This is a genomic window from Olivibacter ginsenosidimutans (assembly GCF_039542865.1).
Lineage (GTDB): Bacteria > Bacteroidota > Bacteroidia > Sphingobacteriales > Sphingobacteriaceae > Olivibacter > Olivibacter ginsenosidimutans.
This window is the reverse complement of the sequence record NZ_BAABIQ010000003.1, coordinates 288357-492232: the sequence shown is the minus strand read 5'-3', so window position 1 is coordinate 492232 and position 203876 is coordinate 288357. Positions and strand designations below refer to the sequence as shown.

General features: G+C 39.8%; 191 protein-coding genes and 9 tRNA genes (1 of these 200 only partly in view). 101 read left to right on the top strand and 99 right to left on the bottom strand.

Going from position 1 to position 203876, the window contains the following annotated elements; translation table 11 throughout:
• Positions 1 to 101 precede the first annotated feature (101 nt).
• Complete coding sequence (locus tag ABD930_RS21820) at positions 102 to 275, top strand: restriction endonuclease (protein ID WP_425571095.1); 174 nt, start codon at positions 102 to 104, stop codon at positions 273 to 275.
• A gap of 176 nt (positions 276 to 451) precedes the next feature.
• Here the strand turns inward: ABD930_RS21820 and ABD930_RS03460 are convergent.
• Positions 452 to 538: transfer RNA gene (locus ABD930_RS03460), tRNA-Ser, on the bottom strand.
• Between the two features lie 274 nt (positions 539 to 812).
• Between ABD930_RS03460 and ABD930_RS03455 the strand changes: the two genes are divergently transcribed.
• Both ABD930_RS03455 and ABD930_RS03450 read left to right on the top strand, forming a co-directional pair.
• Positions 813 to 1022, top strand: coding sequence for a hypervirulence associated TUDOR domain-containing protein (locus ABD930_RS03455; RefSeq protein ID WP_345230294.1), 210 nt, complete (start codon positions 813 to 815; stop codon positions 1020 to 1022).
• Between the two features lie 192 nt (positions 1023 to 1214).
• Positions 1215 to 1664 carry an SRPBCC family protein gene (locus ABD930_RS03450; protein WP_345230293.1) on the top strand — a complete coding sequence of 150 codons (450 nt, stop codon included), beginning with the start codon at positions 1215 to 1217 and terminating at the stop codon, positions 1662 to 1664.
• 61 nt (positions 1665 to 1725) lie between these two features.
• Here ABD930_RS03450 and ABD930_RS03445 read toward each other — a convergent pair whose 3' ends face one another.
• On the bottom strand, positions 1726 to 3750 hold the full coding sequence (locus ABD930_RS03445) for an HD family phosphohydrolase (protein ID WP_425571094.1): 2025 nt from the start codon (positions 3748 to 3750) through the stop codon (positions 1726 to 1728).
• Positions 3751 to 3948: 198 nt separating this feature from the next.
• Here ABD930_RS03445 and ABD930_RS03440 point away from each other — a divergent pair, with 198 nt between their 5' ends.
• The 7 genes from ABD930_RS03440 (at position 3949) to ABD930_RS03410 (ending at position 13311) form a co-directional block, all read left to right on the top strand.
• Positions 3949 to 4803, top strand: coding sequence for an SPFH domain-containing protein (locus ABD930_RS03440; RefSeq protein WP_345230291.1), 855 nt, complete (start codon positions 3949 to 3951; stop codon positions 4801 to 4803).
• 192 nt (positions 4804 to 4995) lie between these two features.
• On the top strand, positions 4996 to 5181 hold the full coding sequence (locus ABD930_RS03435; protein ID WP_345230290.1) for a type II toxin-antitoxin system antitoxin: 186 nt from the start codon (positions 4996 to 4998) through the stop codon (positions 5179 to 5181).
• 41 nt (positions 5182 to 5222) lie between these two features.
• The gene (locus ABD930_RS03430) at positions 5223 to 6401 is read left to right on the top strand and encodes an acetyl-CoA C-acyltransferase (protein WP_345230289.1); all 1179 of its coding nucleotides are present in this window, start codon (positions 5223 to 5225) and stop codon (positions 6399 to 6401) included.
• Between the two features lie 299 nt (positions 6402 to 6700).
• The gene (locus ABD930_RS03425; RefSeq protein ID WP_345230288.1) at positions 6701 to 8878 is read left to right on the top strand and encodes a S9 family peptidase; all 2178 of its coding nucleotides are present in this window, start codon (positions 6701 to 6703) and stop codon (positions 8876 to 8878) included.
• 182 nt (positions 8879 to 9060) lie between these two features.
• A complete protein-coding gene (locus ABD930_RS03420; RefSeq protein WP_345230287.1) occupies positions 9061 to 10779 on the top strand; it encodes a peptide MFS transporter in 1719 nt (572 codons plus the stop codon).
• 99 nt (positions 10780 to 10878) lie between these two features.
• A complete protein-coding gene (locus ABD930_RS03415; protein ID WP_345230286.1) occupies positions 10879 to 12387 on the top strand; it encodes a peptide MFS transporter in 1509 nt (502 codons plus the stop codon).
• Between the two features lie 192 nt (positions 12388 to 12579).
• A complete protein-coding gene (locus tag ABD930_RS03410) occupies positions 12580 to 13311 on the top strand; it encodes a polyprenol monophosphomannose synthase (protein WP_345230285.1) in 732 nt (243 codons plus the stop codon).
• Between the two features lie 12 nt (positions 13312 to 13323).
• Here the strand turns inward: ABD930_RS03410 and ABD930_RS03405 are convergent, their stop codons facing one another.
• Together ABD930_RS03405 and ABD930_RS03400 are read right to left on the bottom strand one after the other, a co-directional pair.
• Positions 13324 to 13881: a hypothetical protein gene (locus tag ABD930_RS03405; protein WP_345230284.1), complete on the bottom strand. Its 558-nt coding sequence runs from the start codon at positions 13879 to 13881 to the stop codon at positions 13324 to 13326.
• Positions 13882 to 13890: 9 nt separating this feature from the next.
• On the bottom strand, positions 13891 to 14454 hold the full coding sequence (locus ABD930_RS03400; protein WP_345230283.1) for a hypothetical protein: 564 nt from the start codon (positions 14452 to 14454) through the stop codon (positions 13891 to 13893).
• Positions 14455 to 14614: 160 nt separating this feature from the next.
• Between ABD930_RS03400 and ruvB the strand changes: the two genes are divergently transcribed.
• Both ruvB and ABD930_RS03390 read left to right on the top strand, forming a co-directional pair.
• Positions 14615 to 15637 (top strand): Holliday junction branch migration DNA helicase RuvB, encoded by a 1023-nt coding sequence (ruvB, locus tag ABD930_RS03395; protein WP_345230282.1) that lies wholly within the window; start codon positions 14615 to 14617, stop codon positions 15635 to 15637.
• A 151-nt stretch (positions 15638 to 15788) separates the two neighbouring features.
• Complete coding sequence (locus tag ABD930_RS03390) at positions 15789 to 17303, top strand: GNAT family N-acetyltransferase (protein WP_345230281.1); 1515 nt, start codon at positions 15789 to 15791, stop codon at positions 17301 to 17303.
• A gap of 41 nt (positions 17304 to 17344) precedes the next feature.
• Here the strand turns inward: ABD930_RS03390 and ABD930_RS03385 are convergent, their stop codons facing one another.
• Positions 17345 to 17914: a hypothetical protein gene (locus tag ABD930_RS03385; RefSeq protein WP_345230280.1), complete on the bottom strand. Its 570-nt coding sequence runs from the start codon at positions 17912 to 17914 to the stop codon at positions 17345 to 17347.
• A gap of 126 nt (positions 17915 to 18040) precedes the next feature.
• Here ABD930_RS03385 and ABD930_RS03380 point away from each other — a divergent pair, with 126 nt between their 5' ends.
• Positions 18041 to 19666, top strand: a complete 1626-nt coding sequence (locus ABD930_RS03380) for an ABC-F family ATP-binding cassette domain-containing protein (protein ID WP_345230279.1) — start codon at positions 18041 to 18043, stop codon at positions 19664 to 19666.
• A gap of 42 nt (positions 19667 to 19708) precedes the next feature.
• Here ABD930_RS03380 and ABD930_RS03375 read toward each other — a convergent pair whose 3' ends face one another.
• The 3 genes from ABD930_RS03375 to holA all read right to left on the bottom strand — a co-directional run bounded on the left by ABD930_RS03375 (position 19709) and on the right by holA (position 22216).
• Complete coding sequence (locus ABD930_RS03375; protein ID WP_345230278.1) at positions 19709 to 20356, bottom strand: TetR/AcrR family transcriptional regulator; 648 nt, start codon at positions 20354 to 20356, stop codon at positions 19709 to 19711.
• A 233-nt stretch (positions 20357 to 20589) separates the two neighbouring features.
• Positions 20590 to 21150, bottom strand: a complete 561-nt coding sequence (locus tag ABD930_RS03370) for a hypothetical protein (protein WP_345230277.1) — start codon at positions 21148 to 21150, stop codon at positions 20590 to 20592.
• Between the two features lie 58 nt (positions 21151 to 21208).
• Positions 21209 to 22216, bottom strand: coding sequence for a DNA polymerase III subunit delta (holA, locus tag ABD930_RS03365; protein ID WP_345230275.1), 1008 nt, complete (start codon positions 22214 to 22216; stop codon positions 21209 to 21211).
• 638 nt (positions 22217 to 22854) lie between these two features.
• Between holA and ABD930_RS03360 the strand changes: the two genes are divergently transcribed.
• Positions 22855 to 23322 carry a type I restriction enzyme HsdR N-terminal domain-containing protein gene (locus ABD930_RS03360; protein ID WP_345230274.1) on the top strand — a complete coding sequence of 156 codons (468 nt, stop codon included), beginning with the start codon at positions 22855 to 22857 and terminating at the stop codon, positions 23320 to 23322.
• Between the two features lie 150 nt (positions 23323 to 23472).
• Here the strand turns inward: ABD930_RS03360 and ABD930_RS03355 are convergent, their stop codons facing one another.
• Complete coding sequence (locus tag ABD930_RS03355) at positions 23473 to 24114, bottom strand: hypothetical protein (protein ID WP_345230273.1); 642 nt, start codon at positions 24112 to 24114, stop codon at positions 23473 to 23475.
• A 156-nt stretch (positions 24115 to 24270) separates the two neighbouring features.
• Entirely contained in the window at positions 24271 to 26916 is a 2646-nt protein-coding gene (locus ABD930_RS03350; RefSeq protein WP_345230272.1) for a valine--tRNA ligase, read from the bottom strand.
• A gap of 138 nt (positions 26917 to 27054) precedes the next feature.
• Between ABD930_RS03350 and ABD930_RS03345 the strand changes: the two genes are divergently transcribed.
• Positions 27055 to 28341: a serine aminopeptidase domain-containing protein gene (locus ABD930_RS03345; RefSeq protein ID WP_345230271.1), complete on the top strand. Its 1287-nt coding sequence runs from the start codon at positions 27055 to 27057 to the stop codon at positions 28339 to 28341.
• Between the two features lie 68 nt (positions 28342 to 28409).
• Here the strand turns inward: ABD930_RS03345 and gyrB are convergent, their stop codons facing one another.
• Entirely contained in the window at positions 28410 to 30368 is a 1959-nt protein-coding gene (gene gyrB, locus ABD930_RS03340; RefSeq protein ID WP_345230270.1) for a DNA topoisomerase (ATP-hydrolyzing) subunit B, read from the bottom strand.
• A gap of 161 nt (positions 30369 to 30529) precedes the next feature.
• On the opposite strand from gyrB, the gene ABD930_RS03335 reads away from it, so the two are divergent.
• Complete coding sequence (locus ABD930_RS03335) at positions 30530 to 31135, top strand: OmpH/Skp family outer membrane protein (protein ID WP_345230269.1); 606 nt, start codon at positions 30530 to 30532, stop codon at positions 31133 to 31135.
• A gap of 45 nt (positions 31136 to 31180) precedes the next feature.
• Here ABD930_RS03335 and ABD930_RS03330 read toward each other — a convergent pair whose 3' ends face one another.
• Positions 31181 to 31333: a 30S ribosomal protein THX gene (locus tag ABD930_RS03330; protein ID WP_345230268.1), complete on the bottom strand. Its 153-nt coding sequence runs from the start codon at positions 31331 to 31333 to the stop codon at positions 31181 to 31183.
• Positions 31334 to 31379: 46 nt separating this feature from the next.
• Positions 31380 to 31814, bottom strand: a complete 435-nt coding sequence (locus tag ABD930_RS03325) for an META domain-containing protein (protein WP_345230267.1) — start codon at positions 31812 to 31814, stop codon at positions 31380 to 31382.
• 88 nt (positions 31815 to 31902) lie between these two features.
• Between ABD930_RS03325 and ABD930_RS03320 the strand changes: the two genes are divergently transcribed.
• Positions 31903 to 32133, top strand: a complete 231-nt coding sequence (locus ABD930_RS03320; protein WP_345230266.1) for a hypothetical protein — start codon at positions 31903 to 31905, stop codon at positions 32131 to 32133.
• Here the strand turns inward: ABD930_RS03320 and ABD930_RS03315 are convergent.
• The 4 genes from ABD930_RS03315 to tpx form a co-directional block, all read right to left on the bottom strand.
• Positions 32087 to 32827 (bottom strand): phosphatase PAP2-related protein, encoded by a 741-nt coding sequence (locus tag ABD930_RS03315; protein WP_345230265.1) that lies wholly within the window; start codon positions 32825 to 32827, stop codon positions 32087 to 32089. The genes ABD930_RS03320 and ABD930_RS03315 overlap by 47 nt on opposite strands.
• Before the next feature lie 151 nt (positions 32828 to 32978).
• Complete coding sequence (locus ABD930_RS03310; RefSeq protein ID WP_345230264.1) at positions 32979 to 33146, bottom strand: dienelactone hydrolase family protein; 168 nt, start codon at positions 33144 to 33146, stop codon at positions 32979 to 32981.
• On the bottom strand, positions 33070 to 33636 hold the full coding sequence (locus tag ABD930_RS03305; protein ID WP_345230263.1) for a dienelactone hydrolase family protein: 567 nt from the start codon (positions 33634 to 33636) through the stop codon (positions 33070 to 33072). Before ABD930_RS03305 ends, ABD930_RS03310 begins: the two co-directional genes overlap by 77 nt.
• Positions 33637 to 33663: 27 nt before the next feature.
• Positions 33664 to 34161, bottom strand: coding sequence for a thiol peroxidase (gene tpx, locus ABD930_RS03300; RefSeq protein ID WP_345230262.1), 498 nt, complete (start codon positions 34159 to 34161; stop codon positions 33664 to 33666).
• A 366-nt stretch (positions 34162 to 34527) separates the two neighbouring features.
• On the opposite strand from tpx, the gene rfaE1 reads away from it, so the two are divergent.
• The 5 genes from rfaE1 to ABD930_RS03275 all read left to right on the top strand — a co-directional run bounded on the left by rfaE1 (position 34528) and on the right by ABD930_RS03275 (position 37742).
• A complete protein-coding gene (gene rfaE1 / locus ABD930_RS03295; protein ID WP_345230261.1) occupies positions 34528 to 35475 on the top strand; it encodes a D-glycero-beta-D-manno-heptose-7-phosphate kinase in 948 nt (315 codons plus the stop codon).
• Between the two features lie 4 nt (positions 35476 to 35479).
• Positions 35480 to 36043: a D-sedoheptulose-7-phosphate isomerase gene (locus ABD930_RS03290; protein WP_345230260.1), complete on the top strand. Its 564-nt coding sequence runs from the start codon at positions 35480 to 35482 to the stop codon at positions 36041 to 36043.
• Positions 36044 to 36051: 8 nt separating this feature from the next.
• The gene (gene rfaE2 / locus ABD930_RS03285) at positions 36052 to 36549 is read left to right on the top strand and encodes a D-glycero-beta-D-manno-heptose 1-phosphate adenylyltransferase (RefSeq protein ID WP_345230259.1); all 498 of its coding nucleotides are present in this window, start codon (positions 36052 to 36054) and stop codon (positions 36547 to 36549) included.
• A gap of 4 nt (positions 36550 to 36553) precedes the next feature.
• Positions 36554 to 37063 carry a D-glycero-alpha-D-manno-heptose-1,7-bisphosphate 7-phosphatase gene (locus ABD930_RS03280; RefSeq protein WP_345230258.1) on the top strand — a complete coding sequence of 170 codons (510 nt, stop codon included), beginning with the start codon at positions 36554 to 36556 and terminating at the stop codon, positions 37061 to 37063.
• Between the two features lie 133 nt (positions 37064 to 37196).
• The gene (locus ABD930_RS03275) at positions 37197 to 37742 is read left to right on the top strand and encodes a hypothetical protein (RefSeq protein ID WP_345230257.1); all 546 of its coding nucleotides are present in this window, start codon (positions 37197 to 37199) and stop codon (positions 37740 to 37742) included.
• A 60-nt stretch (positions 37743 to 37802) separates the two neighbouring features.
• Here ABD930_RS03275 and ABD930_RS03270 read toward each other — a convergent pair whose 3' ends face one another.
• From ABD930_RS03270 to ABD930_RS03260, 3 genes are all read right to left on the bottom strand, one after another.
• Positions 37803 to 38657, bottom strand: a complete 855-nt coding sequence (locus ABD930_RS03270) for a retropepsin-like aspartic protease (RefSeq protein WP_345230256.1) — start codon at positions 38655 to 38657, stop codon at positions 37803 to 37805.
• A 37-nt stretch (positions 38658 to 38694) separates the two neighbouring features.
• A tRNA-Thr gene (locus ABD930_RS03265) sits at positions 38695 to 38766 on the bottom strand.
• Between the two features lie 127 nt (positions 38767 to 38893).
• Positions 38894 to 39802 (bottom strand): OmpA family protein, encoded by a 909-nt coding sequence (locus tag ABD930_RS03260; protein WP_345230255.1) that lies wholly within the window; start codon positions 39800 to 39802, stop codon positions 38894 to 38896.
• A gap of 368 nt (positions 39803 to 40170) precedes the next feature.
• Here ABD930_RS03260 and ABD930_RS03255 point away from each other — a divergent pair, with 368 nt between their 5' ends.
• Positions 40171 to 40851 carry a YceI family protein gene (locus ABD930_RS03255; RefSeq protein ID WP_345230254.1) on the top strand — a complete coding sequence of 227 codons (681 nt, stop codon included), beginning with the start codon at positions 40171 to 40173 and terminating at the stop codon, positions 40849 to 40851.
• Positions 40852 to 40906: 55 nt separating this feature from the next.
• On the opposite strand, the gene ABD930_RS03250 is transcribed toward ABD930_RS03255, so the two are convergent.
• The 6 genes from ABD930_RS03250 to ABD930_RS03225 all read right to left on the bottom strand — a co-directional run bounded on the left by ABD930_RS03250 (position 40907) and on the right by ABD930_RS03225 (position 51877).
• Positions 40907 to 43393: a phosphocholine-specific phospholipase C gene (locus ABD930_RS03250; protein ID WP_345230253.1), complete on the bottom strand. Its 2487-nt coding sequence runs from the start codon at positions 43391 to 43393 to the stop codon at positions 40907 to 40909.
• 59 nt (positions 43394 to 43452) lie between these two features.
• Positions 43453 to 44892, bottom strand: coding sequence for a SusD/RagB family nutrient-binding outer membrane lipoprotein (locus tag ABD930_RS03245; RefSeq protein WP_345230252.1), 1440 nt, complete (start codon positions 44890 to 44892; stop codon positions 43453 to 43455).
• A gap of 16 nt (positions 44893 to 44908) precedes the next feature.
• Positions 44909 to 48295: a SusC/RagA family TonB-linked outer membrane protein gene (locus ABD930_RS03240; protein ID WP_345230251.1), complete on the bottom strand. Its 3387-nt coding sequence runs from the start codon at positions 48293 to 48295 to the stop codon at positions 44909 to 44911.
• Between the two features lie 222 nt (positions 48296 to 48517).
• Entirely contained in the window at positions 48518 to 49708 is a 1191-nt protein-coding gene (locus ABD930_RS03235; protein WP_345230250.1) for a FecR domain-containing protein, read from the bottom strand.
• 258 nt (positions 49709 to 49966) lie between these two features.
• Positions 49967 to 50557, bottom strand: coding sequence for an RNA polymerase sigma factor (locus ABD930_RS03230; RefSeq protein WP_345230249.1), 591 nt, complete (start codon positions 50555 to 50557; stop codon positions 49967 to 49969).
• A gap of 135 nt (positions 50558 to 50692) precedes the next feature.
• A complete protein-coding gene (locus ABD930_RS03225; protein WP_345230248.1) occupies positions 50693 to 51877 on the bottom strand; it encodes an oxygenase MpaB family protein in 1185 nt (394 codons plus the stop codon).
• 89 nt (positions 51878 to 51966) lie between these two features.
• Here ABD930_RS03225 and ABD930_RS03220 point away from each other — a divergent pair, with 89 nt between their 5' ends.
• The 5 genes from ABD930_RS03220 (at position 51967) to ABD930_RS03200 (ending at position 57101) form a co-directional block, all read left to right on the top strand.
• Positions 51967 to 52110 carry a hypothetical protein gene (locus tag ABD930_RS03220; protein ID WP_345230247.1) on the top strand — a complete coding sequence of 48 codons (144 nt, stop codon included), beginning with the start codon at positions 51967 to 51969 and terminating at the stop codon, positions 52108 to 52110.
• An 85-nt stretch (positions 52111 to 52195) separates the two neighbouring features.
• Positions 52196 to 53515 (top strand): CDP-glycerol glycerophosphotransferase family protein, encoded by a 1320-nt coding sequence (locus ABD930_RS03215; protein WP_345230246.1) that lies wholly within the window; start codon positions 52196 to 52198, stop codon positions 53513 to 53515.
• A 32-nt stretch (positions 53516 to 53547) separates the two neighbouring features.
• Positions 53548 to 54849, top strand: coding sequence for a phosphoenolpyruvate mutase (aepX, locus tag ABD930_RS03210; protein WP_345230245.1), 1302 nt, complete (start codon positions 53548 to 53550; stop codon positions 54847 to 54849).
• 1 nt (position 54850) lies between these two features.
• Positions 54851 to 55996, top strand: coding sequence for a phosphonopyruvate decarboxylase (gene aepY / locus ABD930_RS03205; protein ID WP_345230244.1), 1146 nt, complete (start codon positions 54851 to 54853; stop codon positions 55994 to 55996).
• Positions 55974 to 57101: a phosphonoacetaldehyde reductase gene (locus tag ABD930_RS03200; protein ID WP_345230243.1), complete on the top strand. Its 1128-nt coding sequence runs from the start codon at positions 55974 to 55976 to the stop codon at positions 57099 to 57101. Before aepY ends, ABD930_RS03200 begins: the two co-directional genes overlap by 23 nt.
• A gap of 14 nt (positions 57102 to 57115) precedes the next feature.
• Here ABD930_RS03200 and ABD930_RS03195 read toward each other — a convergent pair whose 3' ends face one another.
• Genes ABD930_RS03195 through ABD930_RS03175 form a run of 5 tightly spaced genes read right to left on the bottom strand, consistent with a single transcriptional unit; the run spans position 57116 to position 60528 of the window.
• Positions 57116 to 58042 carry a glycosyltransferase family 2 protein gene (locus tag ABD930_RS03195; RefSeq protein WP_345230242.1) on the bottom strand — a complete coding sequence of 309 codons (927 nt, stop codon included), beginning with the start codon at positions 58040 to 58042 and terminating at the stop codon, positions 57116 to 57118.
• Positions 58042 to 59139, bottom strand: a complete 1098-nt coding sequence (locus ABD930_RS03190) for a DegT/DnrJ/EryC1/StrS family aminotransferase (RefSeq protein ID WP_345230241.1) — start codon at positions 59137 to 59139, stop codon at positions 58042 to 58044. The genes ABD930_RS03195 and ABD930_RS03190 overlap by 1 nt, the downstream gene beginning before the upstream one ends.
• Positions 59136 to 59687 (bottom strand): acyltransferase, encoded by a 552-nt coding sequence (locus ABD930_RS03185; protein WP_345230240.1) that lies wholly within the window; start codon positions 59685 to 59687, stop codon positions 59136 to 59138. The genes ABD930_RS03190 and ABD930_RS03185 overlap by 4 nt, the downstream gene beginning before the upstream one ends.
• Positions 59684 to 60112 carry a sugar 3,4-ketoisomerase gene (locus tag ABD930_RS03180; RefSeq protein WP_345230239.1) on the bottom strand — a complete coding sequence of 143 codons (429 nt, stop codon included), beginning with the start codon at positions 60110 to 60112 and terminating at the stop codon, positions 59684 to 59686. Before ABD930_RS03180 ends, ABD930_RS03185 begins: the two co-directional genes overlap by 4 nt.
• 2 nt (positions 60113 to 60114) lie before the next feature.
• Complete coding sequence (locus ABD930_RS03175; RefSeq protein WP_345230238.1) at positions 60115 to 60528, bottom strand: sugar 3,4-ketoisomerase; 414 nt, start codon at positions 60526 to 60528, stop codon at positions 60115 to 60117.
• Between the two features lie 461 nt (positions 60529 to 60989).
• On the opposite strand from ABD930_RS03175, the gene ABD930_RS03170 reads away from it, so the two are divergent.
• From ABD930_RS03170 to ABD930_RS03160, 3 genes are all read left to right on the top strand, one after another.
• Positions 60990 to 61250, top strand: coding sequence for a hypothetical protein (locus tag ABD930_RS03170; RefSeq protein ID WP_345230237.1), 261 nt, complete (start codon positions 60990 to 60992; stop codon positions 61248 to 61250).
• Between the two features lie 104 nt (positions 61251 to 61354).
• Positions 61355 to 62164 carry a hypothetical protein gene (locus ABD930_RS03165; RefSeq protein ID WP_345230236.1) on the top strand — a complete coding sequence of 270 codons (810 nt, stop codon included), beginning with the start codon at positions 61355 to 61357 and terminating at the stop codon, positions 62162 to 62164.
• A gap of 225 nt (positions 62165 to 62389) precedes the next feature.
• The gene (locus ABD930_RS03160; RefSeq protein ID WP_345230235.1) at positions 62390 to 63298 is read left to right on the top strand and encodes a glycosyltransferase; all 909 of its coding nucleotides are present in this window, start codon (positions 62390 to 62392) and stop codon (positions 63296 to 63298) included.
• On the opposite strand, the gene ABD930_RS03155 is transcribed toward ABD930_RS03160, so the two are convergent.
• Both ABD930_RS03155 and ABD930_RS03150 read right to left on the bottom strand, forming a co-directional pair.
• Positions 63299 to 64120, bottom strand: coding sequence for a DUF5672 family protein (locus ABD930_RS03155; RefSeq protein ID WP_345230234.1), 822 nt, complete (start codon positions 64118 to 64120; stop codon positions 63299 to 63301).
• A 9-nt stretch (positions 64121 to 64129) separates the two neighbouring features.
• On the bottom strand, positions 64130 to 65101 hold the full coding sequence (locus ABD930_RS03150) for a glycosyltransferase family protein (protein ID WP_345230233.1): 972 nt from the start codon (positions 65099 to 65101) through the stop codon (positions 64130 to 64132).
• A 211-nt stretch (positions 65102 to 65312) separates the two neighbouring features.
• Here ABD930_RS03150 and ABD930_RS03145 point away from each other — a divergent pair, with 211 nt between their 5' ends.
• Positions 65313 to 66206 (top strand): glycosyltransferase, encoded by an 894-nt coding sequence (locus ABD930_RS03145; protein ID WP_345230232.1) that lies wholly within the window; start codon positions 65313 to 65315, stop codon positions 66204 to 66206.
• Here the strand turns inward: ABD930_RS03145 and ABD930_RS03140 are convergent.
• From ABD930_RS03140 to ABD930_RS03130, 3 genes are read right to left on the bottom strand one after another with little or no spacing between them, the layout of a single operon-like run.
• Positions 66186 to 67163 (bottom strand): glycosyltransferase, encoded by a 978-nt coding sequence (locus ABD930_RS03140; RefSeq protein ID WP_345230230.1) that lies wholly within the window; start codon positions 67161 to 67163, stop codon positions 66186 to 66188. The two genes, ABD930_RS03145 and ABD930_RS03140, sit on opposite strands and share 21 nt — an antisense overlap.
• A 13-nt stretch (positions 67164 to 67176) precedes the next feature.
• Positions 67177 to 68097 (bottom strand): glycosyltransferase, encoded by a 921-nt coding sequence (locus tag ABD930_RS03135; RefSeq protein ID WP_345230229.1) that lies wholly within the window; start codon positions 68095 to 68097, stop codon positions 67177 to 67179.
• A gap of 36 nt (positions 68098 to 68133) precedes the next feature.
• Complete coding sequence (locus ABD930_RS03130) at positions 68134 to 68952, bottom strand: hypothetical protein (protein WP_345230228.1); 819 nt, start codon at positions 68950 to 68952, stop codon at positions 68134 to 68136.
• A gap of 133 nt (positions 68953 to 69085) precedes the next feature.
• Between ABD930_RS03130 and ABD930_RS03125 the strand changes: the two genes are divergently transcribed.
• Positions 69086 to 69910: a glycosyltransferase family 2 protein gene (locus ABD930_RS03125; RefSeq protein WP_345230227.1), complete on the top strand. Its 825-nt coding sequence runs from the start codon at positions 69086 to 69088 to the stop codon at positions 69908 to 69910.
• A 1-nt stretch (position 69911) separates the two neighbouring features.
• Here ABD930_RS03125 and ABD930_RS03120 read toward each other — a convergent pair whose 3' ends face one another.
• Together ABD930_RS03120 and ABD930_RS03115 are read right to left on the bottom strand one after the other, a co-directional pair.
• Positions 69912 to 70910: a glycosyltransferase family 2 protein gene (locus ABD930_RS03120; protein ID WP_345230226.1), complete on the bottom strand. Its 999-nt coding sequence runs from the start codon at positions 70908 to 70910 to the stop codon at positions 69912 to 69914.
• A 137-nt stretch (positions 70911 to 71047) separates the two neighbouring features.
• The gene (locus ABD930_RS03115) at positions 71048 to 71455 is read right to left on the bottom strand and encodes an RNA-binding S4 domain-containing protein (protein ID WP_345230225.1); all 408 of its coding nucleotides are present in this window, start codon (positions 71453 to 71455) and stop codon (positions 71048 to 71050) included.
• Between the two features lie 107 nt (positions 71456 to 71562).
• Here ABD930_RS03115 and ABD930_RS03110 point away from each other — a divergent pair, with 107 nt between their 5' ends.
• The 7 genes from ABD930_RS03110 (at position 71563) to ABD930_RS03080 (ending at position 78470) form a co-directional block, all read left to right on the top strand.
• Positions 71563 to 72381: a 2,3,4,5-tetrahydropyridine-2,6-dicarboxylate N-succinyltransferase gene (locus ABD930_RS03110; RefSeq protein WP_345230224.1), complete on the top strand. Its 819-nt coding sequence runs from the start codon at positions 71563 to 71565 to the stop codon at positions 72379 to 72381.
• Positions 72382 to 72391: 10 nt separating this feature from the next.
• The gene (locus ABD930_RS03105) at positions 72392 to 73381 is read left to right on the top strand and encodes a glycosyltransferase family 9 protein (RefSeq protein ID WP_345230223.1); all 990 of its coding nucleotides are present in this window, start codon (positions 72392 to 72394) and stop codon (positions 73379 to 73381) included.
• A complete protein-coding gene (locus ABD930_RS03100) occupies positions 73374 to 73937 on the top strand; it encodes an L-threonylcarbamoyladenylate synthase (protein ID WP_345230222.1) in 564 nt (187 codons plus the stop codon). The genes ABD930_RS03105 and ABD930_RS03100 overlap by 8 nt, the downstream gene beginning before the upstream one ends.
• Before the next feature lie 70 nt (positions 73938 to 74007).
• Positions 74008 to 75420 (top strand): CCA tRNA nucleotidyltransferase, encoded by a 1413-nt coding sequence (locus ABD930_RS03095; protein ID WP_345230221.1) that lies wholly within the window; start codon positions 74008 to 74010, stop codon positions 75418 to 75420.
• Between the two features lie 184 nt (positions 75421 to 75604).
• Complete coding sequence (locus ABD930_RS03090; protein WP_345230220.1) at positions 75605 to 76225, top strand: IS1096 element passenger TnpR family protein; 621 nt, start codon at positions 75605 to 75607, stop codon at positions 76223 to 76225.
• A 30-nt stretch (positions 76226 to 76255) separates the two neighbouring features.
• A complete protein-coding gene (miaA, locus tag ABD930_RS03085) occupies positions 76256 to 77158 on the top strand; it encodes a tRNA (adenosine(37)-N6)-dimethylallyltransferase MiaA (protein ID WP_345230302.1) in 903 nt (300 codons plus the stop codon).
• Positions 77159 to 77465: 307 nt separating this feature from the next.
• A complete protein-coding gene (locus tag ABD930_RS03080) occupies positions 77466 to 78470 on the top strand; it encodes an outer membrane beta-barrel protein (RefSeq protein ID WP_345230219.1) in 1005 nt (334 codons plus the stop codon).
• On the opposite strand, the gene ABD930_RS03075 is transcribed toward ABD930_RS03080, so the two are convergent.
• From ABD930_RS03075 to truA, 6 genes are all read right to left on the bottom strand, one after another.
• On the bottom strand, positions 78467 to 78850 hold the full coding sequence (locus ABD930_RS03075; RefSeq protein ID WP_345230218.1) for a septal ring lytic transglycosylase RlpA family protein: 384 nt from the start codon (positions 78848 to 78850) through the stop codon (positions 78467 to 78469). The two genes, ABD930_RS03080 and ABD930_RS03075, sit on opposite strands and share 4 nt — an antisense overlap.
• A gap of 2 nt (positions 78851 to 78852) precedes the next feature.
• Positions 78853 to 81123: a GH92 family glycosyl hydrolase gene (locus ABD930_RS03070; RefSeq protein ID WP_345230217.1), complete on the bottom strand. Its 2271-nt coding sequence runs from the start codon at positions 81121 to 81123 to the stop codon at positions 78853 to 78855.
• 181 nt (positions 81124 to 81304) lie between these two features.
• Positions 81305 to 81709 (bottom strand): methionine-R-sulfoxide reductase, encoded by a 405-nt coding sequence (locus ABD930_RS03065; RefSeq protein WP_345230216.1) that lies wholly within the window; start codon positions 81707 to 81709, stop codon positions 81305 to 81307.
• Between the two features lie 363 nt (positions 81710 to 82072).
• The gene (gene sucD / locus ABD930_RS03060; RefSeq protein ID WP_345230215.1) at positions 82073 to 82954 is read right to left on the bottom strand and encodes a succinate--CoA ligase subunit alpha; all 882 of its coding nucleotides are present in this window, start codon (positions 82952 to 82954) and stop codon (positions 82073 to 82075) included.
• A gap of 288 nt (positions 82955 to 83242) precedes the next feature.
• Positions 83243 to 85006: an ABC transporter ATP-binding protein gene (locus tag ABD930_RS03055; protein ID WP_345230214.1), complete on the bottom strand. Its 1764-nt coding sequence runs from the start codon at positions 85004 to 85006 to the stop codon at positions 83243 to 83245.
• On the bottom strand, positions 84988 to 85767 hold the full coding sequence (gene truA / locus ABD930_RS03050; RefSeq protein ID WP_345230213.1) for a tRNA pseudouridine(38-40) synthase TruA: 780 nt from the start codon (positions 85765 to 85767) through the stop codon (positions 84988 to 84990). Before truA ends, ABD930_RS03055 begins: the two co-directional genes overlap by 19 nt.
• 69 nt (positions 85768 to 85836) lie before the next feature.
• Here truA and ABD930_RS03045 point away from each other — a divergent pair, with 69 nt between their 5' ends.
• Positions 85837 to 86337, top strand: coding sequence for a DUF4293 domain-containing protein (locus tag ABD930_RS03045; RefSeq protein ID WP_345230212.1), 501 nt, complete (start codon positions 85837 to 85839; stop codon positions 86335 to 86337).
• A gap of 179 nt (positions 86338 to 86516) precedes the next feature.
• Positions 86517 to 87812 (top strand): OmpA family protein, encoded by a 1296-nt coding sequence (locus ABD930_RS03040; protein WP_345230211.1) that lies wholly within the window; start codon positions 86517 to 86519, stop codon positions 87810 to 87812.
• Positions 87813 to 87967: 155 nt separating this feature from the next.
• Here ABD930_RS03040 and ABD930_RS03035 read toward each other — a convergent pair whose 3' ends face one another.
• Genes ABD930_RS03035 through ABD930_RS03025 form a run of 3 tightly spaced genes read right to left on the bottom strand, consistent with a single transcriptional unit; the run spans position 87968 to position 90365 of the window.
• Positions 87968 to 88300 (bottom strand): hypothetical protein, encoded by a 333-nt coding sequence (locus ABD930_RS03035; protein WP_345230210.1) that lies wholly within the window; start codon positions 88298 to 88300, stop codon positions 87968 to 87970.
• 57 nt (positions 88301 to 88357) lie between these two features.
• On the bottom strand, positions 88358 to 89701 hold the full coding sequence (locus ABD930_RS03030) for a hypothetical protein (protein ID WP_345230209.1): 1344 nt from the start codon (positions 89699 to 89701) through the stop codon (positions 88358 to 88360).
• Between the two features lie 40 nt (positions 89702 to 89741).
• Complete coding sequence (locus ABD930_RS03025) at positions 89742 to 90365, bottom strand: RNA polymerase sigma factor (RefSeq protein WP_345230208.1); 624 nt, start codon at positions 90363 to 90365, stop codon at positions 89742 to 89744.
• A 207-nt stretch (positions 90366 to 90572) separates the two neighbouring features.
• On the opposite strand from ABD930_RS03025, the gene lysS reads away from it, so the two are divergent.
• The gene (gene lysS, locus ABD930_RS03020) at positions 90573 to 92291 is read left to right on the top strand and encodes a lysine--tRNA ligase (RefSeq protein WP_345230207.1); all 1719 of its coding nucleotides are present in this window, start codon (positions 90573 to 90575) and stop codon (positions 92289 to 92291) included.
• A gap of 59 nt (positions 92292 to 92350) precedes the next feature.
• On the opposite strand, the gene ABD930_RS03015 is transcribed toward lysS, so the two are convergent.
• From ABD930_RS03015 to ABD930_RS02925, 19 genes are all read right to left on the bottom strand, one after another.
• A complete protein-coding gene (locus tag ABD930_RS03015; protein ID WP_345230206.1) occupies positions 92351 to 93160 on the bottom strand; it encodes an SDR family NAD(P)-dependent oxidoreductase in 810 nt (269 codons plus the stop codon).
• 105 nt (positions 93161 to 93265) lie between these two features.
• Entirely contained in the window at positions 93266 to 93577 is a 312-nt protein-coding gene (locus tag ABD930_RS03010) for a DUF3467 domain-containing protein (protein ID WP_345230205.1), read from the bottom strand.
• A gap of 153 nt (positions 93578 to 93730) precedes the next feature.
• Positions 93731 to 98011, bottom strand: a complete 4281-nt coding sequence (gene rpoC / locus ABD930_RS03005; protein WP_345230204.1) for a DNA-directed RNA polymerase subunit beta' — start codon at positions 98009 to 98011, stop codon at positions 93731 to 93733.
• Positions 98012 to 98102: 91 nt separating this feature from the next.
• Entirely contained in the window at positions 98103 to 101912 is a 3810-nt protein-coding gene (gene rpoB / locus ABD930_RS03000) for a DNA-directed RNA polymerase subunit beta (RefSeq protein ID WP_345230203.1), read from the bottom strand.
• Positions 101913 to 102070: 158 nt separating this feature from the next.
• Positions 102071 to 102451 (bottom strand): 50S ribosomal protein L7/L12, encoded by a 381-nt coding sequence (gene rplL, locus ABD930_RS02995; protein ID WP_345230202.1) that lies wholly within the window; start codon positions 102449 to 102451, stop codon positions 102071 to 102073.
• A 66-nt stretch (positions 102452 to 102517) separates the two neighbouring features.
• The gene (gene rplJ, locus ABD930_RS02990) at positions 102518 to 103036 is read right to left on the bottom strand and encodes a 50S ribosomal protein L10 (protein ID WP_345230201.1); all 519 of its coding nucleotides are present in this window, start codon (positions 103034 to 103036) and stop codon (positions 102518 to 102520) included.
• A 2-nt stretch (positions 103037 to 103038) separates the two neighbouring features.
• The gene (rplA, locus tag ABD930_RS02985) at positions 103039 to 103737 is read right to left on the bottom strand and encodes a 50S ribosomal protein L1 (protein WP_345230200.1); all 699 of its coding nucleotides are present in this window, start codon (positions 103735 to 103737) and stop codon (positions 103039 to 103041) included.
• A 23-nt stretch (positions 103738 to 103760) separates the two neighbouring features.
• Positions 103761 to 104204: a 50S ribosomal protein L11 gene (gene rplK, locus ABD930_RS02980; RefSeq protein WP_134090793.1), complete on the bottom strand. Its 444-nt coding sequence runs from the start codon at positions 104202 to 104204 to the stop codon at positions 103761 to 103763.
• A gap of 226 nt (positions 104205 to 104430) precedes the next feature.
• On the bottom strand, positions 104431 to 104976 hold the full coding sequence (nusG, locus tag ABD930_RS02975; RefSeq protein ID WP_345230199.1) for a transcription termination/antitermination protein NusG: 546 nt from the start codon (positions 104974 to 104976) through the stop codon (positions 104431 to 104433).
• Between the two features lie 24 nt (positions 104977 to 105000).
• Positions 105001 to 105195, bottom strand: a complete 195-nt coding sequence (gene secE / locus ABD930_RS02970; RefSeq protein WP_345230198.1) for a preprotein translocase subunit SecE — start codon at positions 105193 to 105195, stop codon at positions 105001 to 105003.
• Positions 105196 to 105270: 75 nt separating this feature from the next.
• Positions 105271 to 105341 (bottom strand) — tRNA-Trp (locus ABD930_RS02965).
• A gap of 54 nt (positions 105342 to 105395) precedes the next feature.
• Positions 105396 to 106583 carry an elongation factor Tu gene (tuf, locus tag ABD930_RS02960; RefSeq protein WP_345230197.1) on the bottom strand — a complete coding sequence of 396 codons (1188 nt, stop codon included), beginning with the start codon at positions 106581 to 106583 and terminating at the stop codon, positions 105396 to 105398.
• Between the two features lie 58 nt (positions 106584 to 106641).
• Positions 106642 to 106713: transfer RNA gene (locus ABD930_RS02955), tRNA-Thr, on the bottom strand.
• A 55-nt stretch (positions 106714 to 106768) separates the two neighbouring features.
• Positions 106769 to 106841, bottom strand: a tRNA-Gly gene (locus tag ABD930_RS02950).
• Between the two features lie 90 nt (positions 106842 to 106931).
• Positions 106932 to 107015 (bottom strand) — tRNA-Tyr (locus ABD930_RS02945).
• 7 nt (positions 107016 to 107022) lie between these two features.
• A tRNA-Thr gene (locus ABD930_RS02940) sits at positions 107023 to 107095 on the bottom strand.
• A 336-nt stretch (positions 107096 to 107431) separates the two neighbouring features.
• Positions 107432 to 107782 (bottom strand): ribosome hibernation-promoting factor, HPF/YfiA family, encoded by a 351-nt coding sequence (gene hpf / locus ABD930_RS02935; RefSeq protein ID WP_345230196.1) that lies wholly within the window; start codon positions 107780 to 107782, stop codon positions 107432 to 107434.
• A 14-nt stretch (positions 107783 to 107796) separates the two neighbouring features.
• Positions 107797 to 108678: a tyrosine-type recombinase/integrase gene (locus ABD930_RS02930; RefSeq protein WP_345230195.1), complete on the bottom strand. Its 882-nt coding sequence runs from the start codon at positions 108676 to 108678 to the stop codon at positions 107797 to 107799.
• A 103-nt stretch (positions 108679 to 108781) separates the two neighbouring features.
• A complete protein-coding gene (locus ABD930_RS02925; RefSeq protein ID WP_345230194.1) occupies positions 108782 to 109420 on the bottom strand; it encodes a S24 family peptidase in 639 nt (212 codons plus the stop codon).
• Positions 109421 to 109608: 188 nt separating this feature from the next.
• On the opposite strand from ABD930_RS02925, the gene ABD930_RS02920 reads away from it, so the two are divergent.
• Positions 109609 to 110655 carry a hypothetical protein gene (locus ABD930_RS02920; RefSeq protein WP_345230193.1) on the top strand — a complete coding sequence of 349 codons (1047 nt, stop codon included), beginning with the start codon at positions 109609 to 109611 and terminating at the stop codon, positions 110653 to 110655.
• 343 nt (positions 110656 to 110998) lie between these two features.
• On the opposite strand, the gene rpsU is transcribed toward ABD930_RS02920, so the two are convergent.
• Positions 110999 to 111190, bottom strand: coding sequence for a 30S ribosomal protein S21 (rpsU, locus tag ABD930_RS02915; RefSeq protein ID WP_345230301.1), 192 nt, complete (start codon positions 111188 to 111190; stop codon positions 110999 to 111001).
• Between the two features lie 144 nt (positions 111191 to 111334).
• On the bottom strand, positions 111335 to 112645 hold the full coding sequence (locus ABD930_RS02910; protein ID WP_345230192.1) for an MFS transporter: 1311 nt from the start codon (positions 112643 to 112645) through the stop codon (positions 111335 to 111337).
• Positions 112646 to 113093: 448 nt separating this feature from the next.
• On the opposite strand from ABD930_RS02910, the gene ABD930_RS02905 reads away from it, so the two are divergent.
• Complete coding sequence (locus ABD930_RS02905) at positions 113094 to 113813, top strand: DUF2490 domain-containing protein (protein ID WP_345230191.1); 720 nt, start codon at positions 113094 to 113096, stop codon at positions 113811 to 113813.
• A 6-nt stretch (positions 113814 to 113819) separates the two neighbouring features.
• Here ABD930_RS02905 and ABD930_RS02900 read toward each other — a convergent pair whose 3' ends face one another.
• Complete coding sequence (locus ABD930_RS02900) at positions 113820 to 115970, bottom strand: glucoamylase family protein (RefSeq protein ID WP_345230190.1); 2151 nt, start codon at positions 115968 to 115970, stop codon at positions 113820 to 113822.
• Positions 115971 to 116158: 188 nt separating this feature from the next.
• On the opposite strand from ABD930_RS02900, the gene ABD930_RS02895 reads away from it, so the two are divergent.
• The 4 genes from ABD930_RS02895 to ABD930_RS02880 are packed head-to-tail and all read left to right on the top strand — an operon-like array spanning position 116159 to position 120340.
• On the top strand, positions 116159 to 117058 hold the full coding sequence (locus tag ABD930_RS02895) for a LiaF transmembrane domain-containing protein (protein WP_345230189.1): 900 nt from the start codon (positions 116159 to 116161) through the stop codon (positions 117056 to 117058).
• Between the two features lie 19 nt (positions 117059 to 117077).
• The gene (locus ABD930_RS02890) at positions 117078 to 118118 is read left to right on the top strand and encodes a sensor histidine kinase (protein ID WP_345230188.1); all 1041 of its coding nucleotides are present in this window, start codon (positions 117078 to 117080) and stop codon (positions 118116 to 118118) included.
• On the top strand, positions 118115 to 118861 hold the full coding sequence (locus tag ABD930_RS02885) for a LytR/AlgR family response regulator transcription factor (RefSeq protein WP_345230187.1): 747 nt from the start codon (positions 118115 to 118117) through the stop codon (positions 118859 to 118861). Before ABD930_RS02890 ends, ABD930_RS02885 begins: the two co-directional genes overlap by 4 nt.
• A gap of 3 nt (positions 118862 to 118864) precedes the next feature.
• Positions 118865 to 120340: a serine hydrolase domain-containing protein gene (locus tag ABD930_RS02880; protein ID WP_345230186.1), complete on the top strand. Its 1476-nt coding sequence runs from the start codon at positions 118865 to 118867 to the stop codon at positions 120338 to 120340.
• Positions 120341 to 120342: 2 nt separating this feature from the next.
• Here ABD930_RS02880 and purN read toward each other — a convergent pair whose 3' ends face one another.
• The gene (gene purN / locus ABD930_RS02875) at positions 120343 to 120921 is read right to left on the bottom strand and encodes a phosphoribosylglycinamide formyltransferase (RefSeq protein WP_345230185.1); all 579 of its coding nucleotides are present in this window, start codon (positions 120919 to 120921) and stop codon (positions 120343 to 120345) included.
• A gap of 349 nt (positions 120922 to 121270) precedes the next feature.
• On the opposite strand from purN, the gene ABD930_RS02870 reads away from it, so the two are divergent.
• Together ABD930_RS02870 and purH are read left to right on the top strand one after the other, a co-directional pair.
• Positions 121271 to 121768 (top strand): TlpA family protein disulfide reductase, encoded by a 498-nt coding sequence (locus tag ABD930_RS02870; protein ID WP_345230184.1) that lies wholly within the window; start codon positions 121271 to 121273, stop codon positions 121766 to 121768.
• Between the two features lie 154 nt (positions 121769 to 121922).
• Complete coding sequence (gene purH, locus ABD930_RS02865; protein WP_345230183.1) at positions 121923 to 123449, top strand: bifunctional phosphoribosylaminoimidazolecarboxamide formyltransferase/IMP cyclohydrolase; 1527 nt, start codon at positions 121923 to 121925, stop codon at positions 123447 to 123449.
• 48 nt (positions 123450 to 123497) lie between these two features.
• On the opposite strand, the gene ABD930_RS02860 is transcribed toward purH, so the two are convergent.
• Entirely contained in the window at positions 123498 to 125411 is a 1914-nt protein-coding gene (locus ABD930_RS02860; RefSeq protein ID WP_345230182.1) for a DUF3857 domain-containing protein, read from the bottom strand.
• Positions 125408 to 127390, bottom strand: a complete 1983-nt coding sequence (locus tag ABD930_RS02855) for a DUF3857 domain-containing protein (RefSeq protein WP_345230181.1) — start codon at positions 127388 to 127390, stop codon at positions 125408 to 125410. The genes ABD930_RS02860 and ABD930_RS02855 overlap by 4 nt, the downstream gene beginning before the upstream one ends.
• A 233-nt stretch (positions 127391 to 127623) precedes the next feature.
• Here ABD930_RS02855 and ABD930_RS02850 point away from each other — a divergent pair, with 233 nt between their 5' ends.
• The 5 genes from ABD930_RS02850 to rodA all read left to right on the top strand — a co-directional run bounded on the left by ABD930_RS02850 (position 127624) and on the right by rodA (position 133347).
• The gene (locus tag ABD930_RS02850) at positions 127624 to 128646 is read left to right on the top strand and encodes a rod shape-determining protein (RefSeq protein ID WP_134090814.1); all 1023 of its coding nucleotides are present in this window, start codon (positions 127624 to 127626) and stop codon (positions 128644 to 128646) included.
• Between the two features lie 69 nt (positions 128647 to 128715).
• On the top strand, positions 128716 to 129549 hold the full coding sequence (gene mreC / locus ABD930_RS02845; RefSeq protein ID WP_345230180.1) for a rod shape-determining protein MreC: 834 nt from the start codon (positions 128716 to 128718) through the stop codon (positions 129547 to 129549).
• 67 nt (positions 129550 to 129616) lie between these two features.
• Positions 129617 to 130057 carry a rod shape-determining protein MreD gene (locus ABD930_RS02840; protein WP_345230179.1) on the top strand — a complete coding sequence of 147 codons (441 nt, stop codon included), beginning with the start codon at positions 129617 to 129619 and terminating at the stop codon, positions 130055 to 130057.
• Between the two features lie 45 nt (positions 130058 to 130102).
• Positions 130103 to 132073 (top strand): penicillin-binding protein 2, encoded by a 1971-nt coding sequence (gene mrdA, locus ABD930_RS02835; RefSeq protein WP_345230178.1) that lies wholly within the window; start codon positions 130103 to 130105, stop codon positions 132071 to 132073.
• Between the two features lie 8 nt (positions 132074 to 132081).
• Positions 132082 to 133347, top strand: a complete 1266-nt coding sequence (gene rodA / locus ABD930_RS02830; RefSeq protein ID WP_345230177.1) for a rod shape-determining protein RodA — start codon at positions 132082 to 132084, stop codon at positions 133345 to 133347.
• 215 nt (positions 133348 to 133562) lie between these two features.
• On the opposite strand, the gene ABD930_RS02825 is transcribed toward rodA, so the two are convergent.
• Positions 133563 to 134846: a putative sodium/potassium/calcium exchanger gene (locus ABD930_RS02825; RefSeq protein WP_345230176.1), complete on the bottom strand. Its 1284-nt coding sequence runs from the start codon at positions 134844 to 134846 to the stop codon at positions 133563 to 133565.
• A gap of 160 nt (positions 134847 to 135006) precedes the next feature.
• On the opposite strand from ABD930_RS02825, the gene ABD930_RS02820 reads away from it, so the two are divergent.
• Positions 135007 to 135567: a thymidine kinase gene (locus tag ABD930_RS02820; RefSeq protein ID WP_345230175.1), complete on the top strand. Its 561-nt coding sequence runs from the start codon at positions 135007 to 135009 to the stop codon at positions 135565 to 135567.
• A 146-nt stretch (positions 135568 to 135713) separates the two neighbouring features.
• On the opposite strand, the gene ABD930_RS02815 is transcribed toward ABD930_RS02820, so the two are convergent.
• The 3 genes from ABD930_RS02815 to ABD930_RS02805 all read right to left on the bottom strand — a co-directional run bounded on the left by ABD930_RS02815 (position 135714) and on the right by ABD930_RS02805 (position 138252).
• Complete coding sequence (locus ABD930_RS02815) at positions 135714 to 137018, bottom strand: DUF3472 domain-containing protein (protein ID WP_345230174.1); 1305 nt, start codon at positions 137016 to 137018, stop codon at positions 135714 to 135716.
• Positions 137019 to 137152: 134 nt separating this feature from the next.
• Complete coding sequence (locus ABD930_RS02810) at positions 137153 to 137746, bottom strand: copper resistance protein NlpE (RefSeq protein WP_345230173.1); 594 nt, start codon at positions 137744 to 137746, stop codon at positions 137153 to 137155.
• 188 nt (positions 137747 to 137934) lie between these two features.
• Positions 137935 to 138252 (bottom strand): DUF4890 domain-containing protein, encoded by a 318-nt coding sequence (locus ABD930_RS02805; protein ID WP_345230172.1) that lies wholly within the window; start codon positions 138250 to 138252, stop codon positions 137935 to 137937.
• Between the two features lie 502 nt (positions 138253 to 138754).
• On the opposite strand from ABD930_RS02805, the gene ABD930_RS02800 reads away from it, so the two are divergent.
• The 4 genes from ABD930_RS02800 (at position 138755) to ABD930_RS02785 (ending at position 141876) form a co-directional block, all read left to right on the top strand.
• Positions 138755 to 140629: an Nramp family divalent metal transporter gene (locus tag ABD930_RS02800; protein WP_345230171.1), complete on the top strand. Its 1875-nt coding sequence runs from the start codon at positions 138755 to 138757 to the stop codon at positions 140627 to 140629.
• A 69-nt stretch (positions 140630 to 140698) separates the two neighbouring features.
• Positions 140699 to 141208: a signal peptidase II gene (gene lspA / locus ABD930_RS02795; RefSeq protein ID WP_345230170.1), complete on the top strand. Its 510-nt coding sequence runs from the start codon at positions 140699 to 140701 to the stop codon at positions 141206 to 141208.
• On the top strand, positions 141205 to 141597 hold the full coding sequence (locus ABD930_RS02790; RefSeq protein WP_345230169.1) for an NUDIX hydrolase: 393 nt from the start codon (positions 141205 to 141207) through the stop codon (positions 141595 to 141597). Before lspA ends, ABD930_RS02790 begins: the two co-directional genes overlap by 4 nt.
• Before the next feature lie 93 nt (positions 141598 to 141690).
• The gene (locus ABD930_RS02785) at positions 141691 to 141876 is read left to right on the top strand and encodes a hypothetical protein (protein WP_345230168.1); all 186 of its coding nucleotides are present in this window, start codon (positions 141691 to 141693) and stop codon (positions 141874 to 141876) included.
• A 524-nt stretch (positions 141877 to 142400) separates the two neighbouring features.
• Here ABD930_RS02785 and ABD930_RS02780 read toward each other — a convergent pair.
• Positions 142401 to 142473: transfer RNA gene (locus ABD930_RS02780), tRNA-Phe, on the bottom strand.
• Between the two features lie 282 nt (positions 142474 to 142755).
• Here ABD930_RS02780 and ABD930_RS02775 point away from each other — a divergent pair.
• Entirely contained in the window at positions 142756 to 144051 is a 1296-nt protein-coding gene (locus ABD930_RS02775) for a 4Fe-4S dicluster domain-containing protein (RefSeq protein ID WP_345230167.1), read from the top strand.
• A 12-nt stretch (positions 144052 to 144063) separates the two neighbouring features.
• A complete protein-coding gene (locus ABD930_RS02770) occupies positions 144064 to 144858 on the top strand; it encodes a (Fe-S)-binding protein (protein WP_345230166.1) in 795 nt (264 codons plus the stop codon).
• A gap of 29 nt (positions 144859 to 144887) precedes the next feature.
• Here the strand turns inward: ABD930_RS02770 and ABD930_RS02765 are convergent, their stop codons facing one another.
• Positions 144888 to 145397: an OmpA family protein gene (locus ABD930_RS02765; RefSeq protein WP_345230165.1), complete on the bottom strand. Its 510-nt coding sequence runs from the start codon at positions 145395 to 145397 to the stop codon at positions 144888 to 144890.
• 227 nt (positions 145398 to 145624) lie between these two features.
• On the opposite strand from ABD930_RS02765, the gene ABD930_RS02760 reads away from it, so the two are divergent.
• Positions 145625 to 146041 carry a hypothetical protein gene (locus ABD930_RS02760; RefSeq protein WP_345230164.1) on the top strand — a complete coding sequence of 139 codons (417 nt, stop codon included), beginning with the start codon at positions 145625 to 145627 and terminating at the stop codon, positions 146039 to 146041.
• Between the two features lie 66 nt (positions 146042 to 146107).
• On the opposite strand, the gene ABD930_RS02755 is transcribed toward ABD930_RS02760, so the two are convergent.
• Positions 146108 to 147889, bottom strand: coding sequence for a DNA polymerase III subunit gamma/tau (locus ABD930_RS02755; protein ID WP_345230300.1), 1782 nt, complete (start codon positions 147887 to 147889; stop codon positions 146108 to 146110).
• A 164-nt stretch (positions 147890 to 148053) separates the two neighbouring features.
• Here ABD930_RS02755 and rpsF point away from each other — a divergent pair, with 164 nt between their 5' ends.
• The 4 genes from rpsF (at position 148054) to ABD930_RS02735 (ending at position 149878) form a co-directional block, all read left to right on the top strand.
• Complete coding sequence (gene rpsF / locus ABD930_RS02750) at positions 148054 to 148422, top strand: 30S ribosomal protein S6 (RefSeq protein WP_345230163.1); 369 nt, start codon at positions 148054 to 148056, stop codon at positions 148420 to 148422.
• Positions 148422 to 148685, top strand: a complete 264-nt coding sequence (rpsR, locus tag ABD930_RS02745) for a 30S ribosomal protein S18 (protein WP_013665626.1) — start codon at positions 148422 to 148424, stop codon at positions 148683 to 148685. Before rpsF ends, rpsR begins: the two co-directional genes overlap by 1 nt.
• An 18-nt stretch (positions 148686 to 148703) precedes the next feature.
• Positions 148704 to 149147, top strand: coding sequence for a 50S ribosomal protein L9 (gene rplI, locus ABD930_RS02740; RefSeq protein ID WP_345230162.1), 444 nt, complete (start codon positions 148704 to 148706; stop codon positions 149145 to 149147).
• A gap of 281 nt (positions 149148 to 149428) precedes the next feature.
• A complete protein-coding gene (locus ABD930_RS02735) occupies positions 149429 to 149878 on the top strand; it encodes an Hsp20/alpha crystallin family protein (protein ID WP_345230161.1) in 450 nt (149 codons plus the stop codon).
• Between the two features lie 91 nt (positions 149879 to 149969).
• Here the strand turns inward: ABD930_RS02735 and ABD930_RS02730 are convergent, their stop codons facing one another.
• The 7 genes from ABD930_RS02730 to ABD930_RS02700 all read right to left on the bottom strand — a co-directional run bounded on the left by ABD930_RS02730 (position 149970) and on the right by ABD930_RS02700 (position 161036).
• Entirely contained in the window at positions 149970 to 151352 is a 1383-nt protein-coding gene (locus tag ABD930_RS02730; RefSeq protein ID WP_345230160.1) for a DUF3748 domain-containing protein, read from the bottom strand.
• A gap of 9 nt (positions 151353 to 151361) precedes the next feature.
• Entirely contained in the window at positions 151362 to 152552 is a 1191-nt protein-coding gene (locus tag ABD930_RS02725; protein ID WP_345230159.1) for an exo-alpha-sialidase, read from the bottom strand.
• Between the two features lie 17 nt (positions 152553 to 152569).
• Positions 152570 to 153703: a sialidase family protein gene (locus tag ABD930_RS02720; protein WP_345230158.1), complete on the bottom strand. Its 1134-nt coding sequence runs from the start codon at positions 153701 to 153703 to the stop codon at positions 152570 to 152572.
• A 49-nt stretch (positions 153704 to 153752) separates the two neighbouring features.
• A complete protein-coding gene (locus ABD930_RS02715) occupies positions 153753 to 155222 on the bottom strand; it encodes a RagB/SusD family nutrient uptake outer membrane protein (RefSeq protein WP_345230157.1) in 1470 nt (489 codons plus the stop codon).
• A 9-nt stretch (positions 155223 to 155231) separates the two neighbouring features.
• The gene (locus tag ABD930_RS02710) at positions 155232 to 158294 is read right to left on the bottom strand and encodes a SusC/RagA family TonB-linked outer membrane protein (RefSeq protein WP_345230156.1); all 3063 of its coding nucleotides are present in this window, start codon (positions 158292 to 158294) and stop codon (positions 155232 to 155234) included.
• Positions 158295 to 158413: 119 nt separating this feature from the next.
• A complete protein-coding gene (locus ABD930_RS02705) occupies positions 158414 to 159349 on the bottom strand; it encodes a dihydrodipicolinate synthase family protein (protein WP_345230155.1) in 936 nt (311 codons plus the stop codon).
• A 136-nt stretch (positions 159350 to 159485) separates the two neighbouring features.
• Complete coding sequence (locus ABD930_RS02700) at positions 159486 to 161036, bottom strand: sodium:solute symporter family protein (protein ID WP_345230154.1); 1551 nt, start codon at positions 161034 to 161036, stop codon at positions 159486 to 159488.
• Between the two features lie 298 nt (positions 161037 to 161334).
• Between ABD930_RS02700 and ABD930_RS02695 the strand changes: the two genes are divergently transcribed.
• Positions 161335 to 162219: an AraC family transcriptional regulator gene (locus ABD930_RS02695; RefSeq protein ID WP_345230153.1), complete on the top strand. Its 885-nt coding sequence runs from the start codon at positions 161335 to 161337 to the stop codon at positions 162217 to 162219.
• A 342-nt stretch (positions 162220 to 162561) separates the two neighbouring features.
• Positions 162562 to 163350 (top strand): monofunctional biosynthetic peptidoglycan transglycosylase, encoded by a 789-nt coding sequence (gene mtgA, locus ABD930_RS02690; protein WP_345230152.1) that lies wholly within the window; start codon positions 162562 to 162564, stop codon positions 163348 to 163350.
• Here the strand turns inward: mtgA and ABD930_RS02685 are convergent.
• The 4 genes from ABD930_RS02685 to ABD930_RS02670 form a co-directional block, all read right to left on the bottom strand.
• A complete protein-coding gene (locus ABD930_RS02685; protein ID WP_345230151.1) occupies positions 163347 to 163802 on the bottom strand; it encodes a ubiquitin family protein in 456 nt (151 codons plus the stop codon). The genes mtgA and ABD930_RS02685 overlap by 4 nt on opposite strands.
• Before the next feature lie 121 nt (positions 163803 to 163923).
• Positions 163924 to 164625, bottom strand: coding sequence for an RluA family pseudouridine synthase (locus ABD930_RS02680; RefSeq protein ID WP_345230150.1), 702 nt, complete (start codon positions 164623 to 164625; stop codon positions 163924 to 163926).
• 26 nt (positions 164626 to 164651) lie between these two features.
• Positions 164652 to 165638 (bottom strand): flotillin-like protein FloA, encoded by a 987-nt coding sequence (floA, locus tag ABD930_RS02675; RefSeq protein ID WP_345230149.1) that lies wholly within the window; start codon positions 165636 to 165638, stop codon positions 164652 to 164654.
• A gap of 107 nt (positions 165639 to 165745) precedes the next feature.
• Positions 165746 to 166666: an SDR family oxidoreductase gene (locus ABD930_RS02670; RefSeq protein ID WP_345230148.1), complete on the bottom strand. Its 921-nt coding sequence runs from the start codon at positions 166664 to 166666 to the stop codon at positions 165746 to 165748.
• Positions 166667 to 167044: 378 nt separating this feature from the next.
• On the opposite strand from ABD930_RS02670, the gene atpD reads away from it, so the two are divergent.
• From atpD to ilvA, 13 genes are all read left to right on the top strand, one after another.
• The gene (gene atpD, locus ABD930_RS02665) at positions 167045 to 168550 is read left to right on the top strand and encodes a F0F1 ATP synthase subunit beta (protein ID WP_345230147.1); all 1506 of its coding nucleotides are present in this window, start codon (positions 167045 to 167047) and stop codon (positions 168548 to 168550) included.
• Positions 168551 to 168576: 26 nt separating this feature from the next.
• Complete coding sequence (atpC, locus tag ABD930_RS02660; protein ID WP_345230146.1) at positions 168577 to 168834, top strand: ATP synthase F1 subunit epsilon; 258 nt, start codon at positions 168577 to 168579, stop codon at positions 168832 to 168834.
• A 361-nt stretch (positions 168835 to 169195) separates the two neighbouring features.
• Positions 169196 to 170890, top strand: coding sequence for a dihydroxy-acid dehydratase (gene ilvD / locus ABD930_RS02655; RefSeq protein WP_345230145.1), 1695 nt, complete (start codon positions 169196 to 169198; stop codon positions 170888 to 170890).
• Between the two features lie 128 nt (positions 170891 to 171018).
• Positions 171019 to 172770, top strand: coding sequence for a biosynthetic-type acetolactate synthase large subunit (gene ilvB / locus ABD930_RS02650; RefSeq protein WP_345230144.1), 1752 nt, complete (start codon positions 171019 to 171021; stop codon positions 172768 to 172770).
• 270 nt (positions 172771 to 173040) lie between these two features.
• Positions 173041 to 173631 carry an acetolactate synthase small subunit gene (gene ilvN / locus ABD930_RS02645; RefSeq protein ID WP_345230143.1) on the top strand — a complete coding sequence of 197 codons (591 nt, stop codon included), beginning with the start codon at positions 173041 to 173043 and terminating at the stop codon, positions 173629 to 173631.
• A gap of 29 nt (positions 173632 to 173660) precedes the next feature.
• On the top strand, positions 173661 to 174110 hold the full coding sequence (locus ABD930_RS02640; RefSeq protein WP_345230142.1) for a DinB family protein: 450 nt from the start codon (positions 173661 to 173663) through the stop codon (positions 174108 to 174110).
• Between the two features lie 67 nt (positions 174111 to 174177).
• On the top strand, positions 174178 to 175236 hold the full coding sequence (gene ilvC / locus ABD930_RS02635) for a ketol-acid reductoisomerase (protein WP_345230141.1): 1059 nt from the start codon (positions 174178 to 174180) through the stop codon (positions 175234 to 175236).
• A gap of 161 nt (positions 175237 to 175397) precedes the next feature.
• Positions 175398 to 176906 (top strand): 2-isopropylmalate synthase, encoded by a 1509-nt coding sequence (locus tag ABD930_RS02630; RefSeq protein ID WP_345230140.1) that lies wholly within the window; start codon positions 175398 to 175400, stop codon positions 176904 to 176906.
• 38 nt (positions 176907 to 176944) lie between these two features.
• Complete coding sequence (leuC, locus tag ABD930_RS02625) at positions 176945 to 178339, top strand: 3-isopropylmalate dehydratase large subunit (RefSeq protein WP_345230139.1); 1395 nt, start codon at positions 176945 to 176947, stop codon at positions 178337 to 178339.
• 5 nt (positions 178340 to 178344) lie between these two features.
• The gene (gene leuD, locus ABD930_RS02620) at positions 178345 to 178941 is read left to right on the top strand and encodes a 3-isopropylmalate dehydratase small subunit (protein ID WP_345230138.1); all 597 of its coding nucleotides are present in this window, start codon (positions 178345 to 178347) and stop codon (positions 178939 to 178941) included.
• Between the two features lie 96 nt (positions 178942 to 179037).
• The gene (locus ABD930_RS02615) at positions 179038 to 180552 is read left to right on the top strand and encodes an alpha-isopropylmalate synthase regulatory domain-containing protein (RefSeq protein WP_345230137.1); all 1515 of its coding nucleotides are present in this window, start codon (positions 179038 to 179040) and stop codon (positions 180550 to 180552) included.
• Between the two features lie 113 nt (positions 180553 to 180665).
• A complete protein-coding gene (gene leuB / locus ABD930_RS02610) occupies positions 180666 to 181727 on the top strand; it encodes a 3-isopropylmalate dehydrogenase (protein ID WP_345230135.1) in 1062 nt (353 codons plus the stop codon).
• Between the two features lie 9 nt (positions 181728 to 181736).
• Positions 181737 to 182975 (top strand): threonine ammonia-lyase IlvA, encoded by a 1239-nt coding sequence (gene ilvA, locus ABD930_RS02605; protein WP_345230134.1) that lies wholly within the window; start codon positions 181737 to 181739, stop codon positions 182973 to 182975.
• Between the two features lie 129 nt (positions 182976 to 183104).
• Here ilvA and ABD930_RS02600 read toward each other — a convergent pair whose 3' ends face one another.
• From ABD930_RS02600 to ABD930_RS02590, 3 genes are all read right to left on the bottom strand, one after another.
• On the bottom strand, positions 183105 to 183857 hold the full coding sequence (locus ABD930_RS02600; protein ID WP_345230132.1) for a ThuA domain-containing protein: 753 nt from the start codon (positions 183855 to 183857) through the stop codon (positions 183105 to 183107).
• 63 nt (positions 183858 to 183920) lie between these two features.
• Positions 183921 to 185000, bottom strand: coding sequence for a 3-dehydroquinate synthase (gene aroB / locus ABD930_RS02595; protein ID WP_345230130.1), 1080 nt, complete (start codon positions 184998 to 185000; stop codon positions 183921 to 183923).
• A 36-nt stretch (positions 185001 to 185036) separates the two neighbouring features.
• Positions 185037 to 185243 carry an RNA-binding S4 domain-containing protein gene (locus ABD930_RS02590; protein WP_345230129.1) on the bottom strand — a complete coding sequence of 69 codons (207 nt, stop codon included), beginning with the start codon at positions 185241 to 185243 and terminating at the stop codon, positions 185037 to 185039.
• Between the two features lie 92 nt (positions 185244 to 185335).
• Here ABD930_RS02590 and ABD930_RS02585 point away from each other — a divergent pair, with 92 nt between their 5' ends.
• Positions 185336 to 186547, top strand: a complete 1212-nt coding sequence (locus tag ABD930_RS02585) for a proline dehydrogenase family protein (protein ID WP_345230127.1) — start codon at positions 185336 to 185338, stop codon at positions 186545 to 186547.
• A gap of 175 nt (positions 186548 to 186722) precedes the next feature.
• Here ABD930_RS02585 and ABD930_RS02580 read toward each other — a convergent pair whose 3' ends face one another.
• Positions 186723 to 187355, bottom strand: a complete 633-nt coding sequence (locus ABD930_RS02580; RefSeq protein ID WP_345230126.1) for an HAD family hydrolase — start codon at positions 187353 to 187355, stop codon at positions 186723 to 186725.
• Between the two features lie 237 nt (positions 187356 to 187592).
• On the opposite strand from ABD930_RS02580, the gene ABD930_RS02575 reads away from it, so the two are divergent.
• Positions 187593 to 187666 (top strand) — tRNA-Ile (locus ABD930_RS02575).
• Between the two features lie 185 nt (positions 187667 to 187851).
• On the top strand, positions 187852 to 189153 hold the full coding sequence (locus ABD930_RS02570; protein ID WP_345230124.1) for a phage integrase SAM-like domain-containing protein: 1302 nt from the start codon (positions 187852 to 187854) through the stop codon (positions 189151 to 189153).
• 259 nt (positions 189154 to 189412) lie between these two features.
• On the opposite strand, the gene ABD930_RS02565 is transcribed toward ABD930_RS02570, so the two are convergent.
• Positions 189413 to 189619, bottom strand: a complete 207-nt coding sequence (locus ABD930_RS02565; protein WP_345230123.1) for a hypothetical protein — start codon at positions 189617 to 189619, stop codon at positions 189413 to 189415.
• 587 nt (positions 189620 to 190206) lie between these two features.
• Between ABD930_RS02565 and ABD930_RS02560 the strand changes: the two genes are divergently transcribed.
• Together ABD930_RS02560 and ABD930_RS02555 are read left to right on the top strand one after the other, a co-directional pair.
• Positions 190207 to 190788, top strand: coding sequence for a Crp/Fnr family transcriptional regulator (locus tag ABD930_RS02560; RefSeq protein ID WP_345230121.1), 582 nt, complete (start codon positions 190207 to 190209; stop codon positions 190786 to 190788).
• 73 nt (positions 190789 to 190861) lie between these two features.
• Positions 190862 to 191317 (top strand): DoxX family protein, encoded by a 456-nt coding sequence (locus tag ABD930_RS02555; RefSeq protein WP_345230118.1) that lies wholly within the window; start codon positions 190862 to 190864, stop codon positions 191315 to 191317.
• Positions 191318 to 191557: 240 nt separating this feature from the next.
• Here the strand turns inward: ABD930_RS02555 and ABD930_RS02550 are convergent, their stop codons facing one another.
• Positions 191558 to 192031 (bottom strand): Lrp/AsnC family transcriptional regulator, encoded by a 474-nt coding sequence (locus ABD930_RS02550; RefSeq protein ID WP_345230117.1) that lies wholly within the window; start codon positions 192029 to 192031, stop codon positions 191558 to 191560.
• 146 nt (positions 192032 to 192177) lie between these two features.
• On the opposite strand from ABD930_RS02550, the gene ABD930_RS02545 reads away from it, so the two are divergent.
• The 3 genes from ABD930_RS02545 to ABD930_RS02535 all read left to right on the top strand — a co-directional run bounded on the left by ABD930_RS02545 (position 192178) and on the right by ABD930_RS02535 (position 194937).
• Positions 192178 to 192615, top strand: coding sequence for a DUF2000 domain-containing protein (locus ABD930_RS02545; RefSeq protein ID WP_345230116.1), 438 nt, complete (start codon positions 192178 to 192180; stop codon positions 192613 to 192615).
• A 1-nt stretch (position 192616) separates the two neighbouring features.
• Positions 192617 to 193495: a DMT family transporter gene (locus tag ABD930_RS02540; protein WP_345230115.1), complete on the top strand. Its 879-nt coding sequence runs from the start codon at positions 192617 to 192619 to the stop codon at positions 193493 to 193495.
• A 164-nt stretch (positions 193496 to 193659) separates the two neighbouring features.
• On the top strand, positions 193660 to 194937 hold the full coding sequence (locus ABD930_RS02535; RefSeq protein ID WP_345230114.1) for a TraG family conjugative transposon ATPase: 1278 nt from the start codon (positions 193660 to 193662) through the stop codon (positions 194935 to 194937).
• A 14-nt stretch (positions 194938 to 194951) separates the two neighbouring features.
• Here ABD930_RS02535 and ABD930_RS02530 read toward each other — a convergent pair whose 3' ends face one another.
• Together ABD930_RS02530 and ABD930_RS02525 are read right to left on the bottom strand one after the other, a co-directional pair.
• A complete protein-coding gene (locus ABD930_RS02530; protein ID WP_345230113.1) occupies positions 194952 to 195374 on the bottom strand; it encodes a putative toxin-antitoxin system toxin component, PIN family in 423 nt (140 codons plus the stop codon).
• A 6-nt stretch (positions 195375 to 195380) separates the two neighbouring features.
• Positions 195381 to 195608 carry a hypothetical protein gene (locus ABD930_RS02525; protein ID WP_345230112.1) on the bottom strand — a complete coding sequence of 76 codons (228 nt, stop codon included), beginning with the start codon at positions 195606 to 195608 and terminating at the stop codon, positions 195381 to 195383.
• Positions 195609 to 195879: 271 nt separating this feature from the next.
• On the opposite strand from ABD930_RS02525, the gene ABD930_RS02520 reads away from it, so the two are divergent.
• From ABD930_RS02520 to ABD930_RS02495, 6 genes are all read left to right on the top strand, one after another.
• Positions 195880 to 196374, top strand: a complete 495-nt coding sequence (locus ABD930_RS02520; RefSeq protein WP_345230111.1) for a hypothetical protein — start codon at positions 195880 to 195882, stop codon at positions 196372 to 196374.
• Positions 196371 to 197030, top strand: coding sequence for a hypothetical protein (locus tag ABD930_RS02515; protein ID WP_345230110.1), 660 nt, complete (start codon positions 196371 to 196373; stop codon positions 197028 to 197030). Before ABD930_RS02520 ends, ABD930_RS02515 begins: the two co-directional genes overlap by 4 nt.
• A complete protein-coding gene (locus tag ABD930_RS02510; RefSeq protein ID WP_345230109.1) occupies positions 197027 to 197701 on the top strand; it encodes a hypothetical protein in 675 nt (224 codons plus the stop codon). The genes ABD930_RS02515 and ABD930_RS02510 overlap by 4 nt, the downstream gene beginning before the upstream one ends.
• 2 nt (positions 197702 to 197703) lie before the next feature.
• Positions 197704 to 198486, top strand: a complete 783-nt coding sequence (locus ABD930_RS02505) for a hypothetical protein (protein WP_345230108.1) — start codon at positions 197704 to 197706, stop codon at positions 198484 to 198486.
• A 70-nt stretch (positions 198487 to 198556) separates the two neighbouring features.
• Positions 198557 to 198814, top strand: a complete 258-nt coding sequence (locus ABD930_RS02500; protein WP_345230107.1) for a hypothetical protein — start codon at positions 198557 to 198559, stop codon at positions 198812 to 198814.
• A complete protein-coding gene (locus ABD930_RS02495) occupies positions 198811 to 200694 on the top strand; it encodes an ATP-binding protein (RefSeq protein WP_345230106.1) in 1884 nt (627 codons plus the stop codon). The genes ABD930_RS02500 and ABD930_RS02495 overlap by 4 nt, the downstream gene beginning before the upstream one ends.
• Positions 200695 to 200930: 236 nt before the next feature.
• Here the strand turns inward: ABD930_RS02495 and ABD930_RS02490 are convergent, their stop codons facing one another.
• Entirely contained in the window at positions 200931 to 201161 is a 231-nt protein-coding gene (locus ABD930_RS02490) for a hypothetical protein (RefSeq protein ID WP_345230105.1), read from the bottom strand.
• 106 nt (positions 201162 to 201267) lie between these two features.
• Here ABD930_RS02490 and ABD930_RS02485 point away from each other — a divergent pair, with 106 nt between their 5' ends.
• From ABD930_RS02485 to ABD930_RS02470, 4 genes are all read left to right on the top strand, one after another.
• Positions 201268 to 201651, top strand: a complete 384-nt coding sequence (locus tag ABD930_RS02485; protein ID WP_345230104.1) for a hypothetical protein — start codon at positions 201268 to 201270, stop codon at positions 201649 to 201651.
• Between the two features lie 129 nt (positions 201652 to 201780).
• Positions 201781 to 202893: a helix-turn-helix domain-containing protein gene (locus ABD930_RS02480; RefSeq protein WP_345230103.1), complete on the top strand. Its 1113-nt coding sequence runs from the start codon at positions 201781 to 201783 to the stop codon at positions 202891 to 202893.
• A 79-nt stretch (positions 202894 to 202972) separates the two neighbouring features.
• Positions 202973 to 203671 carry a hypothetical protein gene (locus tag ABD930_RS02475; protein WP_345230102.1) on the top strand — a complete coding sequence of 233 codons (699 nt, stop codon included), beginning with the start codon at positions 202973 to 202975 and terminating at the stop codon, positions 203669 to 203671.
• 40 nt (positions 203672 to 203711) lie between these two features.
• A protein-coding gene (locus ABD930_RS02470; protein WP_345230101.1) for a TonB-dependent receptor crosses the window boundary here: on the top strand, positions 203712 to 203876 show its start. It continues 2217 nt past the right edge of the window; 165 of the gene's 2382 nt are visible here — the first part of the coding sequence; its start codon is at positions 203712 to 203714; the stop codon falls past the right edge of the window.

Below are 203876 nucleotides of genomic sequence, written 5' to 3'. Positions count from 1 at the left end.
AACATACGCTACTGAACATAGCATCAATAAACCACAAAAACTTAAAAGATCTTTACCCGCAGAATTTCAAGAAATCAACAGACCTGTAGTTCGTCGGGCGGATACTTTTCTTTAATAGTTTTAGTGAAGGTACCGATGGAGGCATTGATGCTATTTTTGAAGACAAGAATCACAAAATAGTACTGCAATGCAAACGTTATAGTGATTTCAACTCCTTATATCAACAACTTAAAAATTTAGAATTTCATATATTAATGCTTTGCAAGGTCTTTTGATTCCAAATCAATCACCGTTATTTTAATTTCTTTAAAAAAGAAAAAACCGACTATCATCGGGCTCCATTTTGAGTGGCGGAGAGTGAAGGAATCGACTCCCTCCCAACCTTTCTGGCTTGAATCTTGAACGCTGTTAAACAAGAAAATCCTTCATCTTTCGATGAAGGATTTTGCTGCGGAGAGAGCGGGATTCGAACCCGCGGTACCGTTTCCAGTACGACAGTTTAGCAAACTGTTCCTTTCGGCCTCTCAGGCACCTCTCCTCTCTTTGGGATTGCAAACCTAATACAAAAATTTATTATTTCAAATTTTAATATTCCGCAAATCGATACATTTTTTATTTTATTAACTTATCATTTTGGTGTTCAAGCTGATATAATGGCAATACGTTATTTACCTACTCCACTTTCTTTTTCCCATCATCTACCTTCCGGTGATAAATGCTCATCAACATCGATTTAGGCCAACATAAGCACTCAATTTAGTTAAAATTAAAACACGATTTTGGCCTTCAATGTTAATCAAGTAAAAAATATCATGCAAAAATTTAAAATAGGCGATCATGTTACCTGGAATTCAGAAGCGGGTCATGTTTCAGGAACCATTATTAAGGTACATACCCGCGATTTTCAATATAAAGGCTATACACATCATGCCGATAAGCAACATCCTCAATACGAAATCAAAAGCGATAAAACAGACCATGTTGCGGCACACAAAGCATCTGCCTTGAAATTTGTAGAATAATAAAGGTATGTGTACATCCTAAATTCCCCGCAAAACTGTCGCATACGACCCCGCCCAAGGCGCGATTTTATCATCACCTTTGTTAAAGCCATTTGATCCAAAACAATAATCAATAAGGCAGTGGAGCAGTGACCACATCCAAACGGGCGAACCGAAAAGCCAAATGAGTAGGAAACACCAAAAATGATTTTTATGGCAGACAACAAAGTTTCATTACACCGAGTTATTAAGGCTTCTCCTGAAAAGATTTACCGAGCTTTTACAGAAGCCCTAGCGATTGCTTCATGGTTGCCACCTTATGGTTTTCTTTGTACGGTACATGATATGGACGTACAAGTAGGTGGTACCTACAAAATGTCGTTCCAGAATTTCACAACTGGAAATAGCCACTCATTTGGAGGGGAGTATGTAACGATTAAGCCTAATGAGTTTTTAAAGTATACCGATAGATTTGACGATCCGAATATGCCAGACGTAATGACTACTTCTATTTGGCTTCAAAGAACATCCGTAGGCACTGAGCTAAAAGTGCTGCAAGAGGGAATTCCTGCTGCAATACCTGCGGAAATGTGTTATCTGGGTTGGCAAGAATCGTTAGAAAAGCTGATTAAACTGGTAGAACCCGAAATACCCGATGCGTAATTATCCGTGCTTACAGCCCAGACATAAGCAATACCAGAACTTGTACAGGTTACGGTATTGCTTATTCTTCTGTCTTCACTTTCTTCACGTCATAATCTAACCGCACGTGATAAATACTCATTAACATCCGCTTGAATATCGCCCGGATGGCTTCTATCTCTTGCATCGTAATATCACTATTCTTCAATTGCCCCTGAATGAGTTTTCCTTCTATAATTTTATCCACCAAGTTACTGATATTTTCAGCATCGGGTTCCTTTATACTTCGTGATGCTGCTTCAACTGAATCGGCCATCATTAACACGGCCGTTTCTTTGGAAAAGGGGATCGGCCCTGGATAACGGAAAAGGTGTTCATCGACCAGCTTATCTGGATGAGCTTTAATAAAAGCATTATAAAAATAATCGGTACGCGTGGTACCGTGATGGGTACGGATAAAATTGATAATCGATTCCGGCAATTGGTGTTTGTGCGCTAAGTCGACACCCTTATTAACATGCGCAATGATAATCTGTGCACTTTGTTCGAACGTTAAGCCATCATGAGGATTATATCCTTTGGTTTGGTTCTCAATAAAATATTGCGGATTTTGCATTTTACCAATATCATGATATAAGGCTCCTGCCCTAACCAGTAAAGCATTACCGCCAATTTTATAGATTGCGGCCTCCGCCAAATTGGCCACTTGTAAGGAATGCTGAAAGGTACCAGGTGCTTTATAGGAGAGCTCCCTTAGTAGAGATGAATTGGTATTGGTGAGCTCCATTAAGGTGACATCTGAGGTAATACCGAACAATCGCTCGAAAGCGTAAATTAACGGATAAGCTAATAATGTTAACCCTACACTAACGATAAAAGGCACAAACGATCCATAACCAATATCCGCCAATGAACCGTCTCGAATAAGCACAATCCCCAAGAAGCCAACGATATAGGTAACCAATATAATGAGTGATGACATTAAAAATTGCTCCCGTTTAACTAAGGTTTTGATGCTATAAATACTCACCATCCCAGCAGTAACTTGTAAAAAAGCAAATTCAAAGCTATTCGGTACAAAAAAGCCCGATACCAAGACCATTAGGAGATGGATATTTAAAGCCAAACGTGTATCAAATAGAATCCGTACAATCATCGGCACAATACAGAACGGAATGTAATACAGGTTGGAAATCTTTAGTTTAAGTGCCCATGACAACACAAATAACATTCCTGTAATCACCAAGAGTATTAACGACAATAAGCGATTGTTGGAAAAGATATCGAGGCGGAAGAGATATAAAAACACCATTAAAAGGGTTACCACTAAACCCACGACTAGAAATTGCCCTAACACCACGACATTACGGTTGCCACCAATGCGCGCTTCCTCCTCGTAGGCCTTTCGCAAAGACTCCACTTTTTGAAAAACCTCATTATTGACCATACTACCGTTAGCTACAATCAATTCACCCCGTTGAACCATTCCTCGTGTACTGGAAATATTATTTAATGCTTCCGTAATAAGCTTATCGGTCAGTTGTTCATTGTATGCATAATTTGGCTGGATATAATCCGCTACCATTTTTTTTAACCAATCTTTCTCCTTAATATCTCTCCTGGCATCAATAATAGTACTGGCATAAGCTAAGGCCTTCTCACGGGTATATACTTCAGCGGTGTTTTTATTCTGAGCAACATTATCTTTGACCAAACTGAAATTGTAATCAGCGCCATTTGCCTGAAATTTCTTAGTGAGGGCAATAATACCCCGATCATACACATGGGACAAAATTTGAGTAACCACTGCTTTATAAATCGGCTTTTCCCTTTCATCTAAGCCACTACTCTCCCATTTTCCCTCTAATTCATTCAAAAAACGCTCCGTTTCTTCGGTCTTTATTTCGTCATGATTATCGTAAATGGGATAAACCGATTGCAAGATTTGATCTCGATCTGCTTTTATTTCGCTTGCGGTTTTTAATATGGCGAAGTTATAGGGTGCAATTAGATCTTCATGCATCCAAATTTTACCCTTTTCGTATTCGAACCTAAATCGCGGTTGCTTGGGAAGAAAAATACAGATAATGACTACACTCAGTATCATCATTCCATATTTGAAGACCGCTGAATTACTAGTATAGACTACCGGTGCTTTTCTGTTTTTTGACACGTAATGAGCTGTTTTGTTTAAACCTAATACAAACTTAGATAAAATTGTTTGATAAACGTATTTTTAAGCACATAGTTGATTTTTCAATTTATTTTTGATATCATTGTGATATCATTATAAACACAAAAATAGATGAAGGAAGAAAAATCTACCACAGCGGTATCGGGCTACGCAGCAGTAGTGATACTGGTCATTTTAATCGCATTGGCCTTATTCGGTGTATTTGTTGCCAATCCAATATTGGTGATTATTGGCGCATTGGCTTGTTTATTTGTGCTAAAAGGCCTCACTATTATTAATCCGAACGATGCGAAGGTGCTTATTCTTTTTGGAGAATATATTGGTACCGTAAAGAAGGACGGCCTATTTTGGGTTAATCCATTGGCCGTAAAACGAACTGTTTCTTTGAAGGCAAGAAACCATAATGGGCATCAAATGAAAGTGAACGATAAATTAGGTAATCCGATAGAAATTGCGGCTGTTACCGTCTGGATGGTAAAGGATACAGCAAAAGCATTGTTTGCGGTTGACGATTACATCCAATACGTGCAAGTACAAAGTGAAGCAGCGGTACGGCATTTGGCCAATTTATTTGCTTATGATAACTTTGAAGATGAAGGGGCCACGATAACACTCAAAGATGGCGCTCAGCAAGTTAATGAAATGTTGGAAAAGGAGCTTAACGAACGGCTGGAAAGGGCGGGAATAGAGGTAATAGAAGCAAGAATTACCCATCTAGCCTATGCACAGGAAATTGCCAGTGCCATGTTGCAAAGACAACAGGCTACTGCGGTTGTGGCGGCTAGAAAACAGATTGTTGAAGGTGCCGTAAGTATAGTAGAGATGGCACTGGAACGTTTATCGGAAAAGGAAATTGTACAATTAGACGAGGAACGTAAGGCCGCCATGGTAAGCAATTTATTGGTCGTGCTTTGTGGAGAAAAGAGCGTATCTCCTGTTGTTAATGCCGGTACGCTTTACGGATAGTTCGTTAAGTTTTATAGTAGTTAAGTCGTGAATTAGCCAGTTAATCGATTAGCTAACCGAACGAAGTGAGCTCATGAACGCCTTTGGGAATAAACATGTGTGAATAATTAGCTAATGAATGCGCGTGCCACTGCTTGCATCATTGCCACGCGCAACGCACAACTTATAACTCATAACTTAAAATCATATTAGATGGGAGAAAAAAAAGCATTTGCGCTACGAATAAATCAGGAAATGCTAAAAGAGTTGGAGGCGTGGGCGGCCGATGAGTTTAGGAGCACAAACGGACAGATTGAATTTTTACTCCATGAAGCACTTCGTGCCCGCAAACGGCAACGTCAAAAAGCAGATAATGGAGATAAAAATGCAGATGCCTAAAGATTTTACTTATCTTGCCGTTAGAACCAATAACATTCCACATGTTAAACGAAGTATATATTGTTTCGGCCGTCAGAACACCCATTGGCAGCTTCGGAGGAAGCCTCTCTAATATCCCTGCGACAGTATTGGGAGCAAAAGCAGCAGCAGAAGCTGTCAAACGGGCAAATTTAGTTTCTGGAAGCATCCAAGAGGCTTATATTGGTAATGTCTTATCAGCCAACCTTGGTCAAGCTCCAGCAACTCAGGTGGTAAAATTTGCAAATCTGGGAGACATCCCGGCGACAACTGTCAATAAAGTATGTGCTTCTGGTGCTAAGGCGATCATGCTCGCTGCACAAAGCATCATGTTAGGTATTCAGGATATCGTCATAGCAGGAGGTACTGAAAGCATGAGCAATGTACCTTATTACTTGGGTCAGGCACGTTTCGGCTATCATTTGGGCCATCAAGAAATGATTGACGGATTATTAAAAGATGGCCTTTGGGACGTTTATAACAACTACCATATGGGTTCCGCAGCAGAGTTATGTGCAACGACCTGCCATATCAGCAGGGAAGATCAGGATGTCTATGCGGTTTCGTCTTACCAACGGGCACAAGCCGCCCAAAAGGCTGGTAAGTTTAAACAGGAGGTTGTTCCCATTACCATCGTCGATAAAAAAGGTAATGCTACGGCGATTACGGAAGATGAGGAAATAAACAAAGTAGTCTTTGACAAAATTCCCTCATTGAAACCCGTCTTTAAAAAAGACGGAACGGTTACAGCAGCCAATGCCTCTAACTTGAACGATGGTGCAGCAGCTTTAGTGTTAATGAGCAGACGTAAAGCGGAAGATTTAAGAATCAAACCTTTAGCTCGAATCATCAGTTATGCCGACACCCAATCTGCTCCGGAATGGTTTACTACAGCGCCCGCTGAGGCTGTACCAAAAGCACTGAAAATGGCTAATATGACCATACATGACGTCGATTATTTCGAAATCAATGAAGCTTTTTCGGTTGTTTCGGTGGCCAACAATCGAGCAATGGCCTTAGATCCGGAAAAAGTAAACATTTATGGTGGTGCCGTGGCATTAGGCCACCCTTTGGGCGCGTCAGGCGCACGAATTATGGTAACCTTACTTCATGTACTCGAACAGGAACAAGGCCATATAGGCGTTATTGGCATCTGCAATGGTGGCGGTGGCGCCAGTGCAATAGTAGTAGAAAAGTTGTAAACCCAAATTCAGCCAATAAACACTAAACCGTATGCTTCATGCTATTTACATAGCCGGAATGACGTCTCCACTACGGTAGAGATGATGACTCCCACTCCCCCTCATTTTGAAATAACAGAAAGAACTGTCGGAATGACGTGTTTATACGCTTTGGGCGTCCTATCTGATAGTTTATTCTAATTTATTTCTACTATTTTTGATACAATCCCTTAAATTAACGGGTTAATTAGTAATTTCGATGCCATGTTGAATCAATCCCCCGCAAAAAACCACTGAAATAGTCGATATAAATCACACACATGAAGAAATCGTTAATCATTTGTATGCTTATGGGAAGCAGTGCATTGGCCCAACCACCTAAACACATTACACTAGAAGATATTTTTCAACACGGAACCTTCCATTCCAAAACGGTTAATGGTTTGCGTTCATTAAAAGATGGAAAAACCTATGTTTCTATCGAAACGAATCCGAAAACCAAAGAAAAATATGCCGCGCGGTATATGTATACGACCGGAAAACTGGTAGAGGTGTTGTATACAACAAAAGATTTTTATTATAAGGGTAAACAGCTAGCCATCAGTACTGATTTTAATGCTGATGAACGTAAAGTTATGATTGCCGATGAGTCTGAAGCCATTTATCGGCGCTCATCCAAAGCTAATTATTACGTATTTGACAGCGCATCAAAGAAGATTACTGAAGTATCCACTAACGGTAAACAACTCTTTGCTACCCTTTCGCCTGACGGCACTAAAGTAGCTTTTGTACGCGAAAACAACTTATTTATCAAGGACCTCATTAACGGAAATGAAGAACAAATAACCCATGATGGAAAAACAAATGAGATCATTAATGGAAAAACCGATTGGGTTTATGAAGAAGAGTTTGCTTTAGCGAAGGCTTTTTTCTGGAGTCCTGACAGCAAAACCATTGCGTATTATAAATTCGATGAAACAAACGTTCCCGTATATTCGATGACCCTATATGAAGGGCTCTATCCTACCGATTATCGGTATAAATATCCCAAGGCCGGTGAAAAAAATGCAATTGTTAGTATACATCTCTATCATGTAGCACAAAAAAACACGACAACGGTCGATATCGGTTCTGAAAAAGACCAATATATCCCGCGTATCCAATGGACACAAGACCCAACTGTTTTATGCGTATTACGGATGAACCGCCATCAAAACAAACTGGAATACCTTTTCGCCCAAGCAGAAACGGGATCAACCCAGCTTATTCTATGTGAAGAAAACAAGTACTATATCAACATCAACGACGACCTCACCTTCTTAAAAAACGGAAAAGAATTTATTCTTAGTAGTGAACAAGATGGTTATAACCATTTATACCTCTATCGAAGCAATGGCGAGCTTGTTAAACAATTAACGAAAGGGCCTTGGGAGGTCACCCGATTCTATGGTTTTAATGAAAAGACCCAAACCATCTATTATCAATCAACCGAAAGCTCTCCGCTGCAACGTGACGTTTATGCGCTAACCCTTGATGGCAAACAAAAAAGAAAATTAAGTCCGAATCCGGGCACTAACGAAGCTACTTTCAGCACTGATTTTAGCTATTACATCTTAAATCATTCCGATACCAATACGCCTCCCTACATTACCCTTAATAATCAACAGGGAAAGGCCATCCGCACATTAGAAGACAATAAGGAAGCCAAAACGACCGCTCAAACTTATGGCATTAAGGGGTCTGAATTTTTTCAATTTACTACTGCGGCCGGTATATCATTAAACGGTTATATGATTAAACCAACTCCTTTTGATGCGAATAAAAAATATCCCGTTTTAATGTACGTATATGGCGGACCGGGTAGTCAAAATGTGGCTGATTCTTGGAGTGGATCTCGAAATATATGGTTTAATTATCTTGCACAACAAGGGTATATCGTGGCATGCATTGATAATCGGGGAACAGGTTTTCGCGGACAAGAATTTCAAAAATCAACTTACTTAAATCTAGGGAAACTAGAGGTTGAAGACCAAATAGCGGGTGCTAAATGGCTAGGACAACAATCATTTGTCGATCCTTCACGTATAGGAATCTGGGGTTGGAGCTATGGTGGTTATATGGCTTCATTATGCATTACCAAAGGAGCTGATGTATTTAAAATGGCCATCGCTGTAGCACCTGTAACGACTTGGCGGTATTATGACAGCATATATACGGAGCGTTACCTCCGTACGCCACAAGAAAATGCCGCTGGTTACGACGATAATTCGCCTATTCATTTTGCCGATCAACTTAAAGGTAAATTTTTGCTCATTCATGGCACTGGAGATGACAATGTACATTTTCAAAACAGTGTCGTATTTTCGGAAGCCTTGATACAGGCAAATAAGCCCTTTGAACAAGCGTATTATCCAAATAAAAATCACGGCATCTCAGGAGGAAACACCAGCTTGCATCTCTACCATAAGATGACGGATTTTATTGTAAACAATTTATAACAGCTTTTTTATTATACCCAATTATCCATAGTTTATTTGGTTTTTTCAGGATATACCATTAAAAATTTGCTATAATGCCAAGGTCTAATTATCTTGCGCGGAAAAATACACTAAGTCACACAGAAAAACCAATACCGATTAAGATTAAAATAGCATAATCAACCACTAAACAGTACAACAACATGACTGAAACAACAATTTTAACAGCAGAACCACAGCCCAACAAGAAAGGACATCCGAAAGGATTATTCGTTCTTTTTACCACAGAGATGTGGGAGCGATTCAATTTTTATGGCATGCGTGCCCTATTGACCCTTTTCCTCGTAAATGCATTAGCCTTTTCAGATAAAGACGCTTCTATTGTTTATGGTGGATTTTTAGGTCTATGTTATCTCACCCCGATGTTAGGCGGCTATATTGCTGACCGTTACCTCGGTAATCGTAATTGTATCATCTTAGGCGGTACCGTTATGGGAATTGGCCAGCTTTTTCTTTTCTTTAGCGGTTACGTGTACGCTTCTGATGTTGAATTCGCTAAACTTGCCATGTGGATTGCCTTAGGTATTATCATTGTCGGTAACGGTTTTTTTAAACCGAATATTTCGTCGATGGTGGGACAACTATACGATAAGGGTGATAATCGGCTGGATTCGGCCTTTACCATCTTTTATATGGGAATCAATGTAGGTGCCTTTTTAGGGATGTCTATTTGTCCGTTTCTTGGTGATGTCAAGATAGGTGATGTGCGTGTTGTAGAAGCCTTTAAATGGGGATTTTTAGCAGCTGGATTGGCTATGTTTCTCGGCACCTTTCTTTTTTTCATTTTAAAGAATAAATATGTTGTCTCTCCCACAGGCCTACCTGTAGGTGCTAAACCGCAATTCCATGCGCAGGTAAACAAAACATCGGAAGAATCAGAGCAGGCTAAATTTACCATGGGTGGCATTATGGCTTCATTAGTACTTTTGGCTGTATTATACTTCGTTTTTCATTATTTATCGGCAGATCCAGTTGATCCTAACCCTATACAAAGTTGGATATATCCTTTTATTTATGCCGCAGCTATTAGCCTTGCCTTTCTGATTTTAACCGATAAAACAATTACCAAGATAGAACGCGACCGGATTATCGTCATGTATATTATTGCCTTTTTTGTGATCTTTTTCTGGTCGGCTTTCGAGCAAGCGGGTTCCTCATTAACCTTTGTTGCCGACAAACAAACCGATCTTCATTTCTTGGGCTTCCAACTACCACCAAGCTTTATACAAAACGCCAATTCCATATTTATTGTCGTGTTTGCGCTTCCCTTCAGTTGGCTATGGCTCAAACTTCAGCAGCGAAATATGGAGCCCATATCACCGGTAAAACAGGCTATTGGCTTACTTTTACTTGCCGTTGGTTACTATATCATCGCTGTACAGATAGGTAAAATCGGTTTAACGGGCAAGTTAGCGGTTCATTGGTTGTTTATTATGTATCTGTTCCATACGTTAGGCGAGTTATGTTTATCACCGATCGGACTCTCCTTGGTTTCAAAACTGGCGCCCAAACGTTTTTCCTCTTTACTGATGGGTGTATGGTTTATTGGAAATGCAGCTGGTTACGCCTTAGCAGGCACATTAGGCGCACTAATTCCGCCTACGGGTGATAAATTCGAATTTGCATCCAGTAAAGGCATCGATTTGCAAGCTATTTTAGATGGTGTAGTAAAACCTACTTCAGAACAAATAGCCATTTTGGCCCAACAGAAAATTGATATTACATACCCTACCTTCGTAGGCTTTACCATCCACAATTTGTACGAATTTTTTATGGTATTTGTAACCTTATCGGGCACCGCAGCACTGATCTTATTCCTGATATCAGGACTTCTTAAAAAAATGATGCACGGGGTGAGATAGTTTTAAGTTTTTAAGTTCTAAGTATTAAGTTGCAACTATATATATTTACGTACAACTTATAACTTACAACGTACAACTTATAACATATGACTGATTATTATGGAAAAGACGATTAGTCTGGAAGAAATACAAGATTTCAAAGGCAAATACCCCACGCAATTGTGGTATCTCTTCTTCTCTGAAATGTGGGAACGTTTCTGTTTCTATGGTATGCGGGGAATGCTTACCTACTTTATGGTAACTGAACTGCTTATGAACGAAGAGATGGCTAATCTGCAATATGGTGCCACACAAGCTTTTGTTTATGCATTTACTTTTATTGGCGGCTTATTTGCCGATAAATTATTAGGCTTTCGGAAATCGCTGTTTTGGGGCGGTTTATTGATGATTGTCGGTAGCGCTATTTTAGCGATTGATCCACATCGGTTTTTCTTTTTTGGGATAAGTTTTACCATTGTGGGCACCGGTTTTTTCAAACCCAACATTTCTACCATGGTTGGCTTTTTATATAAAAATGGCGATGTGCGTCGAGACGCTGGTTTCTCGCTTTTTTATTCTGGAATTAATATTGGTTCACTTTTAGGTGGTTATGCCTGTGTTGCCATAGGCAAAGCGTATAGTTGGCATTTAGCTTTTGGATTAGCGGGTATCGTTATGACATTAAGCTTAATCGTCTTTATTTTTACCCAAAGAACGTTAGGCCCTATTGGTTTACCACCAAAACCCCAAACTACACAAAAGATTACCGGATTACCACAACAACATTATTATCCCAAATGGTATAATTATCTGGTGTATATAGGCTCATTAGCTATTATACCCCTTATTATGATCATGGTATCGAAACCGGAATATACCGATCTTTTCATGTATACTGTTGGCCCACTTACATTGCTTTATTTATTCTACGAGATGGCTAAACACTCGGCAACTGAACGGAACAAATTAATGGCGGCCCTAGTATTCATCATTTTCTCCATTGTTTTTTGGGCTTTTTTTGAGCAAAGCGGAGGCTCACTGAGCATCTTTGCCGCGAAGCATTTACACGGCACCTTATTAGGTATTCCAGTCGATCCTAACGGTGTGAATAATGCAGCCAATGCGCTTTGTGTGGTCATTTTTGCACCAATTGTAGGTTTAGCGTGGATTGCTTTATCCAAAAAGAAAATAGAACCCAATACGGTAGTTAAATTTGGTTTAGCTTTTGTGTTTTTGGCAGCTTCCTTTTTTATCTTTTATTTTACCCGATTCTTCGCTGATCCGGAAGGAAAAACATCCTTAAATATTTTTGCTTTAGCATACCTGGTGATGACGTTTGGCGAACTTTGCCTTTCTCCAATCGGATTATCCATTATGACTAAATTGTCACCTGCTAAGTTACAGGGAGTCATGATGGGCATGTGGTTTTTAGCTAGTGCCTACGGCCAATACGTAGCTGGATTATTAGGCGCTAATATTTCCAAAGCCAGCGAAAACGACAGTGTTCAACAAAAGCTCTTAACCTACACCGATGGTTATCAGCAATTAGGTTGGTATGCGCTAATTACAGCGGTTATATTGCTGGCGCTTTCCCCTATTGTTAGGAAGCTGATGCAGGACGTAAAGTAATTAGTGTCTATCTTTAATTATCCCAAATTCAGCAATAAGCCATATCCTTAAGCTGCTTACATCGTCTACAAGGCTATAAAATCAGCAAATATTTATTGCTTAAAGCCTAAAGCGTAATACAGGAAAAGGAATCGCTAAATTCCCGTAAAAAACTGTATTTTCGTATTTCAGATTTAAACGAATAAAGCAACCGTGTCCGATAGCATTGTCATTATTCCTACTTATAACGAGAAAGAGAATATCGAGCGAATTATCCGAAAAATATTCTCTTTAGAGGTTGCCTTTCATTTATTGATCATTGACGACGGTTCTCCTGATGGTACAGCAAGTATTGTCAAAAAGCTACAACAGGAATTTAGCGATACGTTATTTTTAGAAGAGCGCAAAGGTAAATTAGGTTTAGGCACAGCCTATATTCACGGGTTTAATTGGTGCCTAGCGAGAAATTATGCTTATATTTTTGAAATGGATGCCGATTTTTCGCATAATCCAGAAGACTTATCCCGATTGAAAGAAGCTTGTATCAATGGCGCGGATATGGCTGTTGGTTCGCGTTACATCAAAGGGGTGAACGTTGTTAATTGGCCTATGAAGCGCGTACTCATGTCCTATTTTGCTTCGGGTTATGTCCGTTTCATTACCGGAATGGATATAAGAGATGCCACTGCCGGATTTGTCTGTTACAAGCGAAAGGTATTAGAGGCCATTCCTTTGCATAAAATAAAATTTGTAGGGTACGCGTTTCAGATAGAAATGAAATTTACAGCTGTTAAATATGGTTTCAAAGTCGTTGAAGTACCAATCATATTTACCGATCGTACAGAAGGCACCTCCAAAATGAGCACTAAAATATTTCGCGAAGCTTTTTTTGGTGTTATCCAAATGAAAATAAACAGCTGGTTTAGGAAATATACTTCCTCCTAGCGATGAATTAGATTAAAGCGCAATAGCAATTGTATATGATAAAGCTGCTCCTAAAAGGTTGTTATGATTAAAATCAGAAATGTAGAAACCTATGGGTGTCTTTAATGGTGTGCGTACCGGTGTTTTTAATAATTTTGCAAATGTTTTCACGCACGCATAACCTTGAGTATTGCTTAGCTCTTTTTCCACATTTGAGTCATTTCCTAGCACGTAGTAGCCCGTTATAGCTTTGCTCAATAAGCTTACGTCACTTGATGTTTCAGTACCACTAAGCACTGCCTGGTAAGCAGCATTTATTTCGGCATAACTTGCATCAGCCTCTAAGACTAACACGGCTATGCGGCCATATACAATACCCGAGATAAAAGCAATATTGTTTTGATCAACGTTACTTTCCGTCGTTGTACTAAAGAGATCTTTATACAATGCAGCAGTATAGTCTGCTAACAAAGCATTATCTGTTACTTCTACAAAGGCTACAAATCCAGTTTTTCTATTCACAGAATCAGTACGCACCTCTGTAGTCAAATGCAATAAGTCTCTTATGGAAGTTTTTGGTTGAACATGCAATAATCGTGTTTATATATAGTCATAGTCATGAAATTCAGTGCCAACAGCCGTCAGTTCAAGTGATTGTCCGTCTGATTTTTTTTGCTCTCTTGCCTTTTTGATGAAAGACCATGTGCCGGTTTGTGTTGGAGCAATATTATCCATCCAATAATCGTAGCCACCATTATTCTCTAAGTAAACAAGTACATTTTTTTCGGGTTTATAGCCTTTGACAGAAAGCCATTCTGCATTCTTTAACAAGCTTTGTTTTTCCAGTAGTGCACCAATGAACACGTCATTTGCATTGCTTTCGATCATACTAAACGTATAATTGACTTCCTTATTCTTCACCTTAAAGGTGATACCTAGACTATCTTTCCAAACACTATCTGAAACGATTTTAATTGTTTGATCTTGCTTAATAACATGTCGAATAGAATCTATTTTAAAAGTTTTGGTAGTCCCCTCGCTTACCTCCGTTGGCTCATTCGGTTTATCTTCCGGTTTTACAGACGATGGCTCCGCTTTCTTACAACTGCAAATAAAGCCAATCAGCACAAATAACCAGCAAATAATCAATTGGTTAGTCTTCATAGCGCAAATATAAACTAATTCACCAAATTGTTACATTTTTTTAAATTCGTGTGCCAAGACAAAGCATTTCACTTTGCTTAATCAAATGTTTACCTTTGTAAAGGCTACATTAAACGTTAGGGAAGTACCTTTATGGATTAATTTGTAGCCTTAAAAAACGATGAATGAACATTTAAATCCGAACGCAGACCACCTTAGTAATGCAGAACGGGAAGTAGAGAAAGTGCTTCGTCCGCAGGTATTTGAAGACTTTACCGGTCAGCATAAAATATTAGAAAATCTTCGTGTTTTTGTTCAAGCAGCTAAACTCCGTGGAGAGGCATTGGATCATGTGCTTTTACATGGCCCACCCGGACTAGGTAAAACCACCCTATCACATATTATTGCGAATGAAATGGGATCTGGGATAAAAATCACTTCTGGACCAGTATTAGATAAACCCGGTGATTTGGCAGGTTTACTAACCAATTTAGAGGAAGGTGATATTCTGTTTATAGATGAAATTCATCGACTTAGCCCCTTGGTTGAAGAGTATTTATACTCGGCCATGGAAGACTTTAAGATTGACATTATGTTAGAAAGTGGGCCTAACGCCCGCTCGGTGCAGTTATCACTCAGTCCTTTTACCTTAATTGGGGCCACTACGCGCTCCGGATTATTAACAGCACCTTTACGGGCACGTTTTGGCATTAATGCTCGGCTACAATATTACGATGCCAAATTACTTACATCGATTGTGCTCCGATCGGCCAGTATTTTACGTACACCCATCAATGACGAAGGAGCCTTTGAGATTGCTAGAAGAAGCAGAGGCACCCCCCGTATTGCCAATGCACTATTGAGGCGTACCCGTGATTTTGCACAAATTAAGGGTAACGGAAAAATTGATACGGAAATTGCACAATACGCCTTAAATGCCTTAAACGTGGATGAACATGGACTAGATGAAATGGATAACCGGATTTTATCAACCATTATCGACAAATTTAAGGGAGGTCCTGTAGGCTTAAAAACAATAGCTACCGCAGTTGGAGAAGATGAAGGTACACTCGAAGAAGTATACGAACCCTTTCTTATTCAAGAGGGATACCTCATGCGCACTTCGCGGGGTAGAGAATGTACCGAATTGGCCTATAAACATCTGGGCAAAACAAACTATCCTAAAGGAAATACGTTGTTTTAATCGAGTTACGTTTATCAATTGCGTGTTTTCCTGAACATTAAGTGGAATTGTTGTTGAGTTGTTTTAATACTTGACCCTTTCGTTTTTGTTTTAGGCTTTTTGCTTTTCGCTAAAAGTTTTTTATTTTTTAATTTTTACTTTTTAATTTTCAATGAACATCATCATAAGACCTTTAACGTTAGCAGACTATAATGATTTAAAAACATCCATGGTGGAAGCCTATCATGGGAATGCCGGAGGAATTTGGCCAAGATCGAGTATTAAAAACTTGTTGGAAATCTTTCCAGAAGGTCAACTTTGTGTAGAAGTAGACGGTCATGTGGTTGCTTGTGCACTTTCCATCATGGTAGATGGCAAAAAAACAGACCGGACGCATTCTTATGAAGAAATTACCGGTAAGTATACCTTCAAAACACATGATCCAGAAGGTGATGTACTTTATGGCATTGAACTATTTGTTCATCCAGATTATAGAGATTTACGTTTAGGACGAAGATTGTACGATGCCCGAAAAGAACTCTGCGAACAACTTAATTTAAAAAGTATTATCGCGGGTGGCCGAATTCCGAAATACCATGAACATGCAGATACCCTAACGCCAAAACAGTATATTGAAAAAGTAAAGCAAAAGGAAATCTACGACTCTACATTAACGTTTCAATTAGCGAACGATTTTCACGTAAAGAAGATCCTCAAAAATTATCTACCTGAAGATAAGGAATCACTAGAATATGCTACTTTATTGGAATGGAATAATATTTATTATGAGCCAAAAACCAGTTCCATCTCTCCTACGAAACAAACCATCCGTTTAGGACTGATTCAATGGCAAATGCGTTTATTTAACAATACGGATGCCTTTTACGATCAGGTGGAGTTTTTTGTGGATGCTGTAAGTGGCTATGGGGCTGATTTTGCACTTTTCCCTGAGTTTTTTAATACCCCTCTCATGGAGCCGTATAATCACCTACCCGAGCGCGATGCCATGCGCATGCTGGCCAAACATACCGAAGAAATCAAAGAAAAAATCCAGCAATTGGCCGTTTCTTATAATGTCAATATCATTGCAGGCTCTATGCCTTATTTGGACACTGATGAAAAATTATACAATACAACTTACCTCTGCCATAGAAATGGTAAGGTAGATGCTTATAGTAAGGTCCACATTACCCCTAATGAACTGAAATATTACGGTATGTATGGTGGAGATAAGGTTCAGGTATTTGATACCGATTGTGGTAAAATAGGCATTCTCATTTGTTATGACGTAGAATTCCCAGAATTAAGCAGAATATTAGCCGATCAAGGAATGAAAATATTATTCGTTCCTTTCTTAACCGACACCCAAAATGCATATACACGTGTACGCAGTTGTGCACAAGCAAGGGCCATTGAGAACGAGTGCTATGTTGCTATTGCGGGCTCTGTTGGCAATTTACCTAAAGTAAACAATATGGACATCCAATACGCCCAATCAGCGGTATTTACACCCTCTGATTTTGCGTTTCCTACCAACGGTGTTAAGGCAGAAGCCACAACGAATACAGAAATGGTTCTGTTAACAGATGTTGATTTATATGCCCTAAAAGAGTTACATGAATATGGAACGGTAAAGACCATGAAGGATCGGCGTACTGATCTCTATAGTGTAAAACTGATCAAATAGATTTATTAATCTGCTATTCAGCCAATTGACGATAAAATCGTTTATCTAGCTTCTTGAAGGTTATGAAGTAATTTCTTACCACGGCTTTGCATAGCCGCTGTTCCGTCTTTTAAATAAAACATAATCTGGGCCATCAGTTCTTCCTTTATCCATGGAAAATAGGGGATCAGATAGTACAAGGCTTCCATACAGTTTACCTGTACAGCAACCGGACTTCCCGGTTTAATCAGCCATTCGAACAATATAGCTACCACCTGTTCTTTTTTAGCAAGAGGTAAATTATCAAAAGCCTTTTTGCGTATTCTACCCGCCTTTGGCTTAGTGTATTGTATGATGATCTTTGAAAAATGTCTTTGGCAGCTTTTATTATTTTGTTTCGCTAAATCTGCTATAAATACTTCTAAAACCGGGATGAATAAGGATGGAGATTGTCTTTCCAACATCTCTAGTACCCACGCAGCACGAAAAGCAATTGCTTTTTCGGAATAGTAACACAGTTTAAGTAGATCAAGTACTGCAAAATCACCATTTGCAGCAAGTTCAGTAAGTGCCGGAACTTTTACTTTATCCCTAATGGTCTTGATTTGTTTTAAAAGATCAATTTTATCCATTACCTTTTTATTTTTCAATTAACAGTGCTGTTGACACGAATTTTCCGCTTGGTCTTCCAGTTATACTTTACGCTTTACTACTTATATGCTATGCTTTACGCTTTCAATTGATTATCTTTGCGCCCTATGATTAGTGTATCCAATCTTTCTTTGCGCTTTGGTAAACGCGTTTTATTTGACGAAGTTAATTTAAAATTTACACAAGGCAACTGTTATGGCATCATTGGTGCTAATGGTGCCGGAAAATCCACCTTTTTAAAAATTATTACCGGTGATGTAGATGCCACTACAGGTTCCGTAAGCATTACCCCAGGTGAGCGTATGGCCGTGCTTAGTCAAAATCACTATGCATTTGATGAATTCCCTGTTGTGGAAACGGTGATGATGGGACATCAAGAGCTCTATAAGGTGATGAAGGAAAAAGATGCCATTTATGCTAAAGAGGATTTTACCGATGCCGATGGAGAACGTGCGGGAGAATTGGAAAATATCTTCGCCGAAATGGATGGATGGAGTGCAGAAAATAATGCAGCCACTTTATTGAGCAACTTGGGTATTAAAGAAGAGGTACACTACAAGTTGGTTAAAGAATTAGATGGAAACCAAAAAGTTAGGGTATTACTTGCACAAGCGCTATTTGGTGATCCAGATATTTTAGTACTCGATGAGCCTACCAATGATTTGGATATTGATACGATTGCCTGGCTAGAAAACTTCTTAGCTGATTATCAAGGTTTAGTGTTAGTAGTATCACACGATAGACATTTTCTTGATGCTGTTTGTACGCATATTGTAGATATCGACTTCAGTAAAATGACGATCTATACTGGTAATTATACGTTCTGGTATGAATCCAGCCAGCTAGCCTTAAAGCAACGCGCTGATCAGAACAAAAAACTAGAAGATAAAGTTAAAGAACTGCAAGAGTTTATCCGTCGTTTTAGTGCTAATGCCTCTAAATCTAAACAGGCAACCAGTCGTAAAAAGGCTTTAGACAAAATCAATTTGGACGAGATTAAACCTTCTAGCCGTAAATATCCTGCTATCATGTTTAACGACATGAATAGGGAGCCTGGCGATCAAATTCTGCAAGTCGAAAATCTAGGAAAAACGGTAAATGGAGAAATTCTTTTCAATCAGGTGAATTTCATGATGAATAAAGGGGATAAAATTGCCATCTTAGCAGAAAACAGCTTGGCAACCACCGCTTTTTATGAAATTTTAACTGGACGTGATACCGATTTTAAAGGAAATTTTAAATGGGGAATTACGATCAGTATAGCGGACATACCAATGGATAATGCTACCTATTTTGAGGGGAAAAATGAAAATCTGATCGATTGGCTTAGGGAATATGCTTCAGGCGATCAAGACGACCAATTTATTCGTGGCTTTCTCGGAAAAATGCTCTTCAGCGGGGAGGAAGTACTAAAAAAATGTTCTGTGCTTTCTGGTGGCGAAAAAATGCGTTGTATGTTTTCACGCATGATGTTGCAACGTGCCAATTTTTTATTGTTTGACGAGCCAACCAACCACTTAGATTTAGAGTCTATTACGGCGTTGAATAATGGCATGAAAGATTTCCGCGGTCCTATTCTTTTTACTTCCCGAGATCATGAACTTACGCAGACCGTTGCCAATCGAATCATTGAACTTACACCTAACGGCATCATCGATAAATTAATGACTTACGACGAATACATTAATAATGAAGATATCAAGGCACAGCGACAACAGCTTTATGCAAAATAGCTTGTAAAGATGGCGTTTTAACAGCACCTTTAGGAGATTAATTTATCTGCTTTTTGCCTCCTTAAATGCCCATGCATTGATTTTAATAAGGGTTTGTTTAATCCGGTCTCTATCTTCTCCCTTACTGAAATCCAATCCGCAAAAGTGCTGTTTATTAAAATGCCCATGCAAAACAAGATAGTATATACCAGCTAATTGCAGGGCTATCAAGCTCCTAAAATCAACTGCTGATGAAGCAACCGTTGTTTCGGTTAATTGTAGAAGGTCATTGGTAAAATTTTCCCTGACTTCCGTTATTTCATGCATCAACGCACTGTCTTCTCCAAGCTCCCATAATAAAACATGTTGTATCTCTTCTGAATCATATAATACATCAAGTTGAGTATTCAATAAGGATGAAAAAGCTTTATCATTCCACTTTTTCTTCAACTCATTAAAATTCAGCTGCTCTATTATAGTTGTCCAATAATTCTTTCCTCGAATGTATACTTCCACAAGATTATCTACATTTTCAAAATATCGATAAATAAGCTTCTTGTTCACCCCTGCTTTATACGATATTTTATTGACCCCTAAGCCTGTATATCCTTCCGTACGGATAATCTCTCCCACTGCCTGAATCAATTTTAACTTGGTTCGCTCTTTATCACGGATTGCTCCCTGAGGTATTTTCCTTTCTTTTTTTTTCATCTGTTTATATTTTATTTTTAGTTGTCAGATGGAGCCTTTGATGATTGAGGCAATCATCACCCAGTGTGCTTAATGATTATCTCAATCATGTGGGGTTCATAGTTCTAGGGTTTATCTGCTGTTGATTCATGGAAATAAAATTTAGGCGGTATAATGGTATCTTTTACTAAATCAAATGTCGGAAACTATTTGTATTTATTTGTCTTTTATTGAAAAATTTTCTAAGACCCTTATCAGTTGATGAATAAGCCGATGGTAAGCGACACACTTTGTTGCTGCACATTTTTTACTTGATACGGTAATACGATCTGCTGATAGCCATAACCAAGAGTTAAAAAAAGATCTGGACCATTAAAGGAAAGTGGATGACGATAATTCAAGCCACCAAGTGCAGACGCTCCCTTAAACATGTCGCTACCAATACGCGGTGCATACCCTGCATTAGCAATGAGGTATAAGCCGCCCGAAAAGAAATTTTTATCTATGGGAACGCGCACATCTGCTAAAAAGGGAAGCATACTAAATCGTGAAGCGAAAGGAACATTTGATTTTTTTGCTTTATACACTTCATTTCCCAAGCCAAACCCTACATATACATGATCATTAAAGTTTCTTCCGATCATGAGGTGAAATTTATACCCGTTTAAGGATCGGTTCCCCCCTAAAGCGTCCGGCTGATTCAGTCCGAACATTCCTCCAGCCTCTAACACCGTATAAACCTTACGACCTTGCGCATACAAATTTGGTATGCTCACGATCAAAGAAAATAAACAGGTGAACAGCATTTTTTTCATAGTTTACAGTGCTTATGTATTTGTTTAGGTATAGCTACTTATATGTAGCGTAGGGAAATCAATGCAAGATTTTAAACATTAACTCCTTTAACAGATCTTCAGGTTCCAAATTTAAAGCATCTACTCCTTTAGATTTCAGATCATACTCTTTTAAGTAATTCATCACATGAAATAACTTTATCGGCGTGTAATGACGAGCCGCCAACTCATAGTCTTTAACAAAAAAAGGGTGTACCCCTAATAGCTTTGCAGCAACTTGCTGTGCCTTATCCGGCAGGTAATGATATTTCAGAATTTTGGCAAAATAAGCGTATAATGATCCCATAACCACCGGTATTGGATTGGATTTTGGATTAGCAGCAAAATAATCGATAATTTGATTTACTTTAAAAATATCTTTTTTCCCCAGTGCGGTATTCAATTCAAATACATTAAAATCTTTACTAATACCAATATTATCCTGTATATCCGTCACGGAGATTTCTCGATCTTTAGGTACATTAAGCATGATCTTATCCAATTCATTAGCCACTTTGGACAAGTCTGTACCAAGATATTCACCCATCATTATCGATGCTTGCGGATGTATTTTCATACCATGCTCACGCACATATTCCTCTATCCATGGTGCCAATTTATTGTCGTAGATTTTCGCAGATTCCAACACCACACCATTTTTCTCTATTGCCTTATAAACTTTTTTACGTTTATCAAATTTTCCGTATTTATAGGCAAAAACCAAAATGGTTGTAGGTAGTGGGTGCTCTACATAGGCTTGAAAAAACTCGTCCGTTTTGTCCCATTTAAGATTTTGAGCCTCTTTGATAATGACCAGCTGGTAGTCACTCATCATAGGATAACGTTTTGCTGTATTCAACACCGTTACCCAATCCGTATCTTTACCATACAATATTGTTTGGTTAAACCCTTTCTCTGCATCACTTAACACGTCGTTCTCTAGTGCTTGGGTAATTAAATCAATATAATAGGCTTCTTCCCCGTGCAAGAGATAAATAGGCTTTAGTTTTCTTTTCTTAATATCAGCTAGTATGTTTGAGGCACTCATTGTAATACAAAATAACAATAAATTTTAACGTTGGACAAACGCGAATGCTTGTTTAAATTTTATAAAGATTTTTATGTTATTTTCTTTTTTTCATGACGTGTTTGTTTTTATAGTATTCAAGCTACTTCGTGGTTTCCGAAAAAGAAAAGTAACCAAAGAACTTAGTGGAGCGTTCTCATGAGTGCTTTTAAAAATAAACCACAACACGAATAAAACTCGTCGCTTCAAATTTACAGGAAGGCTAGTGCATACCACTACATGATACAAATTTTGGATGCGACCATTTTCGGTGATCAATAGTAGGTACTTTCAACCGGGCGTATATTCTCTTTACAAGAATGTACTGTTTGCCAGCCACTTTTTCTTTCCGGCTATTCGCAAAAGCCCGCCGTTCTGCTAAAAAACCGCCTTAGCCAGTAGCGGTATGTAGTGGGATGCACTACCGTTGTAGCTGCTGGGTACAGCGGGAGCTTTTTATGAATAAAGTGCTTTATTATTTTATGGCATTCATGAGCTCATCGCTCAGCTCTTCGGTTTTGTTACTTTTTTTCGCGGTGAAAAAAAGTAACATTAAAAGGTTCTATTAATATGTTTTTGACAAAATAATAAATAGGTTTGTACTTGGTATACCCATCATTATGCAACATCCTATCACACTCAATCTACCAGCATATCCGTTCAAATTGAGCCGCGAACAGCAACGGCTATTGATTTATGATGAGTTGCGTAGAAAGTACTTGGTACTAACCCCCGAAGAATGGGTAAGACAGCATTGGGTGCAACACTTAATACTAGCTAAGGGATACCCAAAAACGCTCATTCAGCTGGAAGGAGGATTAAAATTAAACACATTGCAAAAAAGAACAGATATTGTTGTATTCAACCGGACAGGAAAACGTTCATTAATTGCAGAACTCAAAGCACCGACCGTTAAAATTACACAAGCTGTATTTGAGCAAATTGCTCGCTATAATCTCGTACACAAAGTACCTTATTTATTGGTAAGTAACGGCCTACAACATTACTATTGTCAGATTGATCATCAGCGCGAAACCTACCACTTTTTGGAAGATCTTCCTTCTTTTGAGGAGATAAATACTGTTTAGACTATTGATCTTTATACAACTAAAAATGCGTCATTACAATCACATCACGGAGAAGCAATCTATATTCTTGACATTATCGTTATTGCAATCCGCCAGTCGGTAGATTACAATAACGATAATGTGGGTTTAGCGAACACACTCTTATATCGCCTATTTAGCTGATATATTCAATTCAACCACATTGGCATAAATAAAATTCATTGCTTTATGATTGGAGTTAGCAGGATTTTCTTTCTTAAATTCTTCCAATAAGCTTGTTTCTAAGTTATCTGTACGATCAATATCCAGTACTCCTCCCAGACAAGGATATTTTTGTGCTAGATCACCGTCATTAAAGCTTTGGATTTGAGCAAAGCCATCTACGTTAGCATAAAAGTTGGTAAACGTTACAGGTAAAAAGTTGTTCGCTTTTACTAAATCTTTCAAAGGCGACCCCACCTTAATATCTTCTGCCAAATGGTAGGGGCCGCTTCCATCAGATACACTTAATTTTACTGCCTTAGTAAAAGGTGCACTTGCTTCTGCCCAAGTTACGGTTACTTCATCCGGTGTATCTTTAAATACCTTTGTAATACTTACTTTTTTACCCTCCACATCCTTCACGGTATCCACTAACTGATCAACACCAAATTCTTTCTCCAGATCAGCATGGCTGTAATTTAACTTTACCTTTCCAATGGCTTCGCAGGTAATAAGCGTTGAATCTGTTACTTCTTCTGTTGTTTTTTTTGCTGCACCTCCACAAGAGGCTAAAGCAAAACCGATTAAGGCTAAATTTAGGATTTTTTTCATTAGAATAATTATTATGCGTATAAAATTAAAAGATAAAATGAGCTCGTTGCACTCGGTTTGTTTTTTAATGGCAATGAAGCTTATCCGCCTACCGCAGGTGGCTCATGCATTATAAATCTTACGAAGATAACAATCCCAACAAGTATTACAAAAACTTTACAACTCTGCTAAACGTTCTTCTAGAATTTTAATCTTCGCTAAGGCATCCACTTGTTTATTTCGCTCATTTGTAACGATTTCGGGTTTCGCATGTTGCACAAATTTTTCATTGCCAAGCTTGGCATTGACCGACTTTAGAAAACCCTCCAGGTATTTTATCTCACTCCTTATTCTGTCTTTTTCGGCATCGACATCGATATGTTGTGAAACCGTCACAAAAAATTCATCCTTACCAACAATAAAGGAGAAAGCACCGGTAGGTTTTTCATGCACAAAGATTACCTCATGAACATTAGCTAGTTTACGAATATGGTTAACATATACTGAATAATCGATTCCTTCATTTGCTTTAATGGCCAAGGGTAAGGACTCTTTTGGTGAGATCTGCTTCGTATTTCTCACATTGCGAACTTCAGAAACAACTTGCTGGATTGTCTCAAAATCAGCCAACAATTTCGCGTTCACCTCTCCTCCTTTGGGATAATTGGCAACAATACAACAGTCCATTTCCGAGCGACTTCCAAATAAGTCATCGTGCCATAATTCCTCACTTAAAAAAGGCATAAAAGGATGAATCAATGCCAGCAGTTGCTCAAAGAAATTGGTTGAGGCTATAAATACTTGCCGGGCAATGGGTTGTTGATAAGCTGGTTTTACCAATTCCAAGTACCAAGAGCAAAAGTCGTCCCATATTAACTTATAGATCACCATTAACGCATCAGACAATCGATAAGCAGCAAAATGTTCATCAAGAAGCGCGATGGCTTGATTAAATCGACTTTCAAACCAAGCTATTGCTTTTAAATCTGCCGCTGTTGCATAGTTTTCTACCGTATCCCATCCTTTCACCAATCGAAAGGCGTTCCATATTTTATTGGCAAAATTACGTCCTTGCTCACAATAGGCTACATCAAACATGAGATCATTGCCAGCAGGCGAAGAAAGCAGCATACCTACCCGAACACCATCAGTACCATATTGTTCCATCAGTTCGATGGGATCTGGCGAATTTCCCAGGGATTTAGACATTTTACGACCCAATTTATCCCGTACGATACCAGTAAGGTAAACATTTTTAAAAGGCGCTTCATGACGAAATTCATGTCCGGCAATCATCATCCGCGCTACCCAGAAAAATAGAATTTCAGGAGCGGTAACTAAATCATTGGTCGGATAATAATAACATATGTCCTTGCCGTTTGGGTTTTTAAAGCCATCGAATACCGATATAGGCCATAAGCCTGAAGAGAACCAAGTATCCAATACATCTTCTTCTTGATAAATCCCGGTAGATGGCAAGCCCGCTTTCTTAAATTCTTCAACGGCCTCTTCTTCCGTTTTAGCCACCACCCAATCCTGTTGTTCGTTATACCATGCTGGGATGCGCTGCCCCCACCAAAGTTGACGGGAAATGTTCCAATCTTTTACATTTTCCATCCAGTGGCGATAGCTATTCATAAACTTATCTGGGATGAGCTTCACATCCCCTTTCAGCACGTAGTCCAATGCAGGCTTGGCCAATATATCCATTTTGCAAAACCATTGCATGGATAGTTTAGGTTCAATAGCTGCATCTGTACGTTCAGAGAATCCCACCTGCGACTTATAGTCTTCTACTTTTTCTAACTGTCCGACCTCTTCCAACAATTTGGCAATTTTCTTTCGGGCTGCAAAGCGATCTTCACCAACTAATAATTGGGCTTTCTCATTCAGCGTACCATCATCGTTCAGGATATCAATGACTTCTAATTTATGTTTTTGACCTAACTCATAGTCATTCAGATCATGGGCTGGTGTAACTTTTAAACAACCTGTACCGAAACCCATTTCCACATATTCATCTTCAATAACGGGTATTTCCCGATTAATTAAAGGAACAAGTACCTTCTTTCCCTTCAAGTCTTGATAACGCTCATCATTAGGGTTAATACAAATTGCCGTATCGGCCATAATGGTTTCCGGCCTTGTTGTCGCTATCGTAATGTAGTTCAGTTGCGCGCTACGAGTTGTAGGTTGTGCATCTTTTTCAACAACTTGATACCTGATATAATAGAGCTTTTGGTTAACTTCTTTACGAATAACTTCTTCATCTGATACAGCAGTTTTTCCTTGGGGATCCCAGTTAATCATCCGAATACCCCTATAAATATATCCTTTTTTATAAAGATGAATAAACGTATCGATAACGGCCTCACTTAAATCAGGATCCATAGTAAAGCGTGTACGGTCCCAATCGCATGAGGCTCCTAATTTTTTTAATTGCTCTAAAATGATTCCGCCGTACTTATCCTTCCATTCCCAAGCATATTTCAAAAATTCCTCCCGTGAAAGATCTTTCTTCTGTATACCACGCTCCTTTAGCATAGCCACCACTTTAGCTTCTGTAGCAATAGATGCGTGATCTGTCCCTGGTACCCAACAAGCATTTTTACCTTGCATTCGTGCACGGCGAATAAGCACGTCTTGTATGGTATTATTGAGCATATGTCCCATATGAAGTACGCCCGTTACATTGGGCGGGGGCATGACGATTGTATACGGTTCGCGCTGGTCTGGCACCGAGCGGAAAAATTTCTTTTCTAACCAATAAGCATACCACTTATCTTCTGCCTCTTTCGGATTATAGGTCTTCGCTAAGCTCATTTTTTGAAAAATCAATTAAACATGTAAGAGGTGCAAACTTAGATAAAAAGCCTCGTATTCGCGAACACCAAAGCGCAAAAAACAAGACGTGGAACGTTTTTTGTGTCTTAGCCTACAGATATAAATTAATGCGTATTAATGAAAAGACATGTTTTATTAGGAGCACTCGTATTCTTTATCGTCGGCCGAACAGCTTATGCACAAACAACGAATGCAGAAAATGCACTCAAATTCATGGAGTTTTTAGCCCAAGGTCAATACGAAGATGCGCTCAACCTAACTGCTGTAGGCTTTAAAGCCAAAGTGAAGCCAACGGACCTAGCCCAATTATGGGAAAATTTTAATCAACAATTAGGCCCCTATGAATCAGCAAAAATAGCAGATGATGTAGATAAGAATGCAGCTCCATTAATGGTAGAAACTACCTTTAAAAACTATATTATGCCCTTCACGGTGAATTTCGATGAGAATCACGAGATTGTGGGCTTTTTTGTTCAGCAGCAGCCAAAATCCAGAGAAGACGCCCGTGTAAGTCCATCAAATTTTCCAGAAGAAGCGATCAAAGTCAAAGTACATGGTGGCATCATTAGTGGCACCATCATGACACCGAAGACCCCACAAGCAAGCATGCCTATAGCTTTGATTATAGCTGGGAGTGGCCCTACTGACCGAAATGGCAATAACGTATATGGCGTCCACAGCAATTCCTATTTATTGCTTGCTGAGGCCTTGGCCGATAATGGCATCGCTAGTTTCCGGTACGACAAACGCCTTGTTGGTGAAAGTACCACTTTTGACACGAAGCAAGACAGTGTTGTTTTCCAGGATTTTGTGGATGATGCGGTCATCTTAGGGAATTTCTTGAGGAGCCGTAAAGAATTCGGAAAGCTATTTATTTTAGGTCATAGCGAGGGATCCAATATCGGTATTATGGCGTCCCAACAGTTAAAGCCTGATGCGTTTGTATCCTTGTGTGGCCCTGGTGAAAATCTTTCAACTACCTTAGAAAGTCAGTTGGTGGCCCAACCTCAGCTCGCTCAGCAGGCTAAGCCGATTATTCAACTATTGAAGCAAGGGAAGACCACAAACAATGTGCCTGACGCCTTAAATGGTCTATTTGCACCGGTTATACAAAAATTTATCATTTCGTCTTTCCAAGTTGAGCCTACTGAAGAGATCGCCAAATTATCGGTACCCTTGTTGATCATTGGTGGTACCAGCGATTTACAGGTTCCCATTAAGCACGCCGAGGCATTAAAACAGGCTAATCCAAAGGCCACGCTGCTGCTCATTAGCCAAATGAACCATGTGTTAAAAACGGCTCCTAATAATCGTTCAGAAAATTTAAAAACGTATACGGCACCTAATTTACCATTGAATGGCGATTTGGTTATGGGCTTGGTTAATTTTTTAAGTGATAAGTAGTAAGTTCTACGTTATACGTGCGTTGAACTTTGCAACGTATAACGTAAAACTTATCACGTTAAACTTCTTTAGACATCTATCTTCGCATATTTTGCATTACGTTCGATAAACTCCCTACGCGGTGCCACTTCGTCTCCCATAAGCATGGAAAATACACGATCACATTCTGCAGCATTTTCGATACTTACCTGACGCAGGGTACGTGTTTCTGGATTCATGGTGGTATCCCATAATTGCTCAGCATTCATTTCGCCTAATCCCTTATACCGCTGTACATGGACGCTATCTTCCTTACCTGCACCCTTTAGACGCTGAATAGCAGCAAGACGCTGGTCTTCATTCCAAGCATACTCGAAATCTTTTCCTTTTTTTATGAGGTATAAGGGTGGTGTTGCGATATAAACATAACCACTTTCTATCAATTCCTTCATATAACGGAAATAGAAGGTGAGGATTAATGTGGTGATGTGTGAACCATCCACATCGGCATCTGTCATGATGATGATCCGGTGGTAACGTAATTTTTCAAGGTTTAATGCTTTAGCATCTTCAGGTGTACCAATACTTACCCCAAGTGCCGTAAACATATTCTTAATTTCTTCGTTCTCGTAAATCTTATGCTCCATTGCCTTCTCTACGTTCAGAATTTTTCCTCGTAACGGCAATATGGCCTGAAAATCGCGATTTCTACCTTGCTTGGCAGTACCTCCTGCAGAATCTCCCTCTACCAAGTAGATTTCGCACTTTGCTGGATCATTATTCGCACAATCGGCCAACTTACCAGGTAATCCACTCCCGCCCATTACTGTTTTACGCTGCACCATATCCCGGGCTTTGCGTGCAGCAGCGCGTGCTTGAGCAGCAATAATTACCTTTTGTACAATCGCCTTAGCTTCTCGGGGATTCTCTTCCAAGTAGGTACCTAAGATTTCCCCTACTGCAACATCTACCGCTCCCATCACTTCATTATTACCGAGCTTGGTTTTGGTCTGTCCTTCAAACTGAGGTTCAGCAACTTTAACAGAAATCACAGCTGTTAAACCTTCCCGAAAATCATCACCGGTAATATCTACTTTCAAGTTTTTCAGCAGTCCTGATTTATCAGCATAAGCTTTTAGTGTCCGTGTCAAGCCTCTACGGAATCCAGCAACATGCGTACCTCCTTCAATAGTGTTAATATTATTCACATAGGAGTGCACATTTTCCGAATAGGTATCGTTGTATTGCAGCGCCAGTTCAACTGGTATCCCTTGTTTTATACCTTCAACATGAATGGGGTCAGGGATTAAGGCTTGGCGATTTCCATCTAAGAATTTCACAAATTCGCTTAAACCGCCTTCTGAATAAAACGTATCGTGTCTTAATGATCCATCGGGTTGCTCTTCTCTTTCATCCAACAACGACAGACGAATTCCTTTGTTTAAGTAGCCCAACTCCCTTAATCTTCCCGCTAAGATATCATAGCTATAGGTGGTTGTCATTGTGAAAATCGTAGGATCGGGATGGAAAGTAACCTTTGTTCCCGTACGATCGGTTTCTCCAATGGTTTTGACGTCATATAAAGGTTTTCCCTGTTCGTACTCTTGTTTAAATATTTGTCCTTCGCGATGTACTTCAGCAATTAATAATGTAGAAAGTGCGTTTACACAGGAAACCCCTACACCGTGCAGACCACCGGATACTTTGTAGGTATCTTTATCAAATTTACCACCAGCATGGAGCATGGTCATAACCATTTCTAATGCTGATTTATTCTCTTTTTTGTTAATTCCGGTGGGAATACCCCTTCCGTTATCTTCTACCGTAATGGAGTTATCTTTATGGATGATGACTTGTATATCGGTACAATAACCAGCTAGCGCTTCATCAATGGAGTTGTCAACTACTTCATACACCAAATGGTGTAAACCTTTCACGCCAACATCTCCGATATACATAGAAGGTCTTTTTCTTACTGCTTCCAGGCCTTCAAGTACCTGTATATTATCTGCGGAGTAATTGGATTTGTTTTTGTTTTCTTCGCTCATGTATAGTTTAGTTCCAAAAACACAAAAATACGAAAATTTGCCGACACTTAAGCAATTTAGCGCAGGATATACTAGCTTTTGAAAAAAAAATTATCTAGTATATGATTTTTATAGTAGGTTTGCGTTTTTAATCATATAAAATCCATAGTAACGACATAAAAATGAACAAACCAATCGCTTCATTAACAAAAACAACCTTAGGCTTGCTATTGGCAGCAGCGGTTATATCTTGTAACAACCCCGCGGGGAAGACAGCATCTAAAACCGGCTCTGATAGCACAGCAACAGCTGCTACAGACGGTAGTATCGTATATGTGAATTCTGACTCTCTTTTAGCGAATTACACCTACTTTAAAGACATGCAAACGAAATTGCAGGAAAAAGCAAAGAAGACGCAGGAAGAACTTCAGGCAAAGGGAAATGCTTTTCAACGGGAAGTAGCAGACTATCAAAAGAATGCGGCGACCATGACGGCAGACCAACGGAAAAGTACGGAAGAGCGCTTAGCTCGAAAACAAGAAGAGTTGGGCAAATTTAACCAGAATGCCAATCAATCTTTTGCAAACGATGAGGCACAAGAACAGGAAAAACTATATAACAAGGTTTCTGATTTTCTGAAAGCACATGCGAAAGAAAAGGGTTATAAATTTGTACTTACCTATTCAAAGGGGAACCCGGGTGTGTTATTTGCAGACGAGCGCCTGGAAATTACCAAAGAAGTGGTTGAAGGCTTAAATGCTGCGTACAAAAAAGAAGAAAAGAAATAATCTTTCCTAAACCATAGGCAAAAAAGCAAGAAGGGTTGATTGAAGTCAACCCTTCTTGCTTTTCGGAGCTTTTTCCTTTGCCGGTGCTGCCGCTTCCGCTGTTACGGCTTTTTCTTTCTTTTTTTCATGTGGACGAGTCTTCCCGTATGACCCCATAACAATTTTTCCTCTTTTTGTTTTTTTATCTCCTTTTCCCATGTTATTTTAAATATTAGATGTTAGATATTAGACATTAGGTATCTCATCATTCTCCTTGTCGCTGAAAGCGCATGAGGGCAATATCTCCCATAAGCAAATTTAAGGTTTTTCCATTGTTGCTAATGGCATATGTGTCAATTTTCTGTAACGAATTTAAAAACGTCTGTTCTCCTTGGCCGGGGCATGCCATTTTCGTCATACCCAATCCATCTTTAAAATTAATGCTGTTACCGGTGCGATGCAATGGACCAAAAAAACGATTACAGCTGGTACTGCCTGTTATCTGATTACGATCTACTTCGATCTTTAAAAACGGTTTTTTACCCGGGTACAATCCTTCAAAAGCAATACGCGGTCCGCTAATATAGTCCAATTCCCAAGTACCTGCAAGCTGATCTTTTTCAATCATTGCCTTTTTCTTAGTTGTACATGCGATCAGTACGGCAGCTATAATACAACTGAATGTAACGAATTTCTTCATCTGTTCTCGGTTACTCTTTTTAACGAATCAAGTTAAAGAATGTTTACAACAAATTAGTTAACTTCGCCACTTTAGTTATCATAGAGAAATGAAAGAGCCATTTGATATCGCTATTAATCACGTTGACTATGCTATTTTCCCAGAGGAAGAGAATACCTATACCGTCTATAAAGATGGAAGAGAATATATGAAAATCATGAAAGACACCGAAAATAGTTGGATAAAGCTAGATCCGGAAACAGAATTGCCACGCTTTGAAGCAGATGACGAAATCAATGCAATTGGTCAGGAGATCGTAGCTTTTGAAAATCAGGAGTAATCGGTACATGCACATTCTGTTTTGCAATTGCCAAATAAGCTTTATACCATCCGCTTAGTGCAATTTCCCTACCAAGCCAGAAACAAATCCACGTGAACATTGGGGCTGCAAGCACATCGATACTATAGTGCACATGTTGAATCAACACCATCGTTCCGATCAACATCGTTGCTAACAGCGCCAACCTCCTATCCCATTTACGATTAAAACACAAAAACATTAAAAACATAGTGGATGTATGCCCAGAAAAAAACAGATCTTTTGTAATAAAATCCACCTTGCCATAAGCGATATTACTAATTGGATCTACTAATGGGATTAAGCCGTACGGAGGGTCCAACGGAATTAACGATATGGTAAGCATACGTAAAAACAGGAGCAAAACGAATCCATAGAGATACGTAATCATAATTGCCGGATTAGAAAAACACCGATATAGCAATAGCGCTGCCATGCCCCAAATACAGATAAATATTGGTGTAGATAGATTTACTGTTGGAAGCATGAGCAAGATAGGATCGTACAACGGCATCCCGTCACGTAGCTCAATATGATCGAAAAAGTGTGGCAATACTAATAAGAGTACAATAAATAAAAGGTGACCCGCAATGAACCAGCTTTTAAATGCCCAGCTTTGCATGGCTTGTTTCCAGGTGATGTTTATCTCCTGGTCGTTATGAAATAAGGGTTGCATCTCTTCTCAATAATTCTATGCAAATTTGGCTTAACATTTTGGTAATACGAAATTAATTTTTTCTAATATACCAATAGCCTAAAATCGCAGACCATTTGCTATAACGACCAGGGATTATCAAACGCTACTTCACAAAAGTTAATATATTAAATTAGCTTAGTTTCTTTTTAAAAAAATCTATTGTTCGCTGCCAAGCGAGCTTAGCAGCCGCTTCATCGTAACGTGATGGTGAGGTATCGTTGTTAAAAGCGTGGTTCACATGTGGATAGATAAATAATTGATAATCGATGTGCTGTTGATTTAATGCTAACTTTTCCATTCCCTTCCTTTAACCCCCGTAAATATTCCAGACCTTTTACATAATTCTGAAGATTCTTTTCAGGATCTAACTGACCAATCCATTTCCTCCCTTGATCTTCATCTGTCGGTGTACCTCCAAAAGGAGAAAGAGCATCTACCCCCAGCGCTATAAATCCTTCGGCAGCTACTCTTTTGGTTACGTCAATAATGTGTGGATTTAAGCCCCTATTTTCATGGATCACTAGTACGGCACCAAGATTAACCGGATTTTTTGGCTTTGCCAATATCGCTTGCACATTACCATCTACGCCAGTATAGGTGATCTTTTCTGTAGTGATACCCTCATTTTCAAAAGGTTTAGCTGCTGCGTAATTATTCTCCAACAGCGGTAAAACAGCCAAAGCTAACGATGTACTTCCAGTCAAAACAACAAGCCTCCTCATGAATTCCTTCCTATTCATTTGGCTATGGGTATACTGATCGTAGAGGTTTATTATTTTTTGATCCATCACGTTCACCTTATTGACTTTCCTTTTTTACTTTACCGCAGCCAAGGCTTCGCTATAATTAGGTTCTTGTGCTATTTCAGGAACCTGTTCTTCGTAAACTATTTTCCCTTGGGGATCAATAACCACGACGGCTCTACTTAACAAGCCACGTAAGGGCCCATCTGTCAACTCTACACCATAAGTCTTTCCAAAGTCTGATCGAAAATCAGAAAGCATCACGACGTTCTTAATACCTTCTGCACCACAAAATTGCGCCTGTGCAAATGGTAAATCTTTGGAAATACATAAAACAGTAGTGTTCGGCAACTGAGCTGCATCTTCATTAAATTTACGTACTGAAGCAGCACAAACCCCTGTATTAACACTTGGAAAAATATTCAGGATAACATATTTTCCTTGAAACGCTTTCAAGCTTTTTTCCGATAAGTCTACGGCTGTTAATGTAAAATCCTGAGCTTCTGTTCCTACTTTTGGTAAGGCTCCAATGGTATGGACTGGATTTCCTTTGAATGTGATGTTTGCCATTTTTGTTTGTTTATTTAATTGTTGATCTGTTGTTAATCCTTGTGCATGTAACCCGATACAAGTACAGCACATAAAACAGATAAAAATAAAGTGCTTCTTCATGTTCATATCAAACGTAGATAAATTGCCTTTTTTTCACAAGTGTTTGTTTTTTGCGTTCAAGCTTCCGCCATAAAACGACGGACGTATATGCACTGTAATCGTATTGCATATAAAAGCGATTATTCGTCACGCTAAACAATTTTACTATTTTTTACCCATAATAAAGAGCCCAGTCGAATAATTTACACTAAAATTGGAATTAGCTTCGTTTTAATTCTGTTTCTTTGCAGAATAGTTGCTGGAAAAGCAAAACCTTATTACTATATGAGTCCAAAAAAAAACATCTTGGTTATCGGAGACATTATGGTTGACCATTATATTTATGGAAAATGCGACCGAATATCTCCTGAAGCTCCTGTACCCGTGGTAAACTTCACTCAAGAGCATTATACCTTAGGTGGTGCAGGAAATGTCGTTAAAAATCTGATTGCTTTAGAGGCACCAACGCAATTATTGGCTGCTTGCGGAACAGACGAGGCGGCTTCACAATTAGAAGACCAACTTCATTCTTCCAGTATAACCTATTTTCTAGCGAAGGAAAAGGATCGGCCTACTACCGTAAAAACAAGGGTATTGGCAGGAAACCATCAACTATTGCGAATTGATCGGGAAACCAAAAAAAACATCAGCGTTGACGGAGAGGAAAAGCTAATCGGCCAATTAACCGCTTTGCTGCCGCATACCCAATTGTTAATTTTATCCGACTATTGTAAAGGTTTTTTTAGTGACGGGCTAAGCAAAGCCATTATTTCAGCTTGCAAACAGCACCAAGTATTAACCATATTAGATTCCAAGGAAAAAAATTTGGAAAAATTTGCCGGCATCGACATCATTAAACCCAATAAGAAAGAGGCGGCGTTAATGTCGGGCATAACTATTGTCGATCAACAGACTTTACGAGAAGCCTGCGCCCGAATTCGGGAAAAAACACAATGCCAATCTGTCGTTGTAACCTTATCCGAAGAAGGGATGGCCATCTATCATCAAGAAAATCTAGACATTATCCCCACCAAAGCTTTAGAGGTATACGATGTAACAGGTGCAGGTGACACCGTGATTGCCGCCATTGCATATGGTTTGGCCGAAGGTTTATCCCTTCATGAAGCTTGCGATCTGGCAAACCATGCAGCAGCAGTTGTTGTTGCTAAAATAGGAAGTGCTACCGCTACATTAAAAGAAATTGAACAACTCAGAAAAAAGCAAGAACAATAATGCCATGGATAAAATCATTGAAAAAACCTTTAATGATCATTTAGAAACGCTTAAACAAACGCAAGAGCAACTTAGCCCGGCAATAAAAGAAGCCGCGATGCAGATTGGAAATGCCTTAAAAAACAACCATAAAGTTTTGTTAGTGGGTAACGGTGGAAGCGCTGCGGATGCCCAACATATTGCAGCCGAATTTACAGGCAGATTTGTTAAAGAACGAGCTCCCTTAGCAGCAATTGCATTAACGACAGACACTTCGGCGCTGACGGCAATTGGAAATGATTATGGATACGAGCAGGTATTTTCAAGGCAAGTATATGCCTTAGGTAATGCAGGTGATGTTTTGATCGCCATTTCCACCAGTGGAAACAGTCCGAGTATTTTAACAGCCGTAACAGCCGCTAAAGAAAAGGGACTTGTCACGATCGGGCTTACGGGTAAAGATGGCGGCGATTTGAAAAATAGATGTGACCTAAGCCTTATAGTGCCCAGTGCTGTTACTGCGCATATCCAAGAGATGCATATTTTAATCGGGCACCTATTTTGTGCCTATATCGACACGATTTATTAATGCCCATTATGGACCATCCTATCCAACAACCCTTACAGAAGCTCCTCGCCCGTGAAAGGCTTATCCAGCAAGTTGCTGAATGGCAACAAGCGGGTGAAAAAGTGGTCTTCACCAATGGATGTTTTGATTTATTGCACCCCGGACACTTAAACTATTTACTGGAAGCAGCAGCTTTAGGTCAAAAACTAGTCATTGGCTTAAATTCGGATGCTTCGGTAAAGCGATTGAAAGGACAAAACCGCCCGATTAATGATGAAATGACACGAGCTTCTTTTTTAGCTTGCCTTTACTTTATCGATGCGATCAGTATTTTTGAAGAGGATACCCCACTTGAATTGATTAAGGCTATTAAACCCAATATTCTGGTCAAAGGTGGCGATTATACAGTGAACACGATTGTTGGTGCAAACGAAGTGCTGGCACGTGGTGGAACCGTTAAAACCTTAGCTTTCGTGCCCGGTTATTCTACCACCAATCTCATCAAGAAAATACAAGAGCAATTATAAAATTATGCACAGGAAAGCGCTGTTTCTCGATCGTGACGGTGTGGTAAATATAGACAAGGGCTATGTCTATCAAATCACGGCCTTTGAATTTGTAGCAGGTATTTTCGATATCTGCCGATATTTTCAGGAGCAGGGATATCTTCTTATCATTGTTACCAATCAATCGGGCATTGCCCGGAAATTGTATACAGAGGCCGATTACGCTCAGCTGACCGAATGGATGGTACAGCAGTTTAAAGCCGCGGGTATTACCATTAATAAGGTTTACCACTGTCCGGATCATCCTGATTTCACGAAACCTAGCCAGTGGAGAAAGCCTAATCCAGGCATGCTATTAGAAGCTGCAAAAGCATTTGAGCTTAATTTAACTGAAAGCGTCCTCATTGGCGACAAACCTTCCGACCTAGAGGCGGCCAAACGTGCTGGTATCAAAAAGGCTTTTTTAACCAAGACCAATGAACCACTTGATTTGACAACTATTTTAACGCAATTACAAAATACCAGTAAGTGGTAACAATTACTTCTTATCTTTTTCTTTTTAGAAAAAAACCGGATTCATCTACTCTGTATTGATTCACGAATTTATCTTTCTATCTTTGCTGGCAATAGCCTTAAACAATCTATTAAAAACATTAAACAACATTAATATGAGAAAAAACAAACTTTTACTTGCTTGTGTAGTCGTGCTTTGCACTTTCATCTCTAGTCGGGTTTCAGCCCAGTCGCCCGTTAAATTTGGCATCGGTATAGAAGGAGGCATTCCAACAGGTAGTGCCAGTGACCTATATGCTGTTTCAGCGGGTGCCAGCCTAAATGTTTTGGTTCCCCTACCCGTAACCAATTTATCGGTCATCGGCTCGGCCGGTTATCAACAATGGTTTCTTAAGGGAGATATCAAGGATGCCTTTAAAGAAGAAGGATACGATGTAGGCAACGCAGGAATTTTACCCATCAGAGTTGGCGCACGTTACGGTATCGGTCCAAGCCCATTGTACATTAAATTTGATTTAGGTCCAGCTTTTTCTGTGAAGGAAGTAATTAAGGGTGGTGGAGACAGTGGGACAGCTATGAGTTATTCTCCTGGTGCCGGCGTTAAACTTGGTTCATTTGAAGCTGAATTGAAGTACGACATCTATTCTAAAGATGGATCATTATCTTTCTTCGGACTCAAATTATCACACTATTTTAACTAGTAATTATACATCGCATAGCAAAGCTGGCATCCACAAAAATGCCGGCTTTTTTCATATTATTCAATCTTCAGCGATATAAATCCGTTTTTCGGGGATGCTGATGGTTATTTTTTTGCCGAGCCATGCGATGCTCATTTTCCCTTCATAAATCAGCCCCTGAACAAAATTAACAGACGGATTTTCGATCTTAGCCTCCTTATTTTCGGTAGCAATTTCTGCAAGTTTGCCTATGTACATTTTTGATATTTTATTTGCGTTAAATTCACTCTTTTTCTCTATACTATCCAACGTTGATCTTTTTATGGATAGGTCGTCCATGAAACGTTCATCCACCCAATAGGAATGGTCTCCCGCTCCTGAATCTAACATTATTTGGATGGATAATTGATCATTAAGCCGAACATTTGTAAAAATATCCAATGCCCGACCTCCATAATCTGCTGTTTCAAGTGTAATGAATTTATTTTTTCCCTTCTTACCTAATTTGGCAAATGACAATTCCTTTTTCGTATAATCAATGGTTACCGGTGTTTGCCGAAATGCCTGTAATGACAAGATACCATCAATACCATCCATATGCAGGTCAAAAGTGGTATACCACTGATCGTTACATTCAAAGTCGCCCAATGACAATGTTTTCGAACGATATAAAGGCATCCGTAAGGGTTCTCCAGTCGCTCGGTGGCCAACGAAAAAATGGTGCGTTTCTTTATTTTCAAGTTTTTCAGCAAACGTTTTAAAGAACATATTCAAACCCGCACCCGTATCAAAAATGAAGTTTCCCTCTACACCGTTTACTTTTGCTTTAATTAAGATATGCCCATTTGCCGTTAGCGAAAAAGGGACACTCTCCTGAGCTTTTAATGGAACACCTCCGATCAGCAGCATCAAGAACAGAAAGGCTATTTTCTTCATATGACTATTGGTATAGGATAAAGGGCTTTTTAAATAGAGCTCCCAGCCGGACTCGAACCAGCAACCGTTGATTACGATTCAACTGTTTTACCATTAAAACTATAGGAGCAGATGGTATGGCGAAATTAAAAAATATTTTACTTACATCCAATATGGATGGGTGGAATAAACCATGTACAAAAAAGCCTCGATGATAATAAAATATCACCGAGGCTTTTTATTTATTGTGGATATTATTAATAAGTGGTCGTTGTATCCGGTTCAGTCAGCGTAGTATCGCCATCCTGAGCCTTTTCAGGCGCTTTATCAATTAACTCCATAAACTGATCCAGTTTCGGGGTAATGATAATTTGTGTACGACGATTTCTTGTCCTACCCGCTTCGGTATCATTACCTGCAATAGGATTATACTCACCTCTACCACCGGCAGTAAGACGTTTAGGATCTACGCCATAATTGTTTTGTAGCGCTTGGACCACTGATGAGGCCCTTAAAGCACTTAAATCCCAATTATTGCGGATATTCTTTTGCGAGATAGGCACATTGTCGGTATTACCCTCTATAAGCACTTCATAATCTTTATAATCGGTAATGATTTTAGCAATTTTGCCCAATGTCTCCCCAGCCTGAGGAGAAATTTCATAGCTGCCTGATTTATACAACATATTATCTGATAATGAAATATAAACCACTCCTTTCAATACCTGCACATCTACATCCTGCATTTCTTCGCGACTTAACGAACGGGTGAGGTTATTGGTTAAGACCATATTCAACGAATCACTCTTAGCCTTTGTATTCACTAAATGTTGGATGTATTTATTGGAAGCGTTAATTTCGTCAACCAATTTAGAGATATTGGCATTGCCCTGACCACTATTGGTCAAACATTTGTCTAAAGCCGCTTGAAGCGAATTGACGTTTGACTTGTACTGGGCAATTTGTTCTTCCAAATCTTTTACGCGATTTGTTGCGTTCGTAAGCTCATGTTGGCTATTTAGATATTTTAAATCTAAATCTTTATACTTTGTCTCCAACTCACCATAGCGAGATTGTAATAATGTATACTTTTTACTACCGCAACTGGATACCAATAGCACCATTGCCATAAGGGCGGCCGGCAGACTTATTCCTTTTAAATTCATAACTAAAATTTTTCTTTCTCAAAAATACGCAATTCTTATAGTAAAGACTGTGCCAAAAATAATGTTTAGCGAAAAAGATTTTCTGTACAGAAGCACTAAACTACATCCGTAAAGATACTATCCTTTTGGAAAGTAACTTTGTTTATCGCTAATTATTTTTAATCATTCTATATAAAACAACAAAAAAAACTTTATTTTGCAACAAAAAGAATAAAAAACAGGCATTTAGATAAACGCAATCGTTTAATTTACGGACGAGTTAATGTAGCACACGTATTCGGGATCAGGATAGTACAGTCAAAATATCGATTTTAAACAGTGCTCTGAGTATCAATAAATACTTACAAAAACAAATAAAAAGCAAACAAATGAAAAAAAAGATTATTTTTCCAGCATTAGCCCTAGCCCTATTCATTGCCGCTTGCGGAGGAAACAATGCTAGTGACCAAGCGAAAACCGAGGCAGAGAAAGAAGCAGCAGTAGCTACGGGAACCTCTTATGCCATAGACACTGCAACGACGAAGGTAACTTGGCAAGCCACACATAAAGGTGGCCTAGCCCCTCGCTTTGGTATCATTAAGGTAACCGGTGGTAGTTTAGCTGTTGAAGATGGACAAGTAACAGCAGGAGATTTGGAAGTAAACCTAGCTGGTTTACAGGTAGATCCTCAATCCGTAACGGAAAAGGATAAAAAATATACTGATTTGGAAGGGCACTTGAAGAGTGCTGACTTTTTCGATGTAGAAAAACATCCAACCGCAAAATTTGTGATTACGGGAGTTGCGCCTTACGACAGCACAGCACAAAAAAGCTTATTACCCAATGCTACCCATATCATCAGTGGGAATCTAACCCTAAAAGATAGCACCTTGAACATTAGTTTTCCTGCACAAATTGCTGTAAACGACAATGATGTAACAGCGAAAGCAAAATTCACTATTGACAGAAGTGCTTGGGGTGTAAACTACAAGACCGAAGGCAGCCCTGAAAACTGGGCGATCAGTAAAGATGTAGAAATTGGTTTTGACTTAAAAGCAGCAAAGAAATAAAAACGGGCTGCATAAAAAATAAGGTGTCTCATGGGACACCTTATTTTTTGACAATCTACACCACCCTTCCCATTAACGGATCTGTTTTAAGGGGCCGACCATTCTCGATCCGACCGGCAAAACGTTCAGCAAAATCGCTATAATCTTTGCATCGTATGGTAACATCATACCAGTTGTAGTTTTTTACTGTATCGATTAAAATAGTCGTTGTTCGTCCTTTCTCCAGCACGATACGTCTTTCCTGATCGCCATAACTATTGTCTACAACATGAATTTCATGTCCAAGCCTATCGTGATTGCGTAATGTTAACAGCACCTTACCTGTTAAGGTCTTTGTTTTTTGATCATCAAATTGGTAGGAACAATTTATCTGTATAAGTGGGTTAAGGGCTGTTCCTCTAAATGATCGGTAAAAGCCATTAGGGCCATATACGCGTAAATGATAAGTTCCATTCTCAAATTGATTCACATTCCAGCTATCCTCCATCTGGTCGCCCGCAAGCAAGCTGTAATCTCTGATCGGCAATCGTTCTCCTTGATACGGGTTGATGGCATAAACCAAGAATGGTGCTCCCGCAGCCCTTTTACCAAAAACCTTATTTCCAGTTTCGAAACTTATAGTATACCGATCAGCCTGTTTATCATAATGTCCATTGACATACAATTCATATGGTAGGGCGCAAGCATCGCGTATCCCTTTTTCCTGCTCAGGAAAATAGGGAGAAGTATTGGGATTACGGTTGAGCTCGGCCAGTTCATTTTCATTTAACGCCTTAAAATTATTGGGAAGTCCTTTGAACTTAGCCCGATGGATGCCTTCCATGAACGTTTCCTTTTCGAGGTATACCGGTTTCTTTAGTTTTTCGCCGTGGTAAGGCCTGAAAGCAGAAGTTAAATTACCGCATACTGCCCTTCTCCAAGCCGTTATGTTCGACTCCTTGACCTCCTTATCAAATTTTTTCAAAAGAAAATCTTCTAAAAACTGTAGCGAAGACGTATGGTCAAATACCTGCGAATTTACCCATCCACCCCTTGTCCACGGCGAAGCAATGATTAAAGGCACCCGATACCCCAGTCCGATGTTACTTTCCCGTCCGCTTTCCGGATAATATTGTTCATCCCGACGCACATATTCCAATTGAGCATCAATTCCTGCAGAAACCTTACCAGTACCCTGCCGATAAGGATTAGGCGAACCAAAAGGCGGTATATGGTCAAAATATCCATCGTTTTCATCGTACGTTAAAATGAAAATCGTTTTTTTCCATACTTCAGGGTTCTTCGTTAGGATATCCATCACCTCACTCACATACCAAGCACCAAACCAAGGCGAATCCGGGTGGTCAGAAAAAAGCTGCGGAGGTACTAACCAGGACACCGTAGGTAAGTTGCCGTTATTGACATCTTTTCTGAACTGGTATAATACATCTCCCTTCGGAATATGCAGTTCTCGTTCCGTATCACCATCCCGGTAAATAAGCCGCTCTAGGCTCATGTAATCCGGATCGCCGCTATTATTGACAAAAGCACGTTCATGTAACTGCTTTTCCTGTTCACTTAAAGCATGATAGCGCTCCGCGGTATATACCTGTTGTTCGTCCGCTATTTGTTTCAATCGATGTTTTAATTGATCCAACTTTCCAGCATCACCATTGTCTGGGAAGCTAGCAATTTCTTTAACCAGTGTTATCCTCTGCTCCTCCAACAGGGTTATGTATCGTTTACTCAACTTCACCTGATATTGAGGAAAATACTCCATGACATTGCAGCCAAAATTAGCCAGCCAACTGTTTGCCTCTCCACTATAACCGGCACTGCTCGAAGAAATTTCATTCTGATAAATTTTCCAGGATATTCCCTGCTCTTCCAAACGCTCAGGAAACGTTTTCCACCGGGCATTGCCGCTAAACTCCGAATCCCCATTCCATACGCAGGCCTTACCGGTTAAATTTTCCCGGATATTACCCGTCCAAAAATAAAGTCTATTCGGATTTGTGCCCGTTAAACTAGAACAGAAATGTTGATCGCATATGGTAAAAGCATCTGCCAACGAATAGTAAAAAGGAATATCTTCCCGCGTATAATGGCCCATCGTTAACGGTAAATCGGCAAAATCTTCAAATCCGGAACGCTTTACATCCAGCCATTTATTCATTTTACCCTGATTGCGCGCATCCGTCTGATCGGTCCAATTATGCGGCAGGCAGCCCATCCAGGTAATTTTAGAATCCTTTATGTCCAATCGGAATGGGGCAAAGGTTTCCCCGTTATGTCGTGTTTGTGCCCAAACTTTGTTTTTATTCGGCAAATCGATTGCCCGCGGATCATTATAGCCTCGCACACCTTGTAATGTACCAAAAGCATGATCAAATGATCGATTCTCCTGCATTAAAAGGACGACATGTTCTGCATCGTAAAAGGTACTGCCCAAAGAGGGGTTAATCGCCATTGCTCTGGCGATAGATGCCGGCATAACATGCATCAGTGACGCCCCACCCGCAAGTGCAGCTGCTTTTTTCAAAAAATCTCTTCTCGTATCCATAAAAAAAATTAAATCTCAATTCGCTAATTGTACAAAAAAATGTCCGGGCTAAACCGTCATTATTGAATCAACCACATCGAGGCATTTACATTATCACCTTCTGGAAACTGTCTTGCTATAGCCTCCTCCACATGTGCTTCATTGTATTGAAATTCGGTTAGGGGGTATAGCCAACGTTTTGGAACCTTACCGCCATTTAAAGTACCAGGGCCAACCCTAAATGTGGGCACACCTGTACGTCGTTGTTCGTAGAAAGGTTCCCAGCCTGAGTTCATAAAGAATGCAATATACTTTTGCATCAGGATTTTTTCCAACGCATCGCCTGTTGTTAAGGAAATAGTTGACTGCCCCAAATAAGCATCGATCGCTTGTTCTTCAACTCCGTAAAACGCCATTGACGCCCGAATACCATTTGCATAATGCGTTGCCGCTTCGCCCGTTAACCACCCTCGGGTAATCGCTTCTGCAATTAAAAATTCTTGTTCGGCATACCCTAAAAAAATCATGGGTTCATTTACTGGATTTTTCAGATCGACATAACGTCGGGCAATCAATGAGGATTTTGATGCTGTACTCTGCTGATCTGCTGGCGATAAACCTGCATCAACACCATTATAGTTGTCAAATACACCCGCTTCTTTACCGGCAACGGGCTCTGCAAAGGAAAATAAACGCGGATCACGATAATCCTTTAAACGGTCTACGAAAGTCTTTTCTAAAGAAACCAATGTGGCGATGCTTAATGAGCCAGCCGTGGGATAATAGTTGGATTCGTCTGAAGAATTATAAACCAACTGCCCGTTATCTGCATTGCTTTGCAATAGCGGATATCTCGCTGGATCATTAACAATAGCTTTAAATTGCTCTTTAATCTTCAAGTTACTATTGGCCTCTTTTTTAGAAAGATGGATCAGCACCCGCAAATGAAATGCATTAACCAGCTGTTTCCAATGCTGCACATTGCCTTGGTAAATAATATCACCATCCAGCAGTCCATTACCTTCCGACAGGAGTTCATTCGCTTCTTCTAATTCCTGTAAAATGCCCAAGTAGACCTGCTCTTGTGTAGCATAGGCTGGTTGTTGTAATCCTTCTTCCGCCTGTAAGGCCTCTGTATAGGGGATGTCGCCAAACGTATCGGTCATTTGTAAAAAGAGTACTGCCCGGAAAAATTTAGCCAGTCCCTGATAATTAGCGTTATCAGCAGCCAGCTCCTGCATTTTCTGCACCTGTCTTAAGGTATTGTAATTACCAAATGAGCCCCTGTTCCAGTTATAATTGATCGATTCGTTAGGCCGTTCATAATAGGTTAAGTGACGAACAGCATAAGCAGCACTCTCTGGATTATTATTAAATACCGTATTACACACATTGGTTAATAACAAAGCAGGTGTGGCATTGGTGGGTTTATTAGGATTATCTTGGTAGTAGTCAAACTTCTTACAGGCACCTAAGCTCACTGTAAGCAATAGCATTCCGATAAAAATTTTCGCATTCATCGCTTCAGTCGTTATGTTAAAATTTCAAATTCAGGTTAAAGCCAATATTTCTGGTGGTCGGTTCGGCAATCTCAGTGGTATCAAAGCCTCCGGGATCTAATGCGGTATCCACATAACCATCCGGATCGATAAACGGCACTTTGCTCCATAAGAAAAGGTTACGTCCTACCAAAGAAAAACTAACGGCCTTAAACGGTGTTTTTGACAACAACTTGGCCGGCATATTATAGCTTAAGGTAATCTCTCTAAGTTTTACATAGGTGCGATTGTACAGATTGGCCTCATCGATTCCATTGGTATATGTCGCAAATACCCAGTCGACATAATTCACCGGCGTTGTATTGGGTGCAAACGTACGGGTATCACTGGTAATATTCCCTTGGGCATCGTATGTAGCGCTACCACCGGTTTGCTCTACTCCACCTGCCAAATAGGTTTTTTCACCGGCATATGCATCATCTCGATAATGATTAGCAGTGGCCGGGTGCATGCCTCCTTCGAACATCTTAGCCTCAACCCCATTGTACAATTTGCCTCCAATTTTACCATCAATGGCTATTGATAAACCAAAATTTTTGTAATTAAAGTTGTTGATAAAACCAAATTCCCAATTGGGTAAGGTATGACCTAAATTCACCTCCTGATTGATATATTGCGGAATACCATTTTCGTGTACAATCTGTCCGTCGGGCGATTTTTGCCAGGCCCAACCCCTGTAAATGTCTGTTCGTTCACCCACCTTCACCCCTCCCCGAATCTCTTCACCGCCAAAATATTCCAATACCGTATTGCGAAGGCGCGAATAGTTCGCTATTGTATTCCAGCGAAAATTGTCTGTTTGCACCGGCGTACCGCTCAGTACCAATTCAATACCTCTACGCCGGTATTTATCGCCGTTCATTTGGATAAGAGAATAACCCGAAGCCAAGGATAAAGGAACTTCCACCACATTATTGGTTAAATCATAGTTAAAATAGGACATATCTAGTCCAATTCTGTTATTCAGGAACCGAAGTTCGGCACCATACTCCTGCGCGATGGTTTTATTCGGCTTTAAACCGGGAGGTCGTAGCGCGCCCGGCAGATTGAGCGATGGGGTACCATTCCAACGATCGCCAATTTCATATGTCTGCAAGGTGCTGTAGGGCGATACATCTGTCGTTGCATCCGTTACGGCTCCACGCAATTTAACTAGCGAGATGGCTTCAGGAAGTTTGACCATCTCCGAAACAATTAGGCTCAGCGAGGCTGAAGGATAAAAGTATGAGTTGTTTGGCGATTGCAAAGCGGAAGTCCAATCGTTTCTACCGGTAATACTTAAGGTAGCCATACTTTTATAATCCAAATCTACATAACCATAAAGTCCATACACCTGTTTCTCGGTTAAGGTATTTTCCGATTTTACCGGATTCCGGGAATTGGCTAGGTTATACCATCCGGGAACACTTAAGCCCCCCATGGTTTGGGATGATAAATTATTAAAATGATCCAGTCGGCTACTGGCGCCCACACTAGCCGTTATATTAAAATCTTTCAAAAACGTTTTGTTATAGGTCAGTAAGGCATCGGTAACTAAACGCATTTCATTTTGCTTTTGCAGCCAGTAATTTCCATAAGGAGCAGCATCTGTCCCGTAATTGATGTAACTGTATGGAGTTTTTAGATCACTATTGGCAAAATTGCTGGTAATCCCCCCACGCACCATAAATTTCAAATCGTCATTAATCGTATACTTTAGGTTAGCCTGCGACACGAGGACATCATTGGTGTACGCCCTTTCTTTTTCGTAGGCCAAAAACCACGGGTTATTATACCAGCTATAATTATAAGTAAGCTGTTCCAATCCTTCCCGATCGGGTCTCCAATACTGACGCATATCTTTAATATTAACCTCCGGCCCCATCCACAGCACAATATTATATAAATAGTTATCTGGTGAATAACCGCTTGTAGGGTAATTAGGCGAATATTGTTTATTATACGAAAGCGTTGCCTCGGCGCGCAGTTTCTCGCTGATTTTCAAACTTCCTGCTAAGTTTATGGAAGTTGAATTGAGTTTGGTGTTGGGTACTTGGCCCTTTTGATACACATGCGATAAGGAGATACGGTAATCGGTTTTATCTGTTGTACCCGCGAAACTTACATTATGGGTGGTTAGCAAACCGTTATTTAGGAAATTCTTTAAATTATCCTGTCCTCTGGTAATCCACGGTAAAGGCACCAGCTTGCCGGTGTTGGGATCAACGGGACTATTATATTGCGGAATTTCGATAAAACCGCTTGCTGTATTGGGATCAGGCTGATTCAGTTTTGGCCCCCATACATAGCCATAAGCATCGTTTACTCCTCCCCCTTTTCCATCTACAAAGGCGTATTCCCCATTGAAGCCCATGCCATAGTCATGCTGTGTTTCCGGTATACGTAAAAAACCTGCTTGAAACTGCGTACTGGTATTGTAAGCCAGTTCTACACCCGCTTTTCCTCCTTTACCTTTTTTCGTTGTAATCATGATGGCTCCATTCTGAGCCACAGAACCATATAAGGCAGAAGAGGCTGTACCTTTCAGCACTGTTACATCCTCAATATCGTCTGCATTCAAGCTCCACATATCAAAATCTTCCGGTGCAGGCACACCGTCGATAACGATAGTAGTTTTTGCACCTCGCAGGGAGATCTGCGGACTAGCAAATAAGGTACTTTTCGGTGTTACCCGTAAACCGGCTACCTTACCAACCAAATTAGCGGCTACATTGGATTCTCGTGCTACATTGAGTGCCTCTCCTTTTACTTCTTGGACGGCATAGGCAATCTGTCTTTTTTCTTTGCTAATACCGAGTGCTGTGACCACCACTTCATTCATGAGATTTTCCGCAGGTACCATTATAATTTGAAGCGGCTGGCCCACTGTGGCCAGTTTCTCTTGCTGCGCATAGCCCATAAACCTAAAGATTAGCGTAGTGCTTTCGGGTACTGTCAACGTAAATTCGCCTTTATCATTCGTCGTTGTACCGATATTTGGTTGTTCTTTGCAAATGACGGATACTCCAGATAAGGTACCTAATGAATCGCGCACGACACCATGTACCCGAATATCCTGACGCTTATCCTGTTCTTCCTTCAGAATAGTAATGGTTCGCGCTATTTTTTTATATGTCAATTTCCGTTCGGTAAGCAGCTGTTTCAGCACCTCGTCCAGCTCGCCATGTTTAACTTGGACCGTAACCGGAGCAGCTTGTTGCATCAATTTATCCGAATAAAAAAAACGGAAATCAGTTTGCCGTCCAATTTCCTGAAGCACCTCTTCCAGCGCTGCATTTTTCAATGATAAATTTACGCTCTGCGCTTTGGAATTGGCGTAAACACCAATTGAAAATAAGCATACAAACGCCATTGTCAATTTCATTGTGAGGTAGATTTTGTTAACATGATGGCAAAGAAAAGCTTTATCACATCGCCTTTTGCCATGAGAGAAATAATCCATACTTTTGAGAGTTAGGTTAGTGAATACTAATTTTACAGATCTAATGAACGATAACTGGGGGTGCCGCAATCACTTCCAGTTTCTTTACGTTAATGGTGTACTAGGTTCTTATCATTGCTTATTATTTTTATTTATATCCATTATCTAATGCACGATATATAGCTCCCTACCTTTCAGCTCAAAACGGGTTTCACTGACGGCACGTAACATCTCCAATACTTCCGAAAGCTTCGCCTGCCTATCCACACTTCCGCTATATAATTCGTTCGGTACCGGTCCTTCATCGTGTATCGTTACGTCATACCACAAAGCCACATCCTGGATGATCTTTTCGAAAGGTTCTTTCTTGAAATAGAAATAACCATCTTTCCAAGCGGTAGCGCTTTCCAGATCAACCCTTCTCACCGTTAGTTTCGCCGAAGGGTTAAGTAATGCTTGTTGACCAGGGATTAATTTTACCGATTGATCTTTGTACGTTACTTGTATGGAACCATCTGTTAGGGTAGCACTGGTTTCGCCTTCATTATACGCTCTTACATTAAATGCCGTACCCAATGCCTTGATCAAGGTCTCGCCAACTTGTACGCTAAAAGGTCGTTTTGCATCTTTGGCTACCTCGAAGTATGCTTCGCCAGTTACCCATACTTTTCGTTCATGTGCGCTAAAACTCTTTGGAAAACGGAGCTGGGAATACGCATTGAGCCAAACGCGTGTTCCATCAGGCAAGCGCATTTGAAAAGTACCAGCTTTTGGTACCACTAAGGTATTGAGTGGTTCATGAGCTACCTCATCAGTAGCCGATTTCTGCTCATAAATAAGCTCGCCATGGTTGCTGCTGATTTGCGCACCATTTACAGATTGGCTAAATTTTTCCTTGCCATCTAAGTTAAATTGCTTGCCATCGGCCAGGATTAGCGTAGCCTGACTTTCACCAGGTAACACATCATTAGTTGGCAGCTGCTTTTGTGCTGCAACAAGAGGCGTGTCACGCGCTGCATCTGGTTGTCTAAGCCATAACACCAGCATCGCGATAACTGCAGCTGCGGTTCCTACCCAAGCTAACCATTGTACATGTGATCGACGTTTAGGCAAAGGTAAAATAGGTGTTTCCCCTAGCTGCTTTAACAAGCGCTCATCCAGCCGCCTCACCAATCGCTTTACCCGAACATCATCATCCTTCATTTCAGCAGCCAGTTCTTTTTCAATTTTCTCACGTAGCATTTCCAGCGAATGTTCCTCACCGAAATAGGCTATTAATTGTTCTAAATCTTCCTTCGTATAGTCGTTATGTAGAAAATCAACGAACAACTGCTGTATATCTTTTTTATATTCCAATGCTTCGTGTTTTTGTATAATACGTTTAGCAAAGAAAAAGTCACTACAGCACGGTTGATTTTTTTTTGCATTAAGGTTTCTAGGAGACTATTCCTATCTATTCCAGATGCCGTATCCGGTATTTAAATGAAAGGGTAGGATACTAAGATAAACATCATTAAGGTATATGGGGAAATGACGAGAAATATTGACGTAGGATATGGACACTAACTTACATTGAGCGCTTGAATAGCCCCTTATGTTAATACCTGTTCTTCCTTAATCTAACAGAAAAAGTAAAACGAGATACGAAGCATTAATCGGATTGGCAAAAAAAGCCTTCACTTTTTTAGAAGCCTTTACTAAATGATTACTGATGGTATTCGGTGAAATCTGAAGCATCTGACTCACCTCTTCATAGCTACGCCCCTCTAGTTTACACAACTTAAACACCAGTTGGCATTGTGGAGATAGCTCGTTCAGCGCTTTCTCCATCAATTCCTGTTTCTGCTTTTGATCGATCAGTTCATCGATATGCAAATAAGAGTTGCTACTATTCTTTTCTAAAAATTGCTGGTAAGCTTTATTCCGACTAACTTTCCGATAAAAATCGGTTACCATATTGGTTGCTATACGGTAAAGGTAAGCTTTAAATGAACGATTAATATCAATATGCTCCCTACCTTCCCAGATTTTTAAAAAGAGATCGTGCAAGATATCTTCGGCCACTTCTTCCGACTTCACCAACTTTAACAAATTAGCGGCCAATGGATATTTATATTGATGGTAAAACCATTCGAAAGCCGATTGATCACCCGCTTTCAAACGGGCAAGTCGTTCGGATTCAGCTGTAGCACCCGTTAATGTCATAGCGAACAAATATATCAACCAAATTTATCCCTCTTTAACGTCTATGATTAAGTTTACATTACCTTTCCGTAACTTGATATTGGTTAGTGCAAACATAGGGAATAACTGTCAGTATTCAAATTTAATCATTAACGTTTATTGGGTATTATACCGAAGATAGATATCCTTGACTCTTTCGTGCGTCACTCTACCCTTTTGTATCAACTTTTGCCGGTGGCTTTCTTCGCTGATTCCCCGATGTGCGAGCTTATTTTTGACGACATTAAGGTAAGCCACTTTACCCCAAAAAGTACGATCGAGTTGGAGCAGGTTGCACGAATAATTGCCCAGTAGGTAGTGGTTATAAAACAAATGGATTTCACGCATCATCTTTCGGCCTATTTTGGTTGTAGGATAATGTGCATCTACAGGTTCTTGTTGCAGTGCATGAGCCAAGGATTTTGAATCCGCATCGCCATCCGCCTGCGTCATGGTCCAATAATAAAGGGCTTCTATTGCTGCTTCTTCGTTCTCTGGGATAATTTCAAGAGGCAGGCCCAGCAAATAACCGATGTACTTCCACAGGTGGAACAATCCGTTCACCTCCTCTGGCAATGCACGAATGCCTAGGCGCTGTATACCCACCAGATAAACCAACGAAAATCCCAGATTGGTAGCTAACATATCCCAAGTATTGAGCGGTAATCCCCATTTAGCGCTATCCCAATCGGTTGCTTTCAGGAGGTTTACACGTGCAAACGAATGGATCATACGCGTCTTCATGAGGTGATCGAAACCAACATTACCATAACGCAAGGCATTATCCCCGGTAATGTTTACCCAAAAATCAACCGTTTCAGACAAGCGTTTAACCGACCCTTTTTTTAACGCTCCCGTATAAATAAGGGGTTTATTGATAGCAGCCGATTCATATCCTCCCATTAAGCAATAGTCTCGTAAGGTAATGAGGCCCGAAAGACCACTACGCTGGCTTAAATCGAGCCCCTTGCGTAGCAGTTTCCAATCCAACCAGGAGGGTTCGATGTCTATAGGCGCAAAAAATGACTCGATTAGGCTACGGTATTCAGGTGCTATCATTTGCGGATCTTGCAAATAGCTACCGATGATGCGTTGTCCCTGCCCAAAGCCTAGCGGTAAATGTAAGGCCTTAACCAGCTTGTCGCCAAGTTCGTCGTATTGGAACAGATATGGGATATATTGATCGGCATTTTGGAGTTGTGGTTGTATAGGTAACTTTTCCAAAAGCGCCACACCAATTCCTTGTTGCCAATAATAAGCAAAAGAAGAAGTATTAATGCGATATCGATGGGGTATTTGCATGAATAATGCAAAGATGCGAATTTTGATCAAAGGGCACCAAATCTATTCAAACACCGTTATATTTATGTAACCATACTGTTACCTTTAACATGAAGCGTATAAGTGCTTTATTTCGTTATTTCGATGTATTAACCGATGACAGTATCTTGATGTACATCGTTCCAAAGTCCTTTTCGTCATCGAATACGCCTATCCGTCATATCGAGTGTAGCGCAGCGGAATTGCGTTGTTAGGGTCCAAGTGACAACGCTGCTACGGTCGAAAAAGCGTAGAAAAATGTTTAAAATAATTAACAAATAGCTATATTAATTTGCCGTTTTGATTCGATTTCTCAACCATATATACCAGCAGAAGCTCACCAAAAAAATTCAGCAGCAGTTAACTGATTTGCGCCGTCATCGTAGCGATAAGCAGTTGAACAAAACCCTTAAAAATCTTCAGCAGTTACATCGGTTGCTTTTAAAAAGACTGCAACGCAAAGATAAAATCAAAGTAGCTTTTTTTGTCGTGCATGCCTCCGTTTGGAAGTTGGATGAACTTTACCGTTTAATGGAGGCCGACGAACGTTTTGAGCCAATCATCGTCATTATTCCGTATGTTGTATTTGGCGACGAGCAGATGCGCGCCGACATGGATCTGGGATATACGCTTTTTGCAACGAAGGGCTATCGCGTGGTTAAAACCTTTAACGAAAAGACCAATAGTTGGCTTAATGTTAAAGAAGCCATCCAACCGGACATTATTTTTTATACCAATCCACATGAACTAACTAAACCAGCATACTACATTGATCATTTTCCAGATGTGTTGTCATGTTATGTACAATATTCCTTTCATATCACCCATTTACATGAAATGCAGTACAACCAGCTTTTCCACAATATCCTCTGGCGAGCATTTTATGAGACTGACATGCATCTGGGGTTTGCACAACAATATGCGGCAAATAGAGGAAGTAATGTAGCCGTTGTGGGTTACGCGGGCACCGATGTTTTTCTGCAATCTGCTGAGCATAAAACTGACCCTTGGAAAATTAAGAATCCAGCGGTAAAACGTATTATCTGGGCACCGCATCATACGATAGATGACGATAAAAGTTTTTTAAGCTATTCATCGTTTTTAGTATACGCTGATTTTTTTCTTCAACTGGCCGATCAATATGCAGATAAACTGCAATTGGCCTTTAAGCCCCATCCTATTTTACGACCCAAATTAAGCGATCCACACGTTTGGGGTAAGAAAAAAACCGATGCCTATTATGCCCAATGGGAGCAGGGAACGAATACCCATTTGTTCGAAGCAGATTATGTGGATTTATTTAAGACCTCAGATGCTCTGATCCATGATAGTGCCTCTTTTTTGGTAGAATACCTCTATCTTCATAAACCAACCTTATATACATTAAGAGACGAACGGGTTACCGATCGGTTTAATGGATTTGGAAAGTTAGCCTTTCACGTGCATGAACATGCTAACAGCGAACAAGACATTATCTATTTTATCCAACATACAGTACTGCAAGGTAATGACGTTAAAGAAGAAGAAAGGAAACAATTTTTTAACCGTTATTTAATACCCCCATATGGTAAAAGTGCTTCTGCACATATTATAGACGAGATAAAACGTTTCGTTTACTAAAACGAAAAATAAAAGCTAAACTTCAACAATATATGAAAAAAAAGGTTTACGTAGGCATGAGTGCGGATATTATCCATCCCGGACACCTCAATATCATTAAAGAGGCCGCCAAATTAGGCGAAGTAACTGTTGGCGTGCTTACCGATAAGGCCATCGCCAGTTATAAACGCTTACCTTATCTTGATTTTGAGCAGCGAAAGCTCATTGTAGAGAACATCAAAGGTGTTGTGAAAGTAATTGCTCAAAAAACACTTGATTATGTTCCCAACCTTCTGATAGAAAAACCTGATTTTGTAGTGCACGGGGATGATTGGAAAGAAGGGATACAAAAGCGAACCCGGCAGCGGGTTATCGATACCATCGCTCAATGGGGAGGCAAGGTAATCGATATTCCATATACACATGGCATATCCTCTACTCAACTTAACAAACGGATCAAATCCATCGGCACCACTCCTAATGTCCGTCTGAAGCGTTTACGCCGATTAATTGCGGCTAAGCCCATTGTTCGCATTCTCGAATCGCACAATGGCTTGACGGGCCTGATCATCGAAAACACCAAGGTAGAGGTAAACGGCATACTTCGCGAATTTGATGGCATGTGGTCAAGTAGCCTAACCGATTCTACTTCTAAAGGTAAGCCTGATATCGAAGCAGTGGACATTACTACGCGTATGCTCAATTTAAACGATGCACTGGAATGCACCACTAAACCCATTATTTTTGATGGAGACACTGGTGGAAAAATTGAGCATTTTGCTTTCACCGTAAGAACCCTAGAACGTCATGGGGTTTCCGCTGTGATTATTGAAGACAAAATCGGGCTCAAAAAAAATTCACTTTTTGGTACTTCGGTTCCGCAAAAACAAGATACCGTAGCAGATTTCTGCGCCAAAATAAAAGTTGGCAAACAGGCACAAGTAACGGATGATTTTATGATCATTGCTCGTTTAGAGAGCTTAATTTTAGGAAAAACCGTCGCGCATGCCTTGGAAAGAGCTTTCGCGTACATCGGTGCAGGTGCTGATGGTGTCATGATCCATAGTAAAGAAAAGAGCGGAGATGATATCCGTGATTTTTGCGAACGTTTTCGCAAGGTAGACAAAAACACGCCCATTGTGGTGGTGCCTTCTACTTATAACCATATTACCGAAGAAGTGTTTCAGCAATGGGGAGCCAATATCGTGATTTATGCCAATCATTTGCTTCGGGCGGCCTACCCAGCAATGCTTGATGTTGCAAAATCTATTCTAACCCACGGCCGTTCTTACGAAGCAAACGATAAATGCATGCCTATTAAGGAAATTTTAGAACTGATTCCAGGTACCAAATAAGATGATTAACTGTCAGACATTTTTAAATCAGCTCCAATCGCTAGGGATACATTTTTATACCGGTGTGCCCGATTCACTCTTGAAAGATATCGGTGCCTATATTGCTGATTATGCCCGTGCAAGTGAACATATTATTGCAGCTAATGAAGGAGGGGCTATAGCATTAGCTGCAGGTTATCATTTAGCCACAGGAAAAATAGGCTTGGTATATTTGCAAAATTCAGGACTTGGAAATGTTGTAAATCCTTTGCTCTCCCTAGCAGATCAGGAGGTGTACAGCATTCCCATGCTGCTGATGGTTGGTTGGCGTGGTGAACCCGGTAGAAAGGATGAGCCCCAGCATATAAAACAAGGACGAGTACAGCAGGCATTATTAGACGCGATGGAAATTCCTTATCGTATTATCGATGCGGACAGCGCTCTATCTATTAATCAAGTATTGGAAGAACTATTGGCCCTTGCCATTCAACAACAATGCCCTGTTGCACTTGTGGTCAAAGCAGGAACTTTCGAATCTTACACCCTGCAGCACGATAGCAAAACAAATTATCCATTAAGTCGGGAACAAGCTATTAACGAGGTATTGCAGCAACTTGGAACGTTCGATGTTATTGTTTCGACTACTGGAAAGACCTCACGTGAGCTCTTTGAACTTCGCCAACGGCAGCAGCAATCCAGTCAGCGTGATTTCCTCACCGTGGGCTCCATGGGACATGCCTCCCAGATTGCATTAGGTATTGCCTTATATACCAAAAAACGAGTCTATTGCCTAGACGGAGACGGAGCCATACTAATGCATATGGGCAGTTTAGCCATTACCGGCTTTAGCAATGCCAAGAATCTATGCCATATCGTCTTCAATAATGGCGCGCATGACTCGGTAGGCGGACAACCAACACTTGGCTTTGCCGTCGACTTTCCAGCCATTGCTCGGGCCTCTGGTTATAAAAATGCTTATTGCGCCCTTACAGCGGAAGAAATTCAAGTAGCCTTGAAGACTATCCGCGAAACAGAGGGCCCCAACTTTTTGGAGATCCGGGTAAATAAAGGTTCACGTAGTAATCTAGGCCGTCCAACATCGAGCCCTATAGCTAATAAATTAACGTTCATGGAATTTTTGAAAGATGACGAAGGTTTATATCGGTAGAGGAGCATTAAACGCATTAGTGTCCATTTTAACGGAGGTGAAACCGCAACGTATACTATTGGTGACAGGGAAGAGCTCTTATGACCAACATCCCTTACGGGGACTATTGGAACAACAGCTCCAAGGCTTTCAAGTACAACGGCATAGTGAGTTTCAAGTCAACCCCACCTTGGACGATTTGGTCCATGGCGCCCAGGTAAAGCAAGCCTTTGCACCTCATCTCATCATCGGTATCGGCGGTGGCAGTGTGCTGGATACGGCAAAACTACTCAAGGTGTTGCCTACTGAAGAGCAGGCGATAGTTGAAACCATTAGCAGTGAACGTGCGATACAAGAAAACAATGCCCCCCTAATTCTGCTGCCTACCACTGCCGGCAGTGGTAGTGAAGCCACCCATTTTGCAGTCGCCTATATGGGCAAAAAAAAATACTCAGTGGCTTCGCCTTACTTATTACCCAACTACACCCTTGTGGATGCCGCTTTAACCGACAGTATGCCTGCATACTTAACTGCTGTGAGTGGTTTTGATGCCCTGGCACAAGCTATCGAATCTTATTGGAACATCAAGGCCACCAAAGAAAGTCTGGCTTATGCTACAGAAAGCATTTCCTTGATTTTACCTCATCTGGAAAAAGTTGTATTGACTCCTTGTCCAGCTTCGCGGGATGCTTTATCAAAGGCAGCCTATCTTGCCGGAAAAGCAATTAACATCACTAAAACAACAGCCCCTCATGCACTATCGTACGGTTTTACCTTAAATTATGGTATCCCACATGGGCATGCGGTTATGCTAACCCTACCAGCACTTCTACGGCACCAAAGTACGGATGCCATCGCTGTGCTTCATACCGTTTCGCCAAAGCACTACAACGAACGCATGCTGAAACTGTATCACCTGTTTGGAAAAGCAAATGGGGCTGAGGTGGCCGATTATTTAGAGAAACTGATGGATAAGCTAGGACTACAACGGAGATTACAGGATTTTGCTATTCCGTTAGACGATTTATCCATGCTCGTGGCCCATGTTAATGTAGAGCGCTTAAATAATCACCCCGTTCGTTTGACACCGAAAGACTTAATGCAGATCTTAGAGGCTATTTATTAAGCAACTAGTGCTCATCATCTTTTCTTCCGGAATCTAAATTTCAAAAACAACCTTTTAAACGATTTCCGAAAGGCTTTATAACGGAAAAACAAGTGCATGTTACTAAAAATCAACTTTGCAGCACGTTTTTTATCGGTGACACACGAATCAGCAATTTCTCTTAATAAGATATTCTCAAAAACAGGTTTTGATTTCTTTAATGTTCCTTTCCATTTTTCAATAAGGTAATCTCTAGACACCTGCATTTTCTCTTGATCATTCGATATGTTACTAGCATGCACCCGATAAAATCCTAAAAATTCATCTTGAATAGCATACTTACATTCATGGGCTATACGCACCCACATATCCCAGTCTTCTATAGCACTTTTTTCGTCGAAATATCCAATCTTGTCAAAAACAGAACGCCTAATCATAACCGTCAAGGCCGGAATAAAATTTCCGTAAATCAATTGTTCAAAACTACAATTGGGATGGTATGGACCGACAAGTTGATCTCGAAATACCTGATAATTAGGAATCGGAAGGTTCTCTTCATAACGAATCAGATTACTATACTCGTTAACAATATACGTACGACCAAAAATAAAGCCAAGATCCGGATGTTTTTCGTAAAAAGCCACTTGCTTTTCCACTTTAGTTCTTTCCCAATAATCATCTGATGCGACAATGCACACATATTTTCCTCGTGCATATTGTTGTATTCCCTTATTTAAGGTAGCCGATAAGCCCTTATTCGCATGCGTTTCAGCAAAAAAGCCATACTGCTTGCTAAGCTCCTGTATAATCGCGAAGGAACCATCTGTAGAACCATCATCCAGCACAAAAATCTCCAGATACGGATAGGTCTGCTGCACCACACTTTCAATACATTGCGCAATATATTTCTCATGATTATAACAGGGTATAATAACCGATACTAAAGGATTTTCCTGCTTCATCAATAGGCATTCAATAGGTGGATAACTTGATCGATTTCTACTTCGCTTAGTATTGGGCTCATTGGCAGGCTTAGCACCTCTCGGTGTATTTTCTCCGTTATGGGATAAGACAGATGGTTCCACTCGGCATAAGCCTGCTGTTGATGTGGTGGTATAGGGTAATGAATCTGCGTTTGCACGCCCGCTTGTGCTAAATACTGCTGAAGGGCATGCCGATCTGCTGTTCGCACTACAAATAAATGCCATACATGACCTTCCTCGCGAAGCATCTTGGGTAATATGATTTTGGTGCTATGTATCCCTTCTAAATAACGCTTGGCCAAATTTCGACGTCTCGCTGTATCTGCTTCCAAATGCCTCAGTTTAACCCGTAGCAGAGCTGCCTGCACTTCATCCAATCGGCTATTGCCTCCTTTATATTGATTTTGGTATTTAACGGCCGAACCGTAATTAGCCAATGCCCGAATAACTGTTGCTAACCTATCATTGTTAGTAGTAACTGCTCCTCCATCACCCAAAGCCCCCAAATTCTTTCCCGGATAAAAGCTAAATCCAGCCGCATCACCAAAACTCCCCGCCTTTTTCCCTTTGTAGGATGCTCCATGTGCTTGCGCGGCATCTTCAATCACCTTCAAACCATATTCTTCAGCCAGCAAAAGAATAGGTTCCATGTCGCATAGTTGTCCGTATAAATGCACGGGCATAACCGCTTTGGTTTTCGCCGTCACACATGCTTTTATACTGGCGGCATCAAACAAAAAAGTATCTTCAGCAGGTTCTACCAAAACCGGCACAAGATTATTAGCAGAAATAGCCAGTATGCTCGCAATAAACGTATTCGCTGGCACAATCACCTCATCTCCATCGGAAAGCACACCCAACTCCTTATATGCGCGGAGAATCAAACTCAGCGCGTCTAATCCATTTGCTACGCCTATGGCATGCTTCGTCCCGCAATAGGTAGCAAACTCAGCTTCAAAAGCTGCTACTTCCTTTCCCTGAATAAACCAACCCTTATCGATCACCCGTTCAAAGGCGGCCAGTAATTCCGCTTTATGTCGAAGATTGATTTGCTGTAAGTCTAAAAATTTAATCATATAGCCACAGGCTTTCCATCCATCAGTCGATAGTGTTTACCCGTTATTTTATCCTGTAAATGAAGGGTTAACAATAAACCCTCTGGTGTAATATAACCTTGATGTTTTGCTGGATTCCCATACCAGAGGGTATAAGGGGGCACATCTTTCGTTACGACGCTTCCGGCGCCGATAAACGCATAGGCGCCAATGCTAATACCAGCAACCAAGGTACTATTGGCCCCAATAGAAGCCCCTTGTTGTATTTCCGTCGTTTTAAAGGCATCAGGATAAACTTTGGAGCGTGGTACCAGATCATTAGTAAACGTAACGTTAGGTCCAATAAAGACCCCATCACCAAGCCTTACACCATCCCAGAGTTGAACCCCTGACTTAATCGTCACATCGTTACCTATACTAACCTCATTTTCAATAAAACAATGGCTGCATATATTACAATTAGCACCAATGACCGCCTGTGGTAATATCACGACGAATTGCCAAATATTGGTACCCTCTCCAATCTTAGTGCTTTGCACATCGGCCAATGGATGTATAAAATAACTCATTTGTTGGTTTCTCTCTTTGTTAATGTGATAAACTCATCGTAGTCGCGTATGTAATCTGTTGCATCGTAGTGTTCGGAAGCCAATACCAACAAAACAGCGCCAGAAGAAAAATTCACCAAATCTCGCCATATGCCAGGCGTAATTAACAAGCCAACATTCGGTCTATTCAGGCTCACCGTTTTGCGCATGCGTCCGTCATCTAAGATCACATCGAAGCTACCACTTGCTGCTATCAGCAGTTGATGAAGTCGGTAATGGGCATGGCCACCCCTATTTTCGCCCCCTGGAATATCGTAAAGGTAATATACCCGTTTTATAGCAAATGGGATATCCAGATCGCCGTGTATCGGCGTGATATTACCCGAACGGTTATGAATCTTGGGGAGGTCAATAACATTACAATTGAAAACAGAACTGTTGAACATGCTTATACTTTCCTTCTCTTATACGCCAGAAATGCATCATAGTCGCGTATATAATCGTTTTGGTTAAAAACGGTTGATGAAGCAATAAAAGCCAAGGCGTTAGTTGAAAAATTATCCATATAACGCCATAGACCGCTCGGCACGTAAAGTCCGTAATACGATCGGTTCAATGAAAACACCTGTTGATTTGCTCCATCATCTAATACAACGTCAAAACTTCCGGAAAGCGCTACAATCAACTCTTGATTTTTCTGATAAGCATGCGCACCTCGGTATTCTCCTCCAGGCACATCGTAAATCCAATATACGCGTTTAACAACAAAGGGAAGCTGATTTCCTTCCTCCAAAAAAGAAAGGTTTCCCCGTTCATCTTCTATTTTAGGCAATTGGATTATTTTCGCTTCGGCTACCGTCATACGCTATGATCAAAACGCTAAAGTACAAAAAACTTTTTGTAGTGACGCGAATATGGCTTCGCTCCCACTTCGGAGATCCAAACCAACTCTATGCCCGTTCACTGTTACCTCCGTATGACGCCAGCCATTCGAGCTCCGTAGAAGACCAATACGAGTTCCGTTCAAGACCGCATCGAGCTCCGAAGCCAACTCCAAGAGAAATACCAGCCGATGACTAAATTTGGTGCGATTATTACCAGAACATCAGTTTAGTATTTCCAACAATATCTTCAAGTGTGAACTCTTATTCACCTATAACAATTTCATAAATAATTCGATGCCCGTTAGTATCCCTAAATATATTTTAGTGTAAGCCACAGACCATTTGGTGTAAATATTTTGGATAACCCAAATTATACCAGTAGCATTGCACCATAAAAACACCTATTAATTCAATTATTATGTTAACAAAACGACAAACTATGAAACGCTGGTTTATTCTATGTGTGTTCTTTTTTTGCTTAAGTCTAAATGCCTGCAATAAAGAAAAAGACATTAATGATACGCAAGGAAATCCACAACAAGTGGAACAATTGAGGAACTATTTGGCACATGCCATGCAAATGGATGTTAAAGACGTATTTTATGATGAAGAAAAACAGCAATTTTACTTTACCAATTACCGCGATCTCACCCTTGATTTAGTCGACGTATTAGAAAACTACAATAAAGAACACCAATAAACCTTTTTCACATGAGAAAATTAGTTTTTGTTTTTATATTTCTGGCGTGTATATCATCCTCAGCAAAAGCACAATCAGTCTATGTACGTTTGTCTCAATAGGCGGTGGCCAATCAATATCTGTCAATTGGTAAAATTAAATACACTTCGGAAACTGGGAATACTACATTCACGGCAGGATTAAGTTTTCAACGATTTGATGGGTCTACCACTGTTAAAGTGCAGGCTATTGTAGTTATCGATGAAGGAGGAACTGAATCAGCTATTTCAGATAGTTTATTTGTCAGTACCTCTAATTTCACCCAAGCCACTTATTATACACCCATTATGGAAAAAACGGCCACATTGATAGCCAATCATAAAAAAGGCACTGTAAAAGTTAAATGGCGCTATTTTGACACCTATACAGGAGGGACGAATCCAAAATGGTCGCCTTATTATTATGCGGATAAAACTTATGAGACCGTCAACACGGTAATCCCACCAGGTAATCCTCCCGTTAGCAATTCTACTTCAATATATCGCTATTATAAAGGAGGTCAATATTCGGCGGATCATTTTTACACTCAATCCAACGTTCTTCCAAACGGATACGTTTTTGAGTTCATTGAGTTTTATGCGTTGACTATTCAAAAGTCGGGATCAGTCCCTATTTATAGATATTATAATCCAGATACAGGAGACCATTTTTATACTGCTGTATCCAGCAATTCAACATTTCCCTCTTATAATTTTGAAAAAATAGAATTTTATGCTTATCCAACTCAAGTAAATGGAACAGTTCCCGTTTATAGGTATTATAGCCCGACTCTAGGTGATCATTTTTATACAACACATTATAGTGCGAATGGTTATACTGGAGGATATTATCTTGAAAAAATTGAATTCTATACTTATGAAGGCGAAAGAGATTAACTTTTTAGCATATTTAAGTAAAAATACTATTTAATTTCCCTCTACCGACCTAGATCCTCTAAATTCACATTAGCATTCCAAATATACCTAAAGATAATTGGGAGGCAAAATAGATAGAAGTATAGCTCATGACAAAAAACGCATCATGAAACAAGGTATAAGATTATTTATTATATTGACATCAAAAAATCAACGTGTTCTTTTGTTTATGAAAAAGGCAAGTCTATGTTATCTATCATAATTTCTTCTGCAAGTAACGCTCTACTTTCTCAGATAAAAGAAAATATTCAACGAACAGTAGGAATACCCTATGAGATTATCATCTTCAAAAATAGTACTGGTTTAAAAGGGATTTGTGAATTATATAATACTGGAGCTATCCAAGCAAAATATGATATTTTGTGTTTTATGCACGAGGATATCCTTTTTGAAACATTGAATTGGGGACAAAAAGTGATTAACATCTTTAAAAAAAATTCCAATATTGGGTTATTAGGCGTAGCGGGAAGCACTTATAAATCACTAACTCCATCGAGTTGGGCCCCTCCTTTTGCATTCGATAAAACTCCTTGGCGAATCAATATAAAACAGTCTTTCAAAAGAAAAGATTGTCCCGAAAAGTATGACTACGAAAATCCCGAAAACAAAGAAATTGAAAGAGTTGCTTGTATTGATGGTGTTTGGATGTGTAGCAGAAAAGAGATTATACTAGAACATCGTTTTGATGAAGATTTATTAAAAGGCTTTCACGGCTATGATATTGATATCTCCCTAACGATTCATCAAAAGTACGCTGTGTGCGTAACCTACGAGGTTCTATTAAAGCATTTTTCGGAAGGGAACTTCGAAAATAACTGGTTAATGGAAATCATTAAAGTTCACAAAAAGTGGTTAGCAAACCTGCCAATAAATGTAGAAGAGTCTATCGAAAATGGCCCATTAGATCTACAAGAACAAGAAGCATTACATCACTTTATATTAGCTATTATTCCAAAATCCCTATTGCCTGTTCCGCTGTCTGTTGGTTATATCCACAAGCTTTTTCTTCTAAAGAAAATACCATTTTCAATATATGTAAAAAGCATCAAAAGAATTGTTAAACAAAAATTGATAAAAACTATATCGAATAGGTAATTAAACCCTATACCCAAAATTTTCCTCAAAAATAGATCGCCAAAAATCGATATGTTTATCCCAAGCATGGCAACCAAAAGGTAACACGGAGCCATTCTCTTTAAATAGTCTTTCGGGATGATTTTCTATTGAGAATTTTCTGGCAATGCTGGCAGCGGGAATGTTGAGTTGTCTTATTTTTCGATTAACTTCTATACTCCAAAATACATCCTCATTAAAATGATGATCCTCCATCTTACTTAAATATTTCTCAATAGCTTGCTTCTCTCGTTTTGCTATGTGTAGAAATTTGTCCACTTTACGTAAAGAAAAACCTCCATTTCCAACCCCATTTTCAATTTGTACTCGATGAATGCTTGTTTGATCCTTATTTTGAATATCAAAAAATCTATAAATTCGTTTTAAAAAAGCCATTTTTGTAGCCTTCACTAGATCCGGATAAGGTAGTTCAGGAGGCCATGGAGCTCCAATATAATCATAACCGCTTTTGCACCAATATGCTAGTTCATCTTTAAATACAAATGCGTCCAGTTGGTGAATGAGTATGAATTCAGTTAAAGGAGCAAAAACGTTGTAAAAATCATCACTCATCATCAAACGATTGTATCCTTCAATACCATCGAAATAATGATCATGAAATTCGATGATTTCATCTACTTCGCGGGGAATATAAGCGTTAGATAGTCTTTTTGGTTTTATAGCAATAACGGTATATTGGCTTAAAACTGATCTACATTGCTGAAATGAAATCTTTTCATAGCTAGACAGCTGCTCTTTGTAAAAAGGTATAACTACTGCCACCAAACTTCTTCGAACTCCCATTATAAAAATTTATTGATTTTCACCATCAAGTTTGGTAACAAGCCATTCAAAATGTTCTTGTAAATAAAAATCAAATCCATTTTCTCCTTCGGGTATTACATTCGGAGCTTCATAACAAACTTCTAATATACGGGGAACCCTTAATGCCTCAGCAACGGAATAAGGAAAAGATTGATTACCGATAAAAAACTTACAGCCAGCAATAATCTCAGCCATTTCCTTGAAATCTTCAACTTGTTTCCACTTGATATGAGGAATCACCTGGAGTATGTCCTTATATTCACTTTCAATACCTAAAAATAATATATTCTTATGTTTCTTTAAAAAAGAATAGGATATGTGTGGATTTCTATAGCGCTCACTCCTAGCTAGCACGATATAACTTTTATATGTGGTATCTGCTCTTACTGAAAGCCATGCGGATGACAAATCTGGATGAACTCCTGTTGCATAGCTATACCATCGAACAATACTTCCTTTTTCAAGTTGCAATCCTAATTCTCTAAAAGAATCTAATGTAATATCGACTCGCTGACCCTCATAAATTGCTGAACTAGTTAAGTACTCCACATTTGATAATAAAGGTACCAGCATATTAGCCATCTTCCGATTTAACATGACAGATCCTAGCGGATGGGTATAATGCAACGCTAAGCTGTGGGGCTGATCCAAAATGAGATATAAATTAATCGGCTGCTCAATGTGTTTTTGTATTTCTTTTATAGTTGGTAAAGCATATATAATATCACCAGCATTACCTGCGTGAGAGAAATTTAATGAGCCTTGTTTTTTAGCAATTGTTATAATTGCATCTAAATTCAAAACACCGTATTCAGATCGGAAACTATTCAGGGTAGCTTCTCTATCCTTAACGGTTTTGTATTCAAGAAATTCACGTTTATATTTTTTGTACGCTTTCCTATTACTAATTTTTAAAAATAACTTTTCTAACTGATTTATAGGCTTAAACGATTTCGGCATATCCTTTTATTAAAATAAACGTTAAAACGAGTAATATCGATACAGTAGTTAGTTAAATTGGAAAAATACAGTTATTCTTTCTTTTAAAAAAATCATGCTGTCATCAATAATTGATCAAGACCACGAATTTACGATGCTAAAAGTTACTTTGCTGAAAGAAAAAACATTTTTTATACTTTTACCACCTAATCTTTTTTAAGCTCGTATCAATATGGTTTCTGTAATCATCGTATCGATAAATCCTGATTTTCTAAGAAAAGTAAAGGAAAATATTGGTGATACCATCGGTATCTCACATGAAATCATCGCTATTGATAACACGCATTCAAACTACGGCATATGCCAGCTCTACAATGCTGCAGCACAGCAAGCAAAATTTGAAATCGTTTGTTTTATGCACGAAGATATCGTAATCCATACGGAGAGCTGGGGCAAAAAGATTGTAGACTTATTTGGTAACCATCCAAATTTGGGTCTTATAGGTGTTGCAGGATCAGCCTATAAAACCTTCTCCGTCTCAGGATGGGATATATTAGGTGATGATAAAAACGTTCGCTTTATTAACTATATACAGGGATATAAATTTTTAGATAAAGAAAGTGATCATCAACACGCTAATTCTACCAAAAAAAATTTGACTGAGGTGGCAGCTGTTGATGGCATGTGGATGTGCACAAAACGATCTATTGTGCTATCATATCCTTTTGATGAAGAAACCCTGAGCGGTTTTCATGGTTATGACATCGACTTTTGTTTAAGCCTATATAAAAAATATGTAATAGCGGTTACCTTTGATATATTAATCGAACACTATTCGGAAGGGAATTTCGACAAAAATTGGTTTAGAGAAATCATAAAAGTGCATGAAAAATGGCGGTCAATTTTACCCATCAATTTAGCTCAAATAAGAAAACGGGAAATGGAGATATTCGAAAAACGAGCTTTTAAACGAGGATTGCCCTATTATATCGAACTGAATTATACATTAAAATCGATCTTAAAAATACTTAATAGGTTAAAATTGCTAAAACTTATTGGCCGTCTTACCTATTTAAAACTATACTATGCAACGATCAAGTCATTCCTATTCTCTAAACAGCGTTAGACCCCTACATTCTTTATAGATTTTAATAAGATAGCTTACTGTAGATTTCTTTTTATAAATTGAAAAAATCTCTCGTCTATTCATAAACAACGTAAAAAATAATTTAAAACTAAAGCCTTTATTTGCTTTCTGCTTAAGGCCGTCTATTAATGCGTTAATAAGCGTGTTGTCCTTAACCGTGTTTTCTTTAAAAGTTGCCAGGGCTTTAAGATAGCTTATTCTTTCGCTATTTATTTTGCGAAGCCTCTCCAATTTGAAGCGTCTAATTTCTTTATTTTTTCCGATAGTAGATTGAACGTAAGTGTAGGACTCAGGATGTTTTCGATGATAGGCAAGGCGCTCATTAATATATTTTACATTACCTATGGTTAAAGCTGCATAGGCAATCCAATGATCGTAAGGTATTCCCTCTGGAATCGGAAGGACGTTGCCAAGTAGCTCTTTGTCAAACATCATGGCATGACCAGGCACACAATTATTATACATCAGTGGTTTATTGCTGGAAGTGGATAATGCGCCGATAGTGTCAGACGTATTCATTTCAGCAATCAATTTATCATCTTCATCTATCAAAAATGAATTATGGTAAATAAGTAGATGTTGACCTATTTGCGAAATAAGTTGTGAGATTTTATTAGGCATCCAGACATCATCTTGATCAGAAAAAAGCACGTAATCTCCATTACAGAGCGTCATAAGTTTCTCAAACGTTCTTACATATCCGATATTCTGAGCATTACGATACAACATAATATCTGGATATATTCTTTGCTTTTCTTTTAACTGGACAAATGTATCATCAGTAGAACAATCATCAAGAATAATAATCTCTTTTGGATGGTATGTTTGATTAATGATAGAATCTAATTGCTTACACACAAACTTGCTACCATTATACGTTGCCATTAAGATACTAACCAAAGGGTTAGATGATTTGGATGATGCTCCAGTTTTCATCTTTATACTTATTTTAAAAGCCTGTTTCTCTGAAAACCCATTTGATCTTCGAAAACCAAGAAAACTTTCTAATATAAGTGAAATCGGCTATGTTTTTAAATAGGAATAACGCCAACCGTACTCTCCCTTGGAAATTAATGCTGTTCTGATAGTACAAAATTGCTTGATTAATACGGTATTTTAGTTGGCCGGAACTTATCTGATTAAACATATTCAATTGTTGTATTCTGTCTATTCGACTGTATTTTCCTTTATCTATTCGAGTAACGCTTTTTTGGTGTATTCTATGCTGTACAAGCTGTTGAAGAGAAAAGTCTAATTTTCCAATTGATGAGGCACAAAAAGCTAACCACCAATCATAATAAATTCCATTTGGAAATAGGGGTATTTGCTGATAAAATTTCTTCCTAAATAAACAGGTATGGCCAGAAATACAATTAAAAAAAAGGAAATTTATACCACATTTGCCTCGAACAAAACGATGATGGGTAGTCGTCGATTTTCCAAGAGCAATACCATTTTCATCGATGTACAATGAATCATGATAAATTAACGAGGAATCTCCTATCAAATCCATTTGTATTTTTATTTTTTCTTGAGCCCATAAATCGTCTTGATCTGCAATCGCAATAAAATCTCCTTGGCATTCATCTATGGCTATTTTAAAGCTCTTATTTACTCCTACATTAGAATCATTTATCCATAGTTTTATTCTTGTGTCATTCTCCATGTGACTTTTGATGATCGATACGGTTTCATCACTGGAATGGTCATCAACTATTACAATTTCCAAATTCGTATAAGTCTGGTTACTTATTGTAGTTAACTGATCTTTCAGATATTTAGCTCCATTATATGTGCATAATGCTACGGAAACTAAAGGTTTGCCATTAAGGATTTGTCGGTCACACGTATTCCTGTTGCTGTTTTCCATAAAATCAAAAACAATAATCTACTTATTAATAGCTTATCAACGCTTTAGTCGCTTTTTTAAACCATTGTACATCCTAGCAAAAAATAAGCTGATGGCATTTCCCAACAGTAGACGTTCTAGCCAATTTCCAGACAAATGAAAAACAGTAGTTGGCGTCTGTATCCATCGTGTTCTAAAAAATGAATTGTATTTCTGAATTAACTTTCTACGTAAATTCAAATATTCTTGATCTACTTTCCCCCTACTTTTATGTAACAAATGAAAATCAATTGCGTAGCACATTTTACCATTAAGCTCTGCATGTAAACAAAGATCAACCGCATACAAATGAAAACCTTCTAAGTCATCAGAAACACTAAGCAGTGCACTATTCTTAATCACTAAAAAATTCTCGTCCAGCGCTGTAACTCGATGAGGGAAACTTCCTTTGTTAGCAAATGCACCATCTGGATAAGATATATGGTAAACAATATTATTAGGTCCTAAAGCACCTGCATTTCCACATACTGCCCAATTAGCATCCATCTTTTCTAACAAGCATATTTTCTGTTGAAGTTTTACCAAATCGTCTTGGAGCAATAACACATCTTGATGGCAAACAATAATAAACTCTCCCTTTGATTGCCTTAAAAAAAGATTAATCCCTTTGTATGCTTCTATCGTATTACCGGTTGAATTATCGATGTGTAAATACTCACACCTTGTTCTATCAAAGCCCTTATTTAGAAATGACTGGAGCATTTCATTATATTCGCCCCAATCGGTAACCAATGTACAGATGGAAAATAAATAGGGATATGGTGACTGGGTTATTGGCTTCGATAACGAAGCTATGTCGTCATACTCTGTGTTCAAAATATTGCGCTGTTTAGAAAAATAGAAATATTACATAGTTCCATTCAAAATTACTAACTTTAACCAGCTTTTAATGCATAGATGTATATTAACTGTTGAGCACCTAATCTAATAAACATTACACCAATACCGTATGATCAGCATCATAACCACCATACATAATCAGCTAGCGATGAATCGTTTATTCTATAAATACATCACTAAGTATACTGATTTGCCCTATGAGTTGATTATTATCGACAATAACTCAACTGATGGATCCGCCGAATTCTTCGAAGATAAAGGAGTAACTGTTATAAAAAATCCACATAACTATTCGTATCCCTATACCCAAAATCAAGGCATAAAAATTGCAAAAGGACAATATTTGGCATTTTTAAACAATGATCTTATCGTTTCCAAAGATTGGGCTTCTAGAATTTTAGCCATTATGCAGCAAAAACAGATAGAAATTGCTTCTTTCGCTAGCAATGACTTTTTAGAGCGCCAATATTTCAAAAATTATATCCAACGTCGTTGGAAATATATAAAATACAGCCTAAGGCCAATTATTGGCACTGGTTATCTCTCTTTAAAATTGATGAATTTCCTTATGTATGGCAATTGGGAGCGTTTCACTGAAAAACGATACCGTAAATTTGGGTACCAAACATTAGAAGGTTTTAGTGGCCCATGTATTATCATGACAGAAGAGGCTATTAACAAAGTCGGGCTTTGGGATGAACGTATTCAAGAAGCAGACTTTGATCTCTATTTTAGAACAAAAATGCGAAAACTGTCAAACAACGATATACAACCCGTACAAACGGCTTTGGGCATTTATTTTCATCATTACCAGCGGTTAACGTTGAAATCCAAACCGAGGCCTTTTGCCGACGCCAAAAACATTATCCCATTAAAAGATAAATGGGGAAAGCAAATCAATTGGCTACTGAAAGACATCGGCTCTTATACGTAAGCTAATATACTCTGACAATTTGTTTAGTGCGCAATGTTTCTCTCAAAAAAGCCATTACATCTAATAAACTAAATCTCGCGCGGTTGGATTTAATGGTGCCAGGATATTGATTTTTGGCAGCTATGATATCGTTCCTTCGTTTGAAGAACTCCACATAACTTTTCCATATCCAAAAATTTCCTACCAATAACATGGGAAGCAAATCGATTAATATAATGCGCATGAAATAAATATACAATTGAGGGCCTTCCATATGTAACGCATGCAACATAAATCGGTTACGGAAGTAAACTTGTTTTACCCACCTAGCTGTCTTATATTTTTTGGTGCTTGCAGACACTTGATGGAAACAAACGGCTTCATGCTCGTAATAACATTTCCATCCCATACGCCAGGCCCTTAAACCTAAATCAAGATCTTCATAATAAAAGGGAGAAAATAGTTCGTTAAACCCACCGATTTCCAATAACTTTTTACGATCAACCAAAGCATTAGCTCCAGACAAATAAGCCGTATAAACGTTATTATCATTGACCGTATAAAAATGTCGATTGGTTTTTAGCTTACCGCCGTAAAGGTCCAACATCCGTGCAGCGTCCTCTATCTTTTCACCATTTCTACTCATGATCCGCCCCATTACTCCAAATGTGTCTTCCTTCTTAAAGTATTTCCACTGCTGATCAAAATAAGTAGGGGTTAATTTAACATCTGAATTAAGTAATAAAACCAGATCATATTGAGCAATAGCAATACCCTGATTACACGTATAAGAAAAGCCTCTGTTTTCTTGGTTAACAAGTATTTTTATCTGCGGATAATGATTCTGAACAAAATGAACAGAATCATCAGTAGAACAATCGTCTACCACGATAATCTCGTAAGTAGCTGCAGCATGATGAAGTGCTTCAACGGTGTATGGAAGGTATTCTTCCAATAACCTAATGCCATTATAGTTTGGTATGATGACGGATATACTTTTGTTTATTCGGCTTCTTATCATTTACAAACAATGTTTGTTGTTTTATATTATACGTTGAATCGAAGAATATCGCTACAATACATGTTAGTTTTTTCTGTCTACAATCACAATTTATAATATTTCTCAGACTATGCAAAAACCCTGCCACCACCTATAGCCTATTCTCCCTCATCCGAAAACCACTCTTCCTGTAAGTCATCAATCTCCCGTCGATCTTTCTTCGTTGGCCTACCGGTACCCCGATCTCGTCTTAATACCGGCGCATGAAAGGTTGATTTATAACCATACGTCTCTTCCACAGGGGTAAGATCTTCGTAATACGCAGCAGCGGTTTTTGCATCTACACGCCGCTCGAGTAAGTCTATCACCTTAATCACTTTTTTTTCTATGCCCTTTTGGATATGATAGGTTTCGCCAATTTTCACTAAGGCCGAAGGTTTACTGTTTTGGCCATGAAGCTTTACTTTTCCAGCCTTACAGGCCTCGGTAGCCAAACTCCTCGTCTTAAAAATACGAATGGCCCATAAGTATTTATCCAGACGGAGCTTTTCTATAGCATTGCTCATGGGATACAAAAATAATATTTTTTATCGAAAGCGTAAAGCGTAGCGCCTAAAGCGTAAAGCTATATCAATAAAATTTGCTTTCTTTGCTTTTTAAATCGATTACCAAAATGACTGCAGAATTAAAAAAACTTGTTGAAGAAGCTTGGGAAGAAAGACACTTAATAGAATTTAAAGAATATCAAGAAGCTATTGAGACTACTATCATGCAATTGGATGAAGGGATATTACGTGTAGCAGAAAAAGTCGCCGGTCGTTGGCACATCAACGATTGGATTAAGAAGGCCGTTATCTTGTATTTCCCCATTCGTAACATGACAGAAACGCACGTGGGGCCTTTTGTATTTTATGATAAAATGAAGCTCAAAACCAATTATAAAGAAGCTGGTGTACGGGTAGTGCCTCATGGTTTAGCACGCTATGGAGCGTATCTCGCAAAAGGGGTCATTTTGATGCCCTCTTATGTTAACATCGGTGCCTACGTTGACGAAGGCACGATGGTAGATACCTGGGCCACTGTAGGCTCATGTGCCCAGATTGGTAAAAACGTACATTTAAGTGGTGGTGTAGGTATTGGTGGGGTATTAGAGCCTGTGCAAGCTGCACCGGTCATTATTGAAGATAACTGTTTTCTTGGTTCTAGAGCTATTGTAGTAGAAGGTGTACGTGTAGAAGAAGAAGCTGTATTAGGAGCAAACGTCGTACTAACGGCGTCAACCAAAATCATTGACGTGACAGGAGATATTCCGAAAGAATACAAGGGAGTAGTTCCTGCTCGTTCGGTCGTTATTCCGGGATCGTATACCAAGAAATTCCCTGCCGGCGAATACCAAGTACCCTGTGCGCTGATTATTGGTCAACGCAAAGAATCGACTGATAAAAAAACGTCACTTAATGATGCACTTAGGGATAATAACGTAGCGGTATAGCGCCATTTGCATGAAAATTCTGGTAAGACTTCCGAATTGGCTAGGAGACGTGATTATGGGTACTGCTTTTATTCATGAATTACGGAAGCAGTACCCACATGCAGCAATACATGTGATCGCCAAAAAGGAACTTGCCGATATCGTGCACGGCATCGCCGGAATTTCCCAAATACACCTGTTTTCTAAAACGGTGCATCCAGGTGCCCGAGGAGCACTGCGCTTTGGGAGATTACTAAAATCGTATCGCTTCGACTTGTTTTTTTCCTTACCCGATTCTTTTTCCGCTGCCTTAATGGGCTATGCTACAGGTGCCAAAAAAAGAGTGGGTTTTAAAAGTGAAATGCGCTCTTTTTTATTTACCAAGACCTATAAAAAGCCTGATGGCTTGCATCGAGTCGAAGAATACCTATATCTATTAGAACAGTTTACTGGCAAAAAACAGGATCAACCTAGAGTGTCTTTACTGCCACCAAATGAAAAAGACACCAAACGTGACCTCATCTTGGTTAACTTTAATTCAGAGGCTTCATCCCGGCGATTGCCTTTGGATAAAGCGGTTTCCTTAACCAAGAAGTTGGCTCAGGAACTTCCCGATTGTCAATTAGGTTTTATTGGGTCTCCTAAGGAAAGTGCGTATATTACGGCTATTCTGGCCCAAATTCCGTCAACAGGCCGTGTCAGGAATTACGCCGGAAAAACATCACTAAAAGAATTAATGGTTTTGTTAGCCTCCTGCCGTATCTTGTTAAGTACCGACTCGGGTCCGGCTCACGTTGCCAACAGCTTCGACACCCCTTGTCTCGTACTTTTTGGGGCGGGTAATGAAAAAAACACGAGGCCTTATAATCAAGACCATCTGCGTATCATCCGAGCCGGAAAACTGGCTTGCGAACCTTGTGTTAAAAATACGTGTACCTTATATCCAACTCCTGAGTGTATGCATTTGCTGGATGAACAATTGATTATCGACGAATTAAAAGCGGTTTTGACCCATGAATAACGATATTAATAAATCACTTGAAGTCCTCCATGCTGGAGGCATCATCCTCTATCCTACAGATACTATTTGGGGACTCGGCTGTGATGCCACCAATCCGCAAGCGATAGAAAAAATATATCAGCTAAAAGGCAGAGCAAAAGACAAAAGCTTAATTGTTTTATTAGAAAACGAAAACAGGCTCATAAGTTATGTACAGGAGGTGCCCGAAGTTGCCTATCAGCTTATTGAATATACGGATAAACCACTGACGATCATTTACGATGGTGCCAAAAATCTAGCACCTAATTTATTAGCTGAAGATGGAAGTATCGGTATTCGTATTGTTAAACATCCTTTTTGTGAGCAGTTGATCAAGCGCTTTCGGAAACCCATTGTCTCTACTTCTGCCAATATCAGTGGGGAAATTTCTCCTCAAAATTTTGCAGCTATTAGTGACGCCATCAAAAGTGGTGTAGATTATGTGGTACACTATGGGCAAGAAGATACCACACCGAAACAGGCTTCTACCATTATGAAACTCGATACTAGCGGAGCTTTCTCCTATATTCGAAAATAAAATAGTTCATCAGATACAAAAGCAACCCACAACTGGTAACTCGCAACTATTTTCGTATTTTCGCCACATAATGAAAGAGCACTTACATCTTCCTATTTTTAAAACGTTGCGTGATTTAGCGGATGTACACCAGGTAGAAATTTACGTTATCGGCGGTTACGTACGGGATCAATTAATGAAGAGGCCCTTCAAAAATGATGTAGACATTCTCGTTATCGGAAGTGGTATTGACTTTGCCCAGAAGGTAGGTGCCAAATTAAATACCAAAGTAGCCGTTTACAAAAATTTTGGTACGGCAATGCTTCGACATAACCAGTTGACGATTGAGTTTGTCGGTGCCCGCAAAGAGTCTTATCGATCAGATTCACGCAAACCAATCGTCGAAGATGGCTCTTTGGAAGATGACCAAAAGCGCCGGGATTTTACGGTAAACGCTATGGCTTTCAGCTTGAACAAAGCTAATTTTGGAGATTTGCTCGATCCGTTCAATGGTGTCAAAGATATCCAGCTACGCACCATTCGTACACCACTTGATCCTGAAAGTACCTTTTCCGATGACCCGTTGCGCATGATGCGCGCCATACGCTTTGCCGCGCAATTAAAGTTTAAAATCAGCACGGCAACTTTCAGTGCCATAAAAAAACAACGAGAACGGATTAAAATCATTTCTAAAGAACGAATTACCGATGAGCTCAATAAGATTATTGCCTCAGAACAACCAAGTATTGGTTTCAACTATCTTTTTGACACAGGCTTACTTCAGCTTATTTTTCCATTAATGGCGCAGCTGCAGGGCATTGAAGTGATCAATGGAAAAGGACATAAAGATAATTTTTACCATACATTAGAAGTATTGGATAATATTGCTGAACTAACGGATGATCTTTGGTTGCGCTGGGCAGCAATTTTGCACGATATTGCTAAACCTGCAACCAAACGATTTGACCCCAAAATAGGTTGGACTTTTCATGGACACGAAGACCGCGGTGCACGTATGGTACCTAAAATTTTTACAGAACTAAAATTACCGCTGAACGAAAAAATGAAATTTGTCCAGAAAATGGTTTTGTTACACCTAAGGCCAATCGTATTAGCACAAGACATTGTAACCGACTCTGCCGTCCGACGTTTACTCTTTGAGGCTGGCGATGACATCGATAGCCTGATGAAGCTTTGCCATGCAGATGTTACGACCAAAAACGAGTATAAACGCAAAAAATATCGCGACAATTTTGAATTGGTTAAACAGAAGTTAAAGGATGTAGAAGAGCGTGACCAGATTAGGAATTGGCAACCACCAGTAAGTGGCGAAGATATTATGCAAATGTTTGGCCTACCACCCGGCCGTGAAGTAGGCATCATAAAAAATGCCATTCGGGAAGCAATACTAGAAGGCGAAATTAAGAACAATCGCCAAGAGGCCCTTCAATTTATGGAAACAAAAGGAGAGAAACTGGGTTTATCTGTACAGCGTAAAACGTGATTAGCTTCTAATTGCTGGAGACGATCTGCAACTACGCTTTTCGCTTTTTTTTAGCGCACATCCAGTATTAAGACACTAAGGTGGCTTCCCGATTCGTAGTTTTTTTGCTTCTGGCTTTTTGATTTTTTAATTTTGACTTTTTAATTTTTTAATGATATTAGCGGTTTAAAATAGGTTTTCTATCATGGCTATTTATAGGTTTAGAGTTACATTTGAGGATTATGATGAAATTATCCGTGAGATTGATATACAATCTACCCATACGTTTTTAGATTTACATCAGGCCATTCAACAATCAACAGGCTATAATCCAGAAGTATCTTCTTCCTTTTATATTAGTAACGAACAATGGATGAAAGGTGAAGAAATTGCCTATTTGCCCAATGCCCGAAAGAAGGAAAAAGGTATAGCGCTTATGGAAAGTGCTAAGCTGAATAAGTTTATAGATGATCCGCATCAAAAGTTTTATTATACCTATAATTTTGAACGGCCTTTCGACTTCCATGTGCAATTGATCAAGATTTTACAGGAAGAAAAAGGAAAAACCTACCCTTTAATCACCAAGTCTGTTGGAACGGCACCAAAGCCTTTCGGCGCAGCAGTAATCCCTACCGAAGAATCGACTACCAAGAAAGAGGATAAAGAAGACTACGACTTTCTCAATGAAACCGAATATGGTATTGACGATACGGAAGATTTGGATCTTGATTTAATGGACGATGAAGAAACACAAGAAGATGCTGAGGAAAAGGACGACTTCTCGGGCGAATTTTCAGATAACGAGAATTTTGAAGACGACTATTAATTAGCCAATTGGCTAATTGGCTAATTAAATATTATCAAAACACTCATCACCATAGTAGGTCCAACAGCGATAGGCAAAACAGCTTTGGCTATTGAAGTAGCGAAGGCCTTTCAAACCGTTATTATATCTGCTGATTCCAGACAATTTTATCGAGAGATGACTATTGGAACTGCGAAACCGACAGCAGAAGAGTTGGCTGCAGTTCCCCATTTCTTTATTAATTCATTAAGTATACACGAAAACTATAGCGCCGGAGACTTTGAGCGGGAAGCCCTAACTAAAATCAATGAATTATTTCTGGAAAAAGATGTCCTAGTGCTAGTGGGTGGCAGCGGTTTATTTGTTAATGCGGTTTGTATAGGTCTAGATGACTTACCAAAACCTTTGCCTGGTATTCGAGATAAACTAAACCAACGCTATCGCGACCAAGGCCTAACATGGCTACAAACCGAATTAAAACGCGTAGATCCGGCATATTATGCCGTTGCAGACATTCAGAATCCACAACGACTTATTCGGGCGCTTGAGGTTTTCGAAAGTACAGGAAAACCTTTCTCTTATTTTAGAAAGGAGCAACGGAAGTCTAGACCATTCAATTGCCTCATGGTTGGCCTGAACACCAATCGGGAAATAGTATATCACCAGATCAATAAACGGGTAGACCATATGATGCAAGAGGGTTTATTAGCAGAAGTTCAAGACTTAGTTCCTTATCGCCATCTCCCACCACTGCTAACCGTGGGGTATGTGGAATTATTTGCGTATTTAGATCATAAATACTCCTTAGAAACGGCAGTGGAGAAAATAAAACAACATACCCGCCAATTCGCTAAACGACAAATTACGTGGTTTAAAAAAGACGAAAAAATCCATTGGTTTGAGCCAAGCGAAGTACAGAGAATTATTGCTTTTATTAGATCGGCATTAGGCTAAGCCTCTTTTATCTTTTTACGCCATTTTTTTATTTCATATGCTTGCACGAATAAAATAAATAATTTACATTTGGCCACTCATAAATGCAAACGCTAACTCATTATAAATTTAAAACTTTCAAGGGAAGCCTCTGTGAGGTTTCCCCTTGAAAGTATCAAATTTTATTCCCTCCTTCCCCGATTGCAACTTTAGTTTACGAACATATTAAAACGTGCTTAATTGGATTAAAACTTTTTTACGCCTCCTTTGTTGTTAGTATCGTATACATCACAATATTTAACCAACGGATAAAATTTTTCGCTTTATTATGAAATTTATTTTTATTACATACCTCCTCATCCTTTCCTGTTTTTATTTAACAGATGCACAGGAGCAACAAAACCGTAAATTCTATATAAAAGCGGGTGGTGCTTATTTTATCAAAGTCACACCTGTTGAATTTCCAGCCATTGGAGGGCAACCTGCAAGGGACCGAATTTTTAATATTATTCCAGGCAATCCACCTACCCAACAAACAGTTTCTGAAAGTACCATTACGGGGTCTTTCGGTGAAGGTTGGCGTTTTGGTATCACTCCGGGTTATCGTTTCAGTAACATTCTTGGTATTGAAGTAGGTATCAATTATTACCAAAGTCGATCACAGGATATGATGCGGCAACAAGGATACATGGAAGGCAGTGAAGTCCTTCAGTTACACAGCTCGGCTAAAGCAAAAGCATTTGACGTTGCACCGGCTCTAGTTGTACATATCCCAAACCATACGGCATTAAAACCTTATACTAAAGTAGGACTTATCATTCCTGTTGGCGGATATATGGAAAGCATCACTACCGTAAATGATCTTACAGGCAGCGTGGCACAAAGCATGAATTTACTGCCAACAGATTTACCACCGAACGCTATAATGATTTTAACGGACGTAAATCGTGTTGATCACGTTAAAGCTAATCCTACGGTGGGTTTCCAAAGTGCTATTGGCTTTGATTGGGCAATTCATAATCAATGGAGTCTATATGTAGAATTGGAATATCGGAATATTTCGGTTGGTTCACGAAAAAAGGATCTTGATCAATTAAGTGGCGAATATACAATCGTCAATAACGGACAACCAATTGCCAATGGTTCGCTAAGTACTGAAACAGCAAGCGAGAGCAGTAAACAGGTATACTATCACAAAACGATTACCGAGCACGATAATGTTGCTGGAGCGGACGGCTTTGATCCTAACAAACCCGCAGACGATCTGACATCTTATGTCAATATCGGCGGTTTAGGTATAAATTTAGGCGTTAAAATGGCTTTTGGAAATTAATGACGCGACTTCTTTTTATACGTAATCTCAACGGGAGCAGTGCCTGATTGAAGCATACCTAAACGACGGGCCGCCTTTTTGGATAAATCTATTATTCTGCCGGATACAAAGGGGCCACGATCATTGATCTTTACTTTCACCGTACGACCATTATTCAAATTTTTAACCTTAACCTTTGTGCCAAAGGGTAAGGTTTTGTGAGCGGCCGTTAGTTTATGTTGCCTGAATTTTTGACCGCTCGCAGTACGCCTGCCTTTGAATTCATCGCCATAATAGGAAGCACCTCCTGTTTGATGCAATCGCGGCGCACATGCCATCAATAAAAGCAAGCAGGCACCATAATAAAGTACCTGTTTGTTTACCCGTTTAGCGTATTTCATGTTTATCTTTCGGTATCAATAGCCGATTGAGGCCAACTTTCTTTTTTCTTGCCCCATTTTTTATTTGGCTTGTTTCCCATAATAAACTCTATTTCCCCTCCCTTTAGTATATCGGTATGCTTAAAATAAGTTTTATCGTATTTCTTTCCATTAAATTTTACTTCTTGCACATATATATTTTCTTTACTGTTATTAACGGTTTTACACCGTAATGCTTTTCCATTCCCTAGTTTAAAAACGACTTCATCCGCAACCGGACTTCCGATCACATATTCACCACTAGCCGGATTAGCCGGATACAAACCTGCAATACTCCAAACTGCCCATGCACTCATCTGTCCACAATCTTCATTGCCGGCATAACCATCGGGTTGATCATGATACATCGAATCAACAATCTGCCGTACGCGTTGCTGAGTTTTCCAGGGCTCACCAATAAAATCGTACATATAAGCAATATGATGGCTGGGTTCGTTGCCATGAGCGTATTGACCAATCATTCCGCTTACATCTGGTGAAGTATTTCCTCCTGTTAAGTGAGAACTTACAGCAAATAAGGAATCTAATTTCTCACTCAATTTAGTGTGACTACCGTAAAGTTTAGCTAAACCACGCACATCATGTGGTACGAAAAAAGAATGCTGCCATGCATTTCCTTCTACATACTGGGCTTTAACTTCATCGTGTTCTGACAAATACGGATCAAAAGGAGTTGCAAAACGACCATCACTGTTTTTCGCTCGCATAAACCCTGTCTGTGCATCGAAGATATGCTGATAAGCCTGCGCCCGTTTACTAAACGTTTCATAATCGGCCGTTTTTCCTAATTGCTTAGCCACTTGTGCAATGCACCAATCATCGTAACCGTACTCTAGGGTTACACTGGCACTATGCCCCATTTTATCCTGCGGCATATAACCATATTGAATATAATAAGGTACCCCTCTACCCTTTTGATAAGCCGAAGCCAACATGGCTTGATAAGCTTTCTCTACATCAATTCCGGGTATCTTTTTTAAAATGGCATCCGCTAAAACCGGAATAGCATGATAACCGGTCATAGTATTGGTTTCCCAAGTACTTAAATCCCAAACAGGTAACAAACCGTTCTCATCATAAAAAGCTAACAGGCTATTCACTATAGCTGTATATTTTTCTGGTTGAGTGAGCGTAAACAGCGGATTTAAAGCCCTGAAGGTATCCCATAGTGAATAAGCAGTATAACGCTGATTATTACCAACCATCTTATGAACTTCGCCCTTTGCATTCTTATAAGTGCCATCGGCATCTGAAAACAATGTCGGAGCGATACAAGTATGGTATAAAGCGGTATAAAAGACACGATTTAATTTACTATCCGTAGAGGATAGCTGCACTTTTTGTAACTCACGTTCCCATTTATCCTCAGCTTCTCGCTTAACCCGATCAAAATCCCAATCCGGAATTTCCTGAAGCGCTTGTAGCGCATGCTGCTCATCTGTCATAGAAAGCGCTACTTTGAGTGCTACATTTTTCTGTTGTTCATTAAAGACCAATTGACTAGAGACGCCCTTTCCCTTTTCTTCAGTCTTTGCTGCTTTTATTTGCGCAGATTGTATGCCGTATCCAGAAAGGATAGCTTCTTTAAAGGATACGGACGTACGAAGGGCAAAATATACCCGCTGCACTTGTGCCCAACCGGTAGAATAGCGATAGCCTATTAGCGTAGAATCGTCTAACACCTTAACGTAGGTCTCTGTAGGTGCATCCCAATTAAGATTAAAAGCCAAATCTAACCGGATAACAGGGATACTTCGTGCAGGAAATTGATAACGGTGAAGACCGACCCTTTCCGTAGCCGTTAATTCGACGCCAATCTGATTATCTAGCTGTACACGGTAATAACCAGGAGAGGCTTGCTCATGGTCATGGCTAAACGTTGCTCTTAAGTCGCCCGGCTCCCCTTGTACAGGTTGAAGCATCGGCATTACGGAGATATCTAACCAGTCGCCTATGCCTGTACCGCTTAAATGGGTATGGCTAAACCCGACAATATGATTGTCACTGTAATGATATCCGCTACACCAATCCCATCCGGCAGTTCCATTGTCTGGACTTAATTGCACCATGCCAAAGGGAACGGTTGCACCAGGGAAGGTATGTCCATGCCCACCCGTTCCTATAAAAGGGTCAACGTAATCTATCAACTTTTTCTCCTGGGCACTTGCTCCTATGGATAGGCTCAATAACGCACTGCATGCGATCAAAGAGATCTTTTTATTCCTGTTAAACATTTTCCACGTGTTATAAATCGATTGACTAAAATAAAGATATATTTTGTTATGGGTTATATAAAAAAGCAGCGTAACGCCCAGACATTTGTTTTATTGAGGAAAGAAATAACGATTTTTAGATTCTCTTTTGAGATCATATGTATCACCGCTTCGCACAAATGACGGGGATAGCAAGGTGTTTTTAGCGCTCCAGCGGAATAAATTTCATGGATATGGAATTTACACAATGGCGCGTATTTTTACTAGTAAACCCTTCTCCTAGAAACACGTGGCCCAAATGTGCTCCGCAATGTGCACATACAATTTCGGTACGCCTGCCGTCCGGATCTGGAATCCGTTTTACGGCACCTTCAATCTCGTTATCAAAACTTGGCCAACCGCAATGGGATTCGAATTTATCTTCTGAACGATAGAGTGGTAAATTGCATTTTTTGCAAAGATAAACACCCTTAGCCTTGTTATCCAATAACGCTCCGGTAAATGGTCGCTCAGTGCCTTTTTTTTCGATCACCCAAGCTTCTTCTGCTGTAAGTGGATTATAATTTCCAGCGGATTTAATATCTGTATTTACTTCGTTAGGTTCCATAAATCTTCTTTTTTTGATCATCAACTTTATAATGAAGTATCTAAAAGATCCTATCATCATATCAAGTCTAAGACAACATCATCAACGCATCATGCTGATTCCCAGCACCCAGGAAGGAATCTCACCTTGCTGAATAGACCTTTCCACTACAGCTGAGATAACGAGGGAAAAAGATCGGATGAAAGGAAGTCAGCACGCCGACTTTTAAACATCTTCATATTGTTTACTATAGAAACAATATACGCAAAAAGCCCGTAAGTAGTTTACAGGCTTTTTATTTTTCACGTCAGTAAATCGTAATTTATAGACGGATAGCTATTAATTATAGGCTGTGTTTTCCACGTAAAGCTTTTTTACGTACAACTAAGCCTTAACTTTTGCTAATTCCTCAGCAATTGCCGCTCCAATTTCAGCAGGTGATTCTACCACACGGATACCGCATTCCCGCATAATTTTCATTTTTGCTGCTGCAGTATCATCAGCTCCTCCTACAATAGCACCTGCATGCCCCATTCTACGGCCCGGAGGCGCTGTCTGGCCAGCAATAAAACCGACAACGGGTTTTGTGCCATGCTCTTTAATCCATCGTGCAGCCTCAGCTTCCATTCCGCCACCGATTTCGCCGATCATAATAATACCTTCTGTTTCTGGATCATTCATCAGTAATTCAACAGCTTCTTTCGTGGTGGTACCGATGATGGGGTCACCGCCAATACCAATAGCAGTGGTAATACCTAGCCCAGCTTTAACCGTTTGATCTACCGCCTCATAGGTTAAAGTACCTGATTTTGACACTACGCCTACATTTCCCTTTTTAAAGATAAACCCGGGCATAATGCCAATTTTAGCTTCATCGGCTGTAATGATACCTGGACAGTTAGGACCAATTAAGCGCGATTTTTTATCTTTAAGGTATTCCTTAACCATAATCATGTCTTTGGTTGGAATGCCTTCGGTAATACATACAATAACCTCAACTCCAGCGCTGGCAGCTTCCATAATTGCATCAGCGGCAAACGCTGGTGGAACGAATATAATGGAGACATTCGCACCCGTATTATCTACCGCATCTTGAACTGTGTTGAAAACCGGACGGTCCAAATGGGTCTGACCACCCTTACCAGGTGTAACACCACCTACCACTTGAGTACCATACTCAATCATCTGCGAAGCATGGAAAGAGCCTTCATTTCCTGTAAAGCCCTGAACAATAACTTTTGAATCTTTATTTACAAGTACACTCATTAGTCGAATTTTTGTAGCGCAAACTTACTAAAATCATTTTAAATAAGGGAATACTTAATTAAGTTTTAGGAGCGGAAAGCTTAAAGCAGAAAGCGAAAAGCTGTCACAACCCTACTCATATTACTGCCCGTGCTACTGCAACTTCTAAAAACCAACATCCAACAACTTCAAGACGACATAAGACACAAGTAGCAAGACACAAGACCTTAAGTGAAAAACTTAAAGCCAAGAGCGTTAAGAATATCTTGATACTTGATACTGATATCTTGATACCAACAGCTAACAACCCTAAATGCTTGCCGAATGAAATTGCAGATCATAAAGCCGCTTATAGTATCCGTTAAGGCGCAGTAACTCTTGATGATTACCTATCTCCTTAATTTCGCCATGATCCAAAACAATAATTCGATCTGCTTTTTGAATCGTCGATAAGCGGTGGGCAATAACAATTGAGGTGCGATCTTTCATTAGAGTATCAATCGCAGCCTGTATAAGTAACTCGGTCTCCGTATCAACAGCCGAGGTTGCTTCATCTAAGATTAAGATTTTTGGATCGTGCACCAATGCCCTGATAAAAGACAATAACTGTGCTTGACCAGCAGATAATGTAGCACCACGTTCTTTTACCTCATAATCGTAACTGCCAGGTAATCGTTCGATAAATTCATGTGCACCAACTTTTTTAGCGGCCTCAACAATAGCTTCACGCGTAATTGATGGGTTATGAAGGTTGATATTATTAGCCACCGAATCGGAAAATAGAAAAACGTCTTGTAAAACGGTACCTATTGTTTTCCTTAAAAAAGAAAGCTCATACTGACGTATGTCTATCCCGTCCAATTTAATAGTTCCGTTGTTAATTTCATAAAATCGGCTTAAAATACTAATGATAGATGATTTTCCGGCACCTGTTGCACCTACTAGTGCCAGTGTTTCTCCCGGTTTTACTTCAAAACTAATATCTTTAAGTACCCAATGCTCCTCATTATAAGCAAACCAAACATGGTCAAATACAATTGCCCCATGGATATGATTCGGTTTTAAAATACCCTTATTAGGGGTGCGCTCATCCGTATCCAACACACTAAAGATACGCTCTGCTCCTACCATGCCCATTTGTAGTGTATTGAATTTATCTACCAGCTCCCGTATAGGACGGAAGATCATGTTGATATACATGATAAAGGCAACCACTACACCCGCAGAAATTCGTTCGGAAAGGATAGATTTAGCACCATACCAAACCAATAAACCCAATGCTATGGCCATGATGATTTCGATAACCGGAAAAAAGATTGAAAAATACCAATTAGAACGTATATTGGCATCTCGATGTTCAGCATTGATTGCCTTAAACTTATCCATTTCTTGTTTTTCCCGGGCAAAATATTGGATAACACTCATCCCAGAAATATGCTCCTGCAAAAAGGTATTCAGGTTGGCTACCCAATAACGTACATCCTGAAAAGCGGACTTCATCGCTTCTTTAAAAAAATAGGTTGCTATCACCATAATTGGCATCGGAATCAGAACAATGAGTGTCAAGCGCCAATCGGTATAAAACATAACCGCGATGATCACAATAAGCTGCAAGATATCCCCAATGATCTGAATCAATCCCTCAGAAAAAATATCGGCTATAGTTTCCAGATCAGAGACCGTTCTGGTAATTAACCGACCTATCGGAGTATGATCAAAATACTTTAATCTCAAATCCGTAATGTGCGCGAAAATCTGCGTTCGTAAATCACAAATAACCGACTGACCCAAGGTATTGGTCAATAAGGTATGGTAGTACCGTACAAGGGTTTGAAACAACAATAGCCCTAACATCAATAAGGTTAATAGCGTGAGCCCACTATAATCTCCTTTCAAAATAAAATGATCTAAGGTATATTCAACCAATAAAGGCAAAAGAGGTGCAGTTGCGGCAATAACGATGGTTAAGACAACCGACCATATAAAATACGCTCGATAAGGCTTTAAATACGCGCCTAATCTCCGGAGTAGCTGAATGTCGTATGTTTTTCCTGTTACCTTTGTTTCTCGCATAAATCCCAAGGATAAACCACTTCCGTTAGATAAAGTCCACAAGCAGGTACCGAGGTTCCGGCTGCCCGCCGATCTTTACTTTGAAGAACCTCATGTATATAAGTGGGTTGTTGCTTACCATTCCCAATAGCGATTAATGTACCGACAATTGCGCGCACCATATTCCTTAAAAACCGGTCGGCAGAAATGCGAAAAACCAAGCGTTCTTCCGAAAGCCACTCCCATGAAGCGTGCATCAGCTGGCAATTATTGGTAAAAACCTGTGTATGCGATTTGCTGAAACAAGAAAAATCTTGATAAGCCATCATGAATTGGGCAGCCTCATTCATAGCCGTTATATCCGGCTTATCCCGTAAGCGCCAAGATAAACCATTTAAAAAGGGGTTCTTATTAAAATGAATATAATAGGCATAAGAACGCTTTATCGCATCAAATCTTGCATGCGCATGATTGGCTACTTCAAAAATATTTTTAGCCGCAATATCAGGAGGTAAAAGGGCATTAATGCTATTTAGTACTTTTGCTTCATTGTCTGCAATGATATTTCCGTCAAGATCAAAATGAGCAAAAAGCTGTTGAGCATGTACACCAGTATCTGTTCTTCCACAACCTACCGTATTGACCGGCTGTCGCAACACCTGCCCTAAAACGCGATCCACCACTTGCTGCACACTTAAAGCATTTGGTTGTATTTGCCAACCGTGATAAGCATTACCGTTAAAGGCTAGTTCTATAAAATATCGTTTCGTTACTGGGCTCACCGCATGCAAACTTAGCTATTTTGCGTTTGAGTATCAAGTTGTGTGTTACGCTGAATATCTTATCTTTGTATGAACTTATTTATATATCCCATGATACAACGCATACAGACTATTTGGTTGTTACTTGCTTCTGTGACTATTTTAGCTTTATTCTTGTTTCCTTATGTTCAATATATCGATACCAATGGTATAGCAATGGCCCTCAAGGTAACAGGCAAGCTGGATAGTGCAGGAGGACAAAATCAATTAAACACGTCTTTTGTTTTTGTATTGCAAACCATAGCAACCGTTTTATTAGGATTTTTACCTTTATTAACCATTGCCCAGTATAAAAACCGGAAAAAACAGGTAAGCTTTATTTTAATCACCATCGTTTTAGTTTTATTGTTTGCGCTATGGCTTTATATAGCAGCAAACAACGCCCTTATCGAAGTAAGTAAAACCTTGAATTTAAGCAATATCGGCATCGGAACACTTTTAATTCCGATTAATCTCATCTTCCTCATCTTAGCGTTAAAAGGGGTAAAAAAAGACATTAAATTAATACGGTCAGTAGATCGATTGCGCTAAATAACGCCTTAGTGATATGGGCGGTTTCGATGGAAAACCGTCCTTTTTTTAGCACAGCCTAGCCCAAGCGTAAACCTAAACAATCTTTTGATTTTCAGAAAGTTAAAATCGGCTTATTTTTTGTTTAACAAATACCGAATTTCATAATGAAATACAGATTTTAATCAAAATTAAATTTCATGATAAAAAGAAAAACTTGCCTTATTGCAACTATCGCTATAGCTACTACCACCAGCGTATTTGCACAGTCTACCCAAGTTAATGAGGTTAAACCTTTTGCTCCCGAGTCAGAGTATAGAACTTGGTCAATAGGTGTCAATGGCGGCGTATTAACCCCATGGAACCCTTTCGGGTTTCATAGAGACTTCAAAGGATCGGAATATAATCTTGGCTACAGTGCTTATATTAAAAAGCAGATTTTACCCGGTTTTGGTATTCAAGCAGCATACATGGGTGGCAAAGTAGCCGGAAAAAATGGACCTGAAAATTCCTCTTTTGAAACCAAAATACCTTGGTCTGCTTCCTTATCCGCTAATATAACATTGGCTAATGTGAATTGGAGACATGAAAATGGATTAATCCAACCTTACTTAACCGCAGGTGGTGGTGCAATGACTTTTGAATCTACTTTTATTGCAAGTGACGGTACGGAAAATACTGCGGAAAGTACTACCAAGTTTTTTATTCCTTTAGGATTAGGACTTAAATTTGGTGTTGCTCCAGGCATCAACATCGATTTAGGTTATACGATGAATTTTGTTAAATCACCCGACTTTGATGGGGTTAATTTAGGTACTAACGATAAGTTTTCTTATGGTCACGTAGGTCTCGAATTCGCCTTGGGCGCTAAGGAAAAACCATTCTTGGCACATAGCAACCCGGTTGCCGCCATGAAACGTGACTATCAAGCAAGCTATGATGAATTAGCTGCCGCGTTAAAGGCACAACAAGAAGAAAACGAAGCGTTAAAGGCACAGTTAGCAACAGATTTGGCTGACGATGATGAAGATGGCGTAGCGAATAAATATGACAAGTGCCCTGGAACCCCAGCAAATACAAAAGTAGATGGATCGGGCTGTCCACTTCCTGAAGCGAAACAAGTAGTTCAGCAGATTACGGTTACAGAAGAAGACCGTAAGGTAGTCGATGAAGCCATTAAAAACCTAGAGTTTGATTTAGGAAAAGCAACCATCCGCTCTACGTCTTTTGCAAGTTTAAACCGTGTAGCTCAATTATTAGTAGACAAGCACTTTAGTCTTAAGTTAGCTGGTCATACCGATAATACCGGTTCGATGCAAACCAATATGCGTCTGTCTAAAGAACGCGCAGAAGCGGTAAAGGCCTACCTTGTAAGCAAAGGAGCAAATCCATCACGAATTGAAGCTACAGGATATGGTCCTACACAACCGATCGCTTCCAATGCAACCGCAGAAGGACGACAAGCAAACCGGAGAGTAGAGTTTACTTTATATTAAGGATTTAAAAAAAACAGTCCTACTAAAAAACAACGGCCTGTCTTTCAATGAAAGGACAGGCCGTTGTTTTTTAGTTTAAACCTCTAACACTATTCCTTTAACCCGTCTTAATACCTCAATTCCTTTTTATTTGCACTCCAAAGACGGCGCTCGGATTAAAAATAGTTTAAGAAACTCCAATATTTTCTTTCTTGCAAATAACCGGGGTTACCATCATTTGCATAGGCTTCTTTCTCTAAGGATATTTCTCGATAAGCTTTCTTCCGATCACGGTAAATCAGCCATCTGACTAACCATTCTATGCTGTACCAAATATAAAAAGGAAGCACAAGCATTTCCAATTGTTGTTGATGATGAATCTTTTCATGACGTAATATGTGCGTAGGAACCCCACATGCCTTCCACGATTTATTGGCCAAAATTATAGGCCAGAGTGCTACCGCTTGAATACTACTTGTAATTGGAAGGATATAGTAGATATGCTTCATTCAAATACACGATTATTTTTTCAAAAAGCACAACGGTTTACACTAAGAACGACCTAATTAGAAGTTGGTAATTACACGAACACCTCCATAACGAAGGTTCATATCCTGTTTAGACAACTCTCCTATAGGGATCTTTATAAACGGTTCTACAGACAAACCAACTTTTTTGAAAACAGGCATCTTCCGTCCTACAGAAAAATTGAGGAATCCTGAATAACTATTTCCCTGATAAGGCGTCTCAGAAGAGGCTTCATGCACGCTTTTTACTTGGAACTCAGGTTGAGAAAAAGCGTATCCGTCCGTATTTTGTAATGTTCTATTCGTCGGAGTAGTTGTTGTATAATTATTCACACGATCTTCGTTTAACACCGCAAAAAATGATACACCAGCGCTTACATAAAATTGTTTACTCAGGTCGTATTTCAAGTCTATGGGTACATCTAAGGCCAGTAGCTTCGTATTCACGGAAACAAGTTCCTTCGTTTCACTGGACTTGGCGCTTAACATAGCGCTCCTGCTGCTCAAAACATCGGTAGATACGGGAGCGTTCATTTGGCCAGACGAAGAAGGACTGAAGGGGGTCGAGTTATGCAAACCGAGATCGACTACCGAAACTCCCGAACCTATCGATAATCTATTGGAAATACGGTAAGCAACGGCCACACCTCCACCCATATTTAACCGCTCTCCGGTTACCGAGGGCGCGAGTACTACACCTACATTCCACTTACCGCTATTCGTCTGACTAGCCATATGCATCTTTGATTCTTCTCCTGAAGAAATATACGAATCGTTTTCTTGTAGCATTTGCATTAAAGCACTTTCTTCACCATCCTTTTTGCGATTTTCCGTTAACTGTTCATGATCTTTTTGCACTGTTTCTTTTTGCTGCACCACATAGTCCTGACCTGCAGGCGACGATTCCTGTAAATCAGCTTGTTTGCTTGCTAAAGCTTCTGTAGGATGGAAGTCCTTGTTTATTTCCTGTACAGTTTCTCCGGTTTCATCCGGTATGTGGTTTTTATGTGTTAACGGTTTAGGTACCGCTACCGCCAAAGCATTAGTGTGATCATTCATTGGTATTTGTTTTTTAGATTCAACCACCAATGAATCTCCTCCATCTACAGTATCATTAGATTTATTTATTTCTGTTACACGTTTTGCAAAGTTGGTAGCTGTTGGATGAATCGATGAATCAAAATTTCCTCTATATAGGTAGAGGGCCACACCGAATATTAAGGTGGCAGCGGCCCCACTTAAATACCAAAGAGGAATTACCCTTCTTCTTTTCCCATGCTTGGCAACAAAATGCTCCCACGCCCCTTCTTTATAAGGTGCTGAATGTCCGCGCAAGACATCTGCCATACGTTCTATCAGTTCCTTATGTTCGTTTTCTTTCATGTATTTATGCTCATTATAGTACTTGGACCGTCCAAAAAATTCAACTTCCTTTAACGATTTCTCCCATATATAATTTTCTTAATTTTTGTTTCGCCCGGGTTAGGTATGTTCTGGAAGTGCTATCTGGAATATTCAGCAATTTCCCAATCTCATCATGTGCATATCCCTCCACTTCATAAAGATTAAATATTACTCGCTGGATTTCCGGAAGCTTATCCAATAACCTTAAAATATCTTCCGCATACAGTTTATCTGCCACCGTTACCATTACTGGATTAACATCATGTTCGCTTACTTCGTCTGTGGTTACCATGTTCTTTTGGCTCCGTAATAAATCGATAGAAAGATTTGCCGCAATCCGTGCTAACCAACCCCTAAAAGACTTTTCTAACACGTTTCCTTCGCCTACATGATTGAATTTTGGAAGATGCTTGAATGCCTTAATAAACGTTTCATTGACTAATTCTTCCGCGTCATATTCATTTTTAATATACCGAATAATCACCGCCAGGATGTAACCGTAGTATTTTTTATAAATAAACGCTTTACTTCGTTCATCATCTTTTTGGACACAGCCATCCAATGCACTTTCTAGTGTTAATTTTTTGTTTTTATTTAAAATTCCTAGGCGGTACTTCACTACAGCAATTAAACAATAATTCAAAAATACGCAAAAAACCTATTAACTCTTATTGTCAAGCTAGCGTACTACTGCCATAGCAAAACCCGCTGCGTAAAAATTTTTCTCATGTATTTAGCTAACGTAACGCGTGCTGTAAATGCTACAATAATTGCATATAAAGCCAATTTTATCTAAGTTTGCGAAATTAAAGAATAGGGTAATTTCCAAACAAAACGTTAAAAAAATTAAATGAGCAGTATGCTATCAGAACAGGAAGTATTGCGCAGGCAAGCCCTGGAACAATTGGAGAAGTTAGGCATTAATCCTTATCCGGCCGAAGCGTTTGAAGTGAATGTAAACGCACAGGATATTCATAAAAATTACGAACGCGACAAGCTAAATTATAAAAACATTAGCATCGCTGGGCGGATGATGAGTAGACGGGTAATGGGAAGCGCTTCTTTTATAGAACTTCAGGATAGCACTGGGCGCATACAGGTTTATCTTAACCGAGATGAACTTTGCCCGACAGACGATAAAACCTTATACAATACCGTTTTTAAAAAACTGCTCGATATAGGTGACTTTATTGGTATTAAAGGTCATGTATTTACTACGCAGACAGGCACCATATCTATTCACGCAACGTCATTAACAGTACTTTCCAAATCACTAAAACCCTTGCCTGTAGTAAAAGAAGCTGATGGAAAAGTATTTGATGCCGTTACCGATCCTGAGTTCCGGTATAGACAACGTTATGTAGACTTAGTGGTTAACCCGCATGTACGCGAAACGTTTGCTAAGGTAAGTAAAGTGAAATCAGCTATCCGCAGTTTTTTAGATACTCAAGGAGCTTTGGAAGTAGATACTCCCGTGTTACAAAGTATTCCAGGTGGTGCCGCAGCTCGGCCTTTTATTACCCACCACAATGCACTGGATATTCCGCTTTACTTGCGTATCGCCAATGAACTCTACTTAAAACGCCTAATTGTTGGCGGCTACGATTGGGTTTATGAATTTAGCCGAAACTTCAGAAATGAAGGCATGGACAGAACGCATAATCCAGAATTCACCGTCTTGGAATTTTACGTTGCTTATAAGGATTACCTATGGATGATGGACACTACCGAAAAACTCTTTGAGCAGGTAGCTTTGTCTACCAATGGTAAAACAACTGTTCAAGTTGGTGATCATCTCATTAATTTTGCAGCTCCTTATAAACGGATCAGTATATATGATGCCATTCAAGAACATACCGGTTTTGATGTTAGTGCGCTTGACGAAGATGGGTTAAGAGCCATTTGCAAAAAGCTGGAAATTCCTGTCGATGAAAGCATGGGTAAAGGTAAACTAATTGATGAGCTATTTGGTGAGCAATGCGAGCATCACTATATCCAGCCGACATTTATTATTGACTATCCTATAGAAATGAGTCCGTTAACAAAAAAACACCGAAGCAAAGAAGGATTGGTGGAACGCTTTGAGTTGATAATTAATGGAAAAGAACTCGCTAACGCGTATTCAGAGCTGAATGATCCGATTGACCAATTAAAACGATTCGAGGATCAGCTAAAATTGATGGAGCGCGGAGATGACGAGGCCATGTTTATTGACTATGATTTTTTAAGAGCGCTAGAATATGGTATGCCTCCAACAGCGGGTATCGGTATCGGTATTGACCGATTGGCTATGCTGATGACCAATCAATCGAGTATACAGGATGTGTTATTTTTCCCGCAAATGCGTCCTGAAAAAATTGTTAAAATGGCTTCTGTTAATGACTATGAGTCGCAAGGAGTACCTGCCATCTGGGTTCCTGTATTACAGAAAATGGGGCTTACGACTATTGAATCATTAAAGACTGCTAATCCCAATAAAGTCTTTAACGACTTGGGAGGATTACGGAAAAAAATGAAAATTGAAGCCACTATGCCAACAAAAGACGAAGTAATGGAGTGGTTTAAATAAGTTGTGTGTTACGCGTTGTGAGTTGTGCGTAAAAAATCTCATAACTCACAACTGGAAACTCACAAACCCGAATGTTTATCCAACGATTTCTTGTAGGTCTTACCTGTTTGCTTGATAATAAAGTCTTTTCGAAGTAAAAAGGACAATTTACTGCTTAGGCGATTGAAAAATCCTGGAATATAGGTAGGTCTTCTTTTCTTAAACGCTGTCAACCCCTCTTTTGCCACTTGTTTTACAGGCATTAAATAACCACGGAGTTCATTAAAACCATTGCCCGCCGTCATTTCCGTTGCAATGCCTCCTGGCATAAAAACGGTAATAGAAAACTGTTTATTTGTTAATTCTTGAGATAAAGCAGAAGCAAAATTTAATAAATAAGCCTTTGTTCCCGCATAAGCTGCTTGAAATGGCGTTGGAAAGATGGCCGCCATACTTGATACGATCATCATCCCTCCCTTAGATTGCCTCTCTTCAAAATAACGTGCCAATAAGGTGGTCATATAAGTAATACTCACAACATTGGTTTGGATCATTTGATTGAATCGCTCATTGGATAATGCTAGATGCTCCCCCAAGTAGGTTATACCAGCATTTAAAATGGCAGCATAAATAGCTCGTTTATCCAAAATGGACAAAAACAATTCTTCTACCTCTTCTGATTTCGACAAATCGGCAACCACGACATCCACTTTTGAGTTGGTCTCCCGCTCTATCAACTCTCGCAGTTGTTCTAAACGCTCTTGTCTACGCGCCAACAAAATGAGATGAGCACCATACTGGTAGGCCAATTGTCTCGCCATTTCCTCTCCCAAACCAGAAGAAGCTCCCGTAATCAATACCCACTTTCCTTTAAAATCCAGATATTTCATGTATTTTTTATTGGTTATTCGTTATTGGTCAAATCACTATACGTTTCATAAAAATATTACAAGGTTAAAACGATTAACCATCAACGACCAACTAATAACTAAACGCTATGCTTGCGCCGTTGGACCTCCAAAATTCATGGGAAAAGGAGGCTCTTCATGGGTGTCAATTTTTCCATTCATAGCCTCGTATTTTGCGATATTATCTTGAAACGCCTTCATTAACCGTTTGGCATGCTCAGGTGTCAACACAATTCTTGATTTCACCTTTGCCTTTGGAACTCCAGGCATAACCCGAATAAAATCAACAACAAATTCGGTATGTGAATGGGTGATAATAGCTAGGTTGGAATATATTCCTTCTGCCGTTTCTTCCGTTAATTCTATATTCAGCTGATTATTATTATTTTGTTCTTCCATATGCTCTCCTAGTTCGTATTATAGGGTGTTTATTCGGTAAAGATAAAGAAACTAATATAAAAAGGGCCCCGCAAAATGAATTTGCGAGGCCTTTTAATAGATGCTCCTCCTTCCCCTCCACCAGTAACAATGGAAGGAAGTGTTATCACAGTATTATACTTCTTCTTTAGAAGCTAATAACTGATCATATTCCTCTTTTGATCCAACGATGATCCGATCATAATTGCGCAAACCAGTTCCTGACGGAATAAGGTGCCCAACAATGACATTCTCTTTTAGACCTAATAAGTCGTCACGTTTACCACTGATAGCTGCCTCATTCAACACCTTAGTTGTTTCCTGGAAGGAAGCTGCGGAAATAAATGATTTCGTACCTAACGAAGCACGGGTAATCCCTTGGAGCATTGGGCTAGACGTAGCCGCAATAGCATCCCGAACCTGAACCAATTTCAGGTCTCTTCGTTTTAAGCTAGAATTCTCTTCGCGCAATTTACGTAAAGATACAATTTGACCAGCCTTCAATACATTGGAGTCTCCCGAATCAACAACAACCTTCTTATCATACATGGAATCGTTTTCTTCCATAAAATCCCATTTATTGACTGCATCTTTTTCTAAGAAACGCGTATCTCCTGGATCTTCAATCATCACTTTCTGCATCATCTGATGTACGATGGTTTCGAAATGCTTATCGTTAATCTTCACACCTTGTAGACGATAAACCTCTTGAATACCATTTACCAAGTATTCTTGTACGGCAGCAGGACCTTTTATCGCTAAGATATCCGAAGGAGAAATAGAACCATCAGAAAGCGGCATACCAGCCTTTACAAAGTCGTTATCTTGCACCAAGATATGCTTAGAAAGTGGCACCAAGTATTTTTTCACTTGGCCATCGCGCGATTCAATTTGAATTTCACGGTTACCACGCTTAACGCCACCTAAGGCAACTACACCATCAATTTCAGTGACAACCGCAGGATTAGATGGATTACGCGCTTCAAACAATTCTGTAACACGCGGTAAACCACCTGTAATATCGCGCGTTTTACCTGCCGAACGTGGAATCTTTGCAATGATTTCCCCCACTTTTGCTTTTCCAGCATTATCCACAGCAATGTGTGCTCCTACCGGTAAATTGTATGTACGAATGACATCACCTGTGTTATCTAAAATCTTAATAGCGGGGTTCTTCGTTTTATCACGGGTATCAATAATCACTTTTTCACGGTGACCAGTTTGTTCATCCGATTCTTCACGGTAAGTCACGCCTTCAATAATGGCATCGAATTCAACCTTACCGGCAAATTCTGAAATAATTACTGCATTATATGGATCCCATGAACAGATGCGATCACCCTTAGTTACTTTGTCACCATCTGCCACGTAAAGGAACGAACCGTAAGGAATATTATTTGTCATTAAGACTTTCTTAGATTCCGGTTCCAATATACGGAACTCACCAGAACGACCTAATACAATATGTAACTTTCCTTCCTCTGTCTCCCGTTCTACAGAACGCATATTTTCGAACTCAATGATCCCGTCAAATTTAGCGGTAATTTGCGATTCTGCTGCAATGTTAGAAGCGGTACCCCCAACGTGGAAGGTACGAAGGGTAAGCTGTGTACCAGGCTCACCGATAGATTGAGCTGCGATAACTCCAACCGCTTCGCCCATTTGCACCCGTTTACCAGATGCCAAATTACGTCCGTAACATAATGCGCAAACACCACGTTTGCTCTCGCAAGTCAATACCGATCGAATTTCGATACCTTCTACTGAAGACTGTTCAATTTTTTCAGCAATCTCCTCGGTAATATCCTGATCAGCGTTTACGAGTAGTTCATTAGTTACCGGATCATATACATCATGAAGCGAAGTACGTCCTAAAATACGGTCGTACAACGGCTCTACAATATCCTCATTATCTTTTAAAGCAGTGGTAAAGATACCTCTTAACGTACCACAGTCCTCTTCGGTAACAATCATATCCTGCGCCACATCATGCAGACGACGAGTCAAATAACCGGCATCTGCCGTTTTCAAGGCTGTATCCGCCAAACCTTTACGAGCACCGTGTGTAGAGATAAAATACTCCAATACCGATAATCCTTCTTTAAAGTTAGATAAGATTGGATTTTCGATAATCTCACCACCTGATGAGCCGGATTTCTGAGGTTTCGCCATCAATCCACGCATTCCACACAGCTGACGAATCTGTTCCTTCGAACCCCGTGCTCCAGAATCCAGCATCATGTATACCGAATTAAAGCCCTGATTGTCGTTAGATAAAATATCCATTACGTTAGCCGTCAAACGATTGTTGATACGTGTCCAGATATCGATGATCTGGTTATAACGCTCGTTATTGGTAATGAATCCCATATTATAGTTATTCATTACTTCTTCGACTTCTCTGGTTGCCTGCTCGATCAATCCCGCTTTAGCGTCAGGAATATTTAAGTCTTGCAAGTTAAAGGATAATCCACCACGGAAAGCCATTTGGAAACCAAGCTCTTTGATATCATCCAAAAACTGGGCGGCTCTTGCCATACCTGTATTCTTTACAACATCGCCAATGATATCACGCAATGACTTCTTCGTTAAAAGTTCATTGATATAACCTACTTCTTCCGGTACAACTTGATTAAATAATACTCTTCCAACAGTAGTATCGATGACTTGTTTAACGATATTACCATCTTTATCCTTTACATTGGTTTTAACCTTAATAAAGGCATGAAGATCAATTTTCTTTTCGTTATAGGCAATAATCACTTCTTCTGGCGAGTAAAAAATCATATCCTGACCTTTTACAACTCGCTCTTTATCCGTTCTACGCCCTTTCGTGATATAGTAAAGTCCTAATACCATGTCCTGAGATGGTACGGTAATCGGCGTACCATTAGCAGGATTTAAGATATTATGCGCGGCCAACATCAAAATTTGCGCTTCCAAAATCGCCGCATTACCTAGAGGCAAATGTACGGCCATCTGGTCACCGTCAAAGTCAGCGTTGAACGCTGTACACACTAAGGGGTGTAACTGAATCGCCTTTCCTTCCACCAATTTCGGTTGGAAAGCTTGGATACCTAAACGGTGTAATGTAGGGGCACGGTTCAAGAGAACAGGGTGTCCTTTCAATACATTTTCTAAGATATCCCAAACGATCGGATCTTTACGATCAACAATCTTTTTTGCTGATTTCACCGTCTTCACTACACCACGTTCAATCATTTTACGAATGATAAATGGTTTGTAAAGCTCTGCTGCCATATCTTTAGGTAAACCACATTCATGTAATTTCAGGTTTGGTCCAACCACAATTACCGAACGCGCTGAATAGTCGACACGCTTACCCAATAAGTTTTGGCGAAAACGCCCTTGCTTACCTTTTAAGATATCTGATAAGGATTTCAACGCACGGTTACCTTCTGTCTTGACTGCATTCACTTTACGTGAATTATCAAATAGTGAATCAACCGCTTCCTGAAGCATCCGTTTTTCATTACGTAAGATTACTTCAGGGGCTTTGATTTCGATTAATCTTTTTAGACGGTTATTTCGGATAATTACCCGACGATATAAATCATTTAAATCAGAAGTCGCAAAACGCCCTCCCTCTAAAGGCACTAATGGACGTAATTCAGGAGGAATAACCGGAACGATTTTAACGATCATCCATTCTGGACGATTTTCAATACGTTCACGAGAACCGCGGAACGCTTCTACCACCTGCAGGCGTTTTAATGCTTCATTTTTACGTTGCTGCGAAGTTTCATTAGCGGCTTGATGACGTAAATCATAAGAAAGTTGATCTAAGTCTATGCGTTGTAACAATTCTTCCAACGCTTCAGCACCCATCTTAGCGATGAACTTCTGAGGGTCTTTGTCTTCAAGATATTGATTTTCTTTTGGCAACGTATCCAAAATATCCAAATACTCTTCTTCCGTTAAGAAGTCCATATATTGGATACCATCTTCCTCTTTCACACCTGCTTGGATAACGACATATCGTTCGTAATAGATAATCATATCCAACTTCTTGGTAGGAAGACCAAGTAAGTAACCAATCTTGTTAGGCAACGAACGGAAATACCAAATATGGGCAACAGGCACTACTAAATTGATGTGTCCCATTCGTTCGCGACGTACCTTTTTCTCGGTCACTTCAACACCACAACGATCACAAACAATTCCTTTATAACGGATACGCTTATATTTACCGCAATGGCATTCATAATCCTTTACCGGACCAAAAATGCGTTCACAGAACAAACCATCGCGCTCAGGTTTATAAGTACGGTAGTTAATCGTTTCCGGTTTTAACACTTCCCCACTAGAACGTTCCAAAATGGCTTCTGGAGACGACAAGCTAATGGTTATCGAAGTGAAATTGCTTTTTATTTTATTATCCTTTTTGTAAGACATAGCTTTTTTAAGGTTTTAAGGCTTAAGGCAAAAGGTAAAAGGCATTGGCCATCATAGCCTTCAACCTTATACCTCATACCTTATACCTAAATTACTCTAATGTGATATCTAAACCTAAGCCGCGAAGCTCGTGTACCAATACATTAAATGATTCTGGCACAGATGGTGTTGGAAGGTTATCTCCCTTAACAATCGCTTCATAGGTTTTAGCTCTACCGATAACATCATCTGACTTAACAGTGAGTATTTCTTGTAAGATATTGGATGCACCAAATGCTTCCAATGCCCATACCTCCATCTCACCAAAACGTTGTCCCCCGAACTGGGCCTTACCACCCAATGGTTGCTGTGTAATGAGTGAGTATGGTCCGATAGAACGAGCGTGCATTTTATCATCTACCATGTGGCCTAATTTAAGCATGTAAATCACGCCTACAGTCGTTGGTTGATCAAATCGCTCTCCTGTTAAACCGTTATACAGATAGGTTCTACCTGATGCAGGCAAACCAGCTTTGGCTACCCATCCTTCCACTTCTTCAGTAGTTGCACCATCGAATATAGGTGTCGCAAACTTAACACCTAATTTTTGTCCGGCCCAGCCTAAGACGGTCTCATAAATCTGCCCTAGGTTCATCCGCGACGGCACACCAAGCGGATTCAGTACGATATCAACAGGGGTTCCATCTTCCAAGAAAGGCATATCTTCATCCCGTACAATACGAGCAACAATACCTTTATTTCCGTGGCGACCCGCCATTTTATCTCCTACCTTGAGTTTGCGTTTTTTAGCAACGTAAACCTTCGCCATTTGAACAATACCGGAAGGGAGCTCGTCTCCAACAGTGATCGCAAACTTTTCCCGACGATATGCACCAAGTTCTTCGTTTAACTTGATATTGTAGAAGTGCAATGCTTGTTTTACCAATTCATTCTTATCGTCATCGGTAGTCCACTTTGCAGGATTAATATTCGCAAAATCCAGCTCTGCTAACATCTTCTGTGTAAACTTGGCTCCTTTAGGTATCAACAACTCTTTATATACGTTGTAAACGCCTTGCGAAGTTTTACCATTGACAATAGCGAATAATTTATCCAATAACCTTTCTCTTAACACACGAACAGCACGCTCATGATTAAGTTCCAGTTTTTCTAAAGCAACTTTTTCTTCTTTTTTATCGGCCTTCTTTGCACGTGAGAATAGCTTTGTATCGATAACTACTCCCCTAATAGAAGGTGGTGTTTTCAATGATGCATCTTTTACATCTCCCGCCTTGTCTCCGAAAATGGCACGTAGTAACTTCTCTTCCGGAGAAGGATCGGACTCACCTTTAGGCGTAATTTTACCGATTAATATATCCCCTTCGCGAACTTCCGCACCTATGCGGATAATACCATTTTCATCTAAATCCTTAGTCGCTTCTTCCGAAACATTCGGGATATCAGCGGTTAACTCTTCTTCCCCACGTTTTGTATCACGAACCTCTAGCTCAAATTCTTCAATGTGAAGTGAAGTAAAGATATCTTGACTAACAACGCGTTCCGAAATCACGATTGCATCTTCAAAGTTATACCCTTGCCAAGGCATGAACGCTACCTTCAGGTTACGACCTAGAGCCAATTCGCCATTTTCCGTTGCATAGCCTTCGCATAATACCTGTCCTTCTACTACACGTTGTCCTTTACGAACAATGGGTTTAAGGTTAATACACGTACTTTGGTTGGTTTTCTTAAATTTAATTAAGCGGTATGTCTTAATATCATCATCGAAAGAAACAAGCTTTTCATCTTCATTTCTATCATAACGGATCTTGATTTCATTAGCATCTACATACTCCACTACACCGCTGCCTTCAGCATTAATCAATGTCCGCGAATCACTGGCTACCCGGCCTTCCAAACCGGTACCTACAATTGGTGCCTGTGGGCGCAATAATGGAACGGCCTGACGCTGCATGTTCGATCCCATTAACGCACGGTTGGCATCATCATGCTCCAAGAATGGAATCAAAGACGCCGCAATTGACGTAATTTGGTTTGGCGCTACGTCCATTAAATCCAACCGCTCAGGTTCGATAATAGGAAAATCGCCTTCAAAACGCGCTTTTACTTTTGGGGTTGTGAAGTTACCTTTTTCGTCATACTCCGCATTTGCTTGAGCAATGGTTTTACCATCTTCGTCTTCTGCTGATAAATATATGACAGGTTCTTCCACCACTACCCTACCTTCTTCAACCTTACGATAAGGTGTTTCGATAAACCCGAGGTTATTAATTTTTGCATGTACACAGAGGGAGGAGATCAAACCAATGTTCGGTCCCTCCGGCGTCTCGATCGTACAAAGGCGACCATAATGTGTATAGTGCACGTCACGTACTTCGAAACCTGCACGCTCACGGGAAAGTCCGCCTGGCCCAAGCGCAGAAAGACGACGCTTGTGGGTAATTTCCGCCAATGGATTTGTTTGATCCATGAACTGCGACAACTGATTGGTTCCAAAGAAGGAGTTGATCACAGATGACAACGTACGTGCATTGATCAAATCTGTTGGTGTGAACACCTCGTTATCACGAATATTCATCCGTTCGCGAATGGTACGTGCCATACGAGAAAGCCCCACACCAAATTGCGCATATAACTGCTCGCCTACGGTACGTACACGCCGATTAGACAAGTGGTCGATATCATCGACTTCCGCCTTCGAGTTAATTAAGTTGATCAGGTATTTGACAATGGCAATAATATCTTGCTTGGTTAATACCTTAATTTCATCTGGCGTATCCAGTTGCAATTTACGATTAATGCGGTAGCGCCCCACATCACCGAGGTCATATCGTTTATCAGAGAAGAACAAGCGTTCAATGATACCGCGCGCCGTTTCCTCATCAGGTGGTTCAGCATTACGTAATTGACGGTAAATATGTTCTACCGCTTCTTTCTCTGAGTTGGAAGTATCTTTTTGTAAAGTGTTATAGATAATGGAATAGTCGGCATTATTCGCTCCATCTTCTTTGGTCAAGATGATCGATTTAACGCCAGCATCAATAATCATGTCGATATGATCGTCTTCCAGAATCGTTTCTCGTTCTAAAATAATTTCATTACGGTCAATCGATACCACTTCACCTGTATCTTCATCTACAAAATCTTCTACCCATCTCTTCAACACCCTAGCGGCCAATTTACGGCCTACCAGTTTCTTTAAACCGGATTTACTTACTTTCACTTCATCAGCTAGTTCGAATAATTCCAGAATATCTTTATCCGAGTCATAACCAATTGCACGCAAAAGCGTTGTTACGGGGAATTTCTTTTTACGATCGATATAAGCATACATCACATTATTAACGTCTGTTGCAAATTCGATCCATGAACCTTTAAAAGGAATAACTCTTGCAGAGTATAGTTTGGTGCCATTGGTATGGCGACTTTGGCCGAAGAATACACCTGGAGAACGGTGAAGTTGTGATACAATAACCCGTTCTGCGCCATTGATAACGAACGTACCTTTAGGCGTCATATAAGGGATAGTTCCCAAATAAACATCCTGTACAATAGTTTCGAAATCCTCGTGTTCTTCATCATTACATGATAAACGCAACTTAGCTTTTAGCGGAACACTATAAGTTAAGCCCCGTTCGATACATTCCTGAATATCATAACGTGGCGGATCTATAAAATAATCCAAAAATTCAAGCACAAATATGTTTCTTGAATCAGAAATAGGAAAGTTTTCGGAAAAAACTTTGAACAGCCCTTCCTGATGGCGGTTATCAGAAGTCGTTTCCAATTGGAAAAACTCCCTGAAAGACTGTAATTGCACATCCAGAAAATCGGGGTAATCGATAACCTTTTTGCTGGTTGCAAAGTTTACTCTTTCGTTACGAATATCTTTGTTTGCCAAGGGAATTAGATTTTAGTTTAAATTAAACTTCAAGTAACAGGTTTCAATCGGCTATAGCGACTTTGTACTGTCAAACATTTTTTTGGGATTATATAAACGGCAATAGACCCCGGTGAACAACCGGAGTCTAAACCATTTAGGATCTCTTTAGATGAGAATTATTTAACCTCAACAACAGCTCCTGCTTCTTCTAGTTGTTTTTTCAACGCTTCAGCTTCATCTTTAGAAACACCAGCTTTTAATTCTTTTGGTGCTCCATCAACTAAATCTTTTGCTTCTTTAAGACCTAAACCAGTTAAGTCTTTCACTAATTTAACAACAGCCAATTTTTGGCCACCAGCTTCTTTCAAGATGACATCAAAAGATGTCTTCTCTTCAGCAGCAGCAGGAGCATCACCACCTGCAGCAGGGCCAGCAACAGCTACAGCTGCAGCAGCTGGCTCAATACCATACTCATCTTTTAAGATTTGAGCTAACTCGTTAACTTCTTTTACTGTTAAGTTTACTAACTGCTCAGCAAACGCTTTTAAATCTGCCATTTTATTTTAAATTTTTGAATTTACTTTTTTTAATAATTATTTAATACAACGATGTTTAAGGTACCGTTAACCTCTCTCTTGTAAAGTTTTAACCAAACCTGCAATTGTACTGCCACCAGATTGAAGAGCAGAAACAACATTCTTAGCAGGCGATTGAAGCAATCCGATAATATCGCCGATAAGCTCATTTTTAGATTTCAGCGCTACAAGAGCATCTAATTGATTATCACCAACAAATACAGCGGCATCAATATAGGCACTTTTTAGCACCGGCTTATCACCCTCTTTACGCAATTCCTTTATTAACTTCGCAGGTAAATTACCCGTTTCTGAAAATAATATAGTCGATGCGCCCTTTAAGGTATCTCTCAATTCAGAAGAATCAACACCAGCCGCTTCTAATGCCTTAGCAATTAATGAATTTTTTGCTACTTGTATTTTAATTCCTCTTTCAAAGCATTTACGACGAATACTATTAATTTTTGCTACAGTCAAATCAGCAGTATCGGTAATATAGAAATTGCCATAAGATTTGATCTGATCAGTTAAAGCTTGAACAATTTCTTGTTTTTCTTCTTTTCTCATGATTAAATCCCCGCTACTGATTTAGTTTCGACCTGAATACCCGGGCTCATCGTAGATGAGAGGTGGATACTCTTAAAATATGTTCCTTTCGCTGCAGAAGGTTTCAATTTTGAAATGGTTTGAATTACTTCCAACGCATTATCGTAAATCTTATCTGCATCGAATGACACTTTACCCACTGAAGCATGAATGATCCCGGTTTTATCTACTTTGAAATCAATCTTACCACCTTTTACTTCTGTCACAGCTTTACCTACATCTTGGGTTACTGTTCCCGATTTCGGGTTTGGCATTAGGTTTCTAGGTCCTAAAATACGACCTAATCTACCTACTTTAGCCATTACACTAGGCATGGTAATAATGATATCAACATCGGTCCATCCTCCTTCTATCTTGCTGATATACTCATCTAAACCTACATAATCCGCACCTGCTGCTTTAGCCTCTTCCTCCTTGTCAGGAGTACATAAAACTAAAACGCGTACGGTCTTACCGGTTCCATGAGGCAAAGTTGCGATGCCACGTACCATTTGATTTGCCTTACGAGGATCAACGCCCAAACGAACGTCGATATCTACGGATGCATCAAACTTAGTTGTGGTGATATCCTTTACAAGTGCTGCTGCTTCCTGCAAAGTATACGCTTTACCAGCTTCAATTTTGGATAGTGCCGCTTTTTGATTTTTTGTTAATCTAGCCACTTTCTTAAACTGATTTCTGTTAATTAATTGTTCCAGGGCGCATCACCGCTTACCGTGATACCCATACTACGTGCTGTACCAGCAACCATTTTCATGGCTGACTCTACCGTAAACGCATTTAAATCGCTCATTTTATCTTTGGCGATTGTCTCTACTTGTTCCCAAGTAACTTTACCTACCTTTTTACGGTTAGGTTCGCCTGACCCTCCTTTTATTCCTGCAACCTCAATAAGCTGAACAGCAACGGGAGGTGTCTTAATGATAAAATCGAAAGACTTATCTGCATACACAGTAATTACAACGGGTAATACCTTACCTGGCTTGTCTTGGGTACGCGCATTGAACTGCTTGCAAAATTCCATGATGTTTACCCCCTTAGCACCTAATGCAGGTCCTACTGGAGGCGATGGGTTAGCTGCCCCACCCTTCACTTGTAATTTCACCAACGCACTGACTTCTTTTGCCATTTTTCGATTTAATTTTTAATTACTAAATGTTTGTTAGTAAATTGGAAGCAATATAACGTAACATTTGTGTTTTCTAGTAAAGCGGAGAGCCTTAACTCGGCCGCTCTTTTTAGAGTGCGCAAAAATACAACAAATTTCAGAATATACAAATAATTATTTGCTATTTCTGAATTTTGTTGTTGCTAATTTCTGTATCAAATGGTCTATTATAGAAAAAGGCGATGGGTTATTCCTTCTCTACTTGCATGTAATTCAGCTCCAAAGGTGTTTTTCTACCAAAAACCTTAACCATTACCTTCAACTTTTTCTTCTCTTCGTTCACCTCTTCTATTTCTCCGGAGAAACCATTGAATGGACCATCGGTTACTTTGACGGCTTCACCCACATAATACGGTACATTCATCATTTCGCCTTGCTCGCTCATTTCGTCTACCGTACCTAAGATACGATTGACTTCAGCCTGGCGAAGAGGGATAGCATTACCCGCCTTATCTCCTAAAAATCCGATAACGCTATTAATATTCTTTATAATATGTTCAAGCTCTCCATCTAGCGCTGCTTCTAATAAAACATATCCGGGATAATAATTGCGTTCTTTTGCAATTTTCTTTCCCTCGCGCATCTGAAAATACTTTTCCATAGGAATTAAAACCTGTGGAACAAGGTGATTGATGCCTAAACGATTAATTTCAGCTTCAATATATTGCTTTACTTTCTTTTCCTTTCCACTAACCGCCCGTACGACGTACCATTTCAATTGCTGTTCTGCCATGCTTAATTATCCTCCCTTGATTTATTAGGTCGTTGTACCGTAAAGAAGGTTCAATACTGCACTTGACGATTGATCCATAGCTAATACTAAAAGTGCGATTATAATGGACGCAATAAGTACTACCACTGCCGAATTCTGCAACTCTGACCACGTTGGCCACGATACCTTTTGGGTCATCTCGTGATAAGAATCCTTTATAAAATCAAGTACATTTGCCATGGTTTGTTAGAATTATTTATACTTACGATCTCGGTTAACAAAAGCTATTAATCGATGGATTGACTCGTTATTTAGCACGGGCACAAGGATTCGAACCCTGATCAAAGGTTTTGGAGACCTCTATTCTACCATTGAACTATGCCCGTAAACAATTAGCTAATTGGCCAATTTACCAATTAGCTAATGTTATATGCTTGATATTAAGCAACAATTTCAGTTACCTGACCAGCACCTACTGTTCTACCACCTTCACGGATAGCGAAACGTAAACCTTTTTCCATTGCAATAGCGTTAATCAATTTTACGTTGATCGTAACGTTATCACCAGGCATAACCATTTCAACACCTTCTTGTAAGGTAATTTCTCCAGTTACGTCTGTGGTACGGAAATAGAATTGAGGACGGTATTTGTTAAAGAATGGAGTATGACGTCCACCTTCTGCTTTTGATAATACGTAAACCTCCGCTTTAAATTCAGTGTGAGGTGTTACACTACCTGGTTTACAGATAACCATTCCACGACGGATATCGGTTTTCTCAATACCACGTAACAATAAACCTACGTTATCACCTGCTTCACCGTAGTCAAGGATCTTGCGGAACATTTCCACCCCTGTTACAGTAGATTTTAAGTTCTCAGCGCCCATACCCAAAATCTCTACTGGATCACCAGTATTGATTACACCACGCTCAATACGTCCCGTTGCAACAGTACCACGACCAGTGATAGAGAATACATCCTCGATTGGCATCAAGAAAGGTAAATCAGTCAAACGTGGAGGAATTGGAATGTAGTTATCTACAGCATCCATTAATTCCATGATTTTATCTACCCATTGTGCTTCTCCATTCAAGGCACCTAAAGCAGAACCTCTGATTACTGGAATATCGTCTCCTGGATATTCATAGAACGATAATAATTCACGAACTTCCATTTCAACTAAGTCTAATAACTCAGGGTCATCAACTAAGTCTGTTTTATTCATGAACACTACCAATGCCGGTACACCAACTTGACGAGCCAACAAAATGTGCTCACGTGTTTGAGGCATAGGACCGTCTGTTGCAGCAACAACGATGATCGCACCGTCCATTTGCGCAGCACCCGTTACCATGTTTTTCACATAGTCAGCGTGACCCGGACAGTCAACGTGCGCATAGTGGCGATTTGCGGTTTGATATTCAACGTGAGCGGTGTTAATAGTAATACCACGCTCTTTTTCTTCAGGAGCAGAGTCGATTGAATCGAAAGAACGAGCTTCTGATAAACCTTTGTCTGCTAAAACTTTGGTAATAGCAGCTGTTGTAGTAGTTTTACCGTGGTCAACGTGACCGATTGTACCAATATTTAAGTGCGGTTTACTGCGGTCAAATTTCTCTTTTGCCATTTTTTATGCGTATTAGTAAGTTAATTTTTATTTTGGTTCTTATTATTTTACACTTACGAGCCAATGATGGGACTTGAACCCATGACCTCTTCCTTACCAAGGAAGTGCTCTACCGCTGAGCTACATCGGCTTGTTTTAACAACAAAAAGCTAAAGCCGATATCGGTTTTAACTCTTTGATCGAAGAGCGGAAGACGGGTCTCGAACCCGCAACCTATAGCTTGGAAGGCTATCGCTCTACCAATTGAGCTACTTCCGCTTTTATTATAAGGATTTAACCCAAGCTTACGTTAGTAAGCAACAAAACCTATCATAAGAACTTAACCGAAGTTAAGAAATACAAAGATTTTGGTGGGGGGAGAAGGATTCGAACCTTCGAAGCCGAAGCAACGGATTTACAGTCCGTCCCATTTGACCGCTCTGGAATCCCCCCAACTTAGAGCCCCCTGCCGGGATCGAACCAGCGACCTACTGATTACAAGTCAGTTGCTCTACCAGCTGAGCTAAGGAGGCAATATTTTTACTCAAAGAACATCGAACGCTATACCCAAAGAACCCATTCTCGTCATATAGGAAGCCCTCTTTTGAACCACCAAGCCCTCGCGTTCCCTTTGGGACTGCAAAGATAGACAAGAAAGTATTAATTCAAAAAAAAAGTGAAAATATTTATCGTTAAACCTGACGCTTTCGGATAAAGACATTGTTTATCAATGGGATATTTTTTCTTGCTGATAAACAAAATACCGTAGAGCATAAACGAAGTATACTACAATTTTTGTATTGCGGTTAATAAATTAAAAAAGCCCTTTAAGAAGCATTTCTCAAAGGGCCCCTCTTCTTATCCAACGTTTATCCAAGTTCTTCTTCCTGTACCTCGGCCATTATTTCTTTTTGGTGTGTTACTTTAGCTCTTGTTTTAGTTTTATGTTTATTTATTTGTCTACGCAACGATTCAACAGCCAAATCTGTTGCCTCTTCAAAACTCTTGGCTTGTCCTTTAGCAAAAAGCTGGTTCCCTGGGATATTCAACTTGAACTCCGTAATCTTATTGGCTTCATCCTCCACATTCTCTAATTTTAAGTAGCATTCACCTGAAATGATCTGGTCAAAGAACTGATCCAATTTATCTACCCTACGTTGGATAAAGTCTATCAATTTCTTGTCAGCCTTGAATTGAATTGATTGCGTGCTAATGTTCATAATTTCCTCCTTTTTTAAGCTTTAGGATGAGCTTGTTTGTAAATAGATTTTAACCGTTCCACTGAATTGTGTGTATACACTTGCGTAGCCATTAAATTAGCATGACCAAGCAACTCCTTAATAGCATTCAAATCTGCCCCCTTATTTAACAACGCCGTAGCGAAACTATGCCTAAGCACATGTGGGCTCTTTTTTTGCTGTGAAGTAATCAGTGACAAATAATGTGTTACTACTCGATAAATAAGCTCTGGATAAGCTTGTTTACCTTTTATAGTAACGATTAAAGTTAAGGATTTGTTATCAAAATTTTCATTTTTTTTTAACAATAAATACGCCTTAATTCGTTGTTGTAAATGTGGCAATAAGGGAACGATACGTTCTTTATTTCTCTTCCCTAGAATCTTAATTGTCTGTTGGTGAAAATCGATGTCCGTTTCTTTTAAGTAAATAAGTTCTGAAAGGCGCATACCTGTACCAAAAAGCAGCTCAATAATTAATCGATCACGTTCACCAGCAAAATCTTTCTCGAAAATCGTATCATGATCTAATAGCCAATCTAATTTCTCTTCTAGTATAATAACCGGTAATTTCTTTTGTGTTTTTAAGGCTTTAACCATCAAGGTAGGATTCTCGTCATGTAAGCCTTCTCGCACTAAAAATTTATAATAGGTTCGCAAGGAAGACAACAAACGATTAATAGAGGTCGCTTCGATTCCCTCTTCCATAAGTTGAGTCAGATAAGACCGCAACTCCCGATATCCTATCTCCGCAAATGCGCTATCCTTTTCCTCCCAAAACTTGAGGTACGACACAATATCCTTTTCATAAGCCTTTAACGTATGAACTGAATAATGTTTTTCAAATTTTAAAAAGGCTAAAAACCGATCTAAGTACATGTTCTAATTATTTTGATAGATGACTACCCGATATTATGCCTAACAACTCTTCTATTAGTAATAAGGGCTACCTGTATACCATTATTCTATACGAGGACAGAATTTATAATTGACTTCTGGTGATTTTCCCTTTCACAATAAACAATCGTACAATAGCTTCTTTTTCCACAACCGTATCGCCTTGAAAGTCAGGATTTACCGCCCTTAGAATTAATTTACTTTTATCTTGATGCTCATATAGCAATTTCACCGTCACCATGTTATTGGCCTGTTCATTAGCGACCACTAAATAGGCCTCACCCCATTGGATGACGTTCTTGTTAAGTACCTCTTTGACGGCAATAATTTCGCCGCTTGCAAATTTTGGATACATGCTATCCCCATAAATCGGCAAATATGCCGTACAATCATTAAATGGCCTAAAATTCACATAAAATTCAGGAACTTCCTGAAAAGCATTTGGCCCCTCAAATACCATATCTGCCAACTGCATATTATAAAAAGGTACATCCCTAGAAATGGGTTCTTGATCGACTAAGGTATTCTTTTGACGTTTGTGTACATCAGGTACTTGAGATAAGAAAGGAGTTCCTTCTTTATTCTTCAGCCATTTTAAATTTATATGATGATAATCTATAATATCTTTTGATAATCGTTTTCCAATAATCCGACTTCCGTTTTCAATGGCCGAAAAGTTGTTCACATGGGTTGCAATGTTACCGTAAAACTGCTCTAATGTCATATGCTTAAGTAATCTTATCTCCTTAAATAGCGGACCTAACGTAGTCCTATCTAACTGATCAATCATAAATAAAAAAGATATTATCAAATTATATCAAAAGATAGTATATTTGCTTTATCAATATATAAGCAAGATACAAAATAAATCAACTCTTTAAAAAACAGAATTTTCATTTTTATAAAACAGTTATGGAAAACACAAATCAACATCTTTCTCTGGGTCATTTTCGTTATGCGAAAGAAGAGGCCTTCAAAAATCCACTCGCATTTATCCGGGACTTTTGCTCACAAATCACCACAATTGAGCTTTTTAGACAGGACAATTTAAATTTATTCTACGCAGCCTGTACCCGTATGTCGGATCATAATGGTAAATTTCACAAACATGCTAGTGAATATGTCTATGACCACAGGCAGCTTATTGAAGTGATCGAAATACTATGGACCCTGTATCATCAAGAGTCAACACACCTTAGTCTTTCAAAAAATCATCCGCTCTATCAGACTAGTCAATGGAAAGATAATGGGATTGATCTGGAAGCTCGATTAAATAGCCCAGCAAAATATTATCGTAAGTTGGAAAACCAAGAGATAAACGATATTATGCTTTTTCTAAAAGATCTATTTTTATATCGTAATCTTGACGAATGGCGAGAATTACTTGATGATATTCTTTCCTATGCATATATTGATGAGAGCATTGGTTCTGGAGCAGATATCAGCAGTGAACTTATACCCATTGCTGAATACCTTGAAAAAATCGCTGAAGCAGTCTTTCTTATCCGGGACTTAACCGCCGAAGAAAAGGGTAGAATCGACACGATCGACACATCTAGTAACGATGAAAACGAAGATGAGCATTACAAAACCCTATTGGCCGAACTAAACGATCCCCATTTTACAGAGAGCCTGATTGCTTACCTTAATACCTTCTGGGCTCATTTAGAAAATGAAAATATCGGCCATATTTCTACTTTAATAAGCCTTCCTAGTGCATTGGAACAAGACCTTATCGATTATTTCGAAAGTTTCCACCCAAAATTTATTAGTAGAAACTTCCGACGGATTTATATGGGTTACCTCGAGCATCTCTTCGAAACCGGTACACCCAGCTACTATGAGGAACTGAGATCTTTCACTGCTCATATGGATACCTTCTTTGAACTTTTAGATTTAGCTGATGCCGAAACTGCCCATTGGCCGCAAAACAATCGTATTGGATGGCAGGAAGATTGAACTGATACGCTATTTCAAAGTAAGATTAAATGGGTAGTAAGTGGCTAATTAAATAAGATTTAACTTGGACTTTCTCCGGATCTTGTTCGGACCTCATTCGGACATCGTTCGGATAAAACCGAATAATGTCCAATTTAATTTCGAATTATTTATGTATTAAATTACTTTTAAGATACTAGTTAGTCTAGTGTTATCTCCTAGTTAACCCAGGTATGATTATCTTGCGGATGCTTACAACTTGGTTAGGATCTTCTTCGCGGGAATGGTCAATGGCTAAGGGTCAAAAAAAAGCAGCGCTGTAGGATTACAGCGCTGCTTTTTTTTTATGATTGATAGCGATAAATTAAACAGTATCCTGATTCATGGACTGTTTATAGATCGCTTTTTTAATTTGCGTACGGCGGGTAACAGACTTTTTCTCGTATGCTTGGCGCGCACGTAACTCTCTCAATACTCCAGTTTTTTCAAATTTCTTTTTGAAACGTTTCAAGGCTTTATCTAACGACTCGCCATCTTTTACATTTACGATAATCATGCTCTTTATATACCCCCTTTCTATTCTTTTTGGGACAACAAAGATAAGTAATTTTTCAGAAAATACCAAGCTAGATTTAAGATTCAAGGCCGAGGCACTTAAAATGCTTAGCCTTGCTCCCAAGCTGTTGAGCGATGAGTGGTGTTAACCATTAGGTTCCTTATCCAAAATGGAAGTATGTTTGGTGTCTTGCATAAATAAATATACAAAAAGGGAAATGGCAATACAACCCGTAATATACCCGTAAAAATAGTTTTCGTGACCGATATCTTTAAGCCATAAGGCTAAATATTCGGCAGAGCCCCCGAATAATGCTACCGTTAGCGCATAGGGCAATCCCACTCCTAAGGCTCTAATTCTTGCTGGAAATAGTTCTGCCTTTACTACAGCATTAATGCTTGTATATCCACTCACAATCATAAGCGAAAACAAAATCAATCCAAAAGCCTGCCATTTATCCTGTGTATTTTGCAGAGTACTTAACAACGGATACGTACAAAGGGTACCCAAAATACCAAAACCAAGCAATAACGGTTTCCGTCCCACTATATCTGAAAGTAATCCGAAAACAGGTTGTAAACAAGCAAAAATAAAAAGTGCAAGAAACGTAATTAAGGTCGCATCTTCATTAGAAAGTTCTACGGTATTCACTAAAAACTTTTGCATATAGGTTGAATACGTGTAAAATGCCAGTGTACCGCCAAGCGTCAATCCCACAACCGTTAACAACTCTCTTGGATACATTAATAAAACAGCTAAAGAAGCTTTTGCGTGCTGAAACTGCTGTTCCTGTGTTTCAAAAGCTTTCGTTTCTTGTAAATGCCTTCTTAGATATAAAGCAATAAGTGCTAAAATTGCCCCTATTAAGAAGGGAATACGCCAACCCCAATCCTTAATCTCGGCATCACTTAGAAGTACTTTCTGCATTAATAATTGTATACCCAATGCCAATAACTGACCACCGATTAACGTTACATATTGAAAACTGGAATAAAAGCCTCTTCTTGTGGGGGTTGCCATCTCTGAAAGATAGGTTGCAGAAACGCCATATTCTCCCCCTACACTTAGCCCTTGCAATAATCGTGCAAGCAGCAAGATCATAGAGGCCCATACACCCACTTGATGATACGTTGGTGCAAATGCAATCAACAATGATCCAAAAGACATCAGTAATACAGAAAACATCATCGATTTTTTACGCCCCACCCTATCGCCAAGCAATCCAAAAACATAGCCTCCCAATGGCCGCATAAAAAAACCAACAGCGAAAATAGCCGCTGTTTTCAGTAATTGAACCGTATGATTATCGTCAGGAAAAAAGGAAGAAGAAAAATAGATCGTAAATGCAGCATAGGCATACCAATCATACCACTCGACCAAGTTACCAATAGACCCTCCGATAATGGCTTTTAATCGTTTTTTTGAAATTGCTGCTTCCTGTTTACTATCATGCATTTTTGATCGTTTATATAATAAGTACATCGCAAGTATAAAAATTTAATGACTATCAGGCAAATTATCCAAAGGGTCATAAACACGTCATTGGCAAGGTAATGAAACATACTATATCTTCTATTTAAAAAGGGCTAACAGAGGGTATAATAGAGTATTTACTTAGCTATTACCTCTATTAATCCACTATTTCAGTTAAATAAACCATTGGTCAATCCTTTTTTATAGTACCTCTGAATGGAATAGGGCCTGAAGGGAGAAAGGATCAGACATAATGAACGGTTATAAACCAGAGCATCATGACAATACCAAATAGGAATCTCATCCTTATAACAGGATAACTGGTCGCACGGCTACACTCCACTCATATGACGGGAAGTGTTATTGTTTTTAGCTAAACTTCCCGATAGTCATAAAATTTAATTATTTTAAAGCCCTAAAAGCAATAGGTATGCATCACATTATTCTCTTTTTATTGAACATTATCCTCGTTTCTTCCCTACTGATCCTTTCTGCACCTGTGTTGGCACAAGATAACCAATTTGGCCTTTGGGGCGCTTGGTTCAACAATGTTAAGTTTAATGAAAAATGGGGTATGAATAACGATATTCAATTTCGAGCGGGAAGAAATTGGAAAGAAAGTGCCTTATTTTTAATTCGGCCTGGTGTAAATTATTATGTACGCCCAAACCAAACGGCTTCTATCGGTTATGCCACAACACTAACCCTCCATCACATAAAGGACCAATCAAGATTAACGGAGCATCGAATTTGGGAACAATATATTATTACCAACCACATGTTTGAACTACCTTTTCAGCACCGATTCAGACTGGAACAGCGATTTTTAAAGCGGTCTGAGGAAACGCATTTTACCCAAAGGGCACGTTATTTTATTCGGGGTATCCTTCCGTTAAACACTATATTAGCGCAAACGTTCAATAAGGGTGCCTTTATTGCGTTACAGAATGAATTATTTTTTAATATCCAGCATAAAAATGTCGTTAATCAGCATTTTTTTGATCAGAACAGGGCATATACCGCTTTCGGATATCGGTTTTCTCCTTCATATGATTTAGAAATGGGTTATATGAATCAGTTTCTCAAAAGAAGCCACCCTCCTAGCCAGTTCACACATATCCTTCAAGTCGCCTTTTATACCCGTCTCTAGAACGCATTATGGTGTATTGAATCGTGATATGCCATTTTTTATATCCGGATCATTCATAAAGAGATTCCAGATCAATCCTGTCCGTGCGTTTTCGAGCATAATGGGCACAATCCCTTGATGAATCGGATCAAAAGTTCCAGAAACCCAATTATCTTTGAAGCTAAATTCATCCCTAAAACCATATTCTGTCCAAAGATACGTTCCTAATTTACGGTAATAATTCTTCAATGCCTCCATAGCAAGTGTTGGCGTATACGGATATGTAGCAATTGCAGCAGAAGGGTTAAAACGATCTACTGCGGAAGAATCATTTCGCACGCAAGGCCATAATATATCTGTTAAGCTTACAAAACGCTCACTACTATTTAAAGCAGCACGATAGAATACATTGGCTAGATTTTGTTGATTAGCATAAAAGTCAATGTGTTTATCTATCGTAGTTTTTGGATTAAACGCTAAAAATGGTTGCTGCAGGCTAATCAAGGAAGACAAAGGGTCTCCAACACGTAAAGGTACTCCATAATACGTGCTATCCAAAAAAAACGATTCTTTCTTGTAGAGTATAGATTTGCGCTCTTCGCCATTCTTTAAAATGGTATCCGTAAGTGCAGCAGAAAAGCGCCCAATTGCCGGACCAACATACTGCAACGGTTGTTCGAAACCAAGCGCATAGGCTTCTGCAGCTATCGGATGCGTTGGTGAGACTATCCCCAGCAAATAGGCAATGAAACTACTGTTATATCCACCCAATGGCTTTGCTTGGTCAAAGGAACACGCAGGCGACCAAACACTATACAAATGATGGCCATTTTCACCCGGCACAAAGGCTTGCCAGTTGACAGCTTTCCAAAGTGCCGTAATCTTGTCTCTAAGTTCCCTCTCGCCCGATTCATCCTTATTAAAATAATTTCTGGCAACCAATAAACCTTGCATTAAATAGGCCGTTGATTCCAAGTTTGCCGCTATTTCACAAGAATCAGTCGAAATTGGTTTACCTGTTCTGCCATCCATAAGTTCTGGAAAAACACCATGATAGGTCGTGGCCTTATCCAAAAAATTCACGATTTTGGAAAGCCGATCTAACAGCAATTGCCTTGTTAAAAAGTTCCGTTCTACACCAATAACCTGTGTTAAAATACCAATTCCAGTTGCTTTCACTGAAATACGGGCGTCACTTACCAATGGCGAAACTTTGTGCATACCGCTATTAAACTCTGCTTCATCTGTAAAATAAGCGATATGGGATTTTTCTACGGCATCTAGTAACTCATTTTCATTAGCTGCTTTTGTTTCCGCTTTTTTAACATCAGAAAATGGCGATTCACGATATTCATAATCCACCCAGGCTATTTTATAGTAATAGCTAAAATCAGACCGGGGTACAACATCTGTATATTTTTTATAAGAAATTGGTCTTATCCCTACAGGAAAGAAATTGGTATTATCTTCCGATCGATAAATTTTTATATAACGTATACTAGGTGTCAATGGTAACTGCCAAGTCAAATCCACATGTCGCTCATGTGCTTCTGCGGCAGACAATACCGCCTTCCCCGTTAATTTCATTGTCGGTATTTTGGCGGGTAAAAACTCGATCTGATCAATAAATATACGGTGCTCTTTACCATCAGCTGAAGCTTGTTTAAATTGTAAACTACTAATCGGAGCCTGTGCGTCTAGATGACCAATATCTTTTAAGGGAATAGCAACAGACAACCATGTATTTTCTTGGTAATTCGTTAACAAATAGGATTGAATATTAATTTCATGGGATATGTTTTCACCCTGCATTAATTGCACTTGAGGCAGCTCTGCTTTGCTTGTACCGCTTGTTGCAAATAATTTAAAGGTAAGTAAGTCGCCATTTTTTGCTAAATATCCATTGTCATTATCATAACGAATATTGGTACTCCATTGGCCATCTTTACTGGAGATATACTGTAACAGCAAGGCATTGCCTGGCGTAAAGAAAATACTATCAGAAACAGGAAGGTGTCCATTCATATGATTAATCCAGCTTTTCCCTTCAAAAGTAGATTCCGAATAATAATAGCTCTTTGGCATTAAGCTATTTTCAAATAGCACCTCAGGATAAGTGGAAGCCTTCAATTGAAAGCATATTAACAAGAAAAATAAACAAAAGTAGATTTTTTTCATCGTTATATCGTATCTTAACAATCGGAGCTATGAGCAAAAACCACGCCATGGATCATTCGCAAGGAACTTAACTCGTGAACATTTACCGATAAAAAAGAGTCTTTTACCGATAAAGTGTCCACATCTACCTAATACTATATCCATGAAAGAAGAATATTCCGCTATATTTACATCAAAATGATAACCATATGAATAACTATAAAGCTCCTCAACGTCGGTCTAACTCTGGAAGGGTTTGGGTAGGACTTATTATCATACTTATTGGTTTTTCGATGTTGACAAAAACATTGGGTTTAGTCCTCCATTTTCCAGATTGGCTTTTTTCATGGCCTATGTGGCTTATTTTAATAGGCTTGGTTTTAGGTGCACGAAGCAACTTCAAAAAACCGAGTGCTTTTATATTGATACTTCTCGGTATTTTCTTCCTTTCTGAAGAAATAATGGATGTAAGCTTGGGAAGATTTTTTTGGCCAGCATTAATCATTGTTCTAGGCTGCTGGTTGATTACAGGCAGGAACCGAAATCGGCCCATACAACCATCCGATCCTTTTAACGATCCGGAAGTACCCCCAAAGGAACCGGTTGATTTTTCCACCTTTAATTCTGATTATTCGTCAGATGTGGATTGGGACAAGCGGGTTGCAAACGAAACTGACCCTATTCCTACTCCAGAAAATAAAGATTCGGCTTTTGAAGCCGAATCTAATGCATTTCAGATGAATGAAGAACAGTTTACTGGTAAAATCAGCGAAGACTATATTGATTCGGTCTCCATCTTTGGTCAGGTAAAGAAAAACATTTACTCCAAGAATTTCAAGGGTGGAGATATTGTAAACATTATGGGAGGTGCAGATATCAATCTTATCCAAGCAGACATCAAGCAACCCATCATATTAGAAGTAGTACAAATCTTTGGCGGCACCACCATCATTGTCCCTTCTCATTGGAAAGTAAATCCAGAAATGACCGCTATTTTTGGGGGAGTCGAGGATAAACGTTTTATAAACAACGTAGCCGTTGATAATCAAAAAAATCTTATCATTAAAGGAACTTCCATTTTTGGAGGTATTACAATAAAAAGTATATAAACTTTGCAACAGTACCCTGATGGCTTCATCCCCTCTTATCTCGTCTAAACAAAAGCTTATCGCCATAAGCTGTGTTGCTGTTTGGATTGGCACGCTCATCATACAAACGGGTTTATTGATTTGGTTTAACTTCAACATCAGGCTGGTCATTCTCGATACCTTAATTAGCGCGACGACGATTACCTTGGCCTGTTATATTATTACCAACAATTTAAATTATTATCAACCCCGAAAAGAACGATATTTTTATGTTATTATATGGGGATTATGTTTAGCAGCCATCGCTTTAGCCATCGATCGTTATGCAATCCGTTACCTCGTGAGCGATAAATCGTATCTTGCCTTTTTAGATCTTTCCATTCCTATTCGTTATTGTGCTAACGGGCTAATCATAGCTTGGGTTGCCATTATCCAAGTACTCTGGAATACCTTACATGATCAAAAAGAAAATGAACAACGTAAAGCGGATGCCGAAAAACTCGCCCGCGAAGCGGAGTTATATAATCTTCGGCAGCAACTTCAACCGCATTTTTTATTCAACAGTCTAAATTCCATTATAGCCCTTATCGGCCGTAAACCAGAAGAAGCTCGTAACATGACCTTTCAGCTGTCTGATTTCTTAAGAGGGACCTTACGAAAAGACGATCAGCAATTGATTCCTTTAAAAGATGAAATTGAACATTTAAAGCTATACCTGGAGATTGAAAAAGTACGTTTTGGCCATCGTTTAGAGACCGTAATTGTCATGGACAATTGCGAAACGTGCTTGCTTCCGGCTATGATTTTACAGCCACTGGTTGAAAATGCGATTAAATACGGCCTTTATGACACTACAGGACAAGTAAAAATCTCCATCAGCGCAAAAAAAGAAGAAAGTCATCTATTGGTTTCCATACAAAATCCATTCGACAAAGAGAGCAATAAACCACATAAAGGCACGGGTTTCGGATTGCGTGGTGTGCAACGTAGATTATTTTTATTATTTGGAAGGACAGATTTGTTGCAAACTCACCATACAGCTCATATCTTTACAAGCAGTATTAAAATTCCACAAATATGATTAAAGCTGTTTTGATAGACGATGAGCCTTTAGCCAGGAGCATTATTAGTGAATATCTAACCAGTTATCCAGAAATACAAATCGCTGAAGAATGCAATGATGGTTTCGAAGGTGCAAAAGCCATTATGCAACATGAGCCGGATTTGATTTTTTTAGATATTCAAATGCCAAAAATAAATGGTTTTGAGTTATTAGAACTTATTGACCAACAGCCAGCGGTTATATTTACGACAGCATTTGACGAATATGCCATTCGAGCATTCGAAAAATATGCTATAGATTATCTTCTTAAACCCATCAGCAAAGCACGCTTTGATCAAGCGTTAAAAAAATTTCTCGATCATCGTCAATTAAAAAGCACAAATGAACAAGAGCAAACCAAAAAAATGGTTGAGACAATGACCGCTAATTCCGCTCTCGAACGTATTGTGGTAAAAACGGGAAATAAAATCAATGTTATCCCTACAGAGACGATTATTTGTTTAGAAGCAGATGATGATTATGTCAAGTTACACACCGCAAACGGCACATATTTAAAAAACAAAACCATGAATTTTTTTGAAAAAGAGCTGGATCCAAACATTTTTGTCAGAATTCATCGTTCCTATATTGTGCGCATAGACAGTATCGTGAGGCTCGAACCTTTTGAGAAAGAAAGCCATGTTGCTGTTCTGACGAATAATGCTAGAGTAAATGTGAGCAAAACAGGATATGCTAAACTTCGACAGGTATTGGATATTTAAATTATGTTGAAATATATTGCCATCACTATTTTCGTATTATCAGCTTATCACACCTCTTTTGCTCAGCGCCACAATCAAGAGCAGCTCGTTTTACAGCAATTCAAAAACTATTTTAATAAGCATCTTGCTGATTCCATTTATCAGCAATGGGGTCGAGAAGCACAACAAACGGTTTCTAAAAAACAGCTAGACACCTTGCTCGAAAAGCAACTTTATCCCTTAGGTAATATTCAAGCCGCAACATTTATTCGTAAGAAAGACGGTTTATCCCACTACAAGTTAACATTTCCTAATGATACCTTACAATTAATTTTAAGTATCGATTCCAGCAACCATATTCAAACATTTTATTTCAAACCATACCAAGGCGCATTAAAGGCTCAAATTAATTCTGCCCAGAATCAATCCAAGACATCAAAAGCAGCCAATTCGGCTGCCTCCGAGCAGGAGCAACAACGTGTAACAAGTGATAATGATAATCGAATCGACCTGTTGGTTGATTCGCTTGCTCTACAATACACTAAAAGAAAAAACACCTGTGGATTAACTATCGGTCTACTAGTGGATGGCAGTATGAATTATTATTATTATGGTGAAACCATACATGGGAATAATACCCTTCCTGATAAAAAGACCTTATTCGAGATCGGTTCGATTAGCAAGACTTTTACAGCAATTTTACTTGCCTACTCCAGCATTCAGGATAGTGTTAAACTAGATGACCCTATTACGAAGTATTTGCCAGATTCAGTAGCTAGTAACAAAGACCTGACTAATATCACGTTTCGGAACCTTGCTACCCATACCGCTGGTCTTCCTCGTTTACCTGATAACCTATTACCCAGTGAAGAACTTGATCCCTATAAGAATTATGACGTTAACGCATTATTTTCTTACTTAAGAAACTACAAGCAACACCAAAAACCCGATTCACTATATGAATACAGCAATCTGGGTTATGGAGTCATTGGCGAGCTACTTGCCCAACGATACGATTCTTCGTACAGCGAATTAATCGAAAAAAAGCTCTGTCAACCCTTGGGTCTAATAGATACGAAGGAGTTTCCTGATGGCGATCAACTACAACATTTCATTCCTACATACAATAACGAGGGCCAATTAACCCCTCATTGGCATTTTCAAGCTTTGAGTGGAGCAGGCGCATTGAAATCGACCGTCACAGACCTACTTCAATATGCAGAGGCGAACCTTAATCCGCCTAAAACGCCACTGGGTCAAGCCATCGTACTTACACACAAACCGGCATGGTTGGTGTCAGAAACACAAGATTTAGGTTTAGCTTGGCACATTGATATTGAAAATTTTCTGGAAATTTTTTGGCATAATGGTAGCACATTGGGTAGCAGTAGTTTCTTGGCTTTTGTGCCTGATAAAAAGTTTGCTGTAGTGGTATTGGCTAACGCAGCACCATCTGTTGATCAGATCGGTCGCTCCATTATCAAGAAATTGATCGAATAATATTACGCTTCCCCTTTTCGCAGTAATTGTTCAATAATTTTAGGAAAGTATTGATGTTCTAGTTGTTGCCCTTTGAATTTTATGATTTCTAAGGTATCGTCCTCATCAATTTTGAACTTAGCCTGATGGATAATTTCTCCCTCATCAAATTGTTCATTAACATAATGAATCGTAATTCCTGATTCTTCTTCCTTATTTGCTAAAACGGCTTTATGCACACGATCTCCATACATACCCTTACCACCGTAGGCGGGAAGTAATGCTGGGTGAATATTAACAATTTTATTCGGAAACGCGTCTAAAAGATGCTGCGGAACTAACCACAAAAAGCCAGCTAAAACGACGAGATCAATTTGCATTCTTTTCAATAAATCTACAACTGCTGCTGTTTCATAGAATTCTTGGCGATCAAATATATGTGAAGGAATTTCAAAATTATCTGCCCGCTGCAAAACGTAAGCATCTGGATTATTGGTCAATATTAAGGACACTTCCGCATCTTTACTGTATTTAAAATGTTCCATAATCTTCTGTGCATTGGAGCCTGAGCCAGAAGCAAAGATCGCTATACGTTTTTTCATTAGAATAGATTATTTATTCATTATTTATTGTTTTTATAGGTATTCATACTGCTTTCCCCTTAGCCTCTCCATCGTGTTCAAGAGATTGCTTTACGCCGTTCCTACCCTTTTCAGTTTATGCAGGTTTCATTCGGATAATTGCCTCGTGATCACCTAAAAAACTTTCCTCTTTCGTCAGTTGAAAAGCAAGAGGAAATATACAAATTTTGCCGCAAACTTAGGTAAAATGCTTTGCATTCACGAACACTAAATAGCAATCTCCAACTAAATTTTCGGAGAATATCTTGACATTTTTTGATTCTGATTAGCTATTTTTACACCTGCAATGTACTTTATTATGACAAATAACATGTATTATAGATTATCACCAATATTAGTGATCTTATTCTTAAGTGTAACATCAGCATGTGCGCAAAAAAATCCAGTCTCTAAAGAGATTCCGGAGTTTACATTCTTCAATGTAAATAATGATGCACCATTTACAAGAAATAACCTAGCCTCCAATGGAAAAAATATTGTCTTTCTATTTTTTGATCCCGGTTGCAGTCACTGCCAGCAAGAGGTATTGGCTTTAGGGAAAAATTATAATAACCTTAAAGATATTAATCTTTATTTTGTTGCCATGCAGGAAAAAAATCTCATCAATGCCTTTATGGCCATGTACGGAGGAGAATTAAAGGGTAAAAAAAATGTGGTGCTATTGCAAGATAAAAATTATGAATTTATTGGAAAATTCAAGCCAACGCAATACCCAGCAGTGTTTGTCTACGGGGCGAATAAACAATTAAAATCCTATTGGGATGGAGAGAAAAAGGTAGAGGATATTATTAAAGCCCTTAATATGTAATTTAATGGTGTGATCCTTTTTTCCCGCAAAAAAGTATCCAAACCCGAGGAGTTCGCGACGAACCCATGAACCTTTAAAATAGACAAACAGGGAGTAAACGCTTCTTATAAATCCCCAAAAAATTAGTAGCTTTGCGGCTTTTAAATCCACAACAATGAGTCACCCTGTTAAAATTAAAAACGCGTTAATTTCTGTTTACCACAAGGATCATTTAGAACCTCTTATTCAACTACTGAATAGTTACGGCGTAAATTTCTTCTCTACTGGCGGAACAGAAAAATTTATCCGTAGCCTGAACATACCTGTAACTCCTGTAGAAGAGTTAACTACCTACCCATCGATATTAGGAGGAAGGGTAAAAACGCTTCATCCCAAAATTTTTGGTGGTATTCTGAGCAGAAGGGACCTTCCGGAGGATAAAGAAGCGTTAAATACCTATGAAATTCCTGAAATAGATTTAGTGATCGTTGATTTATACCCATTCGAAGAAACGGTAGCATCAGGCGCTACTGAAGAAGACATCATCGAAAAAATAGATATCGGTGGTATTTCTTTGATTCGTGCCGCTGCAAAAAATTATCATGATGTGGTCATCATTTCCTCCCGCAACGATTATGAAGAACTAACAGCAATTTTAGAAGAAAATAAAGGGTATACTTCATTAGCGCACCGAAAGTCTTTTGCTAAGAAAGCATTTAATGTCTCTTCTCATTATGATACGGCAATTTTCAATTATTTTAACAGGGAAGAACCGTTGGAAGTCTTTAAATGCAGTGAACTTAAGAAGACTCCGCTTCGTTATGGTGAAAACCCTCATCAAAAAGGTGCCTTTTATGGAGATTTAAATGCTATGTTTAACAAATTAAATGGCAAAGAGCTCTCCTATAATAATTTAGTAGATATTGATGCAGCGGTAGCCTTAATTGATGAATTTGAGGAACCAACTTTTGCTATCTTAAAACATACTAATGCATGCGGAGTTGCCAGTCGAGACACTTTACTCCAAGCTTGGAAAGATGCACTAGCTTGTGATCCCGTTTCTGCTTTTGGTGGTGTATTAATCTGCAATAGAATAGTTGAGCAAGATACCGCAGAAGAGATCAACAAGCTATTCTTTGAGGTACTCATTGCACCAGCTTTCAGCGAAGAAGCTGTTCGTATATTATCTGGGAAAAAAAATCGGATTTTATTGCAACGAAACGAAGTTATCTTGCCTAAAACGCAATTTAAAACCTTATTAAATGGCATCATTGAACAAGATAAAGACGCGGTTATAGAAGGGCAAGAGCAAATGACAACAGTAACAGAAAAAACACCCGCTGCAACCGATTACGATAATTTAGTATTCGCCAACAAGCTGGTTAAGCACACTAAATCAAACACCATTGTATTTGCTAAAGACAACCAGCTTTTGGCAAGCGGGGTTGGGCAGACGTCACGTGTAGACGCGTTAAAGCAAGCCATAGAAAAGGCCAAAGCATTTGGTTTTGACTTACATGGAGCGGCTATGGCTTCAGATGCCTTTTTTCCTTTTCCAGATTGCGTTGAAATTGCAGCAAACGCTGGTATTGTCGCCATTTTACAACCCGGTGGATCAATAAAAGACAAGGATTCTATTGATATGGCTAATAAAAAAGGTATTGCCATGGTGACTACCGGCATTCGGCATTTTAAACACTAAGGACCTTAATATACACTAAGGGCGACTTTGCTTAAAATTCGGTCGCCCTCAGTGCTCTTTCTCCAGAAATACAACCTTCGTTAAATCAGCTTGGTATACTGCATTCATAAATCGAGCATAATCTATATACCGTTCGGGCGGAAACTGTCCTTCCCGTAGTGATAATTTTCGATGATAAACCAACTGCCGATCGGTCAATGTTAACTCCATAACAAAATCACCAAAGTCGGTTTCTAATTTAACATCAGCCGGTTTCATCCTCAATACATACTGATCAGGCACCGTATAGGTAAGAATATCTTCATCTGTATAGCCTCTATTTAAGTAAAACGGTGATTCCCGTTTCTCCAACTGTGGAACTGAGCCCTGGCGATTAAAAAGATTAGGTTGGAGGTATATCAACTGGCCGTTTTTAGGTGCATAATGCCTAATATTAATCGCTACATCTTCCTGCATACAAGGTGTATCCTCTGCAGGCTGATCAGCGTAGGCGACCTGTGTAAAATCAATATTATCTATTGCATAAATTTGTTTAAGTGTTTTGGTTTGCTCATTTAACGGCATATCGGCAATACCTAAACGATTATCGTACTGAGCACCTTTAAAACGTGTAGAAAAAGCACCATGGATATCCCCCTCGCTATTGAGCGAAAATATCGCTTTCCTTTGTTGAGTACTTGCCATCGGCGTATATTTTGGTGTCCTTAAAAGCTCTCCACCATGAGGTGTGCAAGCAAAAACCAAGCGATCGTCAGTAAAATCACCTAAAAAACCGAAAGGAATCTTCTGACTTGTGCATTCCAGCCAAACCGTATCCTGCTTCAAGGGCACAGCTAAAATAACATGGTTGCCTTGATTCATACTTGCAAAATCCAATTCCATGTCTTTTTTCAAACTCCCGGCATTTACCACACAGTAATAAGAAGGAATTTCCGCAATATTTAAAAGTGTTTGCATATAATTCACCAAGCCTTTGCAATCCCCGTATCCCAAACGATCTACCTCACTTGCAGCCATTGGTTGAAATCCTCCAATCCCTATCTGTACACTCACGTATCTCGTTTTCTGCTGTAGATATTCATACAATACTTTGATCTTTTCACGATTATCTGTTAAATTATCTACCAGTCCATTTACTTGGCTAATCATGCTTGGTGTCGGTAGTTGTTGCTCTTTGATCAAGTCGTTATACACCCACTGTCCGAGCTCTCGCCAATTCGTATACCCTCCCTTTTTTCGGTAGTAATAAAATTGTTCAGGCGCAATTTTAACTCGAGTTTGATAGGATTCCGGGGGTGGGGATAAGGGCTCTATCCTACCTGCGGGCAAGCTTTTAACCATCCATGTATAACTTTTTTGCTTTTGGTTACGCTCCTCTGTCCGTTTACCAGTATAATTGGATTCTTTAATGTGGAGTTTATCTTCTAATCCGCAAATAAATTGATAACTACTTTGTTCTACAGCCATATCTCGATAGGGTTTTGGTACCCAATCGGGAATAATAAGATTTTGTTTAAATTTTAACTCAAAATCATACATAACCGTAAAAGGATATTCCAGACCATTGGGAAGAAAATGTTTAACGCGGCTATCTTCAAAAAGCGAAAAATTATTTACGGCACTCTCATCCAAAAAATCTTTGGCACTTATCTTTTGCATTAACTGCCCTTGCCCATCATATAATGCGCCGTGAATATCCTTAATCACGGTATTTTTATCATAAAACAGGGCTAAGCGAGCATAGGCTAAGGCAGATTTATTCATGATAGTAAGCACCTCTTTTACATGCAAAACCACCTCATTTGTTGCGTGCATATCAATAGTGTACTGACGATCTCTCATGATCGCATTAGCACGTAATCGCAAATGTTCAGGAATATGATCTATCGCAAAATCCGCTTGCCCCCATACTTTTATGCCCATCAGCAATAAAAAAAAACAAAGCCAATAAGACTTGCTCATATCGTCTTTTCTTGAAGTACTACATCTGTTTTTTGAAGCTGAATAATCCGACTGAAAAATTCTTTTAAACTTAAATATTCCTCTGATCCATAAATCATTTTATTTAACCGAAAAAGCTGGTTACAGAATAAATGTCCGTTTTCGAGTCTTGTTCTATTTACAAACTGTCCACCCTTGTCCATTAACGCTAAATTCATATCCTTTGGCTTAGAAACCAATTCATATCCATCCGGTAATTTTACATCTAAGTTCAGGCTTTCCTCCTGGAGCATTCCGATATCGACCGGATAAGTACGCTCATTAAGGTTAAATGGATTTTTATTCGTTTTATTCATAAAAAACGGATTAAAAAACAGCTGATGATTTTGTAAACTGTCAAATAAATTTATACTCACTTCACAGCGTTCTTGTAAACTACGTTCAATAGTATCTAAACCGGAGATTTCTTCATGCAGGATTTGCATCCCCGGCGTTTCAGATTTCTTTTTTTCAAAATATTCTTCAACAGATGGATAGTCAACAATTTCTTTTCGTTTAAGGTAAGCAGCGTATCCATAACTACTGGTTACAAGTTTGCCTTTCAATGTACCGTCTGTCAATAGCTCTCCAATGAGCGTATATTGCACATGATGCTTTTCTTTAGGCATGAGGTCTACCCAATAAGAGGATTGTTTTATCGGAAGCACTCTTCCTTGATCATTTATACAACGTAGAGGCAGCATACCAAAAGGTAAAAGCGGATCTGACGCATCCAAAAAGTAACTTTCACCAGCTACCGTTAATTTTGCGATCAGGTAATTAAACTCCGAAATAACAGGATTAAGCTTATTCACGATTCCATTCTCTCGGGTTGATAAAATCACCACTTCAGCATCTAAGCCACCTGCAGCCAAAGCCGCAATTAGTGCGAGATTAATATCAGCAATATTACCAGTATGCTGGTCTAAAGCCTTTCTGACTCCTAACTCACTGAATATTCCATAATACTTATTCCACTTAATCTGTTTTTTAATAAAAGAATAGATTGCTTTTGCTTTATTCAAATCACCCTGCACGTGTTGGGTTATTTCTGGCATTACCTTTTCAAATTCATCCTTCTGCTTTGCCTGTCCACCTAAACTTCTATCCAACATAAGCTCCCGATCAACATTTTTCCATTCCTTAGTAAAACTTCGTTTAGAGCCATTGCGTAACAGTACGTCGGCAAGTTCAAAATAGATAGCCGACTTAAAATTCGATGCAGCAGTCATATAATCTTCCTCAATGAAGGCCGGTACATTTTTCATAATGTATGTCAGCTGCGAGCAATCAATTGGCCATCCAGGCAACCGAAAGCCCTCCCGCACAAGAGCTGATTTTTGATCACTCAATTTAAAAGGACCTCGCATGACCACATTGTAATTGTAGGTTCCTGGTATAATCGCTTCGTATTCACTATAAATCTTAGGAATATCAGTTTGAAATTCCCAATTACGGAAATTATATAATCTTGGCGAGATAATTTGATAACTGTATTCTATAATACTTCCATTTTGGATATTGGGCATGGTGAACTTCGTTAAAGTCACGTATTTGCTATATTCTTCCTTATAAGTGTTTTTTGTTTCCAGCCAAGTTTCCACTTTTGTTCCGTTCGTTTGGGGATTTAATGTAACGGCTTTTAGCTCTTGAACATATTCGATTCGATCTCCATCTTTATACAATGGAATAACAATATTTGCTTGCTTAACCCCTTCTTTGTTGAAAATCTTTAATCGTACATGATGTGTGAAAATAAGGTTGATCGCCCCGCTTTGATCATCAAATGAAAAGCGGGCACGACCATATTCTCGTAATACGACAGCATTAGCCGTACTATCATAAGCACACTGTTGCATTTCTTTCTCCTCAGTACTAATGGCACCGAACGAAAAATCATCCGCAAAGACAGTACAAAAACTCAGTAAAGCAACAAGAGCGGGAAAAATAATTTTGGTCATAAAAGTTAAGGTTTAGCGTCATAGGCCGAAGATACATATTAAACGGAAAATGCAATAATAAATTTATATTTTTAATCTGCATGATGCTTTAGCTTTAGGCAATAGGCTATAAGCAATAGGCTTTAGGCGACGGTATGGTATTTTTTATCGGATTGTCACAAATCAGGTTCATATTGTGATATTTTTATTTTAATTTTGCGGACTATATTCAAGAAACATTAAAAAAATACCGAATGGGGCTATTTAATTGGTTTACTCAAGAAGTTGCCATAGATTTAGGTACGGCAAACACCCTGATTATTCATAATGATAAAGTAGTTGTAGATGAGCCCAGCATTGTGGCTTTTGATCGAACAACCAATAAAGTGATTGCCATTGGGAGACAAGCCATGCAAATGGAAGGAAAGACCCATGATAATATTCGAACCGTTAGACCATTAAAAGATGGTGTTATAGCTGATTTCAATGCCGCTGAATATATGATTAGAGGCATGATAAAAATGATCAATAATGGTAAGGGGTGGTTTTTCCCATCGCTCCGGATGGTGATCTGTATTCCATCCGGTATTACCGAGGTTGAAAAACGCGCCGTACGGGATTCTGCAGAAATAGCTGGTGCTAAAGAGGTATACCTCATTCATGAACCCATGGCTGCAGCCGTTGGTATTGGCATTGATGTAGAAGAGCCTATGGGGAATATGATTATCGATATTGGCGGAGGAACTACAGAAATTGCAGTCATTGCGTTATCGGGCATTGTATGTGATCAATCTATTCGGGTTGCAGGGGATAACTTTGACTCAGATATTGTCCAGTATATCCGCCGTCAACATAACATCATGATTGGTGAGCGTACCGCAGAAAAAATAAAGATCGAGGTTGGTGCCGCATTACCCGAATTACAAGATCCACCTGCCGATTTTGCTGTTCAGGGCCGCGACTTGATGACAGGGGTTCCTAAGCAAATCACCGTTTCGTATACCGAGATCGCACACTGTTTAGATAAATCCATTTCCAAAATTGAAGAAGCAATCTTGAAAGCTTTAGAAATTACACCGCCTGAATTATCGGCAGATATTTACCAAACAGGTATATATTTAACCGGCGGTGGTGCGCTACTACGTGGATTGGACAAGCGCGTTCAAGCAAAAACCAAACTACCTGTACATGTGGCGGAAGACCCACTGAGAGCAGTTGTAAGAGGCACTGGCATCGCGTTAAAAAATATAGGCGGTTATAAATTTTTGATGCAATAGTATGAAGTATATGGTGTACGAGTTTCATCATTTTATTGCACCATATCATCATAAATACTCAAATGCCCTATGCGTAATCTATGGATATTCATTAGTAAGTATAATAACTTCTTTTTGTTTATCCTGTTTTTTAGTGCAGCGATTGCCTTAACGGTTAGAAACAACAGTTTTCAACGGGCTAGCACCGTAAATTCATCCAATGCTTTTGTTGGATCAATCTATCAGCAAGTAGATGATTTTACACAGTATCTAAATCTTAAGCAAACCAATAAATACCTTTCTGAAGAAAATGCTTATTTAAGAAGCCAATTAAAGACGTCGAAATACAACAAACTGGTGGAACAAGATTCCGTCTTAGATTCACTTGGTCAGACGCAATATACCTATATCGTAGCACGTGTGATCAGTAATAGTATTCACCAGAAAAACAACTATTTGACTATCAACAGAGGAAGCGAAGAAGGGATAAAAAAAGGCATGGGAGTTATTTCTTCTCATGGTATTGTCGGAATCATATTGAATGTATCACCTCATTTCGCCACTATCCAATCACTGTTACATGCCGATACCCGTATAAGTGCTAGTTTAGCGAACAGTAACGCTTTTGGATCTTTAGTATGGGGAACAGAAAATTACGACTCGCAAAAGGCCATCTTGAAAGATATTCCCAATCACATTAAAGTGAAGCCCGGCGAAGAAGTAATTACCTCTGGCTATTCGCTATTCCCACCCGGAATTTCCATTGGTAAAGTCATTAAAACAGGAAAGAGCGGAGATAGTTTCCTAGACATCGAAGTAAAATTAAATAATGATTTTAATACCCTTCAGTATGTCTATGTTATCCATGATCGGTTTTCAAATGAAAAGCAACAACTTGAAAAAGATACAGTAATCAATGAGTAGGGTTCTATTGACAAATGTAATCAGATTCGTCGTATTGATCACGATGCAGGTATTCCTATTTAAAAATATGGGATATTACAACTTGGCTACTCCCTACCCTTATATCCTTTTTCTACTCATGCTCCCTTTAGGGATGCCTAATTGGTTATTATTTGTGATTTCCTTTTTTACAGGATTAACCGTTGATGCATTTTATGACACCTTGGGGATAAATGCCGCCGCATGTGTTGCATTCGCCGCTTTACGCATTACGTTTATTAATCTTACCGTACAATTAGACAATCACGAGACTTTTGCTACTCCCAGTGTGAGTGAAATGTCTTTTCGGTGGTTTTTTATTTACAGTCTGGTGCTATCATTTACCCACCATTTTGTCTTAATATTGTTGGAAGCCTTTACATTCAGCAACTTTCACTATACGATCATTCGTGTTCTTTTAAGTTGTATATTTACATTACTTTTGATATTGCTTTTTTCTTTACTGTTTTATCAAAAAAGTAGACGTTAATTTATCTCTAATCGTATTTAAATGCATTAAAGCCATCAGTATTTAATGAATAATAGCTTTTTTGAAAGAAAATATATCGTTCAGGGCATCTTTATCATCGCCGCTTTTCTATTGACTTGTCGACTTTTTTATTTGCAAATTATCGATGACTCTTACTTACTATCTGCCAAATCCAATGTATTAAGAAGAGTAACCGTTTATCCCGCAAGAGGCGTCATTTTAGATCGCAACGGTAAAATTTTAGTTCAAAATGAACCGGTGTATGATTTAATGGTAATTCCAAGGGAAGTGAAGCCTTTTGATACATTAGCCTTATGCCAGTTGATCGATATCGACAAAGAAGGATTTGATAAACGATTTCAAAAAGCCGTTAATTTTTCTCCTTATCGGGCTTCTATTTTCGAAAAACAATTGTCTGCAGAAACCTATGCTCGTTTACAGGAAAAACTCTATCAATTTCGCGGCTTTTACGTTCAAAACAGAACGGTAAGAAGTTACCCCGATTCTATTGCTGCTCAATTTTTAGGCTATATTAACGAGGTTACTGATCGGGATATTGAACGTTCCAATAATTTTTATAGCCCAGGGGATTATATTGGTGTCAGCGGCGTTGAAAGGGCCTATGAAGAACTCCTGCGCGGCCAAAGAGGAGTGCAAAACTTGATGGTCGACGCCTTCAACCGTCCAAAAGGACATTTTATGGATGGCAGATACGATACGTTGGCTGTTGCGGGAGAAGGCTTAGTTTCCTCTCTTGACCGTGATCTACAAAAACTAGCTGAAAAACTCATGAAAAATAAACGGGGGTCCGTTGTTGCCATTGAACCCTCCAGCGGAGAAATATTGGCTTTCTCCAGCACACCTAGTTATGATCCCAATATGATGGTTGGGAGAGAACGTGGAAATAACTATATGAAGTTATTGAATGACCCAAACAAACCCATGTTTATTCGTCCTATACAGGCACAATATCCACCTGGATCTGTATTTAAGGTTGTAAGTGCACTTGTTGCCCAACAAGCAGGACTAATCGATGAACATACACGATATAACTGCCCTGGTGGATATAGTTACGGAGGTGGTCGAGGTTTTATGCGCTGTACACATGTGCATGGAACCATTGATTTACCTGCTGCCATCCAAGGTTCTTGCAATACCTATTTTGGTAATGTTTATGCTCGAATGTTAGATCAGCGAAAAATGAAACCTGCTAAGGCTTACGCCTTATGGAGAGAAGCCGTTATGAAGTTTGGTATTAACCAAGAGCTTGGCGTTGACTTACCTAATGAGAAAAAGGGGCTCCTGCCAACTGCAGATTTTTATACTAAGCGTTATGGAAATGATAAATGGACTTCTGCATACAATATCTCCAATTCTATTGGACAAGGTGAAGTAGAAATCACCACCCTTCAAATGGCCAATATCATGGCCATTGTTGCCAATCATGGTTACTATTACCGCCCTCACCTCATTAAGTCTATTGGTGAAAAAAAAGTAGTTAAAAAAGAATATGCTGAAAAGATATCGGTAGACATTGACGAAAAATACTTTGAACCGGTAATTGAAGGAATGAGCAGGGTGGTGCGATATAACGCAAACATGCGTATTCCAGGGATTGAAATGTGTGGAAAAACTGGTACAGCCCAAAATCCACATGGAAAAAACCACTCGGTATTCTTCGCATTCGCTCCTAGGGTAAATCCTAAAATTGCTATTGCTGTGTTTGTAGAAAACGTGGGTTATGGTGCAACCTATGCTGCACCAATTGCCAGCATGATGGTCGAGCAATACTTAAAAGACACCATCAGCATGCCTAAGGGAGTCCAAGAACGGGTAATTAACGAAAGTAATCTTATTGAGCCGGAAGTTCCAAAGAAGCCGGTTGAACAGACGATTAGTAAACGTACGGATAATAGGCGATCAACAGAAACACCAACAAGGGGTTCTTCAAATCAGGCAGCAATGCTTACGAATAAACGGTCGTTAATTGAACAGAAACAGGTACAAGTCCGATAATCAACAATATGCATCAAACACGAAAAATATATGGCGGATCAGTTGATTGGATAACCGTATTTATCTGGGTAGCCTTATGTATCATCGGTTGGCTTAATATTCGAGCTGCTGTATTTGATCCTCAACATGCTAGTTTGGTAAGTCTTAGTACCAATTATGGTAAGCAATTTATTTACATCGTGGTATGTACACTAGTAGCATGCGCACTGATGATCATTGACGGAAAATTTTACAATTATATATCCCCTGTTCTCTATGGTATTACCCTAATTTTATTAGTCATCGTACTATTAGTGGGAAGAAATGTAGGTGGTAATCAGGCTTGGATACCTTTAGGCAGTTTTCGTTTGCAACCGTCAGAATTTGCAAAACTAGGTTCCTGTTTATTATTAGCACGATACCTTAGTTCACACAGCAATAAAACACCTAACACGAAAACCTTGCTGTTTGGTATACTCATTTTATTAGTACCTGTTGTACTCATCATGCTCCAGCCAGACACAGGTTCTGCACTTACCTTTTTTGCACTTACCCTTGTGTTTTATAGAGAAGGTTATGTTACAGGGCAATTTTTAGCGTTCGCCTTTATTTGTATCATTCTGTTTATTTTAACGCTGTTGTTTTCACAGTGGTATATCATTGGCATACTTGCTATATTATGTATTTTAGGCGCATTTTTATTCAAAAGGAGCCGTAAAGCCGTTCCGTCTGCTATCGTCATCTTTGTCGTCACTTCTCTCTTTGTATTATCAGTTGATTTCGCCTATAATCATATTCTACAAACCCACCAACGCAATAGAATTGATGTAATATTAGGAAAAATAAATGATCCTCGAGGACAGGGATATAACTTGAATCAATCCAAAATTGCCATTGGTTCAGGCCAGCTTTTTGGAAAAGGTTATTTACAAGGCACACAAACCAAATACAACTTTGTACCTGAACAAAGTACCGACTTTATCTTTTGTACAGTTGGCGAAGAATGGGGATTTGTGGGATCTATGGTGGTTATATTATTGTATGTTGGGTTATTACTGCGCATCACACAATTGGCAGAACGGCAACGATCATCTTTTGCCAGAATTTATGGTTACGGCGTTGCCTCTATTTTCTTTTTTCACTTTTTTATCAATATCGGGATGACTATTGGCATTGTACCTGTTATCGGTATACCCTTACCTTTTTTGAGCTATGGGGGGTCTTCATTACTTAGTTTTACCATGTTGCTCTTTATCCTCCTAAAATTTGATGCCCATAGAAAAGGGGTTGTCTAAAAAGCCCCTCATATTACCGTGAATCAAGCGTGATTTTTTTTATTCACCTCATTGTGCGAAACATAGCGTCGTCGAATCGTCATCCCGAGCGTAGCCGAGGGATCTTATCCTTGAACAGATCTCTCCACTGTGGTCAAGATGACGGGGACTCCATTCCATTTTCATTTCGATCGAAATGACATAAGTTAGGTGGATAAAAGACGACTTTGTGGCGATTATGCAAATCGTTGCCTTAGGATAGCATATAACTTGTCTACCGTTGCTTGCTTACTTTCCCAATTGTTCTTTTTAGCATAATTATTTTGCAGAAAAGCATCCGCGTCTTTAAAATTATCATATCTACTCAATAACTCAATCGCTTCCGTATAAGCTAAGCTATAGCCATTAAACAAATCTTTAATAAATAGAAGTTTGTCATTCAAACTAACAGCCGACTTAATATCTGTAATACGCTTCGTACCAATCGGTGCATTTTGGTTCGCAAAATTGTGTCCACCTATCGTTGAAGTAGGTTGAGCGGTTACTGGCTTTTGTTGCTCTTGTTTACGTTGCGCAGAAAAGAGTTCATTTAAAGTCATTGGCCGTTTAGGTTCTTCTTGGGCCTTCACTCCTTCACTTTTCTCCTCATCTACAGGGATAACAACCGATCGTTCTTCCTCGACAACTTGTTTTAAATCCCCATCTTTTTCCTCCACTATCGGAAATTCCTCTTTTTCTTCTTTAACATCAATCGGATTTTCTTCTAAGGTTTCCCTTGATGTATTTCCTTCGGATTGCTGTTCAGTATCCTCTTCAGACTGCCGTTCGGTATCTTCATCTTTTTCATCCTTAGTGCTCAACTCCTCCTGTCCCAATGCTTCAGCATTCGAATCCTTATCCGCTAGCTCTTGTGCTTTTTCCGATGCCGGTGTTGTATCGGTATTACTGAATGCCTCTTTCTCCGAATAGCGATACGCATCGGAAGAACCATGGTCATCTTCTTTTTTATCTTCTTCCGGTTCTTCGTCTTTTTCTGGCAGTTCATCTTTAGCCTCAACGGCATCTTCATCTTTATTGGTTGGATAATCCAAACTTTTTTCCTCAGCTGCCTGTTCCCTTTGTTCCTCTTCTTTTTTGTCGCGCTTATCTTCTAACCTAAACTCTTCTGCCTTTTCTTCTACATGGGCGGTAGCCGGCGTAAAATAAGTCTCTTTAATCTCTTGTTGATCTACATTTCCCAGAACGGCAGCCTCTTCCTCTTTGTGCTCATTGGTATCTTCTGTTGCCTTTTGCTCGGTTTCTACCTGTTGCACCTTATCCTTTTCAACTGCACTAGTTTCTACAGAAGTTAACTTCTTCAGAATAGTTACGTGCCCCATGAGATACGTAATATTCGCATCAAGTAACTCCAAATGAATGCCATACCGTTCGGTTGGATTTTCCTCTAAAAACTCATATTGATCTGTTAATTCCTTTAAAAGGCTTCCAATCTTTTCAAAAATACGCTCTTGTGTCACCATAATATATATAACCGCTTAATTCCTTATTTGTTAGAAGAATGTTTAGTCAAACTTAGCTAATTTTAAGCGGATAGGCAAAAATAAATACCGATATTAGCATCCCTTTATAAGGAAATTAAACAATCAAAGAATAAAGAAAATGCTGTTTAGCGAGCACAATATGATTAATAGACGTGGGCCTCAGGGTAGTATTGAGGTTATCTGCGGATCTATGTTTTCAGGTAAAACAGAAGAACTCATTCGTCGATTGAAACGGGCGCAGATTGCTAAACTTCAGGTAGAAATATTTAAACCTATTGTTGATACCCGATATGCGAATGCGGAAGTCGTGTCGCATGATATGAACAGTATCCCTTCTACTGCCGTGGAAACGTCTACAACAATTCTTTTATTAGGCACTCAAGCCCAAGTTGTTGGAATAGATGAGGCACAGTTTTTTGATGATCATTTACCAGAAGTGTGTAATACCTTAGCCAATAAGGGGATACGTGTAATTGTTGCAGGATTAGATATGGACTTTAAAGGTAGACCCTTTGGACCTGTTCCAGATTTGATGGCAATTGCAGAACACGTGACTAAAGTGCATGCCGTCTGCGTGTGCTGCGGTGCACCGGCTACCTATTCCTATCGAAAAACAGCCGTTGAAAACAAGGTATTGATTGGCGAAAAAGAGAGCTATGAACCCCGATGCCGAAATTGTTATTACCAGCTTCTGGTCTAATGAAAACTTTAACGTAAGTTTAATATAAAAAATCAATTCGCTCCATAATCGTTCGCTATATTTGTTTCGTTAAACACATCAGCATCCTTCTCATATTTAGGTTTATAATTGGTTAAGCAAAGGTTATCTGCCCAACAGATAGCCTTTTATTTTTGCGGTAACTGTTCAAGATTCAGTAGCGGCTTATTGGCTGTAGAAAATCTTTTCACCGAAGTTCCTATGGGTGTATAATGACTAAAAAAACCAAAATTATGTAGGAAAAATTTCTCCTTTTCATTTCCTCCACTGTAATCTAAACGATATCCTTTTCGTGCGGTATTATCCGCAGAAAATTTAGCTTCCCGAATTTCATAATAATTCCCTTCTTTATCAATTACCCATTGATTCCCAAAATAGACTTTACGTTCCAAGATTCCTTGCTTTGGCGAAAAGTTTTCCAGAAAGGAATGAAATCCATGTAACCAACTGTTCGTCTGCGGTCTGCTAAAACTAGCAATTAACTTCCATTTGCCAATCTCCGGTGCAAAGAACCATGCCGTATAATTTGTGTATTGGTTTGCAACAGGTTCACCTTTTAGTAAAAACTTATAGGTATGACCTGCTTTCCAATTAAAGCGCCAATAACTTTGCCCACCAGATCCTTCACCACCAAATTCGCCACCGTGTACATCTTCACCTTTTTTTAGTAACTTAATGCGATGATCTTCCGGAATTTCGTTAGGATTATCGGTCTGAAAAGGACTCCATACCGAGAATAATATTCTTCTTTCAGTTGCCGTATTTACCTGCATACCAAAATAGCCACCTTCAAAGCCATTGGCCATAAAATAGGATCCGATAATATCATTTTCTTTGGGAACAGTAACTTCGTTATAATAGTATGCAATATCCTTTCCTTCTGGAGTTTGATAATTCAAATGTGTAGAAGGGCCTCTTCTACCCCAGTAAAAAAAATTGCCTTCATTATCTTTGACAAAATGAGTTTGCGCGCTTACAGCAGAACCAGCAATTGCAATAGCAGTAAGTTTACTTAAATGAATTTCCTTTTTTGCCTGTAAATTAATCGCTATATAACCTGTATCCCGAATGTCCCAGTCACCAAGATAAATTACTTCTTGATGTTTTGGACTTATGTCAATCTGCTGTTGCTTGCCAGATACCTGCACCGTTAATATTCCCGGACCATCTACACGTGCCTTGAGCCAAAGTGCTAAGGATCCTTTTTTAGCTAAACGGACATACGTTACAAATGCTTTTGACGGATCATTCCATGTTGGGATGCCATGAGTACCAACCACATCCCTATCCGCATCAACCGCAGCTACTTGCCACGTATTGCCTCCTATAGGTACATCAATCGCATCATTGGGGATAGCCTTTTCCTGTGCCAATGTACTGCCACCTATACTGAAAATTAAACTCAGCAATAATAAAAAAATCTTGTGTTGCATACTGTTAACGCTTAAACTTTCTTCCATAAATACATTCCTATGGAAATTGAAAAGCAAGCTACAGGAAAAAAAAGAGGAATTAAAATCGCTCAGGCAATCAACCGTTTGCGTAACATATTAAGCTACAAAAAAATTTATTTTTTAAGTACATAATGATCCGCCAATTCACCGGTTATTTTATCCCCATTCATGTCCAGCTGAGTCAATGTGTTTTCTCCAACAAAATATTTGCTCGGCGCATCCTTCATATCGTTCAATTCAATAGTACTACCATCTATCCATGTAAATGATCCTTTTTGTTCAGACGATTGACCATCTCCTTTTCCTAAATAAGTGGTTTTTAGGATATATGTACTATCTGGTTTTAACGTCACTTCTGTTGAAATACCTTCACAATCTGCACAAGGGGTTATACCTTTGTATGTTCCCTCAATATCTAATGAATTTTGCGCATTATGCATATCAGAGGTGTCAGAAGTGGCATCAATAGGTATGTACTCTTCTGTTGTATCAGCCGCTTCTGTAGCATTGCTTTTACTTGCTGTTTGAGGATTTTGATTGCAACTCCATAGTAAAGAAGCTGCTACAATAACTACTAAAAATCTTTCAGCTATCATTTTTGCTATTTTTAATGGAAAAATAGCAAAAGCGATACCAAGTTTGATGCGTGGATTGTAGTTATGAGCCGCCAACGCGTAACCATTAGATGAATAACTCGAAAACAGCATGGATTACAAGTTATTGAAAAATAGAAGGCCCAGCACTTGGGAATGCGGGGCCCTCAAATAATCAACCTAAACCTTAACTAAGGTTAGACAAGAACTATGCCATTTCAACCTTCCTGTTTATCTTTTTTCACTTTCCAATGACCATGAGACTTTTCCGGTGCTTTTTTACCTGCAAAACGCTCTTTCTTCTACTGTTCATATGCTGTCTTCTGTTCAGCATTTAGGATACTATTGATTTGCTCGTCCTGTTCTTTCATCACTTCGCGCTCTTTTGCTATACGTTCCTTACGCTCAATGTCCCTTTTTTTAATATTTTCTACATTGATGGCATATACTTTTGCTTTTTGCTCATCTGTTAATGACAGTTTATCTGCCAGCACAGCAGTCATTTTTTCCGCTCTTTTTTCTGGACTGTACCCATGTGCTTTTTTATCAGCTGTTTGTTGCGCAAAGGCCATAGTACTTAATCCAATAAATAATATGGCTCCTGAAAAAATCTTTTTCATAATGTTCCTTTTAATTTTACTTTAATCGATAACTGTACAACACCGTTATCCTTCGTTTGGTAGTATAGAATGTCCTTTACCAAAATAGTTTAATCGCCTACTTGTTAAGAATTGTTAAAAAACACCCTATAGCAATTAATCGATCTTTACAGGTTAAAAAACACTTCTTTCTATACCATTTCGTTTATTCTATCATGATAAAGTTTACACATTTACAGTATAAAACTATTTCAATTTGCAATGAAAGAGAATACATTGTTTTATTAACTAAACAAAAATATTAGGCAGCTCTAAAAATAATTCCATAAATTTGCAAACAAAAAGCGGGTACACGATAAAAATCCCTTGTCCCAAAATATGTGGGTGTCTAAAACATACATCGTCGTCATTCTTCATCGCAATGACACGTTTTTCAACAAAAGTACCTTTTAGACATCTTCACCATACGGATAGGGAAAATCTGTTGTGTAACGCCAACATAGCAACATTAAAGGTGTCAACATTGAATCACGAGGAAAAATCATTACAAGAAGTACATCATAGCGTTGAAATAGGAGACAAACCTTCTACCTTCAAAAAAATAATTAGTTTTTTTGGACCAGCATACCTCATAAGCGTTGGGTATATGGATCCTGGCAATTGGGCGACCGATTTAGCCGGTGGCAGCCAATTTGGATATACCTTAATATGGGTATTGTTAATGAGTAACTTGATGGCATTAATTCTACAAAGTCTTTCTGCACGTTTAGGTATCGTTTGGGGAAAGGATTTAGCCCAGTGTAACCGAGAAACCTATCCAAAAGGAATGAATTTTATTCTATATATTTTGGCCGAAATAGCCATTGCTGCCTGCGATCTGGCAGAAGTACTTGGAATGGCCATTGGCTTGAACTTATTGTTTGGCATTGATTTGTTATGGGGCGTAGCGATCAGCTTTTTAGACACTTTCCTTTTGCTTTACCTTCAAAAATTAGGGATGCGTAAAATGGAAATGTTTATTATTGGCCTTATATCCATGATTGGCATGTGTTTTTTAACCGAAATGTTCTTAGCTAAGCCGGCAATAACTGGTATATTACAAGGATTCATTCCTTCTATACCAAACCAAGCAGCGCTTTATATCAGTATTGGGATCATTGGAGCGACCGTTATGCCCCATAATTTATACCTGCATTCGGCTTTGGTACAAACGCGAAAGATCAACCGCGATGAATATTCTATACGAAAAGCACTAAAATACAATTTTTGGGATAGCGCTATCGCGTTAAATTTGGCTTTTTTTGTAAATGCTGCCATTCTAATTCTTGCTGCGGCCGTTTTTCATGAAAATGGTATGAACGACGTTGCTGAGCTTCAAGATGCCCATCAGCTACTCGCCCCCACGCTAGGTAGTGAGTGGGCGCCACGCTTATTTGCAATAGCATTAATTTTAGCTGGACAAAGTTCGACAGTTACCGGAACCCTAGCTGGCCAAATCGTTATGGAAGGGTACCTCCGCTTACGTATTAGTCCGGCACTACGGAGGATGTTAACACGCTTACTTGCTATCGTACCTGCTATTTTAGTTATATATATAGCCGGCGACGATGAGGTGGGGCCATTACTTGTATTTAGTCAGGTACTCTTAAGCATGCAACTCGCGTTTGCCGTTATCCCTTTGATTCATTTTGTTAGCGACAAAAAGCGAATGGGAGTCTTCGCTATTTCCCTGCCGTTGAAAATTACAGCCTGGACAATCGCTGCGGTTATCTCGATCCTAAACTTCCAATTAGTATACGAAGAAATTAGGAATTGGATCCACCAATTTGATAATATATGGTTAACCACTGCACTCATTGCTGGTGGATTGGGTTTATTGGTATTGCTATTGCTAACCGTTATTCATCCATTGATAAAAAGAAAAAAGAAGGTTAACATGGAAGTACACCCCCCTTTTTCTCCGTCATTGTTATCCAGTTCGGATGCACCTGCTTTCCATCAGATAGCCATCGCGTTAGATTATTCCCCTTCTGATAAGCAGGTGGTAAGTTATGCGTTAAAACTCGCACAACCTGACACTCGTTTTATATTGATACACGTCGTCGAAAGTGCATCTTCACGCATGATGGAAGAAGATACCGATGATTATGAAAAAAGACACGATGAAGAACGTATGGCTAAATACTTGACAATTTTCAAAGAAAAGGGACATGATGCTATCTTTGAGGTAGGACATACGGGAAGGGTAAAGTTTATTGCCCAAATCTGCAAAGATTACCAAGCCGATTTATTGGTAGTAGGGAGCCATGGTCATAGAGGTATTAAAGATTTCATCTACGGTGAAACGGTAAATCGATTACGGCATCGGGTTAACATTCCCGTATTTATTGCCCAATAGTCAGCTGCCCATATACTGTCGTTTGCAAAATGAAAGTAAAAACGGTAATTTGCTTCAAAAAAGATCACTATGCGTTTAAAATACCTGATTCGCAATATCTTGTTGCTTTTGCTCATTATCTCGAATGTAAGTTGCGATCAAATCTCGAAGCAAATCGCCCGCAATAAGTTAACTGATCATCAAGAAGTAAATATTATTCCAAATCATTTTATCTTGACCAAAGTAGAAAATAGTGGCGCCTTCTTAAGTTTAGGAACGCATTTTCCAATGATGATACGATTTACCTTCTTGACCATCCTACCATGTCTTGTCCTAATTTTTGGTCTTTATTATTTGATTAAAAACCAGCATTTATCTTGGCCGTCTGCTACCGGCATCGCTTTTGCCGTTGGCGGTGGAATAGGCAATTTATACGATAGAATACGATATGGTTCTGTAACTGATTTTATGTATTTTCATTATTCATTTATAAAAACAGGTGTCTTTAACATGGCAGATGTGTCGGTTATGGTGGGTCGATTTTTAATCTTATTGAGTCGGAAATCATACCCTTCAATTCCATATGAAATTAAAAAATGATTGATAAGCTTGCATTAATTGAAATCCGTAATCAAAAAATCCTTTCTACCCGCAGCAAAGGTAAGGACACTTATTATCTTCCCGGAGGAAAACGGGAAATAGGTGAATCAGACACAGATGCTTTAACAAGAGAGATAAAAGAAGAGCTAAGTATTCTCTTAGATCCCTCTTCTCTTGCCTTTTATGGCGAATTTCAAGCACAGGCACATAGTCATCCAGAAGGGGTTATGGTAAATATGCGATGTTATAAAGCGTCTTATACCGGCACAATAAAAGCTGCTGCGGAAATAGAAGAAGTTGTTTGGCTAACGTATGCGGATAGGGTACGCGCGTCGGCAGTAGACCAGATTATTTTTAATCAATTAAAAGCCGAGGGTTTATTAGCCTAGTTTCCAGTATTGATACTATACTAGCCCGTTTACCATAAATAGGCACAAATATTGCATAAGCTGCTTAGCCGTTATTATTCAAAATAAAGCAATATGAATGTTAAACGAATTTTTGGTTCCGTTCTCACGATCTTGGGAATAGGTGGACTAATCTACACAGGTGCACAGGTTATGCAACACAGCACTCAGGTGCGTGAACTAATTGTGGTAGGTGTTATCAGTTTAATCTTTTTTTCATCCGGTATCTCTTTAGTTCGTAATACAAAAGATAAGGAATAAAGCTTTTTCATCAGGTATAGAGGAGAATCAGACTTATGAAATCTATGCTAACAACATTCACAGAAAATTTGCTTGTTCCCTTACAACACTACTGATTTTCAGAATTAAGAAATATGTGCAAAGTGCAGAAATAACCATTAATGCCTGTAACGATTAGTGGGTACGGTATTACTAAGCCGTTTTTAAGCAGGTGTTAAATACCATAAGCATGAAAAATTTTTAAGATCATCGGCCGGATTTTTTCTAACATACGGTCGAAACCTAAATCGTTAACCGACCACAACCTGCCTACGGATAGCATTGTTTGTTTTGGCGACAGCATTACGAAAGGCGATGGAACCACTACAAAAAACAGCTATCCCGGTTTTCTGTATCAATTATTAACGACAGCTACTGGTGAAAGAAAATAGCGCATGATGCGTGCTTTTTAAAGTCTCCAGGCCTTTGAGCTTGATCCCTTGAATTCTCAAACAGCGAATAAAAAACAACAAAGCCCCTCTAAACTTAATTAGAGAGGCTTTATGTGGTACCTGCTGGAATCGAACCAGCGACACAAGGATTTTCAGTCCTTTGCTCTACCAACTGAGCTAAGGTACCTCCTACGAACATTGACACGTTAATGTCTTTCGTTCGTTTTGGGATTGCAAATGTAGTGTCTTTTTTGAATACACCAAAGTTTTCTGAAAAAAAATATACGGTTTTAGCTGTACCCACGTCCATAAACCTGATTTACAGCTACAAAAATTTCCGAATACCTATTTATGATACCTTGACAATCCCATCGCAACCTTACCGTGCTTCAAATTAAATCCTTTCTAAATTTATTGCTATGCAAGCATAATAAATACTTTTGCTTAACTTCGTATAAAACCATGCATCATGATAAGCCAAATACTCTTTGCTGTTATTTTGTTCCTAGCTATCGCTTTGGCAACTCATAATGCTCGCAACATTATCGGTAATATCAAGCTGGGCCGTCCAATCGATAGGACTGATCATCCCAATAAGCGCTGGAAGATCATGTTAAAAGTGGCTTTTGGCCAAAGCAAAATGACCAAACGCCCTATAGCATTTATATTGCATTTATTGGTGTATGTTGGTTTTGTAATTATCAATATAGAACTACTGGAGATGGTGTTAGACGGCCTGATCGGAACGCATCGCCTATTTTCACCACTTGGTGCCTATTATAATTTCCTCATTGCTTGTTTTGAATGGTTAGCGCTTGGCGTTTTATTCGGCTGTCTCCTTTTTCTCATCCGAAGAAATATTATCCATATCAAACGCTTCTTTGGCACCGAAATGACCAGTTGGCCTAAAACAGATGCCAATCTTATTTTATTGGCTGAAATTGCGCTAATGACTGCTTTTTTATTCATGAACGCTGCGGACTATAAGATTCAAATATTACGTCAAGAACATCCTATTATTGGTGCATTTCCAATCAGCCGTCACCTGTTTTCCCTACTGCCTGCTCACTCAGCATCCCTACATCACATGGAACGGCTATGTTGGTGGTTCCATATTATTGGCGTACTGACTTTCTTAAACTATCTTCCATATTCTAAACATTTGCACATTATACTCGCCTTTCCGAATACGTATTTTTCAAATCTAAATCCCAAAGGACAATTGGCCAATATGCCCGCAATCACTCCAGAAGTTAAAGCCATGCTTGACCCATCATATGTACCATCAACTGGCATTGAGCAACCCTTACACTTTGGCGCAAAAGATGTACCGGACCTTACCTGGAAAAATTTATTAGACGCTTACACGTGTACTGAATGTGGCCGTTGTACTGCCGTTTGTCCGGCAAATCTAACGGGAAAACTACTTTCTCCACGTAAAATCATGATGGATACACGCGATAGAATGGTGGAAATAGGAAGACTAACGAAACAAAACGCCATTATAGATGACGATAAAACCTTACTAGGCCATTATATAACGAAGGAGGAAATCTGGGCGTGCACTACCTGTAATGCCTGTACAGAGGCCTGTCCGGTAACTATTAATCCCTTGGAAATCATTTTGGAATTAAGGCGATACTTAGCTATGGAAGAATCGCAAGTCCCCACAAGTATTCAAACCATGTTTGGGAATATAGAAAATAACGGGGCGCCTTGGAAATATGCGCAAGCAGACCGAGTTAACTGGAGGACGGAAACATAAATAAATAAAAGAATGAACGACGAAATGGTAAATATCCCGACCATGGCGGAAATGTTGGCCAAAGGCGAAACGCCCGACATATTGTTTTGGGTAGGCTGTGCAGGTAGTTTTGATGATCGCGCACAACGCATCACCCGTGCCCTTTGTAAAATATTACTTCACGTCAATATAAAATTTGCCATTTTAGGTACCGAGGAAAACTGCACAGGAGATCCGGCAAAAAGAGCAGGAAATGAATTCTTATTTCAGATGCACGCTTTAATGAATATTGAAGTGCTAAACGCATATGAAATAAAAAAAGTAGTGACTGCCTGCCCACATTGCTTTAACACACTAAAAAATGAATATCCAACTCTTGGAGGGAATTATGATGTTATGCATCATAGTCAATTACTGCAAGAGCTGATTAATGAAGGCAAACTAAAAGCAGCAGGTATGCCCTTCAAAGGCAAAAAGATTACCTTTCATGATCCCTGTTATTTGGGAAGGGGCAACAATATATATGAAGCCCCCAGGCAAGTGCTGGAAGCGTTGGATGCCGATTTGGTCGAAATGAAGCGGTGCAAAAGCAATGGCCTATGCTGTGGTGCCGGTGGTGCACAATTATTTAAGGAAGCGGAAAAAGGAAAAAAGGATATCCATCAAGAACGAATAGAAGAAGCCTTAACCGTAAACCCTTCCGTAATCGCTACGGCTTGTCCGTTCTGCATGATCATGCTCAGGGATGGAATAAAGCATGTTAATCAGGAGAACGAAGTAAATATACTGGATATCGCCGAGATTACTGCTAAGGCAAACGTACTTTAAAAGCAAGCACCTTTCGGTTATCTTGATTGCTATTTCAAAATAATAACCTCTACCCTTCTGTTCTTTTCTCTACCTTCTTTGGTACTATTGGTTGCTACTGGTTTCGCTTTGCCATAACCCTTTGTTGCAATCTTACTTTCATCCAAACCTAAACTAACGGCATAGCTCTTAACTGATGCAGCTCGCTTTTCCGATAACCATTGGTTATAATCTGGTTCACCAGTAGCGTCTGTATGCCCGTTGATTTGGATACGTGCATTCGGATAATTTTTATTGATATAGGCAACCATATTTTTCATGGTCACTTTAGCTTTTTCAGAAAGATAAGAAGAATTGGTTGCAAACAATACATCTGATTCGAAAGTAAGGACTACACCCTCCTCAGTCTTAGAAACCGTGCCCCCATCAATATGATCCTCAGAAGGGGAAGAAACGACTTCTGCGCCATCATTTACAATCAGTTTTTTGCTTTTACAACCTACAAAAACAACAGACGTTACCAATGTTACGACAACAGTAACTTTTTTAATTATGTTCATGCTCAATGCTAATTAATCTATTTTGTTTATGAGGCGTAAAATAACTCAAAAGTAGCATGAAAAACAAACTTTCATTAAAACATATTTCAATCCGTGGCAACGGTAACACAACATTTCTCATTGTGCTGTAGATATCCATAGGTATAGACCAATAGCACAATCAAATAAAACCAGCAAACCTATTTCATAATTGGCTGTTATTTTAATAAATACAAATGATTTAAGCTATGAATAAGGATAAACCAAATATCACCAAGAATGAAGAAATTCCGAATGAACAGGCGGATCGCGGAAATGTAGAGAATCTAAAATACAATCCTGAAGAAGATAGTTTTGAATTAGATATTGATCCTGCTAGCAGAGATTATCCAGACGAGGAACGTGAATACCAGCATGAGGATCCTTACGACACAGCTGCTCCCGGAGGCGAAGACGACAATTCAGATTGGGACGAAGCCAACCCCTATGTTGGCGATGAATACGATCGGGATAAATCTTTAGAAACCGATGCAGAAGGTCTAGGTATGCATATCGATAATGGTCGAATTACCCGTTTAAATAAAAAAGATGAAAAATTAGCGGAAACACCAGAGGATAAAAGAGATGATCTGGATGAGGAGGGTTATCCAAAACGAGATCGGTAACCCCTATTATGTTGGTGTTAGGATCGTTAATTTTAGCTTATTGGTATAGCGCGTGAGTATCTTAACTTAGTCAAAACCCAGGTTAAATTCTTGTCTTAACTTATCCACCAAAGGATTTTTAGCAACCATGGCTTGATATTTTTCCTGATTGGTATAGGGTTTCCGTACGGTATTGTTTTCTGTCTGCACAGGAATAAGATCTATGGAGAAATTTTTTAATTTCACACGCAGCTCATTCAAAAGATCGATTTTGGAAATGGAGAGTAGATTTTCCTGGATTGGATTTTCGACAATCACCTCCACCTTATAATCATCGCGCAGTTTTGGTGCATTAGCGGTCATTAATGTAAAAAGCGTGATTTTGTTTTCAGCCTTTGCTTGATCGGCAAGTGCATGCCACAAAGCCAAAAAATCATCATAGGTAAATGCTTGCTGGTCGGCCCCAGCAATATATGCTGGCTCTGCATGAGCATCTATTATCGCTTTTTCTTTAAACACATCATTTAAGCTGGGAACAGCGGAAGACAGTTTAATGTCTTTGAAGCTTGGTATTTTAGGTTTGGATGAAGTATCCGAAACCGTCGTTGTTGATGCTGTAGATGGAGCAGATACCGGATTCTTGACAACAATTTTTGCTGGATCAGCATCTGCAGGAGTCACAGGCTTAACTACACTATCCGCTAAGGTGTCCGGTTTTTTTTTTACCGATTCATGTTGATCGGGAATTTCAAGAGCACCTTTACTCAACTGAATCGCCGACTTGATATGACACATTTTCAACAATGCTAACTCTACCTGTAATCGTTGATTCTTACTGGTACGGTAGTTAATCTCACATTGATTAGCAATAGTTAAGGCCGAAAGAAGGAGCCCTACCTCCAATTGATTCGCCTGCTCCAGATAACGTTGTCTGATATTTTCGCTAACCTCTAATAATTTGAGTGTAGCCGAATCCTTTCCCACTAGTAAATTTCTCAAGTGCGAGGCCAAACCTGAAATAAAGTGGCTGCCGTCAAATCCGTTAGCCAATACTTCATCAAAAACCAATAACGCATGGACAGCATCCTCAGCTAGAATTGCATCGGTTAATTTGAAGTAGTAATCATAATCTAGAATATTCAGATTATCAATGACTGCCTGATAACTAACATTTTTATTTGAAAAACTTACAATTTGGTCAAACATGGATAACGCATCACGCAACCCTCCATCAGCCTTTTGTGCAAGCAAGTGCAAACCATCTTCATCGTAGGCAACACCTTCTTTACGCGCAATGGTAGCTAAATGTCCGGCAATATGCTCTACCCGTATGCGATTAAAGTCAAAAATCTGGCAACGGGATAGAATCGTAGGTAGAATCTTATGCTTTTCGGTAGTAGCCAAAATAAATATGGCATAAGCAGGCGGTTCTTCCAAGGTCTTCAAAAAGGCATTGAACGCTTGAGTAGAAAGCATATGCACCTCGTCAATGATATAGATCTTATATTTTCCGGTCTGAGGTGGAATTCTTACTTGTTCGATAAGACTTCGGATATCATCCACTGAATTATTAGAGGCGGCATCCAACTCATGGATGCTAAAGGAATTTCCATTTTGAAAGGCCCTACAGGATTCACAAGTCCCGCAAGCTTCAATAGCAGATGTTAGGTGTTGGCAATTTATTGTTTTCGCTAAGATACGGGCGCAAGTTGTTTTACCCACACCCCGAGGGCCGCAAAACAAGAACGCCTGTGCCAGCTGATTATTCTTGATCGCATTCTTCAAGGTACTGGTAATATGCTGTTGTCCTACGACCGTTTCGAAAGTAGCAGGCCTGTATTTACGCGCTGAAACAATGAAATTATCCATCGGCACGAAGGTACGCATTTTGGAAGAATTAGCCAACGCGATAATTAGCTAATTGGCTAATTGATAAATTGGCTAATTAAATGATCGTTTGCAATTTAAAAAACATATCCCTATCTTTGCGCTCCGCTTCATGCGGATAATAATTTAATAAATTTTTCAACAACATGCAACAATACGAAACCGTAGTCATTCTTACCCCGTTGTTGTCAGAAGATGTTGCGAAAGAGGCTATTGCCAAATTCAAAAACATTCTTACTGAAAACGGAGCCGAAATTATCCAGGAGGATAATTGGGGTTTGAAGAAATTAGCGTACCCTATTGAGAAAAAAACAACAGGGTTCTATCACCTAACAGAATTTAAGGCTCCAGGTGAATTAATCAGCAAGCTGGAACTTGAATACAAACGGGATGAACGCGTTATGCGGTTCCTTACCATTTCTTTGGACAAGCATGCCATTGCCTACAATGAAAAAAAGCGCAGTGGTGCTTTTAATAAGAAACCAGAAACTAAAACTGAGGAGGTAGCAAAATAATGGCAAAAGAGCAAATTCAATACGTTACTGCCCCTAAAGTAGAGGATAACCGTAAGAAATATTGCCGCTTCAAAAAGAACGGCATCAAATATATTGATTACAAGGATGCAAACTTTTTGTTGAAGTTTGTGAATGACCAAGGCAAGATTTTACCTCGCCGCTTAACTGGAACTTCTTTGAAATTCCAACGTAAAGTGGCACAAGCGGTAAAGCGTGCACGCCATATTGGTTTATTACCTTACGTAACTGATTCATTAAAATAATCTGGAGGTAAGAACGACATGGAAATTATTTTAAAACAAGATATTAAGAAGCTTGGCGAGAAAGATGATATCGTAAACGTAAAGAACGGTTACGGTCGCAACTATCTTATCCCACAAGGTTTGGCAACGCTAGCTACACCTTCAGCCAAGAAAGTGCTTGCAGAAAACATCAAACAAGCACAATTTAAGCAAGAGAAAATCAAAAAAGATGCAACTGATCTTGCAGCTAAATTAGAGTCGATTAAATTAACGATCGGTGCTAAAGCAGGTGAAACCGGCAAGATCTTCGGTTCGGTCAACACTATTCAACTAGCAGATGCTTTGAAGAAAGAAGGCTTCGAAGTAGATCGTCGCCGTATCACTTTTGATGTAGAACCAAAAGAACTAGGAGAATATACTGCTAACTTAAACTTACATAAGGAAGTGAAAGTACAAGTTCCTTTTGTAGTAGTAGCTGAATAATCTTTATTCATTCAACAATAAACAAAAAGCTCCGTAATATTACGGGGCTTTTTTGCTGCCATGAATGGCAGCATCACTCCACGACTTTCCTGATTTTTTGTCAGCATCAATCCGTCTTTTCTACAGAAAACTGATTTTTTTCCGTTATCCCTATCTTTTCAACCTTGATTTTACAGCTTTAAAGGTATTGGCATATAAATTGTTTATAAATTCCTGTAAATCGATCTTCAAATTTTCAATTGTTAGTATTTGTATTAATTATTTAAAAAAGGAGGTTGTTTATGTCACTCATTAAAAGAAACGGAAATCATTTCTCTGCATTCCCAGCATTTTTTGATGATCTTTTCGCCAGTGAGCTATTCAACTGGAATAACAACAATCATTCATCAACCAGTACTACCGTACCGTCGGTAAATATCCATGAAACCAACGACAACTTTGAAGTAGACATGGCTGCTCCGGGCATGAATAAAGAAGACTTTAAGGTAGAGTTGGATGGAAATACGTTAACGATTTCATCGAACAAAAAGTACGAGCAAGAAGACAAACAAGAAGGATATACTAGACGTGAATTTAGTTATCAGTCTTTTCAACGCAGTTTTACGCTCCCAAAAGATGTGGTAGATGAAGATAAGATAGAAGCCCGCTACGATAATGGGATACTTCATTTAATTATCCCCAAAAAGGAAGAAGCGAAGAAAAAGGCCCCACGCCTTATTGAAATTGCTTAATTTACCTCTTAAAAAGGCTTGTTTTAAAAGCAAGCCTTTTTACTACCGCTTAGTTTTTTTCATCACTTATACAAGGGATTTTTCCTTGGAGCTAAACCAATGTTAATAAAAACACTTGTAAAAATAGTCCCTCGCGCTGCTCCACATAACGATTGTAAGCAATCATTTTACCATTAGGAGACCACACAGGTGCTCCAATGGGCTTGTCGTTCTCCGCAAATTTCTCGGTAATCCGAACGGTTTCGCCGGAAGCCACTTTTGTTACCCAAATGCTGCCATCGCCTGGATAAGCAATATACTGTCCATCCGGACTAAAATTAAATGGCCCTGTTACCGAAAAGTGGTTATGGGTCAGCACTTTAATTTCTCCATTTTGAGGTGAAACACTATATAACTGCACAAAACCTTGTTTATCCTCTGTTAAAAATGCAATAAGCTTCCCGTCAGTTGTGCTCCGCAACCAGTGCCTGGGTCCAATAATTCCTTTTTCAGTATGGGTTAATCGTCTTTGTATAATGCCTTTTGGCACACCCGGCCTTTGGTCAATAGTACCCTCTAAAGGTTCATCAACCGATGCAGGTTCGTATATATCATCTGGAAGATCCAACACGAACACTTCGGTAACCAATTTATTTTTCGTATTGCGCGTGTCCCCCTGAAAAGCAATCGCCCGATGCTGCCAGCTACCATCTTTACGAAGGTAGCCCCGCCCTCCTATCCATCCTTCATCATAAGCCTTATCTATTTCGTCTGTACCCGGTTCAGGATGGTCAACAACCTTTGCGACAATAGCAGAGAACCGCTGGCCACTATTATTCTCGTCTGCAGTATCGGCTTCTACCTGTACCGTACCTGGAACCATCACACCTACGGTACGCAGATCTCGTACGGAGCTATCCTTCTTTGCAAGTTGCTCCATAATATAGTCATTGTACGTAAAACTAATCCATTGTCCATCACCACTCCAGGAATGCGCATGGGTACCACCGCGCAATGCTCCCTTGGTAAAAGGTGGCATAATATCCCGAGCATCCATAAAGATCGGCTTTAAAGGATGATCAATAGCAATAGCTACTCCGGTTCGGCGAGTAGCGCTATACGGTTGGGAAATATCCGCATTCCGAATACCATGAATAAAAATTACCGTGTCAGCAACCGGAGAGAAGGTTGCTGCACCAACACCCGGTCCATAGGTGCTTTGATGATTGGTTCGATACAATACTCGGCGTTCTCCGGTTTTTGTATGAACGAGCTCAATGCTACTGGTACTACCAATCTGTGTATCGTCATTGCGCGTATCGTAAACGATCCATTGCCCATCTTTTGAAAAAACCTGTGTATTATGAATGGTATGCCCCTCAGCGGAAAAGGTAAGTTGTTTTTCTGTAAATTTCATCATGAAGTTATCCTGACAGGCCATACCCAGCATGGAGTATATGCAATACATAAATACAGTACGGTATTTCCTGTTCATTTCTTGCTGTTATTGAATCGTCTTGCTTGCTTTTGTTCTGAAATTTTTAATGCGATGGAAGGTTAAAAAATTAGCATCATGGTTATTGTGTGCACCACCTTCATCATCATCATAAGCCGTCCTAGAGGCCACGATGATATCTTTTCCTTCAAAAAGCCAATCAACGTATTGAAAACCATGTTTCGCTATGTCTGGATGTTGTAAAACAACTTCATGCACTTGCCAATGGGTTAAATCAGCAGAACTCATTAAAGCCAATGTATTCCGTATAGTAGCCGGATTCTTGCCTTTATTTTGTAGTTTAACGGCTTCTGGAATATAGTTACTCAGTGTCCAGTACCTTGCCGATTTTTCATCATAGCGAACCGCAAATTTTTTACTACCTCCGGGGAAGTTGATGAATCCCTTTTGCGCGTCAAAACGCGCTGTCTTTCCATCTGCACTGATCTGGACGATTGCCGCTTTCTCTTCCAATGTGGTCTTATCATCTACTCGTAATAAATCAATTAGCCCACCGTCAGGCGTTACCACGGCATTTCCTTCCAGCCATCCTGTAAAGTGCCCGTCCAGATAGGTAGAATCATATGTTAAGAAGTTGCTCGTGGACCAACTCTTTGCGTTCAACAAGTCTGCATCAACTGGAGCTGACATCATCATGGCACCATAACGTTTTCCCCATTCCAAAATGGGCCCATGAGCGGTTTCCATGGCACGCCATATACGGCCATCATGCTCAATAACGGGTACAGGCGCACAATGGAACATGCCCTTTAACAATAATCCATTCTCAGTACCCGTAGGTTGCGACCAGGTTTCTCCTCCATCTGTTGATTTACGAATCAAAACAGTGCCGTGATGCCGATCGGGACCCAACAAGTAGAGTGCACCATGGTGCACAAACAAACTTGACCAAAAGGCGCCGCGAATTTCGCTGACTTTCTTCCAACGCCTTCCCTGATCAGACGAACGATATACGGTAGTTATCGCCTGAACAAATTCTGAGCTAGCCGGGCCAAAAAAATCATGCGAGGCCACGTAATCTCCATTCGGAAGGATCGCAATACTTGGCGAGCCAATATACTGCCCCGAAGAAGCAGGCTGATGAGCGATGACTATACCTGGAACTTCATTAGGATGATTGCTTTGTGCTTTTGATAAAACTACTTGACAGGTCAATACAGTCAATAGTATATAGTTCATTATTCGATTCATGTTAACTAATTAAGTTTATTTGGATCCAATATAACATGTTTAATGGATCGCCGATTAAAAGTATAGGTAATATGTACCAAACCATCTTTGGCTTGAATAACTGCTGGATATGCATATCCATCCGCTATGGGTTCATTTTCCAGCGTAAGCACTGGTTTCCACTCCTCACCATTAGACGAGACCGCTACATTAAGCATATTTCTTCCTTTTGGTTCTACTCCTTTTTTCGTTGTATGGTTATACACCAATAGTTGCCTTCCATCTTGCAAAGTAACCGCATCTGTGCCCGAGTTGGGATTAGGTAAAGGTAAAGCAGTTAGCTCACGCCACGTTTTTCCGCTGTCGGTTGACCAGCTTTGCACCAGCACATCCTGAGCAGTACGACAAACAACTTGCAATCTCCCATCCGGATAGGTCAGTATACTGGGTTGTATAGCATCAAATTTCTCCCCGTCATGAATAGGGCCAACCACTTGCCAGGTTTTGCCTAAATCCTTACTCATTTCAAAATACACTTGCCATTTAATTCCATTTGCTGTACCAGGGCTTTCCATGCTTGTGGGATTCATGATCGTACCATCACTTAGTTGAATTGGCTTATTTTTAATTGGGCCTAACAAATGACCAATTTTCGGATTATCTCCCAATTTTCTAGGCACCGACCATGAGCGCCCATCATCAGTAGATGTCATAACCATCCCCCACCACTTTTGTGGACTTGGCCCAACCTTATAAAATAACATTAGGGGTCCTTCTTTGGGCTGAAATAATACCGGATTCCAACAAGGATAGCGTAACGAGTCATTGATATAGCCATTAGCTACTTCAACTGGCCAGCTCCATTTTCCATTGCTCAAGTGCGCAATCCGTATACCTACGTCTGGATCTCCCTCTTTTGTTCCAGCAAAGAAAGCCGCAACCATACCTGAAGGCGTTTCAATAATCGTAGATGCATGGCATTGCGGTGTAGGTTTATGATCTAAAGGGTAAATTAATTCCCCTTTAAGGTAAGCTCCTTGGCCAGCTTGAGCTAATTGCGGCATGCTTTCATTCGTATGCTCCTTCCTGGGCGTCTGTGCATATATAGGTAAATAAACAAGTCCGGCCATGAGTCCTATTATCAAAAATCGCTTTACCATATTATAGTATGCATGATTAGGTGTTAAAATATAGTTCTGCTAATTTAGGTTAATATCCTTCATTTTGAACCATTAACGGATCAGCATCCATCACAACCTGTGGGATAGGAAATAATGCGTGATAAGCCTTTGCATTTTTACCCCGTTTTTGCGCGTTTTCTATAAATTTTCCCATTCGGATAAGATCCATCCGACGATGTCCTTCAGAATAAAACTCCCAGCCACGTTCTTTTAATAAATGATCACGCAGTGCCTCTGTTGATGAATAGTCGCTTAAAGCCAATTTAGGCAAGCCAGCCCTAGTACGTACCTGATTTATTAAATCAATCGACGCTTGGGTCGGTCCGTTTAACTCGTTCAATGCTTCGGCTCTAGTCAAGAGAATATCAGCAAAACGAATCTCCGGAATATCGTTGCCATGGGAGGCGCCTTGTGCATTTGGATCTGGCCAATACTTAAATGAACGAATGTTATTATCTCCTAATAAAGATATCGTCTGACCAGCGCTGTTTATATAAGAAGTGATCAGCAGATCCCTTCGTTTATCACCTGGCTCAAAAGAATTATAGAAATCATCATAAATTCTAAATTCATTAGGCCAATTGACATATGTACTCAGGTATTTAATTCCAAGGCTTGGCGCTTCGGCAAAATTATCTGGAAATGACGTGTTAGCCCAACTATTGGCTGTAGCGCGATCACTACTGGCAAACGCCGGTCTGACCCAAATGTATTCTGCATTTCGCTCATTTTCCACCCGAAACATATTTTTATATTCCGGAAAAAGATCATAGCTGAATTGATTGATCATATCTTCGGCTATCACTGCACTTTTTTGCCATTGCTTCGTATTCAAGTAAAACTTACACAAATATCCCATTGCCGCAGCCTTATGAGCTCTTCCGTAGGCTGCCTCTTCTCCCGGGGCGGGCAAATCCGCTATGGCTGCTAACAATTCGCTTTCTATAAAATGCTGTATTTCCTCCTCAGATGCCCTAGCCAATTGCAACGTTTGCGTAGTTGTAGTCCGCAGTGGAACTGTTCCAAACATAAAATACAACTTATAATAATTGATCGCTCTCAAAAACTTACATTCGGCTATATATACTTTCTTTTCTCCATCGCTAAGCTCGGCATTTTCCATATTCTCCAGCAACAGATTGGCGTCACGAATCGCTTGGTAAGGAGGATCCCAGTTTGTCGTCAAAAAATCAATAGAAGGATCCCAAGTAAAATTAATAAAGTCGCGTGCAGTCCGTTCAACATTATCACCAGATTGATATAAAATATCTGTTGGCCATTCTTGTGGTGCCAACACATATATGGAATTGTTACTGTTCATATTTGCGGTTCGCGCATATGCGTCTGTCAACAACGATTCAATCCCTTCTTTCGTTCCTAGAAAGTTCTCCGGCGCAAGCTGTGAAAACACCTCTTCATCTAAAAATTTACTACATGACTGAAGCATGCACATTGCACCGATACTTAGTACCAAGTAGCTATATCTTAACGTTTTCATAACACTTTATTATAGTCCTAAATTAACCCCTATTAAAAAAGTCCTCGCAGATGGATAAGCATTCCAGTCAATCCTAAAATTAGCGCTTCCATTAGGATTCAAAGCCGGATCGTATCCGGTATAATCCGTTATGGTAACTAAATTTTGGCCGGAAACATATAAGGAGAGTGCCTTGATGGTCGATGTTTTCAACGGCAGCTGATAGCTTAATCTAATCGTATTTAACCGAATATAGGAAGCATCCTCTACTGTATACGAATTAACCGTTTTCTGTCCCTGCCCATTTGGATTGACAAAAGAAGGATAAATCGACGATGGATTTTCGGGTGTCCATCGATTAAGGAGAGGTTCCGCCAAACGATTTCGCTTTAAGTTCGCCGGGAAATAGGTGTCAACGAGATTATTATTAAGCATTTTTGCTCCATTTACACCTTCAATAAATACATATAGACCAAAATTTTTATAGCTAAACGTATTGGTAAAAGACCACATAAAACTCGGAAAAGAGCTACCCAATAGCACACGGTCTTCCGCATTTACTACGCGATCACCATTCGTATCAACATACTTGATATCGCCTGGACTAACTTGGTCATCGGTTACTGAAAAATCATCGTTTTGCTGCCATATGCCTGCTATCTTATAGCCATAAAAAGAGTTTAGTGGCTTTCCTTCTTCTATAATAGCGATTTGGCTTGTAGAACCAGCTGATCCTGTAATGATATTTTCAATACCACCCAAATTGGTTACTTTATTCTTTAAAGTATTTAAACTGATGTTAGAATCCCATTTAAATGCACCTGTCAAATTATTTGTGGTCAACATGAATTCAAAGCCCGAATTCCGTACTCCTCCAATATTTGTCATAATCGTAGAAAACCCTGTTGAACGTGGGACTGGCAAGTTCAGTAACATATCTTTTGTGTTTTTCGTATACCAGTCTATCGTTCCAGATACTCTATTTTGAAGAATACCAAAATCCAATCCTAGGTTAAGCTGTTCCGACGTTTCCCATTTCAAATTGAGATTCGCCAAGCGGGAGGGCGTCGTTGAGGTAACTTGAACACCATCATAAACATATTTAAGTCCCGTACCAAATGTAGACATGGATTGATAGTTTCCGATCTCTTGATTACCCGTCTGCCCCCAACTAGTCCTTAATTTTAGATTGCTTAAACTTTTTACATTTTTAAGAAAATCTTCTTCATTCAATTTCCATCCTAAAGCTACAGAAGGGAAATAGCCATACTTGTTATTCGTACCAAATCTAGAAGAACCATCCACACGCAATGCGGTGGTGAATAGATATTTATTTAATAAAGTATAATTCACTCGTCCTAAATAAGATAGCAAACTATTCGAGCTTTTACCACTGCTGGTAATATGGGTTGTCGGATCTCCTAAGCCAAGGTTGTCTGTCTTCGTGACGTCAGCAGGAAATCCTCTTGCTTCCGCAGAAAAATCATTGTCGATAAAACGCTGCCCGGTCATACCGATCACTGCGTTTAATGAACTTTGCTTAAAATCCCGATGGTAATTAATGGTTCCTTCAACTAAATAGTTACTATTTTTCCCCTGCAAAATGCTAGCGATCCCCCCTGCAGCATTACCATCTATCGTTAATCGATTCACATAGGTATCCCTTCGTTGATTGACCACATCGCCACCTACATTTAATTTTGCTGATAAACCCTCAGCTAGTTGATACTCACCATAAATGGTCCCAAATGTACGGTATAGGTTTGACCTCGCTTGCTTTCCATTAGCTATAGCCAGCGGATTATCAATATTCATATCTTTTGACAAGGTGTATTTACCGTTATCATCCCAAATACTTAAGGTAGGATCATAATTGATAGCCGCATATACAATCCCCGCCCGCTCATTCAAGTCCATACCGTTGGGCACATACAGATCCTTACTATAAGACGTGCTTAAACTGAGACCTAACTTAAACCGGTCGGCATGATGTTCTAAGTTAATCCTTCCGGTATAACGTTTATTATTGGAATGTAGCAGGATACCATCTTGATCATAATAATTTAATGAAGCCAGGAATGTTGTATGTTCATTTCCTCCGGAGAAGGAAAGATTGTGGTTTTGTATAGCGGCCTGTTGATGATAAATTTCATCTAGCCAGTTTGTTCCTGTTCCACTAATGTCTGTTATTTTTTGACTTTCATTACCGCCACCTGCATCAATAATTGCATTCATCACACGCATATAATCTGGTGCATTTAAAAGTTCAATTTTATGTGCCACATTTTGCATACCAGCATAGGCATCATACTGAACACGCAATGCGCCAGAACTTCCGCTTTTGGTTGTAATCAATACAACGCCATTGGCTCCTCTTGAACCATAGATTGCGGTGGCAGAGGCATCCTTCAATACCTCTATGGAGGCGATATCATTTGGATTAATGGAATTTAATGGATTTCTAACGGTACGCATCCCGGTAAAACTGGTTCCCGATCCGGTAACTGCAGCGGAATTATCTAAAGGAAGGCCATCAATCACGTAGAGCGGACTATTTCCCGCATTGATTGATCCTACGCCACGGATATTCACCGATATTCCTCCCCCTGGTTCGCCGCTATTTTGTACGACCTGTACGCCTGCTGCTTTACCCGCTATCAGCTGGTCTGCTGATGTAATAGCCCCTTTATTAAAGTCTTTAGAACTCAATGTCGTTACAGAACCTGTCAAATCACTTTTCTTCACGGTTCCATATCCCACAACAACCACCTCATCCAACTTGGCATCGTCTGGGTGCAATAAAACCGGAATGGTTTGTCTACCATTAATGGCTATAGCTTGTGTTTGATAGCCTAAAAAACGGAATTCAAGTTCTTTCGTGTTGAGCGGAACTGTTAAGGAATAGTTTCCTTTTTCATCGGTGCTTGTCCCTGCAGTTGAGCCAATAGCCTTCACTGAAACGCCTACTAATGCTTCGTTGCTTTGTGCGTCCATTACTTTTCCGTTGATCACTGTCTGGCCCAATGCATGGCTGTAGGCCATGGCAATGATACAACCGACAAGCCATATCTTTATAAATACTGGTTTTATCATAGCTTTGGTTATTTATTAAAATGGTAATCGTTATGGTTAGTTCTATCCAACAAAGATCTGTTGCTTATCCAACACATTTTTGTCGCTTATTCCCCAATTATTATACAATATTTGCTCGTTTATCGTAGCAGATCTAAATCAATCGTTGCAAGTAATTGTTCATAGGCAACTTTTAGCCGAGCCATTGTTATTTTCAGTTCGGCTGTTAGTGGTCCAACGGCCTTTCTGGTCAAGTTTCGAATGGACAATCCTCTCTCCTGAAGAAAATACTTAGCCACCAGCGGGTAGGCCGTATGCATGACATCCATTTGATCGATAAAAAACTGCTGTACAAAGGCAACTTGTTCTGCAACAGCTGGATTGTCGTAATTTTCGCAAAGCCAAACTACTAATTCCGGATAATAGTTCCCTTGAATACAGGAAAGTCCGGCAGACCCTGCCTTTAATGAGTCTACTGCATGAACCATGTAGGCATCATACAAACCGAAACCCAATGCATCATGAGTTGATGCCAATTTTGCTTTCACCTGTTCAATATCCAGACAGGTGTCCTTGTGATAAATGACGCGACCGGTATCTACGAAACGTTTTAATTGCTGTGCACTCAGTACGCGCTTAAAGGGTTCCGGGCATTCGTAAAATCCTAAAGGAATGCTTGCCGTAGCAGCTAGCAATTGGCTAAAACGTTCATCAAATACTTCCGCCGTTTCCGATTCAGCAGCCAGCATGTTAGTAATGACAATGACCGCTTCTACACCGGTCTCATACATCCGCTTCACAAAATCTGCCTGTTGTTGAATGGTACCGCCGAAAGTCCCGGTAGCCACTACAGGTATCGCACCATCAGCCACACGAACCACATGTGCGGTCACATCAAGCCGCTCGTCACTCGTTAGATTAAACATTTCGCTCGACTGGCAATTGGCAAATAGACCGGAAGCACCTGCCTGTATATAAAATTCCGTTAACGCGGTTAGTCCGTCATAATCCACTGCCCCGTTTTCCTTGAACGGAGTCAGCATTACGGGTATAAAACCTTTTGATGTTTTGCTCATTGATGATAGGGTAAATCCTTTTTATGTACATTAGATGAACACAAAGGTATACCCCGAAAATGCAGCTATGCTATAGCAAATTGGCGCGGTATTATAGGATATTAGCCAATTGATAATTCCTTGGTATGACCAGCTCTCAGTTCCGTTTTCTTTTGGACAACAGCGTTCCAGTCAGGGAAATAACCAAGGTTCCGACAACAATGATCATATTTACATGCAGTGGATAACGTAAAAAAGCATAATCGTCTGGTATCAGATATGAAAAAGTCATCCACAGAATAACCAACACCCCAACGATGACAGCGATAATGGCATCCTGATTACCTACTTTTTTACTCATCATCCCCAACAGAAACAGTCCCAACATACCGCCGGCAAAAATACCGGATAACTGCCACCAAATATCCAGGACACTTTTCACACCGATCATAGCCACTCCGGTAAACATGCCCAGTAAACCAAAAAGGGCAGTGGCAATGTATAGCAAGCGGAGTTGGCCTTTTCCAGTCAAATTGGGATTGATGTATCGCTTATAAATATCTTCAGAAAATACGGTAGCTGACGCATTCATGCCAGAACTAATGGTACTCATCGCCGCGGATAAAATAGCCGATACGATAAGGCCTACCAAACCGACCGGAATTTTAGTAACCATAAAATAAGGCATTACTTTGTCCCCATAATCCGCTGGCTGAAGTGTTGCTGCCATTTTCGCTATTTCGGTAGCAGAAGCATTAGAAGAAAGACGTTCTGCCGCAGCTCGTAATTTAACCGGCTCAATTAAAACAGGATTTGCTTGATAATAGGCGTATAAACAAGCTCCTATTGCAAAAAATAAGAGCGATGCAGGAAGATAGATCCAAACGCATAACCATACCGACTTGCCCGCTTCTTTTTCCGAGGTTGCCGTATGATAGCGTTGTACGTAGTTTTGATCCATCCCAAAATTATTCAGGTTTATAAAAAACCCATACAGTAGAATTGCCCAAAAACTTGCCTGTGTAAAATCGAGCTTAAAACTACCCAAACTAAATTTATGATCGGTTTTTCCGATGTCGATAATCTTGGAGACTCCACCAGACATATTTGTTACGATCAAGTAAATAATTAACACCGCTCCAAGGGTCTTAATTACCCCTTGCACAACTTCCGTCCAAATGACAGCCTCTATCCCCCCCATTACGGTATAAATAATAATACAAGCACCGGTTACGATCATAATCAATTCCATGGAGTACCCGGTAAGTGCTTGCAGGCTCAAGGCTATCCCAAAAAAAACAGAGCCCATACGAGCAAGTTGGGTCAATAAAAAGCAACTAACCGCATAACTCCTCGCCCACGGACCAAACCGTTTTTCTAAGTTAGTATAAGCAGAGACCTCTCCGGTAGCCCGGTAAAATGGAACGAAATACTTCACGGCTACCCATGCCGCTAGGGGCATGGAAAGGCTAAAGACAAAAGCATTCCAATTGCCTCCATAAGCCTTTCCGGGCACACCCAGAAAAGTATTACTACTTAGAAAGGTAGCATAAATGGATAAGCCTATCGCCCATCCGGGAATGGAACCAGAAGCTTTGGTAAATTGATCAGCACTTTTATTTTTACGTGAGAACCATGCGCCCACGAAAACCATGGTGAGTAAATATAAAAAAATAACACATAAATCAATAAGGGGAAGATTCTTCATTACTGGTTTTTAATTGAAAATGCACGTTTACAAAAATACACTTTAATCTATGCTTATGGGCGCCACGGCTGTAAATGAATATGCGCTGCGACTAAACAAGCTAGTTTAGCATTTCACAAAGGTGAAAGGATTATACCTTAGGTTTTTAAAGCTTATTAGCCACTTTTTGTACGATCTTATCATTTGCTTGCCATATGACTTTCTTTTTCTTAATTTAGTTCGTAGAATGCTATAGCTAACATAGCCACGTTATAAATCTTTATTTAGCCTTAAGTGCTGAAACATTAACAAAAAAATTATGAAACCATTTTTTCATAAAGTTCCTACACAGATTCAAACATCGTTTAGTGTCCGGCATGATGTCAAAGCCAATTTTGGTTCCGTTTGGCATTATCATCCTGAACTGGAACTGCATTATGTCATCAGGGGGAAAGGTGTGCGATTTATCGGAGATAATATCAGCAACTTTTCAGCCGGAGAGGTGTTACTACTGGGAAGTAATCTGCCCCATATGTGGCAATGCAATGAAGAATATTACCAAAATCATCCCGAAAATAAGGTAGAAGCCATTGTTATCCAATTTCGGCCCGATTGCCTAGGCCGTGAGTTTCTAAGCTTACCCGAGGCCTATCAGCTCCCGAGGATCTTTGAGAAAGCACAAAAAGGGATAAAAATCATCGGTTTAGCACGGGTGAGGTTAGTTGAATTAATGCACAAAGCTACCCATGCAACAGGCTTGGATAGGCTAATCACACTATTGTCTATTTTCAACATATTGGCAGAGACGGAAGAGTACTTAACCATTGCTTCTGCTTACTATTTTTATAAATCTAATGATGCAGATACGATTCGACTGAATAACGTTTGTACATACACCCTTAGTAATTATAAAAAAGAAATAAGTTTAGAGGAAATTGCTTCAATAGCTAACTTAAGTGAAACTTCTTTTTGCCGTTATTTCAAATTAATGACCAATAAAACCTATTATGATTTTCTCATCGAAATTAGGGTAAGTCACGCTTGCAGGCAACTGGTGGAAGACAAGTTACCAACAGAGGTGATCTGTTTCGAATGCGGTTTCAATAATGTATCTAATTTTTATAGGCATTTTAAAAAAGTAATGGGAACTACGCCATTAAGCTATAAACGTAAATTTCTGCTAAAGGAAAATTTTGTTGCTTAGTATTAAAATCGTTCGAACATTTTTTTATCTTTGTATAAATCTGCTGAAGTAGGGCCAAATCAATCCAATATCAGCCATCGAAAAGGTAAAAAGTCCGCTCAAGTCCGCTAAACTCCCTTCAAGTCCGCTTAAGTCCGTTCGTTAGCTATCTTTCATTTGTCTACCTCGGTTCTTTCCTTTAATCACGCCAGTAGGTAACGGACGTATTCTGTACGTATCGCCTTTGAATAATATATCCTTTGCGTAATATATTAGGTAGTATCTCAACATTTTTATACCTACATTTTTTTAAACCCACATTTATTTTAGCTTTGCAGCCTGATAAAATCAGGTAATGCTATCATGGCCATCAAACGTTCGCCAAAAAAGAATACATTTCGCAAACAAGGTGCACCAAAACACTCAACAAGAAGGTCTACTTCCATACAAAAAGACCGCTTGGCAACCTTATGGAAACAACGAAAATTTGGTGCTTTCTTTGCCTACATAGCCCTCTGTTTTATTGCTATCAGCATTGGCTGGGTATTCCTGCTCCGCTTTATTAATCCACCGCTTACCTGGCTAATGGTGCAACGTGGATTTGAACGGAAATGGGAAGGAAAGGATTGGAAATTGGAGAAAAGATGGGTACGTTATGATGAACTTTCCGACAATCTAAAAAAGGCAGCAATTGCTGCAGAAGACGCACATTTTATGGTTCATTCGGGTTTTGATATCCATGCCATACGCAATGCTTATGAAAAGAATCAAGCAGGTAAATCCTTACGAGGTGGCAGCACCATCAGTCAGCAAACCGCTAAAAATGTCTTTCTATGGCCGGGTCGGTCTTGGCTACGAAAAGGGTTTGAAACGTATTTCACTGTCCTTATCGAATTATTATGGGGCAAAAAAAGAATTCTGGAGGTTTACCTCAACGTGATAGAAACGGGAGACGGACTATATGGTGCATATGCAGCGACAACGGCTTATTTTAAAAAATCACCAGCGGCCCTTACTAAAAGACAAGCCGCATTGATTATTGCCGTATTACCTAACCCGAGAAGATGGTCACCAGCTAAACCTACTGCCTATATTAACCGAAGAGCCTCTCTAATTGCTCGCTATCTTAATTACAGCCAAGTCCCTAACTAAGCAAATACCTTAGCGTGCCAGCTTTGCTTAAACGGTACTTCCCATTGCTTGGCTAGCTCATCTTTATTGGAGGCGAGGTTATTAAATACGATCGTATCCGCTGTGATTTTTCCATCCGCTATTAATTGTTCAAATTGGGTACGGGACACCACCCGAATATCATCTTCCGCACGATAAGCGATCTGCATGCGGTCGAACAACGAAATCCTAAGCTCTTGCTCCAGCTCTTTTAACAAACGAACAGACGTATCAATCGAACAGCCACTCGGCATAGCATGCGATTGATCTACCGAGAGGATAATAAATAAATGGTATCTGATTTCAACAGTAGCTGCCAATGGAACACCATGTGCTTTCCATTGCGCCGTAAATTGCGCTAATTTATTCCATACCATTTCTTCTTCGCGCTCATTAAGTGGTCTTGAAGCCTGATATATCCAAATTCTTTCCATGTTTTAAATTCAAAAATAAAAAATAAAAAGCTTTTTGAGTTGTATGTTATAAGAACGGAAAGCCTAAAGTAGAATTTTGACATGCTACTACTTCTCGCAACTGACAACTGGTAACGCACAACTAAAAATCCTCGAACCGCTCCCAGAAACCATCCCGGGGTAATGTTGCAAAAATATGTACAGGTTCCTTTTTCACGGGATGTTCAAATGTTAATCGACGGGCATGAAGGCAGATACTTTTTTTTAAACTACCTCTGGGATAACCGTATTTATTGTCGCCAACAATGGGACATCCGAGCGTAGCCAATTGAACCCTAATTTGATGGGGTCTACCAGTTATAGGGTCGACTTCCAACAAATAATACCCATTTAATTCTCCTAAAAGCTTATACCTTAATTCTGCACGTAAACTCCCTTTAACCTCATGGTCGTATGCTTTAGTAACGTTTTTTTGGGTATTTTTTACCAACCAGTGCACCAATGTGCCTGCTGTTGTAGCCGGTTTATTACGCACTACCGCCCAATACGTTTTGTGCATTTCCCGTTCCTTAAATAGCTTATTGATTCGATCTAGGGCCTTACTTGTTTTGGCAAATAATATAACGCCACTAACGGGTCTATCTAGTCGATGAACTACTCCTAAAAAAGCTCCGTTAGGTTTATTATATTTCTTCGCCAAATACTGCTTGACCTTTTCATCGAGCGGTTCATCCCCTGTCTGGTCTACCTGCACAATATCTCCCGCACGCTTATTAATAGCGATCAAGTGATTATCTTCGTAAAGTACGTCTCTATCGGTAATAGGTCCATTCGCCATGCTCATACAATGCGCAAAGTTAAGGAAACGTTTTATTTATTCTTCCCTTTATTTTCGGCTCCCGGCTTTGCAATGGATTCGCGCATATCGGTGTCTGCCTGAATATTTTGCATACGATAATAGTCCATAACACCCAAGTTACCGTTACGAAAAGCTTCCGCCATAGCTAAAGGGATTTGCGACTCGGCCTCAATAACTTTTGCTCGTGCTTCCTGCGCCTTAGCACGCATTTCCTGCTCAGAAGCAACTGCCATGGCCCGACGCTCTTCGGCACGAGCATTGGCCACTTTTAGATCGGCTTCCGCTTGATCTGTTTGTAATTTTGCCCCAACGTTTTCACCAATATCAATATCCGCAATATCAATGGAAAGGATTTCAAAGGCAGTACCGCTATCTAAACCCTTTTCTAAGACCGTTTTTGAGATTTTATCTGGATTTTCTAAAACTTCTTTATGATTATTAGCAGAGCCAATGGTGGTTACAATCCCTTCACCAACCCGAGCTAATATGGTTTCTTCCCCTGCCCCGCCTACCAATTGGTTAATATTTGCTCGTACCGTTACGCGCGCCTTGGCGATCAGTTGAATACCATCCTTGGCTACTGCAGCTACCGGTGGCGTATTAATGACGCGCGGATTTACCGATATCTGAACCGCATCAAACACATCCCTACCGGCTAGGTCTATTGCAGTAGCCAACTTAAAATCCAAGGGAATATTTGCTTTATCTGCCGATATGAGCGCCTTAATAACATTATTGACATTACCACCAGCCAGATAATGCGTTTCAATATCATTGGACGTGATATTCAATCCGGCCTTCGTTGAGGTAATCATGGCATTTACCACCAAAGAAGGAGAAACTTTACGCAAGCGCATCAACACCAAATTAAGCAAATTTACCTTTACACCCGACAATTGCGCTGTAAACCATAAATTGACAGGTAAAATGTATAGAATTAGAAAAAGCGCGATAATCGCACCAATAATCATCAGTATGGGAGATAATGCAGGTTCCATGTTGATCATATTTTAACAGATAAAAAATAAAAGACAGCCTCATTCCTCCAAGGCGTATTGGCTAAAGATACTTTTTTATCTGCTCAATTAAAAATAATTTACCCTGATTAAGTCTTTTTGAACTGAGCGAGCTGTTCATCCATCAATTTTAAGCCCTCGCCAAAACTATGGGGTACATAATCGAGTTTGCTATAGGCTTTTTCCAAGATAAAACCGGTTCTTTTGGGCCGAACGGCATCTTGCTTTAAGCCTACCGAACTTTCTTTGCAAATAAACGAGGCGTCTAAACGATAATGTTCTACTACGACTTCTACTAATTCGCAGATACTAAATAAATCTTTTCCCGAAATATGATAAATACCTTCAGCTCGGCGTTCCGCTATTGTCAAGCAAGCCTTAGCCAAATCTTCCGCCAATGTAGGCATACGCCACTGATCCTTAACCACTTTAATTTCTCGACCACTTTCTAAAGCCTCCTTCGCCCATAAAACAATATTACTACGGCTTAAATCGGGTACAATACCATACACTAAAATGGTCCGTACAATGGTCCACGGACAAACTGCAGCCTGTAATAAACGTTCAGCTTCGGCTTTATGCTTACCATATACGTTCAACGGATTTGGCAAATCATTTTCTGCATAAGGCCCCTCCTCACCATCAAAAACAAAATCGGTGGATAGGTTTACGAAGTGAATAGCCTGGTCTTCACAAAGTGCTATCAGATTGGCTACCGCAGCAACATTTACTTGGTAGCTACCCTCCGGATCGCGTTCGCAAGCATCTACATTAGCCATCGCAGCCGTATTAATAATCACGTCTGGTTGGTAACGCTTTAACATCTCCTTTACTTGTTTATGATCGGTAATATCTAAATCTACATAAACGTAGCCTGTTTTTATGGGATATCTATTGACTCCGCGAGACGATGCGATATAATCAAAGCGATGACTATCATCGTTCAAAATAGCAGCTGTTAATTTCTGCCCTAATAGGCCATTACTTCCTGTAACCAATAGTTTCTTCATCTGTAAAGATTTAATTTTTCTTGACAATGAAACGGGTATAAGCCATTAACCATGTCATATTTCATTAGACACAACTAGAAGCATTTTGTTTAATGTGTACTAAAAAAATCAATAGCTACGGCAGAAATGACACCTCTTTCTACGTTCGAGATCACGGATTTATGGTCCTTTTGGATATTTTTTCCGATAGCCCTATTTGTTATACACCATCAGTATAGTAGTTACAAATAAAGGCCTAAGACTTAGACCAATGGGAGTATAAAAATTCTTTTCATTTAAGTGTTTGATATTCGATGAGAAAATGTATTTTTGCAGTCCGAATTAAAGCCCTTAAATGGCAATAAATCTGTACATTATTTAAAAAACATAGTTTCTTATATGTCCAACACCGGAAAAATAGCGCAAATAATCGGACCTGTAGTAGATGTTAGCTTTGCTGGCGATGCTCAATTACCGAAAATTTTCGACGCATTGGAAATCGAAAAAGCAAACGGACAACGTATTGTTTTAGAGGTACAACAACATTTAGGAGAAGAGCACGTACGTACTGTCGCCATGGATTCAACAGATGGCCTTGTTCGTGGCATGCCCGTAAAAGATACAGGAGCCCCTATCAAGATGCCTATTGGCGATGACATAAAGGGCCGCGTATTTAACGTCGTTGGAGATGCCATTGATGGTATCCCTAATCTCGATAAATCAAATGGCCGCCCGATCCATAATTTACCTCCAAAATTTGAAGATCTTTCTACAGAAACCGAAGTGCTTTATACCGGTATTAAGGTAATCGACTTATTAGAGCCTTATGCTAAGGGAGGAAAAATTGGATTGTTTGGAGGAGCGGGTGTAGGGAAAACAGTATTGATCCAAGAATTGATCAATAATATTGCTAAAGCATATTCCGGTCTTTCGGTATTTGCAGGTGTTGGCGAACGTACACGTGAAGGAAATGACCTGCTCCGTGAAATGTTGGAATCCGGTATTATCAAATATGGCGATGAATTTCTCCATAGCATGGAAAAGGGGGAATGGAATTTAGCGCAGATTGATACAGAAGCGCTAAAAGATTCTAAAGCAACCTTTGTTTTCGGACAGATGAATGAGCCTCCAGGTGCTCGCGCCCGTGTAGCACTCTCCGGTTTAACAATTGCTGAATATTTCCGTGATGGTGACGGTGAAGGCGCTGGTAAAGATATTCTCTTCTTTATCGATAATATTTTCCGCTTTACACAAGCTGGCTCTGAGGTATCCGCACTCTTAGGCCGTATGCCATCTGCCGTAGGGTACCAACCTACATTGGCTACCGAAATGGGTTTAATGCAAGAACGTATTACCTCTACTAAACGGGGTTCCATTACCTCCGTACAAGCCGTTTATGTACCTGCAGACGACTTGACAGACCCTGCTCCGGCCACGACCTTTGCGCACTTGGATGCAACAACGGTACTTTCCCGGAAAATTGCCGAGTTAGGTATTTATCCGGCAGTGGATCCATTAGACTCCACTTCACGGATTCTGAACCCTGTTATTTTAGGTGATGAGCACTACAACACGGCACAACGGGTCAAAGAAATTTTACAACGTTACAAGGAGTTACAAGATATTATTGCTATTCTAGGAATGGACGAGCTATCTGAAGAAGACAAGCTGGTCGTTTCCCGTGCACGCCGAGTACAACGTTTCCTATCGCAGCCATTCCACGTAGCAGAGCAATTTACCGGTTTAAAAGGAGTGCTGGTTGACATCAAAGATACGATTAAAGGATTTAATATGATTATGGACGGTGAAGTGGATGAGTATCCCGAAGCTGCTTTCAACTTGGTAGGTAGTATTGAAGATGCCATTGCGAAAGGCAAAAAACTAATGGAAGAGGCAAACGCCTAATATTTAGGATAAGGAATCCCTACGATATGGAACTTAACATTATTACACCCGATCAGTCTGTATTTAACGGAACAGCAACTTCAGTAACCGTACCTGGGTGTGCAGGATCTTTCGAGATTTTAAAAGATCATGCCCCTATTATTTCAACATTAGAAGACGGAAATGTTATTATCCGCAGCCACAATAAAGCTGTCGAAACTATTCGAATTAAAGGGGGCGTAGTCGAAGTGCTCAATAATAAAATTACGGTGCTTGCAGAAGGTGTTATAGCGGACGAAAATTAATTCAACATAAAACAAAAAACAGGCCCGGTAATCTTAGGTTATCGGGCTTTATTTTTTGCATTTTTCCAGACTAAAGCATCATTTTAGGCAGAAAACCACCCCCAAATACTATGCATGCATAAACACATACCGTATACCATATTAGGTTTTGGTCTATCTATTAAACTCTTATATATCAAAAATAACAGTATATTTAAAATTATATTTCGTTAAAAACGAAGAAACGAAATAAAATACCAAATTCAAGAAATCCTTTTCGACTATTGCCAAATTAAACAGAAGCTCCTATTTTGGGAAAACAAATACTGAGGGAACAATCTATCTATTTACATTTAATAAAAAACTACATATTTTAAACAATATGCCAACTAAACAAACAACTGAACTAAATAAGTATAGCAAGGTTTTTACCCAAGATAAAACACAACCCGCTGCTCAGGCAATGCTTTATGGGATTGGCCTTACCGATGAAGATATGAATAAAGCGCAAGTGGGAATTGCCAGTATGGGATATGATGGCAATACTTGCAATATGCACTTAAATGACCTAGCCCAAGTAGTTAAAAAGGGCGTATGGGATCATGATCTCGTTGGATTAATTTTCAACACCATTGGCGTCAGCGACGGCATGAGTAATGGTACCGATGGCATGCGCTATTCTTTGGTTAGTAGGGATATTATCGCCGATAGCATCGAAGCAATATGTGGAGGGCAATATTATGATGGCTTAATCACCATCCCCGGTTGTGACAAAAACATGCCTGGTTCTATTATGGCCATGGGAAGATTAAATCGCCCAGCAATTATGGTTTATGGTGGCACGATTGCCCCAGGCTATTATAAAGGGGAAGAGTTAAACATTGTATCGGCATTTGAAGCATTGGGCAAAAAGATAGCGGGAACCATCTCTGACGAGGACTTCTTGGGTGTGGTGAAGCATACCTGCCCTGGTGCCGGTGCTTGTGGCGGGATGTATACCGCAAACACCATGGCTTCTGCTATTGAAGCCTTAGGCATGAGTTTGCCTTACTCTTCTTCCAATCCAGCGGTAAGCGAAGAAAAGAAGAAAGAATGCCTGGAAGCAGGAAAATATATACGTATTTTACTGGAAAAGGATATTAAACCCTCTGATATCATGACACGCAAGGCTTTTGAAAACGCCTTACGGCTTATCATTGTTTTAGGTGGAAGCACTAATGCAGTTTTACACTTCATTGCTATAGGAAAAAGTGTTGGCGTGGAAATCACCCAAGACGATTTTCAACGCATGAGCGATACTACGCCGGTATTATCCGACTTTAAACCGAGCGGCAAGCACCTCATGCAAGATTTGCACCAATATGGTGGGACCCCAGCTGTTATGAAATACCTGTTAAATGAAGGGTTACTTCATGGCGATTGCCTTACCGTTACCGGAAAAACCGTAGCCGAAAATTTAGCAACGATTACACCCATTAACGAAATTGATCAAGATATTGTGCAGCCTTTGGATAAGCCATTAAAACCAAATGGCCATTTACAAATTCTCTATGGCAACTTGGCCGAAGGAGGTAGCGTAGCTAAAATTTCCGGCAAAGAAGGAGAACGCTTTGAGGGGCCAGCCCGCGTTTTTGACGGAGAAAAGCATCTCATTGAAGGCTTAGCCAATGGGGTCGTGAAACCGGGCGACGTTGTCGTCATAAAGAACGAAGGGCCAAAAGGGGCACCCGGTATGCCGGAAATGCTAAAACCAACTTCCGCCATCATTGGCTATGGTTTAGGAAAAAGTGTCGCTTTAATTACTGATGGCCGTTTCAGCGGTGGTACGCACGGCTTTGTCGTTGGCCACATTACCCCAGAAGCTTATGACGGAGGACTTATAGGCCTCGTTGAAAATGATGATATTATCGAAATTGATGCCGTTAACAATACCATTAATCTTAAAGTAGCAGATGACATTATTGCCGAACGGAGAAAGAACTGGAAAAAACCTTCGCTTAAGGTGTCTAAAGGTGTATTGTATAAATATGCTAAATCAGTTTCTACTGCGGCAGAAGGTTGCGTAACGGATGAATAAAACAGAAAGCAGAAGGCTTAAAGCGAAAGGCGGAAAGCTTAAAGAGTAAAGCAGAAAACGCTTATAATAAGACAAAACAGTATAAAATACTACGTACTATAATATACTAAGTACCAAATACTATACATATGAATACGCTCGAAATCACCAAAGACACTCCTCAGCAAGGTCTAGAGGAAAAAGCGACAACAACACAGATATCAGGTTCCCAAGCTGTATTGGAAGCATTTATTGCTGAAGGAGTGGATACGATCTTCGGCTATCCGGGAGGAGCTATCATGCCTATTTATGATGCACTCTACGATTACAATGACCGGTTAAAACACATCCTGGTTCGTCATGAACAGGGAGGCATTCATGCAGCTCAAGGTTATGCCCGCACTTCCGGGAAAACAGGTGTAGTATTTGCAACAAGCGGTCCGGGAGCAACGAATTTGGTTACTGGCCTCGCTGATGCCATGATTGATAGCAATCCTATTGTATGCGTTACCGGACAGGTTTTTGCTCAATTACTTGGAACAGATGCCTTTCAAGAAACCGATGTAATTAACATTACTACGCCCGTTACGAAATGGAACTACCAGGTAACCGATGCATCGGAAATCCCCGCGGCACTGGCAAAAGCATTTTATATCGCAAAAACCGGTCGGCCTGGCCCTGTCTTAATTGATATCACCAAAAATGCCCAGTTGCAGTTGTTTGACTATGAAGGTTACACACCTTGTAACCATGTCAGAAGTTATCGTCCTGCTCCCATTGTACGTAAAGAATATATTGAAAAAGCTGCAGAGCTCATCAACCAAGCAAAAAAACCATTTGTCCTATTTGGGCAAGGTGTGATTCTCGGGAAGGCAGAACAAGAATTCAAAACGTTTATTGAAAAAACGGGAATACCTGCCGCGTGGACGATTATGGGACTAAGCGCCCTACCAACAGACCATCGACTTAATGTGGGTATGTTAGGCATGCACGGCAATTATGCTCCTAATGTATTAACCAATGAATGTGATGTCTTAATTGCCATCGGAATGCGTTTTGATGATCGCGTAACCGGCAGATTAGATAAATATGCGAAACAAGCTAACATTATTCATTTAGATATCGACCCTGCAGAAATTGATAAAAATGTTAAAACCACGGTACCGGTATGGGGCGACTGTAAAGAAACACTCCCCTTGCTTACCCAACTGGTTCGCGAAAATAAACATGAAGAATGGTTACAACGGTTTCGCGCGCTAGCCAAAGAAGAAGTGGAAGCAGTCATTCAACCTGAACTGCATCCAAGCGAAGGTCAGATGACGATGGGAGAAGTCATTAATCTATTAAATGAACTTACCCATGACGATGCAGTTATTGTTACGGATGTAGGCCAACATCAAATGGTAGCTTGTCGCTATGCACGTTTTAAGCAAAGCAAAAGTAACGTTACCTCCGGAGGCTTAGGGACAATGGGCTTTGGTCTTCCAGCAGCTATCGGTGCTTGGTATGGCACTCCTGATCGTACCGTTGTTGCGATTATTGGCGATGGCGGTATCCAAATGACCATACAGGAATTAGGTACCATCATGCAGTTTGGTGCCAAGGTTAAAATTTTGATTTTAAATAACCAGTTCTTAGGCATGGTACGGCAATGGCAGCAACTATTCCATGATAAACGCTATTCCTTTGTCAACATCACGAGTCCGGATTACATCACGGTAGCCAAAGGGTACCATATTCCAGGAAAACGTGTCGAAGACCGTGCAAATTTGAAAGCATCTTTAAAAGAAATGTTGGAACATGATGGTTCTTATCTTCTTGAAGTGATGGTTGGTAAAGAAAACAATGTTTTCCCTATGGTACCACAAGGAAGCAGTGTAAGCGAGATACGATTAAAATAAAAATTCAAAAGTAAAAAAGCTTTAAAGCGAAAAGACAATGAATGGGACGTTAGCTATCGTAGGTATTATCCGTTCATATGCTTAGGTGCAGCCTCAAAATTTTTCGAGTTAGCACAGGCTAAGTAAAAGTAGAACCCATCAAGAAAAATTTTAAGCTGCGAGGTTATTCACAGCATAATAGATACCAATAGGAGTTCATGAGATCGCTCCGCTCAGTTTTGCTTCTTTTTGCGGAAAAAAGAAGACAAATATTTTAATTTTTAATTTGTAATGGAAAAACAAGAATATACGATAACGCTTTATACCGAAAATTCCATCGGAATGATCGGTAGGATTGCTACGATTTTCTCTCGTAGGAAAATCAATATTGAGAGTATGAATACTTCTCCATCGGAGGCCTATGGCATCCATCGTTTTACAATTGTGATTACCGAATCAGAAGAAGTAGTACGAAAACTCTGCCGTCAAATCGAAAAACAGGTAGAGGTATTAAAAGCGTACTATAACACCAATGATGAAGTTATTTGGCAAGAACAGGCACTGTATAAAGTACCTACCGAAATTGTAACGGAAAAGGCTCCTATTGAACGCCTACTGCGGGAATACGGTGCTCATGCTGTAGTTATCCGAAATGATTATACGGTTTTTGAGACCGCAGGACATCGGGAAGAGATTGACAAGCTAACTGAAGCGCTGGCGCAATATAATTTAATAGAATTTGTTCGCAGCGCACGCATTGCTATCATTAAAGACAGCGAAGGTTTTCATAAAAAACTCAAAGAGTTTGAACGTGCTGAACCCGTGGAAGAAGTTGTGGAAAATGAATACTTGGATAAGCAAGATAACGTATTTAGCATGTAAGGGGCGCTATGGCTATAACCAGCATTGATATGGCTGTTCAAACACGGAAAAATTTTATGCTATTGATGGATGAGCTTACCATCGATGACGTTAATACTATTCCTCATGGCTTCAACAATAACATTGCCTGGAATTTCGGGCACCTAGTTGTTAGCCAGCAAAAACTTTGTTATACCTTAGCTGGATTGCCGCTAAAGATAGATGAGCAGTTCCTTATAAAATACCAACGGGGATCTAAGCCAGAGGCTTTTGTTTGTCAAGAGGAAATAGATCAGTTAAAAAAGCTGGCTTTTTCGCTGCTTGTAGCGTTAGCAGAAGACTTAAAAAGCAAGATATTCCGTAATTTTACACCAACTAAATTGCATTACGGAATAGAGTTGTTATCCATTCAAGATGCGGTTAACTATTTCCCGGTACATGATGCCCTGCATCTTGGCTTTGCTACCGCTATCAAAAAGGCAATGAAAGCGAAAAATTAGACGGGAAGTCGATTAAAAAAACGAAGGATTAAACAATAATAAATTTATCAAATAAAAACTAAAAACAATGGCACAAATTAATTTTGGCGGAACAATAGAAGAGGTTGTAACGCGTGAAGAATTTCCGCTACAGAAAGCACAAGAAGTATTAGCAAATGAAACAGTAGCTGTTATCGGCTACGGAGTACAGGGCCCCGGACAGGCTTTGAACCAAAAAGATAACGGTATCAACGTCATTGTTGGCCAGCGCAAAAATTCTAAATCATGGGATAAAGCTGTAGCCGATGGTTTTGTACCGGGAGAAACCTTGTTTGAAATTGAAGAAGCCTTGGAAAAAGGAACTATCATTTGCTATCTATTAAGTGACGCCGCTCAAATTGAGCTTTGGCCAACTGTTAAGAAAAATTTGACTAAAGGTAAAGCCCTTTATTTTTCTCATGGCTTTGGTATTACCTTTAATGAGCAAACCGGCATTATTCCTCCTGCAGATGTAGATGTATTTTTAGTTGCACCCAAAGGGTCAGGTACATCCTTACGCCGTATGTTCTTACAAGGACGCGGCTTAAATTCAAGCTATGCTATTTATCAAGATGCAACAGGAAAGGCAAAAGACCGTGTAATTGCTTTAGGCATTGCTGTAGGTAGTGGTTACTTGTTCGAAACCGACTTCAAAAAAGAAGTATTTTCCGATTTAACCGGCGAGCGTGGTACCTTAATGGGGGCTATTCAAGGTATATTTGCTGCCCAATATCAAGTGTTGCGCGACAATGGACACTCTCCTTCGGAAGCTTTCAACGAAACCGTAGAAGAGTTGACTCAATCCTTAATGCCTTTAGTTGCAGAAAATGGTATGGATTGGATGTATGCCAATTGTTCTACTACCGCTCAACGTGGGGCACTTGATTGGTGGAAAAAATTCCGCGACGCTACTGCTCCAGTGTTTCAAGAACTTTACAACAGCGTAGCAACAGGTAAAGAATCACAACGTTCGATCGACTTGAATAGCCAACCAGACTATCGCGTAAAATTAGAAGCAGAATTAAAAGAACTGCGCGAAAGTGAAATGTGGCAAGCTGGTCAAGCTGTACGCAGCTTACGTCCAGAAAATCAAACGGTAGAAGCGTAAATCAGTTTTCGGCAATCAGGTATCTTCACCAATCGGTTGATACCTGATTGAAATAAAATAGACAAGAGGAATACGGCAAGGTAGAGAAAGGTCTTAATACTTGATATTGATGTCTTAATACCTAGTACTTCGTACTAAATACTTAATAAAAAAATAAAACAATGTTACACGATCCTAATCGCATATTCGTTTTTGACACCACACTTCGCGATGGAGAACAGGTGCCCGGCTCACAATTGACTACCCCAGAAAAAATTATTATTGGCGAAGCCTTACAAGCTTTGGGTGTTGATGTTATTGAAGCCGGTTTCCCGATTTCCAGTCCGGGTGATTTTCAAAGTGTGGTTGAACTTTCAAAAGTTGTTCGCGAACCCATTATTTGTGCGCTAACCCGTGCGAATAAGGGTGATATAGATTGTGCAGCAGCAGCATTGAAGCATGCTAAACGGCCGCGCATTCATACTGGGATTGGTTCTTCAGACATGCACATTAAATATAAATTTAATAGTACCCGTGAAGCCATCTTAGCACGTGCTGTAGAAGCGGTGAAATATGCCAAACAGTTTGTGGAAGATGTGGAGTTTTATGCTGAAGATGCCGGTAGAGCGGATAACGAATACTTAGCGCAAATGATCGAAGCCGTGATTGCAGCAGGAGCTACCGTCGTTAATATCCCCGATACTAATGGTTATTGCTTACCCGAACAATATGGCGCTAAAATCCGCTTTCTAAAAGAAAATGTTAAAAATATTGATCAAGCGATTATCGCTGTACATTGCCACAACGACCTGGGCCTAGCGACAGCCAATAGCATCGCTGGTCTCCAAAATGGCGCGAGGCAGGTAGAGTGTACGATCAACGGTATAGGTGAACGTGCAGGCAACACTTCATTAGAAGAGGTCGTGATGGTGCTTAAAACGCATCAATCGCTAAACCTCCATACCAATATTAACACCAAACATCTCTATCCTTTAAGTGGCACGGTGAGCCGCATGATGCGTATGCCTGTTCAGCCTAACAAAGCTATTGTTGGTCGAAATGCATTCGCACATAGCTCCGGTATACACCAAGACGGTGTGTTGAAACATCGCGAGACATATGAAATTATCAATCCGGAAGATGTCGGTATCGATCAATCAGAAATCATCCTTACCGCCAGAAGTGGCAGGCACGCCCTTAAACATCATTTAGAGCGCTTAGGATATGCCATCGACCGCATTGATCTGGATCAGACGTACCAACGTTTCCTGCTATTAGCGGATGAGAAAAAAGAGATCAAAGATGATGATCTTTTACGTCTTATGGGCGATGAAGCGGAAACCAATTTCAAGAATGGCGTAACCATTAATTCATTAGAAGTAACGACAGGAGACCAAAGTGATCCTGAAGCAACAATTAAACTAAACTATAAAGGATCCGAACACGAAGCAACTGCTCGTGGAAACGGCCCCGTAAGCGCAACAATAAAGGCAATCGAAAGTATTCTTGGCAGCCATAACGAAATCAAAGAATTTAATATCCATTCCATCCATGGCGGAAGCGATGATGTGAGTAAAGTGGATATGCGCGTAATCCATGGCGATAAATCGTATATGGGTTATGGATTCAGTACCGATATCGTTAGAGCCTCGGCCAATGCTTACCTCGATGCATTGAACAAATTTGTATAGGTTGAAGCCTATAGGCTTTATAAAAAATAAATAAAAAAATGAGTAAGACGTTATTTGATAAGGTGTGGGATGCCCATGTTGTACGCAAGATTGAGGGTGGCCCCGATGTGTTATTTATCGACCGTCATTTGATCCATGAGGTAACTAGTCCAGTTGCCTTTTTAGGATTGAAAAACCGAGGGATTACGGTATTATATCCGGAACGTACCTTTGCAACAGCAGATCACAATACCCCTACCCTCAACCAACATTTACCGGTAGCTGATCCACTTTCTGCAAATCAGTTAAAAGCCTTGGAAGAAAATGCGAATGCTTATGGCATTCGGCATTGGGGTTTAGGGCATTTAAAAAATGGTATTGTACATGTTATTGGCCCTGAAAATGGGATCACTTTGCCAGGTGCAACCATTGTATGTGGTGATTCACATACGTCTACACACGGTGCTTTTGGCGCTATTGCTTTTGGTATTGGTACCTCTGAAGTAGAAATGGTATTAGCTTCGCAATGCATTATGCAACCAAAGCCCAAAAAGATGCGCATTAACATCACCGGTACGCTAGGCAAAGGCGTTACGCCAAAGGATGTTGCGCTGTTTATCATCTCTAAATTGACTACGTCTGGTGCGACTGGATATTTCGTGGAATATGCGGGAGAAGTTTTTGAAAAGATGAGTATGGAAGGGCGGATGACCGTTTGTAACCTAAGTATTGAAATGGGTGCACGTGGTGGGATGATTGCTCCAGATCAAACGACATTTGACTATGTTAAAGGACGTGAATTTGCTCCTAAAGATGAAGCTTGGGACAAAGCCATGGCCTACTGGCAGACCCTCAAAACAGATGCAGACGCTGTATTTGATAAGGAATTTACGTTTGATGGCGGCAGCATTGAACCCATGATTACCTACGGAACAAATCCGGGTATGGGAATGGGCATCTCCAATCATATTCCAAATGCCTCAGCCATTGAAGGTGGTGTAACAACCTACGAGAAATCCCTGGGTTACATGGGCTTTCATGAAGGCGAGTCGATGCTGGGAAAAAAAGTAGACTACGTTTTTGTGGGCAGCTGTACCAACGGACGTATTGAGGATTTCCGGGCATTTACTTCCTTGGTTAAAGGCAAGAAAAAAGCAGCGGATGTTACGGTATGGCTGGTTCCTGGTTCCCATGTGGTAGAAGAACAAATCAAAAAAGAGGGATTATTGGATATCTTGACCGAGGCAGGTTTCACCCTGCGGCAACCGGGTTGCTCTGCCTGTCTGGCGATGAACGACGATAAGGTACCCGCTGGTAAATATGCAGTAAGTACTTCCAACCGGAACTTTGAAGGACGGCAGGGTCCTGGCGCAAGAACGATGCTCGCTAGCCCCTTAGTCGCTGCTGCTGCTGCGGTAACCGGCGTAGTTACTGATCCCAGAACATTAATTTAAATACCATGGCTTACGATAAATTCACTATATTAGAAAGTACAGCGGTTCCACTTCCAATAGAGAATGTAGACACCGATCAAATTATACCTGCTCGCTTCTTAAAAGCGACAGAACGCAAAGGATTTGGCGATAATCTTTTTCGCGATTGGCGTTACAATGCAGATAATACACCTAAAACAGACTTTGTTTTAAATGATCCGACCTATGAAGGTAAAATTTTAGTGGGCGGCAAAAATTTTGGGTCAGGTTCTTCGCGTGAACATGCCGCTTGGGCCATTTACGATTACGGCTTTCGTTGCGTAGTATCCAGCTTCTTTGCCGATATTTTTAGAAACAACTGCTTGAACATTGGCGTATTGCCGGTACAAGTTAGTCCTGCATTTCTGGAGAAAATATTCAGCGCTGTTTTTGCTGATCCGCAGACCAAACTGGTGGTCAACCTTCCGGAACAAAGTATTACCTTAGTATCAACAGGTGAACAGGAAAAATTTGACATTAGCCCCTATAAAAAGGATAATCTTGCCAATGGTTTCGACGATATTGACTATTTGCAAAATATCAAAGAGGAGATTCAGGATTTTGCTACTGCATTACCGTTTTAAAGTTACCAGTTGTGCGTTGTGCGTATTTATACAGTTTGCTAAACACGCGCAACTGGCAACCGGCAACTCACAACTTTAATTTTTACTTAAGCTAGAATGAAAAGGAAAATAGAAATCATGGACACCACTCTACGTGATGGAGAACAAACATCAGGTGTGTCTTTTTCTATTTCAGAAAAACGAACAATTACCCAATTACTTTTAGAAGAATTGCTAGTAGATCGTGTCGAAATCGCATCAGCACGCGTATCGGAAGGTGAATTTGAAGCCGTAAAAGCGATAGCGGCATGGGCAAAAGAGCAGGGACATCTTCAAGCAATAGAAGTATTGACATTTGTGGATAATGGTGTTTCGATCAACTGGATGATAAAGGCAGGTGTTCGTGTACAAAACCTTTTGACCAAGGGCTCTTTGAACCACTTAACCCACCAACTAAAAAAAACGCCAGAACAACATTTTGCAGAAATAGCTCAAATTATTTCGCTCGCCCAGGAAAAAGGTATCGAAACCAATGTTTACTTGGAAGATTGGAGCAATGGCATGAAAAATTCGCCCGATTATGTATGGGCATATTTGGCTTTCCTAACTACGCAGCCTATCAAAAGGATTCTACTTCCTGATACCTTAGGAGTCTTAACTCCTACGGAAACCTTCCAACATATTACTGCCCTAAAGGCAAAATATCCGCAACAGCATTTCGACTTCCACGCGCATAACGACTACGATCTGGGAACGGCCAATGTATTTGAAGCCGTTAAAGCGGGTATAAACGGCCTACACTTAACGGTCAATGGAATGGGCGAACGGGCGGGTAATGCCCCCATGGCTAGTGCCGTAGCGGTCATCAATGATTTTCTGCCCGAAGCATCGATTACCATTAAGGAATCGTCGATTTATAAGGTCAGTAAATTGGTGGAAACTTTTTCGGGGGTACGTATTCCCGCCAATAAACCTATTGTGGGCGAAAACGTCTTTACGCAAACAGCAGGTATACATGCCGATGGCGACAATAAAAACAACCTGTATTTTAACGATTTGCTTCCTGAACGTTTTGGAAGAAAACGCAAATATGCGCTGGGAAAAACGTCGGGAAAAGCCAATATTGAAAAAAACCTGCAGGAGCTTGGCTTAAAACTCAATCATGAAGATTTAAAAAAAGTTACCCAGCGTGTAATTGAATTGGGAGACCGGAAAGAAACCGTCACCAAAGAAGATCTGCCCTATATTATTTCAGATGTACTGGATAGCAATCTATACGCTGAGAAAGTACGCGTAGAATCTTATGTACTTACCCACGCCAAAGGTCTTCGCCCTTCAGCAACGATCGCTGTATACATCGATGGCAAACTAATGGAAGAACACGCGCAGGGAGATGGGCAATTTGATGCTTTTATGAAAGCATTGACCAAGGTATACCAAAAGAAAAAACTTCAGTTGCCGAAATTAATTGACTATACCGTACGCATCGCCCCTGGTAGTAGCTCAGATGCTTTATGCGAAACCGTGATTACCTGGGAAACCGATAATCGTACGTTTGTAACCCGTGGTCTAGATTCTGACCAAACGGTTTGCGCCATTAAGGCCACTCAAAAAATGTTGAATATTATTTAATGTGGTTGTTCGTTATATCGTTATTAGTTGTTGGTTGTTGCCTACAGCATAAAGCTTATAGCCTACAGCCTTTTACTTTTTATTTTTGAATTTTTACTTTTTACTTTAATACTATGAACTTAAATATCGCTCTTTTAGCGGGAGATGGAATTGGCCCAGAGGTTGTAGACCAGGCTGTAAAAGTAGTTAATGCTGTAGCGCATAAATTTAATCATACCGTCAACTGGACATCAGCCTTAACCGGTGCAGCTGCCATTGACGCTGTGGGTGAACCTTATCCTGATGAAACGCATGAGGTGTGTATGGCAGCCGACGCTGTACTATTTGGAGCTATCGGGCATCCACGTTTTGATCATGACCCTAAAGCGACTGTACGACCTGAACAAGGCTTACTCAAAATGCGCAAAAAATTAGGGCTATATGCCAATGTGCGTCCTACCTTTACTTTTCCCTCTTTAATAGAGAATTCACCCTTAAAAAGAGAACGGATTGAAGGCACAGACCTTATCATCTTACGCGAATTAACCGGTGGCATTTATTTTGGTGAGCGCGGCCGTAAAGACGAAGGTAATACTGCTTTTGATACGTGTACCTATACTCGTGAAGAAATTCAGCGTTTAGCTAAATTGGGTTTTGAAATGGCCATGGGACGTCGTAAAAAACTCTGTTGTGTAGACAAAGCGAACGTATTGGAAAGTTCACGGTTATGGAGAGAAACTGTACAAGACATGGAAAAAGATTTTCCAGCAGTAGAAGTAAGCTATGAGTTTGTAGACGCTGTTGCCATGCGCCTGGTACAATGGCCTAGTTCCTACGATGTCATCATTACAGAAAACTTGTTTGGAGACATTCTTACAGATGAAGCCTCAGTTATTTCTGGTTCTATGGGCTTAATGCCATCTTCTTCTATTGGCATACACACTTCTCTTTTCGAACCCATTCACGGTTCTTATCCACAAGCTGCGGGTAAAGACATCGCTAATCCGCTTGCCACTGTATTATCTGCAGCGATGATGTTTGAAGATGGATTTGGACTAAAAGAAGAGGCCGAACTCATTAGAACAGTAGTTAACAAATCATTAGCGGAAGGTATTGTTACCGAAGACTTAGCTGGAAAAGGCAATAAAGCCTATAAAACCAGTGAAGTTGGCGATTGGTTAGCGGCTAATATATAACACATCCACATGCATCCCGAATTAGATTTCCTTCTTGCTTCCGAACGATTAAAACACGTTGTTAACCGCACACCATTAAACTATCATCCACGGCTTTCCGAAAAATACGGTTGTGCGGTATACCTTAAGCGTGAAGACGTACAAGTTGTGCGATCATACAAGCTGCGCGGTGCCTACAATATGGTCAGCTCCTTATCGGCCGAACAATTGGAACACGGGGTGGTCTGTGCCAGTGCGGGAAACCATGCACAAGGCTTCGCTTATTCCTGTCGTAAGTTGGGCGTTAGGGGGGTCGTTTTTATGCCGGGTATTACGCCAAAACAAAAGGTAACCCAAACGGCCATGTTTGGCGAAGGGCAAATCGAGATTATCCTTACGGGCGACACATTCGATGATTGCCTGCAAGAGGCGCTGGAGTATACCGAAGCTCATCATATGACGTTCATTCCACCTTTTGATGATTATCGAATCGTTGAAGGACAAGGAACGGTTGGCGTAGAAATCCTAGCGGATTTACCGGATGTCGACGCCATTATCATTCCAATTGGCGGCGGCGGAATAGCAGCAGGCATAGGGAATTATGTGAAAAGAATTAATCCTGCAATCGATATCATCGGCGTAGAACCAGAAGGTGCACCGTCTATGACAGCAGCATTGGCAGCAGGACATCCGGTAACACTTCCACAGATCAACCGTTTTGTTGATGGCGCCGCTGTAAAACGCATTGGGGCATTAACCTTTGATCTTTGCAAAGAAATCTTGCAAAAGGTGCTTCTGGTACCCGAAGGGAAAGTCTGTACCACCATCTTGAAGTTATATAACGAAGACGCTATCGTCGTAGAGCCTGCCGGAGCGCTAGCGGTAGCTGCCTTAGATTTTTGTAAAGAAGAAATTAAAGGCAAAAAGGTGGTATGTATCGTCAGTGGCGGGAACAATGATATCGATCGCATGGCAGAAATTAAAGAGTTATCCTTACTCTATGAAGGTCTCAAACATTATTTCATCGTTCGCTTTCCCCAACGCCCAGGAGCTTTAAAACTCTTTGTTAACGAGGTATTAGGCCCTCATGATGACATTACCCGCTTCGAGTTTATTAAGAAAACCGAGCGCGAGCGGGGTCCCGCGTTGGTCGGTATCGAATTGCAACAAGCTGACGATTATAAGGCACTCGTACAACGCATGCAGCAATACCGTTTTGATTATAAAGAAGTCAATTCCGATCAAACCTTGTTTGAATACCTTATTTAGGGGAATAGGGAAACTGGGAACGAGTAACCCCTGTCGAACGAACTGACTTAGGGAATAGGGAAACTGGGAACGGGTTAACTTGTCAAATTAACTACTCACAAGTTAACATGTTCCCTACTCCCCAGTTAACTATTTCCCCATGGCATATTTAATTCCTCCCAATAGATGTTGCCGGAATGCCACGTCATCATAGCTTTCCTTAGTATGGCCCAATCCGGTATAAAATGCCCTTCCTCCTTCAAATTTATGGTACCAAGCGATTGGATGGTTATCACCATTCTGGCCACCTTCATAGCTCTTTTCATCCAACTTCATTAATACGTGAATCGTTGGACTAATCGATTTGTAATTGTACCATTCATCCCATCTTCTCCAAGTGTCGGGTAAATGACGGGTAGCTAGATGATGTTTGTCTACCACAAGAATCGTAGCCTCCTGTTGCTTAGGATGACTTAAAAACCATGCACCAGCCAATTGATTATACCATGGCCAATCGTATTCCGTATCAGCAGCTGCGTGCACACCAACATAACCACCACCATGATGGATGTAATTTTCGAAAGCACGTTGTTGCTCATCATTCAGCACATCGCCTGTTGTGCTCAAAAAAATAACCGCTTTATATTTCTTTAAATGGTCTACCGTAAAAAGACCCGCATCTTCTGTGTGATCAACCAAAAAGCCATTTTCGTTACCCAGTTCTTCAATCGTTTCGGTCCCTTTTTCAATGGAATCATGCCTAAACCCCGCAGTTTTAGAAAACACCAACACCCGTGGTTCGGCCTTTTGACGACTGGACTTAGTTTCCGCTTTACAAAAGGAGAAGCTAAAAACAGCCATCATGAAAATTAAACAAGTAAAGCCATATTTCATTTGTCTCATAATTAACTCGGTTTTTAATTTTTTTAAGGTATCAAGACATAAGACACAAGTACGAAGACTTCTTTAGTCATATGTCTTAAGTTCTAAAGATCGGTAATAGTCTAGCGCCTCGACAATTAATGCGCGCTCCACATAATGATCGAAGGTGCAATGTCCAATTCGCGCTAACAAAGCGAAACCGATCTTACCGTCTGTATTTTTCTTATCGTTAAGCATATATTCAAACAATTGATCATCAATTGAATGGTTAAATACATATGCCGGAAATAAGGTCCGAATATACGCTGTAACCTCATTAAGCTCATTTAGAGAGAGATTATTCAAGCGATGCGAAAGATAAGCCTCGCAAATCATACCAACCGCAATTGCCTCACCATGGAGCAAGGGGAAAGAGTCATGAGCCAAAGAGTAACTTTCTATAGCATGACCAATCGTATGCCCAAAATTTAAAATTTTACGTAATCCTTTCTCTGTTGGATCTTTCGTTACCACATCATTCTTGATTTCTACAGAACGGATGATGTATGTTTCATCAATAGCTGAAAAATCAACCCCTTGTAGCGTTTCAAAGTAGCCTTTATCATATATTAGTCCATGTTTCACCATTTCGGCAAACCCTGATATGATTTGTTTACGATCCAGTGTTGCTAAAAATTGGCTATTGATAAAGACTGCTTTAGGTTGTGTGAACGTTCCGATAATATTTTTCACACCATCCATATCGATACCGGTTTTTCCCCCGACAGATGCGTCTACTTGTGACAGTAAAGTGGTAGGCAGCTGTATAAAGTCAATCCCCCTTTTGAAAGTAGAGGCTGCAAAGCCACCAATATCGGTAATCACCCCTCCTCCCAAGTTTAATAGTAAGCTTTTTCGATCAGCCCCAAAATCCAGTAGCATTTTCCAAATACCAATACAAAAATCGATGTTCTTATTTTCCTCGCCAGGATCTATTTCAATTAAATCATAATTGGTCAGGGTAGGTAATGCTTTCCTAAGTACAGGCAAACAGTACTCCCCTGTATTGCGATCAGTTAAAATAAATATCTTAGAATACGAATGGGTTTCTAGAAAATCTTCAAGTGCCTTTAAACTTTTGTCAAAAAAAACTGCGTAGGTATTACTCTGTATTTCGTTTATCATACTATTTAGTTGTTCGTATCCAATTAACCTTTTCAACTATTCAACCATTATTTTATAATTCAAAAATTCAATCGTATCGCCTTTTCGGACCTTATACCGCTTTCGATACTCTGTTTCTCCGTTACAACAAACCAACCCGTCACTAACCACTGCTTGCGCTTCTCCTCCATTCTCAACAGCATTAACTGCCTTTAACAATTGAATTAGATGGATATATTCGCCATCTAGCTTAAAATGTATCATTAATCAAACCTACATAAAATTCTAACATCTCAACGAATTAAAATGACATTTTCCACCATTCAACCTATCATTTTTTTATCTAAGTTTGCTGTATGATTTCACACGAAGAACCACGTACGACCACCGGAAAAAAACTTACCTTTAATAATACGGAAGTTGCTTTCCGCAGCAAAACCAATGCAGCATTAAATCGTGCTTATTGGCTATTTAAGATTATTTCCAGCAACTTTTTGACAAAAGTTGGTCCGCCTGCAACTAATTTTGCACTTCGAATCGGATTACCCATTACCGGTATTATACGCAAGACAATATTTGAACACTTCTGTGGGGGCGAAACCATCGCCAATTGCGAACAATCCATTCAATTATTAGCCAGTCAACACGTAGGTACCATCTTAGATTATTCCGTAGAAGGCGAGGATACAGAAGAAACCTTTGATCAGGTATTAACCGAAATCTTAAAAACCATTAACCGGGCAAAACAAGATCATAACATTCCGTTCTCCGTTTTTAAAGTAACGGGACTAGGCCGTTTCGATTTATTAGCTAAGGTGAACGCCAAGGAGGCTCTTCATGCGGCAGAAGAGGAAGAATTCTCCCGTATAAAAATGCGCGTAGATAGTATTTGCCGCGCAGCTCATGACGCCAATATTGCGGTATTAATCGATGCCGAACACTCTTGGATACAAGACATTATCGACGACTTGGCTCGGGAAATGATGCGCAAATACAATAAAGAAAAGCCATTGGTGTATAATACCTATCAACTTTATCGATCGGATATTTTGGCCGCTCTAAAAGCCGATCTATACCTAGCGCAGACCGATGGTTTTCATTTGGGAGCAAAATTAGTGAGAGGTGCCTATATGGAAATCGAGCGCGACAGGGCCAAGAAAATGGATTATCCTTCACCTATCCAACCTACTAAAGAAGCTACTGATCGGGATTACAATGAAGCCATCCATTTCTGCCTGGACCATCTGGACCATATGGGTTTCATGGCGGGTACACATAATGAAGCAAGCAGTCGTCTTCTAGCCGAAGAACTGGATAAACGCGGTATAGCCAGAAGCGATAAACGTATTTATTTTGCGCAACTATTTGGCATGAGTGACCACCTTAGTTTCAATTTATCGGAAGCAGGCTATAATGTCGCTAAATATATGCCCTATGGTCCGGTGAAAGCAGTTATGCCTTATTTATTCAGACGTGCACAAGAAAACACCTCGGTAGCGGGACAAACCAGTCGAGAACTAAGCTTAATCATTGCCGAACAAAAGCGTAGGAAAACGACGCGTCTATAAGTTTATCTTGCGTAGAAGCTTATTAACGAGAAACGGCTCATTCGGTATTTCTCATCTGTTTTTTCCGAACGTCTTCGTTTCCAAGACCAAGAAGCAACTTCTAAATGAGGTTTATGCATAGTTTCCGTACCGAAAGTTCCGGATCTTGCCATGTTGTACATTTACAGCATCCGGGTTAAATAAGCTTTTTACGCTCAATTAATTGTTCTAAAGTATCCGGTGCCGTTAATAATTCTGCTTGCATATGTAACGCTTTTGCCGTAGCAATATGTTGTGGACTATCATCTATAAATAGGGTTTTCTCTGGATGAAGCCCGTTTTCTTGCAGTACATGTTCAAAAATATCCCGATTTGGTTTTCGCATTCCCATTAAATGGGAGTAATAGTCTTTAACAAAAAAACTGGAGTTGTCTACTAAATTATATTCCTTTTTGAGGTATTGCATAATCCAGCGATAATGGATTTCGTTATTATTACTTAATAGAAAAGTACGGTAACGCTGCTTTAATTGCAGCAGTAGCTCATGACGTCCCTTAGGAATGCCTAATAATAATGCATTCCAAGCCTCATCGATTTGCTCATCATTCAAATTCCGATTACCCGTAACTTCCCGAATACCATCTCTAAATTGTGCAGCCGTGATTTTTCCCACATCAAATGCATCAAAGAGCTCACTTTGACCTGTATGGGCAAATAATGGTGTTACGTTGCTGATGCCTAACCTCTTAAAAGCTTGGTATACTTTGGCAAAATCAAGCATAAAAATAACGTTGCCATAATCGAATATAATATTTTCAATATTTTGCATAATAATTTTCAATTGTGCCTACAAATATGTAAAATTGCACTCGCAAATCAGCAATGATTGCCGCGCCTATAGCTCAGTTGGTTAGAGTAGAAGACTCATAATCTAAGAGGCTAAGGTGCTGAAAATGAGGAATGCATAGTTGGAACAAGGTTCCTTTTGACAGCAGAATTACCGAGTTTGTAAAAACTCAAAAACTTACAATAAATCCCCTGTTTAACGACAGGAAAAATAACGTAAGCGCCTATAGCTCAGTTGGTTAGAGTAGGAGACTCATAATCTCTTGGTCGCTGGTTCGAGCCCAGCTGGGCGCACAAAAAGCCGTTTCAGAAGAAATTTTGAAGCGGTTTTTTTTGTCATTTTTTGAGCCGATTTCGTCGGTAACACGGTCACGGGTAAATCTCCCCTACGGCTGACTTTACATAGTTTTTTGTTGAACTTCACGCAAAACCGTTACAAATACGTTACGGAAATTTTGCGTACTAATTGAAAGAAAATTATGGCAACAGTTAGCGCCAAGGTGTTTGAACATCACAAGAAATCTGATGGCACCTACAATGTCAAAATTTGTGTCCACCACAAAAATTTAAGGAGGTATCTTGACACAAACCATTATGTGGTCAAGAAGCAACTTACAAAGGATTACAAAATCAAAGACCCTTTTATTGCAGACAAGGTCGAGCAACAGCTAAGGGATTATCGAAAGATGATTAGTGAACTTGACGACCGTCTGGATTATTTCACCGCCGATTCACTACGGGATTACCTACGTGATAAGGACGAGGACATCGACTTTATTAAGTTTTGTACTCAACACATCGAACGCCTAAAAAAAGAGGGGCGCGGTGGATCGGCCAAAAATCAATCAGTAATCCGTAACAGTCTTGTCGATTATTTTAAACGGCCATCGGTTTCCATCAAGGAAATCAATTCCAATATGCTGATGACGTATGAGCGTTATTTAAGGTCGGAGCGTAAAATGACACGTTACAACCAAGACAACAAGCCAGTTGTCACAACCGAAAAAGGATTGTCTGATAGTGGACTGCATAATCACATGAGGGATTTAAGAACATTGTTCAATGCTGCACGAGAAATGTATAATAACGAAGACCTCGGAATATACCGCATCAAGCATTATCCATTCAAGAAATACAAGGTTGGTTCCCCACCCCTCACCAAGAAAAGGAACAATACACTTGAACAAGTATTGACTATTCGGGATTGTGTAACCATCCCCGGAAGCCGTGCGGAATTGGCTAAGGAAATTTATATGCTTTCGTTTTACCTCTGTGGCATAAATGCCGTAAACCTGTATCAAATAACAGAACGTGACGTTAGAAACGGACGTTTAGACTATAACCGTTCCAAGACACAGGGCAAACGCAAGGACAATGCCTTTATCAGTATTAAGATTGTTGATGAAGCCAAGCCTTTATTGGAAAAATATTTAGGCAAATTGCGTGAACGCTATTCAAGTGCCAATGCCCTTAATTGGGCATTATGTAAAGGCATGGAGCAATTACGCAAGTTGACTGGCATACCCGAACTAACTTTGTATTGGGCGAGACACACATTTGCGAACACGGCGAGGAACGATTGTCGTATGAGCAAAGACGATGTGGCTCTTGCGCTTAATCACGTTGACGAGGGCAATCGTACAACAGATATTTACATTGCCAAAGATTGGAAGATTGTGGACGACGTACAGCGGAAAGTCATTGCGCAGCTTAGAAAAGTTGAAATCAAGGTGATGAAGAAAATACAAAAAGAGAACAAAAGGGAACGCATCGCTGCCTAATAAACGTAACCGAATTACATGGGGATCAACCCCATGTAATTCTTTTTGATTTAAAAACGTAAATTTGAAATACTATGAGGACTATAATTTTATTTTTCATAACCTGCATCATTGCAACATTCGGATATTTCGCCGCTTTGAGTATGCAAAACCCGTGGCCGGGCTACTCGGTGGCTTTTGGTGTCTGGGCGATTTTTATATGGACAACGACAAAACCGAGAAGACGGAGACGCTAATATATAGGTGGTGATATGGTTTACTATTTCACCACCCAATTACTTTCCTCTCTGATATTCTGTACTCCATTATCATCCAACCATTTTTTAAAAGCATCCTCGTCATCAGGAGTAAATTTTACAATATCCCCATCATTCAGCATCAGGGTAAAATCTTTAAGGATATACATATACTTGAAAACTTCCGAAGCGGAATATTCAAAATCGGGGAAATGAGTTACGGCCGCCATATTATAAAAAGTTGATTTCAAACCATCATGTTGCCGTCTTTTAAATAAGCGTAGGCAACAACTTATCGGACTGTGGTCTTAGGAAACCATGACAACAATAAGTGCGCCCACGCCAAAGCATGAGCGTTCTTCACTTATAATCCCATTGTCATTGAAAGTTCCTAAGTTTCAGTCCGGGACTCAAAGCAAAAACGCTTCAAGAATATCTTTGTACAAAGATAACAATTAACTCTATTTTAATGAAAGATAGAGTTATAGGGAAAATGGACGAGCAGGACGAAAAATAGCTGTTTTCTAATTCCAATTTACCAATGACCCCGATTTACAGTATTTGATACAGCAAGAGTAAAATAGTATTGGCTTAAAGAGAAACAGAGACTTGCAGATCCTCTGTTTCTTTTTATAACGCTCTATCAACTGTTAGTTGTTCGTTTCTTCGGTCACTTCATACTCCACTCTCACTACACAAAACAAATGTCAAGGAAAACAGGTTCAGAGATTTATTTAATTTTGTTGAATGGAATAAAAATTTGGCTGGCTTCAAACACCTGCATAGCGTTAAACAAACAGAAAGCAGAACAAACAGAATGAACTATGAACTGATATTAAAAAATGTTGCAAAACATATTCAGCTTGACGATATGGAAGCTGATTTCTTTATTTCGTTACTTGAACATAAGACAATTAAAAGAAAAAGTTTTTTACTTCGACAAGGCGAGCCTTGCAAAACGGAAAATTTTATCATAAAAGGTTGCACACGTACTTATACCGTTGACGAAAACGGATTTGAACATATTGTAATGTTTGGGGTAGAAGATTGGTGGGTGGGTGACCTTTCAAGTCTTTTGACTAAAACCCCTGCACACTATTTCATTGACGCATTGGAAGAAACCGAAGTTTTACAAATCACAAAACCCAACCTTGATTTACTTTACGAAAGAGTGCCTAAGTTTGAACGCTTTTTCAGAATTATCATACAAAACGCTTTTATCAGCCAACAAATACGCATTAACCAAAACCTTTCCTATACAGCCGAACAACGTTATAATGATTTTGTAGAGCGTTACCCAACTTTGGAACAACGAATATCACAAAAACAAATAGCTTCTTATCTCGGTATCACACCGGTATTTTTAAGTATGTTGCGTAGAAGAATTGCCCGAAAGTGAATTATTAAACTACTTTAATTTTTAGCTCATCATACGCCCGTAGCTTTGCAGAATAACTTAAAACAAAGGTAGTATGAAAATGAAAATTATTAGAACACTTCAAACAGATAGCGATTGGGCAGGGTTGGTATCTCGCCTGTCTATCGGTATCGTATTCTTTCCACACGGAGCGCAGAAATTGCTCGGTTGGTGGGGTGGTTATGGCTTTAGCGGAACAATGGACTTTTTCACCAACGCAATGAATTTGCCTTGGCTTATTGCCTTTATGGTTATCGCCATAGAGTTTTTTGGTGCATTATCTTTGATTGCGGGTTTTGCTACCCGTTTGTGGTCAGCATTGACAATTATTTTGTGTATCGGTGTTGTTTTTTCTTCACATTTGGAACACGGATTTTTTATGAATTGGTTTGGCAACCAACAAGGTGAGGGCTATGAATTTTTTATACTGATGATTGGGCTTTGCATTGTTAGCCTGATTAACGGTGGAGGCAAATATTCTGCGGACAACATCATCGTAAAGATGCAATAAGCATTATTCGGCTTTTAAGAAAAGAAAACGTAGTCCGTTTTTCTGGGCTTGAAAACAAAACAGACCGTTCTAAACCATCCTGGCATCGGGCAAACATTAGAGGTATTTTATAAATGTAAATAAGGAACATGATAATGCCTACACATTAAGGTTTGGGCATTTTTATGAATATGGTACATTTACAGATTGAGACAGGATATACCGTTGCAAAGTTGTAGTAGAATTATAAATAAAGTTGATTTAATATGGGATATTTAACGCAGTTACGTTTTTTATCTCCCCCAATACAAATGAACTCTGCATCTTAACAATCCCTTGAACTTTTGTCAACTTCTCGAATGCAAAAAGGTTGTAATGGTCAAGGTCTTTAAGAACAACCTTTATAAGAAAGTCGTACATCCCACCAGTAGAATAGCACTCCACGATTTCTTCAATATTCTTGATTTCTTCTTGGAAGCGTTTGATATGTTCATCATCGTGTACAGCCAGAGACACGTTGCAAAAAACGATTAATGGCAATCCTACTTTCTTGTTGTCCACCAAAGCCACGTATCTTTTGATGTACCCCTCACTTTCGAGACGTTTTATACGCTCATAAACAGGGGTCTTGGATATGTGCAACAAATCTGACAGTTCTTTCACGTTCAGTTTAGCATTGTCCTGTAAGGCACTCAATATACCAATATCGGTTTTGTCCAATCTCGCCATAGTCATTTTTCCCGTTCTTAATATCTCAAAGAGTTTGAATAAGGAATTTTAGATAAAATTAAAGGCAAATTTAGGAATAATTCCCAATTTTTCAATACCTCTTAGTATAAAATACCATCATGCGTAAATTTGGCAAAACATAATTCAAAAAAATGGACAACATCAAGACAGCTATCGAAACAAAAAAATGTGTACTGATAATAGACAGCACGCAACCGACAGGGATTATCGCCAATACCGCAAGTGTCCTGTCGATTTCATTGGGCAGGCAGGTAGGGAATATTGTAGGGCAGGATGTGTATGACAAGCAGGGAGAAAAACATCTTGGCATCACCCAGATGCCAATTCCCATATTGGGCGCATCGCCCGAAAGGATAAAGGAGATACGCAGGCATCTGCTGTCGCTCCATATCGAAGACATGGTAATCGTAGACTTTTCCGACATCGCCCAAAAATCCAAAACATACCAACACTATGAAACCGTCCTGCTCGCAACGGACGAAACCGACATCTGCTACATCGGCATAGCCGTGTATGGCGATAAAAAAAGTATAAACAAGGCTACCGGAAATTTAAGTTTGATTAGGTGATATGCTAAAAAACAGAACACTATTTTACCATTTTTTGGCAACAGTCACGATAATAATATGGGGAACGACTTATGTGTCGACAAAAATACTGATAAATAAAGGTCTTTCCCCTGTTGAAATTTTCTTTTACCGTTTCTTACTTGCCTACCTGTGTACACTTTTTATTTCCCACGGAAAGAAATGGGCAGAGAGTTACAAGGACGAATTTTGGCTGTTCGTATGTGGCTTATCCGGTGGCTCTCTTTTCTTTATGGCGGAGAATACGGCATTGGGCATTACATTGGCATCAAATGTTTCATTGCTTATCTGTACGTCTCCCTTATTCACCGTGCTACTGTCTTTTCTGATTTACAGAACCCCTCTGCGGAGAAAAGTCATGTTAGGTTCTCTGATTGCTTTGCTCGGTGTAGGTCTGGTGGTTTTTAACGGGAGTTTTGTTTTCGACATCAATCCGATAGGAGATGCGCTGACAATTGTTGCTTCAATCCTGTGGGCGGTTTACTGCCTTGTGCTAAAGAAGCTAACGTCAAAGTATGATACGTTGTTTATAACCCGTAAAGTTTTCTTTTACGGGGTTTTATCCCTGTGCTTTTATTTTCTGTTCTATCCGTTGGAAATAAAAACCGGTTTACTGCGCCAACCTGTAATCTGGGGCAACCTGCTCTTTCTCGGGCTGATAGCATCCATGCTCTGTTATATCATGTGGAATTATGCCGTCAAGGAACTGGGAGCATCCCAAACAGCAAACTATATTTATATGGTTCCGTTTTCCACTATGCTGACCTCTGCTGTCTTTCTTGGGGAAACAGTTACTTTCATCTCGCTTGCAGGTGCGCTGTGTATTATTGCAGGTGTGTATATCGCAGAAAAACAACGGTAATCCTAAAATCGTATTTAAAAAATCTAAAACCTTGTGAAACATGACAAAATGGACAAATTTTACAATGAAACACTTTCTAAACTTGAAACTTCAATCACCGAAACGGGGATTGATGCTGATTGCTCTGTACAACGGATAGAAGCTGTTATACATCTGATTGTAGAATGCCTGTCCGAAATAAAAAAATACGTCTTCGCAATCGCTTCGTTTTGGGGAGCAGTGGTACGGGTAAAAGTTATGCCATAAATGCGATCTGTCAGCAGTACCTGCAATACAACATGGACGTGGTGATCGTGGACGTGGGGCATTCATATTCCGGTCTTTGCAGTACTTATGGGGGCAAGTACATCACCTATTCGGAAGAAAAGCCGATCACGATGAACCCCTTTGCGATCAGCGAGGAAGAATACAACATCGAGAAAAAGGATTTCTTGATAACGTTGATCTGCCTGCTCTGGAAAGGTTCAGAGGGTACGGTGACCACCGTGGAGCGAGACGTAATTTCCAATGTCATTTCAGCTTATTATGCCCATCATTTCGATAAGGCCATCGAAGATCGAATAGACAAACTGGACTTTAATTCCTTTTATGAATTTGCCGTTCGGAAAATCCCCGATATAAGGAATGAAGAAAGCATTGCTTTTGACGTAGAGGAATTTCGGTTTGTGCTAAAGAAGTTTTATCGAGGGGGTGAATATGAAGCCATATTGAACGAGGAAGCCGACCAATCCCTGTTCAACGAGCAATTCATAGTCTATGAAATTGACAATATACAGAATAACAAGACGTTGCTGCCAATCGTGACATTGATAATCATGGATCTGTTCGTGCAGAAGATGCGCCACCGGAAGAACCGCCGGAAAACGCTGATCTTGGAAGAAGCATGGCGGGCCATTTCGTCGCCCATGATGGCGAATTTCCTTTTATACCTAAACAAGACCGTACGGAAATTCTGGGGCGAGATCATCGAGGTGACACAGGAGATCAACGACATCATCGGCAACCCCATAATCAAGGACAGCATCATAAACAACTCGGACACCATTATCCTACTGCAACAGAACGAAGCCGATTTTAGAAAGGTCGCCGAATTGCTCTCCATCAACGAAGCCGAACAGAAAAAGATTTTCACAATAAACCGCCTTGAAAACAAAGAGGGGCGCGCCCGTTTCAACGAGTTTTATATACGTCGGGGAAACGTTGGGGAAGTGTACGGCGTAGAGGTCAGCATTTACCACCACTTGGCATTCACGACCGAAAAACCCGAAAAAAGTGCCGTGGAGATTTACGCCAAACAATACGGAAGCTACCCCGCCGCCCTAACGGCGTTCGTGTCCGACATGGAAAAGAGCGGCCTTGCATTGGGCGATTTTGTGCAAAGGGTGAACGAGAACAATGCACCTGTTGAGGCTGCAAAGGAATACTTTAAACCAGATTTTTAAAAATGGGGTGGTTCCTAAGTTTTTGCATCGCCATCCGCTAAAACTTCCATGAACTCTTTTGGGGTAATGATGTTGACTTTAGGAAATTCAAGTCTTTTGGCAATATTGAAATGGTGATCGTTTGTAACCAAAAAATCAGCATTTGAGGCAACGGCAATATCAAAAAACTTATTGTCGTCAGGATCCGCCGTTATAATGTTCCATTTGTAGTAAGCCTGACAGATTATAACTTCGGGGCTTTCCTCAAAGACGCCCATAATGAACGGAGCCACTCCCGGAGCCGCAAGCCGTTGGAGGATTTCCTCGTATTCTTTCAGGATATCCTCGGAGACCGCAATAAAGAATCGACTATCTAAAAACGCATCCCAAATAGGACGGAACTTGTTTTTTGTACCGATGGCAGCTACAAGGACATTGGAATCCAGAACAATGGTCATAAAAACTTATCCCTTTGATCTGAAATGGCCCTCACTCAATCGCTCGTAGTGATCTTCGGTAATGTTGTTCTTTTCTTCCCATGCCGCGGTCAATTCGTCAGCACGTTGGGCAAGCAGTTTTACGGCCAATCGCCTCATCTGCTCGAAATCTTCTTTCGGCAAAGGATTCTTTAAGAGACGTAGCATCATGATCTGCTGCTCGTTCAATGAATTTGGTATTTCTAAAGTTGCCATATACAAATATACTGTTTTTTGTTAAGACCATCAACCACAGGTGTTCTACAATGGAACAGCGCCAATTAGTACTCTTTTATTCATTAAATCCTCAAAAACTATGCTAATAAAATTCATGTTATTTCTCGGTTGTTACCTGCTCTGGTCAACAGCCCATGCCCAAATCTATATCGACCCCGCTGTGGCAGCCGCAACGGGTGTCCATGCCGGAGTAATGAACAGCCAGCTCAACAACGTAAACGACAATCTAACACTAATCCAACGTGGACAGATGGCCGTCACGGGCCAGCTCCTTATCGTGAACGATTTGCAGGATAAAATTTACAAAGGATTAAGTGAAGTTTCCGGCGTTGTTCGCTCCCTGCTTACTGTAAAGGACATTGCCAGTATTTCCCTTGACATCGTTAACGACGTGGAAAAAGCGATGAACATAGCGAGGGGAAATCCGGTACTCCTGCTATTTGCCGAAGCGGGCGCACGGGAATTTAAGACACGGGCGACCAACCTGTCCGCCGAGGTCAGCGCCTTTGTGCTGAAAGGTGGAAAGGATAACCTGATGGATTCAGGCGAACGGGCAAAATTGCTCAACCGTATAAGAACGGAGCTGACTATTATACGAGGCGTAGCCTTTGGGATGCACAGAAGTATGTATTGGGCGAAACAAAGGGGTATCCTCAACTCCCTCAATCCATACGCAGGTTTTATCAATATCGACAAGCGAATTGCCGACGACATTATCCGTAATTCAAGACTGCTCAAACGATGAGGTACATTATCCTAACCCTATTGCTTTTGGCCACCAGCTTGACCAAAGCAAATGCACAGCTCAACGTGGAACTGCTCCACCAATTGGTCGAACACAGCAAAGATGAATACGACCGCCAGATCACCGCACGGAACCGACAGGCCATTACCACCGCAAACGAGGAAGTAAACAAAGAAGAAACGGCAAAGCTCAAAAACCGTTACCGAGAACTGCACAGCCGTTTTCAAGTTTTGGGAACGGCATTGCAGGGGCTTAGCATGGGTCTGGAATCCGCGCCAATCGTAACCGAGATCATAAACCAACAAAAGAGGATTATCGGCATCGTTTCCGCACACCCCGAATTTCTGTTGCTCGCCATTGATGCGGAAAAGGATATGGCAGAAAAAGCCGTGCAGTTGGCTCGTTACCTCACCGGACTTTTTATCAGTATAGGCGACCTCAACCAGATGAAAGCAAGCGACAGGAGAATACTGTACGGATACGTCCTGCAGGAGCTTAGGGCAATAGCCGGAGCATTACGAGGACTTGCAGTTACCATGTACTATTCGACACGAAAAAAACTGCTCGATTCCCTCAACCCGTTTTCGGCCTACATCAACGAGGACAAGCGCATAGTCGATAATATTCTAAGGCAATTGGAGGAATTTAAACCATGAAGAAACAACTTATATCCACGCTGTTTATATGCTTTTCGACACTTGTCTTTGGACAAAGTTATGTAACCATCATCTATGACGCCAAGCACCTTGCCATCGTAAACGAGAACGGTGCGGTCAGGTTGGTTTCCGAACAGGCCCATAATAATATGCTCGGTAACATCCGTGAAAGTATAGACGATATTAACGTGAACCTTTCTTCCGTGGTGCTGGTGCAGAACATGATACACCGATCACTGACCGAAGTGGATCGGGCGCTGAAATCCGGCCGCTCCGTGCTCCACATTTCACGGCTCGTTCAAGACATAGCCACCCACAGCACTAAAATGTTGGAAACCGCCAAAGGCGAACCGTGGTTACTGCTCTTTGCCGAGGACGTTGCTCGGCAGCTCAAAGACAGAGGCATAAAACTTGCCGCCGAAGTCTCCGACTTCGTTCTACAAGAGGGAAAAAACGTACTCATGGATTACGAAAAAAGAGACCACCTCATGCGCAAGATCATTCTTGAACTGAAAGTGATACGGGCATTGGTGTTCAGCATGGAAAGGTCTATGTATTGGGCGAAGATCAACGGCGTACTAAAAACGGTGAATCCATACCGAAACTTTATCAATATGGACAAGCGCAAAGCGGACGAGATCATACGGAACTATTATCTACTTAAAGACTAAGAATGAAAAATCTATTAATCATCTGCCTACTGCTGTACCTATTATCTGCTACAAAAACAATGGCGCAGAACGTGAAGCGACAGACCGACAAACATATCGTGCATCAACAGGAACGCATGGTTCACAAGCAATGGGATCGCAAGAAGTTTACACCAACAAGTGGTTTTCTCGGTCTAAACTATCAATACTGGCTCACCTGGGCGTGGCATCCCAATTACCCAAAGACCGACCGCCGTCCGTTGAGCGGTACAGGCCCGCAAACCCTGCGCATGGGTATGGTACTGGCCATGCAACAGACAGACGAAGCGTATAAAAAACACGCGGACACCATCCGAAACGTAGCGGTCACCGAAGCCCTCAATTATTCCGGTCTGGTCACGGATGCCGACCCTTTGTGGCTCCTGTATTACCGCAAGGAATTTGGAAACCTGACGGGTGACACCGACCCACTCACCGGACTTTCACCGGACGTCGGGGATTATTTGAGGAACAAAGGTCTATTGGAATGGTACAGCGAAGAACGTGCGGAACTTAAAGAACGGTTGGAAGCGACCCGAACGACCACGCTCGACCGTGGCAGCCGTATCATGGCCTATCACCGTTTGCTTGGAGAACACAGGAAACTACTATCCGCATGGGAAGCCAAAAAGAACTATGCCGCCAAATTCCTTTTGTTGGCCAAGAACCGTGACCGCCTACGTAGTGACAATCCCGACCATCCGGAGTTTTCGGGCAATCGCTCCGACGTACAGATTGCAGAGGACATCCTAAAAAGAACCCAATAACCAAAATTCAGTATTATTTGTATTTGGTTTTTCGTTTGCGGACGAGCATATCAGAGAAATCACAAAAAGAGTGGCAAATTCTAATCCAACGTTGTTGATTTGTGTGTTCGCTTTTGATGACCAAGCAAAAAAAGATATTGAAGAAAAGCTTCACTTTGAAGACATAAAATTCAAAAATATAGAAGTCCTTAAAGGAGGAACCCTATTTGATCTTAATAACGACTGGTTTAAAAACTTGGCTATCGAGCTTGACGCTGACCAATACACCGCTAAAAAAAATGATATTACTGTCAACGTTTCTTTACCACCACAAGCAGATAAGGTATGAATACATTAGATAGTATTTTAAAAATCGGAGGGGTGGTATCTGTAAAAGGCCGAAGTGTTGAGATAAAAGTAGATACAGTAAAAAATGCTTCTCATTTAATATATAAAGGCGAGTTGCTGAAAAATGTTTCTGTAGGAAGTTACATCAAGATTGCCAAAGGATTTACCCACTTAGTCGGAAAAATCGAGGGGGAATACATTAATGAAAATAAATTTGACAGTTCAAACACCTACTATAGTGAACAGGAAAAAATTAAACGTTTGCTACAGATTAGCCTTATAGGGTTTTTGGAAGGAGGAATCTTTAAACAGGGAATTAAAGAATTACCGCTCATTGACAACGAGGCATATTTACTGACACAACATGAGTTCAATCTTGTTCACAAATTTGTAAAAGACGAAGAAGAAACCTTTATACTTGGCACATTAGCTCAAGAAAAAGGTAAATCTATAGAATTAAGTATCGATAGGTTATTGGCCAGCCATATAGGAATATTTGGAAATACTGGAAGTGGTAAATCATACACACTGGCTAAGCTATACCACGAAATACTAAACAAATATAAATCTGAACCCGCATTCCAACAAAATGCGCGCTTTCTGCTAATTGATTTTAACGGGGAATATATGTGCCCAGAGGAGGACAAGGTGGATGAAGTAATAATATCGTCAAAATACAAGCAAGTCTATCGCCTTTCAACTGGTAGAGATGGCAGTAAAAATAAGTATAGGCTATCTAATACAGTTATAAACGATAGCCAGTTCTGGTCCTTAATCTTACATTGTACAGAAAAAACACAGGCACCTTTTATCTCTCGGGCCTTGAAAAATGACTTTCTGGATACCAATATGAAAACCAATGAGGGCTTCTTAAAACTGATCGCTGTAACAATAGAACATATTACCACTAAGGTAAGCCAAAATCAAGAAAAAAATTTAGTTTTTACATTTCTCGAAGAACTTGCTCAATTTGGCTTAGCTGATAAGGTCAGTAATTTTAGGGCATTTTACAAGGATTACCGTGATAATTTACAGTTTAATAGTAACAATAAAGTTTTCTATTATGGTACAATCTACTCGAATACAACTGATTTTGTTCCTAAAATTATCCAAGAAAAAGTGAAGGTACTTGAACCAGATATTACAAAATTCTCTATTATACAACGCATAAGATTAAAAATAATATTTCAATTCTATTACGAGATTCAGAACGGTTTCTCTAACAAAGAACATATTGGGCCTGTAATGGGCAGATTAGATGATCGTATTAGTGATTTGGAAAAAGTAGTCGATGTCACTGATGAAAGAGATGATAATGCAATTTTATCAATTATTTCCTTGAAAGACGTAAATATACAGATGAGAAAAATTCTGCCTATGGTTATCTGTAAACAGATATATGAACAAAAGAAAGCAAAAATTGACCGTGATAAATATCTAAATATAATTATAGATGAAGCTCATAACATCCTCTCCTACAATTCTGAACGTGAGAGCGAAAGCTGGAAGGATTATCGGTTAGAAACGTTCGAGGAAATTATAAAAGAAGGTCGCAAATTCGGAGTATTTCTCACCATAGCCAGCCAGCGACCATCTAATATTTCCGGTACAATTATTTCACAACTACATAATTATATGCTTCACCGGCTTATAAACAATAAAGATATCGAAGCTGTAGAGAAGACAATTTCTTATTTAGATAAGGTTTCATTCGATTCTTTGCCTATTCTACCGCAGGGTAGTTGTATCTTGGCAGGTATTTCAGCTCAATTGCCTGTAATCATTGAAGTTAGTTCGATTCCTGACGAAAACAGGCCGCATAACGAAACGATGGTGCTAACAAAACATTGGAGGGGAGAACCTAATTTGTCAGATGCTTAGAGAAAAGTGATAGTAAATATTTTGTATGCAATTTCTACCGCACTATATTATAACGGACAACCCGAATTTGACCTGCTCGTAGATAGAATAAACAAGTATGTCGAAAAGCTCTAAAAGTAATTTCCCAACCAATCACAAAACCTAAACAAAAACCTCTCTACGTTACAGCCCGTAACACCATAATCCAATCGACAAAAAACCGTTACAAATACGTTACGGTAGAAAATTTTGCAGTTTTAAAAATTGTTCATATATTGCTTCTGTAAAGTAGAAATGGCGTTTTTGCCCCATTTCCAAGATATATGACCATCAGACTCATAATCTTTTGGTCCCTGGTTCGAGCCCAGGTGGGCGCACCAATCAAAAAAGCCATTTTCCTCGGCAGCCAATCCACTCCAATATACTTGTGCCGTATGAACGGTTCCCGCGATCAGAGAGAACGATGATGCGTTAAAATCAGAATGCATCGCCAACGATTGTAAAATTGTGGAGGATCCTACAGCTAATTCGTTCGCTTGGATAACATCGAACTAACGTAAAAAAGACATAGGGTACTTTGGCAAAAAGAATACAATGAACAAGTATATAACCTTATTCTTAACCCTATTTTTCACGGTATTGTTATGTAACCTAGTTAACGCCCAACCGCAGCATGGTAATTCTCCAACAACTGAAATAGGCCAATTACTCAAAAAAATCGACACTGTACTGCAAAAAGAACACATACCCGGATTGATGATTTCCATCGGAATAGTCTGTTTTCTGGCAGCTTATCGCAAAATGGGGGTAACTGATGAAGCAGCCAAAGAACTTTTCACCAGCCCTAATGCGACAACAATTTTCATTTTTGTAGGCATGCTTTTTTTCGGAATCAGTGTAGTGATCGGAGCATATCTATTGTACAAATGCTGGCGTCAAGTAGAAAAAAAAATGGATAAAATTTCCCTTAGCTTTTAATACCATATTCTTGTTTTATCTGGTGGTGCTGTTTTCCATACACGGTTGGATCGGGATTCCGATCTGGAGTATGTAAGTCATGGGGTTTCGAACAAATATAGTACATTTGAGAACAGTGCAAATTATCTGATGTCCGACATAAATATATTAGCTGTTTTTTATGCCTTTTCCGGAGGAGCGTCATGGCTCCTTGGATCGCTATCCTTTCTCGGTGTCAATCGGGTAAATACCAAGGCCGACCGATGGCTTGGAGCATTCTATTGTATTTTAGCTTGTACATTTACCCGAATTTTCTTGGAGGAATTTCATGTTGGAGATGGGTTTCTGCTACACCTACTTGAACTGCCAACATGGGCAATGTTTCCGTGTCTTTATATGGCGATAAATTATTTTGTAACGCCTGCTACAGTCAGAAAAGACTGGCATCTACATTTTGTGCCTTTTCTGCTTTTCTTTATATTTTCTCTAGTCTACTTAATGCCAAATATATTTAATAGGGAAAACCAGCTACCCGAATTACCTCCGTGGATACAGTTTATCGTCCGGTATTTTTTCTTTGGCCAAATGGTTTATTATTGGATCGTTTGTTTCTCCTTGCTCCGTCGTCACCAAAAAAACTTAAAAATGATGGCATCATTTACCGAAAAAATAGATCTGGAATGGCTAAGATATCTATTAGTTGCTGTGTTATTCTTCATTCTCATCCGTATACTGAGTATAGCTAACATTCCCTTAACTTACTTTTCCCCTATCTTCTATTTTTTGGGAATAATCCTTTTGGCCTATTCAACACTTACTCAAAAATCAATTTATGCTATCGAAACATATCAACCATCAGAAAAAGACGAAATCACACCAAAGAAAGTATTAAATGAACGACTTACCGCTGATCAAGTTGAAGAACTCAAATATCTGGTCATGCGAAAAACAGTCGACGAAAAACTATACCTCGACCCAAGCCTGACCCTCTCGGTACTTTCAGCTAAAACAGGTATCAGCACGCATGAACTGTCTTACGTCCTTAACAACGGACTTGGTAAGAACTTTTATCAGTTTATAAATGAGTTGCGGACTGAGGAAGCAAAATTACTGCTCTTATCAAAAGACACCAAGCATTTGGATCTGCTCGGTATTGCGATTAGAGCTGGCTTCAATTCCAAAACAACATTTTATACTACCTTTAAAAAAGCAACTAACCTCACTCCTAAAGAATACATTAAAGCGAATTCAGCCCCTAATTGACCACAATGCTGTTCAGTTGCATCCACCCGAACTTCTTCTGATCGCTAGAGCGTTATCATTGCATCATAAAAAAATAATTATGATAACAATGAACGCGTTAAAGTCTGCAATCGCCCCAAAAATCCGTATGGTTATTGGTAGCATTTTATTCGGAAGCATATTTCTTGCGGCAAACTGTTTTGCCCAACAAACACCTACTCGTGCAGGTAGTATTACACAAGCAGAGAGCCAACAATCTGAAAAGGTTCCTTTGGAACAGCTGTTAGGATATTACCAACTTCCCAATAAGGTAGCTTTTATTGCGTTTGAGCTAAAAGATAATGTACTTTTTGCCAAACAATTATGGGATAACAAAGCCTATCAGCTCACCCAGATCAATGAAACAAACTTTGAATCAAAAGAGGAAGGCTACAAGATCGAATTCCTAAAAGACAGTTCCGGTCAGTTTGCACATGCTAAATTATTAGGGAGAATCATGACGACAAAAGTCGGATTTGATCCTAGAATAATCAAACAACTATCGGCAGCACAAATAAAGAAGCTCGAAGGAACCTATGTTTTAAAGGATGACACTAGCCTTGAGATGGCTATCCGGTCGTCAGCAAACGGACTGACATTAAAACAGTTATGGGACAATAAAGAAATTGCCTTCGCGCCCAGATCGGAAACTTTTTTCTTGAATGAGGACGGTACCTTTCCGCTGACATTTCTATTAAGCGATGGAGAAGCTGTGCAGGTCACTTGTTTTGAGGACGATGTATGGCTAAAAGCAAAATAGACGGGAATAAGCCTATTCGTTAATGTATTAATACCAGCCCATGAAGTTTTTCATATCTATTTTTTTTCTTTTAACCAACCTTGTTTTATTGGCTCAAACTAAACTGACTGGCGTTGTGGTTAATGAAAGTGGAAAGCCAATTCCCTTTGCTGCTATCCATATAAGTTCATCCGATCGTCAAATACGAGATTCAACATTCAGTGAT

Excerpts from the sequence above, each read along its gene's own strand:
- ABD930_RS03455 (WP_345230294.1), top strand. The coding sequence starts at position 813 with ATGCAAAAATTTAAAATAGGCGATCATGTTACCTGGAATTCAGAAGCG.
- ABD930_RS03450 (WP_345230293.1), top strand. The coding sequence starts at position 1,215 with ATGGCAGACAACAAAGTTTCATTACACCGAGTTATTAAGGCTTCTCCT.
- ABD930_RS03445 (WP_425571094.1), bottom strand. The coding sequence starts at position 3,750 with ATGATACTGAGTGTAGTCATTATCTGTATTTTTCTTCCCAAGCAACCG.
- ABD930_RS03440 (WP_345230291.1), top strand. The coding sequence starts at position 3,949 with ATGAAGGAAGAAAAATCTACCACAGCGGTATCGGGCTACGCAGCAGTA.
- ABD930_RS03435 (WP_345230290.1), top strand. The coding sequence starts at position 4,996 with ATGGGAGAAAAAAAAGCATTTGCGCTACGAATAAATCAGGAAATGCTA.
- ABD930_RS03430 (WP_345230289.1), top strand. The coding sequence starts at position 5,223 with ATGTTAAACGAAGTATATATTGTTTCGGCCGTCAGAACACCCATTGGC.
- ABD930_RS03425 (WP_345230288.1), top strand. The coding sequence starts at position 6,701 with ATGAAGAAATCGTTAATCATTTGTATGCTTATGGGAAGCAGTGCATTG.
- ABD930_RS03420 (WP_345230287.1), top strand. The coding sequence starts at position 9,061 with ATGACTGAAACAACAATTTTAACAGCAGAACCACAGCCCAACAAGAAA.
- ABD930_RS03415 (WP_345230286.1), top strand. The coding sequence starts at position 10,879 with ATGGAAAAGACGATTAGTCTGGAAGAAATACAAGATTTCAAAGGCAAA.
- ABD930_RS03400 (WP_345230283.1), bottom strand. The coding sequence starts at position 14,454 with ATGAAGACTAACCAATTGATTATTTGCTGGTTATTTGTGCTGATTGGC.
- ruvB (WP_345230282.1), top strand. The coding sequence starts at position 14,615 with ATGAATGAACATTTAAATCCGAACGCAGACCACCTTAGTAATGCAGAA.
- ABD930_RS03390 (WP_345230281.1), top strand. The coding sequence starts at position 15,789 with ATGAACATCATCATAAGACCTTTAACGTTAGCAGACTATAATGATTTA.
- ABD930_RS03385 (WP_345230280.1), bottom strand. The coding sequence starts at position 17,914 with ATGGATAAAATTGATCTTTTAAAACAAATCAAGACCATTAGGGATAAA.
- ABD930_RS03380 (WP_345230279.1), top strand. The coding sequence starts at position 18,041 with ATGATTAGTGTATCCAATCTTTCTTTGCGCTTTGGTAAACGCGTTTTA.
- ABD930_RS03375 (WP_345230278.1), bottom strand. The coding sequence starts at position 20,356 with ATGAAAAAAAAAGAAAGGAAAATACCTCAGGGAGCAATCCGTGATAAA.
- ABD930_RS03370 (WP_345230277.1), bottom strand. The coding sequence starts at position 21,150 with ATGAAAAAAATGCTGTTCACCTGTTTATTTTCTTTGATCGTGAGCATA.
- holA (WP_345230275.1), bottom strand. The coding sequence starts at position 22,216 with ATGAGTGCCTCAAACATACTAGCTGATATTAAGAAAAGAAAACTAAAG.
- ABD930_RS03360 (WP_345230274.1), top strand. The coding sequence starts at position 22,855 with ATGCAACATCCTATCACACTCAATCTACCAGCATATCCGTTCAAATTG.
- ABD930_RS03355 (WP_345230273.1), bottom strand. The coding sequence starts at position 24,114 with ATGAAAAAAATCCTAAATTTAGCCTTAATCGGTTTTGCTTTAGCCTCT.
- ABD930_RS03350 (WP_345230272.1), bottom strand. The coding sequence starts at position 26,916 with ATGAGCTTAGCGAAGACCTATAATCCGAAAGAGGCAGAAGATAAGTGG.
- ABD930_RS03345 (WP_345230271.1), top strand. The coding sequence starts at position 27,055 with ATGAAAAGACATGTTTTATTAGGAGCACTCGTATTCTTTATCGTCGGC.
- gyrB (WP_345230270.1), bottom strand. The coding sequence starts at position 30,368 with ATGAGCGAAGAAAACAAAAACAAATCCAATTACTCCGCAGATAATATA.
- ABD930_RS03335 (WP_345230269.1), top strand. The coding sequence starts at position 30,530 with ATGAACAAACCAATCGCTTCATTAACAAAAACAACCTTAGGCTTGCTA.
- ABD930_RS03330 (WP_345230268.1), bottom strand. The coding sequence starts at position 31,333 with ATGGGAAAAGGAGATAAAAAAACAAAAAGAGGAAAAATTGTTATGGGG.
- ABD930_RS03325 (WP_345230267.1), bottom strand. The coding sequence starts at position 31,814 with ATGAAGAAATTCGTTACATTCAGTTGTATTATAGCTGCCGTACTGATC.
- ABD930_RS03320 (WP_345230266.1), top strand. The coding sequence starts at position 31,903 with ATGAAAGAGCCATTTGATATCGCTATTAATCACGTTGACTATGCTATT.
- ABD930_RS03315 (WP_345230265.1), bottom strand. The coding sequence starts at position 32,827 with ATGCAACCCTTATTTCATAACGACCAGGAGATAAACATCACCTGGAAA.
- ABD930_RS03310 (WP_345230264.1), bottom strand. The coding sequence starts at position 33,146 with ATGGAAAAGTTAGCATTAAATCAACAGCACATCGATTATCAATTATTT.
- ABD930_RS03305 (WP_345230263.1), bottom strand. The coding sequence starts at position 33,636 with ATGGATCAAAAAATAATAAACCTCTACGATCAGTATACCCATAGCCAA.
- tpx (WP_345230262.1), bottom strand. The coding sequence starts at position 34,161 with ATGGCAAACATCACATTCAAAGGAAATCCAGTCCATACCATTGGAGCC.
- rfaE1 (WP_345230261.1), top strand. The coding sequence starts at position 34,528 with ATGAGTCCAAAAAAAAACATCTTGGTTATCGGAGACATTATGGTTGAC.
- ABD930_RS03290 (WP_345230260.1), top strand. The coding sequence starts at position 35,480 with ATGGATAAAATCATTGAAAAAACCTTTAATGATCATTTAGAAACGCTT.
- rfaE2 (WP_345230259.1), top strand. The coding sequence starts at position 36,052 with ATGGACCATCCTATCCAACAACCCTTACAGAAGCTCCTCGCCCGTGAA.
- ABD930_RS03280 (WP_345230258.1), top strand. The coding sequence starts at position 36,554 with ATGCACAGGAAAGCGCTGTTTCTCGATCGTGACGGTGTGGTAAATATA.
- ABD930_RS03275 (WP_345230257.1), top strand. The coding sequence starts at position 37,197 with ATGAGAAAAAACAAACTTTTACTTGCTTGTGTAGTCGTGCTTTGCACT.
- ABD930_RS03270 (WP_345230256.1), bottom strand. The coding sequence starts at position 38,657 with ATGAAGAAAATAGCCTTTCTGTTCTTGATGCTGCTGATCGGAGGTGTT.
- ABD930_RS03260 (WP_345230255.1), bottom strand. The coding sequence starts at position 39,802 with ATGAATTTAAAAGGAATAAGTCTGCCGGCCGCCCTTATGGCAATGGTG.
- ABD930_RS03255 (WP_345230254.1), top strand. The coding sequence starts at position 40,171 with ATGAAAAAAAAGATTATTTTTCCAGCATTAGCCCTAGCCCTATTCATT.
- ABD930_RS03250 (WP_345230253.1), bottom strand. The coding sequence starts at position 43,393 with ATGGATACGAGAAGAGATTTTTTGAAAAAAGCAGCTGCACTTGCGGGT.
- ABD930_RS03245 (WP_345230252.1), bottom strand. The coding sequence starts at position 44,892 with ATGAATGCGAAAATTTTTATCGGAATGCTATTGCTTACAGTGAGCTTA.
- ABD930_RS03240 (WP_345230251.1), bottom strand. The coding sequence starts at position 48,295 with ATGAAATTGACAATGGCGTTTGTATGCTTATTTTCAATTGGTGTTTAC.
- ABD930_RS03230 (WP_345230249.1), bottom strand. The coding sequence starts at position 50,557 with ATGACATTAACGGGTGCTACAGCTGAATCCGAACGACTTGCCCGTTTG.
- ABD930_RS03225 (WP_345230248.1), bottom strand. The coding sequence starts at position 51,877 with ATGCAAATACCCCATCGATATCGCATTAATACTTCTTCTTTTGCTTAT.
- ABD930_RS03220 (WP_345230247.1), top strand. The coding sequence starts at position 51,967 with ATGAAGCGTATAAGTGCTTTATTTCGTTATTTCGATGTATTAACCGAT.
- aepX (WP_345230245.1), top strand. The coding sequence starts at position 53,548 with ATGAAAAAAAAGGTTTACGTAGGCATGAGTGCGGATATTATCCATCCC.
- aepY (WP_345230244.1), top strand. The coding sequence starts at position 54,851 with ATGATTAACTGTCAGACATTTTTAAATCAGCTCCAATCGCTAGGGATA.
- ABD930_RS03200 (WP_345230243.1), top strand. The coding sequence starts at position 55,974 with ATGACGAAGGTTTATATCGGTAGAGGAGCATTAAACGCATTAGTGTCC.
- ABD930_RS03195 (WP_345230242.1), bottom strand. The coding sequence starts at position 58,042 with ATGAAGCAGGAAAATCCTTTAGTATCGGTTATTATACCCTGTTATAAT.
- ABD930_RS03190 (WP_345230241.1), bottom strand. The coding sequence starts at position 59,139 with ATGATTAAATTTTTAGACTTACAGCAAATCAATCTTCGACATAAAGCG.
- ABD930_RS03185 (WP_345230240.1), bottom strand. The coding sequence starts at position 59,687 with ATGAGTTATTTTATACATCCATTGGCCGATGTGCAAAGCACTAAGATT.
- ABD930_RS03180 (WP_345230239.1), bottom strand. The coding sequence starts at position 60,112 with ATGTTCAACAGTTCTGTTTTCAATTGTAATGTTATTGACCTCCCCAAG.
- ABD930_RS03175 (WP_345230238.1), bottom strand. The coding sequence starts at position 60,528 with ATGACGGTAGCCGAAGCGAAAATAATCCAATTGCCTAAAATAGAAGAT.
- ABD930_RS03170 (WP_345230237.1), top strand. The coding sequence starts at position 60,990 with ATGAAACGCTGGTTTATTCTATGTGTGTTCTTTTTTTGCTTAAGTCTA.
- ABD930_RS03160 (WP_345230235.1), top strand. The coding sequence starts at position 62,390 with ATGTTATCTATCATAATTTCTTCTGCAAGTAACGCTCTACTTTCTCAG.
- ABD930_RS03155 (WP_345230234.1), bottom strand. The coding sequence starts at position 64,120 with ATGGGAGTTCGAAGAAGTTTGGTGGCAGTAGTTATACCTTTTTACAAA.
- ABD930_RS03150 (WP_345230233.1), bottom strand. The coding sequence starts at position 65,101 with ATGCCGAAATCGTTTAAGCCTATAAATCAGTTAGAAAAGTTATTTTTA.
- ABD930_RS03145 (WP_345230232.1), top strand. The coding sequence starts at position 65,313 with ATGGTTTCTGTAATCATCGTATCGATAAATCCTGATTTTCTAAGAAAA.
- ABD930_RS03140 (WP_345230230.1), bottom strand. The coding sequence starts at position 67,163 with ATGAAAACTGGAGCATCATCCAAATCATCTAACCCTTTGGTTAGTATC.
- ABD930_RS03135 (WP_345230229.1), bottom strand. The coding sequence starts at position 68,097 with ATGGAAAACAGCAACAGGAATACGTGTGACCGACAAATCCTTAATGGC.
- ABD930_RS03125 (WP_345230227.1), top strand. The coding sequence starts at position 69,086 with ATGATCAGCATCATAACCACCATACATAATCAGCTAGCGATGAATCGT.
- ABD930_RS03120 (WP_345230226.1), bottom strand. The coding sequence starts at position 70,910 with ATGATAAGAAGCCGAATAAACAAAAGTATATCCGTCATCATACCAAAC.
- ABD930_RS03115 (WP_345230225.1), bottom strand. The coding sequence starts at position 71,455 with ATGAGCAATGCTATAGAAAAGCTCCGTCTGGATAAATACTTATGGGCC.
- ABD930_RS03110 (WP_345230224.1), top strand. The coding sequence starts at position 71,563 with ATGACTGCAGAATTAAAAAAACTTGTTGAAGAAGCTTGGGAAGAAAGA.
- ABD930_RS03105 (WP_345230223.1), top strand. The coding sequence starts at position 72,392 with ATGAAAATTCTGGTAAGACTTCCGAATTGGCTAGGAGACGTGATTATG.
- ABD930_RS03100 (WP_345230222.1), top strand. The coding sequence starts at position 73,374 with ATGAATAACGATATTAATAAATCACTTGAAGTCCTCCATGCTGGAGGC.
- ABD930_RS03095 (WP_345230221.1), top strand. The coding sequence starts at position 74,008 with ATGAAAGAGCACTTACATCTTCCTATTTTTAAAACGTTGCGTGATTTA.
- ABD930_RS03090 (WP_345230220.1), top strand. The coding sequence starts at position 75,605 with ATGGCTATTTATAGGTTTAGAGTTACATTTGAGGATTATGATGAAATT.
- ABD930_RS03080 (WP_345230219.1), top strand. The coding sequence starts at position 77,466 with ATGAAATTTATTTTTATTACATACCTCCTCATCCTTTCCTGTTTTTAT.
- ABD930_RS03075 (WP_345230218.1), bottom strand. The coding sequence starts at position 78,850 with ATGAAATACGCTAAACGGGTAAACAAACAGGTACTTTATTATGGTGCC.
- ABD930_RS03070 (WP_345230217.1), bottom strand. The coding sequence starts at position 81,123 with ATGTTTAACAGGAATAAAAAGATCTCTTTGATCGCATGCAGTGCGTTA.
- ABD930_RS03065 (WP_345230216.1), bottom strand. The coding sequence starts at position 81,709 with ATGGAACCTAACGAAGTAAATACAGATATTAAATCCGCTGGAAATTAT.
- sucD (WP_345230215.1), bottom strand. The coding sequence starts at position 82,954 with ATGAGTGTACTTGTAAATAAAGATTCAAAAGTTATTGTTCAGGGCTTT.
- ABD930_RS03055 (WP_345230214.1), bottom strand. The coding sequence starts at position 85,006 with ATGCGAGAAACAAAGGTAACAGGAAAAACATACGACATTCAGCTACTC.
- ABD930_RS03045 (WP_345230212.1), top strand. The coding sequence starts at position 85,837 with ATGAACTTATTTATATATCCCATGATACAACGCATACAGACTATTTGG.
- ABD930_RS03040 (WP_345230211.1), top strand. The coding sequence starts at position 86,517 with ATGATAAAAAGAAAAACTTGCCTTATTGCAACTATCGCTATAGCTACT.
- ABD930_RS03035 (WP_345230210.1), bottom strand. The coding sequence starts at position 88,300 with ATGAAGCATATCTACTATATCCTTCCAATTACAAGTAGTATTCAAGCG.
- ABD930_RS03030 (WP_345230209.1), bottom strand. The coding sequence starts at position 89,701 with ATGAAAGAAAACGAACATAAGGAACTGATAGAACGTATGGCAGATGTC.
- lysS (WP_345230207.1), top strand. The coding sequence starts at position 90,573 with ATGAGCAGTATGCTATCAGAACAGGAAGTATTGCGCAGGCAAGCCCTG.
- ABD930_RS03015 (WP_345230206.1), bottom strand. The coding sequence starts at position 93,160 with ATGAAATATCTGGATTTTAAAGGAAAGTGGGTATTGATTACGGGAGCT.
- ABD930_RS03010 (WP_345230205.1), bottom strand. The coding sequence starts at position 93,577 with ATGGAAGAACAAAATAATAATAATCAGCTGAATATAGAATTAACGGAA.
- rpoC (WP_345230204.1), bottom strand. The coding sequence starts at position 98,011 with ATGTCTTACAAAAAGGATAATAAAATAAAAAGCAATTTCACTTCGATA.
- rplL (WP_345230202.1), bottom strand. The coding sequence starts at position 102,451 with ATGGCAGATTTAAAAGCGTTTGCTGAGCAGTTAGTAAACTTAACAGTA.
- rplJ (WP_345230201.1), bottom strand. The coding sequence starts at position 103,036 with ATGAGAAAAGAAGAAAAACAAGAAATTGTTCAAGCTTTAACTGATCAG.
- rplK (WP_134090793.1), bottom strand. The coding sequence starts at position 104,204 with ATGGCAAAAGAAGTCAGTGCGTTGGTGAAATTACAAGTGAAGGGTGGG.
- nusG (WP_345230199.1), bottom strand. The coding sequence starts at position 104,976 with ATGGCAGAACAGCAATTGAAATGGTACGTCGTACGGGCGGTTAGTGGA.
- secE (WP_345230198.1), bottom strand. The coding sequence starts at position 105,195 with ATGGCAAATGTACTTGATTTTATAAAGGATTCTTATCACGAGATGACC.
- tuf (WP_345230197.1), bottom strand. The coding sequence starts at position 106,583 with ATGGCAAAAGAGAAATTTGACCGCAGTAAACCGCACTTAAATATTGGT.
- hpf (WP_345230196.1), bottom strand. The coding sequence starts at position 107,782 with ATGAACATTAGCACGCAATCAATTCAATTCAAGGCTGACAAGAAATTG.
- ABD930_RS02930 (WP_345230195.1), bottom strand. The coding sequence starts at position 108,678 with ATGTACTTAGATCGGTTTTTAGCCTTTTTAAAATTTGAAAAACATTAT.
- ABD930_RS02925 (WP_345230194.1), bottom strand. The coding sequence starts at position 109,420 with ATGACATTAGAGCAGTTTTACGGTAACATTGCAACCCATGTGAACAAC.
- ABD930_RS02920 (WP_345230193.1), top strand. The coding sequence starts at position 109,609 with ATGGAAAACACAAATCAACATCTTTCTCTGGGTCATTTTCGTTATGCG.
- rpsU (WP_345230301.1), bottom strand. The coding sequence starts at position 111,190 with ATGATTATCGTAAATGTAAAAGATGGCGAGTCGTTAGATAAAGCCTTG.
- ABD930_RS02910 (WP_345230192.1), bottom strand. The coding sequence starts at position 112,645 with ATGCATGATAGTAAACAGGAAGCAGCAATTTCAAAAAAACGATTAAAA.
- ABD930_RS02905 (WP_345230191.1), top strand. The coding sequence starts at position 113,094 with ATGCATCACATTATTCTCTTTTTATTGAACATTATCCTCGTTTCTTCC.
- ABD930_RS02900 (WP_345230190.1), bottom strand. The coding sequence starts at position 115,970 with ATGAAAAAAATCTACTTTTGTTTATTTTTCTTGTTAATATGCTTTCAA.
- ABD930_RS02895 (WP_345230189.1), top strand. The coding sequence starts at position 116,159 with ATGAATAACTATAAAGCTCCTCAACGTCGGTCTAACTCTGGAAGGGTT.
- ABD930_RS02890 (WP_345230188.1), top strand. The coding sequence starts at position 117,078 with ATGGCTTCATCCCCTCTTATCTCGTCTAAACAAAAGCTTATCGCCATA.
- ABD930_RS02885 (WP_345230187.1), top strand. The coding sequence starts at position 118,115 with ATGATTAAAGCTGTTTTGATAGACGATGAGCCTTTAGCCAGGAGCATT.
- ABD930_RS02880 (WP_345230186.1), top strand. The coding sequence starts at position 118,865 with ATGTTGAAATATATTGCCATCACTATTTTCGTATTATCAGCTTATCAC.
- purN (WP_345230185.1), bottom strand. The coding sequence starts at position 120,921 with ATGAAAAAACGTATAGCGATCTTTGCTTCTGGCTCAGGCTCCAATGCA.
- ABD930_RS02870 (WP_345230184.1), top strand. The coding sequence starts at position 121,271 with ATGTATTATAGATTATCACCAATATTAGTGATCTTATTCTTAAGTGTA.
- purH (WP_345230183.1), top strand. The coding sequence starts at position 121,923 with ATGAGTCACCCTGTTAAAATTAAAAACGCGTTAATTTCTGTTTACCAC.
- ABD930_RS02860 (WP_345230182.1), bottom strand. The coding sequence starts at position 125,411 with ATGAGCAAGTCTTATTGGCTTTGTTTTTTTTTATTGCTGATGGGCATA.
- ABD930_RS02855 (WP_345230181.1), bottom strand. The coding sequence starts at position 127,390 with ATGACCAAAATTATTTTTCCCGCTCTTGTTGCTTTACTGAGTTTTTGT.
- ABD930_RS02850 (WP_134090814.1), top strand. The coding sequence starts at position 127,624 with ATGGGGCTATTTAATTGGTTTACTCAAGAAGTTGCCATAGATTTAGGT.
- mreC (WP_345230180.1), top strand. The coding sequence starts at position 128,716 with ATGCGTAATCTATGGATATTCATTAGTAAGTATAATAACTTCTTTTTG.
- ABD930_RS02840 (WP_345230179.1), top strand. The coding sequence starts at position 129,617 with ATGGGATATTACAACTTGGCTACTCCCTACCCTTATATCCTTTTTCTA.
- mrdA (WP_345230178.1), top strand. The coding sequence starts at position 130,103 with ATGAATAATAGCTTTTTTGAAAGAAAATATATCGTTCAGGGCATCTTT.
- rodA (WP_345230177.1), top strand. The coding sequence starts at position 132,082 with ATGCATCAAACACGAAAAATATATGGCGGATCAGTTGATTGGATAACC.
- ABD930_RS02825 (WP_345230176.1), bottom strand. The coding sequence starts at position 134,846 with ATGGTGACACAAGAGCGTATTTTTGAAAAGATTGGAAGCCTTTTAAAG.
- ABD930_RS02820 (WP_345230175.1), top strand. The coding sequence starts at position 135,007 with ATGATTAATAGACGTGGGCCTCAGGGTAGTATTGAGGTTATCTGCGGA.
- ABD930_RS02815 (WP_345230174.1), bottom strand. The coding sequence starts at position 137,018 with ATGCAACACAAGATTTTTTTATTATTGCTGAGTTTAATTTTCAGTATA.
- ABD930_RS02810 (WP_345230173.1), bottom strand. The coding sequence starts at position 137,746 with ATGCTGTTTTCGAGTTATTCATCTAATGGTTACGCGTTGGCGGCTCAT.
- ABD930_RS02805 (WP_345230172.1), bottom strand. The coding sequence starts at position 138,252 with ATGAAAAAGATTTTTTCAGGAGCCATATTATTTATTGGATTAAGTACT.
- lspA (WP_345230170.1), top strand. The coding sequence starts at position 140,699 with ATGCGTTTAAAATACCTGATTCGCAATATCTTGTTGCTTTTGCTCATT.
- ABD930_RS02790 (WP_345230169.1), top strand. The coding sequence starts at position 141,205 with ATGATTGATAAGCTTGCATTAATTGAAATCCGTAATCAAAAAATCCTT.
- ABD930_RS02785 (WP_345230168.1), top strand. The coding sequence starts at position 141,691 with ATGAATGTTAAACGAATTTTTGGTTCCGTTCTCACGATCTTGGGAATA.
- ABD930_RS02775 (WP_345230167.1), top strand. The coding sequence starts at position 142,756 with ATGATAAGCCAAATACTCTTTGCTGTTATTTTGTTCCTAGCTATCGCT.
- ABD930_RS02770 (WP_345230166.1), top strand. The coding sequence starts at position 144,064 with ATGAACGACGAAATGGTAAATATCCCGACCATGGCGGAAATGTTGGCC.
- ABD930_RS02765 (WP_345230165.1), bottom strand. The coding sequence starts at position 145,397 with ATGAACATAATTAAAAAAGTTACTGTTGTCGTAACATTGGTAACGTCT.
- ABD930_RS02760 (WP_345230164.1), top strand. The coding sequence starts at position 145,625 with ATGAATAAGGATAAACCAAATATCACCAAGAATGAAGAAATTCCGAAT.
- ABD930_RS02755 (WP_345230300.1), bottom strand. The coding sequence starts at position 147,889 with ATGGATAATTTCATTGTTTCAGCGCGTAAATACAGGCCTGCTACTTTC.
- rpsF (WP_345230163.1), top strand. The coding sequence starts at position 148,054 with ATGCAACAATACGAAACCGTAGTCATTCTTACCCCGTTGTTGTCAGAA.
- rpsR (WP_013665626.1), top strand. The coding sequence starts at position 148,422 with ATGGCAAAAGAGCAAATTCAATACGTTACTGCCCCTAAAGTAGAGGAT.
- rplI (WP_345230162.1), top strand. The coding sequence starts at position 148,704 with ATGGAAATTATTTTAAAACAAGATATTAAGAAGCTTGGCGAGAAAGAT.
- ABD930_RS02735 (WP_345230161.1), top strand. The coding sequence starts at position 149,429 with ATGTCACTCATTAAAAGAAACGGAAATCATTTCTCTGCATTCCCAGCA.
- ABD930_RS02730 (WP_345230160.1), bottom strand. The coding sequence starts at position 151,352 with ATGAACAGGAAATACCGTACTGTATTTATGTATTGCATATACTCCATG.
- ABD930_RS02725 (WP_345230159.1), bottom strand. The coding sequence starts at position 152,552 with ATGAACTATATACTATTGACTGTATTGACCTGTCAAGTAGTTTTATCA.
- ABD930_RS02720 (WP_345230158.1), bottom strand. The coding sequence starts at position 153,703 with ATGGTAAAGCGATTTTTGATAATAGGACTCATGGCCGGACTTGTTTAT.
- ABD930_RS02715 (WP_345230157.1), bottom strand. The coding sequence starts at position 155,222 with ATGAAAACGTTAAGATATAGCTACTTGGTACTAAGTATCGGTGCAATG.
- ABD930_RS02710 (WP_345230156.1), bottom strand. The coding sequence starts at position 158,294 with ATGATAAAACCAGTATTTATAAAGATATGGCTTGTCGGTTGTATCATT.
- ABD930_RS02705 (WP_345230155.1), bottom strand. The coding sequence starts at position 159,349 with ATGAGCAAAACATCAAAAGGTTTTATACCCGTAATGCTGACTCCGTTC.
- ABD930_RS02700 (WP_345230154.1), bottom strand. The coding sequence starts at position 161,036 with ATGAAGAATCTTCCCCTTATTGATTTATGTGTTATTTTTTTATATTTA.
- ABD930_RS02695 (WP_345230153.1), top strand. The coding sequence starts at position 161,335 with ATGAAACCATTTTTTCATAAAGTTCCTACACAGATTCAAACATCGTTT.
- mtgA (WP_345230152.1), top strand. The coding sequence starts at position 162,562 with ATGGCCATCAAACGTTCGCCAAAAAAGAATACATTTCGCAAACAAGGT.
- ABD930_RS02685 (WP_345230151.1), bottom strand. The coding sequence starts at position 163,802 with ATGGAAAGAATTTGGATATATCAGGCTTCAAGACCACTTAATGAGCGC.
- ABD930_RS02680 (WP_345230150.1), bottom strand. The coding sequence starts at position 164,625 with ATGAGCATGGCGAATGGACCTATTACCGATAGAGACGTACTTTACGAA.
- floA (WP_345230149.1), bottom strand. The coding sequence starts at position 165,638 with ATGGAACCTGCATTATCTCCCATACTGATGATTATTGGTGCGATTATC.
- ABD930_RS02670 (WP_345230148.1), bottom strand. The coding sequence starts at position 166,666 with ATGAAGAAACTATTGGTTACAGGAAGTAATGGCCTATTAGGGCAGAAA.
- atpD (WP_345230147.1), top strand. The coding sequence starts at position 167,045 with ATGTCCAACACCGGAAAAATAGCGCAAATAATCGGACCTGTAGTAGAT.
- atpC (WP_345230146.1), top strand. The coding sequence starts at position 168,577 with ATGGAACTTAACATTATTACACCCGATCAGTCTGTATTTAACGGAACA.
- ilvD (WP_345230145.1), top strand. The coding sequence starts at position 169,196 with ATGCCAACTAAACAAACAACTGAACTAAATAAGTATAGCAAGGTTTTT.
- ilvB (WP_345230144.1), top strand. The coding sequence starts at position 171,019 with ATGAATACGCTCGAAATCACCAAAGACACTCCTCAGCAAGGTCTAGAG.
- ilvN (WP_345230143.1), top strand. The coding sequence starts at position 173,041 with ATGGAAAAACAAGAATATACGATAACGCTTTATACCGAAAATTCCATC.
- ABD930_RS02640 (WP_345230142.1), top strand. The coding sequence starts at position 173,661 with ATGGCTGTTCAAACACGGAAAAATTTTATGCTATTGATGGATGAGCTT.
- ilvC (WP_345230141.1), top strand. The coding sequence starts at position 174,178 with ATGGCACAAATTAATTTTGGCGGAACAATAGAAGAGGTTGTAACGCGT.
- ABD930_RS02630 (WP_345230140.1), top strand. The coding sequence starts at position 175,398 with ATGTTACACGATCCTAATCGCATATTCGTTTTTGACACCACACTTCGC.
- leuC (WP_345230139.1), top strand. The coding sequence starts at position 176,945 with ATGAGTAAGACGTTATTTGATAAGGTGTGGGATGCCCATGTTGTACGC.
- leuD (WP_345230138.1), top strand. The coding sequence starts at position 178,345 with ATGGCTTACGATAAATTCACTATATTAGAAAGTACAGCGGTTCCACTT.
- ABD930_RS02615 (WP_345230137.1), top strand. The coding sequence starts at position 179,038 with ATGAAAAGGAAAATAGAAATCATGGACACCACTCTACGTGATGGAGAA.
- leuB (WP_345230135.1), top strand. The coding sequence starts at position 180,666 with ATGAACTTAAATATCGCTCTTTTAGCGGGAGATGGAATTGGCCCAGAG.
- ilvA (WP_345230134.1), top strand. The coding sequence starts at position 181,737 with ATGCATCCCGAATTAGATTTCCTTCTTGCTTCCGAACGATTAAAACAC.
- ABD930_RS02600 (WP_345230132.1), bottom strand. The coding sequence starts at position 183,857 with ATGAGACAAATGAAATATGGCTTTACTTGTTTAATTTTCATGATGGCT.
- aroB (WP_345230130.1), bottom strand. The coding sequence starts at position 185,000 with ATGATAAACGAAATACAGAGTAATACCTACGCAGTTTTTTTTGACAAA.
- ABD930_RS02590 (WP_345230129.1), bottom strand. The coding sequence starts at position 185,243 with ATGATACATTTTAAGCTAGATGGCGAATATATCCATCTAATTCAATTG.
- ABD930_RS02585 (WP_345230127.1), top strand. The coding sequence starts at position 185,336 with ATGATTTCACACGAAGAACCACGTACGACCACCGGAAAAAAACTTACC.
- ABD930_RS02580 (WP_345230126.1), bottom strand. The coding sequence starts at position 187,355 with ATGCAAAATATTGAAAATATTATATTCGATTATGGCAACGTTATTTTT.
- ABD930_RS02570 (WP_345230124.1), top strand. The coding sequence starts at position 187,852 with ATGGCAACAGTTAGCGCCAAGGTGTTTGAACATCACAAGAAATCTGAT.
- ABD930_RS02565 (WP_345230123.1), bottom strand. The coding sequence starts at position 189,619 with ATGGCGGCCGTAACTCATTTCCCCGATTTTGAATATTCCGCTTCGGAA.
- ABD930_RS02560 (WP_345230121.1), top strand. The coding sequence starts at position 190,207 with ATGAACTATGAACTGATATTAAAAAATGTTGCAAAACATATTCAGCTT.
- ABD930_RS02555 (WP_345230118.1), top strand. The coding sequence starts at position 190,862 with ATGAAAATGAAAATTATTAGAACACTTCAAACAGATAGCGATTGGGCA.
- ABD930_RS02550 (WP_345230117.1), bottom strand. The coding sequence starts at position 192,031 with ATGACTATGGCGAGATTGGACAAAACCGATATTGGTATATTGAGTGCC.
- ABD930_RS02545 (WP_345230116.1), top strand. The coding sequence starts at position 192,178 with ATGGACAACATCAAGACAGCTATCGAAACAAAAAAATGTGTACTGATA.
- ABD930_RS02540 (WP_345230115.1), top strand. The coding sequence starts at position 192,617 with ATGCTAAAAAACAGAACACTATTTTACCATTTTTTGGCAACAGTCACG.
- ABD930_RS02535 (WP_345230114.1), top strand. The coding sequence starts at position 193,660 with ATGCCTGTCCGAAATAAAAAAATACGTCTTCGCAATCGCTTCGTTTTG.
- ABD930_RS02530 (WP_345230113.1), bottom strand. The coding sequence starts at position 195,374 with ATGACCATTGTTCTGGATTCCAATGTCCTTGTAGCTGCCATCGGTACA.
- ABD930_RS02525 (WP_345230112.1), bottom strand. The coding sequence starts at position 195,608 with ATGGCAACTTTAGAAATACCAAATTCATTGAACGAGCAGCAGATCATG.
- ABD930_RS02520 (WP_345230111.1), top strand. The coding sequence starts at position 195,880 with ATGGCCGTCACGGGCCAGCTCCTTATCGTGAACGATTTGCAGGATAAA.
- ABD930_RS02515 (WP_345230110.1), top strand. The coding sequence starts at position 196,371 with ATGAGGTACATTATCCTAACCCTATTGCTTTTGGCCACCAGCTTGACC.
- ABD930_RS02510 (WP_345230109.1), top strand. The coding sequence starts at position 197,027 with ATGAAGAAACAACTTATATCCACGCTGTTTATATGCTTTTCGACACTT.
- ABD930_RS02505 (WP_345230108.1), top strand. The coding sequence starts at position 197,704 with ATGAAAAATCTATTAATCATCTGCCTACTGCTGTACCTATTATCTGCT.
- ABD930_RS02495 (WP_345230106.1), top strand. The coding sequence starts at position 198,811 with ATGAATACATTAGATAGTATTTTAAAAATCGGAGGGGTGGTATCTGTA.
- ABD930_RS02490 (WP_345230105.1), bottom strand. The coding sequence starts at position 201,161 with ATGCATTCTGATTTTAACGCATCATCGTTCTCTCTGATCGCGGGAACC.
- ABD930_RS02485 (WP_345230104.1), top strand. The coding sequence starts at position 201,268 with ATGAACAAGTATATAACCTTATTCTTAACCCTATTTTTCACGGTATTG.
- ABD930_RS02480 (WP_345230103.1), top strand. The coding sequence starts at position 201,781 with ATGTCCGACATAAATATATTAGCTGTTTTTTATGCCTTTTCCGGAGGA.
- ABD930_RS02475 (WP_345230102.1), top strand. The coding sequence starts at position 202,973 with ATGATAACAATGAACGCGTTAAAGTCTGCAATCGCCCCAAAAATCCGT.